Source organism: Motilibacter peucedani, assembly GCF_003634695.1.
Classification (GTDB): Bacteria; Actinomycetota; Actinomycetes; order Motilibacterales; family Motilibacteraceae; genus Motilibacter; species Motilibacter peucedani.
On the sequence record NZ_RBWV01000010.1, the window covers coordinates 1 to 230,686 of the forward strand.

General features: G+C 72.5%; 187 protein-coding genes and 2 pseudogenes (1 of these 189 cut by a window edge). 128 read left to right on the plus strand and 61 right to left on the minus strand.

Features of this window, described 5'->3' with window-relative positions; all coding sequences use genetic code 11:
* Positions 1-96: 96 nt before the first annotated feature.
* Positions 97-768, minus strand: a complete 672-nt coding sequence (gene trmB, locus CLV35_RS04955; RefSeq protein ID WP_231121505.1) for a tRNA (guanosine(46)-N7)-methyltransferase TrmB — start codon at positions 766-768, stop codon at positions 97-99.
* A 108-nt stretch (positions 769-876) separates the two neighbouring features.
* Between trmB and coaD the strand changes: the two genes are divergently transcribed.
* The 13 genes from coaD (at position 877) to CLV35_RS05020 (ending at position 14,370) form a co-directional block, all read left to right on the plus strand.
* The gene (coaD, locus tag CLV35_RS04960; RefSeq protein WP_121192937.1) at positions 877-1,386 is read left to right on the plus strand and encodes a pantetheine-phosphate adenylyltransferase; all 510 of its coding nucleotides are present in this window, start codon (positions 877-879) and stop codon (positions 1,384-1,386) included.
* Positions 1,387-1,441: 55 nt separating this feature from the next.
* Complete coding sequence (locus tag CLV35_RS04965) at positions 1,442-1,993, plus strand: hypothetical protein (RefSeq protein WP_121192392.1); 552 nt, start codon at positions 1,442-1,444, stop codon at positions 1,991-1,993.
* A 190-nt stretch (positions 1,994-2,183) separates the two neighbouring features.
* Positions 2,184-2,783 (plus strand): YceD family protein, encoded by a 600-nt coding sequence (locus CLV35_RS04970; protein ID WP_121192393.1) that lies wholly within the window; start codon positions 2,184-2,186, stop codon positions 2,781-2,783.
* 148 nt (positions 2,784-2,931) lie between these two features.
* Positions 2,932-3,105: a 50S ribosomal protein L32 gene (gene rpmF / locus CLV35_RS04975; RefSeq protein WP_121192394.1), complete on the plus strand. Its 174-nt coding sequence runs from the start codon at positions 2,932-2,934 to the stop codon at positions 3,103-3,105.
* A gap of 7 nt (positions 3,106-3,112) precedes the next feature.
* Entirely contained in the window at positions 3,113-3,844 is a 732-nt protein-coding gene (gene rnc / locus CLV35_RS04980; protein WP_121192395.1) for a ribonuclease III, read from the plus strand.
* Between the two features lie 3 nt (positions 3,845-3,847).
* A complete protein-coding gene (gene mutM, locus CLV35_RS04985; RefSeq protein WP_121192396.1) occupies positions 3,848-4,708 on the plus strand; it encodes a bifunctional DNA-formamidopyrimidine glycosylase/DNA-(apurinic or apyrimidinic site) lyase in 861 nt (286 codons plus the stop codon).
* Positions 4,709-4,882: 174 nt separating this feature from the next.
* The gene (locus CLV35_RS04990; protein ID WP_121192397.1) at positions 4,883-5,068 is read left to right on the plus strand and encodes a hypothetical protein; all 186 of its coding nucleotides are present in this window, start codon (positions 4,883-4,885) and stop codon (positions 5,066-5,068) included.
* A 97-nt stretch (positions 5,069-5,165) separates the two neighbouring features.
* The gene (smc, locus tag CLV35_RS04995; RefSeq protein WP_121192398.1) at positions 5,166-8,771 is read left to right on the plus strand and encodes a chromosome segregation protein SMC; all 3,606 of its coding nucleotides are present in this window, start codon (positions 5,166-5,168) and stop codon (positions 8,769-8,771) included.
* Between the two features lie 7 nt (positions 8,772-8,778).
* Complete coding sequence (locus CLV35_RS05000) at positions 8,779-8,958, plus strand: hypothetical protein (RefSeq protein WP_121192399.1); 180 nt, start codon at positions 8,779-8,781, stop codon at positions 8,956-8,958.
* Positions 8,959-9,015: 57 nt separating this feature from the next.
* Complete coding sequence (gene ftsY / locus CLV35_RS05005; protein ID WP_121192400.1) at positions 9,016-10,191, plus strand: signal recognition particle-docking protein FtsY; 1,176 nt, start codon at positions 9,016-9,018, stop codon at positions 10,189-10,191.
* 158 nt (positions 10,192-10,349) lie between these two features.
* A complete protein-coding gene (locus tag CLV35_RS05010) occupies positions 10,350-11,666 on the plus strand; it encodes an ammonium transporter (protein ID WP_183061725.1) in 1,317 nt (438 codons plus the stop codon).
* A complete protein-coding gene (locus CLV35_RS05015; protein ID WP_121192401.1) occupies positions 11,663-12,001 on the plus strand; it encodes a P-II family nitrogen regulator in 339 nt (112 codons plus the stop codon). Before CLV35_RS05010 ends, CLV35_RS05015 begins: the two co-directional genes overlap by 4 nt.
* 17 nt (positions 12,002-12,018) lie before the next feature.
* Entirely contained in the window at positions 12,019-14,370 is a 2,352-nt protein-coding gene (locus tag CLV35_RS05020) for a [protein-PII] uridylyltransferase (RefSeq protein ID WP_121192402.1), read from the plus strand.
* Between the two features lie 9 nt (positions 14,371-14,379).
* Here the strand turns inward: CLV35_RS05020 and CLV35_RS19670 are convergent, their stop codons facing one another.
* Complete coding sequence (locus CLV35_RS19670) at positions 14,380-16,464, minus strand: putative bifunctional diguanylate cyclase/phosphodiesterase (RefSeq protein ID WP_183061727.1); 2,085 nt, start codon at positions 16,462-16,464, stop codon at positions 14,380-14,382.
* A gap of 219 nt (positions 16,465-16,683) precedes the next feature.
* On the opposite strand from CLV35_RS19670, the gene ffh reads away from it, so the two are divergent.
* The 14 genes from ffh (at position 16,684) to whiG (ending at position 28,594) form a co-directional block, all read left to right on the plus strand.
* Positions 16,684-18,234 carry a signal recognition particle protein gene (ffh, locus tag CLV35_RS05045; protein ID WP_121192405.1) on the plus strand — a complete coding sequence of 517 codons (1,551 nt, stop codon included), beginning with the start codon at positions 16,684-16,686 and terminating at the stop codon, positions 18,232-18,234.
* A gap of 282 nt (positions 18,235-18,516) precedes the next feature.
* Positions 18,517-18,993, plus strand: coding sequence for a 30S ribosomal protein S16 (rpsP, locus tag CLV35_RS05050; protein ID WP_121192406.1), 477 nt, complete (start codon positions 18,517-18,519; stop codon positions 18,991-18,993).
* Positions 18,994-19,236, plus strand: coding sequence for an RNA-binding protein (locus CLV35_RS05055; protein WP_121192407.1), 243 nt, complete (start codon positions 18,994-18,996; stop codon positions 19,234-19,236).
* 25 nt (positions 19,237-19,261) lie between these two features.
* On the plus strand, positions 19,262-19,777 hold the full coding sequence (gene rimM / locus CLV35_RS05060; protein ID WP_121192939.1) for a ribosome maturation factor RimM: 516 nt from the start codon (positions 19,262-19,264) through the stop codon (positions 19,775-19,777).
* Positions 19,778-19,786: 9 nt separating this feature from the next.
* On the plus strand, positions 19,787-20,560 hold the full coding sequence (trmD, locus tag CLV35_RS05065; RefSeq protein ID WP_121192408.1) for a tRNA (guanosine(37)-N1)-methyltransferase TrmD: 774 nt from the start codon (positions 19,787-19,789) through the stop codon (positions 20,558-20,560).
* A gap of 189 nt (positions 20,561-20,749) precedes the next feature.
* Complete coding sequence (gene rplS / locus CLV35_RS05070; protein ID WP_121192409.1) at positions 20,750-21,115, plus strand: 50S ribosomal protein L19; 366 nt, start codon at positions 20,750-20,752, stop codon at positions 21,113-21,115.
* Positions 21,116-21,254: 139 nt separating this feature from the next.
* On the plus strand, positions 21,255-22,121 hold the full coding sequence (gene lepB, locus CLV35_RS05075) for a signal peptidase I (RefSeq protein WP_231121509.1): 867 nt from the start codon (positions 21,255-21,257) through the stop codon (positions 22,119-22,121).
* A 27-nt stretch (positions 22,122-22,148) separates the two neighbouring features.
* On the plus strand, positions 22,149-22,946 hold the full coding sequence (locus CLV35_RS05080) for a ribonuclease HII (RefSeq protein ID WP_121192410.1): 798 nt from the start codon (positions 22,149-22,151) through the stop codon (positions 22,944-22,946).
* Positions 22,943-23,257, plus strand: a complete 315-nt coding sequence (locus CLV35_RS05085; protein ID WP_121192411.1) for a DUF2469 domain-containing protein — start codon at positions 22,943-22,945, stop codon at positions 23,255-23,257. Before CLV35_RS05080 ends, CLV35_RS05085 begins: the two co-directional genes overlap by 4 nt.
* Before the next feature lie 110 nt (positions 23,258-23,367).
* Positions 23,368-23,778 (plus strand): YraN family protein, encoded by a 411-nt coding sequence (locus CLV35_RS05090; protein WP_231121510.1) that lies wholly within the window; start codon positions 23,368-23,370, stop codon positions 23,776-23,778.
* Positions 23,778-25,334, plus strand: a complete 1,557-nt coding sequence (locus CLV35_RS05095) for a YifB family Mg chelatase-like AAA ATPase (protein WP_121192412.1) — start codon at positions 23,778-23,780, stop codon at positions 25,332-25,334. The genes CLV35_RS05090 and CLV35_RS05095 overlap by 1 nt, the downstream gene beginning before the upstream one ends.
* Positions 25,331-26,635: a DNA-processing protein DprA gene (gene dprA, locus CLV35_RS05100; RefSeq protein ID WP_231121511.1), complete on the plus strand. Its 1,305-nt coding sequence runs from the start codon at positions 25,331-25,333 to the stop codon at positions 26,633-26,635. Before CLV35_RS05095 ends, dprA begins: the two co-directional genes overlap by 4 nt.
* 182 nt (positions 26,636-26,817) lie before the next feature.
* Entirely contained in the window at positions 26,818-27,729 is a 912-nt protein-coding gene (locus CLV35_RS05105) for a tyrosine recombinase XerC (protein WP_407938192.1), read from the plus strand.
* Positions 27,730-27,778: 49 nt separating this feature from the next.
* Positions 27,779-28,594, plus strand: a complete 816-nt coding sequence (gene whiG / locus CLV35_RS05110) for an RNA polymerase sigma factor WhiG (RefSeq protein ID WP_231121512.1) — start codon at positions 27,779-27,781, stop codon at positions 28,592-28,594.
* A gap of 23 nt (positions 28,595-28,617) precedes the next feature.
* Here whiG and CLV35_RS05115 read toward each other — a convergent pair whose 3' ends face one another.
* Positions 28,618-29,349, minus strand: coding sequence for a M23 family metallopeptidase (locus CLV35_RS05115; protein WP_231121513.1), 732 nt, complete (start codon positions 29,347-29,349; stop codon positions 28,618-28,620).
* Positions 29,350-29,718: 369 nt separating this feature from the next.
* Here CLV35_RS05115 and rpsB point away from each other — a divergent pair, with 369 nt between their 5' ends.
* The 7 genes from rpsB to CLV35_RS05150 all read left to right on the plus strand — a co-directional run bounded on the left by rpsB (position 29,719) and on the right by CLV35_RS05150 (position 36,092).
* Positions 29,719-30,681, plus strand: coding sequence for a 30S ribosomal protein S2 (rpsB, locus tag CLV35_RS05120; RefSeq protein ID WP_121192414.1), 963 nt, complete (start codon positions 29,719-29,721; stop codon positions 30,679-30,681).
* A 99-nt stretch (positions 30,682-30,780) separates the two neighbouring features.
* Positions 30,781-31,599, plus strand: a complete 819-nt coding sequence (gene tsf, locus CLV35_RS05125) for a translation elongation factor Ts (protein WP_121192415.1) — start codon at positions 30,781-30,783, stop codon at positions 31,597-31,599.
* Between the two features lie 114 nt (positions 31,600-31,713).
* Positions 31,714-32,508, plus strand: a complete 795-nt coding sequence (gene pyrH, locus CLV35_RS05130; RefSeq protein WP_121192416.1) for a UMP kinase — start codon at positions 31,714-31,716, stop codon at positions 32,506-32,508.
* A gap of 74 nt (positions 32,509-32,582) precedes the next feature.
* Complete coding sequence (gene frr, locus CLV35_RS05135) at positions 32,583-33,140, plus strand: ribosome recycling factor (RefSeq protein ID WP_121192417.1); 558 nt, start codon at positions 32,583-32,585, stop codon at positions 33,138-33,140.
* A gap of 130 nt (positions 33,141-33,270) precedes the next feature.
* Entirely contained in the window at positions 33,271-34,125 is an 855-nt protein-coding gene (locus CLV35_RS05140) for a phosphatidate cytidylyltransferase (RefSeq protein ID WP_121192945.1), read from the plus strand.
* Entirely contained in the window at positions 34,109-35,374 is a 1,266-nt protein-coding gene (gene rlmN / locus CLV35_RS05145) for a 23S rRNA (adenine(2503)-C(2))-methyltransferase RlmN (protein WP_121192418.1), read from the plus strand. Before CLV35_RS05140 ends, rlmN begins: the two co-directional genes overlap by 17 nt.
* A gap of 1 nt (position 35,375) precedes the next feature.
* A complete protein-coding gene (locus CLV35_RS05150; RefSeq protein WP_121192419.1) occupies positions 35,376-36,092 on the plus strand; it encodes a hypothetical protein in 717 nt (238 codons plus the stop codon).
* Here the strand turns inward: CLV35_RS05150 and CLV35_RS05155 are convergent.
* Positions 36,016-36,465 (minus strand): PPOX class F420-dependent oxidoreductase, encoded by a 450-nt coding sequence (locus tag CLV35_RS05155; RefSeq protein WP_269203885.1) that lies wholly within the window; start codon positions 36,463-36,465, stop codon positions 36,016-36,018. The two genes, CLV35_RS05150 and CLV35_RS05155, sit on opposite strands and share 77 nt — an antisense overlap.
* On the minus strand, positions 36,462-36,917 hold the full coding sequence (locus tag CLV35_RS05160; RefSeq protein ID WP_231121515.1) for a GNAT family N-acetyltransferase: 456 nt from the start codon (positions 36,915-36,917) through the stop codon (positions 36,462-36,464). Before CLV35_RS05160 ends, CLV35_RS05155 begins: the two co-directional genes overlap by 4 nt.
* Before the next feature lie 80 nt (positions 36,918-36,997).
* Between CLV35_RS05160 and dxr the strand changes: the two genes are divergently transcribed.
* The 4 genes from dxr (at position 36,998) to CLV35_RS05180 (ending at position 41,573) form a co-directional block, all read left to right on the plus strand.
* Positions 36,998-38,257: a 1-deoxy-D-xylulose-5-phosphate reductoisomerase gene (gene dxr / locus CLV35_RS05165; protein ID WP_121192420.1), complete on the plus strand. Its 1,260-nt coding sequence runs from the start codon at positions 36,998-37,000 to the stop codon at positions 38,255-38,257.
* Positions 38,258-38,262: 5 nt separating this feature from the next.
* Positions 38,263-39,486 carry a M50 family metallopeptidase gene (locus tag CLV35_RS05170; protein ID WP_121192421.1) on the plus strand — a complete coding sequence of 408 codons (1,224 nt, stop codon included), beginning with the start codon at positions 38,263-38,265 and terminating at the stop codon, positions 39,484-39,486.
* A 61-nt stretch (positions 39,487-39,547) separates the two neighbouring features.
* On the plus strand, positions 39,548-40,684 hold the full coding sequence (gene ispG, locus CLV35_RS05175) for a flavodoxin-dependent (E)-4-hydroxy-3-methylbut-2-enyl-diphosphate synthase (RefSeq protein ID WP_121192948.1): 1,137 nt from the start codon (positions 39,548-39,550) through the stop codon (positions 40,682-40,684).
* Between the two features lie 46 nt (positions 40,685-40,730).
* The gene (locus CLV35_RS05180) at positions 40,731-41,573 is read left to right on the plus strand and encodes a GNAT family N-acetyltransferase (protein ID WP_121192422.1); all 843 of its coding nucleotides are present in this window, start codon (positions 40,731-40,733) and stop codon (positions 41,571-41,573) included.
* A 9-nt stretch (positions 41,574-41,582) separates the two neighbouring features.
* Here CLV35_RS05180 and CLV35_RS05185 read toward each other — a convergent pair whose 3' ends face one another.
* Entirely contained in the window at positions 41,583-42,305 is a 723-nt protein-coding gene (locus CLV35_RS05185; RefSeq protein WP_147431880.1) for an anti-sigma factor family protein, read from the minus strand.
* Positions 42,302-42,793 carry a sigma-70 family RNA polymerase sigma factor gene (locus CLV35_RS05190; RefSeq protein WP_121192424.1) on the minus strand — a complete coding sequence of 164 codons (492 nt, stop codon included), beginning with the start codon at positions 42,791-42,793 and terminating at the stop codon, positions 42,302-42,304. The genes CLV35_RS05185 and CLV35_RS05190 overlap by 4 nt, the downstream gene beginning before the upstream one ends.
* A 260-nt stretch (positions 42,794-43,053) precedes the next feature.
* Here CLV35_RS05190 and CLV35_RS05195 point away from each other — a divergent pair, with 260 nt between their 5' ends.
* On the plus strand, positions 43,054-44,823 hold the full coding sequence (locus CLV35_RS05195) for a proline--tRNA ligase (protein ID WP_121192425.1): 1,770 nt from the start codon (positions 43,054-43,056) through the stop codon (positions 44,821-44,823).
* Positions 44,824-44,848: 25 nt separating this feature from the next.
* Positions 44,849-45,616 carry a sulfite exporter TauE/SafE family protein gene (locus CLV35_RS05200; RefSeq protein WP_121192426.1) on the plus strand — a complete coding sequence of 256 codons (768 nt, stop codon included), beginning with the start codon at positions 44,849-44,851 and terminating at the stop codon, positions 45,614-45,616.
* A gap of 42 nt (positions 45,617-45,658) precedes the next feature.
* On the opposite strand, the gene CLV35_RS05205 is transcribed toward CLV35_RS05200, so the two are convergent.
* A complete protein-coding gene (locus tag CLV35_RS05205; RefSeq protein ID WP_183061729.1) occupies positions 45,659-46,756 on the minus strand; it encodes a sensor histidine kinase in 1,098 nt (365 codons plus the stop codon).
* Entirely contained in the window at positions 46,737-47,396 is a 660-nt protein-coding gene (locus CLV35_RS05210; protein ID WP_121192428.1) for a response regulator transcription factor, read from the minus strand. The genes CLV35_RS05205 and CLV35_RS05210 overlap by 20 nt, the downstream gene beginning before the upstream one ends.
* A 357-nt stretch (positions 47,397-47,753) precedes the next feature.
* On the opposite strand from CLV35_RS05210, the gene CLV35_RS05215 reads away from it, so the two are divergent.
* The 6 genes from CLV35_RS05215 (at position 47,754) to CLV35_RS05240 (ending at position 61,254) form a co-directional block, all read left to right on the plus strand.
* Positions 47,754-53,063, plus strand: a complete 5,310-nt coding sequence (locus CLV35_RS05215) for an IPT/TIG domain-containing protein (protein ID WP_147431881.1) — start codon at positions 47,754-47,756, stop codon at positions 53,061-53,063.
* 84 nt (positions 53,064-53,147) lie between these two features.
* Entirely contained in the window at positions 53,148-54,410 is a 1,263-nt protein-coding gene (locus CLV35_RS05220; RefSeq protein ID WP_147431882.1) for a multicopper oxidase domain-containing protein, read from the plus strand.
* Positions 54,411-54,433: 23 nt separating this feature from the next.
* Entirely contained in the window at positions 54,434-55,732 is a 1,299-nt protein-coding gene (locus CLV35_RS05225; RefSeq protein WP_121192431.1) for a multicopper oxidase domain-containing protein, read from the plus strand.
* An 11-nt stretch (positions 55,733-55,743) separates the two neighbouring features.
* Positions 55,744-58,854, plus strand: coding sequence for a multicopper oxidase domain-containing protein (locus CLV35_RS05230; protein ID WP_121192432.1), 3,111 nt, complete (start codon positions 55,744-55,746; stop codon positions 58,852-58,854).
* Positions 58,855-58,930: 76 nt separating this feature from the next.
* On the plus strand, positions 58,931-59,404 hold the full coding sequence (locus CLV35_RS05235; RefSeq protein WP_121192433.1) for a hypothetical protein: 474 nt from the start codon (positions 58,931-58,933) through the stop codon (positions 59,402-59,404).
* Positions 59,404-61,254: a copper resistance CopC/CopD family protein gene (locus CLV35_RS05240; RefSeq protein ID WP_121192434.1), complete on the plus strand. Its 1,851-nt coding sequence runs from the start codon at positions 59,404-59,406 to the stop codon at positions 61,252-61,254. Before CLV35_RS05235 ends, CLV35_RS05240 begins: the two co-directional genes overlap by 1 nt.
* Before the next feature lie 123 nt (positions 61,255-61,377).
* On the opposite strand, the gene arfA is transcribed toward CLV35_RS05240, so the two are convergent.
* The 7 genes from arfA to CLV35_RS19925 form a co-directional block, all read right to left on the minus strand.
* Positions 61,378-62,880, minus strand: a complete 1,503-nt coding sequence (gene arfA, locus CLV35_RS05245) for an arabinosylfuranosidase ArfA (RefSeq protein ID WP_231121519.1) — start codon at positions 62,878-62,880, stop codon at positions 61,378-61,380.
* Positions 62,881-62,905: 25 nt separating this feature from the next.
* Positions 62,906-63,793 carry a carbohydrate ABC transporter permease gene (locus CLV35_RS05250; RefSeq protein WP_121192435.1) on the minus strand — a complete coding sequence of 296 codons (888 nt, stop codon included), beginning with the start codon at positions 63,791-63,793 and terminating at the stop codon, positions 62,906-62,908.
* Position 63,794: 1 nt separating this feature from the next.
* The gene (locus CLV35_RS05255) at positions 63,795-64,733 is read right to left on the minus strand and encodes a carbohydrate ABC transporter permease (RefSeq protein ID WP_121192436.1); all 939 of its coding nucleotides are present in this window, start codon (positions 64,731-64,733) and stop codon (positions 63,795-63,797) included.
* Between the two features lie 38 nt (positions 64,734-64,771).
* Entirely contained in the window at positions 64,772-66,142 is a 1,371-nt protein-coding gene (locus CLV35_RS05260; protein ID WP_121192437.1) for an extracellular solute-binding protein, read from the minus strand.
* Positions 66,139-67,203, minus strand: coding sequence for a LacI family DNA-binding transcriptional regulator (locus CLV35_RS05265; RefSeq protein ID WP_121192438.1), 1,065 nt, complete (start codon positions 67,201-67,203; stop codon positions 66,139-66,141). The genes CLV35_RS05260 and CLV35_RS05265 overlap by 4 nt, the downstream gene beginning before the upstream one ends.
* A 126-nt stretch (positions 67,204-67,329) precedes the next feature.
* Positions 67,330-67,731 (minus strand): DUF4439 domain-containing protein, encoded by a 402-nt coding sequence (locus CLV35_RS19920; protein ID WP_183061731.1) that lies wholly within the window; start codon positions 67,729-67,731, stop codon positions 67,330-67,332.
* On the minus strand, positions 67,728-68,228 hold the full coding sequence (locus CLV35_RS19925; protein WP_183061733.1) for a hypothetical protein: 501 nt from the start codon (positions 68,226-68,228) through the stop codon (positions 67,728-67,730). The genes CLV35_RS19920 and CLV35_RS19925 overlap by 4 nt, the downstream gene beginning before the upstream one ends.
* A gap of 119 nt (positions 68,229-68,347) precedes the next feature.
* Here CLV35_RS19925 and rimP point away from each other — a divergent pair, with 119 nt between their 5' ends.
* The 8 genes from rimP (at position 68,348) to truB (ending at position 76,256) form a co-directional block, all read left to right on the plus strand.
* The gene (gene rimP / locus CLV35_RS05275) at positions 68,348-68,914 is read left to right on the plus strand and encodes a ribosome maturation factor RimP (RefSeq protein WP_121192440.1); all 567 of its coding nucleotides are present in this window, start codon (positions 68,348-68,350) and stop codon (positions 68,912-68,914) included.
* Positions 68,915-69,931, plus strand: coding sequence for a transcription termination factor NusA (nusA, locus tag CLV35_RS05280; RefSeq protein WP_121192441.1), 1,017 nt, complete (start codon positions 68,915-68,917; stop codon positions 69,929-69,931).
* A gap of 80 nt (positions 69,932-70,011) precedes the next feature.
* The gene (locus CLV35_RS05285) at positions 70,012-70,389 is read left to right on the plus strand and encodes a YlxR family protein (RefSeq protein ID WP_269203897.1); all 378 of its coding nucleotides are present in this window, start codon (positions 70,012-70,014) and stop codon (positions 70,387-70,389) included.
* 85 nt (positions 70,390-70,474) lie between these two features.
* Positions 70,475-73,453: a translation initiation factor IF-2 gene (gene infB, locus CLV35_RS20755; protein WP_121192443.1), complete on the plus strand. Its 2,979-nt coding sequence runs from the start codon at positions 70,475-70,477 to the stop codon at positions 73,451-73,453.
* A gap of 122 nt (positions 73,454-73,575) precedes the next feature.
* Entirely contained in the window at positions 73,576-73,911 is a 336-nt protein-coding gene (locus CLV35_RS05295; protein ID WP_121192444.1) for a DUF503 domain-containing protein, read from the plus strand.
* On the plus strand, positions 73,904-74,344 hold the full coding sequence (gene rbfA / locus CLV35_RS05300; RefSeq protein WP_121192445.1) for a 30S ribosome-binding factor RbfA: 441 nt from the start codon (positions 73,904-73,906) through the stop codon (positions 74,342-74,344). Before CLV35_RS05295 ends, rbfA begins: the two co-directional genes overlap by 8 nt.
* Entirely contained in the window at positions 74,341-75,375 is a 1,035-nt protein-coding gene (locus CLV35_RS05305) for a DHH family phosphoesterase (protein WP_121192446.1), read from the plus strand. Before rbfA ends, CLV35_RS05305 begins: the two co-directional genes overlap by 4 nt.
* On the plus strand, positions 75,372-76,256 hold the full coding sequence (gene truB / locus CLV35_RS05310; protein WP_121192950.1) for a tRNA pseudouridine(55) synthase TruB: 885 nt from the start codon (positions 75,372-75,374) through the stop codon (positions 76,254-76,256). The genes CLV35_RS05305 and truB overlap by 4 nt, the downstream gene beginning before the upstream one ends.
* Here the strand turns inward: truB and CLV35_RS05315 are convergent.
* Positions 76,169-76,723 (minus strand): winged helix-turn-helix transcriptional regulator, encoded by a 555-nt coding sequence (locus CLV35_RS05315; protein ID WP_121192447.1) that lies wholly within the window; start codon positions 76,721-76,723, stop codon positions 76,169-76,171. The genes truB and CLV35_RS05315 overlap by 88 nt on opposite strands.
* A gap of 111 nt (positions 76,724-76,834) precedes the next feature.
* Here CLV35_RS05315 and CLV35_RS05320 point away from each other — a divergent pair, with 111 nt between their 5' ends.
* Positions 76,835-77,539: an SDR family oxidoreductase gene (locus CLV35_RS05320; RefSeq protein ID WP_121192448.1), complete on the plus strand. Its 705-nt coding sequence runs from the start codon at positions 76,835-76,837 to the stop codon at positions 77,537-77,539.
* A gap of 6 nt (positions 77,540-77,545) precedes the next feature.
* Here the strand turns inward: CLV35_RS05320 and CLV35_RS05325 are convergent, their stop codons facing one another.
* From CLV35_RS05325 to CLV35_RS05350, 6 genes are all read right to left on the minus strand, one after another.
* A complete protein-coding gene (locus CLV35_RS05325) occupies positions 77,546-78,046 on the minus strand; it encodes a GyrI-like domain-containing protein (RefSeq protein ID WP_121192449.1) in 501 nt (166 codons plus the stop codon).
* 118 nt (positions 78,047-78,164) lie between these two features.
* A complete protein-coding gene (locus CLV35_RS05330) occupies positions 78,165-81,035 on the minus strand; it encodes a glycoside hydrolase family 2 TIM barrel-domain containing protein (protein WP_121192951.1) in 2,871 nt (956 codons plus the stop codon).
* Positions 81,036-81,040: 5 nt separating this feature from the next.
* A complete protein-coding gene (locus CLV35_RS05335; RefSeq protein ID WP_121192450.1) occupies positions 81,041-83,176 on the minus strand; it encodes an alpha-galactosidase in 2,136 nt (711 codons plus the stop codon).
* Positions 83,177-83,191: 15 nt separating this feature from the next.
* Positions 83,192-84,115 (minus strand): carbohydrate ABC transporter permease, encoded by a 924-nt coding sequence (locus CLV35_RS05340; RefSeq protein WP_121192952.1) that lies wholly within the window; start codon positions 84,113-84,115, stop codon positions 83,192-83,194.
* 8 nt (positions 84,116-84,123) lie between these two features.
* Complete coding sequence (locus CLV35_RS05345; RefSeq protein ID WP_121192451.1) at positions 84,124-85,068, minus strand: carbohydrate ABC transporter permease; 945 nt, start codon at positions 85,066-85,068, stop codon at positions 84,124-84,126.
* Between the two features lie 4 nt (positions 85,069-85,072).
* On the minus strand, positions 85,073-86,473 hold the full coding sequence (locus CLV35_RS05350; RefSeq protein ID WP_121192452.1) for an ABC transporter substrate-binding protein: 1,401 nt from the start codon (positions 86,471-86,473) through the stop codon (positions 85,073-85,075).
* A 278-nt stretch (positions 86,474-86,751) separates the two neighbouring features.
* On the opposite strand from CLV35_RS05350, the gene CLV35_RS05355 reads away from it, so the two are divergent.
* From CLV35_RS05355 to CLV35_RS05385, 7 genes are all read left to right on the plus strand, one after another.
* Entirely contained in the window at positions 86,752-87,519 is a 768-nt protein-coding gene (locus CLV35_RS05355; protein WP_121192953.1) for a DeoR/GlpR family DNA-binding transcription regulator, read from the plus strand.
* A 43-nt stretch (positions 87,520-87,562) separates the two neighbouring features.
* Positions 87,563-88,510, plus strand: a complete 948-nt coding sequence (locus CLV35_RS05360; RefSeq protein WP_121192453.1) for a bifunctional riboflavin kinase/FAD synthetase — start codon at positions 87,563-87,565, stop codon at positions 88,508-88,510.
* 136 nt (positions 88,511-88,646) lie between these two features.
* The gene (rpsO, locus tag CLV35_RS05365; protein WP_121192454.1) at positions 88,647-88,916 is read left to right on the plus strand and encodes a 30S ribosomal protein S15; all 270 of its coding nucleotides are present in this window, start codon (positions 88,647-88,649) and stop codon (positions 88,914-88,916) included.
* Between the two features lie 267 nt (positions 88,917-89,183).
* The gene (locus CLV35_RS05370) at positions 89,184-91,418 is read left to right on the plus strand and encodes a polyribonucleotide nucleotidyltransferase (RefSeq protein WP_183061735.1); all 2,235 of its coding nucleotides are present in this window, start codon (positions 89,184-89,186) and stop codon (positions 91,416-91,418) included.
* A gap of 1 nt (position 91,419) precedes the next feature.
* Positions 91,420-92,850 (plus strand): M16 family metallopeptidase, encoded by a 1,431-nt coding sequence (locus CLV35_RS05375; protein WP_121192455.1) that lies wholly within the window; start codon positions 91,420-91,422, stop codon positions 92,848-92,850.
* A gap of 25 nt (positions 92,851-92,875) precedes the next feature.
* On the plus strand, positions 92,876-93,619 hold the full coding sequence (gene dapB, locus CLV35_RS05380) for a 4-hydroxy-tetrahydrodipicolinate reductase (RefSeq protein WP_231121524.1): 744 nt from the start codon (positions 92,876-92,878) through the stop codon (positions 93,617-93,619).
* Between the two features lie 21 nt (positions 93,620-93,640).
* On the plus strand, positions 93,641-94,090 hold the full coding sequence (locus tag CLV35_RS05385) for a hypothetical protein (RefSeq protein WP_231121525.1): 450 nt from the start codon (positions 93,641-93,643) through the stop codon (positions 94,088-94,090).
* A 19-nt stretch (positions 94,091-94,109) separates the two neighbouring features.
* On the opposite strand, the gene CLV35_RS05390 is transcribed toward CLV35_RS05385, so the two are convergent.
* Entirely contained in the window at positions 94,110-94,445 is a 336-nt protein-coding gene (locus tag CLV35_RS05390) for an STAS domain-containing protein (protein ID WP_183061737.1), read from the minus strand.
* A 197-nt stretch (positions 94,446-94,642) separates the two neighbouring features.
* Between CLV35_RS05390 and dapA the strand changes: the two genes are divergently transcribed.
* On the plus strand, positions 94,643-95,545 hold the full coding sequence (gene dapA, locus CLV35_RS05395; RefSeq protein ID WP_121192458.1) for a 4-hydroxy-tetrahydrodipicolinate synthase: 903 nt from the start codon (positions 94,643-94,645) through the stop codon (positions 95,543-95,545).
* Complete coding sequence (locus tag CLV35_RS05400; protein ID WP_121192459.1) at positions 95,542-97,227, plus strand: ribonuclease J; 1,686 nt, start codon at positions 95,542-95,544, stop codon at positions 97,225-97,227. Before dapA ends, CLV35_RS05400 begins: the two co-directional genes overlap by 4 nt.
* 8 nt (positions 97,228-97,235) lie before the next feature.
* Here CLV35_RS05400 and CLV35_RS05405 read toward each other — a convergent pair whose 3' ends face one another.
* Positions 97,236-99,779, minus strand: a complete 2,544-nt coding sequence (locus CLV35_RS05405) for a putative bifunctional diguanylate cyclase/phosphodiesterase (RefSeq protein WP_183061739.1) — start codon at positions 99,777-99,779, stop codon at positions 97,236-97,238.
* Positions 99,780-99,973: 194 nt separating this feature from the next.
* Positions 99,974-101,584: a S8 family serine peptidase gene (locus tag CLV35_RS05410; RefSeq protein ID WP_121192956.1), complete on the minus strand. Its 1,611-nt coding sequence runs from the start codon at positions 101,582-101,584 to the stop codon at positions 99,974-99,976.
* Between the two features lie 193 nt (positions 101,585-101,777).
* On the opposite strand from CLV35_RS05410, the gene CLV35_RS05415 reads away from it, so the two are divergent.
* From CLV35_RS05415 to CLV35_RS05440, 6 genes are all read left to right on the plus strand, one after another.
* Positions 101,778-104,474, plus strand: a complete 2,697-nt coding sequence (locus tag CLV35_RS05415; RefSeq protein ID WP_121192461.1) for a DNA translocase FtsK — start codon at positions 101,778-101,780, stop codon at positions 104,472-104,474.
* A gap of 123 nt (positions 104,475-104,597) precedes the next feature.
* Positions 104,598-105,374, plus strand: a complete 777-nt coding sequence (locus CLV35_RS05420) for a helix-turn-helix domain-containing protein (RefSeq protein WP_183061741.1) — start codon at positions 104,598-104,600, stop codon at positions 105,372-105,374.
* 94 nt (positions 105,375-105,468) lie between these two features.
* A complete protein-coding gene (gene rimO / locus CLV35_RS05425; RefSeq protein WP_121192463.1) occupies positions 105,469-106,878 on the plus strand; it encodes a 30S ribosomal protein S12 methylthiotransferase RimO in 1,410 nt (469 codons plus the stop codon).
* Entirely contained in the window at positions 106,875-107,465 is a 591-nt protein-coding gene (pgsA, locus tag CLV35_RS05430) for a CDP-diacylglycerol--glycerol-3-phosphate 3-phosphatidyltransferase (protein WP_121192464.1), read from the plus strand. The genes rimO and pgsA overlap by 4 nt, the downstream gene beginning before the upstream one ends.
* A complete protein-coding gene (locus CLV35_RS05435) occupies positions 107,462-108,694 on the plus strand; it encodes a nicotinamide-nucleotide amidohydrolase family protein (protein WP_183061743.1) in 1,233 nt (410 codons plus the stop codon). The genes pgsA and CLV35_RS05435 overlap by 4 nt, the downstream gene beginning before the upstream one ends.
* 125 nt (positions 108,695-108,819) lie before the next feature.
* The gene (locus CLV35_RS05440) at positions 108,820-109,170 is read left to right on the plus strand and encodes a helix-turn-helix domain-containing protein (protein WP_121192466.1); all 351 of its coding nucleotides are present in this window, start codon (positions 108,820-108,822) and stop codon (positions 109,168-109,170) included.
* Between the two features lie 74 nt (positions 109,171-109,244).
* Here the strand turns inward: CLV35_RS05440 and CLV35_RS05445 are convergent, their stop codons facing one another.
* The 7 genes from CLV35_RS05445 to CLV35_RS05475 form a co-directional block, all read right to left on the minus strand.
* A complete protein-coding gene (locus tag CLV35_RS05445; RefSeq protein ID WP_121192467.1) occupies positions 109,245-110,774 on the minus strand; it encodes a right-handed parallel beta-helix repeat-containing protein in 1,530 nt (509 codons plus the stop codon).
* A gap of 73 nt (positions 110,775-110,847) precedes the next feature.
* On the minus strand, positions 110,848-111,699 hold the full coding sequence (locus CLV35_RS05450) for a DNA-formamidopyrimidine glycosylase family protein (protein WP_121192468.1): 852 nt from the start codon (positions 111,697-111,699) through the stop codon (positions 110,848-110,850).
* 42 nt (positions 111,700-111,741) lie between these two features.
* Complete coding sequence (locus CLV35_RS05455) at positions 111,742-116,646, minus strand: ATP-dependent helicase (protein ID WP_121192469.1); 4,905 nt, start codon at positions 116,644-116,646, stop codon at positions 111,742-111,744.
* A gap of 46 nt (positions 116,647-116,692) precedes the next feature.
* A complete protein-coding gene (rny, locus tag CLV35_RS05460) occupies positions 116,693-118,354 on the minus strand; it encodes a ribonuclease Y (RefSeq protein ID WP_121192470.1) in 1,662 nt (553 codons plus the stop codon).
* Positions 118,355-118,531: 177 nt separating this feature from the next.
* On the minus strand, positions 118,532-119,197 hold the full coding sequence (locus CLV35_RS05465) for a regulatory protein RecX (protein WP_121192471.1): 666 nt from the start codon (positions 119,195-119,197) through the stop codon (positions 118,532-118,534).
* 6 nt (positions 119,198-119,203) lie between these two features.
* Entirely contained in the window at positions 119,204-120,280 is a 1,077-nt protein-coding gene (recA, locus tag CLV35_RS05470) for a recombinase RecA (RefSeq protein ID WP_121192472.1), read from the minus strand.
* A gap of 228 nt (positions 120,281-120,508) precedes the next feature.
* The gene (locus CLV35_RS05475) at positions 120,509-120,700 is read right to left on the minus strand and encodes a DUF3046 domain-containing protein (RefSeq protein WP_121192473.1); all 192 of its coding nucleotides are present in this window, start codon (positions 120,698-120,700) and stop codon (positions 120,509-120,511) included.
* A gap of 114 nt (positions 120,701-120,814) precedes the next feature.
* Between CLV35_RS05475 and miaB the strand changes: the two genes are divergently transcribed.
* The 7 genes from miaB (at position 120,815) to CLV35_RS05510 (ending at position 127,807) form a co-directional block, all read left to right on the plus strand.
* On the plus strand, positions 120,815-122,287 hold the full coding sequence (gene miaB / locus CLV35_RS05480; protein ID WP_231121528.1) for a tRNA (N6-isopentenyl adenosine(37)-C2)-methylthiotransferase MiaB: 1,473 nt from the start codon (positions 120,815-120,817) through the stop codon (positions 122,285-122,287).
* Positions 122,288-122,335: 48 nt separating this feature from the next.
* On the plus strand, positions 122,336-123,013 hold the full coding sequence (locus CLV35_RS05485; RefSeq protein WP_231121529.1) for a class III extradiol ring-cleavage dioxygenase family protein: 678 nt from the start codon (positions 122,336-122,338) through the stop codon (positions 123,011-123,013).
* Positions 122,986-123,915, plus strand: coding sequence for a tRNA (adenosine(37)-N6)-dimethylallyltransferase MiaA (miaA, locus tag CLV35_RS05490; protein WP_407938193.1), 930 nt, complete (start codon positions 122,986-122,988; stop codon positions 123,913-123,915). Before CLV35_RS05485 ends, miaA begins: the two co-directional genes overlap by 28 nt.
* Positions 123,916-123,964: 49 nt before the next feature.
* Entirely contained in the window at positions 123,965-125,002 is a 1,038-nt protein-coding gene (locus CLV35_RS05495; protein WP_147431884.1) for a gamma-glutamyltransferase, read from the plus strand.
* A gap of 22 nt (positions 125,003-125,024) precedes the next feature.
* On the plus strand, positions 125,025-125,861 hold the full coding sequence (gene dapF / locus CLV35_RS05500) for a diaminopimelate epimerase (protein WP_121192478.1): 837 nt from the start codon (positions 125,025-125,027) through the stop codon (positions 125,859-125,861).
* Between the two features lie 102 nt (positions 125,862-125,963).
* Positions 125,964-127,454 carry a GTPase HflX gene (hflX, locus tag CLV35_RS05505; protein ID WP_121192479.1) on the plus strand — a complete coding sequence of 497 codons (1,491 nt, stop codon included), beginning with the start codon at positions 125,964-125,966 and terminating at the stop codon, positions 127,452-127,454.
* A gap of 122 nt (positions 127,455-127,576) precedes the next feature.
* On the plus strand, positions 127,577-127,807 hold the full coding sequence (locus CLV35_RS05510; protein ID WP_121192480.1) for a hypothetical protein: 231 nt from the start codon (positions 127,577-127,579) through the stop codon (positions 127,805-127,807).
* Between the two features lie 58 nt (positions 127,808-127,865).
* Here the strand turns inward: CLV35_RS05510 and CLV35_RS05515 are convergent, their stop codons facing one another.
* Positions 127,866-128,618, minus strand: coding sequence for an SDR family NAD(P)-dependent oxidoreductase (locus CLV35_RS05515; protein WP_183061745.1), 753 nt, complete (start codon positions 128,616-128,618; stop codon positions 127,866-127,868).
* A 124-nt stretch (positions 128,619-128,742) separates the two neighbouring features.
* Between CLV35_RS05515 and CLV35_RS05520 the strand changes: the two genes are divergently transcribed.
* From CLV35_RS05520 to CLV35_RS05540, 5 genes are all read left to right on the plus strand, one after another.
* Positions 128,743-130,776: an ATP-dependent DNA helicase gene (locus CLV35_RS05520; protein ID WP_231121530.1), complete on the plus strand. Its 2,034-nt coding sequence runs from the start codon at positions 128,743-128,745 to the stop codon at positions 130,774-130,776.
* Positions 130,773-131,747, plus strand: coding sequence for a non-homologous end-joining DNA ligase (ligD, locus tag CLV35_RS05525; RefSeq protein ID WP_231121531.1), 975 nt, complete (start codon positions 130,773-130,775; stop codon positions 131,745-131,747). The genes CLV35_RS05520 and ligD overlap by 4 nt, the downstream gene beginning before the upstream one ends.
* Before the next feature lie 160 nt (positions 131,748-131,907).
* Complete coding sequence (locus CLV35_RS05530; protein WP_269203898.1) at positions 131,908-132,459, plus strand: DUF6318 family protein; 552 nt, start codon at positions 131,908-131,910, stop codon at positions 132,457-132,459.
* A gap of 194 nt (positions 132,460-132,653) precedes the next feature.
* Positions 132,654-133,322 (plus strand): PKD domain-containing protein, encoded by a 669-nt coding sequence (locus CLV35_RS05535; RefSeq protein WP_121192484.1) that lies wholly within the window; start codon positions 132,654-132,656, stop codon positions 133,320-133,322.
* Positions 133,323-133,503: 181 nt separating this feature from the next.
* Positions 133,504-133,704 (plus strand): cold-shock protein, encoded by a 201-nt coding sequence (locus tag CLV35_RS05540; RefSeq protein WP_121192958.1) that lies wholly within the window; start codon positions 133,504-133,506, stop codon positions 133,702-133,704.
* Positions 133,705-133,819: 115 nt separating this feature from the next.
* Here CLV35_RS05540 and lexA read toward each other — a convergent pair whose 3' ends face one another.
* The gene (gene lexA / locus CLV35_RS05545) at positions 133,820-134,521 is read right to left on the minus strand and encodes a transcriptional repressor LexA (RefSeq protein ID WP_407938186.1); all 702 of its coding nucleotides are present in this window, start codon (positions 134,519-134,521) and stop codon (positions 133,820-133,822) included.
* 241 nt (positions 134,522-134,762) lie between these two features.
* Between lexA and CLV35_RS05550 the strand changes: the two genes are divergently transcribed.
* From CLV35_RS05550 to CLV35_RS05560, 3 genes are all read left to right on the plus strand, one after another.
* Entirely contained in the window at positions 134,763-135,125 is a 363-nt protein-coding gene (locus CLV35_RS05550; RefSeq protein WP_121192486.1) for a LysM peptidoglycan-binding domain-containing protein, read from the plus strand.
* A 333-nt stretch (positions 135,126-135,458) separates the two neighbouring features.
* On the plus strand, positions 135,459-135,941 hold the full coding sequence (nrdR, locus tag CLV35_RS05555) for a transcriptional regulator NrdR (RefSeq protein WP_121192487.1): 483 nt from the start codon (positions 135,459-135,461) through the stop codon (positions 135,939-135,941).
* A 170-nt stretch (positions 135,942-136,111) separates the two neighbouring features.
* Positions 136,112-138,949, plus strand: a complete 2,838-nt coding sequence (locus CLV35_RS05560; RefSeq protein ID WP_121192488.1) for a vitamin B12-dependent ribonucleotide reductase — start codon at positions 136,112-136,114, stop codon at positions 138,947-138,949.
* A 107-nt stretch (positions 138,950-139,056) separates the two neighbouring features.
* On the opposite strand, the gene CLV35_RS05565 is transcribed toward CLV35_RS05560, so the two are convergent.
* Both CLV35_RS05565 and CLV35_RS05570 read right to left on the minus strand, forming a co-directional pair.
* Positions 139,057-139,437, minus strand: a complete 381-nt coding sequence (locus CLV35_RS05565; protein ID WP_121192489.1) for a hypothetical protein — start codon at positions 139,435-139,437, stop codon at positions 139,057-139,059.
* Between the two features lie 120 nt (positions 139,438-139,557).
* Positions 139,558-140,961 (minus strand): right-handed parallel beta-helix repeat-containing protein, encoded by a 1,404-nt coding sequence (locus CLV35_RS05570; RefSeq protein WP_121192490.1) that lies wholly within the window; start codon positions 140,959-140,961, stop codon positions 139,558-139,560.
* A gap of 76 nt (positions 140,962-141,037) precedes the next feature.
* Here CLV35_RS05570 and CLV35_RS05575 point away from each other — a divergent pair, with 76 nt between their 5' ends.
* A complete protein-coding gene (locus CLV35_RS05575) occupies positions 141,038-141,400 on the plus strand; it encodes a DUF3140 domain-containing protein (protein WP_121192491.1) in 363 nt (120 codons plus the stop codon).
* A gap of 82 nt (positions 141,401-141,482) precedes the next feature.
* Here the strand turns inward: CLV35_RS05575 and CLV35_RS05580 are convergent, their stop codons facing one another.
* The 4 genes from CLV35_RS05580 to recC form a co-directional block, all read right to left on the minus strand.
* Positions 141,483-144,866, minus strand: coding sequence for a M36 family metallopeptidase (locus CLV35_RS05580; RefSeq protein WP_183061747.1), 3,384 nt, complete (start codon positions 144,864-144,866; stop codon positions 141,483-141,485).
* 180 nt (positions 144,867-145,046) lie between these two features.
* Positions 145,047-146,948 carry an exodeoxyribonuclease V subunit alpha gene (gene recD / locus CLV35_RS05585; protein ID WP_121192959.1) on the minus strand — a complete coding sequence of 634 codons (1,902 nt, stop codon included), beginning with the start codon at positions 146,946-146,948 and terminating at the stop codon, positions 145,047-145,049.
* Positions 146,945-150,334: a UvrD-helicase domain-containing protein gene (locus CLV35_RS05590; protein ID WP_121192493.1), complete on the minus strand. Its 3,390-nt coding sequence runs from the start codon at positions 150,332-150,334 to the stop codon at positions 146,945-146,947. Before CLV35_RS05590 ends, recD begins: the two co-directional genes overlap by 4 nt.
* The gene (gene recC / locus CLV35_RS05595; RefSeq protein ID WP_121192494.1) at positions 150,331-153,702 is read right to left on the minus strand and encodes an exodeoxyribonuclease V subunit gamma; all 3,372 of its coding nucleotides are present in this window, start codon (positions 153,700-153,702) and stop codon (positions 150,331-150,333) included. The genes CLV35_RS05590 and recC overlap by 4 nt, the downstream gene beginning before the upstream one ends.
* Positions 153,703-153,824: 122 nt before the next feature.
* On the opposite strand from recC, the gene CLV35_RS05600 reads away from it, so the two are divergent.
* The 3 genes from CLV35_RS05600 to CLV35_RS05610 all read left to right on the plus strand — a co-directional run bounded on the left by CLV35_RS05600 (position 153,825) and on the right by CLV35_RS05610 (position 155,949).
* Complete coding sequence (locus CLV35_RS05600; protein WP_121192495.1) at positions 153,825-154,259, plus strand: VOC family protein; 435 nt, start codon at positions 153,825-153,827, stop codon at positions 154,257-154,259.
* A gap of 128 nt (positions 154,260-154,387) precedes the next feature.
* On the plus strand, positions 154,388-155,263 hold the full coding sequence (locus CLV35_RS05605; protein ID WP_121192496.1) for an NAD-dependent epimerase/dehydratase family protein: 876 nt from the start codon (positions 154,388-154,390) through the stop codon (positions 155,261-155,263).
* Between the two features lie 107 nt (positions 155,264-155,370).
* Positions 155,371-155,949: a hemerythrin domain-containing protein gene (locus CLV35_RS05610; RefSeq protein WP_121192497.1), complete on the plus strand. Its 579-nt coding sequence runs from the start codon at positions 155,371-155,373 to the stop codon at positions 155,947-155,949.
* A gap of 1 nt (position 155,950) precedes the next feature.
* Here the strand turns inward: CLV35_RS05610 and CLV35_RS05615 are convergent, their stop codons facing one another.
* A complete protein-coding gene (locus CLV35_RS05615) occupies positions 155,951-156,484 on the minus strand; it encodes a GrpB family protein (protein WP_121192498.1) in 534 nt (177 codons plus the stop codon).
* Between the two features lie 39 nt (positions 156,485-156,523).
* Here CLV35_RS05615 and CLV35_RS05620 point away from each other — a divergent pair, with 39 nt between their 5' ends.
* The gene (locus CLV35_RS05620; protein ID WP_121192499.1) at positions 156,524-157,090 is read left to right on the plus strand and encodes a GNAT family N-acetyltransferase; all 567 of its coding nucleotides are present in this window, start codon (positions 156,524-156,526) and stop codon (positions 157,088-157,090) included.
* Between the two features lie 54 nt (positions 157,091-157,144).
* On the plus strand, positions 157,145-158,758 hold the full coding sequence (locus tag CLV35_RS05625) for a peptide chain release factor 3 (protein WP_121192500.1): 1,614 nt from the start codon (positions 157,145-157,147) through the stop codon (positions 158,756-158,758).
* A 6-nt stretch (positions 158,759-158,764) separates the two neighbouring features.
* Here the strand turns inward: CLV35_RS05625 and CLV35_RS05630 are convergent, their stop codons facing one another.
* The 3 genes from CLV35_RS05630 to CLV35_RS05640 form a co-directional block, all read right to left on the minus strand.
* On the minus strand, positions 158,765-160,108 hold the full coding sequence (locus CLV35_RS05630) for a hypothetical protein (RefSeq protein ID WP_121192501.1): 1,344 nt from the start codon (positions 160,106-160,108) through the stop codon (positions 158,765-158,767).
* 100 nt (positions 160,109-160,208) lie between these two features.
* Positions 160,209-160,613 carry a DnaJ family domain-containing protein gene (locus tag CLV35_RS05635; RefSeq protein WP_121192502.1) on the minus strand — a complete coding sequence of 135 codons (405 nt, stop codon included), beginning with the start codon at positions 160,611-160,613 and terminating at the stop codon, positions 160,209-160,211.
* Positions 160,610-161,647, minus strand: coding sequence for a LacI family DNA-binding transcriptional regulator (locus CLV35_RS05640; protein ID WP_231121533.1), 1,038 nt, complete (start codon positions 161,645-161,647; stop codon positions 160,610-160,612). The genes CLV35_RS05635 and CLV35_RS05640 overlap by 4 nt, the downstream gene beginning before the upstream one ends.
* A gap of 271 nt (positions 161,648-161,918) precedes the next feature.
* On the opposite strand from CLV35_RS05640, the gene CLV35_RS05645 reads away from it, so the two are divergent.
* From CLV35_RS05645 to CLV35_RS05705, 13 genes are all read left to right on the plus strand, one after another.
* Entirely contained in the window at positions 161,919-163,277 is a 1,359-nt protein-coding gene (locus CLV35_RS05645; protein ID WP_231121534.1) for a glycoside hydrolase family 5 protein, read from the plus strand.
* A 52-nt stretch (positions 163,278-163,329) separates the two neighbouring features.
* Positions 163,330-164,709, plus strand: coding sequence for an ABC transporter substrate-binding protein (locus tag CLV35_RS05650; RefSeq protein WP_121192504.1), 1,380 nt, complete (start codon positions 163,330-163,332; stop codon positions 164,707-164,709).
* On the plus strand, positions 164,709-165,692 hold the full coding sequence (locus CLV35_RS05655) for a carbohydrate ABC transporter permease (RefSeq protein WP_121192505.1): 984 nt from the start codon (positions 164,709-164,711) through the stop codon (positions 165,690-165,692). Before CLV35_RS05650 ends, CLV35_RS05655 begins: the two co-directional genes overlap by 1 nt.
* Positions 165,692-166,480 carry a carbohydrate ABC transporter permease gene (locus tag CLV35_RS05660; protein ID WP_121192506.1) on the plus strand — a complete coding sequence of 263 codons (789 nt, stop codon included), beginning with the start codon at positions 165,692-165,694 and terminating at the stop codon, positions 166,478-166,480. The genes CLV35_RS05655 and CLV35_RS05660 overlap by 1 nt, the downstream gene beginning before the upstream one ends.
* A gap of 22 nt (positions 166,481-166,502) precedes the next feature.
* Complete coding sequence (locus CLV35_RS05665; protein ID WP_121192507.1) at positions 166,503-166,862, plus strand: tautomerase family protein; 360 nt, start codon at positions 166,503-166,505, stop codon at positions 166,860-166,862.
* A 32-nt stretch (positions 166,863-166,894) separates the two neighbouring features.
* Positions 166,895-167,950, plus strand: coding sequence for an NAD-dependent epimerase/dehydratase family protein (locus tag CLV35_RS05670; RefSeq protein ID WP_121192508.1), 1,056 nt, complete (start codon positions 166,895-166,897; stop codon positions 167,948-167,950).
* Positions 167,947-168,888, plus strand: coding sequence for an aldo/keto reductase (locus CLV35_RS05675; RefSeq protein ID WP_121192509.1), 942 nt, complete (start codon positions 167,947-167,949; stop codon positions 168,886-168,888). Before CLV35_RS05670 ends, CLV35_RS05675 begins: the two co-directional genes overlap by 4 nt.
* Positions 168,885-170,006, plus strand: a complete 1,122-nt coding sequence (locus tag CLV35_RS05680) for a zinc-binding dehydrogenase (RefSeq protein WP_121192510.1) — start codon at positions 168,885-168,887, stop codon at positions 170,004-170,006. Before CLV35_RS05675 ends, CLV35_RS05680 begins: the two co-directional genes overlap by 4 nt.
* Positions 170,003-170,752 (plus strand): SDR family NAD(P)-dependent oxidoreductase, encoded by a 750-nt coding sequence (locus tag CLV35_RS05685; RefSeq protein ID WP_121192511.1) that lies wholly within the window; start codon positions 170,003-170,005, stop codon positions 170,750-170,752. Before CLV35_RS05680 ends, CLV35_RS05685 begins: the two co-directional genes overlap by 4 nt.
* Before the next feature lie 128 nt (positions 170,753-170,880).
* Complete coding sequence (locus CLV35_RS05690; RefSeq protein WP_407938194.1) at positions 170,881-172,551, plus strand: IlvD/Edd family dehydratase; 1,671 nt, start codon at positions 170,881-170,883, stop codon at positions 172,549-172,551.
* Positions 172,548-172,868 carry a putative quinol monooxygenase gene (locus tag CLV35_RS05695; RefSeq protein WP_183061749.1) on the plus strand — a complete coding sequence of 107 codons (321 nt, stop codon included), beginning with the start codon at positions 172,548-172,550 and terminating at the stop codon, positions 172,866-172,868. The genes CLV35_RS05690 and CLV35_RS05695 overlap by 4 nt, the downstream gene beginning before the upstream one ends.
* Positions 172,868-173,683 (plus strand): fumarylacetoacetate hydrolase family protein, encoded by an 816-nt coding sequence (locus CLV35_RS05700; RefSeq protein WP_121192513.1) that lies wholly within the window; start codon positions 172,868-172,870, stop codon positions 173,681-173,683. Before CLV35_RS05695 ends, CLV35_RS05700 begins: the two co-directional genes overlap by 1 nt.
* A gap of 23 nt (positions 173,684-173,706) precedes the next feature.
* Positions 173,707-175,089, plus strand: coding sequence for an aldehyde dehydrogenase family protein (locus CLV35_RS05705; protein ID WP_121192514.1), 1,383 nt, complete (start codon positions 173,707-173,709; stop codon positions 175,087-175,089).
* Positions 175,090-175,093: 4 nt separating this feature from the next.
* On the opposite strand, the gene CLV35_RS05710 is transcribed toward CLV35_RS05705, so the two are convergent.
* Positions 175,094-175,498 (minus strand): type II toxin-antitoxin system VapC family toxin, encoded by a 405-nt coding sequence (locus tag CLV35_RS05710; protein ID WP_231121536.1) that lies wholly within the window; start codon positions 175,496-175,498, stop codon positions 175,094-175,096.
* Positions 175,491-175,745 (minus strand): type II toxin-antitoxin system Phd/YefM family antitoxin, encoded by a 255-nt coding sequence (locus CLV35_RS05715; RefSeq protein ID WP_121192516.1) that lies wholly within the window; start codon positions 175,743-175,745, stop codon positions 175,491-175,493. Before CLV35_RS05715 ends, CLV35_RS05710 begins: the two co-directional genes overlap by 8 nt.
* A gap of 175 nt (positions 175,746-175,920) precedes the next feature.
* On the opposite strand from CLV35_RS05715, the gene CLV35_RS05720 reads away from it, so the two are divergent.
* Complete coding sequence (locus tag CLV35_RS05720) at positions 175,921-177,876, plus strand: DNA/RNA helicase domain-containing protein (RefSeq protein WP_407938187.1); 1,956 nt, start codon at positions 175,921-175,923, stop codon at positions 177,874-177,876.
* 12 nt (positions 177,877-177,888) lie between these two features.
* On the opposite strand, the gene CLV35_RS05725 is transcribed toward CLV35_RS05720, so the two are convergent.
* The 6 genes from CLV35_RS05725 to CLV35_RS05745 form a co-directional block, all read right to left on the minus strand.
* The gene (locus tag CLV35_RS05725) at positions 177,889-178,737 is read right to left on the minus strand and encodes an SMP-30/gluconolactonase/LRE family protein (protein WP_121192517.1); all 849 of its coding nucleotides are present in this window, start codon (positions 178,735-178,737) and stop codon (positions 177,889-177,891) included.
* Positions 178,738-178,774: 37 nt separating this feature from the next.
* Complete coding sequence (locus CLV35_RS05730; RefSeq protein WP_121192963.1) at positions 178,775-179,782, minus strand: aldo/keto reductase; 1,008 nt, start codon at positions 179,780-179,782, stop codon at positions 178,775-178,777.
* A gap of 71 nt (positions 179,783-179,853) precedes the next feature.
* Complete coding sequence (locus CLV35_RS19930; RefSeq protein WP_183061751.1) at positions 179,854-180,201, minus strand: TfoX/Sxy family protein; 348 nt, start codon at positions 180,199-180,201, stop codon at positions 179,854-179,856.
* Between the two features lie 25 nt (positions 180,202-180,226).
* Positions 180,227-182,098: a hypothetical protein gene (locus CLV35_RS19935; protein ID WP_183061753.1), complete on the minus strand. Its 1,872-nt coding sequence runs from the start codon at positions 182,096-182,098 to the stop codon at positions 180,227-180,229.
* A 262-nt stretch (positions 182,099-182,360) separates the two neighbouring features.
* The gene (locus CLV35_RS05740; protein WP_121192518.1) at positions 182,361-182,945 is read right to left on the minus strand and encodes a hypothetical protein; all 585 of its coding nucleotides are present in this window, start codon (positions 182,943-182,945) and stop codon (positions 182,361-182,363) included.
* A 267-nt stretch (positions 182,946-183,212) separates the two neighbouring features.
* Complete coding sequence (locus tag CLV35_RS05745; protein ID WP_121192519.1) at positions 183,213-184,250, minus strand: hypothetical protein; 1,038 nt, start codon at positions 184,248-184,250, stop codon at positions 183,213-183,215.
* 138 nt (positions 184,251-184,388) lie between these two features.
* On the opposite strand from CLV35_RS05745, the gene CLV35_RS05750 reads away from it, so the two are divergent.
* Complete coding sequence (locus tag CLV35_RS05750) at positions 184,389-185,771, plus strand: TrkH family potassium uptake protein (RefSeq protein WP_121192520.1); 1,383 nt, start codon at positions 184,389-184,391, stop codon at positions 185,769-185,771.
* A gap of 34 nt (positions 185,772-185,805) precedes the next feature.
* Positions 185,806-186,468, plus strand: a complete 663-nt coding sequence (locus CLV35_RS05755; protein WP_121192965.1) for a potassium channel family protein — start codon at positions 185,806-185,808, stop codon at positions 186,466-186,468.
* Positions 186,469-186,677: 209 nt separating this feature from the next.
* On the opposite strand, the gene CLV35_RS20965 is transcribed toward CLV35_RS05755, so the two are convergent.
* The gene (locus CLV35_RS20965; RefSeq protein WP_407938188.1) at positions 186,678-187,325 is read right to left on the minus strand and encodes a very short patch repair endonuclease; all 648 of its coding nucleotides are present in this window, start codon (positions 187,323-187,325) and stop codon (positions 186,678-186,680) included.
* Between the two features lie 16 nt (positions 187,326-187,341).
* On the opposite strand from CLV35_RS20965, the gene dcm reads away from it, so the two are divergent.
* The 12 genes and pseudogenes from dcm to CLV35_RS05820 all read left to right on the plus strand — a co-directional run bounded on the left by dcm (position 187,342) and on the right by CLV35_RS05820 (position 213,021).
* On the plus strand, positions 187,342-188,802 hold the full coding sequence (gene dcm, locus CLV35_RS05765) for a DNA (cytosine-5-)-methyltransferase (RefSeq protein ID WP_121192521.1): 1,461 nt from the start codon (positions 187,342-187,344) through the stop codon (positions 188,800-188,802).
* A gap of 139 nt (positions 188,803-188,941) precedes the next feature.
* Positions 188,942-191,002 (plus strand): Z1 domain-containing protein, encoded by a 2,061-nt coding sequence (locus CLV35_RS05770; RefSeq protein WP_183061757.1) that lies wholly within the window; start codon positions 188,942-188,944, stop codon positions 191,000-191,002.
* On the plus strand, positions 190,995-192,083 hold the full coding sequence (locus CLV35_RS05775) for a ParB/RepB/Spo0J family partition protein (protein ID WP_121192523.1): 1,089 nt from the start codon (positions 190,995-190,997) through the stop codon (positions 192,081-192,083). Before CLV35_RS05770 ends, CLV35_RS05775 begins: the two co-directional genes overlap by 8 nt.
* A gap of 577 nt (positions 192,084-192,660) precedes the next feature.
* Entirely contained in the window at positions 192,661-192,933 is a 273-nt protein-coding gene (locus CLV35_RS05780; RefSeq protein ID WP_147431886.1) for a hypothetical protein, read from the plus strand.
* 53 nt (positions 192,934-192,986) lie between these two features.
* Positions 192,987-193,247, plus strand: coding sequence for a hypothetical protein (locus tag CLV35_RS05785; RefSeq protein ID WP_147431887.1), 261 nt, complete (start codon positions 192,987-192,989; stop codon positions 193,245-193,247).
* Between the two features lie 1,407 nt (positions 193,248-194,654).
* Positions 194,655-197,753 (plus strand): hypothetical protein, encoded by a 3,099-nt coding sequence (locus CLV35_RS05790; protein ID WP_121192526.1) that lies wholly within the window; start codon positions 194,655-194,657, stop codon positions 197,751-197,753.
* Positions 197,754-197,769: 16 nt separating this feature from the next.
* Positions 197,770-203,130, plus strand: a complete 5,361-nt coding sequence (locus CLV35_RS05795) for a DEAD/DEAH box helicase (protein WP_121192527.1) — start codon at positions 197,770-197,772, stop codon at positions 203,128-203,130.
* Between the two features lie 226 nt (positions 203,131-203,356).
* The gene (locus CLV35_RS05800) at positions 203,357-205,231 is read left to right on the plus strand and encodes a DUF262 domain-containing protein (protein ID WP_121192528.1); all 1,875 of its coding nucleotides are present in this window, start codon (positions 203,357-203,359) and stop codon (positions 205,229-205,231) included.
* 650 nt (positions 205,232-205,881) lie between these two features.
* Positions 205,882-207,084: pseudogene (locus tag CLV35_RS20970) on the plus strand (Z1 domain-containing protein); the annotation flags it as partial.
* A 991-nt stretch (positions 207,085-208,075) separates the two neighbouring features.
* Positions 208,076-209,185, plus strand: a complete 1,110-nt coding sequence (locus tag CLV35_RS05810; protein ID WP_183061759.1) for a PD-(D/E)XK motif protein — start codon at positions 208,076-208,078, stop codon at positions 209,183-209,185.
* Between the two features lie 613 nt (positions 209,186-209,798).
* The gene (locus CLV35_RS05815; RefSeq protein ID WP_121192530.1) at positions 209,799-210,758 is read left to right on the plus strand and encodes an IS481 family transposase; all 960 of its coding nucleotides are present in this window, start codon (positions 209,799-209,801) and stop codon (positions 210,756-210,758) included.
* A gap of 628 nt (positions 210,759-211,386) precedes the next feature.
* On the plus strand, positions 211,387-213,021 hold the full coding sequence (locus tag CLV35_RS05820; RefSeq protein ID WP_121192531.1) for a nuclease-related domain-containing DEAD/DEAH box helicase: 1,635 nt from the start codon (positions 211,387-211,389) through the stop codon (positions 213,019-213,021).
* Positions 213,022-213,171: 150 nt separating this feature from the next.
* On the opposite strand, the gene CLV35_RS05825 is transcribed toward CLV35_RS05820, so the two are convergent.
* Entirely contained in the window at positions 213,172-213,645 is a 474-nt protein-coding gene (locus CLV35_RS05825; RefSeq protein WP_183061761.1) for a cellulose binding domain-containing protein, read from the minus strand.
* A gap of 205 nt (positions 213,646-213,850) precedes the next feature.
* Here CLV35_RS05825 and CLV35_RS05830 point away from each other — a divergent pair, with 205 nt between their 5' ends.
* The 3 genes from CLV35_RS05830 to CLV35_RS05840 all read left to right on the plus strand — a co-directional run bounded on the left by CLV35_RS05830 (position 213,851) and on the right by CLV35_RS05840 (position 217,144).
* A complete protein-coding gene (locus CLV35_RS05830; RefSeq protein WP_231121538.1) occupies positions 213,851-215,170 on the plus strand; it encodes a glycoside hydrolase family 6 protein in 1,320 nt (439 codons plus the stop codon).
* Positions 215,171-215,233: 63 nt separating this feature from the next.
* Positions 215,234-215,704, plus strand: coding sequence for a DUF2505 domain-containing protein (locus tag CLV35_RS05835; RefSeq protein WP_121192533.1), 471 nt, complete (start codon positions 215,234-215,236; stop codon positions 215,702-215,704).
* Positions 215,705-215,806: 102 nt separating this feature from the next.
* Positions 215,807-217,144: an SMP-30/gluconolactonase/LRE family protein gene (locus tag CLV35_RS05840; protein WP_121192534.1), complete on the plus strand. Its 1,338-nt coding sequence runs from the start codon at positions 215,807-215,809 to the stop codon at positions 217,142-217,144.
* A 41-nt stretch (positions 217,145-217,185) separates the two neighbouring features.
* On the opposite strand, the gene CLV35_RS05845 is transcribed toward CLV35_RS05840, so the two are convergent.
* On the minus strand, positions 217,186-217,752 hold the full coding sequence (locus CLV35_RS05845; RefSeq protein WP_231121539.1) for a TetR/AcrR family transcriptional regulator: 567 nt from the start codon (positions 217,750-217,752) through the stop codon (positions 217,186-217,188).
* 105 nt (positions 217,753-217,857) lie between these two features.
* Between CLV35_RS05845 and CLV35_RS05850 the strand changes: the two genes are divergently transcribed.
* On the plus strand, positions 217,858-219,300 hold the full coding sequence (locus CLV35_RS05850; RefSeq protein WP_121192536.1) for an MFS transporter: 1,443 nt from the start codon (positions 217,858-217,860) through the stop codon (positions 219,298-219,300).
* A gap of 93 nt (positions 219,301-219,393) precedes the next feature.
* Here CLV35_RS05850 and CLV35_RS21060 read toward each other — a convergent pair.
* The 3 genes and pseudogenes from CLV35_RS21060 to CLV35_RS05865 form a co-directional block, all read right to left on the minus strand.
* A pseudogene (locus CLV35_RS21060) lies at positions 219,394-220,536 on the minus strand (IS30 family transposase).
* A gap of 181 nt (positions 220,537-220,717) precedes the next feature.
* A complete protein-coding gene (locus tag CLV35_RS19675) occupies positions 220,718-222,451 on the minus strand; it encodes a hypothetical protein (RefSeq protein ID WP_147431889.1) in 1,734 nt (577 codons plus the stop codon).
* 712 nt (positions 222,452-223,163) lie between these two features.
* A complete protein-coding gene (locus CLV35_RS05865) occupies positions 223,164-223,646 on the minus strand; it encodes a MarR family winged helix-turn-helix transcriptional regulator (protein ID WP_231121540.1) in 483 nt (160 codons plus the stop codon).
* Between the two features lie 44 nt (positions 223,647-223,690).
* Between CLV35_RS05865 and CLV35_RS05870 the strand changes: the two genes are divergently transcribed.
* The 3 genes from CLV35_RS05870 (at position 223,691) to CLV35_RS05880 (ending at position 227,045) form a co-directional block, all read left to right on the plus strand.
* Positions 223,691-225,490, plus strand: coding sequence for an ABC transporter ATP-binding protein (locus CLV35_RS05870; protein WP_121192539.1), 1,800 nt, complete (start codon positions 223,691-223,693; stop codon positions 225,488-225,490).
* A gap of 106 nt (positions 225,491-225,596) precedes the next feature.
* A complete protein-coding gene (locus CLV35_RS05875; protein ID WP_231121541.1) occupies positions 225,597-226,502 on the plus strand; it encodes an HNH endonuclease in 906 nt (301 codons plus the stop codon).
* A gap of 105 nt (positions 226,503-226,607) precedes the next feature.
* Positions 226,608-227,045 (plus strand): PDDEXK family nuclease, encoded by a 438-nt coding sequence (locus tag CLV35_RS05880; RefSeq protein WP_121192541.1) that lies wholly within the window; start codon positions 226,608-226,610, stop codon positions 227,043-227,045.
* 6 nt (positions 227,046-227,051) lie between these two features.
* Here the strand turns inward: CLV35_RS05880 and CLV35_RS05885 are convergent, their stop codons facing one another.
* A complete protein-coding gene (locus CLV35_RS05885; protein WP_147431890.1) occupies positions 227,052-227,981 on the minus strand; it encodes a hypothetical protein in 930 nt (309 codons plus the stop codon).
* A 116-nt stretch (positions 227,982-228,097) separates the two neighbouring features.
* On the minus strand, positions 228,098-228,913 hold the full coding sequence (locus CLV35_RS05890) for an AraC family transcriptional regulator (RefSeq protein ID WP_183061765.1): 816 nt from the start codon (positions 228,911-228,913) through the stop codon (positions 228,098-228,100).
* 113 nt (positions 228,914-229,026) lie between these two features.
* Between CLV35_RS05890 and CLV35_RS05895 the strand changes: the two genes are divergently transcribed.
* Together CLV35_RS05895 and CLV35_RS05900 are read left to right on the plus strand one after the other, a co-directional pair.
* Positions 229,027-229,800 (plus strand): alpha/beta fold hydrolase, encoded by a 774-nt coding sequence (locus CLV35_RS05895; RefSeq protein WP_121192544.1) that lies wholly within the window; start codon positions 229,027-229,029, stop codon positions 229,798-229,800.
* Positions 229,801-229,893: 93 nt separating this feature from the next.
* Positions 229,894-230,686, plus strand: the 5' portion of a protein-coding gene (locus CLV35_RS05900) for a DUF72 domain-containing protein (protein ID WP_121192545.1). 83 nt of this gene lie beyond the right edge of the window; 793 of the gene's 876 nt are visible here — the first part of the coding sequence; its start codon is at positions 229,894-229,896; its stop codon lies off the right edge, out of view.

The window sequence follows — 230,686 nt, forward strand, 5'->3', positions numbered from 1 at the left end:
GGTTCTTCGACAGCTCCACCCCAGCTCCGGGGGCCTTCCCTGATCAAGTACCGCTAGAGGCGTGTCGCCCTGCACCAACCTGTCCGGTCAGTACAGCTAGCGCCGCACCCCGACGACGTCGCGCACCCGGTGGCCCTTCGCGAGGCCCTGGCGCTCGAAGCGGGTGACCGGCCGGTGGGCCGGCCGCGGCGTCCAGCCCTCGACCGCGAAGCGCTCGTCCGCGCCGACGACCTCGAGCACCTGCTCGGCGTAGGGCTCCCAGTCGGTCGCCACGTGCAGCCGCCCGCCGGCGGCCAGCCGCTCGGCCGCGAGGGCCACGAAGCCGGCGTCGACCAGGCGGCGCTTGTGGTGGCGCGCCTTCGGCCACGGGTCGGGGAAGAAGACGCGCAGCTCGTCGAGCGACGCGGGCGGCAGCGCGCGCAGGAGGTCGACGCCGTCGCCGGTCGCGACGCGTACGTTGCCGAGCCCCCGCCGCCCGACCTCGGCGAGCAGCGCCCCGACGCCCGGCGTGTGCACGTCGACGGCGAGGACGTCGCGCCCCGGGTCCGCGGCGGCCATCGCGGCGGTCGTCTCACCCATGCCGAAGCCGACCTCGAGCACGAGCGGCGCCGTGCGGCCGAAGAGCTCGGCCGGCTCCGGCAGCGCACCGGGCGCCCACTCGACGCCGTAGCGGTGCCACAGCGTGTCGAGCGCGCGCTGCTGGCCAGGCGTCACGCGGCCGCGGCGCAGCTTGAAGGAGCGGATGCGCGCGTCGGCCTCGGTCTGCACCCGCAGAACCGTAGGCGATCGCCGGTCTGCAGGCTGGTACGGTCGCCGCCGCGGCGCCCTGCCCTCGGCGGCGCCCCTCGACCACCAGTAGGAGACGTGACGCAACCCCTGCGCCGGTGCATCTGCCCCGGGTCGTTCGACCCGGTCACCAACGGCCACCTCGACGTCGTCGGCCGGGCGTCCCGGCTCTACGACCTCGTGACCGTCGGGGTGCTCGTCAACGCCAGCAAGAAGGGGCTCTTCGCCCTCGACGAGCGCATCGCGATGCTGCGCGAGGTGACCGCGCCGCTCGGCAACGTCGAGGTCGTGTCCTTCCAGGGCCTGCTCGTCGACTTCTGCCGCGAGCAGGGCATCCCGGTGGTCGTCAAGGGCCTGCGTGCCGTCAGCGACTTCGACTACGAGCTGCAGATGGCCCAGATGAACCACCGGCTCACCGGGCTCGAGACCGTCTTCGTGGCCACCAACCCCGAGTACTCCTACCTCTCCTCGAGCCTGATCAAGGAGGTCGCCGCCTACGGTGGTGACGTCTCCGGGCTCGTGCCGGAGCTGGTGCTCGAGCGGCTGCGCGAGCGGATGCCGCCGCGAGCGAGCGCCACCGACCCGCGCGCTGCCGAGTGAGCGCGCACCGCACTGCGATGCAGGACCCGACGCAGGACCCGACGCTGGAGGCGACGTGGACGTCCACACCAAGCTCGACGAGCTGACCGAGCTGGTCACCGAGGCCCGCTCGATGCCGATGTCGGCGTCCTGCATCCTCAACCGCAGCGAGGTCCTGGCTCTGCTCGACGAGGTCCGCGAGCTGCTGCCCGAGGAGCTCCACCACGCCGAGGCGCTGCTCGAGGAGCGCGAGACCGTCGTCGAGGAGGGCCGGCGCGAGGCCGAGCGGCTGGTCGAGGAGGCGCGCGCCGAGCAGACCCGGCTGGTCAGCGAGGAGGAGGTCGTCGAGGAGGCGCACCGCCACGCCGCCCAGGTCGTCGCCGACGCCCAGGAGCTCTCGGCGCGGATGCGCTCGGAGACCGACGACTACGTCGACGCCAAGCTCGCCAACTTCGAGGTCGTGCTCGGTAAGACGCTGGCCGCGGTGAGCCGCGGCCGCGAGAAGCTGCGCGACCGCGCGGAGCTCGGCGACCTCGACGACGACGCCGCTGCCGAGGCCTACCCCGCCGGCGGCGACGGCTACGGCGCGGCAGGCTACGACGAGCCCGGCGGCTACGCCGGGCGCTGAGCCGCGACGGTCAGCGGCGGCCGACCGCGGCCGGTAGCGGGGGCGCTGCCGGTCGCCCGAGGGAGCCGGCCGTGCGCATCCGGTAGGCTTGCCGTTCGGTCCTGTGCTCCGCGCGGGACCGTGCCAGCGTCCCGACCCCGGGACGACGGCCCTCCACCCGCCAGCCGCAGCACCCCAGGACGCCCGAACCATGCCCCGCCGCGACAGAGACCAGGAGACCGCGCCCCGCCTCGACCCCCGACAGCCGCTCGTGATCGACACACGCGAGCTCGGTCGTCGGCCAGGGTCGATGAAGCGCGTGAACCGCACGGTGCCTGCCCCGGCAGGTCTCGGCTCGGACGTCATCGGGGTGGCGCAGGGCAGCGACCTGGCGCTCGAGCTCCGGCTCGAGGCCGTCATGGAGGGCGTGCTCGTCTCGGGCACGGCGCTGGCGACGGTCACCGGTGAGTGCGTGCGGTGCCTGGACCCGATCGAGCACGAGCTCGAGGTCGACGTCCAGGAGCTGTTCGCCTACCCGGAGTCCTCGTCCGCCGAGGCGGAGGAGGACGAGGTGCACCACCTCGAGGGCGACCTGCTCGACGTCGAGCCCGTGGTGCGCGACGCGGTGGTGCTCGCACTGCCGCTGCAGCCCGTGTGCGAGGACGACTGCCCGGGGCTCTGTGTCGAGTGCGGCGCGCGCCTGGCCGACGACCCCGACCACGGCCACGAGGTGGCCGACCCGCGGTGGGCGGCCCTCTCGGGACTGCTGCCGGGCGACGAGGCCGAGCCGGCCGCGCCGCACCAGCCGTAGGACCAGCACCGCCCAGCCCGTCCCGCTCGACCACGTTCCGCCCGCAAGACCCCGCTCGACACCAGAGCAGCTCAACACCAGAGCAGCTCGACACCAGTGCAGCTCGACCCAGATCCAGCTCGACCCCCAGCACCCCGAGGAGTTCGTCGTGGCCGTTCCCAAGCGCAAGATGTCGCGCAGCAACACCCGCTCGCGCCGCGCCCAGTGGAAGGCGGCTCCCATCACGCTGACCGCGTGCGAGCGCTGCAGCTCCCCGAAGCTCCCGCACACGGCGTGCCCGACGTGCGGCACCTACGCGCGCCGTCAGATCCTCGACGTCTGACGGTCCGCTGAGCTCGCCCGCGGACGCGACCCAGCCTTCCGGCGCCACGCCGGAGGAGCTGGCGCGCCGGCTCGGCGTCCCCTTCGCCCCGGAGACGCTCGAGCTCGCCCTCACGCACCGCTCCTACGCCTACGAGCAGGGCGGGCTGCCGACCAACGAGCGGCTCGAGTTCCTCGGCGACGCCGTCCTCGGGCTGGTCGTCACCGACACGCTCTACCGGCTCCACCCGGACCTGCCCGAGGGCCAGCTGGCCAAGCTGCGGGCCGCGGTGGTCAACAGCCGCGCCCTCGCCGAGGTCGCCCGGCGTCTCGAGCTCGGACGCCACGTCCGTCTCGGCCGCGGTGAGGAGACCACCGGCGGGCGCGACAAGTCCTCGATCCTCGCCGACCTGGTCGAGGCGCTCATCGGCGCCGCCTACGTCGACCGCGGTCTCGAGGAGGCCACCGCCCTCGTCCACCGGCTCGTCGACGACCTGGTCGAGCAGGCCGCCGCGCTCGGCGCCGGCCTCGACTGGAAGACCTCGCTGCAGGAGATGACCGCCGCGCTCGGCGCCGGCCCGCCGCAGTACCGCATCACCAGCACCGGCCCCGACCACGCCAAGACCTTCGCCGCGTCCGTGGTGGTCGACGGCGAGGTGCGCGGGGAGGGCTCCGGGCGCAGCAAGAAGGAGGCCGAGCAGCAGGCGGCCTCCGCGGCCTGGGCCGTCCTGCGCGCGCTCGCCGACGCCTCCGCCGGCTGAGCCGTGCCCGAGCTGCCCGAGGTCGAGGTGGTGCGGCGCGGCCTCGTCGACCACGTCGCCGGCCGGGTCGTGGCGAGCGCCGAGGTGCTGCACCCGCGCTCCACGCGCCGGCACTCCGCCGGCCCCACCGACTTCTCCGACCGGCTCGCCGGCCGCCGGCTCGCGGTGCCCGCCCGGCGCGGCAAGTACCTCTGGGTGCCGCTCGAGGACGGCGCCGAGGCGCTGCTCGTGCACCTGGGCATGAGCGGCCAGCTGCTCGTGCAGCCGCCGGGCGCGCCCGACGAGAAGCACCTGCGCGTACGCCTGCGCTTCGCCGACGACGGTCCCGAGGTCCGCTTCGTCGACCAGCGCACCTTCGGCGGCCTCGCGCTCGTGCCGACCGGTGCCGACGGGCTGCCCGAGCCGGTCGCCCACATCGCCCGCGACCCGCTCGACCCGGCGTTCGACGAGCTCGACACCGTCCGGCGCCTGCGAGCGCGGCGGACCGGGCTCAAGCGCGCGCTGCTCGACCAGACGCTGGTCAGCGGAATCGGCAACATCTACGCCGACGAGGCGCTCTGGCGGGCGCGGCTGCACTACGCGCGGCCGACCGAGAAGCTGACGCGCGGCCAGGCGCTCACGGTGCTGGGGGAGGCCCGGCAGGTCATGGCCGAGGCGCTGGGGCAGGGCGGGACGTCGTTCGACGCGCTCTACGTCAACGTCAACGGCCAGAGCGGGTACTTCGACCGCTCGCTCCACGCCTACGGGCAGGCGGGTCGGCCCTGCGACCGGTGCGGCACCCCGATCCGGCGGGCGGCCTTCATGAACCGGTCGTCGTTCTGGTGCCCGGTGTGCCAGCCGGCGCCACGGCGGCCGGCCGCGTGAGGTTCGTCACCGGATCGTGACCTGCCGTTGACTCCGCCGTGACGTGGTGCGACTCTGGACACCCGCCCAGAGCCGCGCCGGTGCGACGCAGCCTGGCTCCGGACACCCGCCCTCGACCTGCACAGGTCGGGGAGCACCCAACCGGACATCGTGCTTCGCGTGGAGGATCCCAGCATGGCCAAGGCGCTCTTCGGACACGTCGGAGGCCCCGACCCCCGCATGCTCGCCGACCTCCGTCGTCTCACCCAGCGGGTCAGCGACCTCGAGCACGAGGTCGAGCGGCTCCAGGCCGAGAACGACAGCCTGCGCATCGGCGCCCTCGAGCACGACCTGCACGCCAGCGAGCTCGAGGCGGTCTGAGCCTGCCGCACCGGCCCGGCACCCGCGCCAGCGGGGGAGCCCCGGGCCGCGGGGAGCGCTCGTCGCTCCTGCGCCGCATCGGCTAGCGTGCCTGCCCGTGCACCTCAAGAGCCTGACGCTGCGAGGGTTCAAGTCCTTCGCGTCGGCGACCACCCTGCGCTTCGAGCCGGGGATCACCGCGGTCGTCGGACCCAACGGCTCCGGCAAGTCCAACGTCGTCGACGCCCTCGCCTGGGTCATGGGCGAGCAGGGGGCCAAGAGCCTGCGCGGCGGCAAGATGGAGGACGTGATCTTCGCCGGCACCGCCGGCCGCCCGCCGCTCGGCCGGGCCGAGGTCAGCCTCACGATCGACAACGCCGACGGGGCCCTCCCGATCGACTACACCGAGGTCACGGTCACCCGGACGCTGTTCCGCAACGGCGGGTCGGAGTACCAGATCAACGGCGCCTCCTGCCGCCTGCTCGACGTGCAGGAGCTGCTCTCCGACTCGGGCATCGGCCGCGAGATGCACGTGATCGTCGGCCAGGGCCGGCTCGACGCGGTGCTCTCGGGCACGCCCGAGGACCGCCGCGGCTTCATCGAGGAGGCGGCCGGCGTCCTCAAGCACCGCAAGCGCAAGGAGAAGGCGCTGCGCAAGCTCGAGGCGATGCAGGGCAACCTCGACCGGCTCCAGGACCTCACCACCGAGCTGCGCCGCCAGCTCAAGCCGCTCGGCCGCCAGGCGGAGGTGGCCCGGCGGGCCGCGACCGTGCAGGCCGACGTGCGCGACGCCCGGCTGCGCCTGCTGGCCGACGACCTCGTGCAGATGACCGCCCAGCTCGAGGCCGAGGTGGCCGACGAGCAGGCCCTGCGCGCCCGCCGCGAGCAGGTCGAGCAGGCGCTCACCGAGGCGCGCGCGCAGGAGGGCGCGCTGGAGGAGGAGGCGCAGGCGCAGGCCCCGCGCGCCGCGCGCGCCCAGGAGACGTGGTACGCGCTCTCCGCCCTGCGTGAGCGGCTCCGCGGCACCGCCGGCCTGGCGACCGAGCGCGAGCGCAACCTCACCCGAGAGCTGCAGGCCGCCGCGGCCGACCGCTCCGGCGACGGGCGCGACCCCGATGCCATGGAGGCCCAGGCCGCCCGCATCCGCGAGGAGGAGGCCGGGCTGCTCGCCGACGTCGAGCGCGCCCGCGCCGAGCTGGCCACGGCCGTGGCGCAGGTGAGGCAGTCGGAGCAGGCCCTCGCGGCCGAGGAGAAGGCGCTGGCGGCCGCGGTCCGCGCCCGCGCCGACCGGCGCGAGGGCCTCGCCCGCCTGGGTGGTCAGGCCGCTGCCGCGCGCAGCAGGGTCGATGCGGCCGAGGCCGAGATCGGCCGGCTCACGACCGCCCGCGACGAGGCCGTCGCCCGCGCCGAGCGCGCCCGCGTGCAGTTCGCCGCACTCGAGACGCAGGTCGCCGGCCTCGACGCCGGCGAGGAGGACCTCGACGCGGTCCACGAGGAGGCCTCGGCGGCCTACGACGAGCTCAGCGAGCGCGTGGAGGCGCTGGTGGCCGAGGAGCGGGAGGCCGAGCGCGAGCGCGCGGGCCTGCTCGCTCGCGTCGAGGCGCTCCAGCTGGGCCTCGCCACCAAGGACGGCGCCGGCACGCTGCTGGGCGAGACCCCCGCGCCAGGAGTCCTCGGCACCGCGGCGTCGCTGCTCGAGGTGCGCGCCGGCCATGAGACGGCGGTGGCGGCGGCGCTGGGCGCGGCGGCCGAGGCGGTCGTGGTGTCCGGCCTGGGCGCGGCGGTCGACGCGGTCGGCCGGCTGCGCGCGAGCGACGCCGGTCGCGCCGGTCTGCTGGTCGCCGGCGCACCTGGTCCCGACGCGGGCGAGCTCGGTGCCCTGCCTGCGGGCGCCGAGCGCGCCCTCGACCTGGTGCACGCCCCTGACGAGCTGGCCGGAGCCCTCGCCCTGCTGCTGGCCCGGGTGGTCGTGGTGCCCGACCTCGCCGCCGCCAGGGCGCTGGTCGACGCGCGGCCCGAGCTCACCGCCGTGACCGCCGAGGGCGACGTCGTGCGCGCCGGGTTCGTGGCCGGCGGCTCGGCCGGGGCTCCCAGCCTGCTCGAGGTCCAGGCCGCGGTCGACGAGGCGACCCGCCGGCTCGAGGACGCCTCGCACCGCAGCGACCGCCTGCGCTTCGCCCTGTCGGCGGCGCGCAGCGAGCGCGGCGCGGCCGAGGAGCGGGTCGAGACCGCACTGGCCCGGTTGCACGAGTCCGACGCCCGCATGGCCGCCGTGGCCGAGGAGCTCGGCCAGCTCGGCTCGGCGGCTCGCGCCGCCTCCGCCGAGGCCGAGCGCCTCGCCGCCACCCTGGCCGCGGCCCAGGAGCGGGTCAGCGGCGCCCGCACGGCCGCCGCGGAGCTCGAGGAGCGCCTCGCCGCAGCTGCCGACGCCCCTGACGAGGGCGAGCCCAGCCGGGCCGAGCGCGACCGGCTGGCCGAGCTCGGTGCCGCCCACCGGCGGGCCGAGATGGAGGCCCGCCTGGCCGTCCGCACGGCCGAGGAGCGTGCGCGCGGGCTGGCCGGGCGCGCCGACTCCCTCGAGCGCGGCGCCCGGCAGGAGCGCGCCAGCCGCGAGCGGGCGGCGCAGCGCCGCGCGCAGCAGCAGCGCGACGTGGCGGTGGCCGCAGCCGTACGCCGTGGTGCTGAGACCGCGCTGGCCCGCCTCGAGCTCTCGCTCGCCGCGGCGGCCGAGGAGCGCACGGCCGCCGACGCCGCCCGGGCCGCCGTCACCGAGCGCCTCGCCGCCGCCCGCTCGCAGACCCGCGGGCTGGCCGCCGAGCTCGACCGGCTGGTCGACTCGGTCCACCGCGACGAGCTGGCCCGCGCGGAGCAGCGGATGCGGGTGGAGGCGCTGCGTCAGCGCAGCGTCGACGAGCTCGGCACCGACCCCGACGTGCTGGTCGAGGAGTACGGCCCCCACCAGCTGGTGCCGCCCTCGCTACCGGTCCCGGGCGACCCGGAGCCCGAGACCGAGCCGGTGCCGAAGCCGTACGTCCGCGCCGAGCAGGAGAAGCGCCTGCGCACCGCCGAGCGGGCCCTGGCCCAGCTCGGCAAGGTCAACCCGCTGGCGCTCGAGGAGTTCGCGGCCCTGGAGGAGCGGCACAAGTTCCTCGTGACCCAGCTCGAGGACCTGCGGGCGAGCCGGCGCGACCTGCTCGACATCGTCAAGGAGGTCGACGAGCGCGTGCAGACGGTGTTCGCCGAGGCCTACGCCGACACCGCGCGCGAGTTCGAGGGCGTCTTCTCCCGGCTCTTCCCGGGCGGCGAGGGCCGGCTGCTGCTCACCGACCCCGACGACATGCTGACGACCGGCATCGAGGTCGAGGCGCGTCCGCCCGGCAAGAAGGTCAAGCGGCTCTCGCTGCTCTCGGGCGGCGAGCGCTCGCTCACCGCCGTCGCCCTGCTGGTGGCGATCTTCAAGGCCCGGCCGAGCCCGTTCTACGTGATGGACGAGGTCGAGGCCGCGCTCGACGACACCAACCTCGGGCGGCTGCTCACGATCCTCGAGGAGCTGCGCGGGTCGAGCCAGCTGATCATCATCACCCACCAGAAGCGCACGATGGAGATCGCCGACGCGCTCTACGGCGTCACCATGCGCGGCGACGGCGTCACGACCGTCATCAGCCAGCGGCTGCGCGACGAGCCGTCGGGAGCACCGGAACAGCCGGCGGCCGCCGTCAGTTAGGCCCGGTATGACCTTCTTCGTCCTGGTCCTGCTCGTCGCCGTCCTCGCTGCCGCGTTCGTGCTCGCCGTCGTCGCCTACCCGCACCGCGGCCGCCGCGTACCCGGACCCCAGCCGGTCAGCGCCGCGCTCGACCGCGTCGGCGGGCGGGTCAGCGAGCTGCTCGAGGAGGCGTCGGCCACGCGCTGACGCCCCGCCGCCCCGCGGCACTCGCCCGGCTCGTGCCGCGGATGAGAGGCTGACGACGTGCTCACCGTCATCCTCGTCGCTGTCGCCGTCCTCGTGGTCGCCGTGGTCCTCGGGGCCACCCTCGTCGTCCCCCGCCGTCGGCGCACGCTGCCGCCGGCGCCGCCGCAGCGCCCAGGCCTCGACTACGCGCCGGGCGTCGGCGACGACGTCACCGTCCCGCGCGACACGCCGACCCGCACCCTCGAGGACCACGACCTCCCGCCCGTCGAGGGCCCGGCCGAGGCGCCCACCGCGCTGCTGGAGCGGCCCGAGCCGGTCGCCGGCCGGCTCACCCGGCTGCGCGAGCGGCTCTCGCGCTCGCAGAGCACGCTGGGGCGCGGCCTGCTGGCCCTGCTCTCCCGCGACACCCTCGACGAGGAGACGTGGGAGGAGGTCGAGGACACCCTCATCCGCGCCGACGTCGGCGTCACGCCCACGCAGGAGCTGGTCGAGCGGCTGCGCACCCGGGTGCGCGTGCTGGGCACCCGCGACCCGGAGCAGGTCAAGGCGCTGCTGCGCGAGGAGCTCGTGGCCGCGCTGGCTCCTGAGCTCGACCGCAGCCTGCACACCTCGCGCCACCCCGAGGGCCGCCCGGCCGTCGTGCTCGTCGTCGGCGTCAACGGCACGGGCAAGACCACGACGGTCGGCAAGCTCGCCCGCGTGCTGGTCAGCGAGGACCGCGACGTCGTGCTCGGCGCGGCCGACACCTTCCGCGCCGCCGCCGCCGACCAGCTCACGACGTGGGGCGACCGCGTCGGCGTGCCCACCGTGCGCGGGCCCGAGGGCGGCGACCCCGCCTCGGTGGCCTTCGACGCGCTGAAGGCCGGCACGGAGGCCGAGGCCGACGTCGTGCTGGTCGACACGGCCGGCCGCCTGCAGAACAAGGTCGGACTGATGGACGAGCTCGGCAAGGTCAAGCGCGTCCTCGAGCGCGGCGGCCCGGTCGACGAGGTGCTGCTCGTGCTCGACGCGACGACCGGCCAGAACGGCCTCATCCAGGCCCGCGTCTTCTCCGAGGCGGTCGACGTCACCGGCATCGTGCTGACCAAGCTCGACGGAACCGCCAAGGGCGGCATCGTCGTGGCCGTCCAGCGCGAGCTCGGCGTGCCGGTCAAGCTGGTCGGGCTGGGCGAGGGCGCCGACGACCTCGCGCCCTTCGAGCCGGGCGCCTTCGTCGACGCGCTGCTCGGCTGAGGGCGGCTCCACGCTGCGCGCACGCTGCCGGCCGGGACTGTTGACCTCGCCGTAACGTACGCGGCGCCGCTGTTACGTGCGCGCAACGTGGCGTCGCAGGACACGAAACCTGGCGGTCGCACTCTCTGGGGCACAACCGGTCCCCATGGAGGGTACGAATGCCCGAACTGAACTCTGGAGACACTGCCTGGCTGCTCGCCAGCAGTGCCCTCGTCCTGCTGATGACGCCCGGCCTGGCCTTCTTCTACGGCGGCATGGTCCGGAGCAAGAGCGTCCTCAACATGATCATGATGAACTTCGCCTGCCTCGGCGTCGTCACGATCCTGTGGGTGCTCTACGGCTACTCGCTGGCGTTCACCGGAACCAACCCGCTGATCGGCGGCCTGGACGCCATCGGGCTGAAGGGCACCATCGACGCCCAGAGCGGGACGCTGCCCACGCTGGTGTTCTCGGCCTTCCAGATGATGTTCGCCATCATCACCCCGGCGCTGATCAGCGGCTCGATCGCCGACCGCGTGAAGTTCGGCGCGTGGATCCTGTTCGTGGTCCTCTGGACCTCGATCGTCTACTTCCCGGTCGCGCACTGGGTGTTCTACTTCAACGGCGGTGACGGCGGCTGGATCGCCGACCACCTCAAGGCGATGGACTTCGCCGGTGGCACCGCGGTCCACATCAACGCCGGTGCCGCGGGTCTGGCCCTCGCGTTCGTGCTGCGCAAGCGCATCGGCTTCAAGCGCGACCAGATGCGCCCGCACAACCTGCCGATGGTGCTGCTCGGCGCTGGTCTGCTGTGGTTCGGGTGGTTCGGCTTCAACGCCGGGTCGGCCGTCTCCGCCGGCCAGGGCGCGGCACTCGCCTTCATGAACACCCAGGTCGCCACCGCAGTCGCGGCCATGGCGTGGATCGCGGTGGAGAAGGTGCGCGACGGGCACTCCACCACCCTCGGCGTCGCCTCGGGCGCCGTCGCCGGCCTGGTGGCCATCACCCCGGCGTGCGGCTCGATCAACCCGATGGGCTCGATCATCCTGGGCGCGATCGCGGGCGCCGTCTGCTGCTACGCGGTGGGCCTGAAGTACCGCTTCAACTTCGACGACTCGCTCGACGTCGTGGGCGTCCACCTCGTCGGTGGCCTCGTCGGCACCCTGCTCATCGGCATCCTCGCCACCGGCACCGCCATCAAGGCGACCGCGTCGGCCGGCGACCCCGGCCTGTGGGACGGCGGCGACCTGACCCAGCTCGGCCGCCAGGCGGTCGCCGCCTTCGCCGTGCTCGCCTACTCGTTCGTCATCGCCTACGTCCTCGGTCTCGCCATCGACAAGACGATCGGCTTCACGGTGAGCGAGGAGGAGGAGGTGAACGGCGTCGACTTCGGCCAGCACGCCGAGACCGCGTACGAGTTCGGCAGCGGCACTTCCAGCGCCCTGGGCACTCGCCCTGCCGCCTTCGTCAACGCACAGGAGAGGATCGAGGCATGAAGCTCGTCGTGGCAGTGCTCAAGCCGTTCAAGCTCGACGACGTCAAGACCGCCCTCGAGGCGTTCGGCGTCCACGGCCTGACGGTCTCCGAGGCCAACGGCTACGGCCGGCAGAAGGGCCACACCGAGGTCTACCGCGGTGCCGAGTACACCGTCGACCTCGTGCCGAAGGTGCGGGTCGAGGTCCTCGTCGAGGACGCCGACGCCGACGACGTGGTCGAGGTGATCACGAAGAGCGCCCAGACCGGGCGCATCGGTGACGGCAAGGTGTGGGTCGTGCCCGTCGAGACCGTCGTGCGCGTGCGCACCGGCGAGCGCGGACCCGAGGCCCTCTAGCCGATGATCGAGGTCGAGTGAGCGTCTCCGAGCAGGGCCCGCCGCCCACCGCCCGCACCCCTGCGGAGCACCTGGCGGCGCGGCGGGCCCTGGTCGCGAGGCCCGGCCCGCCGAGCCCGGCCCGGCGGCGCGAGCTCTCCGACCTGACCGACGCGTGGATCCGCGAGCTGTGGCACGACGCGGCTCCCGCGCCGGAAGGGATCGCCCTGGTCGCCGTCGGCGGCTACGGGCGGGCCGCGCTCTCGCCGCAGAGCGACCTCGACCTGCTGCTGCTCCACGACGGGCACCGCAGCGACGACGAGGTCGCCCGGGTGGCCGAGGCGCTGTGGTACCCCGTCTGGGACTCCGGCACCCGGCTCGACCACTCGGTCCGCACGCCGGGAGAGGCCCGCAAGGTGGCTGCCGGCGACCTGTCGGTGCTGCTCGGCCTGCTCGACCTGCGGGTCGTCTGCGGGTCGGGCGCGCTGGGGCAGCGGCTGCGCACGGCGGTCTTCGACGACTGGCGCACCAGTGCGCGGTCCCGGCTCGAGGAGCTGCTCGAGACCTGCCGCGAGCGGTGGCGCCGGGCGGGGGAGGTCGCCTTCCTGCTCGAGCCCGAGCTCAAGGAGGGCAAGGGCGGGCTGCGCGACGCCGTCGCCCTGCGCGCGGTCGCCGCCTCGTGGGTGGCCGACCGGCCGCACGGCGACCTCGACGGAGCCGTCGAGCGCCTGCTCGACGTGCGCGACGCGCTGCACCAGAGCTCGGGCCGCGCGCTCGACCGCGTGCTCCTGCAGGAGCAGGACGCCGTGGCCACCGTCCTCGGGCTGGCCGACGCCGACTCGGTGCTCCGGGTCGTGGCCGACTCGGCCCGCACCATCGCCTACGCCGGCGACACCACCTGGCGCCGCGTCGAGCAGCTGCTCGGCTCGAGGCGGCGCGCTCCGCTGCTGCTGTCCCGCCGGCCGCCACGGCCCCGCGTGCTCGCTCCCGGGCTCGCCGAACACGAGGGGGAGGTCGTGCTGGGACGCGACGGTCTGGTCGACTCGGACCCCGTGCTGCCCCTGCGCGCCGCCGCCGTCGCGGCGCAGGCCGGGCTGCCGCTCTCGCCCGGCACCGCCGAGCGCCTGGCCGCCACCAGCCCGCCGCTGCCGGAGCCGTGGCCGCGCGAGGCCCGCGACGCGCTGGTCGCGCTGCTCGGCGCCGGAGCCGGCGCGGTGCGGGTGTGGGAGGCGCTCGACCAGGCCGGCATCGTCGACCGGTTCCTGCCCGAGTGGGCGCTCGTGCGCAACCGGCCGCAGCGCACGCCGGTGCACCGCTGGACCGTCGACCGGCACAGCGTCGAGACCTGCGTGCAGGCCGCCGCGCTCGTGCGCCGCGTCGCCCGGCCCGACCTGCTGCTCGTCGCGGCGCTGCTGCACGACATCGGCAAGGGCCGCCGCCGCGGCGACCACTCGCGCGAGGGGGCGGCGATGGCCGCCCCGATCGTGGCCCGCATGGGCTTCTCCGAGCCCGACCAGCAGGTCGTCGTCGCGCTCGTGCTGCACCACCTGCTCCTCGCCGACACCGCGACCCGGCGCGACATCGACGACCCGGCGACCGCGGCGAAGGTCGCCGACACGCTCGGCTCGGTCGAGGTGCTCGACCTGCTCTCGGCGCTCACCGAGGCCGACGCGCTCGCCGCCGGGTCGGCTGCCTGGACCGACTGGCGCGCCGGGCTGGTCGCGGAGCTGACCCGCCGCACCCGGGCCCACCTGCGCGGCGAGCCGCCGCCGCCGGTGACGCCGCTGACCTCCGAGCAGCGCGCGCTCGCCGACGCGGGCGACCTCGCGGTCACCGTGCGCCCCGAGGGCGGCGGCTGGTCGGTGACCGTCGTCGCACCCGACCGTCGCGGCCTGATGGGCGTGGTGGCCGGCGTCCTCGCCCTGCACCGGCTCTCCGTGCGCTCCGCGACCCTGCGCACCGAGGGCGGGATCGCGGTCGACACCTGGTCGGTCGTGCCGGAGTTCGGCGACCCGCCCGCGCTGGAGGCGCTGCGCGACGACATCGACCGGGCGCTCGACCGCCGGCTCGACGTCGCCGCCGTCCTCGAGCGGCGCGAGGCGTCGCGCGCGCCGGCCCAGGCACCGCGTACGCCTGCGCAGATCGACGTCGTCCATGACGCCTCCGAGACCGCGACCGTGCTCGAGGTGCGCGCCGCCGACCGGCTGGGGCTGCTGCACCGGCTGGGCCGGGCGCTGTCGTTCGCCGGGCTCGACGTGCTCGCGGCGCGGGTGGCGACGCTGGGGGCGGAGGCGGTCGACGTGTTCTACGTGGTCGAGGACACCGGGGAGCCGCTCACCGCCGAGCGGGCGCGAGAGGTCGCGCGGATCCTGAAGGACGTCGCCAGCTAGCGGGACCGCTCACCAGAACGAGTGGGTCAGCACGTCCTGCAGATCGTCGGCCGGGAGCGCCCGGCTGAACAGGTAGCCCTGGGCCTGGTCGCAGCCCATGCGCACCAGCTCGTCGACCTGCGACTCGTGCTCGGCGCCCTCCGCGACCGTCCGCAGCCCCAGCCCGTGGGCGAGCCCGACGACCGCGCGCACGATGTGGATGCTCTCGAGGTCGTCGGTGATCGCCGAGACGAACGACCGGTCGGCCTTGACGACGCTCACCGGCAGCCGGGTGAGGTAGGACAGCGACGAGTAGCCGGTGCCGAAGTCGTCGACCGCCATCTCGACGCCCAGCGCGTGCAGCTCGCGGACCGCCCGGGTGCACGCCTCGGTCTCGGCGATGACGCTGCTCTCGGTGATCTCCAGGCAGAGCGCGCCGGCCTGCACGCCGTGCCGGCCGAGGCTGTCGCTCACCTGGCGGACCAGCGCCGAGCCGCGCAGCAGCTGGTGCGGCGAGACGTTGACCGCGACCCGGGGGGCCGCCGGGCCGAGCACCCGGGCCCACTCGGCGCGCTGGGCGCAGGCCGTGCTCAACACGAAGGCGCCGAGGGTGTGGATGAGTCCGGAGTCCTCGGCGACGGCGATGAAGTCCTCGGGTCCGACGCTGCCGAGCTCGGCGTCGTCCCACCGCGCCAGCGCCTCGACGCTGACCACGCGCCCGCTGCGCAGGTCGACGACCGGCTGGTAGTGCACCTGCAGCTGGTCGGCGGCCAGAGCCGTGCGCAGCCGTCGCTCGAGGCTGTGGCGCGCGACGGCCCGCTCGCGCAGGCCCTCCTCGAAGACGCGCACCCGCCGGCGCCCGTCGGCCTTCGCCTGGTACATCGCGGTGTCGGCGTCGCGCAGCAGCGTCACCGCGTCGGCGTGCCCGTGCCGGTCGGCCACGGCGATGCCGACCGAGGCGTCGACGTGCAGGGCCGGCGAGCCGTCGAGCGGTGCCGCGAGGGCCTGGAGGAGGCGCTCGCCGCGGCGGATGGCGTCACCGACGTCGTCGACGCGCTCGCAGAGCACGGCGAACTCGTCGCCGCCCAGCCGGGCGACGGTGTCCTCCGCCCGCACCGTGGCGACGATGCGCGCGGCGACCGCCCGCAGCAGCTCGTCGCCGGCAGCGTGGCCGAGGGAGTCGTTGACGACCTTGAACCGGTCGAGGTCGAGGAAGAGCACGGCGAGGTGGCCGCCGCTGCGGCGGGCCACGGCGTGACCGAGCCGGTCGAGGAAGACCGCCCGGTTCGGGAGCCCGGTGAGCGGGTCGCGCGTGGCCCGCTCGACCAGCAGCGACTCGGTGCGCCGCTGCTCGGTGACGTCGCGCACGGCGATCCCCGCGCCGAGGACGTCGCCGGCGGCCTCCCCGGGCACGCGCACGGGGTAGTAGTCCGACACCCACTGGCGCCGTGCGCCGTCGTGGGCGGCGGTCGAGCCGAGCACCTCGACGCCCAGGACGGGTACGCCGTGGCGCAGCACCCGGTCGATGCTGGTGATCGCGACGGGGTCGACGTCGGGCAGCACCTCGGCGACGTGGACGCCGAGGTGCTCCTCGACGGGCCGGCCGTTCATCGCCGCGAGCGCCGGGTTGACGCGGCGGTAGACACCGCTCGCGTCGACGTAGGCCAGGCCCACGGGGGCGGCGTCGATCAGCGTGTCGAGCAGCGCCCGGGAGTCCTTGTGCTCCTGGGTCTCGACCGCCCGCGCGTGCTCCGCCTTCTTGCGCTCGGTGATCTCGTGGAAGAAGATCACGACGCCGTCGGGCAGCGGGTGGATCCGGCACTCGAACCACCGGTCCCACGCGCCGATGTAGTCCTCGACCAGCACCTGGCGCTGCTCGGCCAGCGCCAGCTCGTAGGCCTGCTGGTAGGGCTCGCGCACCGCCTCGGGGAACTCGGTCCAGATGTGGCGCCCGAGCAGGTCCTCGGGACGGCGGCCGAACAGCTGCGCCGCCTGGGAGTTGACGTAGACGTAGCGCCAGTCGCGGTCGAGCGCCACGAGCGCGTCGCTGACCGCGTCGAGCACCTCGTCCTTGCTGAGCCGCAGCGGCCCGGCCGACCCGCCCTGCTCCGTCACGGTCCCCCCTCCGGGGGCCCGCGACGTCGGGAGCCCCCGCCCATCGTCCTGCCCGCGCGCGAGCAGGGACAACCGGGGCGCTGCTGCTCCCCCCCGGCGCCGCGGAGGGGCGGCTAGGCTGGGGCGCGGCCGACGGCGTACCCGGACCTGCGCCCCACCGCGCACGGGCACCGCCCGTCCGTCGGCCCAGCCGCCTGTCACACAAGTGGAAGCGAACACGTGTTCACGACGCTCCAGGACCGCCTGACCGCGACCTTCAAGGGACTGCGCGGCAAGGGCCGCCTCTCCGAGGCCGACATCGACGCGACCGCGCGCGAGATCCGGGTCGCCCTCCTCGAGGCCGACGTCGCGCTGCCGGTCGTGCGCGAGTTCATCGCCGCGGTGCGCGAGCGGGCCCGCGGCGCCGAGGTGTCGCAGGCGCTCAACCCCGCGCAGCAGATCATCAAGATCGTCAACGAGGAGCTCGTGACGATCCTCGGCGGCGAGACCCGCCGGGTCCGGTTCGCCAAGAACCCGCCGACGGTGATCATGCTCGCCGGCCTCCAGGGCGCCGGCAAGACCACGCTCGCCGGCAAGCTCGCGCTCTGGCTCAAGGGCCAGGGCCACGCCCCGCTGCTCGTCGCGGCCGACCTCCAGCGTCCGAACGCCGTGACCCAGCTGCAGGTCGTGGGGGAGCGGGCCGGCACGCCGGTGTTCGCCCCTGAGCCCGGCAACGGCGTGGGCGACCCGGTCCGGGTGGCGCGCCAGGCCATGGACTTCGCGCGCGACAAGCAGCACGACGTGGTCGTCGTCGACACCGCCGGCCGCCTCGGCATCGACGCCGAGCTCATGCAGCAGGCCGCCGACATCCGCGACGCCGTGCAGCCCGACGAGATCCTCTTCGTCGTCGACGCGATGATCGGCCAGGACGCGGTCGTCACGGCCGAGGCGTTCCTCGAGGGCGTCGGCTTCACCGGCGTCGTGCTGACCAAGCTCGACGGCGACGCGCGCGGCGGTGCCGCCCTCTCGGTCGCCAAGGTCACCGGGCGGCAGGTGATGTTCGCCAGCAACGGCGAGAAGCTCACCGACTTCGACGTCTTCCACCCCGACCGGATGGCCTCGCGCATCCTCGACATGGGCGACGTGCTCACGCTGATCGAGCAGGCCGAGCGCACGTTCGACGCGCAGCAGCAGGAGGAGATCGCGCGCAAGTTCTCGACGGGTGAGGACTTCACCCTCGAGGACTTCATGTCGCAGATGCAGCAGCTGCGCAAGATGGGCTCGATGTCGAAGATCTTCGGCATGCTGCCCGGGATGGGCCAGTTCCGCGAGCAGATCGAGAACATCGACGAGCGCGAGCTCGACCGCACGCAGGCCATGATCTCGTCGATGACGCCCGCCGAGCGCCGCGACCCCAAGATCCTCAACGGCTCGCGCCGCTCGCGCATCGCCCGCGGCTCGGGCACCTCGGTCTCGGCCGTCAACGACCTCGTCGAGCGGTTCGGCCAGGCCCAGCAGATGATGCGGACCATGCGCAGCGGGGGCGCGATCCCCGGCATGCCGGGCTTCGGCAAGAAGTCCAAGGGCAAGCAGGCGCCGCAGCAGAAGAAGGGCAAGGGCGGCCGCTCCTCGGGCAACCCCGCCAAGCGCGCGCTCGAGGCGCAGCAGGCACCGGCGCGTACGCCTGCGGCCGGCAGCCCGTTCGGCCCTGCCGCAGGCGGCGGAGCCGGTGCCGGCGGCTTCGAGCTCCCCGCCGAGCTGCGCGACCTGCTGCCGCCCGGCTCGCGCTGACGCCCGCGGCACGCCCCCCCTCGTTGGCACGATGTGACTCCTTGCCAATCAGATCGGCAAGGAGTCACATCGTGCGGGGGCGAGGCGGACGCCGCAGGGACGTTCGAGGGGCGCGGGTTCGCCAGCACCCCCGCGCGTCTGGCACAATCGCAGGCTGCACCAGTCCGCACGCAGGCCCCTCTCTCCCGCGTGCTGGCTCCCAGCACCCCCGGTGCTGCCGCAGGTCCGGACCCACCCGGCAAGACGGCACCCGAACGCGTCCGACGAGGAGAACCCAGCCCCGTGGCTGTCAAGATCAAGCTGATGCGCATGGGCAAGATCCGTGCGCCGTACTACCGCATCGTCGTCGCCGACGCCCGCACCAAGCGCGACGGCCGCTTCATCGAGGCGATCGGCAAGTACCACCCCACCGAGGAGCCCTCGCTCATCGAGGTCGACGGCGAGCGGGCGCAGTACTGGCTGGGCGTCGGCGCGCAGCCGACCGAGCCCGTGCGCGCGATCCTCACGGTGACCGGCGACTGGCAGAAGTTCAAGGGCCTCCCCGGCGCCGAGGGCACCCTGCGCGTCGCCGCTCCCAAGGCCGACAAGAAGGCGGCCTTCGACGCCGCCGCCCGCGAGGTGGGCACCGGCGAGACCGTCGGCGCCGCGACCACGCCGCGCGCGAAGAAGTCCGCCGAGGCTGCTGCCGAGCCCGCCGAGGCTCCCGCCGCCGCTGAGGCGCCGGCCGCCGAGGCTCCGGCCGAGACCTCCGAGGCGTAGGTGCTCGAGGAGGCCCTCGAGCACCTGGTCCGGGGCATCGTCGACAACCCCGAGGACGTCGCCGTCCGCCGCCGCGAAGGGCGGCGGGGGCGCGTGCTCGAGGTCCGGGTCCACCCCGACGACCTCGGCAAGGTGATCGGCCGCAGCGGTCGCACTGCCACCGCGCTGCGCACCGTGCTCGGCGCCCTGGCCGACGGCCGCCCCGTCCGCGTCGACTTCCTCGACGTCGACGAGCGGCGCTGACGCCCTCCCGGGGCGCGTCCTCGTGATCGAGCTGTCCGTCGGCCGCATCGGCCGCGCGCACGGCATCCGCGGCGACGTGCTCGTGGAGCCCCGCACCGACGACCCCGGGTCGCGCTTCGCGCCCGGGGTCGTGCTGCGCACCGACCCGGCGGCGACCGGCCCGCTGACCGTCGAGTCGGCGCGCTGGCAGTCCGGGCGCCTGGTCGTCCGCTTCGCCGGGGTCGACGACCGCAGCGCTGCAGAGGCGCTGCGCGGCACGCTGCTCGTCGTCGACATCGACGAGCACGAGTCGCTCGACGACCCCGACGAGTTCTACGACCACCAGCTGGTCGGCCTCGCCGCCGTGACCGTGGCCGGCGACCCGGTCGGCACGGTGAGCGACGTGCTCCACCTGCCGGCCCAGGACGTGCTGGCCATCACCCGGCCCGACGGCCGCGAGGTGCTCGTCCCGTTCGTCTCCGAGCTCGTGCCCGCGGTCGACCTCGACGCCGGCCAGGTGCAGGTGGAGCCGATCGGCGGCCTGCTCGACCCCGAGGACTGAGCCACCGGCATGCGCATCGACGTCCTGACGATCTTTCCCGACTACCTCGCCCCGCTGGGCCTCTCGCTGATCGGCAAGGCACGGGAGCAGGGGCTGGTCGAGCTCGCCGTCCACGACCTGCGCGGGTGGACGACCGACCGGCACCGCACCGTGGACGACACGCCCTACGGCGGTGGCCCCGGCATGGTGATGCGGCCCGAGCCCTGGGGGCAGGCCCTCGACGCGGTGGCCGCGATGGGCGCGCCCGAGCGTCCCCGCCTCGTGCTGCCGACGCCGGCCGGGCGCCCGTTCACCCAGGCGGTCGCGCACGAGTACGCCGCGCTGCCCTGGCTGGTCTTCGGCTGCGGGCGCTACGAGGGCATCGACGCCCGCGTCGCGGAGGAGGCGCGCGAGCGCTACGACGTCGACGAGGTCTCGCTCGGGGACTACGTGCTCAACGGCGGCGAGGTCGCGGTGCTGGTCGTGGTCGAGGCGGTCGCCCGGCTGCTGCCCGGGGTGATCGGCAACGCCCAGAGCCTTGACGACGAGTCGCACGCGGCGGGGCTGCTCGAGGCGCCCGCCTACACCAAGCCGGCGCTGTGGCGCGGCCACCGCGTACCCGACGTCCTGCTCTCCGGCGACCACGCGCGCATCGCGCGCTGGAAGCGCGACGAGGCCCTGCGGCGTACGCGCTCGGTGCGTCCTGACCTCGTCGCCGCGCTGCCGCCGGGCGACCTCGACCGGCGCGACCGCGAGGTGCTCGGCGAGCTCGGCTCGGCGCCTCCGGAGGCCCCGGCGGGCTGAGCGAGTTCGTCCGATCCGGCGCGCGTGTGTCAAACTGGCTCGTCGCGCCTATGAACTCGACGGCCGCGCCCTGCCGCAGGGGAGCGCGTTCCGGACGCCGAGCGGCGCACGACCTGACCGCTGAGGGGTCTCGCAGCATGCGAGGTCCCGCCACCCGGGGTGACCTGCCGGCACCCGAGGAGCTCCCACATGAACATTCTCGACGGTCTCGACGCGGCCTCGCTGCGCACCGACATCCCGGCCTTCGGGCCTGGCGACACGCTCAAGGTCCACGTCCGCGTCGTGGAGGGCAACCGCTCGCGCATCCAGGTCTTCCAGGGCGTCATCATCCGCCGCCAGGGCGGCGGCGTCCGCGAGACGTTCACGATCCGCAAGGTCAGCTTCGGCACCGGCGTCGAGCGCACGTTCCCCGTGCACTCGCCGGTCATCGACAAGATCGAGGTCGTCACCCGCGGTGACGTCCGACGCGCGAAGCTCTACTACCTGCGCGACCTGCGCGGCAAGGCCGCCAAGATCAAGGAGAAGCGCGACGTCCTCCCGGGCGCCGGTCGCTGATCTGCTGCGAACGCGCCGGACGGCCCTCTGACGGGGGACGTCCGGCGCGTTCTGCGCGTTGGTCCCACCGGCACGGCCGGGAGGACGTGCCCGCCCCTCCGGGACCCGGCGCAGGCGACGACCCACGAAAGGCCGATGCGTGAGCACGACGGACCCGTCCGAGAGCGCCGCTGCGGAGCCCGAGCGCGTGCCCGAGGACCGGCCGGCCGCGCCGGTGCTGACTTCGACGCCGGGGGAGCCTGCCGGTGACGCGGCCGTCGGCGCGGACGGCCCTGACCCGTCCGCACCCGCCGAGGACGCGGACCAGCCGCACCGCAGCCACCGCCGCCGCGGCTTCCTGCCCGTCGTGCCTTCCTGGGCCGAGCTGCCGGTCCTCGTCGGCCTCGCGCTCGTCCTGGCGATGGTCGTCAAGGCCTTCCTGGTGCAGGCGTTCTACATCCCGTCGGGCTCGATGGAGGACACCCTGCGGGTCGGCGACCGCGTGCTCGTCGACAAGGTGTCCTACCGGTTCGGCGACATCCACCGCGGCGACATCGTGGTCTTCAACGGCGTCGACTCCTTCACCTCCGAGGTCGACGTCGAGGAGTCCGGCAACCCGGTGGCCCGCGCGGTGCGCGAGGTCGGCAGCTGGGTGGGCGTGGCCCAGCCCAGCGAGCGCGACTTCATCAAGCGCGTGATCGGCGTCCCCGGCGACCACGTCGTCGCCGACGGGCACGGCAAGGTGGTCGTCAACGGCGTGCCCCTCGAGGAGACCTCCTACCTGTTCCCCGGCGACGCGCCCTCCGACCGGGCCTTCGACGTCACCGTGCCGGCGGGCAAGCTCTGGGTCATGGGCGACCACCGCAGCGAGTCGGCGGACTCCCGCGAGCACATGGGCGACCCGGGCGGCGGCTACGTCCCCGAGGACAAGGTCATCGGAAAGGCCTTCGTGGTCGTGTGGCCGTTCGGCCACTGGGACACCCTCGGCACGCCGAAGACGTTCCACGACCCCGCCTCGTCCCGGTAGGCCCCTCTCCCGGTTAGCCTTTCGCCCATGTCGGTCCCTCCGAGCCTGCGCTACGAGCGCGAGGCCTGGCGCTCCGGCGCCGGTCTGCTCGCGGCCGTCGACGAGGTCGGGCGCGGGTCGCTCGCCGGGCCGGTCAGCGTCGGGGTGGTGCTGCTGGAGCCGGGCTGCAAGCCGGGCCCGGTCGGGCTGCGCGACAGCAAGCTGCTGACGCCCGAGGCGCGCACCGCGCTGGTGCCGCGCATCCGGCGCTGGGTCCTCGAGGGCGCCGTCGGGCACGCGTCCGCCGCCGAGATCGACGCCGTCGGCATCCTGCGCGCCCTGCGCCTCGCCGCCGAGCGCGCCGTCGCCTCGCTGAGCCGGACGCCCGACTGGGTGCTGCTCGACGGCAACCACGACTACCTCACCCGGCGCCCGCAGCCGCTGCTGCTCGAGTTCGACGACGGGCTCGACGCGCTGGCCGCGGCTCCTGAGCTCGAGGGCGGCTGGCGCTGCGAGGTCCCCGTGCGCACGCTGGTCAAGGCCGACCTGAAGTGCTCGTCGGTCGCCGCCGCCAGCGTCCTCGCCAAGACCGAGCGCGACGCGCTGATGGCCGAGCTGGCCGCGTCCTACCCGGCCTACGGCTGGGACTCCAACCGCGGCTACTCAGCGCCGGCGCACCTCGCGGCGCTCGAGGAGCACGGTCCGTGCGAGCAGCACCGGCGCTCGTGGCGGCTGCCCGGGCAGCGCGGCCCTGCTGACGAGCTGGCAGCTGACGAGCTGCCGGGGTGGGACACCGAGGCGTCGACCGGCGAGGTCGCCGACGAGCGAGAGCAGGAGCTGGCATGAGCGCCGAGGACCTGGAGAAGTACGAGACCGAGATGGAGCTGCAGCTCTACCGGGAGTACCGCGACGTCGTCGGCCTGTTCCAGTACGTCGTGGAGACCGAGCGCCGCTTCTACCTCACCAACTCGGTGCGGCTCGAGCCCCGCACGACCGAGGGCGGCGACGTCTACTTCGAGGTCACCATGTCCGACGCCTGGGTCTGGGACATGTACCGCCCGGCGCGCTTCGTCCGCAACGTGCGCGTGGTGACGTTCAAGGACGTCAACGTCGAGGAGCTCGCCAAGAGCGAGCTGGAGCCCCCGCCCACCACCTGACCCGCCGCCGCGGTCCTCCACAGGGGGCCGCCGCTCCGTCCACAGGGGCCCGGCCGAGAGCGGCGGCACCACGGCCACCTCGCCCAGTGTGGGGCGCGGAGGTGGTTGCCGTGCCCGTGCGCAAGGCAGAGGTGGACGAGGCGGTGCCCCGGCAGGTGCCGGCGGGCACCGCGAGGGCGGCGCTGGGGCGCTACGGCGAGGACGTCGCCGTCCGGTTCCTGGTCGAGCAGGGGATGGTGATCCTCGAGCGCAACTGGCGCTGCGAGCTGGGCGAGGTCGACATCGTGGCGCGCGACGGCGACACGCTGGTCGTCTGCGAGGTCAAGACCCGTCGCTCCGAGCGGTTCGGCCCGCCGCAGGAGGCCGTGACCCGCGTGAAGCTGTCGCGGCTGCGCCGGCTCGCCGTGCGCTGGCTGCTGGCCCACGACGTGCACCCGCCGCACGTGCGCATCGACGTCGTGGCCGTGCGCCGCGACGCCCGCGGCCCGGCCGCGGTCGAGCACCTGCGAGGGGTGGCCTGATGGCGCTCGGTCGCGCGCGCGCCGTCGCCCTGCTCGGCGTCGACGGCGCGGTCGTCGAGGTCGAGGCCCACATCGCTGCCGGGCTGCCCGGGTTCAGCCTCGTCGGGCTGCCCGACGCAGCTCTGTCGGAGGCCCGCGACCGCGTGCGCGCCGCCCTCGTCAACTCCGGCGAGCCGTGGCCGCAGAGCCGCATCACCGTCGGCCTCTCGCCGGCCAGCCTGCCCAAGCGCGGCTCCGGCTTCGACCTGGCGGTGGCCGCGGCGATCATGCTCGCCGCCGGGCAGCAGGCGCAGCCGCCGGTGCACCCCGAGGTGCTGAAGGACGCCCTGCTGCTCGCCGAGCTCGGCCTCGACGGCCGCCTGCGCCCGGTGCCTGGCGTCCTGCCCGCCGTCGCGGCAGCTGCCCGGGCCGGCGTGCGCGCGGTCTTCGTGGCCGAGCCCAACGCCGCCGAGGCGGCCCTCGTGCCCGGTGTCGAGGTCGTCGGCCTGCGCTCGGTGGCGCAGCTGGGCGCGCTGCTGCGCCGCCTGCCGGTGCCCGACGAGCCGCCGCTCCCGGCGCCGCAGCGCCCGCTGGGCTCCGGGACCGTCCCCGAGCCCTCTGACAAGGACCTCAGCGACGTCGTCGGCCAGCACGAGGCTCGCCACGCCGTCGAGGTCGCCGCGGCAGGAGGTCACGCGCTGTTCCTCGTGGGGGCGCCCGGCACCGGCAAGACGATGCTCGCCGAGCGGATGCCCGGCCTGCTGCCCCCGCTCACTCCCGAGGAGGCGCTCGAGGTCACGGCCGTGCACTCACTGGCCGGCACGCTCGACCCCGACACCCCGCTGGTGCGCCGCCCGCCGTTCCGCGCGCCGCACCACAGCGCCACGACGGCGGCCGTCGTGGGGGGAGGCAGCGGCGTCCCGCGGCCGGGCGCGGTCTCGCTCGCGCACCGCGGCGTGCTGCTGCTCGACGAGGCCCCGGAGTTCTCGCCCTCGGTGCTCGACGCGCTGCGCCAGCCGCTCGAGTCGGGCACGGTCGTGCTGTCGCGCGCCGGCGGCACGGCGCGCTACCCGGCGCGCTGCACCCTCGTGCTGGCGTCCAACCCGTGCCCCTGCGGCCTCTCGGTCGGCAAGGGCCTCGACTGCCGGTGCACGCCGCTCGCCCGCCGGCGCTACCTCGGCCGCCTGTCGGGCCCGCTGCTCGACCGGGTCGACCTGCGCGTCGAGGTCCGGCCGGCGCTGGGCGCGGGCTCGACCCTCGAGGGCGAGAGCACCGCCGTGGTCGCCGCGCGCGTGCGGGAGGCACGGGCCCGGGCGGCCCACCGCTACGCCGACACCCCGTGGCGCACCAACGCCGAGGTGCCCGGCCGCGAGCTGCGGGGGAGGTGGCGGGTCGAGGAGGCCCGCGCCGTCGAGGACGCCGTGCGCCGCGGCTCCCTGACGCTGCGGGGCGCCGACCGCACCCTGCGGGTCGCGTGGACGCTGTGCGACCTGGCTGGCCGCGCGCGGCCCTCGAGCTCCGACGTCGCCGCCGCGCTCGGGCTCCGGCTCGCCGGCGGCGCGGGGGTGGCCGCGTGAACCGGCCCGAGCAGGACGCGGCACAGGGTCCCAGGGTCGGCACGGAGTACGTCGACGAGGGGCGCGGCCACGAGGCGAGCGTCCCCGAGGCGTGCGTCCCCGACCCGCGGGAGTCCCGCCGCAGGGCGGTGGCGGTGCTCCTGCGGCTGGTCGAGCCGCCGTCGCCGCACCTGGTCGCCCTCGTCGACCGCAGCGGCCCCGAGGCGGTCGTCGAGCGGCTGCTCGACGACCGGCCGCCGGAGCTCGCGCTGTTCGACGACGGGTCGCGCCCGCTGGCCGAGGCCAAGGCCGAGCACGCCCGGGCCGTCGCCCGGCTCGACCGGTGGCGCGCGAGGCTGCCCGTCGTCGACGTCGACCGCGACCTGATGCTCGCCCGCCGCGTCGGCGCCCGCCTGGTCGTCCCCGGCGACGACGAGTGGCCGACGGGGCTCGACGCGCTCGGCACGACGCGGCCGCTCGGGCTGTGGGTCCGCGGCCGGGGGTCGCTCCGCGAGCTCGCCGAGAGGTCGGTGGCGGTGGTCGGGGCACGGGCGTGCACGGCCTACGGCGAGCACGTCGCGTCCTCGCTGTCGGCGGAGCTGGTCTCGAGGGGGTGGAGCGTCGTCTCGGGCGCCGCCTTCGGCATCGACGCCGCTGCCCACCGCGGGGCGCTCGCCGCGGGCGGTCCGACGCTGGCGGTGCTCGCGTGCGGCGTCGACCTCGCCTACCCCCGGGCCCACGACACGCTGCTGGCCCGCGTCGCCGAGGACGGCCTCGTGGTCAGCGAGTACCCGCCGGCCACTCCGGTGACCCGCGGCCGCTTCCTCGACCGCAACCGGCTGCTCGCGGCGCTCACCCGCGGCACGGTGCTCGTCGAGGCCGGCCTGCGCAGCGGCTCGCGCAGCACCGTCAAGCACGCCCGGTCGCTGAACCGCCCGGTGCTCGTCGTGCCGGGGCCGGTGACGAGCCCCGCCTCGGCCGGCTGCCACGCCGAGCTGCGTGCGGGCGGCGACACCTTCGTGGTGACCGACGCCGACGACGTGCTGGAGGTGCTGGGGCCGCTCGCAGCCGAGGTCGGGGGCGCGCGCAGAGGCCCCGACCGCCCGCTCGACCAGCTCGGTGCGGACGCGCTGCGCGTCTACGACGCGATGCCGCAGCGAGCGGCGATCGGCGTCGACGACCTGTGCCTCGGCACCGGCCTGCCGGTGGGCGAGCTGCTCGCGCTGCTCGGACAGATGGCTGCTGACGGCTTCGTGCGCGCCGAGGAGGGCGGCTGGGCGCGCGTGCCCGCCGGCCGCGGCGGCACCCGCCCCGGCGCGTGACGCGCCGGGGCACGACGCGCCGGGGCACGACGCGCCGGGGAGCGAGGTGCTTGACGATCTTGCCCCTGAGCGTGACCGTGTGCCTGGTGAGCGAGACGGGGCTGGTGGGACCGGCCGACGACGGGGGAGCCCCGGCCGAGCCGGGCGAGGCCCCGCCGGGGGAGCCGGGCGGCTCGGCGGGCCTGCCGCCGGCCCTGGCGTCCGCGCGCGAGGCGTTCGTCGCGCACCTGCGCCACGAGCGCGGCGCCTCCGGCCACACGGTCCGCGCCTACTCCGCTGACATCGCCGCGCTGCTCGAGCACGCCCGGCGCATGGGCCGGACATCCGTGCCTGAGCTCGACCTGCCCGTGCTGCGCAGCTGGCTGGCTCGTCAGCGCGCCTCCGGGTGCGCGCGGTCGACGCTGGCCCGGCGGGCCGCCGCTGCTCGGACGTTCACGGCCTGGGCGGCCCGTGCCGGCCTCGCCGAGGCCGACGCCGGCGCGCTGCTCGCCAGCCCCAAGGCGCGGCGACCGCTCCCGACGGTCCTCCGCCGGGACGAGGCAGCGGCGGTGCTCGACTCGGCGGCCGCGCTCGCGGCCGACGGCGAGCCGCTCCCCCTGCGCAACGCCGCCCTGCTCGAGGTGCTCTACGCCTCGGGGATCCGAGTGGCAGAGCTCTGCGGCCTCGACACCGACGACGTCGACGAGAGCCGGCGGCTGCTGCGGGTGGTCGGCAAGGGCGACAAGGAGCGCCGCGTACCCGTCGGCCTGCCCGCGGTGCGCGCGGTGCGCGCGTGGCTGCAGGAGGGCCGCCCTGCGCTGCGCACGCCGTTCAGCGGACCCGCGCTCTTCCTGGGCGCGCGCGGCGGCCGGCTCGACGTGCGGACCGCCCGGCGGGTGGTCCACGAGCGGCTCGCGGCGACCCCCGGAGCTCCCGACCTCGCCCCCCACGGGCTGCGCCACACGGCGGCCACGCACCTGCTCGAGGGAGGTGCTGACCTACGCAGCGTCCAGGAGCTGCTCGGTCACGCTAGTCTCGGCACGACACAGGTCTACACGCATGTGTCGGTAGAAAGGCTGAAGGCCACCTATGAGCGAGCTCACCCCCGAGCGTGAGGCGGACGCGCCCCACGGCGGTGTGGCAGTAGAGGAGGCGGGACCCCAGGTGGCCGACGACACGTCGGCTTCGAGCCCTGCGGCCTCGCCGGCCCCGGGCGACGAGGCCCTGCAGGCGCTGTGGACCGAGTTCAAGCAGACCGGTGACACGCACGTGCGCGAGCGCCTGATCCTGCACTACTCGCCGCTGGTCAAGTACGTCGCCGGCCGCGTCGGCGTCGGCCTGCCGCCCAACATCGAGCAGGCCGACCTCGTCTCCTACGGCATCTTCGGCCTGATGGACGCCATCGAGAAGTTCGACCTCGAGCGCGGCTTCAAGTTCGAGACCTACGCGATCAACCGTATCCGCGGCGCCATCATCGACGAGCTGCGCGCCATCGACTGGATCCCGCGCTCGGTGCGCTACAAGGCCCGCGAGGTCGAGAAGGCCTACGCGGCGCTGGAGTCGCGCCTGCACCGCTCGCCCAGCGAGGCCGAGGTGGCGCAGGAGATGGGCATCAAGCTCGAGGAGCTGCACCAGGTCTTCAACCAGGTGTCGTTCGTCAACGTCGTGGCGCTCGACGAGCTGATCAGCGTCGGCGGGGAGAAGGGCGACAAGCTCTCGCTCGTCGACACCCTCGAGGACACCCGGGTCGAGGACCCGGTGATGGCCTTCGAGGGCCAGGAGACCAAGCAGCTGCTCGCCGGCGCGATCAACCTGCTGCCCGAGCGCGAGAAGATCGTCGTGACGCTCTACTACTACGAGGGCCTCACGCTCGCCGAGATCGGGCAGGTGCTCGGCGTCACCGAGAGCCGCATCTGCCAGATGCACACCAAGGCGGTCCTGCAGCTGCGCAGCCGGCTGGCCGAGGCGCACGACGACTGAGGAGGGTCGCCGGTCCCGGGGCGTCAGCGACGGCGGAGCAGCAGCAGCGCCGCTGCCCCGGTGACCGCGCCCGCCGCGAGCCCGCCGGTGCGCGGGACGCCACCGGTCGGCGGGCGCCGCGGCGCAGCACGTGCCAGTAGGCCTGAGCCCTCTGCCGGTGTGCCGGAGCCGCGCGCCGGTGAGCCGGAGCCTGGTGCCGCTGCGCCGCCCCGCAGTGGTGCTCCGGTCACAGGGCCGTCGAGCGGCAGCAGCCGCGGCGGGCCGGCCGCGCCGAGCAGCAGCAGCGGGTCGAGGTAGGTCGCGCCCCGCAGCAGTCCCCAGTGCAGGCAGGCGGCGGGGGAGCAGTGGCCGGCCGCAGCCGCCACGACGCCGAGCACCTGCCCGGCCGACACGACCGCGCCGGAGCGCACACCCGCCGCGGGCACGACCGGCTCGTAGGTGGTGCGCAGCGCCCCGTGGCCGACGCTGACCACGCCGCGCCCGCCGACCGGGCCGGCGAAGAGGACGACGCCGGATCCGGCGGCCAGCACCTGCTCGCCGGGCCCGGCCGCCAGGTCGACGCCGCGGTGCCCGGGCAGCCACGGCTGAGCCGGTGCGTCGAACGGTCGGACCACCTCGAGCGGCCCGGTCAGCGGTGCGCGCCAGGCCGGCGCCGCCCGCGCGGGACGGGCCTCCCACCCGGCCGCGGCCCACAGCGCCGCCAGCAGCAGGCCGAGGAGCAGCAGGGGGGCACGGGGGTGCGGGAGACGGGGCACGCGTCCGAGGATCGGCGAGCAGGGGCGGCCGGCGACAGGCGTACGCCGCCGGCTGTGGACGGCCGGGCGCGGCGACCGGTCGGGCTGTGGACGGCCGCCGGCCGCTCCGGACGGGCGGCTGGCGATCTCGCGCTAGACTTGCCGTGCGGCTCGCTCCGGCGGGCCGACTTCGCACGCCCGCAAGTCCGCACCCCGGCACCGCCCGGACGGACGATCCCGGTCGCGCCACCTCGGTCCCTGCGCCACGAGCCTGCTCGTGCACGGGGCGGAGACGCGGCCCGCGGGCGTCAGGCGCGTCCGTGCACCCGCACGGCGCGGACAACCGAGGGGGCTCCGCCGCTGGGCGGGGCCGGAGGAGGAGCGCCGGCCATGGCCGTCGTATCTATGAGGCAGCTGCTCGACAGCGGGGTGCACTTCGGGCACCAGACGCGCCGCTGGAACCCGAAGATGAAGCGCTTCATCTTCACCGAGCGCAACGGCATCTACATCATCGACCTGCAGCAGTCGCTGGGCTACATCGACCGCGCCTACGACTTCATCAAGGAGACCGTCGCCCACGGCGGCACGATCCTGTTCATCGGCACCAAGAAGCAGGCGCAGGAGGCGATCGCCGAGCAGGCGACCCGCGTCGGCATGCCCTACGTCAACCAGCGCTGGCTGGGCGGCATGCTCACCAACTTCCAGACCGTGCACAAGCGCCTCCAGCGCCTCAAGGAGCTCGAGCAGCTCGACTTCGACGACGTGCCGGGCTCCGGCATGACGAAGAAGGAGCTCCTCGTCCTCCAGCGCGAGAAGGAGAAGCTCGAGAAGACCCTCGGCGGCATCCGCGACATGTCGCGCGTGCCGAGCGCGGTCTGGATCGTCGACACCAAGAAGGAGCACATCGGTGTCGGCGAGGCCCGCAAGCTGGGCATCCCGGTCGTCGCGATCCTCGACACCAACTGCGACCCCGACGAGGTCGACTACAAGATCCCCGGCAACGACGACGCGATCCGCTCGGTGGGCCTGCTCACCCGCGTGGTCGCCGACGCCGTGGCCGAGGGCCTGATGGCCCGCTCCGGCGCCCGCACGGGCACCGAGGAGCAGCCGGGCGGCGGCGAGCCGCTCGCCGAGTGGGAGGCCCAGCTGCTCGCGCAGTCCGAGGCCCCGGTCGCTGACGCGCCCGCCGCCGAGGCGCCCGCTGCCGACGCGCCCGTCGCCGAGGTCGTCTCCGCCGACGCGCCCGTCGCCGAGGCCCCCGTCGCGGAGGCCCCCGCCGCGGAGGCCCCCGTCGCGGAGGCCCCCGCGGCCGAGACGCCGCTGGCCGACCAGCCCGCCGGCGACTCCGCCTGAGCGAGCGCAGCACCTGACGGCGGCCCCGGCGCCCGGGACCACCTCCCGGGCACCGGGGCCGCCGCCCACCACCTTCGACGAGCGAGGAGCAACACCGATATGGCCACTATCAGCGCTGCGGACGTCAAGCGGCTCCGCGAGCTGACCGGCGCCGGGATGATGGACTGCAAGCGGGCGCTCGAGGAGGCCGAGGGCGACTTCGACCAGGCCGTCGAGATCCTGCGGGTCAAGATGGGCGCCAAGGTCGACAAGAAGGCCGGCGAGCGCACCGCCGCCAACGGCATCGTCGCGGCCGCCGAGGGCGCGATCGTCGAGCTGCGCTGCGAGACCGACTTCGTGGCCAAGAACGAGCAGTTCCAGCAGCTCGCGAGCGACATCGTCGCCCACGTCGCCAAGACGGGCGTCAGCGACCCGGCCGCCCTGCTCGAGGAGACGCTGGCCGACGGTGCCAGCGTCGCCGAGAACCTCAAGTCGGCCTCGGCCGTCATCGGCGAGAAGCTCGAGCTCGGCGCCGTGGCCTACTTCGAGGGCCAGGTCGCCGCTTACATGCACCGCCGCAGCACCGACCTGCCGCCCCAGGTGGGCGTGCTCGTCGAGTTCGAGGGCGGTGACGTCGACGCCGCCCGCGGTGCGGCGATGCAGATCGCCGCGATGCGTCCGCTCTACGTCACCCGCGACGAGGTCCCGGCCGACCAGGTCGAGAACGAGCGCCGCATCGCCGAGGCGACCGCCCGCGAGGAGGGCAAGCCCGAGGGCGCGCTGCCCAAGATCGTCGAGGGTCGCGTCAACGGCTTCTTCAAGGACGTCGTGCTGCTCGAGCAGGCCTCCGTGCAGGACAGCAAGAAGAGCGTGAAGGCGCTCCTGGACGAGAAGGGCGTCACCGTGCGCCGCTTCGTCCGCTTCGAGGTCGGCGCCTAGCCTCCGCTCCGAAGACAGCGCCGTCCGGCTCCCCGGTCTCCCGCCTGCTGGCGGGTGCGACCGGGGAGCCGACCGGCGAGAGGGCCAGCAGACGAGAGTGGGGCCGACGCAGCAATGACCGCCGACACCAGCCGAAGCACGAGCAGCGGCACCAGCGAGGACCGGGCCGACGCGGCTCGCCAGGACCACCGCCCCGCGGGACCGCGCTACGAGCGCGTCCTGCTCAAGCTCTCTGGCGAGGTCTTCGGCGGCGAGGCCGGCTTCGGCGTCGACCCCGACGTCGTGCAGTCCATCGCCGCGCAGATCAAGGACGTCGTCGAGGCGGGCTCCCAGGTCGCCGTCGTCGTCGGCGGGGGCAACTACTTCCGCGGCGCCGAGCTCAGCCTGCGCGGCATGGACCGCGCGCGCAGCGACTACATGGGCATGCTCGGCACGGTCATGAACTGCTTGGCGCTGCAGGACTTCCTCGAGAAGCAGGGCATCGACACCCGCGTGCAGACCGCCATCACGATGGGCCAGGTCGCCGAGCCCTACATCCCGCGCCGCGCCATCCGGCACCTCGAGAAGGGCCGCGTGGTGATCTTCGGCGCCGGCGCGGGCATGCCCTACTTCTCCACCGACACCGCCGCCGCCCAGCGCGCGCTCGAGATCGGCGCGCAGGTGCTGATGATGGCCAAGGCCGTCGACGGCGTCTACGACAGCGACCCGCGGCACAACCCCGACGCCCAGCGCTACGACACGGTGAGCTACCAGGAGGTCCTGCAGAAGGGGCTCAAGGTCGCCGACGCCACCGCGTTCAGCCTGTGCATGGACAACGTGCTGCCGATCATCGTCTTCAACCTGCTCGAGCACGGCAACATCGGCCGCGTGGTGCAGGGTGAGAGGATCGGGACGCTCGTCTCGACCTGAGGCGGGCACCAGCGGCACGAACGACCAGCGACACGCCAGCCAGCGACACGCGCAGCCCGACGAAGGGGACCCCAGTGATCGACGACACCCTCCTCGAGGCCGAGGTGAAGATGGACAAGGCGCTCGAGGTCGCCAAGGACGACTTCGCGACGATCCGCACCGGGCGGGCCAACCCGGCGCTGTTCAACAAGATCGTCGTCGACTACTACGGCACCTACACGCCGGTCGCGCAGCTCGCCTCGTTCCAGACGCCCGACCCGCGCATGATCGTCATCGCCCCCTACGACAAGGGCTCGATGGGTGCGATCGAGCGCGCGATCCGCGACAGCGACCTCGGCGTCAACCCGTCGAACGACGGCACGGTCATCCGCGTCCCGCTGCCCCAGCTCAGCCAGGAAAGGCGCAAGGACTACGTCAAGGTGGCGCGCACCAAGGCCGAGGACGCCCGGGTCTCGATCCGGAGCATCCGCCGGCACGCCAAGGACGCGCTCGACCGCCTGCAGAAGGACGGCGACGCCGGCGAGGACGAGGTCACCCGTGCGGAGAAGCAGCTCGAGGCGCTGACCAAGCGCCACATCGACTCGGTCGACGACCTGCTCAAGCACAAGGAATCCGAACTGCTCGAGGTGTAGCCCCGTGCTGCCCGACGAGGGCGCGGGCCACGCCACCGGCGTGGCCGACGGCGCACCAGACGAAGCCGTGGCGCGGGTGGCCCGCCCCCGCGGCTCGCGCCGGCACGGCGCGACGCACGAGAGGTCCGAGATGCACGAGCCCGCCGGCGAGCAGCCGGGCCGCCCCCGGCGGCGCAAGCGGTCGGCGGGCCGCAACGTACCCCAGTCCATCGCCGTGGGCCTGGGTCTCGTCGCGGTCGTCCTGCTCTCGCTCTACGTCGTGAAGGCCGCGTTCGTCGGGCTCGCCTCGGTGGCGGTGCTGATCGCGCTGTGGGAGCTCGCGCACGCCTTCCGGTCCCGCCAGGTGGACGTCCCGGTCGTGCCGCTGGGCGTCGGCGGCGTCGCCATGCTGGTGGCCGCCTACGCCGAGGGCACCGGCCCGCTGCTCGGCTGCTTCCTGGCGACCTGCGCCGCCGCGCTCGTGTGGCGGGCGCGCAGCGGCCCGGCCGGGTTCGTGCGCGACGTCACGGCGGCGGTCTTCACCGCCGCCTACGTCCCCCTGCTCGCCAGCTTCGCCGTGCTGATGCTCAGCGCCCACGACGGTGCCGACCGGGTCGTGGCGTTCGTGCTCGCCGTGGTCGCCAGCGACGTCGGCGGCTTCGTCGCCGGCGTGCTGTGGGGCAGGCACCCGATGTCGCCGACGATCAGCCCGCGCAAGTCGTGGGAGGGGTTCGCCGGGTCGCTCGTCGTCGGGGCGGCCACCGGGGCGGCGTCGGTGCCGCTGCTGCTCGACGGCCCGGCCTGGGGCGGCGTGCTGCTCGGCGTGCTGGCCGTGCTCACCGCGACCGCCGGCGACCTCACCGAGTCCCTGCTCAAGCGCGACCTGGAGATCAAGGACATGGGCTCGCTGCTGCCCGGCCACGGGGGCCTCATGGACCGTCTCGACTCCCTGCTGCCGACCGCCCCGGTCGCCTACCTGGTGCTGGACCATGTCCTCAACCGCTGACACGCCCGCCGAGGGCGGCCCCGTCGAGCCCGCGCCCGGTGCCACCCGCCTGGTGCTCGCCGCGCCGCGCCGCGGGAAGCCGCCGCGCCACCTGAGCGACCTCACCCCCGAGCAGCGTCGCGCCGCCGTGGTCGAGCTCGGGCAGCCGGCCTTCCGCGCGAAGCAGCTCTCCACCCACTGGTTCTCGCGGCTGGTCGACGACACCTCGGCCATGCCCGACCTCCCGCTCGAGGCGCGCGAGGTGCTCCGCGAGGGCCTGCTCCCTCAGCTGCTCACCTCCGTGCGCCAGTGGGACACCGACGCGGGCGCGACCGTCAAGACGCTGTGGCGGCTGCACGACGGCGCGCTGGTCGAGAGCGTGCTCATGCGCTACGGCAGCCGCGCGGTCGCCGACCTGCCGGGCGCGGCCTCGAGCCTCCAGGGCCTGGGCGACGAGTCCGAGGAGGAGGGCGCGCCGCGGCGCAGCCGGGTCACGATGTGCGTCAGCAGCCAGGCCGGCTGCGGCATGGCCTGCCCGTTCTGCGCCACCGGCCAGCAGGGCCTGACCCGCAACCTGTCGACCGCCGAGATCGTCGAGCAGGTGCTCGACGGCGCCCGCATGCTGGCCCGCGACCGCGTCGCCGGCGGACCCGGCCGCGTCTCCAACGTGGTGTTCATGGGCATGGGCGAGCCGCTCGCCAACTACGCCGCGGTGCTCGGGGCCGTGCGCCGGCTGACCGACCCCGCGCCCGACGGGCTCGGCATGTCGCGCCGCGGCATCACGATCTCGACCGTGGGCCTGGCCCCGGCCATCCGCAGGCTCGCCGACGAGCAGCTGCCGGTGACGCTCGCGGTCAGCCTGCACGCGCCCGACGACGAGCTGCGCGACGAGCTGGTGCCGATCAACACCCGCTACAAGCTCGACGAGGTGCTCGACGCGGCCTGGCTCTACGCCGACCGCACCGGGCGCCGGGTGAGCATCGAGTACGCGCTGATCCGCGACATCAACGACCAGGCCTGGCGGGCCGACCTGCTCGGCCGCAAGCTCAAGGGCCACCTGGTCCACGTCAACCTCATCCCGCTCAACCCGACGCCGGGCTCGAAGTGGACCGCGTCGCGCGAGCGCGACGAGCGCGCGTTCGTGCGCGGGCTGCAGGCCCACGGCGTACCCGTCACCGTCCGCGACACCCGCGGTCGCGAGATCGAAGGGGCGTGCGGCCAGCTCGCCGCCACCGAGGCCGACCTCGTCCCGCCAGCCGGAGGAGCCTGAGATGCCGCGGCTGCACCGCGTGTCCGTGCTGCGCAAGGGCTACCGGCGCCGGGAGGTCGACGAGGCCGTCGCCCGGCTCGAGCGCGCCTTCGCCGAGCACTCGCCGCCCGCCGCCGCCGAGGTGCGCAGGATCGGCTTCGAGCTCGTACGCCGCGGCTACGAGCCGTCGGCGGTCGACCGGATGCTCGACCGCTACGAGCAGCGGTGCATCGACGCCGCGGTCGCCGGCGCACCGCCCTGGCAGGTGGGCGACGAGCTGGCCCACGACGTCGGCGAGCTGCACCACCAGCTCGACGGACCGCCGGGCGCCAGGTTCCGCCGGGTGTCGCGGCTGCGCAAGGGCTACTCGGTCGCCGAGGTCGACGCGCTGGTCGAGCGCTGCCTCGCCGGGCTGACCGGGCCGCTCGAGGGCCCGCAGGACCCCTCGGCCGACGACGTGCGGCTCTCGTCGTTCCGCCGCGCGCGCCACGGCTACGCCGAGGCCGAGGTCGACGAGGTCTTCGACCGGGTGATCGACCTGCTGCTGCGCCAGGCGGGGCTGCGCAGCGCGCTGTCCGCGCCGTTCGTGCCGCAGGTCGAGCAGACCGGCTACTGGACCGGCTTCGAGCCGCCGGTCGCCCCGGTGGACGAGCCGGAGCCGGTCAGCTCTCCGGACCAGGAGCAGCAGGGGCACCCGCAGCACCCGGAGGAGCGTCAGGAGCAGGCCGAGCAGCGGTGAGCCCGGGCGAGCCGAGCACCCGGTCGACGGCGATCTCGACGACCACCCGCTCCGGGTTCTCGCGCGGCTGCCGGTAGCGCTGGCCGTACGCCGCGACCGCGGCGGCCACTGACTCGGGGTCGCGCAGCACGCGTACGGTTCCCTCGAGCGTGAGCCAGCGCGCGCCGTCGACCGAGCAGAGCACCGCGCGTCCGCCGCGGGCGGCGTTGCGCGCCTTGGTGCTCGTGCCGCTGGTGATGACGCGGGCGACGCCGCCCGAGACCGTGAAGCCGACGGGTACGACGTGGGGCGTGCCGTCCGCGCGCATCGTCGTGAGCGTGGCGAGGTGGCGCTCGGCGACGAACTCCAGCGCCGAGCGCTCGAGCAGCCTCACAACGACTTCTCGTAGCAGCGCGAGAGTGGGTGCCCGGCCCAGTAGCCGAACCCCTCGATCGGGTCGTAGCCGCACGCCTCGTAGAGCGCCATCGCCTCCGGCTGCCGCGTGCCGGTCTCGAGGCGCAGGACCCTCAGCCCGAGCTCGCGGGCCGCGTCCTCGGCCGCCACGAGCAGCGCTCGCGCGACGCCGGTGCGCCGGGCGCCCGCCGCGACGTACATCCGCTTGAGCTCGCCGGCGCCCGGTCCGGCGGGGCAGACCGCGACGACGCCGACGGGGTCGTCGCCTCGGCGGGCCAGCAGCCAGCGCAGGGCCACGACCTGCGGACCGAGGTCGTCGTCCTCGGGGTAGCGCTCGCGCAGCTCGTCCTCGGCGGCGCGCACGAGCCCGGCCACGGCGGGATCGTCTAGCCCGGCCGCCTCGACGAGCAGGGGGTGGGGAGCGGTCTGCACGAGGGTGCACGCTACCCAGGACCGGTCCGCGGCGCGCCCCGGGCCGGGCGCCCGCGGCCGGGTGGGCGGACAATGGGCGGGTGAGCGCAGCTTCCCGGTCAGTCGTCGTCCTCGGGTCCACCGGCTCCATCGGCACCCAGGCGCTCGAGGTCGTGACCGCCGACCCGGAGCAGCGGTTCCGCGTCGTCGGGCTCGCGGCGGGCGGCGACCGCGTCGACCTGCTCGCCGAGCAGGCGCTCGCCCACCGTGTCGAGGTGGTCGCGGTCGCCCGGGCCACTGCCGCCTCCGACCTCCAGCTCGCGCTGTACGCAGCGGCGCAGCGCCGCGGCTTCAGCACCGGCGACTACGTGCTGCCGAAGATCCTGGCCGGCCCGGAGGCCGCCACGGAGGCGGCCGGGTGGCCCTGCGACGTCGTGCTCAACGGCATGACCGGCTCCGTGGGCCTCGGGCCCACGCTCGCGGCGGTCGAGGCCGGCCGGACGGTCGCCCTGGCCAACAAGGAGTCGCTGGTCGCGGGCGGCCCGCTCGTGCGCGCCGCGCTGGCACGTACGCCTGCCGCCTCCCTCGTGCCCGTCGACTCCGAGCACTCCGCCCTGGCCCAGTGCCTGCGCGGCGGCTCGGCGGGCGAGGTCCGCCGGCTGCTGCTCACGGCCTCGGGCGGGCCGTTCCGCGGCCGGTCGCGCGACGAGCTCGCGGGCGTGACGCCGGAGCAGGCCCTTGCCCACCCCACCTGGACGATGGGCCCCGTCGTCACCGTCAACTCGGCGACGCTGATGAACAAGGGGCTCGAGGTCGTCGAGGCGCACGAGCTCTTCGGCGTGCCCTACGACCGCATCGACGTCGTGGTGCACCCGCAGTCGGTCGTGCACTCCATGGTCGAGTTCACCGACGGCTCGACGCTCGCGCAGGCCAGCCCGCCCGACATGCGCCTGCCGATCGCGCTCGCGCTGGGCTGGCCCGACCGGGTCGCCGGCGCCGCGGCCGGGTGCGACTGGACGGCGGCCAGGAGCTGGACGTTCGAGCCGCTCGACGAGGCGGCGTTCCCGGCGGTCGCCCTGTGCAAGAGCGCGGGGGAGCGCGGCGGCACGGCGCCCGCCGTCCTCAACGCGGCCAACGAGGAGTGCGTCGCGGCCTTCCTCGCCGGGCGGATCCCGTTCACCGCGATCGTGGATACCGTGGAGAGGGTGCTCGGCGAGCACGACCCTGCGACGGGGGTCACCGCAGCGGCTGGGAACGCGCTGTCGGTGGCCGATGTTCTGATGGCGGAGGGCTGGGCGCGGCGCCGGGCCCACGAGGTGCTGGCCGCGACCGCGGGCGCAGCGACGAGCGACGGGAGCTAGACCGCGTGTTCTGGGTGGGCCTGGTGCTCTTCGCGCTCGGGATCTTCGTCTCGGTGTGCCTGCACGAGGCCGGTCACATGGTCACCGCCAAGGCGTTCGGCATGAAGGTGACGCAGTACTTCGCCGGCTTCGGCCCGACCGTGTGGTCCTTCCGCCGCGGCGAGACGGAGTACGGCCTCAAGGCCGTGCCCGCCGGCGGGTTCGTCAAGATTGTCGGGATGACGCCGCTCGAGCCGGTGGCCGCGCAGGACGACGACCGCGCGTTCTGGCGCTCACCGCTGTGGCAGCGCACCGTGGTGCTCTCAGCAGGGTCGATCACCCACTTCCTGCTGGCGGCGATCGTCGCGTGGATCGCGGCGGTGACCACGGGGCTGCCCAACGTGCACGGCATCGAGTCGTTCTCCGCTGCGAAGGCCGCGCCCGTGGTCTCGGTGGCCGACTGCGTACCCGCCAGTGCCACGGCCACCACCTGCACCACCAAGGACTCCCCGGCGCGGGTCGCCGGGCTGCACGACGGCGACCGGATCCTCGCGGTCGGGTCCACGCCCGTGTCGACCTACGGCGCGCTGGTCACGACGCTGCGCGCGGTCCCCGCCGGCCCGGTCGTGCTCCACGTGCAGCGCGGCGCGGAGCAGGTCGACGTGCCGATCACGCCCCAGCGCGTCACGCGCACGCTCGACGACGGGACCACCGGCACGGTGTCCGCGATCGGGGTCTTCCTCGACGCGAGCCAGGCGCCGCCGAACCTGCTCCACTACGACGCGGCGGGCGCGTTCGGCGGCACCGCTGTCTTCGGGCGCGAGGTCGTCTCGGCGACCTTCGGCGCGCTCAAGGACTTCCCGAGCCGCGTCCCGAAGCTCGTCGACGCCATCGGGGGCGGCACGCGCGACGCGGACACCCCGGTCAGCGTGCTGGGCGCCAGCCGCATCGGCGGCGAGGCCGTCGAGCGCGGCCTCACCTACATCGCGCTGACCGCGTTCGTCCAGCTCAACGTCTTCATCGGCATCTTCAACCTGTTCCCGCTGCTCCCGCTCGACGGTGGGCACATCGCGGTCGCGTGGTTCGAGCGGGTCCGCAGCGCGCTGGCCCGCCGGCTCGGCCGCCCCGACCCGGGCCGGGTCGACTACGCCAAGCTGATGCCGCTCACCTATGCCGTCATCCTGCTGTTCGGGGTCGTCACGCTGCTCACGCTGACGGCCGACATCGTCAACCCCATCCGCCTGAGCTAGCCGTCCTACCAGGGAGCGAACAGCCGTGTCAGCCTCCACCCAGGTCCCCGTCCAGCTCGGGATGCCGGCGACCCCGCCGCGCCCGCTGGCCACGCGCCGCCGCTCGCGCCAGCTCACCGTCGGCAGCGTCAAGGTCGGCGGCGACGCGCCCGTCAGCGTGCAGTCGATGACCACCACGCTGACCTCCGACATCGGCGCGACGCTGCAGCAGATCGCCGAGCTCACGGCCAGCGGCTGCGAGATCGTGCGCGTGGCGGTGCCGAGCCAGGACGACGCCGACGCGCTGCCGGTGATCGCCCGCAAGTCGACGATCCCGGTGATCGCCGACATCCACTTCCAGCCGAAGTACGTCTTCGCCGCCATCGACGCCGGGTGTGCGGCCGTCCGGGTCAACCCGGGCAACATCAAGCAGTTCGACGACAAGGTCAAGGAGATCGCCAAGGCGGCCGGCGACGCCGGCACCCCGATCCGCATCGGCGTCAACGCCGGCTCCCTCGACAAGCGGCTGCTCGCGAAGTACGGCAAGGCGACGCCCGAGGCGCTGGTCGAGTCGGCGCTGTGGGAGTGCTCGCTGTTCGAGGAGCACGGGTTCCGCGACATCAAGATCTCGGTCAAGCACAACGACCCGGTCGTCATGATCAACGCCTACCGCCTGCTGGCCCAGCAGTGCGACTACCCGCTGCACCTGGGCGTCACCGAGGCCGGCCCCGCGTTCCAGGGCACCATCAAGTCCTCCGTCGCCTTCGGCGCGCTGCTGGCCGAGGGCATCGGCGACACCATCCGGGTCTCGCTCTCGGCCCCGCCGGCCGAGGAGGTCAAGGTCGGCATCGCGATCCTCGAGTCGCTCGGCCTGCGCCAGCGCGGCTTCGAGATCGTCTCGTGCCCGAGCTGCGGGCGCGCCCAGGTCGACGTCTACACCCTGGCCGAGCAGGTCACCGAGGCGCTGTCGGGCATGGACGTGCCGATGCGCGTGGCCGTCATGGGCTGCGTCGTCAACGGCCCGGGCGAGGCGCGCGAGGCCGACCTCGGCGTCGCGTCCGGCAACGGCAAGGGCCAGATCTTCGTCAAGGGCGAGGTCATCCGCACCGTGCCCGAGGCCGACATCGTGCCAACCCTCATCACCGAGGCCAACCGTCTCGCCGACGAGCTGCGCCTGGCCGGGGTACCCTCCGGCGAGCCGACGGTCAGCTGGGCCTGACGCCGGCCGGTCAGCCGGGGCGCAGGAGAGGGGAGAGGGAGCAGACGTGCTGCGTACCTCCTCCCTGCGCGTCCTCGGCCCGCGGGACACCGCAGCGGCCCTCGAGCTGGTCGACCGCGACCCGGTGTCCAACGTCTTCGTCGGCGCGCGCCTGCACGCCGCCGGGCTCGACAGCTGGCGCCTCGGCGCCGAGGTGTGGGGGCACGTCGTCGACGGCCGCATCGACGCCCTCTGCTACGCCGGGGCCAACCTGGTGCCGGTGGAGGCGGGGCCCGACGCGGTGGCGGTCTTCGCCGAGCGCGCGCGGCGGCTCGGCCGGCGCTGCTCCTCGATCGTCGGACCCGCCGAGGCCGTCGCCCAGCTCTGGGAGCTGCTCGAGCCGTCGTGGGGGCCGGCCCGCGACGTGCGCGCCTCGCAGCCGCTGATGGCGATCTCGCAGGCCCCAGCTGTGCCGGCCGACCCGGCGGTGCGCCGCGTGCGCCGCGACGAGCTCGACGTGCTGCTGCCGGCGTGCCTGGCGATGTACACCGAGGAGATCGGCGTCTCGCCGCTGGCCGGCGACGGGGGAGCTGTCTACCGCGCCCGCGTCTCCGAGCTGATCGCCTCGGGCCGGGCCTTCGCCCGCATCGAGGACGGCAAGGTCGTGTTCAAGGCCGAGGTCGGCGCCGTCGTGCCGGGCGCCTGCCAGGTGCAGGGCGTCTGGGTCGACCCCGCGCTGCGCGGGCGCGGCTACTCCGTGGGCGGCATGGCCGCGGTCGCCGAGACCGCGCTGCGCGAGATCGCGCCGGTCGTCTCGCTCTACGTCAACGACTACAACGCGCCGGCCCGGGCCGCCTACGAGCGCGTCGGCTTCACCCAGGTGGGCAGCTTCGCGTCCGTGCTCTTCTGACGCCGCGAGCTACAGCGCGGCTCGGGCGACGTCCTTGTGGTCGTCCAGCGTGGTGAACCCGACCGCAGCGGCCTCGTCGAGCGGCAGCTTGGCCGTCAGCTCGAGGTGGCAGGTCGGGCCCCAGGCGGTCCACGTGCCGGCACCCACCCGGGTGCCGTCGTGGCGCTCGAGCCACAGCCCGTACCTCCGCCCGTCGACCAGGCCCCACGCGTCCATCCGGATCTCGGTGGTGCGCGCGGTCGTCACGAAGTGCACGGTCGCGGTCGCCTGCGAGCCGCCGACCGAGGCGAGGTGGCGCTCCTGCGGCGCCGACGAGCCGGGCAGGCCGATGACGAGCAGCAGGGCGACGACCGCGGCAGCGGCGGCCATCGGTGCGGCGAGCAGGGCCCGCCGACGCCGCCGACGGCGCAGCTCGTCCTCGCGACCGAGCGCGTCGAGCACCGACTCGCGCAGGTGGGCCGGCGCGGCCGGCACGAGCGCGGGCGACCACGCCTCGGCCTGCTCGTCGGACAGGCTGCGGTAGTCGAGCAGCTCGTCGTCCTCGGCGAGGGTGTCGGGGTCGACCCGGCCCAGCAGCGCGACGACCGGCTCCAGCTCTGCCAGGTCGGTGGCGCAGTGCGGGCAGGCGGCGACGTGGGCGCGGGCCCGCGCCTCCTCCGCCGGCGTCAGCCGCCCGAGCAGGAGGGGGCCGAGGGCCGCGCGCGCCGCGAGGCACTCCTGCGACTCGCTCATCCGCCCCACCCCATCTCCTCCAACGCCAGTCTGAGTGCCTTCAACGCGTAGAACGTGCGGCTCCTCGCCGTCCCCTCCGGTATGCCCAGCTCGGCCGCGACCTCGGCGTAGGCCCGGCCCCGCAGGTGCACCTCGACCAGGATCCGGCGGTGGTCCGGCCGCAGCCGGCGCAGCGCGTCCTCCACCATCCAGCCGTCGAGGACGCGGTCGAACTCGTCGTCGCCCTCGCTGTGCGGCTCGGGCTCGTCGCCCCTGGCCATCGGCGGGCGCACCGCGGCGGCCCGTGAGGCGTCGACGAGGACGTTGCGCAGGATCGCGAACAGCCACGTACGCAGCGAGCCCGCGCTCTCGTCGTAGCGCTCGGCGGCGCGCCACGCGCGGACGAAGGTCTCCTGCACCGCCTCCTCGGCGGCGTGGTGGTCGCGCGTGCGGCGCACGGCGAAGCCGTAGAGCTCACCCCCGTGGGCGTCGAACGCGCGGCGCAGCATCGTCTCCGCCGGGGGGCGGGCAGCCGCGGTACGTCCGAACACACCTCTGTCTACGTCACCGGGGCCCGCCGCGTTCACGCTTCCCGCACGTTCGTGCCGCCTCCCTGATTGGCACGATGTGACTCCTTGCCAATCCCATGGGCAAGAAGTCACATCGTGCCAACGGGGCGGGCGGGGGGGGCGGCGCGGGGGAAAGGGGTGGCGCAGCGCCGATACCCTGGGCGCGTACCCGAGGTCCCTCGACGAGGAGTTCCACCAGCATGCTCCAGCGGATGTCGACGTTGTTCCTGCGCACGCTGCGCGAGGACCCGGCCGACGCCGAGGTCGCGAGCCACCGCCTCCTCGTGCGCGCCGGCTACGTGCGCCGTGCCGCGCCCGGCATCTACAGCTGGCTGCCGGTCGGCTGGCAGGTGCTGCGCAACGTCGAGCGGGTCGTGCGCGAGGAGATGGAGCGGTCCGGTGCCCAGGAGGTGCACTTCCCGGCGCTGCTGCCGCGCGAGCCCTACGAGGCGACGGGGCGCTGGACCGAGTACGGCGAGAACCTCTTCCGCCTGCACGACCGCAAGGGCGGTGACTACCTGCTCGGGCCGACGCACGAGGAGATGTTCACCCTGCTGGTGAAGGACCTCTACTCCTCCTACAAGGACCTGCCGCTCTCGCTGTTCCAGATCCAGAACAAGTACCGCGACGAGGCCCGACCGCGCGCCGGCATCCTGCGCGGTCGCGAGTTCGTCATGAAGGACAGCTACTCCTTCGACGTCGACGACGCCGGCCTCCAGGTGTCCTACGACTCCCACCGGGTGGCCTACCAGCGCATCTTCGAGCGGCTCGGCCTCGACTACGTCATCGTCTCGGCGGTCTCCGGCGCCATGGGCGGGTCGGCCTCGGAGGAGTTCCTCGCGCCGTGCGAGGCGGGCGAGGACACGTTCGTACGCTGCACGTCCTGCGACTACGCCGCCAACACCGAGGCGGTGCGCACACCGGTGCCGCCGGCCCTCGACACCTCCGCCGCGCCGGCTTCCCGCGTGGTCGACACCCCGTCGACGCCGAGCATCGCGACGCTGGTCGACCTGCTCAACGCCACGGACGACCTGCGCCGCGGGGACCGGGAGTGGACCGCGGCCGACACGCTGAAGAACGTCGTCGTGACGCTCGTGCACCCGGACGGCACGCGCGAGCCGCTGGTCGTCGGCGTTCCGGGAGACCGGGAGGTCGACGCCAAGCGGCTCGAGGCGGCGGTCTCGCCGGCCGAGGTGGAGGCGTTCACCGACGAGGACTTCGCCAAGCACCCGGCGCTCGTGCGCGGCTACATCGGGCCCGGGGCGCTGGGCGAGCAGAGCGCGTCAGGCATCCGCTACCTCGTCGACCCGCGCGTGGTCGAGGGAAGCGAGTGGGTCACCGGTGCCGACGAGACCGGCAAGCACGTGGTCCACCTGGTGGCCGGCCGCGACTTCACCGCCAACGGCACGATCGAGGCGGCCGAGGTGCGCGAGGGCGACCCGTGCCCGGTCGACGGCGCGCCGCTGACGATCGCGCGGGGCATCGAGATCGGCCACATCTTCCAGCTCGGGCGCAAGTACGCCGACGCGCTGGGCCTCAAGGTGCTCGACGCCAACGGCAAGCAGGTCACCGTGACGATGGGCTCCTACGGCATCGGCGTCTCGCGCGCGGTGGCGGCGATCGCGGAGCAGACCTCTGACGAGCTCGGCCTGGTCTGGCCGCGCGAGGTGGCGCCGGCCGACGTCCACGTGGTGGCCACGGGCAAGGACGCGTCGGTCTTCGACGAGGCCGAGCGCCTCGCGACCGGGCTCGAGGCGGCCGGTCGCCGGGTGCTGCTCGACGACCGGCGCGGGGTCTCGCCCGGCGTGAAGTTCAAGGACGCCGAGCTGCTGGGCGTGCCGACGATCGTCGTCGTCGGCAAGGGCCTCGCGACCGGTGTCGTCGAGCTGCGCGACCGGCGCACCGGCGAGAAGCAGGAGATCGCGGTCGAGGGCGCCGTCGAGGCCGTGGCCGCCGCCTCGGCGAGCTGACCCGGGCCGACCCGGAGCGAGCGGCGTGCCCGACGGCTGGGCGGTCCTCGCGCTGTGCGGCGCGTCCCTGCTCGCCGGCTGGGTCGACGCCGTCGGCGGCGGGGGAGGGCTCGTGCAGCTGCCGGCCCTGCTCGTCCTCGCCCCTGGCGCGAGCCCGGTGCAGGTGCTCGCGACCAACAAGCTGTCAGGTGCCTGCGGCACAGCGGTCGCGGCCTGGACCTACCTGCGCCGCGTGCGTCCCGACCTGCGCACCGCGCTGCCCATGGCTGGTGCGGCGCTGCTCGGCTCGGCGGGCGGTGCCGGCTGCGCGTCGCTGCTGCCGGAGTCGGCCTTCCGCCCGCTGGTGGTCGTGCTCGTCGTGCTCGTCGGCGCCTACACGGCGCTGCGGCCCGACCTGGGCGGCACCTCGGCCCTCCGGTGGTCCGGGCGCTCGCACTACGTCGCCGCGGTGGCGGCCGCCGTCACCATCGGCTTCTACGACGGCATCTTCGGGCCCGGCACCGGCAGCTTCCTCACCTTCGCCCTGGTCGCCCTGCTCGGCTACTCCTTCGTGCAGTCCTCGGCGAAGGCGCGCATCGTCAACCTGGCGACCAACGTGGGGGCGCTGGTGGTCTTCGTGTCGCAGGGGGCGCCGATGTACCGCCTGGGCCTGGCGATGGCCGCGTGCAACGTCGTCGGCGGGCGCCTCGGCGCGCTCACGGCGATCGAGCGGGGAAGCCGCTTCGTACGCACCGTCTTCCTGGCCGTCGTCGCCCTGCTGCTCGTGCGCCTCGGCGTCGACCTGGTGGACTGAGTGGTACGCGTGGGCTGAGTGGCAGTTGGAGGACTGCCGGTCCTACCTGCGGCGCAGAGGGTACGTGTCGGTGGTGACCGTGCCGGTGCCGCCGCCCGCGGTCTCCACAGGGACCAGCCGCGAGTGGCGGTCACGCGGCAGGCGCAGGGTGACGGTCGTGCCGGCGCCGACCTCGCTGGTCACCGTGGCCGTACCGCCGCTCTGCTCGACGATGACGCGCACGATGGTCAGCCCCAGCCCGGTGCCCGGCCCGTGTCCCAGGGCGACGGAGGTCGTGAAGGGCAGGAACACGAAGGGCAGGCGGTCACCCGGGATGCCGGCTCCGGTGTCGCTCACCTCGAGCACCACGTCGCCGTCCTCGACCCGCCCCTCGAGGCAGATGCGGTCGCCGGGCGAGGTGAACTTCACGGCGTTCTCGACGAGGGTGTCCAGGGCGGTCTCCAGCCGGGCCATCGGGCCGTGGAACGAGCCGACGCTGCTGCTCACCTGCCAGTCGCGCTCGGCGGTCGGCAGCCAGCGCATCGTCGTGCGGCGCAGCAGCGCGTCGACGTCGAACAGCTCGGGCGTGAAGCCCTGCTGCACCTCGATGATGGTGAGCAGCCGCTCCGAGATGCGGCCGATCTTGTCGAGCTCGTCGAGGATGATGGCGGTGTCCTGCAGCGTCGTCGGGTCCGGGTGCGCCGAGCGCACCAGCTCGGCGTAGCCGCGGGCGACGGTGATGGGCGTGCGCAGCTCGTGGGACGCGAGCCGGGTGAACAGCTCCCGCGACTCGCGGCGGCCCTGCTCGGCTGCGGCGAGCGCCTCGGCCATGGCGACCGCCTGCTGACGGCGGTGCACGTGCCACGCCATCACGGCGAAGACGGCGGTCATCAGCGGGATCTCGAAGAGCTCGTCGCTGTGCGTCCCGCGGACGACGGAGAGCCCGAGCACGCTGCCCGTGACGAGGGCGACGGACGCGAGCGCGAGCAGGGTCTCGCGCAGGCGCCAGACCGTGAAGCCGTAGACGAGCCCGAGGCTGATCCAGATGAAGTGGAACGGGACGGTCTCGCGGCCGGTGAGGTAGAACATCCAGACGACGTTGGCCAGGCTGAAGACGACCCAGCCGATCGTCCACAGCCGGCTAGCCGGCCAGGAACGCATAGCCCACATTGCGCACCGTCTCGATGTAGCGCTGCCCGATCTTCGAGCGCAGCCGGCGCACGCTGACGTCGACGACGTTGCTGCCGGGGTCGAACGTCAGCCCCCAGACGCTGAGCAGCAGCTCGGCGCGGCTGCAGACGGTGCCCGGACGGGTCATGAGGTGGTGCAGCAGCTCGTACTCCCGCTCCGAGAGGGCGACCAGCCTGCCGTCGACACGGATGCTGCGGCGCGCGTGGTCGAGCTGCAGCGCGGACGCGGACGGCTGGTCGGCCGTCTCGACAGGGGAGCGCAGGCGTACGCGCACCCGGGCCAGGAGCTCCTCGACCGCGAACGGCTTGGGCAGGAAGTCGGCGGCGCCCAGCTCGAGCGCGGCCACCCGCGGTGAGACCTCCGAGGTCGCCGAGAGCACGAGGACCCGCTGGTGGGGCAGCTGCTCGCGCAGCCGGCGCAGCACCTCCAGGCCGGGGATGCCCGGCAGCACGAGGTCGAGGATGAGCATGTCGTAGTGGGCGACGAGGGCCAGCTCGAGCGCGCGGGTGCCGGTGTAGGCGAGCTCGGCCTCGTGGTTGTCGCGGGCGAGTGCCCGCGCGACGAGGCTTGCCAGCCTCTCGTCGTCGTCGACGACCAGCAACCGAGCCATGTCTCCCCCTGGGGACGTCGGGCGCGTCGGCGCACCCGGCTCCGGGACAGAGGATGCACCAACGACCGGGCCGGCGGGACGGCTTTGCGGCGACGCGGGTGTCAGTAGCGGGCAGTCGTCGGCGATGAGTGACCGCTCGGACGCGAAGCGTCGATCTCCATGACAGGTCCATGACAGCGGCATGACAGGGCCGTCATGTTCGGCGACGGCCGGCGCGACCCGGCACAGGGTGACGCCGAAACCCCGCGAGCTCCGCGGTGGAGCACGTCTATGGAGGGAGGGGCCGTGTTCGGACCACGAACGGCCTTGAGACGCTCGTTCCCAGCCCTTGTCGCCACAGGTCTCGTCACCGTGGCCATGCCGGCAGCGCAAGGGGGCCTCGCGACCCCGGCCGCTGCGGCGGCGGAGAGCCCGGGGAGCATCCACCTGCACGTGCAGAGCGCGCGCTCGGTCAACAACGGGCCGGGCTTCGTGCACGCGGGCGACGCCGTGACGGCGTACCACTGGATCATCAACGAGGACGACACCGGCAACCCGCGCGACGCCCTGGCGAACTGCCTGCCCTCGAGCGCGAACGTGGCGAGCGCGCACGACTTCGCCGACCACTGCCAGTGGCCGTCGACGCGGACGACCGCCGGCTGGGCACCGATCGTCGCGCAGGGCGACCAGACGACCCTGGACGACGACACGGCCCTCGACGGGCTGCCCCCGGGCAAGTACCTCATCTCGGTGACGGCCGACGGCTTCAAGATCGACGGCTCGCACTTCACCGTCGGCGCCGGCACGAGCCAGCAGGTCACCGTGGGCCTCCAGCCCTCGCCCCTGCCACTGCAGACCATCCGCCTGCAGGTCTTCAACGACAACGCCCCGGTGGACGGCACCTACGAGGTCGACGCCGAGCAGGGTCTGGCCGGCTTCACAGGGAACCTGACCGACGTCTTCGGCCCGGTGAGCGTCGACTACTACGGCAACGCGCTGTGCACCGTCTACAAGCACACGACCACGTCGCCCACCTCGCCGATCGTCTTCGACGCGAACAACAAGCCCGTCGTCGACACCACGAGGTCGACGGGCAAGTGCACCAGCGACCGCACCGGCCTCATCACCATCCCGAACCTCGGGCCGAACCGCTACGCGGCCACGGTCACCCCGCCGCTGGGCTCGACCTGGGTGCAGACCACCACGCTCGAGGGCGGCCACGACTACGACATCTGGCAGCAGGAGGGCGAGACCGGCTTCGACACCGAGCAGACCAAGGGGGCCGAGCTCGTACCCTCCGTGCACTTCGGCTTCGCCCTGCAGAAGGCGGTGACGATCCCTCGGCGCAACGTCCCCACCGGTGAGATCAAGGGCGTGGCCGTCGCCGGTCTGCCCTACATCGGCGGGCAGAACGGCCAGGTGGTCCCGGAGACCGGATTCGCCGGCGCGAAGATCGGCGGCCCCATCCGGAACCCGTGGATCGCGCTGTCGGATCTCGACCAGGGCGACGCGGAGGTCTACCTCGGCCGCGGTGACGCCAACGGCGCCTTCGACATCAAGAACCTGCCGGACGGCACCTACTCGCTGACCGTGTGGGACGACGACCAGGACTACATCCTCTGGGCGTTCCAGGTGGAGGTCCACGACGGCGGCGTCACCGACGTCGGCAACAAGATGATCGTCGGCTGGTTCACCCACATCTACGGCAAGGTCTTCGTCGACACCAACGGCAACGGCAAGCTGGACGCCGGCGAGAAAAGCGTGCCGCAGTTCGGCCTGACCCTGCGCGAGCGGGACAACTCGCTGATGGACCAGTACACCAACACGGTGACGACGGGCAGCGATGGCGTCTACGACATCCGCGAGGCCTACCCGATCGGCAAGTGGCTGGTGCTCGAGGCGTTCAACACGCGCTACCGCACGACGGGCGTCACCTACAAGGCCGAGAACGAGACGAAGGCGACGACGCTGCTCGGCAGCGCCGTCGACATCGACGTGCTCGACATCATCGGGCTCGGTGGCGAGGTCGACTGGGGCGTCGAGCCCTACCCGGCGGGCGCGAACGGCGGCATCGTCGGCACCGTCTCCTACGACACCACCCGCAACGAGCTCGACCCCGCTGACGCGGCGAGCGAGAGCTACCAGCCGGGCATCCCGGACGTCCCCGTGCACGTGTACCTGCCGAAGGCGTGCGACGACCCGAGCACCGAGCTGTGCCGGCAGGGCTACCAGATCGAGCCGCCGCAGGTCCCCGACCCCGACGACAGCAGCAAGCTGGTCGACAACCCGCAGAACGGTGCCTTCGTCAAGGGGCCGGAGGTGCAGGACGCCTACACCTCCGAGACCTGGGCGCCACCCCGGGGGTGCACTGCACGCATGTTCAACGGCCAGCCGCTCACGGACCAGCAGGCGCTGCCCGCGTTCGGGGCCACGGCGAACGAGAAGTGCATCGAGGCGCCGATGATGGGCTTCCAGACCGGCGCCTCGGAGACCGGCCCCGACGGGTTCGCCCAGACGGTCAACGGCAACTACGGCTTCGCGACCTCGAAGATCAACCTGTACGCGCCGGGCGACAGCCGCAACCCGGCACCCGACCACGACCTGCCGCTCTACGCCGACCTCAAGGCCAACGGCTACGAGGAGCAGGACCTGCCGGCCAAGGACTACATCGTCTCGGTGGAGATCCCGCAGAACCCGGTCGGCGGCGGGGACATGTACAAGGTCACCTCCGAGGAGGACGTCAACGTCTTCGACGGCGACGGCTACCTGCCGCAGGAGAACTTCCCGCCCACGCTCGCGCAGGCCAACGACATCCCCGGCCCGCCCGAGAGCGACCCGCTGCCGCCGACGCAGCCGCCCTCCCAGCAGGCCGGCATCATCTCGCCGTGCGTCGGGGTGCTGCACAAGGTGGACGTCACCGACCAGGCCTTCCTCGACGGAGGAGGCAGCCCGTTCCAGGGCCAGGAGCGCCCGTCGTGCTCCGACAAGCTGGTCACGGTCCGCGCCGGCCAGGCGACCGCGCCGAACTTCAACCTGTTCACCACGGTCCCGGTCCCCACGCACTTCTGGGGCCTGACCATCAACGACCTGGGCCTCTCGCTCGACAAGCGGAGCATCAACTTCGGCGAGGCGCAGGGACTTCCCTACGTCCCCGTCGGGCTCTACGACTGGTCCGGCCGCCTGGTCGACACCACGCTCACGGACTTCAACGGCATGTACGAGGCCCTGGAGCCCTCCACCTCCACCTACAACTGCCCGGTGCCCGCAGGACCCTGTCCGAACATGTACCGCTTCGTGGGCAACGACCCGGGGCAGCCCGGGCACCTGAACCCCGACTACAACCCGCGGTTCCGCACCATCGCGACGAACTTCCAGGCGTGGCCGGGGCTCTACACCGTGACGGACACCGCCCCCACGCAGGTCGCGACGACGGCGCTGGCACCTGACACGACGACGGTCAACCCGACGATGTGCGACCTCGGCCCGACCATCCCGCAACCGCTGGCCGTGGACCGGCCCTACATCCGCAAGAACGACACCAACCGGACGCTCACCATCACCGGCACCGGCTTCGGTGCCGCGGGGACCGTGAAGCTCGGCGCCACCGCTCTCGCGGTGACCAGCTGGACCGACAAGCAGATCAAGGCGACGGTCCCGACGACGCTCGCCTCAGGCCCCACGGTGCTCTCGATCGTCACCGCCGCGGGCCAGAAGAACGTCAACGGCCTGACGGTGCAGCTGCTCGACGCCGCCAACGCTGCGACCGCCGGCACGACGGCGACCAACCCGCTCCTGGCGGAGGTCGGCCCCGGCAAGTCGTTCTCGACCGTCCAGTCGGCGCTGGAGGCCGCCAAGCCCGCCGCAGCCGTACGCAACAGCCGGGGCCAGGTCGTCACGGCTGCCAAGCCGTACTGGCTCGTGGTGGTCTGGCCGAACGCCCAGACCAGCGCCAACCCGCACGGTGAGTACACCGAGAACGTGATCGTCCACCACCAGGTGCGCATCCAGGGCGTGGGACCGGGCGGCTTCGACTCGGCCGGCACCTTCGTCCCGGGTTCGATCCTCGACGGTGCCGGCTTCAACCCCGACAACCCCAGCGGCGCCAACTGGATCGCGCTGCTGAGCTCGCTGCGCTACGACGGCCCTGCGGCCGTGCCCGACGCAGCGGTGGTCACGGTGCTCGACGACCCGGCCCTCGCCGGTGTCGTGCCGAGCAGCTACTACCCGGCGATCGACGGGCTCCAGATCACCGGTGGCGCACAGTCGGACTTCGCGACCAACATCAACGAGGTCACGGGCGGCACCAAGACGCCGTACGGCGCCACGGGTGCGCTCGTCACCCAGGGCGGCGGGGTCTTCGTCCACGCCGGCGTGCAGAACCTGCAGGTGACCGACGACGTCATCCGCGGCAACGGCGGGTCCTACGGCGGGGGCGTGCGGGTCGGGACCCCGTACGCAGGGGACCTGAACAACCACAACCTCCTGCTGGCACGCAACCAGATCCGCGACAACGGCGGCACCAACCTCGCCGGCGGCATCGGCATCTTCAACGACAGCGACGGCTACACCGTCGACGGCAACGCCATCTGCGGCAACTTCTCCGCGGAGTACGGCGGCGCCATGACGGCCTACGGCTACGACGGGACCGCCGGGGGCAAGGTGACCGGCAACCGCATCTGGTTCAACTCGTCCTACGACGAGGGCGGCGGCGTGATGATCGCCGGCGAGCTGCCGGCGGACCCGTCCCTGCTGTCGGAGGGCAGCGGACCGGTCACGATCGACAGCAACGTCATCCAGACCAACCTGGCGAGCGACGACGGTGGCGGCATCCGCCTGCTGCAGACCAGCGGCTCGCACATCAGCCGCTACAGCCCGGAGACGATCACCATCAGCAACAACACGGTGGCGAACAACGTCTCGGCCCATGAGGGCGGTGGCATCTCGCTCGACGACGCGGCCTTCGTCAACGTGGTGGGCAACACGGTGGCCAAGAACCTCACCACGGCCACCGCGGTGACGAGCGACGGGAACCCCGCCCCGGCGGGCCTCTCGACGGCGATGAACAGCGACCCGCTGCAGGCCCGGCTGCGGAACACCTCGCTGCTCGTCTTCCCCGCGTCGAGCACCCTGGCCGCGACGACCTTCAGCAAGCCCACGCTGCTCGACAACGTCTTCTCGGACAACAGGGCGGGCACGTTCAGCGGTGGCTACGTCTACGGCATCGGCGGGAGCCTCCCGGACGGCACGGCCAACGACGTCAACGACTGGGACATGGGCGTCGCCGACGGCGACGGCAGCCAGCTGCTGGCACCGCTGAGCTCGGTGCTGCAGACCACCACGGGCACCGCGTCCTCGGCCACGAACACCGTGACGGACGACGCAGGGCTCCTGCAGCCCTGGGACGTGTCGGTGAACGTGCTGGCCTCACGGACCTACCCGGCCTTCCGGCAGTCCGTGATCGTGGCGGAGATCCTGCCGCCCAGCCTCATGGGCGACTACCACCTGGCGGCCACGTCGGTGGCGAAGGGCCGGGGAGCTGCCAGCACCAACGTCGTCTGGGGCACCGGAGCGCTGGGGTTCAGCTACACGGTCAGCGCTCCCAGCCGCGACATCGACGGCAACGCCCGGCCGAGCGGCACAGGCGCCGCGCGGCGCTGGGACGCCGGCTCCGACCAGCTTCAGCCGTAGGCCCCGCCACCTGCCCCGCCCGCCCGGGCGGGGCGGGTGGCCTCCCACCCGACTCCGCACCCACGTACCCGCAGGAGTGCTCCCGTGACACACACCCGCTCGTCCTTCCCGATGTCGAGGCGGTCGTTCCTCGGCGCCACCGGGCTCGCTGCCGCCACCGCGGTGGGGGCCCGCCTCGTCGGCGGCGAGGTCGCCCAGGCGGCCACGTCGGCGGCCGCGGCCGTCACCCATCCCCGCAAGGAGCTCCACCTCGTCGGCACCGACGGCTGGGTGTCCATGCCGGCCGACGCGCCGGCCGACCCGCCGTTCTTCCCCGACGCGCTGGCCCCCTCGCCGTTCAACACCTACGTGTTCGGCTTCCGCGACGTCAGCGGGATGACCGCGAGCCAGGTCGCCGCGCAGCGCGGGCACGCGCAGATCAGCGCGCCCATGATGGCGTTCGACGAGGAGGACGACATCTACCTCACGCTGACCAACCTCGGGCTCTCGCAGCGGCCGGACCTCTTCGACGGCCACACGCTGCACTGGCACGGCTTCGTCAACGCGATCCCGCTCTTCGACGGCGTCCCCGAGCTCTCGCTGGCCGTGCCGGTCGGACGCGACCTCACCTACTTCTACCGCCCGCACGACGCCGGGACCTACATGTACCACTGCCACTTCGAGGACGTGGAGCACGTGCAGATGGGGATGACGGGCATGGTCTTCGTGCGGCCCAAGCAGAACAAGCTCGCCGTTGCAGGGAACCCCGTCGGCACGAAGTACGCCTACAACGACGGCGACGGGTCCACGAGGTACGACCGCGAGTTCGCCTACATGATCACCGAGCTGTGGTCCGCCGCGCACTACCGCGACGCGCACATCCAGGTCAACGACTGGACCGACTACGACCCGAGCTTCTGGCTGCTGAACGGGCGGGCCTACCCGGACACCCTCGCGCCGACCGGGGACCCGAGGACGAGCACCGGACGCCTGCAGTACCAGCCGATCTCCTCGCTGGTGCAGTGCAACGAAGGCGAGCGGGTGCTGCTGCGCCTGTCCAGCCTGGGCTACCAGAACCACGCGATGACGGTCGACGAGATCGACCTGCAGATCGTGGCGAAGGACGCGAGCCTGCTGAAGGGCCGCGACGGCACGACGAACTACATCACCACGAACACCGTCGACGTGGGGCCGGGGGAGAGCCGCGACGTCATGTTCACCGCACCGGCGCCGGGCGAGTACCTGCTCTACGACCGCAAGTACTCCTACCTCGACAACGGAGGCGGCCCCGGCTACGGCGGCATGATGACGAAGATCGTCGTGCACCCGGCGGGGCAGCTGGCCAAGCAGACCAACCCCAACACCTGATCCGCGGAACGGAGGAGACGACCATGCACCCCGCACTACGCGCGCGAGCCCGCTCTCTGACCGCCGCCGGCGCCATCGGCGCCTTGGTGTCAGGAGTCCTGCTCACCACGCCGCACGCCGCCAGCGCGGCGATGTCCGAAGGGCTGGCCTGCGACACCAGCTCCAGCGGCACGTTCTCCCTCACGGCGTCCGACGGCTACGTCTCGACGCCCGACGGGAACTCCATCTACATGTGGAGCTACGGAGCCAGCAGCCGCGGCTTCCAGCTCCCGGGCCCGACGCTGTGCGTCGAGTCGGGCAGGACGGTCACGGTCGTGCTGCACAACAGCCTGCCGGAGAGCACGTCGATCGTCTTCCCCGGTCAGCGGGGCGTACGCGCCAACGGTGCCCCTGCCCAGCCGCAGTTCGACGACGGCGGGTCGCTGACCTCGCTCGTGCAGGCGGCGGCGCCGGGCGACGGGTCGGTGACCTACACCTTCACCGCCGGCAGCCCCGGGACCTACCTCTACGAGAGCGGCACCGACGTCAGCAAGCAGGTGCAGATGGGGATGTACGGCGCCCTCGTCGTCCGCCCGGCCGGGCACCCGGACCAGGTGAACGACCGCGCCGACTCGAGGTTCACCGCCGACAAGGACTACGTGTTCCTGCTCTCCGAGGTCGACCCCGACGTGCACCTGGCCGTCGAGCGCAACCAGCCGATCGACGACTCGGCCTACACGGCGCGCTACTTCATGATCAACGGACGGAGCATGCCCGACACGCTCGCGCCGAACGGCGCGTCGTGGCTGCCGAACCAGCCCTACGGCGCCGTCGTCCACATCAAGCCCTACGACGCGGCAACGAACCCCTACCCCGCGGCGATCCGCTACCTCAACGCCGGCACGGTCAACTACCCGTTCCACCCGCACGGCAGTGACGAGCGGGTCGTCGACCGCGACGGGCACGCCCTCGAGGGACCGAACCACGAAGACCTCTCCTTCCAGAAGTACGACCTCGACGTCGGTCCCGGGCAGACGCTGGACGTGCTCATGGACTGGCGCGACGTCGAGCACTGGAACGCCCTGACGAACCCCGTGCCCACGAAGCTGCCCGCCATCACGGACCAGGACCTCGTCGGCACCGACACGTGGTTCTCCGAGAGCCCCTACCTCGGCACCAAGAACGCGCTGCCCACGAGCATCACGTCCAACAACCAGTGCGGCGAGTACTACCACATAGCCCACAGCCACGCGCTCGAGCAGGCGACCAACTACGGCGCAACCTTCGGCGGCATGATGACGGTCTTCCGCATCGACCCGCCCAACGGCTGCCAGGCACAGTGAGGACGGCAGCGATGAGCATCTACGACACTCCACGGCGCTCGGCCCCGAGGGCCGGCCGCAGAGTACGCACGGCGGCCCTCAGCTCCGCCGCGGCCGCGAGCCTGCTCGCCGCACAGACGCACGCGGGCGTCGCGAGCGCCGAGACGCCGGCCGCCCCGGTCGTCACGGCACCGGCCGCCACGGCGGTGCACGCCGCGGCGGTGGGACAGCTGGCCGCGAGCGGCTGCACCGAGACGGCAGGTGCTGCCACGTGCGACCTCTACGCCATGACAGGCAGCCTCTCGCTCCTCGGCAGGACGATCCCGATCTGGGGGTTCTCGACGACCGGCGCGGCCGGCTCGGCGACCGCCCCTGGCCCGGTCCTGGTCGTGAACGCGGGCGACGCGGTCACGCTCACCCTGCACAACGCCATCGACGGCGAGACGATGTCGCTCGCGCTGCCCGGCCAGCAGGCCGTCAGCTCCTCCGGAGCGATCGGCGACGACGTGACGGGGGTGGGCTCAGGAGGCACCAGGACCTACACCTTCACTGCCGGGCGTCCCGGCACGTTCGTCTACGAAGCGGGCCACACGGCCAACGGCACGCGGCAGGTCGCCATGGGTCTCGCGGGGGCGCTCGTCGTGCTCCCCGGCGACCACACGGCCTACGGAGCCGGCTCGACCGGCCCCAGCACCGCGTACGACGACGACGCACCGCTGGTGCTCAGCGAGATCGACCCCAGGCTCAACGCGGACCCCGCGCACTTCGACATGCGCAGCTTCCGCCCGGTCTACCGGCTGGTGAACGGCGAGGTCTTCCCCGAGACGAACTCCGTGAGCACCGACCAGGGACACACGGTCCTGCTGCGCTACGTGAACGTGGGCTCCGAGACGCACTCGATGAGCCTGCTCGGCGCTGACCAGCTCGAGGTCGCCCAGGACGGGCACCCGATGAGGTTCGGTACGCGGCTGGCCGCCGAGAGCATCGAGCCCGGGCAGACGGTCGACACCCTCGTGACGATGCCCACCGGGCCCGAGGCCAAGGTCGCGGTCTACGAGGCCGCCCTGCACCTCGACAACGGCCAGCACACCGCCGACCCGCGGCAGTTCGCCTTCGGCGGCATGCTCACCTTCCTCGACACCAACGCACCAGCGCCCTCGACCGACGTCGTCGGACCGACGGCGACGCACATCGCCCTCACGCCGAACCCGTCGAACGGGCTGGCCGACGTGACCGTGACCGCGGACCTCAGCGACGCCAACGGCGGCAGCGCCGTCACCCAGGCAGAGCTGGTCGTCGACGACCCGACGGCGACCGGCCCCGGCTTCGGCACCCCGATGACGGGCGCCTTCGGCACGGTCGACGTGTCCCACGCGACCGGCACCATCCCCACCGCGGTCCTCGACACCCTCGACGCCGGCAAGCACACCGTCTACGTGCGGGCGATGGACTCGGCCGGCAACTGGGGGGTCGTCGGATCGGCCGTCCTGAGCCTGCCGAAGACCGGCCCGCAGACCGTCGCCGGCTCCGTGGTGGACGTGCCGGCGAACGGCACCGCCGACCTCGAGATCAGCGCCACGGGCGACGACAGCGCGGCCGGCGGGACGATCACCGCGGCTGAGTACTTCATCGACACCGCAGGACCGGACGGGACGGGGACCCCCCTCACGCCGAACCGCACGGCCACCGTCGTGGCCGAGTCGGCGACCGTGCCGGCCGCCCAGGTGGCCGCGCTCGGAGAGGGCCGGCACCACCTGCTCATCCACAGCAAGGACAGCCTCGGCCTCTGGGGCCCGACCCTCGACGTCGCGCTGCCGGTGGACCTCACCGGTCCGCAGGTGGACGCCGCCGCGATCGGCCCCAACCCCAGCAACGGCCTGCTCAGCGACAAGAGCAACCCCGGCTACCTGCTGATCTCGGCCCAGGTCACCGACAAGGACGCAGGCGGCGCGGTGCAGAGCACGCTGACCGACGCCGAGGCGTTCCTCGACCCCAAGGCGGCCAACCCCGCCGGCGGCGCCGGCATCCAGCTGATCGCCGTCGACGGGAGGATGGACAGCCCGACGGAGTCGGTCTACGGGCTGCTGCCCATCGGCCAGGTCAAGGCCCTGGCTGACGGGGACCACACCGTCTCGGTGCGCGGGCAGGACGCCGCCGGCAACTGGGGGCCGCTGTTCGCCTTCAAGCTGACGGTCGACAAGACGGCCCCTGTCCTCAGCGCCTTCGCCGCGTCGCCCAGCCCCACCGGTGGCGCAGCCTCGCTCACCCTCACCGCGAAGGTCGCTGACGCGTCGCTGATCTCCAACGCGGAGTACTGGACCGGCACCACCGACCCCGGCGTCGGGAAGGCCTCGCCGCTCGCGGTCAACTTCGCCAACGGCACGGTGACCGAGGTGGTCGACCTCACCGGTGTGCCGGCCGGCGTGACGCAGTTCAACCTGCGCGTCAAGGACCTCGCGGGCAACTGGAGCAAGGCCGTCTCCACCTCGGTCACGGTCCAGCCGCCGAACGCGATCTTCTCCGACACGTTCGACTCCGGCACCCTGGCGGCGTGGAGCGCGTCCACCGGCGGCGTCTCGGTCACGGCAGCGGCGGGCATCGTCGGCGGCAAGGGCCTGGCTGTGAACCTGCCGGGTGGCCGGAACAACCGCGCGGCGTACGTGACGGACACTCGGCCGGCAGCTGAGCCGAGCTACCACGCGAGGTTCGCCTTCAACCGCAGCACGTTGACCTCGGGATCGAACGCGGCAACCGCGCTCACGCTGTTCGAGGCGCGGAACGCGGCCAACGCGCAGGTGTTCGCGCTGCAGTACCGCCTGAGCGGCAGCCAGGCACAGCTGCGCACGGTGCTGTCACGCACCGGCGCGACGGCCATGACGGGTGCGTGGGTCAACCTCGCGGCCGGGACCTCGACCCTGCAGCTGGACTGGCAGTCCGGCGGCGCGACCGGCACTCCTCAGGGCAAGCTGGTCCTGTCGGTGGACGGCGCGGCAGTGCAGAGCGCCACCGGCAACACCAGTGGGCTGAAGGTGGACACCGTCCTGCTCGGAGTGACGGCAGGGGTGACCACGACCACGACCGGCAGCACCGCCGGCACGGCGTACGTCGACTCCTTCGTCTCGACCCGCTCCACGATGCCCTAGCCCTGGCACCACCGGGCACCTCCCGGGGCCGCGCGCACTGCGCGGCCCCGGGACCTCCGCTCCGAAAGGAACTCCCATGGTCCTCAGCCTGCGCGTACTGCGTCCCTCGGTCCCGACGGCCCTGCGCGCCGTCGCCGTCCTCGTCGTCGCGCTCCTGGTGTGCCTCCTGGCGCGCAACCTGCTGCTCACGCCGGCGGACGCGACGACCGCCTCAGTGCCGCAGAACGCGACGATGGAGGCCCAGCTCGGCATCCGCTTCTCGCGGGTCGCCGTGGTGGGCGACGGTGGTCTGGTCACCGTCACCTACGTCGTGCTCGATGCCGAGAAGGCCCAGCAGTTGCAGGCCTCCCAGGCCCACCCGCCCGTGCTCAGCAGCGAGTCCCGCAAGGGCAGCACCTCACGGGTGTCGCTGATGAAGCAGGGGCACTCGCTGCGCGCGGGGCAGACCTACTACCTCGTCTACGAGAACACGCGCGGCGCGCTGCGGCACGGCGAGCGCGTCACCATCACCGACGGCGCCCTGCGCCTGGCGCACGTCCCGGTGCTGTGATGGCGCGGCTGGCCGGCCGGCTCGCCGCGGTCGTGGTGGTCGCCGCGGCGGCGCTGGTCGGGCCGGTGTCGTCCGCCTCGGCGCACGCCTTCCTCGTCGAGAGCGGGCCGTCGGACGGGCAGGTCGTCCCCACCGCTCCGGCGACGCTGCGGATGCAGTTCAGCGAGTCGGTGGCACTGCCGGCGACCTCCATCGACATCGTCGACGGGGACGGCCGCCACTACGCGCCGACGCACCTCGAGCTGGTGCGCAGCAGCGAGGACGACGAGGATCCCGTGCAGGTCGTGGCGACCCTGCCGGCGCTCCCGCACAACACCTTCCGCGTGTCGTGGGAGACGCTGTCCAGCGACGACCTGCACCGCACCAGCGGTGTCCTCGTCTTCGGCGTCGACGTCCCGGTGCGCTCGAGCGGCCTGCACGAGACCAACCCCTCGCCCGAGGAGTCGGCGCTGCGCTGGGCGCTGTTCACCTCCGTCGCGCTCGCCCTCGGCGGGCTGCTGCTCCGCCGCCTCTGCGTGCCAGCCGGACTCGTCGCGCAGGGGCGGCGCGCCGCCGGGCTTGCCTGCCTCGGAGGGGTCGGCGCGCTCGCCGCGTCGGTCGCGCTGCTCCTCGACCAGCTGGGCGGCGCCGGCTGGCGGTTCCAAGCCGTGCTGGTCGGCGCCTACGGCGTCCGGTGGCTGGTGCGCGAGGCCGGCCTGCTCCTCGTGCTCACCGCCGCGTTGACCGCCTGGCGGGCGCGCCGTCCCGTGGCGGGCGTCGGCCTCCTGGCGGCCGCCGGGACCGTCGCCGCGATGGTCGGCTCGGCCCTGCTCGGGCACGCGGGAGCCGCCCGCGGCCCGGCCCTCACCCGGGTTGCTGCCGAGGCCGCCCACTTCGGCGCCGCTGCGCTCTGGTCGGGCTTCCTGCTCGCCGCGGTGCCGCTGCTGCTCCCGCTCCTGCGCCCGGGAGGCGACGCCGGGGCCGCCCGCCGCGTCCTGCGCGGGTTCGGCGTCCCGGCCGCTGCGTGCGTCAGCACCGTGGTGGTGACCGGTGTCTACCTCGCCAGCGGGGTCGTCGGCTCGGTCGACGCCGCGCTGTTCACGACCTACGGGCGCGTGCTGCTGCTGAAGGTCGTGGTCGCGGCGGTCGCCGGAGCGCTGGGGCTCCAGCACGTACGCCGCCTGCACGCCGCCGTCCCGCGGCCGGTGCGCGCGTGGACCCTGCGCGCTGAGGCGGGGGCCGCACTGCTGGTGCTCGGGCTGGCGGGGGTGCTCACGAGCGGGCAGCCCGCCCAGGAGCCGCAGCTGGTGCGCGCACCGCACGCTGCGACCGTCCCGGTGGTGGACGGGGCGATCGCCGACCTGCAGTCGGCGGTCAGCGTGCAGCCGAACCGGCCGGGGCGCAACGTGGTCCTCGTCGACACCTTCGACACCCGCCGGCCCTCGCCGGGAGCGGTCCGCCGCGTCACGCTCACGGTGGTGGGCCTCGACGGCCGCTCCTCCCCGCCGGTGGCAGCCGAGCGGATCGCCGAGGGCCGCTGGTCGGCAGCGACCACGCTGAGCTCGCCGGGGCGTACGCAGCTGCTCGTCAGCGTCACGCGCACCGGCCTGCCCGAGGTGCACCGCACCTTCTCGTGGACGGTCGCCGGGGCACCGTCGCCCACCCGCGCGGCCCGGGTGTCGACCGCGCCGGTCGACGGCCTGCTGCGCGCGGCGGCCGCGGGGCTCGCGCTGGCGGTGCTGGCCGGGTGGCTGGGGTTCGCGGTGCTGCGCCGGCGCGGCCGGCGGCTCCTGCCCGACGCGGTCCCGCCGGCTCGCCGAGCCGACGAGGACCTGGCGGAGGAGGCCGAGCTGGTGCGCTCCTCGTCGTAGCGCACCCGTGGACCGGGTGCCCAGGCACGCCCCCTGGGCCTGGCACCCTGCGGTCGGACCCCTCCTCGCTGGCGCCCCCCTCCTCGAGGAGAGGTCCGACCGCCTCGTGCGTGTGCCTGGTGCCTACGCCTCCAGCCGCAGCATGTTCCACGACAGCGGGGGCAGCACGACCTGCGCGCGGCCGCCGTCGAGCGAGATGCTCCCGGCGTCGCGCGGCACCACGCGGTCAGGCTGCTCGGCGCTGTTGACGGCCTCCGGGTCGTCGTCGGAGAGGCACGTGTGCGAGCCGCGCGCCAGACCGGTCATGCCCCGCAGGTCGAGGTCGAGGGTGACCGGCGTGGTCTGGTCGCGGTTGACGGCGAAGACCGTGACCGCGCCGCTCTCCTCGTCGAGCACCGCGACCGAGTCGAGCACGGGCACCTCGCCCTGCCAGGCGGTGTCGTGGACAGGGGAGGTCGGCTCCACCCGCAGCACGGTGCCCCGGCCGTACTTCGAGGTCAGCGCGAACGGGTGGTAGATGCTCTGCCGCCAGGCCGGTCCGCCGGGCTCGCTGCGGATGGGCGCGATGACGTTGACCAGCTGGGCGAGGCAGGCGATGCTCACCCGGTCGGCGTGGCGGAGCAGGCTGTTGAGCAGCGTGCCGACCACGACCGCGTCGGTCACCGAGTAGACGTCCTCGATCAGGCGCGGCTTGTCGGCCCACTCGAGGTTCTTCTCGCCGACGAACTTGCCGATGTACCACACGTTCCACTCGTCGAAGCTGATGTTGATGCGCTTCTTGTGGCGCCCGACGGCGCGCACGTGGTCTGCAGTGGCGACCACCGAGTCGATGAAGTTGTCCATGTCGACGGCACAGGCGAGGAAGCTGTCGCGGTCGCCGCCGCGCTCCTCGTAGTAGGTGTGCGCCGAGATGTAGTCGACGTCCTCGTAGCACTCGGCGAGCACCGTCGCCTCCCACGAGCCGAACGTGGGCATCCGGCTGTTGCTGCTGCCGCAGGCGACCAGCTCGATCGTCGGGTCGACCAGCTTCATGGCCTTCGCCGTCTCGTGCGCCAGCCGGGCGTACTCCTCGGCCGTCTTGTGCCCGATCTGCCAGGGGCCGTCCATCTCGTTGCCGAGGCACCACAGCTTGATGCCGTAGGGGTCGGCCGACCCGTTGGAGCGGCGGAGGTCGGACCACTGCGTGCCTGAGGAGTGGTTGCAGTACTCGACGAGGCGGCGTGCCGCGTCAACCCCGCGGGTGCCCAGGTTGACGGCCATCATCGTCTCGGTGCCGATGCCGCGCGCCCACTCCTGGAAGTCGTCGACACCCACCTGGTTGGACTCGATGGAGCGCCAGGCGAGGTCGAGGCGGGCGGGCCGCTGGTCGCGCGGCCCGATCCCGTCCTCCCAGTTGTAGCCGGAGACGAAGTTGCCTCCCGGGTAGCGGACGATCGGCACGCCCAGGTCGCGCACCAGGTCCGCGACATCGGTGCGGAAGCCGTGGGCGTCGGCCGACGGGTGCTCCGGCTCGTAGATGCCGGTGTAGACGCAGCGGCCCATGTGCTCGACGAACGAGCCGAAGAGCCGGGGGTCGACCTCGGCGACGCGGAAGGCCGGGTCGAGGGTGAGTGACGCGGAGTGCAAGGGGTTCTCCAATCGGGTGGGCTGCTCAGCCCTTGAGTCCGGTGCCGGCGATGCCCTGGACGATGTGCTTCTGGAACAGCAGGAACACCGCCACGAGCGGGAGCGCGCCGAGGATGGCCGAGGCCATCGTGTCGGCGTAGCGGATGCCGAAGGAGCCCTGGACCGTCGCCAGGCCCACGGGGATCGTCATCAGCTTGGGGTTGGTCAGCACCAGCAGCGGCCACAGCAGGTTGTTCCACGCCTGCACGAAGGTGAAGATCGCGACAGCGGCCATGGCCGGGCGGGTCAGCGGCATGATGACGGTGCGGTAGACGCGCCAGAAGCTCGCGCCGTCGACGCGGGCGGCCTCGTCGAGGTCGCGCGGGAGACCGTCGAAGAACTGCTTGAAGATGAACACCGCGACCGCCGTCGGCACCTGCGGGAGCACGACCGCCCAGAAGGTGTTGAGCAGCCCGACGCTGTTGAACTCGCGGAACTGCGGGACGATCAGCACCTGCCCGGGGATCATGATGCCGGCGAGCACGAACCAGAAGACCCAGTTCTTGAAGCGGAAGTTCAGCCGCGACAGGGCGTAGGCCGCGAGGCTCGCGGTGATCACCGTGAAGATCGCGTTGAGCGCCGCGGTGATGAAGCTGGCGGCGTACCACCGCAGGATGTCGGTGTCCTGCAGCGTGCGGCGGAACGCGCCGAAGGTCGGGTTGTCGATCCACCAGGTGGCCTTGGTGGTCTCGGCGTTGGGCTTGAGGCCGGTGTCGAGCGCCCAGGCGAGCGGCACGAGCCACAGGATCGCGAAGGCGATCAGCACGCCGAGGCAGATGCGGTTGAACAGCTTGGTACGCGCGTCGACCTGCGCGCGGGTCACCCCGCCGCCGCGGCGGCCGGACTCGGCGGGGGCTTCGAGGGTCGTAGCCATGTCAGGCCTCCTTCTCCTGGGTGCGGACGATGGCGAACCAGACGGCCGAGACCGCGAGGACCACCACGAAGAACAGCATCGAGACCGCCGAGGCGTAGCCGACGCGGAAGTTGGTGAAGCCCTCGTCGTAGACGTACTCGAGGACCGAGCGGGTGCTGAAGTTCGGCCCGCCCGCGGTCATGATGTACATCTGGTCGAAGACCTTGAGCGAGGCGATGACCTGCAGCACCGCGACCAGCGTCGTCGTGCGCGCGAGCAGCGGGATGGTGATGCTGCGGATCTGCTGCCACGGGCCGGCGCCGTCGATGGCCGAGGCCTCGTAGAGCTCCGGGTTGATGTCCTGCAGGCCGGCCAGGTAGAGGATGAAGTTGAAGCCGAGGGTCCACCACACGGTGGTGATGGCCAGTGAGGGCATGGCCCAGTGGATGTCGCCCAGCCAGTTGGGCGAGCCGATGCCGATCTTGCCCAGCGCGGTCTCGAGGATGCCGAGCCCCGGGGTGTAGATCCAGATCCAGATCAGCGAGATGACCGCCGAGGGCAGGATGAACGGCGCGAAGAACGCCAGGCGGAAGAACCAGCGCCCGCGGGCCACGCGGTCGGCGAGCAGGGCGAAGACGAAGCCGAGCACGATCAGCGGCGGGGTGGTGAGGATGGTGAACCACACCGTGTGCCACAGCGAGGACCAGAAGTCCTTGCTCTGCAGCGCTTCGGAGTAGTTGCCGAGGCCGGCCCAGCTCGAGAGGCCGGGCTTCACGAGGCTCGTGTTGAAGAAGCTCATGACCAGGCCGTAGATCGCCGGGCCGATGATGAACAGGACGTAGAGGATGACGAACGGCGCCAGGAACGCGGCGGCCGGGCGACCGTGGTCGTTGAGCGCGTGGGTGCGCCGGCTCGGCGCTGCTCTGCCCGTCGTGGCGGGAGCGTGGGTCTGCGTTGACACGGACGACCTCCGGGGTCGGAGTGGACGGCGGGGCAGGGCTAGATGGGGCTGGCGGTGTTCGCGAGGTTGCCGAGCTTGGCGTGGATCTGGGACACCGCGCTCTTGGCGCTCTGCTGGCCCGACTGCACGCCGCCGATGGCCGACCCGATGATGATCTCGAAGTCCGAGCCTGAGCCGGAGTACCACCCGTCGGGGTCGTAGACCGCGGCGTCCGCCGCGGCGGCGTAGTTCGACTGAGGCTGCAGCTTCTTGAAGTCGGGGCTGTCTGCGTAGGGCAGCCAGGCGGGCACGTGGCCGCCGGCCGCCCAGATGTCGCTCTGGTCGAGCATCGAGCGGATGAACCCCAGCGAGCGCGCGAAGGCCTTGCTGTCGCTGCCCGGTTGCTTCGGGATGACCAGGGTGTGCGAGTCGGCCTGGCAGGCGTACTTCTCGCCGCCGTAGACGTTCGGGAACAGCGTCATGGAGAACGGCATCTTGGCGGTCTGGAAGGTGGAGATCTCCCACTCGCCCTGGAAGAGGAACGCTGCCTGGCCATTGGCGAACATCGCGATCGAGCCCTGGTAGTCGGCGCTGCCCGGGAACACCTTCTGCTCGCGCCAGCTGTTCATGAAGTTGAGGACCTTCATGGCCTTCTCGTCGTCGAGCACGACCTTGGTGCCCTCGTCCGAGAGGACCTGGCCGCCGAGCTGCGAGTAGAACGACTGGAAGATGCGCCAGGGCGTCGAGGTCTCGTTGTTGATCGCGCTGACCCCGCCGTAGGCCTTGGTGACCGCCTTGGCCTTCTTCATGGCGTCCATGAACTCCTCCTCGCTCGTCCACGGCTTGAGCTTGCCGTCGGAGTCGAGGAGACCGGCCTTCTTGCAGATGTCGGTGTTGTAGAAGGTCACGATCGGGTGCGTGTCGAGCGGCACCGCGTACGCCTTGCCGTCGACGAGCCCGGCCTCCCACGCCCGCTTGTTCAGCTTGTCCGGCGTGATGCCGACGCTGGCGAGCGCGTCGGGTGTGAGCTCCTCGAGCAGGTCGCTCGCGATCATCGTCTTCGCGCGCGTCAGGTGGGCGACCGCGACGTTCGGCGGCTTGTCGCCGAGGGTCGCCAGGGAGAGCTTGGTGTAGTAGGGGTTGCCCCACGCGAGCGTGACCGCGCTCAGCTTGGTGCCGCGGGCCGCCTTGCGGTAGCCGTCCTCCATCTGCTGCATGCGCACGCCGTCGCCGCCGCCGAAGAGGTTCCAGAAGTCGATCGAGTTGCCCTCCTTGCGCGAGACGGTCAGCCCGCTCGCGACGTTGTCGGAGGAGCAGCCGCTGAGCGCTCCGGCGAGCCCCAGGCCGGCGGCCGCGAGACCTCCGCCGAGGAAGCGCCGCCTGCTCAGGCCGTGGTGGCCGAGTGGGGGTTGTGGTGGACGGGTGGTCATGCTGGTTCTCCTAGCGACGTCGTCGGAGCTGGGGGAGCTGGCCTGTCGTGGTCTGCCGGTGGGGGAGGGCGTGCGGTGCTGGCGCGCTCCACCAGCCGCACCGGCAGCAGCTCGCGCAGCGGGATGCGCTCGCCGCGCATGCTGTCGAGCAGGAGGGTCGCGGCGCGTGCCCCCGTCTCCTCGAAGGGGACCCGCACAGTGGTCAGCGGTGGTGTGAGGTACTCCGCGACGTCGAAGTCGTCGCAGCCGACGACGGAGCAGTCGTCGGGCACCCGGAGGCCGTGCTCCGAGAGCGCTCGGAGCACCCCGATCGCCATGAGGTCGGTCTGCGCGAAGACCGCGGTCGGGGGCAGCTGCTCGTCGAGCAGCCGGCAGGTCGCGACGTAGGCGCCCGCGCTCGTCCAGTCGGCCTCCGCCACGGCGTCGTCGGGCAGCTCCACGCCGCCGGCCGCGAGCGTGTCGCGCAGGCCGCGGAGCCGGCTCGCGGTCACCCGCCGGCGACGCGGACCGGTGACCGTCCAGATGCGCCGGTGGCCCAGGGCCAGCAGGTGCTCGGCGGCCAGGGCCCCGGTGCGGCCGTGGTCGGAGCCGACGAGGGGCACCCGGGCGCCGGGGATCGAGCTCAGGCTGACCACCGGCAGGGAGGAGGGGAGCGCCGCGGCGAGGCGCCGGTTGCCCTCGAGGCTCGGGGCCACCACGAGCACGCCCTGCACCCGGTGCTCCTGCAGCCGGCGTAGCAGCGAGACCGGGTCGCTGCCCGGCGCGATGCTGACGACGAGCGCCGAGTGCCCGGCGCCGTCGACCTCGCGCTGGGCGCCGGTGACGAAGCGGGCGATGGCCGCGTCGGAGAAGTCGTCGGACAGGATGCCGACGGTGGGGCTCACCTGGTGGACCAGGCCGCGGGCCAGCGCGTTGGGCACGTAGCCCAGCGAGCGCGCGGCGGCGAGGATCCGCTCGTGCGTGGCGGGGGAGGCGACGCCCGGCTGCCCGTTGAGCACCTTGCTCGCGGTCTGGAAGCTGACCCCGGCGAGGGCCGCCACGTCCTTGATCGACGCGTACACCTCGTACCCCTCCGTTGGGGCGAACGTTCGCGGTGCCTGACCTGGCAGATCATGCGCTTGCAGCGCTGAAAGGTCAAGGATCTGGAGGTCGCGCCAGGCGTGTCGCTCAGGGCCGGGCGGCCCGCCTCAGCGGCCGGGCAGGCCGGGCAGCGCGGGGGTGGACCCGGTCCAGCGCGCGCCGCGCTCGGCGGCCGCCGCCAGGGCCGCGCCGGCCAGGGCGACGACGGCCGGCTCGGCCGGCTGGGCCAGCACCACGGCGTACGCGGCGGCGCAGGTCTGCTCGACGCGCCCCACCACTCCCGCGGGGGCACCGGCGGGCACCGCGTAGCCGGGCTCGGAGGCGACCGGCTGGGCGCCGCGTCCCGCCAGCAGGTCGGTCAGGGCGTCGCGGGCGGCCCGGTGGGCGGCCAGGGCGTCGAGGGCGTCGGGAGCCCGGGCGGCCGGCACCTCCGCGGCGAGGACGGACCAGGCCCAGACGGCGGCGTGCTCCGTCGCGAGCGCGGCCTGGAGCGCGTCGTCGAGGGTCACGCGGGCACCTCCAGCAGCGCGGCGTGAGCGGCCTCGCAGGCGCCGACCGAGGCGAGCAGCGGGCGCAGTCGCGGCGAGGCGGCGGGCAGCGTACGCAGTGCAGCCGTACCTGCGGCGGCCTCCGCCGCGCGCAGCCTGGCCAGCGCTGTCGCCGCGCTGGGCCGGGTGCCGGGTGCGGTGCTCGCACCTGCGCCCGCGGGTGCGCTGCCGGTCGGTGCCGGTGACGAGGTGCCGCCGAGGGCGGCCAGGTGCTCGCGGTGGTGGGCGAGCAGCGGCGCGAGGCGGGCCGCGAGCTCGGGACGGGCGGCCACCGCGGCCTCGTGGGCGGCGACCAGGCCGGCCTCCCGGGTGCGCGCAGCCTCGCGGAGCGCCTCGTCCGGGTCGACCGGGGCGGGCGTCGGCCGGGGCGGGGCCGACCTCCCGGTGCACCCGGCGAGCGCGGCCGCGCCGGCCGCCAGGAGCAGCGCGCGGCGGGACGGACGCAGCTCGCGGGGCACGTCTCCCACCCTGCCAGACGGTCCGGGCCGCACCCGCCGGCCCGGTAGGGTGGGAGGCCGTCCCGGGCGTGTCCCGACAACAGCAGTGCCCCACAACAGCAGAGAGGAGGGACGCAAGCATGGCGAGAGCCGCTTCCCGTGAAGCCCTCCTCGACCTCCTCGGCCCCGTGGTCCAGGGAGCGGGCTGCGACCTCGAGGACCTCGAGATCACCCCGGCCGGCAAGCGCCGCCTGGTGCGCGTGGTCGTCGACCGCGACGGCGGCGTGCCGCTCGACGTCGTCGCCCAGGTCTCGACCGCGGTGTCCGAGGCGCTCGACGCCGACGAGCCGTTCGGCGACGCGCCCTACGTCCTCGAGGTGTCCAGCCCCGGCGTCAGCCGCCCCCTCACGCAGCCCCGGCACTGGCGGCGCAACGTCGGCCGGCTGGTCGAGGTCGTGGTGGCCGACGGTGCGAGCGTCGTGGGCCGCATCACCTCGGCCGACGACGCGGCCGTGGTCCTGGACATCGCGGGCGCCTCGCGCACCGTCCCGATCGCCCAGCTCGGCGCCGGACGAGTGCAGGTGGAGTTCTCGCGCCCCGGCTCCGACGACCACATCGACGACGACGACCTCGACATCCACGACGACGAGCCGGACGATGACGACGAGGACGACGGCGAGACGCACGACGAGGACGGGGAGGCCTGAGTGGACATCGACATGGGAGCCCTCAAGGGGCTCGTCCGCGAGAAGGAGATCTCCTTCGACCTGCTCGTGCAGGCGATCGAGCAGGCGTTGCTGATCGCCTACCAGCGCACCGAGGGCCACGCGCCCCGCGCCCGCGTCGAGCTCGACAGGCAGACCGGGCACGTGACCGTCTGGGCGCAGGACACCGACGTCGCCGAGGGCGCCGCGCCGCGCGAGTACGACGACACGCCCTCCGGCTTCGGGCGCATCGCAGCGACGACCGCCAAGCAGGTCATCCTGCAGCGGCTGCGCGAGGCGACCGACGAGCAGACCTTCGGCGAGTTCAGCGGCAAGGAGGGCGACATCGTCTCCGGGGTGGTCCAGCAGGGCCGCAACCCCGACGAGGTGATGGTCGACCTCGGACGCATCGAGGCGCTGCTCCCGCCGCACGAGCAGGTGCCGGGGGAGAAGTACGAGCACGGCTCGCGGCTGCGCTGCTACGTCGTGGCGGTGCGCAAGGGGCCGAAGGGCCCGCAGATCGCGCTCAGCCGCACCCACCCGGGGCTCGTCCGCAAGCTGTTCGCCCTCGAGGTGCCTGAGGTGGCCGACGGCAGCGTCGACATCGCGGCCATCGCGCGCGAGTCGGGCCACCGGAGCAAGATCGCCGTGCGGGCCACCCGCCCGGGCCTCAACGCCAAGGGCGCGTGCATCGGGCCGATGGGCTCGCGGGTGCGGGCGGTCATGACCGAGCTCCACGGCGAGAAGATCGACATCGTCGACTGGTCGGACGACCCGGCGACCTTCGTCGCGAGCGCCCTGTCGCCCGCCCGGGTCAGCTCGGTCGAGGTCCTCGACCTCGAGGCCAGGTCCGCCCGCGTGGTCGTGCCGGACTACCAGCTCAGCCTGGCCATCGGCAAGGAGGGCCAGAACGCCCGCCTCGCCGCCCGGCTCACCGGCTGGCGCATCGACATCCGCAGCGACGCGGCGCCCGACGAGCAGCTCGGCGGGGCCGGCGCCGCACGCGCTGCGCGCAGCTGAGCGGCCTGGGTCGAGCCGCCGGCGGCGGGCTCGGGGTAGACTCGTCCGTGGCTTCGCGCTCGATCCCGTCCCGCACCTGTGTGGGATGCCGGGCCCGGGCGCCCAAGCCGGAGCTGGTCCGTGTCGTGGTGGCAGGTGCGCAGTGCGTGCCCGACCTCCGCGGCCGGCTGCAGGGACGTGGTGCCTACGTGCACGGCGACCCCGCGTGCATCGAGCTCGCCGAGCGCCGGCGGGCGTTCCCGAGGGCCTTGCGGGTCCCGGGTCCGCTCGACGCCACGCCCGTGCGGGCGCTGGTGGCGCAGCAGCAGAGCGGTCAGCAGCAACGAGGTCAGCAGCAACCAGGTCAGCAGGAGACTGCGCAGCAGGAGCACGACCGCCACCAGGCGGCCGGCTCGCAGAACGTTCCGGCGGCACCCGCCGCCGGTAGCCCCGTCAGAGAGCAGGTCGAGAAGCGATGAGCGCTCGATGAGCATGCAGCGATGACGTCGCACCAGCACTAGCGGTCCGACCCCGCACGGGGATCCGGACCTGACAAGGAGAGCAGTGGCAAAGGTCCGGGTCTACGAACTCGCCAAGGAGTTCGGGGTCGAGAGCAAGGTCGTCCTGGCCAAGCTCCAGGAGATGGGCGAGTTCGTCCGGTCGGCGTCGTCGACCGTCGAGGCTCCTGTCATCCGCAAGCTGAAGTCCGAGTTCCCCGGCGGCGCCGGTGGCGCCGCCCCCGCGGCAGGGAGCGCCTCCGACGGCGCGCCGCGCCCCGCCGCCCCCCGTCCGTCCGGCCCCACGCCGGGCCCGACCCCGGCTCCCGGCCAGGCTCCCGCGCCGACCCCGGGTCCGCGCCCGGCTGCCGCGGCCGCCGCGCCGGCGCCGGCCGGTCCGCGTCCTGGTCCCGCCCAGCCGAGCGCCCCTGCGGCTCCGGCGGCTCCGCTGGCTCCCGCTGCCGGCCCGCAGGGTCCGCGTCCCGGTTCGGCCGCCGCGCCGGCCGCTCCCGCGGCCCCGGCCCGTCCGGGCGCTCCGCGCCCGGGTGCGCCGTCGGCACCGGTGGCCCCCGCGGCCTCGGCGGACGCCCCGGCCGCGTCCCGCCCGGCGCCCGCCGCCGGTGCGCCTCGGCCCGGTGCCCCGCGTCCCGGCGCTGCCGGTCCGCGTCCGGGCAACAACCCGTTCAGCGCCGGTGGCAGCACCGGCATGCAGCGCCCCGGCGGTCCCCGCCCGGGCAACAACCCGTTCACCGCGGGCGGCAACAGCGGCATGGGGCGCCCCGGCGCCCCCGCCGCCGGTCCTGCCGGCCCGCGCCCGGGTGCTCCCGGCCCGCGGCCGGGCGGCACCGCCGGTCCGGGCGGTCCCCGCCCGAACCCCGGCATGATGCCTCCGCGCCCGCAGCAGCGCCCGGCCGGTCCGGGCGGCGTGGGCCGTCCCGGTCCCGGCGGCCGTCCCGGCGGTCCCGGTGCCGGTCGTCCCGGCGCGCCCGGCGGTGCTGGTCGTCCCGGTGGCGGCGGCTACGCCGGCCGTCCCGGCGGCGGCGGTCCCGGTGCCGGTGGTCCCGGCGGCGGTGGCGGCGGCTTCGCCGGCCGTCCCGGCGGCGGCGGCGGCCCGCGCGGCCGCGGCGGCACAGCGGGTGCCTTCGGCCGTCCCGGCGGCAAGCCGGCGCGCGGTCGCAAGAGCAAGAAGCAGCGGCGTCAAGAGTTCGACAACATGCAGGCGCCCTCGATCGGCGGCGTGTCCGTCCCCCAGGGCGACGGCACGACACCGGTGCGCCTGCGCCGCGGCTCCTCGCTGACCGACTTCGCCGAGAAGATCGGCGCCAACCCGGCGTCGCTGGTGACGGTGCTGTTCCGCCTCGGCGAGATGGCCACCGCGACCCAGTCGCTCGACGAGGACACGTTCCGCCTGCTCGGCTCCGAGCTCGGCTTCGACGTGCAGGTCGTCTCCCCGGAGGACGAGGACCGCGAGCTGCTCGAGTCCTTCGACATCGGCGGCGAGTTCGAGGACGACGAGGCCGACCTGGCCCCGCGTCCCCCGGTCGTCACGGTCATGGGCCACGTCGACCACGGCAAGACCCGCCTGCTCGACGCGATCCGCAAGACCAACGTGCAGGCCCGCGAGGCCGGCGGCATCACCCAGCACGTCGGCGCCTACCAGGTGTCGCACGAGCACGAGGGCGTCGTCCGCGACATCACCTTCATCGACACCCCGGGCCACGAGACCTTCACGGCCATGCGCGCCCGCGGTGCCAAGACGACCGACATCGTCATCCTGGTGGTGGCGGCCGACGACGGCGTGATGCCTCAGACCATCGAGGCGCTCAACCACGCCCAGGCGGCCGACGTCCCGATCGTGGTCGCGGTCAACAAGATCGACAAGCCGGGTGCGGACCCGACCAAGGCCCGCGGCCAGCTCACCGAGTACGGCCTGGTGGCCGAGGAGTACGGCGGCGACACCATGTTCGTCGACGTGTCGGCGCTCTCGGGCATCGGCATCGACGACCTGCTCGAAGCCGTCCTGCTCACCGCCGACGCCTCGCTCGAGCTGGTGGCCAACCCGACGGCCGACGCCCGCGGCACCGCGATCGAGGCCCGCCTCGACCGCGGTCGCGGCCCGGTGGCGACGGTCCTCGTCCAGCGCGGCACCCTGCGCGTCGGCGACTCGATCGTCTGCGGCGACGCGTTCGGCCGCGTCCGCGCCCTGCTCGACGAGAACGGCGACCCGATCGAGTTCGCCGGCCCGTCGCGCCCGGCGCAGGTGCTCGGTCTGACCTCGGTGCCGGGGGCCGGTGACACCTTCCTCGTGGCGCCGGAGGACCGGATCGCCCGGCAGATCGCCGAGCGCCGGCAGGCCGCCGAGCGCAACGCCCAGCTGGCCAAGTCGCGCAAGCGGGTCAGCCTCGAGGACTTCCTCGAGCGCAGCAAGGTCGAGACGCTCAACCTCATCCTCAAGGGCGACGTGTCCGGCTCGGTCGAGGCCCTGGAGGACGCGCTCCTCCAGCTCGACGTGGGCGAGGAGGTCGACCTGCGCATCATCGACCGCGGCGTGGGTGCGATCACCGAGAACAACGTCATGCTGGCCGTGGCGTCCGACGCGGTGATCATCGGCTTCAACGTCCGGCCCGAGGGCAAGGCGCGCGAGCTGGCCGAGCGCGAGGGCGTCGACGTGCGCTACTACTCGGTCATCTACCAGGCGATCGACGAGGTCGAGGCAGCGCTCAAGGGCCTGCTCAAGCCGGAGTACGAAGAGGTGCAGCTGGGCACGGCGGAGATCCGCGAGGTCTACCGCTCGAGCAAGTTCGGCAACATCGCCGGCTGCCTGGTGCGCAGCGGGGAGATCCGCCGCAACTCCAAGGCGCGCCTCATCCGCGACGGCGTGGTCGTGGGCGACAACCTCTCGATCGGCTCGCTGCGCCGCTTCAAGGACGACGCGACCGAGGTTCGCGAGGGCTTCGAGTGCGGTATCGGTCTGGGGTCGTTCAACGACATCAAGGTCGACGACGTGATCGAGACCTTCGAGATGCGCGAGAAGCCTCGCGTCTGACCGAGGGTCCTGTTCCACCCGCGTCCCGACGCTCGGTCCCGACCTCCCGCTCCGGCGGGCGGGTCGGGGCCGGGCGTCCGGCGTCGCGGCCCGCACGCGGCAGCTGACGAGGAGGGCTCGGCATGTACGTCGGCGCCCTCGAGCTCGACCTGCTGCTCGGCGACGTGCACTCGCTCAAGCAGAAGCGCTCGCTGGTCCGCCCGGTGCTCGCCGAGCTCGTACGCCGCTTCGCCGTCTCCGCGGCTGAGGTGGGCGACCACGACCTCCACCGCCGCGCGCTGATCGGTGTCGCGGTCGCCGGTGCCGACGCCCGGCACGTCAGCGAGGTGCTCGACTCGTGCGAGCGGCTCGTGGCCGCTCGCCCCGAGCTCGACCTGCTCTCCGCCCGTCGGCGGCTGATGGGCCCCGACGACGACTACCCCGCCACCTCCAGCGAAGGGAGCACCAGCCATGGCTGATGCTGCACGGGCTCGCAAGCTCGCCGACCGGATCCGCGTCATCGTCGCGGAGATGCTGGAGACCAAGGTGAAGGACCCCCGCCTCGGGTTCGTCACGGTCACCGACGTACGCGTCACCAACGACCTCCAGCAGGCCACCGTCTACTACACCGTCCTCGGCGACGACTCCGAGCGCACCTCCACCGCGCTGGCGCTGGAGAGCGCGAAGGGCGTGCTGCGCAGCGAGGTCGGGAGGCAGACCGGCGTACGCTTCACGCCCTCCCTCGCCTTCAGCGCCGACGTCGTGCCCGAGACCGCCAAGCACATCGAGGACCTGCTCGCGGCCGCCGCGGCGGCCGACGCCGAGGTGTCCCGGGTCGCCGCCGGCGCGACCTACGCGGCCGGGCCGGACGCCTACCGCACCAAGGACGACGACACCGACCCGGCGGAGTGAGCGCCGCCGGGACCGCCGCGACGCTCGACGCGGCGCTCGACGACGTCGCGGCACTGCTCCTGCACCCAGCGGGTCCGGTCGTGCTGGCCGCCCACGTCGCGCCCGACGGCGACGCCCTGGGCTCCAGCCTGGCGGTGGCGCACGCGCTGCGCAGCCTCGACATCGAGGCGGTGGTGTCGTGGGGCGAGGAGCCCTTCGCCGTGCCGCGCTCGCTGCGGGTGCTGCCCGGGTGGGACGCCGAGTTCGTCGTGCCGCCCAGCCGGGTGCCGCGGGCCCCGGGCGTGCTCGCCGCGTTCGACCTGGCCTCCCGCGGGCGGCTCGGCCTTCTCGAGCCGCTGCTCGACACCGCCCAGGCGGTCACCGCGCTCGACCACCATGCCTCGCACGTGCCCTTCGCGCAGGTCACGGCCCTCGACCCGAGCGCACCGGCGACCGCCGTGCTCGCCGCGGCCCTCGTCGACCGGCTCGCGGTGCCCCTCGACCCGACCATCGCCGGGTGCCTGTGGGTCGGGCTGGTGACCGACACCGGCTCCTTCCGCCACCCGAGCACCACTCCGGCCTCGCTGCGGCTGGCCGCCCGGCTCGTCGAGGCGGGCGCCGAGGCTGCCGCGCTGAGCCGGGCCGTGCTGGACGACGTGCCCGTCGCGTTCCTGCCCGTGCTGGGTGCGGCGCTGTGCCGCGCGCGAATCGCGCCGGGCGCTCTGGACGGGCACGGGCTGGTCACCACGTGGGTGCCGGCCGTCGAGCGCCGCGCGGCGGGGCTCGCGGTCGAGGACCTGGCACCCGTGGTCGACGCGGTGCGCCGGGCTGCCGAGATCGACACCGCCGGCGTGCTGCTCGAGGACGACGCGGGGGCCTGGCGGCTCTCGCTGCGCTCCAAGGGCGCGGTCGACGTCTCGGCGGTCGCTGTCGCGCTCGGGGGCGGCGGCCACCGGATGGCGGCCGGCGCGACGCTGCCCGGGTCGCTCGAGCAGGCGCTCGAGGCCGTGCTCGACGCGCTCGCCGGCGTGCCGACCGACGAGGTCGCGTGAGCGAGGCTCCCGAGGGCCTGGTGGTGGTCGACAAGCCGGCCGGCTTGACCTCCCACGACGTCGTGTCGCGGCTGCGGAGGATCGCCCGCACCCGCCGCGTCGGGCACGCCGGCACGCTCGACCCGATGGCGACCGGCGTGCTCGTCGTGGGCGTCGGCCGGGCGACCCGCCTGCTCGGCCACATCGCGGCGGGCGACAAGGCCTACAGCGCGACGATCCGCCTCGGGGAGTCGACCACCACCGACGACGCCGAGGGTGAGCTGGTGTCCTCGGCCGACGCGTCGGGGGTGTCGCTGGACGACGCGCGGGCCGCCGCCGCGCCCCTGACGGGCGAGATCTCGCAGGTGCCGTCGTCGGTCAGCGCGATCAAGGTCAACGGCGAGCGGGCCTACAAGCGCGTCCGCGACGGCGAGGCGGTCGAGCTCGCAGCACGCCCGGTGGTCGTCTCCCGCTTCGCTCTCGACGACCCGGTCGCCGACGGTACCCGGCTCGACCTGCGCGCAGAGGTGGTCTGCTCGAGCGGCACCTACGTGCGCGCGCTCGCCCGTGACCTCGGCGCGTCGCTGGGGGTGGGTGGGCACCTGACGGCGCTGCGGCGTACGCGCGTCGGCCCGTGGACGCTCGCCGACGCGCGCACGCTCGAGCAGCTCGAGGACGAGCTGGTGGTGCTGCCGCTGCCGGCGGCGGCCGGGCGTGCCTTCCCGCGCCGCGACGTCGACGCCGAGCAGGCCCGGCTCGTCGGCTACGGCGTCGCGCTGCCGGCCGTCGGGCTGGGGCCCGGCCCGGTCGGGGTCTACGGTCCGGGCGGCGAGCTGCTCGCGCTGGTCGAGGAGGTCGACGGGCGCGCCAAGCCCTTCGCCACCTTCGTCGCTGCGGGCTGAGCGCGGCGTCCCGGCCAGTCGGCGGGAGGCGAACGGCGGACGAACTCCACCTCGGGCGCCGGGTGCGCAGCACACGCGTCGTCGGCGAAGGCGACGTGCACCGGTACGCCGTCGCGGGTCACCGCCCGCGCGACCGGCCCGCCCTCGATCGGCAGGTGCCGGTCGCCCCACTCCTGCAGCGCGCCGAGCACCAGCCGCAGCTCCTCGCCCGCGGGCGTGAGGTGGTAGCTCTCGCGCAGCCGCGCGCCGGCCTCCTGGTAGGGGCGCTTCTCCAGCACACCGGCGCGGACGAGTGTCGCCAGCCGGTCGGAGAGCACGTCGGCGGCGACGCCGAGCGCGTCGCGGAACTCGGAGAAGCGCGTCGCGCCCGACACCGCCTCGCGGAGCACCAGCAGCGTCCATCGCTCGCCGACCACCTGGAGGCTGCGCTCGATGGGGCAGAACGGGACTCCTGGGCTCGACCGCATGCCGCCCAGTCTGCCTCGCCCGCCGGATCCGACCCCAGCCTTGCTGAGTAGGAACAACCAACCCAGATGGGCGGTTGCCGGTGGGGCAACCACAACTCCTCGGAGGACCTCATGCAGATCGCCGGCTCGACCGCCCTCGTCACGGGCGCCAACCGCGGCATCGGTCGCCACTTCGCGCTCCAGCTCCTCGAGCGCGGGGCCACCGTCTACGCCACCGCCCGCAACCCCGAGACTGTGGACGTCCCGGGTGCCACGGTGCTGGCCCTGGACATCACCGATCCGGACTCGGTGCTCGCCGCGGCGACCGCGGCGCAGGACGTCGACCTGCTGGTCAACAACGCGGGCATCTCGACCGGCGCGCAGCTCGTGGGCGGCGATCTCGCGGAGGTGCGCCGTGAGATGGAGACGCACTACTTCGGGACGCTGTCGGTCGTGCGCGCCTTCGCGCCGGTGCTCGCCCGCAACGGGGGAGGTGCCGTCCTCAACGTCCTCTCGGCGCTGTCGTGGGTCTCGTTCCCGACCACCGGCGCCTACTCCGCGGCGAAGGCGGCCGAGTGGGCGCTCACCAACGGCGTACGCCTGGAGCTCGCCGAGCAGGGCACCCTCGTCAGCGCGCTGCACCTCGGCTACACCGACACCGACATGACCGCCGGCGTGGACGCGCCCAAGAACGACCCGGCCGACGTCGTGCGCGTCGCGCTCGACGCCGTCGAGGCCGGCGAGGTGGAGATCCTGGCCGACGAGACGAGCCGGTCGGTCAAGGGCGCGCTCGGAGCCCACGTCTCCGCGCTCTACCCGCAGCTCGCCGCGAGCTGAACCCCCTCAGCGCACGCCCCAGCCGACGTCGAAGACCTCGTCGTCTGGTCGGGCAGCGTTGAAGTCGGTCCAGTAGGTCTCGCAGGGCGGGCCGTCGAGCTCCAGGCCGGACCCGGCGGCCCACCGCTGCAGCGTCGCGTAGACCTCGCCGAGGCGGCCGTCGTCGACGGTCCGCCGGGTCACCCGCACGAACGCCTCGGAGCGGGCCGGCACGACGGCGAGCCCGTCGCCCGGCGAGTCCGGCGCCACCGGGGAGCAGACCTCTACCTCGGCCGGTCCCTCGTGCGGGTCTCCGCGGTAGACGACCACGAAGACGGGCTCCGGCGCGAGGGAGCCGCGCTCGAGGTAGGGCCAGGCACGGGTGTCCAGGGGCCTGTGCTGCTGCGCCTGTGCCCACACCCGGGCCATGGCCCCGGGCAGCCACTCCTCCAGCTGCGCCTGGTCGACCGCGCGGCGCTCGACCACCGCGACCTGCTCCGGCACCGCCCTGCGTCGCACCTCGAACATCGGGCCCCCTGAGGTCTCGTCGTCCTCCGAGGTGACGAGCCAGGGCGCGGGAACTCATCGCCCTGCCGCCCGGTCACCCCGCCCGGCCGCGGATGATCGCGAGGGGGCGGGGCGGGCGTCAGACGGTGGAGAACCGCAGGGTGAGCGATCTCGGCTGGGCCGGCAGCTGGTAGGCCGGGAGCACGCCCGGCCCGCACGACGCGGAGCCGAGGCCCGACTGGGCCAGGTCGAGCTCGACCCACACCCGGTCGCCGGGCACCAGGTCCGGCGTGTGCCGGGCGGCGGTCAGCTGCTCGGAGGTCCACCGGCGGACCGTCAGCCCGAACTCCGGCGACCCCTCGACCCGCAGCCCGGCAGTCCCGCCGCCGGTGAGCTCGGCCCAGCGGACGCCCGAGCGGTGCCCGTTCTCCTGCGGCATGACATAGGGCGTCTGCAGCCCGTCGACGCTCGAGGACCACCGGCCGAGTCGCGCGGCCCGGACCGAGTCGGGGTAGCTCTCGCCCGGCCCGAGCCCGGACCACGACACGTCGGACACCGCTGCCGGCAGCGAGAACCGCAGACCGAGCCGCGGGAGCACGACCGGCCACCCGCCCTCGGGCTCGACGTCGACCCGCAGGCGCAGCGCGTCACCCGTGCCGCTCCACGACTGGGTCACCAGGAGCGCCACGTCGGCGGCGGCCGGTGCGTAGCGCTCGCGCAGCCGCAGACCGGCCGACTGCTCCTCGACCAGCTCGAGCCGGCGCACCATCCGGTCGAGCCCGAGCGCGCGCCACTCGACGGCGAGCTGGTTCGGCCCGTGGTAGCCCATGTCGTTGTCGGTGGGCGCCCGCCAGACGACCAGCGCCGGCGCATCGAGCACCTCGACACCGCCCAGCGAGCGCAGCCGCCCGGTGCCGCGGTCGAAGCGGGCCGGGCCCACCGCGTACGAGTCGCCGTCCACGCGCGCCGGCGTGGCGAAGGCCAGGACGTCGACGGGAGGACGCGACGCGTACTCGGCCTGTCCCCACGAGACCTCGTGACCGGCCGGGGCCCACGGCTCGTCGGCCGCGAGCACCGCGCTCACCGTGACCTCGGCGTCGGCCGTGGCGGCGGGCAGCGGCGGCAACGCCACGGTGACGCTCTCGCCGGGCCCGACCTCGGGCACGTCGAGCGTCCCCGCGCCGGTGGCCTCGCCGCCCTCGGAGGTGCTCCACCCGAACGAGAGGTACGCGGTGGTCCGGACCTCGTGGAGGTTCGTGACGACGACCTGCCGGGTGCCGGCGTCGATCGCGGTGCGCACGGGCTCGACGACCTTCTTGAACTCGAGCAGGCCCGGCGACGGCGTGCGGTCGGGCAGGACGAGCCCGTCGGCCACGAAGTTCGAGTCGTGCAGCGGCTCGCCGAAGTCGCCGCCGTAGGCGAAGAACTCCGTGCCGTCAGGCGTCCGCTGCCGGATGCCGTGGTCGATCCACTCCCACACGAACCCGCCGCAGCAGCGGTCGTAGGCCTCGAAGAGCTGCTGGTACTCCGTCAGCCCGCCGGGACCGTTGCCCATCGCGTGGGCGTACTCGCACTGCACGAACGGGATCGAGCGCCGGTGCGCGTCGAGCGCCGGGTCGACGGTGAGCGGCTCCTCGTGGCGGCCGATCGCGTCGACCTCGGCGTGGGTCGCGTACATCCGGCTGTAGACGTCGACGTAGCCGCTGTCCCAGTCGCCCTCGTAGTGCACCGGACGGCTGGGGTCGCGCCGGTGGATCCACTCGGCCATGGCGGCGAGGTTGCGCCCGTGGCCCGACTCGTTGCCGAGCGACCACAGGATCACGCTGGGGGAGTTCTTGTCGCGCTCGAGGGTGCGGGTCATGCGGTCGAGGTAGGCGTCTCGCCAGCGCAGGTCGTCGCTGGGGTTCTGGCGCCAGCCGTTCGGCTCGAAGCCGTGGGTCTCGAGGTCGTTCTCGAGGACGACGTAGAGCCCGTACTCGTCGCAGAGGCGCACGAAGTCGGGGTGCGGCGGGTAGTGGCTGGTGCGTACGGCGTTGATGTTGTGGGTCTTCATCAGCAGCACGTCGCGCAGCATCGTGTCGGCGTCGACCGCGCGACCGGTGTCGGGGTGCCACTCGTGGCGGTTGACGCCGCGCAGGAGCACCGGACGCCCGTTGACCTTGAGCACGTCGCCGTCGATGCGTACGCTGCGGAACCCCACGCGCAGGGTCACCGTCTCGCTGTCGGTGGCCACCACCACCTCGTAGAGGCGGGGGACCTCTGCAGACCACGGCTCCACAGAGGCGATCTCGACCGCAGTGCCGGCCGGGACGTCGGCGAGGCCGAGCTCCTCGACGCTGATGCGCGCCAGGGGAGCCGCCTCGACCAGCAGCCGGCCGCCGCCGGTGGTCTCGTCGTAGTCGGCGTGGACGAAGACGTCGTCGATGCCGCCGGCCGGCCGCAGCTGCAGGGAGACGCTGCGGAAGAGTCCGGACATCCACCACATGTCCTGGTCCTCGAGGTAGCTGCTGGCCGCCCACTGCGACACCCGCGCCACGACGACGTTCTCGCCGGCGACCAGGAGGTGGCCCACGGCGAACTCGGCGGCCAGCCGGCTGCCGGTCGACCAGCCGAGCAGCTCGCCGTTGACCCAGACGGTCAGGTGGGCGTCGGCACCCTCGAAGCGCAGTACCGCCTCCTGGCCGACCCACTCCTCGGGGACGGTCACGGTCCTCACGTAGTCGCCGGTCGGGTTGGCGTCCGGGACGACCGGCGGCTCGACGGGGAAGGGGAAGCGCACGTTGGTGTAGGCCGGCGACCCGTGGCCCTGCAGCTGCCACATGCCCGGGACCGCGATGGCGCCCCACCCCTCGCCGGTCGAGGGGTCGGGCACCTCGTCGGTGGCCGGGACCGCCGGGTGCAGGCGGAACGCCCACTCGCCGTCGAGGGAGATGCGCGGCGCGTCCGAGGGCAGCGAGGCCCGCGCGGGCAGCCGTCCGGCGCCGGGCGCATAGGAGCGGATGCGGTCGATCGGGCTCACAGTGCGGTCGCCTCCAGGATCACGGCGTGCTCGGGTTGGGTCAGCGGCAGCTGCAGTCCGGCGGTCGCCAGGGCGCGGCCGGTCAGCACGACACCGCCCTCCTGCTCGACGGCGAGGAGGTGGTTGGTGGTCGAGCGCGGACGCGGCTCAGGCGTCGAGACCACGACGCGGTAGCGCGCGTCGGGGTCGAGCCCGGGCAGCTGCTGCGGGCCGGGCCACTCGAGCGGCGAGGTCGCCATCCGCACCTCCGCGTAGACGGCGGTGCGCCGGTCCTTGGCCACGACGCCGTGCAGCCACAGCGCCGGGTCGGGGGAGTCGGCCCGCACGACGGTGCCCGTGTGCAGCAGCGGGCGCAGCCGCTTGTAGAGCTCGATCCAGCGCCCGAGCTCGGCGCGCTCGTCGGCGCTCGCGCGAGTCACGTCCCACTCGATGCCGAAGTGGCCGAACAGCGCGGTGGCGGCGCGGAAGCTCAGGTCGTGGGTGCGGTCGGTCGTGTGCGAGCGGGTCGGGCCCACGTGGGCGCCGATCAGCTCGAGGGGGAGCAGCTGGGCGGTCCAGCGCTGGATCGACTGGCGCTCGAGCGCGTCGTTGCAGTCGCTGGTCCACACCCGGTCGGTGCGCTCGAGGATGCCGAGGTCGACGCGCGCGCCGCCGGAGGCGCAGCTCTCGAACTCGACGCCGGGGTGGCGGCGGCGCAGCTCGTCGAACAGCGCGTAGACCGCCTCGGTCTGCCGGTGGACCCCGGCGCGGCCGCCGATCGTCGACGCCCCGACCAGCATGCGGTTGTGGTCCCACTTGACGTAGCCGATGGGGACGTCGCTGAGGATCGCGTCGATGCGCTCGAGCAGGTAGTCCCAGACCGCCGGCTGCCCCAGGTCGAGCACCTGCTGGTTGCGGGTGTCGGCCGGCAGGCCGCTGGAGGCGCCGAGCAGCCAGTCGGGGTGCGCGCGCGCGAGGTCGGAGTCGGGGTTGACCATCTCCGGCTCGAACCACAGGCCGAACTCCATCCCGCGCTCCTGCAGCGCGTCGGCGAGCGGTGCGAGGCCCTGCGGCCACACGGTCTCGTCGACGTACCAGTCGCCCAGCCCTGCTGTGTCGTCGCGGCGGTGGCGGAACCAGCCGTCGTCGAGCACGAAGCGCTCGACGCCCAGCTCGGCGGCCACGTCGGCCAGGGCGGTCAGCCGGTCCAGGTCGTGGTCGAAGTAGACCGCCTCCCAGACGTTGAGCGTGACCGGCCGCGGCCGCCCGGTGGGCGACGGGTGCTGCGGCCGGGCGCGCAGGTAGTCGTGGTAGGCCTCGCTCACCCCGTCGAGCCCGGCGCCGGAGTGCACCGCGTAGACCCACGGCGTCGCGTAGGTCTCGCCCTGCCCCAGCACCAGCTCGCCCGGCTGCAGCAGCTCGCCCGCGGCCAGGACGCCGAGCCCGAGCGGCGTGCGCTCGGCCCACACCGTGCTGTTGCCGCTCCACCCGAGGTGCACGCCCCACGCCTCGCCCCGGCGGAAGCCGAGGTCGGGCGTGACCGCCATCAGCACCGTCACGTTGTCGTGGCCCGGGCGGCCCTGGCGCGCCTCGCGCAGCCAGGTGCCGACCGGGAACGCGTGGCGCTGAGGGGACTTCTCACGGATCCACCGGCCGGTGAAGTCCATCAGCTCGCCGGCGCGCACCGGCACCGGGAGCGCGACGACGAGGCTCTCGACCGCGTACGCCGTCGCTGCCCGGTTCTCGAGGACGTGGCGTGCCCGCAGCACGCCCGAGGGCTCCAGCTCGAGCTCGCTGACGAGACCGAGGCCCGAGCGCTCGGAGACCGAGCGCAGGCGTACGCGCTGGCCCTCCACCTGCGCGGACTCGAACGTGAACACGGGCGCCCAGTCCGAGCCGTCGGGCCGCGAGCCCAGCAGGCCAGGACGCCCGCGCCACCCGGTGGTGTGCTCCGGGAGCAGGGCGAGGGGTACGGCTGTGTCCTGGTTGCCGTTGACCACCGGCTGCGCGCCGGCGGCGAGCAGCGAGCCGAGCTCCTCCTCGCCGAGGTCGCCGAGGTCGGCGCCCCAGTGCACCACCCCGGGGGAGTGGGGGCCGGAGGCGTCGATGACCAGGCTGGTTCCGGACGCGCGCAGGTGGATGGTGGAGCTCATGCAGGTGTGTCTCTCTCAGCCCTTGGTGGCGCCGACCGTGAGGCCGCCGATGAATTGGCGCTGCAGCGCGAAGTACACGATCAGCGTGGGGATGGCCGTCAGCAGCGAGGCTGCGGCGATGAGGTTGTTGTTGGTGAAGTACTGGCCGTGGAGGTTGGCCAGCGCCGACGTGATGGGCTTCTTGTCACCGCTCTGCACGAGGACGGTGGCCCAGAAGAAGTCGTTGTAGATCCAGGTGAACTCCAACGTGGCGAGGGCCGCGAACGGCGCACGGCACAGCGGGAGCACGATCTGGTAGTACTGCCGCCACACCGACGCCCCGTCGACCAGGGCGGCCTCGGTCAGCTCGTGCGGCAGCGTCTTCATGTAGTTGCTGAGGACGAAGGTGCAGAAGCCGATCTGGAAGGCCACGTGGATGAGGATGAGGCCCCAGTAGGAGTCGTAGAGCGTCCCCGAGTCGCTCATCCACCCCGGCAGCGGCACCTTGATGTAGAGCCGGTAGAGCGGGGTGATGAGCACCTGCTGCGGCAGCAGGTTGCCGGCCGTGAAGATCATGAGCAGCAGCAGGTTGCCCTTGAAGTTGAAGCGTGACAGGCCGAACGCGACCATCGAGGACAGGATCAGGATCAGCACGAGCGAGGGTGCCGTGACGATCAGCGTGTTGACGAAGTAGTGCGGGAAGTCCGCCTGCGTCCACGCGTCGGTGAAGTTCTTGAAGTTGTAGTGGCCGCCGAGCGAGAAGTAGCCGCGCGCGTTGCCCGCCGTGTCCTGGTAGGGGCGCAGGGCGGTGTAGACCGCGTAGAGCAGCGGGAACAGCCACACGAGCGAGGTGACGGCGAGGAAGACCTGCAGCACGACCCGGGCAGGGCGCAGGGGCGCCTTGCCCTCCCTGCGCTCAGCGGACGACCCGCGCGTGCGCGCCGGGGTCTCGACGCCGATGGAGGTGCTCACGACTCGGCCTCTCTGCGGAACGTGTTGACCAGGTAGGTGATGATGAACGTGAGCGAGATGACCAGCAGGATCACCGCTATGGCTGACCCGAAGCCGAGCCGGCTCGCCTCGCCGAGGATGTTCTGGGTGATCAGCACCGAGAGCAGCTCGAGCCCGTTGGTGCCGCCGTTGAGGATGTAGACGATGTCGAAGGCACGCAGCGACTCGATCACCGTCACGACCAGGACGACGACGTTGACGGGCCGCAGCGCCGGGAAGACGACGTAGCGGAACGTCTGCACCTCGGTCGCACCGTCGATCGACGAGGCCTCCTTGATGGAGGTGTCGACGCTCTTCAGGCCCGCCAGGTAGAGCACCATGATGTAGCCGACGTGCTTCCACGTCGCGGCGACCAGGACGGCCCAGATGTTGACCTTCGGGTTGCCGAGCCAGTCGACGTGCGAGCCGAAGGCGTTGTTGATGAGGCCCTGGTCGTTGGAGTAGATCAGCGTCCAGATGAAGCCGACGAGGGCGAGCGACAGGACCACCGGCGTGTAGAGCGCGCTCTGGTAGAACCTGCTGCCCTTGAGCTCCTTGTCGAGCAGGATCGCGAAGAACAGCCCGAGCGGCGTCCCGATCAGCAGCAGGACGCCGAGCCAGTAGAGGTTGTGGTGGACCGCCGGCCAGAACGGCGGGTAGTTGGTCGCGATCTGGTGGTAGTTGTCAGCGCCCACCCACTTGATCGAGCTGACCCCGCCGATGCCGTCCCACTTGCCGAACGACAGGACGACCGAGAGGACCGCAGGCAGCCAGACCAGCGCGACGTGCAGGACCGTGGGCACGCCGAGCATGAGGCCGAGGACGAGCTTGTCCCTGCCGGAGAAGCGGCGGCTGCCGCGCCGTCGGCGGGGGGCCGGGGCCCCCGCCGTCGGCGCGGCAGGCTGCTGCGTGCTGGTTGCCATGTGCTCAGCTCGCGAAGATGGACTTGGCCTGGGACTGGATGTTCTTGGTCAGCCCGTCGATGTCCTTCGGGTTCTTGATGAAGGACTGGAACGACGGGATGATGACGGTCGAGGCGAAGTCGGGGCGCGTGTCGCGGTCGAGGAACTGCGCGATGTTCTTGGAGGCGCCGATGAGCTCGGCGGCCTTCTTCTGCAGCGCGTTGTAGCCCGAGGTGTCGGCCTGCTTGTTGGCCGCGACGTCGTTCGAGTCGGTCTTGAGGTAGGTGTTCTCCGCCTCGGCCGAGCCGACGTAGGTGAGGAACGCCTTGGCGCCCTCCTCGTTCTTCGGCTTCTTGGCCATCATGAGCCCGTCGATCGGGGCGTCGATGGAGTCGGTGCCGTGCTCGGGGTTGATCTCGGGGAACGCGAAGAAGTCGAGGTCCTCGAGGTCGGCGCCCGTGAACTGCTGGCCGACGAACGAGCCGAGGACGTACATCCCGGACTTCTTGTTCTTCAGGTTGCCGGCGGCCTCCTGCCAGGTGCGCCCGAGCGCACCCTGCTCGGAGAACTGGAGCAGCTCGGCCCAGTGCGAGAACACGTCCTTGACCTTGGCGTCCTCCCACGACTCCTTGCCGGCCATCAGGTCGACGTGGAACTGGTAGCCGTTGACGCGCATGTTGATGATGTCGAACGTGCCCATGGCGGGCCAGCCGTCCTTGTCGGCGAAGCCGACCGGCGCGAGGCCGTCGCCCTTCATCTTGGTGGCGAGCGCCTTGAGCTCGTCCCACGTCTTGGGGACGGTGTAGCCGCCCTTCTCGAAGACGCTCTTTCGGTAGAACACGGCCCACGGGTAGTTGTAGATCGGGACGAAGTACTGCTTGCCGTCGTCGCCGGTCGAGGCCTGCTTGAAGGCGTCGGAGAAGTCGGCCCCGATGTTCTGCCACACGTCGCTGATGTCGCCCGCGAGGTTCTTGGCCGCGAAGAAGCGCATGCGGTAGCCGGCGAACCAGGTGAAGACGTCGTCCGGCTTGCCCTGCAGGTAGGAGTTGATCTGCTCCTGGAACGTGTTGTGGTCGACGGTGTTGATCTTGACGTCGGCACCGGAGTTCTTGGCCTTGAACGCGTCGGCGACGGCCTGGTAGGCCGCCTTCGGGACGGCGTCGGAGCCGTTGGAGCCGAAGGTGATGGTGCCCTTCGCCGCGCCGGCGCCACCCGCGGAACCGGTGCCGGCCGAGGCGGCGGCCCCGCCCGAGCTGCTCGCGGGCGCGCTGCTGCCGGACGGGCTGCTGCTGCCGCCGCACGCGGCGAGCGTGGGCACGGCGGCGAGCGCGCCGGCTCCGGCGATGCCCTTGAGCATGGTGCGGCGGTCGACGCGGAAGCCGACCTCGCGCGGACTGGGCGAGGTCGGGCCGAAGCGACGGGTCATGGAGCTCTCCTTGACGAGGTCGAACTGACAGAGTCGTGTCACCGTGGAGCAGGAACCGAACGGAACCGAACAGAACTGCTCGCCATTCCACGACTCCGCACACGCCGTGTCAATCCCCGGGTCGATAACGCTACGGACACGATCTGCTGTGAGGCAGGCAGATCTGCGCCGCCTCAGCGGTTCCGGCGACTGGCGGGGGTGGAGGTCCGGCTTGTTGGAACTTGTTGACTTGGTCCGCTTCCTGGGGCAGGGTGGGCGCCGTGACCTCCGTCCAGGGCCTGCTCGCACCGCAGCGGCAGGCGCTGATCCTCGAGGAGCTCAACAACGCCGGAGCGGTGCGCGTGAGCGAGCTGGTGCGCCGGCTCGGCGTCTCGGACATGACGATCCGGCGCGACCTCGACAGCCTCGCGAGCCGAGGCCTGGCCGAGAAGGTCCACGGCGGCGCGACGCGCCCGGTGGTCCGTCCCTCCGACGAGCCGACGTTCGTGGCGAAGTCGTCACGGCAGACGGCGGAGAAGCACGCGATCGCCCGCCGTGCCGCGACGCTCGTGCAGCCCGGGGCCGCCGTCGCGATCTCGGCCGGCACCACCACCTCCGCGCTGGCGCAGCAGCTCACCGCCGTGCCGGGCCTCACGGTGGTCACCAACTCGCTGCCGGTCGCCGAAGCGCTGATGGAGAACGACTCCGACGACCGCACGGTGGTGCTGACCGGCGGCGAGTGCACGCCGTCGCGGGCGCTCGTCGGCACCGTCACCGTCGCCGCCCTGCACTCCCTGCACGTCGACCTGGTGTTCATGGGCGTGCACGGGCTCGACGCCCAGGCAGGGCTGACGACGCCCAACATGCTCGAGGCCGAGACCAACCGCGCGATGATCGCCGCCGGCGGCCGGCTGGTCGTCGTGGCCGACCACACCAAGTGGGGCACGATCGGGCTCAGCCGCTTCGCTCGCATCGACGACGTCGACGTCGTCGTCAGCGACGCGGCGCTCCCCGACGACGCGCGCGAGCACCTCTCGCAGCGCACCGAGCTCGTGCTCGCCGGCTGAGGCCGGTCGGTCGGCCCGGGGCGGTCTGGCAGGCTGTGGCACCGTGCAGGTCTGGCGAGGAGTAGACGCGGTCCCGGCGAGCCACGGGCCGTCGGTGGTGACCATCGGCGTCTTCGACGGCGTCCACCGCGGCCACCGGGCGGTGGTCTCCGAGGTCGTCGCGCACGCGCGCAGCCGCGGCGCCGCCGCGGTCGTGGTCACCTTCGACCCGCACCCGCTGGAGGTGCTGCGCCCCGAGCTCGCTCCCAAGGCCCTGACCACTGTCGACCACCGGGCCCAGCTGCTCGGCGAGGTCGGCGTGGACGCCGTCCTCGTGCTGCCCTTCGACCGCGAGCTGGCGGGCTGGTCGCCCGAGCGGTTCGTCGACGACGTGCTGGTGGGCGCCCTCGGCGCCGCCGAGGTCGTCGTCGGCGAGGACTTCCGCTTCGGCGCCCGGGCCGCCGGCGACATCACGACGCTGCGCGCGCTCGGCGCCGAGCGCGGGTTCGAGGTCACCGCGCTGGCGCCGGTCGGCGACACCGGGCACCGCTGGTCGAGCACGTACGTCCGCGACCGGGTCGCGCTCGGGGAGATGGAGGTGGCCGCGCGCGCCCTGTCCCGCCCCCACCGGCTCGAGGGCCCGGTCACCCACGGCGACAAGCGCGGCCGCGAGCTCGGCTTCCCGACGGCCAACCTCGGCGTCGGCCCGCACGCGGCGATCCCGGCCGACGGCATCTACGCCGGCTGGCTGCTGCGCCCCGCCACCGGCCAGCGGCTCCCCGCCGCCGTCTCGATCGGCACCAACCCGACCTTCGACGGCGTCGCGCGCCGGGTGGAGGCCTACGTGCTGGGCTTCGACGACCGGCCCGAGGAGCTCGACCTCTACGACGAGCACGTCGCGGTCGACTTCGTCACCCGCATCCGCGACACCGTCCGCTTCACCAGCATCGAGGCCCTGGTCGAGCAGATGCACCGCGACGTGGTCGAGGTCGCCCGCGTGCTCGGCGTCTGAGCAGCACGAGCTCGGCCGACGGGCCGGTCGCCGCGTGGCTGGTAGCCTGGGAGCTGCCGTCATCGACCGGCCACGGACAGAGAGCGCCTCGCGGAACAGCCCGGGGCACCGTGCAACGAGCCCGGAAGGACCCCGCGTGCCCCTCGACTCAGACACGAAGAAGCGCATCCTCGACGAGTACAGCCTCACCCCTGGCGACACGGGTTCCCCGGAGGCCCAGGTGGCGCTGCTCAGCCAGCGCATCCGCGACCTCACCGAGCACCTGAAGACCCACAAGCACGACCACCACAGCCGTCGTGGTCTGCTGCTGCTGGTCGGCCGTCGGCGCCGCCTCCTGCAGTACCTCGCCAAGACCGACATCGCGCGCTACCGCTCGCTCATCGAGCGGCTCGGCCTGCGCCGCTAGCACTGCACGGAGGGAGCAGCCCCAGGGCTGCTCCCTCCGCCCGCTTCCGGGCCAGTCCGCATCCGGTTCCACGAACCACACGCCCTGCACCAGGCAGGACGACACCACCAGGATGAGGTCGGCCCGCCCGACGAGGACGTCACCCGGTCCTCGGCAGTGGCTCCCGGGACCCGGCTCCGCGCCGGCCGCCCGAGGGCTTCTCTCGAAGACCGGCGCCCAGACGCAGCTCGCCCGGCGGACCGTCCCCCGAGCACCACAGGAGGACCCGTGTCGGGTCAGGAGATCACCACGGCCGAGGCCGTCATCGACAACGGGCGCTTCGGCACCCGCACCGTCCGCTTCGAGACCGGGCGCCTCGCCCGGCAGGCCGCCGGCTCCGCCGTCGCCTACCTCGACGACGAGACCATGCTGCTCTCGGCGACCACCGCGTCGAAGAACCCCAAGGACCAGTTCGACTTCTTCCCGCTGACGGTCGACGTCGAGGAGCGGATGTACGCCGCGGGCAAGATCCCCGGCTCGTTCTTCCGCCGCGAGGGCCGCCCCAGCGAGGACGCGATCCTCACCTGCCGCCTGATCGACCGCCCGCTGCGCCCCTCGTTCGTCAAGGGCCTGCGCAACGAGATCCAGGTCGTCGTCACGGTCATGTCGCTCAACCCGCAGGACCCCTACGACGTCGTCGCCATCAACGCCGCGTCGCTCTCGACCCAGCTGGCCGGCCTGCCCTTCAGCGGCCCGATCGGCGCGACCCGCGTCGCGCTCATCGAGGGCCAGTGGGTGGCGTTCCCGACCCACGAGCAGAGCGAGCGCTCGGTCTTCGACATGGTCGTGGCCGGCCGCGTGGTCGCCGACGGCGACGTCGCGATCATGATGGTCGAGGCGGAGGCCACGCCGTCCGCGTGGAGCCTCATCAAGGACGAGGGCCAGGGCGCCCCGACCGAGGAGGTCGTCGCCGAGGGCCTCGAGGCGGCCAAGCCGTTCATCAAGGTCCTGTGCGAGGCGCAGTCGCGCGTCGCGGCCGAGGCCGCCAAGGAGACCCGCGAGTTCCCGCTCTTCCCGGACTACCAGCCCGACGCCTTCGAGGCCGTCGAGGCCGCGGTGAGCACCGAGCTCTCCGCCGCCCTGACCATCGCGGGCAAGCTGGAGCGCGAGGCCGAGACCGACCGCGTCAAGGGCCTGGTCTCCGAGCGCCTCGGCGAGCAGTTCGCCGGGCGCGAGAAGGAGCTCTCCGGCGCCTTCCGCTCGCTGACCAAGAAGCTGGTGCGCGAGCGCATCCTGCGCGACAACGTACGCATCGACGGCCGCGGCCTCGCCGACATCCGCTCGCTCGCGGCCGAGGTCGAGGTCGTCCCGCGCGTCCACGGCTCGGCGCTGTTCGAGCGCGGCGAGACCCAGATCCTCGGGGTCACGACGCTCAACATGCTGCGCATGGAGCAGCAGCTCGACACGCTGTCGCCGGTGACGCGCAAGCGCTACATGCACAACTACAACTTCCCGCCCTACAGCACCGGCGAGACCGGCCGCGTGGGCTCGCCCAAGCGCCGCGAGATCGGCCACGGCGCGCTCGCCGAGCGGGCGCTCGTGCCCGTGCTGCCTGCGCGCGAGGAGTTCCCCTACGCGATCCGCCAGGTCTCCGAGGCGCTGGGCTCCAACGGCTCGACGTCGATGGGCTCGGTCTGCGCCTCGACCATGTCGCTGCTCAACGCCGGCGTGCCGCTGCGCGCGCCGGTCGCCGGCATCGCCATGGGCCTGGTCTCCGACACCGTCGACGGCGAGACCCGCTACGCGGCGCTCACCGACATCCTCGGTGCCGAGGACGCGTTCGGCGACATGGACTTCAAGGTCGCCGGCACCACCGAGTTCGTGACCGCGATCCAGCTCGACACCAAGCTCGACGGCATCCCCGCCTCGGTCCTGGCCGGCGCGCTCACCCAGGCCCGCAACGCCCGCCTCGAGATCCTCGAGGTCATGGCCGAGGCCATCGACGCGCCCGACGAGATGTCGCCGTTCGCGCCGCGCATCATCACGGTCAAGATCCCGACCGACAAGATCGGCGAGGTCATCGGCCCCAAGGGCAAGATGATCAACCAGATCCAGGAGGACACCGGCGCCGAGATCTCGATCGAGGACGACGGCACCATCTACATCGGTGCCGCCGACGGCCCGAGCGCCGAGGCCGCGCGCACCGTCATCAACGGCATCGCCAACCCGACGATGCCCGAGATCGGCGAGCGCTACCTCGGCACGGTCGTCAAGACCACCACCTTCGGCGCCTTCGTCGCCCTCACCCCCGGCCGCGACGGCCTGCTGCACATCTCGCAGCTGCGCAAGATCGCCGGTGGCAAGCGCGTCGAGAACGTCGAGGACGTGGTCAAGGTCGGGCAGAAGATCCAGGTCGAGATCGCCGAGATCGACCCCCGCGGCAAGCTCTCGCTCGTGCCGGTGGTCGAGGAGTCCGCCGACTCCGCGGCCGAGGGCGCTGACGCCGCGACCGTCGACGCCTGACGTGACGACCCGTAGCACCTCTGCGAGCGGCCGCCCCTCCGGGCGGCCGCTCGTCGCGGGTCCCGCCGCCGCTGCCCCTGCTGCGCGCGGCCAGCGGCTCGCCGTGCAGAAGCCCGGCACCACCCGCACCGTCGTCGAGCAGGGCGCGGGCGGCGGCACCATCCGGCGCACCGTGCTCCCCGGCGGCCTCCGGGTCGTCACCGAGGCCGTGCCCGGCGTGCGCTCGGTCGCCGTCGGCATCTGGGTCGGCGTGGGCTCGCGCGACGAGACGCCCAGCCTCGCCGGCGCCAGCCACTACCTCGAGCACCTGCTGTTCAAGGGCACCCGCAGGCGCTCCGCGCTCGACATCTCGGTCGCGATCGACGCCGTCGGCGGCGAGATCAACGCGTTCACGAGCAAGGAGTACACCTGCTACTACGCGCGGGTCCTCGACGAGGACCTGCCGCTGGCCATCGACGTCGTGAGCGACCTGGTCACCTCCTCGGTGATCACCGCCGCCGACGTCGAGGCCGAGCGCGGGGTGATCCTCGAGGAGATCGCCATGCACGACGACGACCCGAGCGACGCCGCCCACGAGGTCTTCACCGAGGCGCTGTTCGGCAGCTCGCCGCTCGGTCGCCCCGTGCTCGGCACGGTCGAGTCGATCGAGTCGCTCTCGCGCACCGCCATCAACGGCTACTACAAGCGCCGCTACCGCCCCGAGTCGATGGTCGTGTCCGTCGCCGGCAACGTCGAGCACGCTGCGGTGGTCCGCCTGGTGCGCAAGGCGTTCCGCGCCTCCGGCGTGCTGGTCGACTCGGTGCTGCCGAGCGCGCCCCGGCTCGGCGTGACCCGCCCGCTGCGGCCGGTCGTCCCCGTGCGGGTGCTCGAACGGCGTACCGAGCAGGCGAACGTCGTGCTCGGCGTCCCGGGCGTCGCGCGCACCGACCCCCGCCGCTTCGCGCTCGGCGTGCTCAACGCCGCCCTCGGCGGCGGCATGAGCAGCCGGCTGTTCCAGGAGGTGCGCGAGAAGCGCGGCCTGGCCTACTCCGTCTACAGCTACACCGCGCAGTACGCCGACGCCGGCATGTTCGGCGTCTACGCCGGGTGCCAGCCCAAGAAGGTCGACGACGTGCTGGCGATCTGCCGCGAGCAGCTCGCGCTCGTCGCGGCCGAGGGCCTCACCGAGGAGGAGCTGCGCCGCGGCAAGGGCCAGCTGCGCGGCGGGCTCGTGCTCGGGCTCGAGGACAGCGGGTCGCGGATGAGCCGGCTCGGCAAGGCCGAGCTCGTGCACGGCGAGCTGCTCGGCGTCGACGACCTGCTCGCCCAGATCGAGTCGGTCACCCTCGACGAGGTGTCCGTGGTCGCCGCCCAGCTGCTCGGCGCCACCCCGACCCTCGCGGTCGTGGGTCCGTTCGACGAGGGCCGCGACTTCAGCGCCGCGGTCGCCTGACCCCCGCACCAGAGAGGGGAGCCGCGTGATCCGCGTCGCCGTCGTGGGCGCCTCCGGGCGCATGGGCACCGAGGCGTGCGCCGCCGTCGGGGCGGCCGACGACCTCGAGCTGGTCGCCGCGCTGGGCTCGTCCGACGACCCGGCGCGGCTCGCCGGAGCCGACGTCGCCGTCGACCTGACCCGCCCGGACGCGGTGCTCGGGACCCTCGAGCGGGCCCTCGGGCTGGGGGTCCCCGCAGTGGTCGTCGGCACGTCGGGCATGACCGGCGAGCGGCTCGACGCGGTGCGCGCGCTGCTCGACCGGCACCCCGCCGCGAGCGTGCTGGTCGTCCCCAACTTCAGCGTGGGTGCCGTGCTCCTCACCCGCTTCGCCGCGCAGGCCGCCCGCTTCTACGAGTCGGTCGAGATCGTCGAGCTCCACCACCCCGGCAAGCTCGACGCCCCGAGCGGCACCGCCAGGCGCACCGCCCAGCTGGTGGCGCAGGCGCGTCGCGAGGCAGGGCTCGGCGAGCTGCCCGACGCCACGGTCGACGACCCCGACGGCGCCCGCGGCGCCCGCGTCGACGGCATCCCCGTGCACGCCGTGCGCCTGCGCGGCATGGTCGCCTCCGAGGAGGTGCTGCTCGGCGCGCCGGGGGAGGCGCTGACCCTGCGCCACGACTCCTTCGACCGCGCGAGCTTCATGCCGGGGCTGCTGCTGGCGGTGCGCCGGGTGCGCGAGCGCCCCGGCCTGACCGTGGGGCTCGAGGCCTACCTCGACCTCGGCTGACCGGCCGCGTCGCAGATGCGCATGAAGGCCCAGCACGTCGTCGCCCTGCTCGTCGTCCTGCTGCTCGTCTACGCCGCCTCGCTCGGCGAGCACGGCGTGCTGCTCGTGCGCGACGGGCGGCCCGTGCCGGTGGTGCTGGGCGTCGCGGTGCTGCTGCTGCCGGTCGTCGGCATCGTGCTGGTCGCCGCCGAGCTGCGCTTCGGCCGCCGGGTGGAGGCCCTGGGCCGCCGGCTCGACGCCGAGGGCGGGCTCCCTGCCGACGAGCTGCCGCGCCGCCCCAGCGGGCGTGCCGACCGCGCCGCCGCCGACCAGCTCTACCAGCGGCGCCGGGCCGAGGTCGAGGCGAGCCCCGAGGACTGGCGCCCGTGGTTCCGGCTCGCAATGGCCTACGACGACGCGGGGGACCGCACGCGCGCGCGCAAGGCGATGCGCACCGCGGTGGCGTTGCACGCCGCCCACGAGCCCCGCTGAGCTCTCAGCCGGTCCGCGCTCAGCCCGACGTGCGGATCGGCTCCAGCGTGAAGAGGTCGGCCACGCCAGCGAGCTCGAGGAAGCGGGCGAAGCGGCTGCCGTCCTCGACCTGGAGCACCAGCTCGATGCCGAGCAGCTTGGCGCGGCGCAGGGTGGCGACGAAGGCCTGCAGGCCGCTGGAGTCGCAGAACGTGACGCCGCCGGTGTCGAGCAGCAGCAGGCCGGCGTGCAGCTGGGTGAGCTCCGAGGCGAGGAACTCGCGCAGCCGCGGGCCGCTCTCGAGGTCGATCTCGCCCGTCACGGCCACGGTCGTGCGACCGGGCTCGTGCTCCGCCCACCAGTTGCTCAGGTCCACCCGGTCCCCGTCCTCAGACCCGCGACTGCGGCCTCCCCGGTGCCCGGGGAGCCCTGCTGCTCCAACGGGACGGCGCTGCCGTCCCGTCCCACAAGGTAGCCGCTCGTTCACAGGAACGGGGCTGGAGGTGCGGCGCGTACCGCCGTCCGGGTGGCAGGCGGCCGGTCGCGCTGGTCCGGACGGGTACGGTGACGAGCATGTCCTCCTCCTCGGACGCCCCCTTCGGGCGGGTGGTCACCGCCATGGTCACGCCGTTCACCGCCGACGGCTCGCTCGACGCCGACGGCGCCGCCCGGCTGGCCGAGGCGCTGGTCGAGCAGGGCAACGACGGGCTGGTCGTGAACGGCACGACGGGGGAGTCGCTGACCACCTCCGACGCCGAGAAGGACACCGTCCTGCGCGCGGTCCTCGAGGCGGTCGGCGAGCGTGCGAGCGTCGTCGCCGGCATCGGCACGAGCGACACCGTGCACACCGTCGAGCTGGCGCGCGCGGCCGAGAAGGCCGGAGCCCACGGCCTGCTGGCCGTCACGCCCTACTACTCCAAGCCGCCGCAGGCCGGGCTGGTCGCGCACTTCACCAGCGTCGCCGACGCCACCGGCCTGCCGGTCATGCTCTACGACATCCCCGGCCGCACCGGCACGCCGATCACGACGCCCACGATGCTGCGGCTGGCGGAGCACGAGCGCATCGTCGCGGTGAAGGACGCCAAGGACGACCTCGTCGCCGCGTCGCAGGTGCTCGCCGCGACCGACCTCGTCTACTACTCCGGCACCGACGCCCTCACGCTGCCGCTGCTGGCGGTGGGCGCGGTCGGCGTCGTCACGGTCGCGGGCCACGTCTGCGGCCCCGGCATCGCCGCCATGGTGGCCGCGCACGCCGAGGGGCGCGTGGCCGAGGCGCGGCGCATCCACCACGAGCTGCTCCCGGTGCTCACCGGGCTGTTCCGCACCCAAGGCGTCATCCTCGCGAAGGCGGCCCTGGCGCTGCGCGGGCTGCCGGCGGGGCCCGTGCGCCCGCCGCTCGTCGACGCCACCGCCGAGGAGGTCGAGCAGCTGCGGCGCGACCTCGCCGCGGCCGGTCTGCCGGTCGACGGCTCGTGAGCCACCCGCACCCCGACCTCGCGGTCCCGCCGCCGCTGCCCGAGGGCGCCCTGCGCGTCGTGCCCCTGGGCGGGCTCGGCGAGGTCGGGCGCAACATGACGGTCTTCGAGCACGCCGGTCGGCTGCTGGTCGTCGACTGCGGGGTGCTGTTCCCCGAGGACGTGCAGCCGGGCGTCGACCTGATCCTCCCGGACTTCGACTACGTCCGTGACCGGCTCGACGCGATCGACGGCATCGTCCTGACCCACGGCCACGAGGACCACATCGGGGCGCTGCCCTACCTGCTGCGCGAGAAGCCCGACATCCCGCTGATCGGGTCGCGGCTCACGCTCGCACTGGTCGAGGCCAAGCTGCAGGAGCACCGGCTGCACCCCTACTCCCTGACCGTGCGCGAGGGGCAGCGCGAGCGCATCGGGCCGTTCGACTGCGAGTTCGTCGCGGTCAACCACTCGATCCCGGACGCGCTCGCCGTCGCGATCCGCACCCCGGCCGGGCTGGTGCTGCACACCGGCGACTTCAAGGTCGACCCGCTGCCGCTCGACGGCCGGGTCACCGACCTGCGTGCGCTGGGCCGGCTGGGCGACGAGGGCGTCGACCTCTTCCTCGTCGACTCCACCAACGCCGAGGTGCCCGGCTTCGTCACCCCCGAGCGCGACATCGCGCCGGTGATCGACCGCGTGTTCGCGAGCGCCCGCCGCCGGGTGATCGTGGCCTGCTTCGCCTCCCACGTCCACCGCGTGCAACAGGTGCTCGACATCGCCGAGAAGCACGGGCGCAAGGTCGGCTTCGTCGGCCGGTCGATGGTGCGCAACATGGGCGTCGCGCGCGACCTCGGCTACCTGCGGGTGCCCGACGGCGTGGTCGTCGACGCCAAGGCGCTCGAGGGCATGCCCGACGACCGGGTCGTGCTGGTCTGCACCGGCTCCCAGGGAGAGCCCATGGCGGCGCTCTCGCGCATGGCCAACCGCGACCACACGATCCGCATCACCGACGGCGACACCGTGCTGCTCGCCTCGTCGCTGATCCCCGGCAACGAGAACGCGGTCTACCGCGTCATCAACGGGCTCACGCGGTGGGGCGCGCGCGTGGTGCACAAGGGCAACGCGCTGGTGCACACCTCGGGCCACGCGAGCGCCGGCGAGCTCCTGCACGTCTACAACCTGGTCGGCCCCCGCAACGTCCTGCCGGTGCACGGCGAGATCCGGCACCTGCACGCCAACGCCGAGCTGGCGGTGGCCACCGGCGTGCCGCGCGAGCGGGCGCTCGTGATCGACGACGGCGTGGTGGTCGACCTCGTCGACGGGGTCGCACGGGTGGTCGGCGCGGTGCCGTGCAACTACGTCTACGTCGACGGCTCGACCGTCGGCGACGTGACCGAGACCTCGCTCAAGGACCGGCGGATCCTGCGCGACGAGGGGTTCGTCTCGGTGTTCGTCGCGGTGGACTCCTCGTCGGGCAAGATCCTCGCGGGCCCGCAGATCTCGGCGCGCGGAGTCGTCGCCGACGACTCGGTGTTCGACGCCGTCGTGCCGCTCATCGAGGAGGCACTGGCCCGCGCTGCGCAGGACGGCATCAGCGACACCCACCAGATGCAGCAGCTCGTACGCCGCGCCGTCGGCTCCTGGGTCAGCAGCTCCCTGCGCCGCAAGCCGATGATCGTCCCGGTCGTCGTCGAGGTCTGACGGCTGCGCTAGAGGTGCGCCGCGGCGGCGCGCTCGTGCGCGCGCTCGCCGGTGTCGGCGGCCAGCCACTCGAGGGTCTTCGAGCCGGGCATCGGCCGCGCGAGGTGGTAGCCCTGGATCTGCTCGCAGCCCAGCGTCGCGACCCGCTCCCACCCGACGCGGGTCTCGATGCCCTCGGCCACCACGTGCAGCCCCAGGTCGTGGGCGAGCGCGACCGTCGCGCGGATGACCGTGGCGTCGTGCTCCGAGAGCTCGAGCCGCTGCACGAACGAGCGGTCGATCTTCACCTCGTTCACGGGCAGGCGCTCGAGGTAGGCCAGCGAGGAGTAGCCCGTGCCGAAGTCGTCGACCGACAGGCGCACCCCCAGCGCAGCCAGGGCGTCGAGCACCGCGAGGCAGCGCTCGGGGTCGGTCATGACGCCGCTCTCGGTGATCTCGAGCGTCAGGGCGGCCGGTGGCGTGCCCGTCTCCGCCAGCATCCGCGCCACGGCCGCCGGCAGGTCGGCGTCGCGCAGGTCGGCGGGCGTGATGTTGACCGCGATGTCGAGCAGGTGCCCGGCCGCCGCCCACGTGGCCCGCTGGTGCAGCGCGTCGGAGATCACGGCGTCGGTGAGAGCGCGGATCGTGCCGGTGCGCTCGGCGATCGAGATGATCTCCGGCGGGGGGACGAAGCCGAACTCCGGGTGGTCCCAGCGCAGCAGCGCCTCGGCGCTGGTCACGCGTCCGGTGTCGGACTCCGCCTGCGGCTGGAACCACACCTCGAAGCGGTGGTGCTCGATCGCGCGGGGCAGGTCGCCGGCGAGCACGAGCCGTCGGTGGGTCGCGCCGCTGTCCTCCGGTCGGTAGACCGAGACCCGCGTCGCGCCGGCCTTCGCCGCGTACATCGCCGCGTCGGCGTGGGCGAGCAGCTCGTCGGCCTGCTCGCCGTGCAGCCCCAGCACGGCGATGCCGATGCTCAGCCCGGTGCTCAGCGTGAGCCCCTCGAGGGGCACCGGCTGGGAGATCACGTGCACCAGCCGCTCGGCGACGCCGAGGGCCTCCTCTGCACCGGCGCCCGGCAGCAGCGCGGCGAACTCGTCGCCGCCGAGGCGCGCCACCGTGCCGTTCGTGCTGGCCGCCAGGCGCTGCGCGACGACCTCGAGCAGCGCGTCGCCTGCGCTGTGCCCGAGGGTGTCGTTGACGTCCTTGAAGTCGTTGAGGTCGATGACCAGGAGCGCGCCGCCGCGCCCGTCGGTGAGCTGGGCCGTGACGCCCTCGAGCAGCGAGCGCCGGTTGGCGAGCCCGGTCAGCGGGTCGTGCAGGGCCTCGTGCTCGCGCTGCGCGGCGAAGGTGCGCAGGTCGTCCATCAGTCGCGACTTGCTCAGGGAGACGACGGCGTGCGCGGCCAGGGTCTCGAACAGCCGGAGGTCCTCGCGTCCGAACGTCTGCTCCTCGAAGCTGCGGTCGGTGACGATGAGGGCGCCGACGAGCGCGCCGTCCGAGCGCAGCGGCACCGCCAGCCCGTCACGGGGACCCTCGGGCAGCGTCGCCGAGGGACGGCGCCGGCCGGGGGCCGAGCGCAGGACCGTACGCCCGGCGAGCGCCGCGCGCCACCAGTCGTCGCCGCCGTCGGGCCGCAGGAGCTCCTGCGTGCGCGTCATGGTGCCGCCGTCGAGGTCGAGCCGCACGCCGTCGGCGTCGACGCCGGGCGTCTGCGGCAGCAGCACGAGCGTGGCGCGGTCGGCGCGCATCAGGGTCGCGGCCTCGCGCAGCAGGGTGTGCGCCGCCTCGGGACCGCGCTCGCGGGTCGTGGAGGCGATCTCGACGAAGGAGTAGAGCAGCTGCAGCCGGCTGTAGCCGGTGCCCAGCGTGACGAACGCCCGGTATCCCACGACCAGCATCGCCAGTGCGGCGCCCAGCAGCGGCAGCGCCTCGGGACGCACGTCGACGAGCACCACGACCAGCAGCGCGAGGCAGGTGTTGACCAGGGCGGCGGGCACGCCGGAGCGCAGTGCCTCGCGCATCACCTCGCCGTCGTAGCTGCCGTCCGACAGGCTGATCACCGCGGTGACGGCCATGGCGGTGACCAGGTCGGTGACGAGGACCGCGGTGGTGGCGGCGAGCCAGCCGCGCGGCTGCGCCGGCGCGCTCGCACCGAGAACGGCGTGGAAGACGACGAGCCCCAGCGTGGCCTCCACCGCGTACAGCGCGATGTTGAACGCGAGCTTGCGGCCGCGCTGGTGGCTCCACAGCAGCAGTGCGGCGCCGGCGCCCAGCGTGCAGACGGCGAAGTACTCGCCGGGCGCGAGCAGCGAGAGGCCGGCGATCGCGGGGACCTCGCGCAGCGTGTGGCTGTGCGAGCTGCGCTCGGCCGGCAGGTGGATGACGAGGATCTCGGCCAGCGCGAACACCGGCAGCAGGACGAAGGCGGCGGTCGACGGCACCGAGAACCGGGTGTCGAGCCCCGCCGGCTCCGCGAGGAGCGCCGCGAGCGCGGCCATCGCGCCGATGAGCAGCCAGACCAGCAGCGTCGAGCGGGCGGCCCAGGCGGGAGGCGTCGCGTCGTCGGTCATGCGGTCGCCTCCTCGGGATCTGCTCGGTGCCCCCGGGTGCGTGGCGCCCGAGGTGCTGACGCACTCCCATCGGCCCCGCCTGCCGCCACCTGAGGCGAGCGGCCGGGGCATCCGGGTCCGGAGACGCCGATGGCGCGGGGGACGACTCGCGTCCCCCGCGCCACCTGTCCCACCTCGAGCCGTGAGCGTCGGGCCTAGTAGAGCCCGCGCCAGCTGCGCGCGTCCCAGCTGTCGGCGCGCCAGCTGCGCGCGTCCCAGCTGTCGGCGCGCCAGCTGCGCGCCTGCCAGTCGGTGCCGGTCCACGACGCCCCGGTCCAGGCGACCGACCCGTAGCCCTGCGGCGTCCAGCTCGTGCCGGTCCAGGTGCGCCCGTTCCACGTGCCGCCCGACCACGCCTTGCCGGCGTCGGAGGCCGCGGCCCAGTTCGCCGCGTTCCACGGCTGGCCCATGGCGTCGGTCTCGCCGGCCAGCGTGGCACCGCTGGCGGGGTCGGCGACGGACTCGCCACCACGGGTGGCGGCCAGGCTCCCGGTGCCGGTCGAGCGGGTCCAGTCCTGCGAGGGCACGAACAGCGCGAGCTGCTTCTGCATGTCCTTCATGTCGATGACGCCGGCGCCCATCGCCGGCTGCGGGTAGGTGTGCAGCGGGTCGGCCGTGGCCTTCAGCACGCCCTTGACCTGGTCAGGCGTGAGCCAGGGGCGCGCCTGGAGCATGAGGGCGACCGCGCCCGAGACGACCGCGGTGGCCTGCGAGGTGCCGCTGCCGCGGAAGAAGCGGCCGGTGGTGTCGCCGGGGACGAGGCCCTCGGGGTGGGCGAGGTCGACGTAGGAGCCCGGGTCGCGCAGCGACACGACCGACTTGCCCGGTGCGAGCAGGTCGGGGCGGCGCGTGGCGTCGCCGCCGTTGCTGAACGAGGCGACCTGGTCGTCCTTCTCGTCCGCGGTGCCCTCGTGGTCGACGGCGCCGACGGAGATGACGTACGGGTCGGCGGCCGGCATGAGCACCGGGTTCGCGATGCCGTCGTTGCCGGTCGAGGCGACCACGACGATGCCGTTCTTCCACGCGCTCTCGACGGCCTTGGCGAGCGGGTCCACCGCGGCCGGCTGCGTGGAGTGCACGCCGTAGGACAGGTTGATGACGCGGACGTTCATGCCGTTGTCGTTGCGGTGCTGCACGACCCAGTCGATCGCCGCGATCACCTGGGTGACGTCGGCGCCGCCGTCGGCTGCGGCGACCTTCATGTTGAGCAGGCTGGCGCCGGGCGCCACCCCGGCGAACTTCGCGCCGGTCTTCACCGCGGCCGCGGTGGTGTCGCTGCCGGCGATGATGCCCGCCATGTGCGTGCCGTGGCCGAACCCGTCGGTGTAGCGGGTCGAGTCGAGCTGGCTGTCGAACGAGAGGTCCGGGCCGTTGACGACCTTGCCGGGCGCGTCGAGGCCGAGCACCGGGGTGATGCCGGTGTCGATCAGGGCGACCGTGACGCCGGTGCCGGTGAGCGGGCGGCCGAGGAGGTCCTTGGTGGCCAGGAAGTCGGTGATGCTGGCCTGCTTCTTCAGCAGGGGCAGGGCGCCGTTGTCCTTGTTCGGGTCCCACTTGCCGGTGCCCGCGGCCGCCTTGGTGCTCTCGCCGGAGGTGTCGTCGCCCCACTTGACGGCGAGGTCGGCCTCGTGGCCCTTGGCGGGCTTGGGCGTCGGCGGGGTGGCCGCCGACGCGGAGGAGGCGGGCCCCGCCACGCCCCACGCCGCGCAGGCGGCGGCGACGACGGCGGCGGCGCGCCAACTGTGGCTGTTGATGCGAAGTTCCATGACAGCGAGCATGCGGGTGCTCACGCAGCGCGTCCATGCTCGGACGGCAACAGCACCCGGGGGGAGCAGGACCCGCTCGGGCGCTCCTGGGACCAACGTCCCGGCCGGCAGGGGCGGGCAGTCCCGGCGGCACGGCGCGCTGGTGCTGGTGTGACGCCTGTGGTTGGCGGGACGCTGCGGCTACGCTGCCGCCATGGCCATGCGCAGCCCGAGCGGCACCCGACCCGGCACAGCGACGCGGCCGGCGGCACGACCCGCAGGCGGTGGGCGCCCGACCGGTACGCGTGCGGCCGGCACGCGCTCCACCGCCGCCCCCAAGGGCGGCGGCAGCCGGTCGAGCGCCGCGCCGCGCCCGCGCGCGGCGGCACCGACGCGTACCGGCCCGGGCCTCGGCGTACGCCTGCTGCGCGCCGTCCTGCGCCTGCTCGCCGCCGTCTGGGTGGGCGTCGGGCACGCGTTCGGCTCCGCCGTGCGCCACGTCGGCTCCGGCGCCCGCGACCTCGACCCGGCCCACCGCCGCGACGGGCTCGGGCTGGCGGTCCTCGCGCTCGCCGTCCTCACCGGCGCGACCGCCTGGGGACAGGTGGAGGGCCCGGTCGGCGGTGCCACGGACGCGCTGGTCAGGGGAACCGTCGGGCGCGCCGACGTCCTCGTGCCGCTCGCGCTGCTGCTGCTGGCGGTCCGCGTGCTGCGCCACCCCGACCGCGAGCTGGGCTCCGGCCGCATGGTCATCGGCTGGGCCGCGCTGGTGCTCAGCTGCCTCGGCGTGCTCCACGTCGCCTCTGGCTCGCCGCAGCCGTCGGGCGAGCACGGGGGGCTGGTCTCGCTGCGCCACGGCGCCGGTGCGCTCGGCTGGATCGCCGCGGCGCCCCTCGAGGACGCGGCCGGCGCGTGGGTCGCGGTGCCCGTGCTCGTGCTGGTCGCGGTGTTCGGCCTGCTGGTCGTGACCTCCACGCCGCTCGCGGCCGTGCCCGACCGCATCGACGCGCTGGTGCACGGCCACCTGCGCGAGGCGGCGGGCGGCGAGCCCGGCGAGCGCGCGGAGCGGGGGAGCCGTCGCCGCGGCTCGCACGCCCTCGAGCCCGACGACTTCGACGACGTCCCCTACGACACCCCGCTCGTCACCGAGCCCGAACCCCGCCGCAGGGGCCGCCGCGCCGCGGCGGCGGAGCCCGTCGAGGAGGTCTTCGACGTGGCCGGCGAGGGGCTGGGCGGCGCCGCGCCCACCGAGGAGACCGCACCGCTGCCGCGGCGCCGGGCACCGCGTACCCCTGCCGAGGTCGACCCGCCCACGCAGGCGATCCCCGTGCTCGCGCCCCGCGGAGCTCCGGTCGTCGAGCCCGACGCCGAGCCGGCGACGGCGCTGCTCGAGGCGCCCGGGGCCGGTGCCGTCGCGCCGCGCGTGGAGCAGCTGCTGCTCTCGGGCGACGTGACCTACGAGCTGCCCGACCCCTCGGCCCTCAACGCCGGCACCGTCCACAAGGCCCGCACGCCGGCCAGCGACGCGGTCGTCGAGTCGCTCACCGAGGTGCTGGAGCAGTTCGAGATCGACGCCCACGTCACGGGCTACACCCGCGGCCCGACCGTCACCCGCTACGAGGTGGAGCTCGGCCCGGCGGTGAAGGTCGAGCGCGTCACGGCGCTGTCGAAGAACATCGCCTACGCCGTGGCGAGCGCCGACGTCCGCATCCTCTCGCCGATCCCCGGCAAGAGCGCGATCGGCATCGAGATCCCCAACACCGACAAGGAGATCGTGGCGCTGGGCGACGTGCTGCGCTCGCGCAACGCGACCTCCAACACCCACCCGCTCGTCGTCGGGCTCGGCAAGGACGTCGAGGGCGGCTTCGTCGTCGCGAACCTGGCGAAGATGCCCCACCTGCTGGTCGCCGGCGCCACTGGCTCGGGCAAGTCGAGCTTCGTCAACTCGATGATCACCTCGATCATGCTCCGCGCGACGCCCGACGAGGTCCGCTTGGTGCTCATCGACCCCAAGCGCGTCGAGCTCACGGCCTACGAGGGCATCCCGCACCTGGTCACGCCGGTCATCACCAACCCGAAGAAGGCCGCCGAGGCCCTCGAGTGGGTCGTGCGCGAGATGGACCTGCGCTACGACGACCTCGAGGCGTTCGGCTTCCGCCACGTCGACGACTTCAACAAGGCGGTGCGCGAGGGCTCGGCCAAGCCGCTGCCGGGCAGCGAGCGCGTGCTGCGCCCCTACCCTTACCTGCTGGTGATCGTCGACGAGCTCGCCGACCTCATGATGGTCGCCCCGCGCGACGTCGAGGCCTCGATCCAGCGCATCACCCAGCTCGCCCGCGCGGCCGGCATCCACCTGGTGCTCGCGACGCAGCGGCCGAGCGTCGACGTCGTCACCGGCATCATCAAGGCCAACGTGCCCTCGCGGCTGGCCTTCGCCACCTCGAGCCTCGCCGACAGCCGCGTCATCCTGGACCAGCCGGGGGCGGAGAAGCTGGTCGGCCAGGGCGACGGGCTCTTCCTGCCGATGGGCGCGTCCAAGCCGGTGCGCATCCAGGGCGCCTGGGTCACCGAGGCCGAGGTGCACTCCGTCGTCGAGCACTGCAAGAGCCAGCTGCAGCCGACCTACCGCGAGGACATCACCGCGGCGGCGCCGAAGAAGGAGATCGACGAGGAGGTCGGCGATGACCTCGACCTGCTGGTGCAGGCCGTCGAGCTGGTCGTCACCACGCAGTTCGGCTCGACCTCGATGCTCCAGCGCAAGCTGCGCGTCGGGTTCGCCAAGGCCGGCCGGCTGATGGACCTCATGGAGAGCCGGGGGATCGTCGGGCCGAGCGAGGGCTCGAAGGCGCGCGACGTGCTCGTCACCGCCGACGAGCTCGACGGCGTGCTGCTCACCCTGCGTGGCGAGTAGCACGCAGCCGGGCACTTCTGGGGGTCGGTCGGCGTTGCACAGACGCCACTAGACTTCGAAGTGCCCGGAATGCCCGGTGGCGGCGCCGCCGGGGTTGCACGGTTGGTCCAGCGAGGAGGCGACGTGTCCGTCGGTGAAGCGATCGCCGCCGCCCGCACCCGTGCCGGCCTGTCGCTCGAGACCGTGGCCGACCGCACGCGCATCCGGCGCACGGTCGTCGCGGCCATCGAGAAGGACGACTTCTCCCTGTGCATGGGCGACGTCTACGCCCGCGGCCACATCCGCAGCATCGCGCGCGTCGTCGGGGCCGACCCCGAGCCGCTGGTCGCTCAGTTCGACGCCGAGGTCGCCCACCCCGCCGCCTCTCTGCTGCCCGGCGACGGCGTCGACCTCGTCGGCGGGCTCGAGCGGCGCTCCCGGCCGCTGAACTGGTCGGCGCTGCTGGTCGCCTCGCTTGTGCTCGTCCTCGCCTACGGCGGCTGGACCCTGCTGCGCCCCGGCTCCTCCGACGGCGGGCGCCCGGTCTCCCAGTCGCAGCTGCCCGCGACCGCCACCGTGGTCGCCACGCCGCAGGCGAGCGCGAGCGCCCCGGCGCCCAGCGCTCCGCACGCGAGCTCGTCGGCGCGGGCCACCCCGGCGCACCGCGCCGGCGTCAGCGTCAGCATCGCGGCGTCCCGCGGGCCCAGCTGGGTGCGCGCCACCAGCTCGGGCGGCACCACGCTGTTCGAGGGCATGGTCGCCAAGGGCCGCACCCAGCAGTTCACCGACCGCAAGCAGGTCACCATCGTCGTCGGCAACGCCGGGGCGGTCGTGCTCACGGTCAACGGCAAGGACGTCGGCCCGCTGGGCGGTCGCGGCCAGGTCGCGAGCGTGGCGTTCGGCCCGACGGACCCGACCTGAGCACGGTGCCGGCGCGAGCGTCCGCGGTCCCCGTCCCGAGCGCCTACCCTGGTGACCCGTGCCCCTCGCCCCGTCCCGTCCTAGCGCCCCGCCCGTGAGCCGGCGCACCGTCGCGCTCGTCACCCTCGGTTGCGCCCGCAACGAGGTCGACTCCGAGGAGCTCGCGGGGCGGCTGGCCGCTGACGGCTGGGACCTCGTCGACGACGCGGCCGACGCCGACGTCGCGGTGGTCAACACCTGCGGCTTCGTCGAGTCGGCCAAGAAGGACTCCGTCGACGCGCTGCTCGAGGCCGCGGAGCTCAAGCAGAGCGGCCGCACGCAGGCCGTCGTCGCCGTCGGCTGCATGGCCGAGCGCTACGGCTCCGAGCTCGCCGGCGCGCTGCCCGAGGCCGACGCGGTGCTCGGCTTCGACGACTACGCCTCGGTGTCCGAGCGCCTGCGCTCGATCCTCGCCGGCGACGGCCACACGTCCCACGTGCCGCGCGACAGACGTACGCTGCTGCCGATCTCGCCGGTCTCGCGCGCCGCCTCGGCGCGCCCCGTGCCCGGCCACGGCGACCTGCTCCCCGAGGGCGTCGCGCCCGCCTCCGGCCCCCGCGTGCTGCGCCGGCGGCTCGGCGAGGGCCCGATCGCCCCGCTGAAGCTGGCGTCGGGCTGCGACCGGCGCTGCGCGTTCTGCGCGATCCCGGCCTTCCGAGGGGCGTACGTGTCGCGTCGTCCCGAGGAGGTCCTCGCCGAGGCGCGGTGGCTGGCCGAGCAGGGCGTGCGCGAGGTCGTCCTGGTCAGCGAGAACTCCTCGAGCTACGGCAAGGACCTCGGCGACATCCGCGCGCTCGAGACGCTGCTGCCGCAGCTGACCTCGGTGCCGGGCCTCGACCGCGTGCGCGTGTCCTACCTCCAGCCGGCCGAGGTCCGCCCAGGGCTGCTCGACGTCATGGCGGGGGAGGGCGTCGCGCCCTACTTCGACCTCTCGTTCCAGCACGCGTCCGGCCCGGTGCTGCGCCGCATGCGCCGCTTCGGCGACACCGAGCGGTTCCTCGACCTGCTGGGCGAGGCCCGCGCCCGCGTGCCGCTGGCCGGCGCACGCTCGAGCTTCATCGTCGGGTTCCCCGGCGAGACCGAGGCCGACGTCGCCGAGCTCGAGCGCTTCCTGGTGGAGGCGCGGCTCGACGCCATGGGCGTGTTCGGCTACAGCGACGAGGAGGGCACGGAGGGCGCGACCCTGCCCGACAAGCTGCCCGCAGACGTCGTCGAGGCGCGGCACGAGCGCGTCGGCCGCCTCGTCGAGGAGCTGGCCGCGCAGCGCGCCGAGGAGCGGGTCGGCGAGCTCGTCGACGTGCTGGTCGAGCGCACCGAGGACGGCCGCCCGGTCGGCCCGGCCGGCCACCAGGCGCCCGACGTCGACGGTGTCACGGCGCTGACCGCGCCCGCCGCGCCCGGGTCGTTCGTCCGTGCCCGTGTCGTGGCATCAGTTGGCGTCGACCTGGTCGCCGAGCCTGTATGACAGGTGTCGTGTCCGGAACGGCCGCCGCGGAGCCACCCGGCAAGCTCAACATCCCCAACAGCCTGACCGTCGCCCGGCTGCTGCTCGTGCCGGTGATGGTGGTCGTGCTCTTCCACGGCGACGGCCACGAGGCGGCCTGGCGCTGGGGCGCGTGGGCCGTCTTCGCGGTCGCCGGGGTGACCGACCTGGTCGACGGCAACCTCGCGCGCCGGCGCGGCTCGGTCACCGAGCTCGGCAAGCTGATCGACCCCATCGCCGACAAGGCGCTCATCGGGGCCTCACTGGTCTCGCTCTCGATCCTCGGCGACCTGCCGTGGGTGCTGACCGTGGTCATCCTCGTCCGCGAGCTCGGCGTCACGCTGCTGCGCCTGTGGGTGATCCAGCACGGCGTGATCGCCGCCAGCCGCGGCGGCAAGGTCAAGACGCTGCTGCAGTCGGTGTCCATCGGGCTGTTCCTGCTGCCCCACCCCGGCTTCTTCGCCGTGCTCGCCTGGACCGTCATGGTGTTCGCGGTCGGCACGACGCTGGTCACCGGCGGCGACTACGTGATGCGGGCCGTGCGCCTGCGCCGCACCGCCCGCCCGTGAGCGCCGGGCCGGGCGGCCGCGCCGAGGTCGTCTGCGTCGGCGACGAGCTGCTCTCCGGCCGCGTCGCCGACCTCAACGCCGCGTGGCTCGGGGCCCGGCTTGCCGAGCGCGGGTGGCCGGTGCGCCGGGTCGTCATGGTCGCCGACGACGTCGAGGTCATCGCCGCCGCGGTCACGGACGCGGTCGGCCGGGCGGAGCTGGTCGTCGTCACCGGCGGGCTGGGCGGCACCTCCGACGACGTCACCCGCGCCGCCCTCGCCCAGGTCGCCGGGGCGGCGGTGGTGCGCGACGCCGCCCTCGAGGCCGCTCTGCGCGCCCGCTACCGCGACGCCGAGCCGCCGGTGGGCGCGCTCACCATGTGCGACGTCGTGCAGGGCGCCGAGGTGCTCGCCAACCCGGCGGGCACCGCACCGGGGCAGCGGATGGGCGTCGGCGGTGCCACCGTCGTGCTGCTGCCGGGCGTGCCCCGCGAGGTGGTCGCCATCGCCGAGTCGGCGCTGCTGCCCGCGCTCGGCGGCGGAGCCGTCGTCACCCGCTCGCTGCACCTCCCGCTGGCCGACGAGGCGCGGGTCGGTGACGCGCTCGCGGCGCTGGAGCGCTCCCTGCCCGCAGGCGTACGCGTCGGCTACCTCGCCGCCGCGAGCGAGGTCGAGGTCCGGCTGACCGGGCGCGGCGCCGACCGCGCCGCGGTCGAGGCGCTGCTCGAGCCGGTCGTGTCGGCCGCGCGGGGCGCCCTCGAGCGGGTCGAGGGCCTGCTGGTCCTCGACGCACCGCTGCCCGCCTCGCTGGTGCAGGCGTTGACCGGGCTCGGGCAGACGATGGCGTGCGCCGAGTCGCTGACCGGCGGCCTGGTCGCAGCCACCGTCGTCGACGTGCCCGGGGCGTCGGCCGTGCTGCGCGGGGGAGTCGTCTCCTACGCCACCGACGTCAAGGCCAGCGCCCTCGGCGTGCCTGCTGACCTGCTGGCCGAGCGGGGAGCCGTCGACCCCGACGTCGCACGCGCCATGGCGGCGGGGGTCCGCAGCCGGCTCGGGGCCGACTGGGGCGTCTCGACGACCGGGGTCGCCGGACCCGACCCGCAGGACGGCCACCCGGTCGGCGAGGTCCACGTCGCCGTCGACGGGCCGCGGTCCGCCTCGCGGGTGATCGCCTTGCGCGGAGGCCGCGAGCGCATCCGCCACCAGGCGGCCGTCGCCGCGCTGCGCCTGCTGCTGGAATGCGTACACTGATTACACGCTTACACCAGCACCGTCAGTCCAGAGCCTCCGTCCTCCCCAGCGGGGACGGCTGCCTCTGCACCGCCGGGCGGACACGGGTACGGTGGGCTTCCACCGTCCCAGAAGGGAGCACCGCGATGGTCCTCTTGCGTCGCCTGCTCGGGGACGTGCTGCGCACCCAGCGACAGCGGCAGGGCCGCACGTTGCGCGAGGTCTCCGCCGCCGCCCGGGTGTCGCTCGGCTACCTCTCCGAGGTCGAGAGGGGGCAGAAGGAGGCGTCCTCCGAGCTCATCGCCTCGATCTGCGCCGCCCTCGACGTCCCCATGTCCGAGGTGCTCCGCGAGGTCAGCGACGGCCTGGTGGTCGCCGAGGCAGAGGCGGCCGTCCGTGAGGCGGCCCGCCAGTCCGGCGTCGCCCCGCTGCTGCCCAGCACCCCGCCCGGGCCCGCCTCGGCGCAGGCCCGCCTCGCGGTCGAGGTCGCGGCCTAGTCCCCGTCACGTCGCCGTCGGGCCGGTCTCCCTGCGGGGAGGCCGGCCCGCGGTGTCCCTGGTCCCGCCCCGGGTCAGCCGGAGCAGGGCACGTTGCTGCGGCCCTTGGCGGCGCCGCTCGCCACGTTGTCGCACGAGACGACGTTGCCGCTCGTGCCCTTGACCACCATCACGACGTAGCCCGGCACGCCGCCCTGCACGACGTTCTTGCGGAACACGTTGCCGTTGCCCCAGCCCGAGAACTCGTTGTGCACCTGGAAAGCGTCGGTCAGCGTGCCGCGCCCCTTGTTGCCCTGCACCAGCCAGTCGTTGCCCTTGACGTCGACCCACGAGTCGCCCTTGTTCTCGCCGCTCGTGCCGGCCTCGTCGAAGGTGTTGTCGAGGATCTTGCCGCCCGTGGTGCCCTCCTTGACGTCGATGCCCTCGGCGGCGGTGTCGTAGATGTGGTTGCCCTGGACGAGCACGTGGTCGGACCGGTCGGGGCCGGCACCGCCGTCCTCGCCGTAGGGGCGGGTGAAGCCGGCGTCGGAGGACCAGTTGGAGTGCGCCGAGCCGACGTAGACGCCCTCGCCGAACTGCGGCGACTTCAACCCGGTGTCGTGCACGGAGCTGTCGATGATCGCGCCGCCCGCAGAGCCGGAGCGGAAGTGGACCGCTTCCTGCCCGATCGTGCCGACGTCGAGGTCCTTCAGCAGCGAGCCGACCGACCCGTCGAGCACGATGCCCTTCTTTGCGTTGCGCACCGTGAAGCCGTCGAGCTGCCAGTAGCTGCCGGTGACGTGCAGGCCGTAGGCGCCGCCGTCGGTCTGCCCCGTCGTGATCACGGCGCGCCGGCTGCCGGCCAGCACGATCGGGTGCTCGCGGGTGCCGTCCGGCGCGGCCTCGAGGCCCGGGTCGCCGGTGTAGGTGCCGTCGGCCATCGTGATGCGGTCGCCGGGCTTCGCCGCCGCCAGCGCGGCGCGCAGCTGCTCGGTCGTGCTGACGGCCACCTGGCGCAGGGCCGCCGACTGGGGCGGGACGCTCGCCCCGCCCTTCGGCGCGGGCGGCGGCGAGCTGGAGCCCGCGCTCGTGCCGCTGACGGTGAAGGTGGCGTCGACGTCGGTGCGTCCGGAGGAGGTCTCCATGCGTGCCTCGAGCTGGTGCTTGCCGGGGGTGGTCGTGAGGGGCACCTCGAACGGCGCCTTCTTGTCCTTCTCGAGGAAGTCGCCGTCGAGGACCCAGCGCACCTCGTCGACGCCGGACGGGGCGACCACGGTGACCGGCGAGCCGACAGTCGCGCCGTCGAGCTGGCCGAGCGGCACGCGCGAGCCCGCGGGCACGCCGCCGGCGCCCGACGAGGGCTCGGTGGCCGGCTCGGAGCCGGTCGGCTCGGAGGACCCGGGCTCCGAGGCGGAGGGCTCGCTCGACGACGGGTCGAGCGACGGGTTGCCGGCTCCCGTCCCTGCGGTGGGCGCTCCGGTGGAGCTGGGCGCGGCGGTCGGGCCGGACGAGGCCCCGGAGTCGTCGCTGCCGCCGCCCAGCAGCCGGCCGATCAGCAGGCCGGCGAGCAGCGCGACGACCGCTGCCGCGGCGACGAGTCCGGCCGTGCGTCGATCCAGGTTCACGCGGTCGAACCTACGCGACGGACTCGCGCGCCGACCCGCCTGTCGGACGGGTCGCGCACGGCTATGTCCATAGTCACGGCTTGTAGCGGGTGCGGCCGATGGTGCGCGGCACGTCCGAGCGCCGCATCGTCCGGGGTACGCGGCCCGGCTGGCACCGCGGGCACCAGTAGGTGAGCCGCGCGTAGGGCGCCTCGCCCTGCTCGGCGAGCAGGATCGGCGTGCCGCACCGCAGGCACGGCTTCTCAGCCCGCTCGAACACCCAGTGCTGGCGACCGCGGCGCAGGTCGCCGGTCGTCGACTGCTGCGGCGTCCCCTTGTTGCGGTCGAGCAGCACCTGCGCCCGGCGGACCAGTCCTTCGAGGTTCCGCACCTCCACGACCGGCGTGAAGGGCGAGGTGGCGGCGAGGAACAGCGTCTCGGCCTTGTAGAGGTTGCCGATGCCGGCGAGGTTGCGCTGGTCGAGCAGGGCGTCGCCGACCTCGCGCTCGGGCTGGCGCTGCAGCCGGCGCACCGCCTCGTCGAGGTCCCAGTCGGGGCCGAGCAGGTCGGGACCGAGGTGGCCGACGGCCTCGGCCTCCGCGGAGGTGTCGATGAGCTCGACCACCGGCAGGCGGTAGCCGACCGCCACCCAGTCGGCGTTCTCGAGCACCACCCGGACCTGGTGGCCGGCGCCCCCGTGCCAGCGCTCGCCGTGGCGGTAGAGGTGCCAGGTGCCGTCCATGCGGAAGTGGGTGTGCAGGGTCAGCCCGCCCTCGATGCGGGTCAGCAGGTGCTTGCCGCGGCTGACGACCTCGCGCACGCAGCGGCCGGAGAGGTCGACGGTGGCGTGCTGAGGCACCCGGAAGTCGCTGCGCGTCAGGACCCGTCCCGCGAGCGCCTCGTGCATGCGCCGGCCGGCGAGCCAGACGGTGTCGCCCTCAGGCACGGGGCACCGCCGTCGCTCCGCTGGAGGTCAGCCGCGCGCAGGTCACGCGCGCATCCGCAGGCCGCGAGGGGTGGCGATGAACCCGGCCGACGCGAGCGCCTCCGCCACGGGGGCGAGCGGGCCGCCGAGCAGCGGCGCGCCGTCCGCCTTCTCGACCGTGAGGCGCCCGAGCGCGCCGTCGCGCACCGCCAGGGCCAGCGCGTCGGTCGCCGGCTGGAGCAGCGCGAGGTCCTCGGTCCAGCTGAGCAGCGACTTGCCGCCCCGCTCGACGTAGAGGACGAGCTCGCCGTCGACGAGCACCACCACTGCACCGGCCTTGCGACCCGGCTTGTGGCCGGCGGCAGTGTCCCCCGGCCGTACGGGCCAGGGCAGGGCGGCGCCGTAGGCGTTGGCGGGGTCGGCGGCGGCCATGACGACCGCGCCGGGCCCCTGCCGGACGGGCCGGCGCACGCCGCCGGCGGCCCAGTCGGGCACCCGGGTGATCTCGTCCCCGGGCGCCCACTCGGGCGCCTGCTCGCTGCGCTCGGCCGCCGTCTGCAGCGCCCGCAGGCGGTCGACCGCGCCCGGCGAGGCGAACTGGGCGGCGCCGAGCCCCTCGACGAAGTAGCCGCGTCGCACGCGGCCGGTCTCCTCGAACACCGAGAGCACGCGGTAGGCGGCCGCGAACCCGCCCTCGCTGCGCTCGGCGACGACCGCTCCGCGGGTCAGCACGCCGTGCCGCTCGAGCAGCGCCTCGGCCGCGGCGCTCGCCCGCCGGGTGGGGTCGGGCTCGACCGCGGGCAGGGCGGCCCACCGCCCCGCTGCGCTCGGCGGGCCCAGCCGGCTCGGCAGCGCGGGACGCCGCGCACCCGCCCCCGACAGCGACCCGGCGGAGGGACCGCCGGAGCCGAGCAGTGCCGCGCCGGAGCCGAGCACCGGTCGTCCGGGTCGCCCCGGCCGCGGCCGGGTGCTGCGCGGCGCGGCGGCCCGCCGGCTGCGGCCCGACCCGCCGAGCACGGCGCGCACCGGTGCGAGCGTGTCGTTGGTGATGTGGCCGCCCCACGCGAGGTCCCACAGCGCGGCGACCAGCACCGGGTCGTCCACGGGCCCCACCGCTGCACCCACGGTGTCGGACAGCTGGCGGAAGAACCACCCTCCGCCGCGGGCAAGTGCGTCGAGCAGCGCCTCGTGCACCGGGCTCGACACCGCCGCTGCGACCGGCGGCGCGAGCGTCAGGGGCGCCGAGTCGGCCAGGTGGAGGCTGAGCCAGCCGTCGCCTCCCGCCAGCGCGCCCTGTCCCGACCAGACCACCTCGCCGCTCGCGCACAGCTCGTCGAGCAGGGCCGGGTAGTAGCCGGGCACCCGCAGGGGCAGCACCAGCGTCTCGAGGGCTGAGGCCGGCACCGCGGCGCCCTGCAGCTGCTCGAGGGCCCGCAGGAGCCCGTCGACGCCCCGGGCGTTCGACCCCACGCCCTGCCACACCGGCAGGAAGCGGGCCAGGGCCCTCGCCGGGACCGGCTCCACCTCCTTGCGCAGCGCGGCGAGCGAACGGCGCCGCAGCGTACGCAGCACCTCCGCGTCGCACCACTCGACGCCCGCTGCCCCTGGTCGGAACTCGCCCTCGACCACGCGGCCGGCGGCGGCCAGCCGGCGCAGGGCGTCGTGCACGACGGCGGGCCCCAGCCCGAAGCGGGTCGCCGTGTCGGCGGCGGCGAACGGGCCGTGCGTGCGCGCGTAGCGGGCGACGAGGTCGCCCAGCGGGTCGCGCACCGGCTCGAGGAAGGCCTCCGGCACGCCGACCGGCAGCGCTGCGCCGAGGGCGTCGCGCAGGCGGCCGGCGTCCTCGATGCCGGCCCAGCGCTCCTCCCCGGCGATGCGGACGCGGATCACGCGTCGTTGGCCCTCGAGCTCGACGAGCCAGGCCGGCTGCGCCCCGCGCTCGACCGCCTCGGCGGTGGTGAGCGGGCCGAGCAGCCGCAGCAGGTCGGCGGTGCCCTCCAGGTCGCGGACCTTGCGGTCCTCGGCCAGGCGCTGGAGCTCGAGGTCGAGGCGCTCCACCACCGCGGGCTCGAGCAGCTCGCGCAGCTCGGCCTGGCCGAGGAGCTCGGCCAGCAGGGCCGGGTCGAGCGAGAGCGCCTGGGCGCGGCGCTCGGCGAGGGGGGAGTCGCCCTCGTAGATGTACTGCGCGACGTAGCCGAACAGCAGCGAGCGGGCGAACGGCGAGGGGGCCGGCGTCTCGACCTCGACGACGCGCACCTCGCGCGACTCGATCGAGCGCATCAGCGCGACGAGGCCGGGGACGTCGAAGACGTCCTGCAGGCACTCGCGCACCGTCTCGAGCACGATGGGGAACGAGCCGTAGCCGGCGGCGACCGAGAGCAGCTGGGCGCTGCGCTGGCGCTGGGCCCACAGCGGCGTGCGCCGGCCGGGGTCTCGGCGGGGCAGCAGCAGGGCGCGCGCCGCGCACTCGCGGAAGCGGGAGGCGAACAGCGCGGAGGCGCCGACCTCGCCGGTGACCAGCGGCTCGACCTCGTCGGGGTCGAGCACAGCCGCCTCGGCGCCGGCGGCGGCGCCCGCGGCCGGGTCGCGCTGGGCCTGCCCGCCGTCGTCGGCGAACAGGTCGCCGACGGGCACCAGGTCGAGGTCGGGCAGGCGCAGGACGATGCCGTCGTCGGCGTGCATGATCTGCACATCGAGCCCCGTGCGCTCGCGCAGCCGGGCTGACAGGGCCAGCGCCCACGGCGCATGGACCTGGGCGCCGAAGGGCGAGTGCACGCACACCCGCCAGTCGCCCAGCTCGTCGCGGAAGCGCTCGACCACGATCGTGCGGTCGTCGGGCACCACACCGGTCGCTGCGCGCTGCTCGTCGAGGTAGGCGAGCAGGTTGCTGGCGGCGCGCTCGTCGAGCCCGGCGGCGCGTACGCGCTCCAGCGCCTCCGGCGCGGGCAGACGGCCCACCTCGCGGACGAACTCGCCGAGGGCGCGGCCGAGCTCGACCGGGCGCCCGAGCGAGTCGCCGTGCCAGAACGGCAGCTTGCCGGGCTGGCCGGGGGCGGGGGAGACGAGCACGCGGTCGTGGGTGATGTCCTCGATGCGCCAGCTGCTCGACCCGAGCGTGAAGACGTCGCCGACGCGCGACTCGTAGACCATCTCCTCGTCGAGCTCGCCGACGCGGCGCGCGGGGCCCTCGCCGGCGGCGAGGAAGACGCCGAAGAGCCCGCGGTCGGGGATCGTGCCGCCGCTGGTGACGGCCAGGCGCTGGGCGCCGGGCCGTCCGCTCAGGGTGCCGGCGGTGCGGTCCCACACCAGGCGCGGGCGCAGCTCGGCAAACTCGTCGCTGGGGTAGCGGCCCGAGAGCATGTCGAGCACGGACTCGTAGGCCGAGCGGGGCAGCTCGGCGAACGGCGCCGCCCGGCGCACCAGCTCGAGCAGCTCGTCGACGTCCCACGAGTCCAGGGCGCACATGGCGACGACCTGCTGCGCCAGCACGTCGAGCGGGTTGCGCGGGATGCGCAGGGCCTCGATGGCCCCGCTGCGCATGCGCTCGGCGACGACGGCGGTCTGGAGCAGGTCGCCGCGGTACTTCGGGAAGATCACGCCCCGGCTGACCGCACCGACCTGGTGGCCGGCACGCCCCACCCGCTGGAGCCCGCTGGCGACCGACGGCGGCGACTCGACCTGGACGACCAGGTCGACGGCGCCCATGTCGATGCCGAGCTCGAGGCTGCTGGTGGCGACGACGGCCGGCAGCCGGCCCGCCTTGAGCGCCTCCTCCGTCAGGGTGCGCTGCTCACGGCTGACCGAGCCGTGGTGGGCGCGCGCGAGCTCGGTCGGCGCGCCGTGCGCCGCGCCGGCCTGCGCCATGAGCTGGGCCGGGGTCAGCGTGCCCGGCTCGGCGAGGTCCTCGCCCGTGGCGCGTTCGTTGGCGATCTCGTTGAGCCTCGCGGTCAGGCGCTCGGCGAGGCGGCGGGAGTTGGCGAACACGATCGTCGAACGGTTGGCCTCGACCAGGTCGACGATGCGCTCCTCGACGTGCGGCCAGATGGAGGCCCGCCGCTCCCCGCCCGCAGCCGATCCGTTGAGCTCACCGGTGGGCGCGCCGAGCTCGGCCATGTCGTCGACCGGGACGACGACCTCCACCTCGATCTGCTTGGTGCTCGGCGGGCGCACGACGACGGGCGTGCGGGTGCCGGACAGGAACCTCGCGACCTCCTCGACCGGCCGCACCGTCGCGCTGAGCCCGATGCGCTGCGCCGGACGCTCGAGCAGCGCGTCGAGGCGCTCGAGGGAGAGGGCGAGGTGCGCGCCGCGCTTGGTCCCGGCGACGGCGTGGACCTCGTCGAGGATGACCGTCTCGACGCCTGCCAAGGCCTCGCGGGCGCGCGAGGTGAGGATGAGGAACAGCGACTCGGGGGTCGTGATCAGGATGTCGGGCGGGCGTCGGCCGAAGGTCCGGCGCTCGTCGGCCGGGGTGTCGCCCGAGCGGACGCCGACGGTGACCTCGGGCTCGGGCAGCCCGAGCCGCGCCGACGCCTGGCGGATGCCGGTCAGCGGCGCGCGCAGGTTGCGCTCGACGTCGACGGCGAGCGCCTTGAGCGGCGAGATGTAGAGCACCCGGCAGCGCTGCAGCGGCTCCTCCGGCGTCGGAGCCGAGGCGATGCGGTCGAGCGACCAGAGGAACGCGGCCAGCGTCTTGCCCGACCCGGTGGGTGCGACGACGAGGGCGTCGCGTCCGGTCGAGACGGCGTCCCAGGCGCCCTCCTGCGCGGCGGTGGGGGCGGCGAAGGCACCGCGGAACCAGGCCTGCGTCGCGGGGGAGAAGCGCTCGAGGGGCGGGGTGCCCGGCGCCTCGTGCTCCGCCGCTGCCTGCTGCACCGGCTGCTGGTCCGCCGCCTCCTGCCCGGCCGGCTCCCGGGTCGCCGCGGCCGCGCGTGCGGAGCGGGTGCGCGGACGGGAGGTGCTGGCCATGGGTCCAGCATGCCCGCCGCCACCGACACTCACCGCTCGAGCGACTTCAGCGGGCGGTCTCGACCGCCCGCGACTCGCGCACGACCACGACCTTGATCTGGCCGGGGTAGGTCATCTCGTCCTCGACCTGCTTGGCGATCTCGCGGGCGATCACCTGCGCCTGGATGTCGTCGATGCGGTCGGGCAGCACCATGACGCGCAGCTCGCGGCCGGCCTGCATGGCGAAGACCTTGTCGACGCCCTCGTGGGCGTGGGCGATCTCCTCGAGCCGTTCGAGCCGCTTGACGTAGGCCTCGACCGGCTCGCGCCGCGCGCCCGGGCGCGACCCGCTGATCGCGTCGGCCGCCTGGACGAGCACGGCCTCGACCGTGCGGGGCTCGACCTCGTTGTGGTGCGCCTCGATCGCGTGGACGACGTCGGGCTCCTCGCCGTAGCGCTTGGCGATCTCGGCCCCCACGAGGGCGTGGCTGCCCTGCGCCTCGTGCGTCAGCGCCTTGCCGATGTCGTGGAGGAACGCGCCGCGCTTGAGCAGCGGCACGTCGAGGCCGAGCTCCGCGGCCATCAGGCCGGCCAGGTGGGCGCTCTCGACGAGGTGGCGCAGCACGTTCTGCCCGTAGCTCGTGCGGAAGCGCAGCTTGCCGAGCAGCACGACGACGTCGGGGTGGACCTCGGTGATCCCCACCTCGGCCAGCGCGTCCTCGGCGGCTCGGAGGCAGCGCTGGTCGACGTCGCGCTGGGCTCGCTCGACCGCCTCCTCGATCCGGGAGGGGTGGATGCGCCCGTCGAGCACCAGCGCCTCGAGCGCCGTGCGGGCGACCTCGCGGCGCACCGGGTCGAAGCTCGAGAGCAGGACGGCCTCGGGGGTGTCGTCGACGAGCAGGTTGACCCCGGTCGCCGCCTCGAACGCGCGGATGTTGCGGCCCTCGCGCCCGATGATGCGGCCCTTGAGGTCGTCGCTCGGCAGGTGCAGGGCCGTGACCACCGACTCGGTCGTCTGCTCCGAGGCGACGCGCTGGATGGCGGAGGTGACGACCTCGCGGGCGCGCGCCTCGCCCTCCTCCTGCGCGAGCCGCTCGATCTCGCGGACCCGGAGGACGGCGTCGCGCTTGGCCGCCCGCTCGGCGACGGCGAGCAGGTCGGCGCGGGCCTCGGCCAGCGAGAGCCCTGCCGTGCGCTCGAGGACGGCGACCCGCTCCTGCTCGAGGTCGTGCAGCTCTTCGGCCCGGGTCGCGAGCTGAGCCTCGCGCTCGGCGAGCAGCCGCTGGCGCTCGGCGTCCTTGGCGGCCGCCGCCTCGAGCCGGTCCTCCCGCTCGCCGATGCGGCGCTCCCGGCGCTCGACCTCCTCGCGCAGCCGTCGCAGGTCGTCGCGGGCCGCGACGAGCTCGCGCTCGACGCGCTCGCGGGTCTCGGCGGCCTCCGCCCGGGCCGCGGCGACGAGCTGCTGGGCGGCCTCGCTGGCCGCCCGCTCGGCGGCGGCGTTGGCGGCGGTGCGGGTCGCCTCGGAGTGGGCCTCGGCCTTGTGGCGCAGCACGACGGTGCCCAGCGCGAGCAGGGCGAGGACCGCCACGACGCCCAGCACGAGCAGCGCGAGGACCTCCGCCGCCCCGCCGTCCACGACCGACCCCTCTCGACCAGCGATGTCCGCCTGTGCGGCGGGGAGGCCGCCTACGGTACGCCGGGCGCCCCGTCCCGCCGTGCAGCGGACCAGCGCGCGGCGTCACCTCCGGGCACCGCAGAGCAAGGATCTCCGGACGGGTCGCCGCTCAACCTCGGAGGGCGGCGAGCGGGGCCCGTCGACCGTCCCGGTGGGCTCGGGCGGTCAGCGCGCTCGGGGCAGTCAGCGCACCCGGGGCAGGCAGCGCGCTCGGGCGGTCAGCGCGCTCGGTCAGCCGGTGCGCTCGGCGCTCGCCGACTCCAGGACCTCGCGGGCGACGCGCAGGGCGAGGCCCGGTGCGTGCCCCTTGCGCGCGAGCAGCCCGGCGAGCCGCCGCAGCGCGACCTCGCGCTCGAGCCCGCCCATCCGGCGCGCGCGCCGCTGCGCCAGCTCGCGGGCGGCCTCGACCTCGGCGCCGTCGGGCAGCGCCTCGAGCGCGTCCTCGATCAACCGGTCGTCGACGCCCTTGGTGCGGAGCTCGCGGGTCAGCATGCGGCGGGACAGGCCCTTGCTGCGGGCCCTCGAGCGCACCCACGCGTCGGCGTAGGCGCCGTCGTCGACGTAGCCCAGCTCGGTGAAGCGGTCGAGCGCGGCGCCGGCCGCGCCGTCGGGGACGCCGCGCCCCCGCAGCACGCTGGCCAGCTGGGCCCGCGTGCGCGGGCCGTGGCCCAGCTGCTGCAGGACGACCTCGCGCGCCGCCTCGTCGGGGTCCGCCGGTCGCCGGGGCTCGCCGCCCTGGCCCTCGCCGCCCCGGCGTCCCCTACCGCCGCGCCGCCCCCGACGGGCCGGCGCACCGGGGTCAGCGGCACCGGGGTCAGCGGCACCGGGGTCGGCGGCACCGCTCCCCGGTGCGCCGCCGTCGAGACCCGGTGCGCCGCTGTCGTGCGTGGAGCCCATCCGGCGCTAGAAGTCGATGTCGACGGGGACGACCTCTTCAGCGGGCGCGTCGACGCGCGGCCCGACGCCCATCTTCTCCTTGATCTTCTTCTCGATCTCGTCGGCGAGGTCGGGGTTGTCGCGCAAGAAGGCGCGGGCGTTCTCCTTGCCCTGTCCGAGCTGGTCGCCCTCGTAGGTGTACCAGGCGCCGGACTTGCGCACGAAGCCCTGCTCGACGCCCATGTCGATCAGGCCGCCCTCGCGGCTGATGCCGATGCCGTAGAGGATGTCGAACTCGGCCTGCTTGAACGGCGGGGCCATCTTGTTCTTGACGACCTTGACGCGGGTGCGGTTGCCGACGGGCTCGGCGCCGTCCTTGAGGGTCTCGATGCGGCGCACGTCGAGCCGGATGGAGGCGTAGAACTTCAGCGCCTTGCCACCCGTGGTGGTCTCGGGGGAGCCGAAGAAGACGCCGATCTTCTCGCGCAGCTGGTTGATGAAGATCGCGGTGGTGCCGGACTGGCTCAACGCACCGGTGATCTTGCGCAGCGCCTGGCTCATCAGCCGGGCCTGGAGACCCACGTGGGAGTCGCCCATCTCGCCCTCGATCTCGGCGCGGGGCACGAGGGCCGCCACCGAGTCGACCACGATGATGTCGAGCGCGCCGGACCGGATGAGCATGTCGGCGATCTCGAGCGCCTGCTCACCGGTGTCGGGCTGCGACACGAGCAGGGCGTCGGTGTCGACGCCGAGCTTGCGCGCGTACTCAGGGTCGAGCGCGTGCTCGGCGTCGATGAAGGCCGCGATGCCGCCGGCGCGCTGGGCGCTGGCCACCGCGTGCAGGGCGACGGTCGTCTTGCCGGAGGACTCCGGCCCGTAGACCTCGATGATGCGGCCGCGGGGGAGGCCGCCGATGCCGAGGGCGACGTCGAGGGCGATCGACCCGGTCGGGATCACCTCGACCGGCGCACGGCCCTCGTCGCCCAGCCGCATCACCGAGCCCTTGCCGAACTGGCGCTCGATCTGCGAGAGCGCGGTGTCGAGTGCCTTGCTGCGGTCCGCTGCAGGTGCCACGGAGATCCTCCCGGTCTTGGTGCTGCTCATCGGTTTGGCCACGTCTCCAGACGGTAGGGCTGGGCACTGACAAGGTCACCGCACGAGCGCCGGGCCTGTGGACCGACGACGCCCCGGAGTGCCCGACCTGTGGAGGAACCCTGCGCGTCACACGTGCCGGCGCGCCGCCGGCACCTGTCAAGTAGAGCCGAACACGTGTTCGACCGGCAAGCGACACGCCGTGGACCTGGACGGCCGAGCGGAGAGCGCAGCGGAGGATCAGCGCAGCGTCGCCGGCAGCCGCATCTCGCTGTGCACGACCAGCCACACCTCACGGGCGTCCTCGCCGGCGTCGAGCGCCTGCTGGACGGTGCGCTGGCCGAGGCCCGCGAAGACGTGGTCGCGCGCGAGCCACGACGCCTGGGCGCCGAACGCCTCCTGCATGCGCTCGTTGAAGGTCGAGAGCCTCACCCTCCCAGCATGCCACCCGGGTGCTCGTCCCCAGGCCGGTCGCGGAGCTCGAGGCGGGGAGCAGCCCTGTGGACGAGCGGCCGCTCGTCAGCCCGGGCCCGTACGCTTCTCGTCGTGTCTCGCACCTATGCCGTCCGCACCTACGGCTGCCAGATGAACGTCCACGACTCCGAGCGGCTCTCCGGCCTGCTGGAGGCTGCGGGCTACGAGCGCGCCGAGCGCGACGACGCCGCCGACGTGGTCGTCTTCAACACGTGCGCAGTGCGCGAGAACGCCGACAACAAGCTCTACGGCAACCTGAGCCACCTGGCACCGGCCAAGGCCGCCAACCCCGGCATGCAGATCGCGGTGGGCGGGTGCCTCGCGCAGAAGGACCGCGGCGAGATCGTGCGGCGGGCGCCCTACGTCGACGTCGTCTTCGGCACCCACAACATCGGCTCGCTGCCGGTGCTGCTCGAGCGGGCCCGCCACAACGCCGAGGCCCAGGTCGAGATCCTCGACGCGCTCGAGACCTTCCCCAGCACGCTGCCGACCCGCCGCGACTCGCCCTACGCCGGCTGGGTGTCGGTGAGCGTGGGCTGCAACAACACCTGCACCTTCTGCATCGTGCCGGCCCTGCGCGGCAAGGAGAAGGACCGCCGGCCCGGCGACGTGCTCGCCGAGGTGCAGGCGCTGGTCGCCGAGGGCGTCGTCGAGGTCACGCTGCTGGGCCAGAACGTCAACGCCTACGGCTCCGACTTCGGCGACCGGGCGGCGTTCGCCAAGCTGCTGCGCGCCTGCGGCGCGGTCGAGGGGCTGGAGCGCGTGCGCTTCACCAGCCCCCACCCGCGCGACTTCACCGACGACGTCGTCGAGGCCATGGCCGAGACGCCCAACGTGATGCCGAGCCTGCACATGCCCCTGCAGTCCGGCGCCGACGACGTGCTGCGCCGCATGCGCCGCTCCTACCGCCAGGAGCGGTTCCTGCAGATCGTCGACCGGGTGCGCGAGTCCCTGCCGGACGCCGCGATCACGACCGACATCATCGTCGGCTTCCCCGGCGAGACCGAGGCCGACTTCGAGCAGACCCTCCACGTGGTGCGCGAGGCGCGGTTCGCCAGCGCCTTCACGTTCCAGTACAGCAAGCGCCCGGGCACCCCCGCCGCCGAGATGGACGGCCAGGTCCCCAAGCAGGTCGTGCAGGAGCGCTACGAGCGGCTGGTCGCCCTGCAGGAGCAGGTCAGCTGGGACGAGGCGAAGAAGCAGGTCGGGCGCACCGTCGAGGTGCTGGTCGCCGAGGGCGAGGGACGCAAGGACTCCGCCACCCGACGGCTGACCGGCCGCGCCCGGGACAACCGGCTCGTCCACGTCGTCCCGCCGGTGGGGGAGGCCCCGAGGCCCGGTGACGTCGTCCAGGCGACCATCACCTACGCCGCCCCCCACCACCTGGTCTCCGACGAGCCCGCGCACGGCCTGCGCCGCACCCGCGGTGGCGACGCCTGGGCAGCTGCCCAGGCTGCCCCTCCCGCGCAGCGGCGCGCCGTGCCGCTCGGGCTGCCCTCCGTGGGCGTCCCGGCCGCGGTCGCCCCGGCCGCCGTCTGCGGCTGAGCGCGCGTGCTGGTCTCAGCCGCAGTCGTACCCTCCCCGCCCGCGCTGGTGCCGGAGGTCGCTGCCGGCGCCGCGCAGGAGCTCGACGAGCTGCGCCGCGCGTGCGACCGCGCCGTCGCCGAGGTCCTCGACGCCGGCGTCAGCCGGGTCGCCGTCGTCGCCACCGGGCTCTCGACGGGGGAGCGGTCGGCCGACGACCGCGCCGACCTCGCCCCCTACGGCCTCCCGCTGCTGCTCGGACGCGGCGCGGGCCCGGCGCGGCTGCCGCTCGGCCTCGCGCTCGGGGGCTGGCTGCTCGACCGGGCCGGCTGGGCCGGTCCGCGCACCCTGTGGTCGGTGACGAGCGGCGCGACGGTCGACGACTGCGTACGCTGCGCCGCCGACCTCGCTCCCGACGCCGACGAGCGGCTGGGGGTCGTGTGCGTCGGTGACGGCAGCGCCCGGCGCGAGGACCGCTCGCCGCGCTGGCCGGACCCGCGGGCCGTCCCGTTGGACGACGCCGTCGAGCAGGCGCTCGCTGCCGGCGACACGGCGGCGCTGCTCGCGCTCGACCCCGAGGTCTGCGCGGAGCTCTCCGTCGACGGCCGGGCGCCCTGGCAGGTGCTCGGGGCGATGGCGGCACGTGACGGCGCCGGCCCGCCGCGCGGCGAGGTGCTGCTCGCGACGGCGCCCTACGGCGTCGGCTACGTCGTCGCGCTCTGGCACGGTGGGGAGCCCCGCGCGTGACCGTCGTCGCCGTCGTCGGGCCGACCGCCTCGGGCAAGACCGCCCTGGGCGTCGAGCTCGCGCTGCGCCTCGGCGGAGAGGTCGTGAACGCCGACTCCATGCAGCTCTACCGCGGCATGGACATCGGCACGGCGAAGGCGACGCCCGAGGAGCGGCGCGGCGTCCCCCACCACGTGCTCGACGTGTGGGACGTGACCGAGCCGGCCGACGTCAAGCGCTACCAGGAGCTCGCCCGGGCGGCGATCGCCGACGTGGCGGCCCGCGGCCGCGTCCCCGTCCTGGTCGGCGGGTCGGGGCTCTACGTGCGCGCCGTCCTCGACCGGTTCGAGTTCCCGGCGACCGACGCCGACCTGCGCGCGCACTTCGAGATGCGCCTCGCCGCGGAGGGGTCCGGGGCGCTGCACGCCGAGCTCGCGTCGCGCGACCCGGTGGCCGCCGCCGCGATCGAGCCGTCCAACGCCCGCCGCGTCGTCCGCGCGCTGGAGGTGGTCGAGCTCGAGGGCTCGTTCGCCGCGGTGCTGCCGGCCACCATCGACTACGTCCGTCCCACCGTGACGCTCGGCCTGCGCCCCTCGAGGGTCGAGCTCGACGAGCGCGTCGAGCGACGGGTCGAGCGCATGTGGGCCGCCGGCTTCGTCGACGAGGTGCGCTCGCTGGCCGAGCGCTCCGGGCTGCGCGACGGCGTGACGGCGCGCCGGGCCCTCGGCTACGCCCAGCTGCTCCGCGCCCTCGACGGCGAGATCGGGCTCGAGCAGGCGCGGGCCGAGACCGTGCAGGCCACGCGGCGCTTCGTGCGGCGGCAGGAGTCGTGGTTCCGGCGCGACCAGCGCATCACGTGGCTCGACCCCGGCCGGGCAGACGTCCTGGAGCAGTCGCTGGCGGTGGTCTCGGCCGCGGGGTGACGCGCCGAGCCGACGTGAGGAGTCCCCGGGGAGCGGGTACGAGCCCAGGGTGCAACGACGCCGGGTCTCTCCGCTCATGGGGCTGCTCGGCGCTGCGTTCCTCGCCCTGCTGGTCGTCCCGCCGCCGCTGGGCGCGTCGGTGTCGGGCCCGGGCCGCGAGCCCTCGGCGGTCGGTTACGGCGGAGGCGTCGTGTCGACCGACGACGAGGCCACGCGCACGGCCCAGGCCGTGCTCGCCGACGGCGGAGGCTCGGTCGACGCCGCCCTCGCGGCCGCGGCCGTCCTCGCGGTGCGCTCGCCCGCGGCCGGCGGACTGGGGGGCGGGTCTGCCGTGCTGCACGTCGACGGGGCGGACGGCAGCATCCGCATGGTCGACGGGTGCTCGCCCGCCGGCGCCTACGCGGCCTGGGCGCTCGCGGCGCGCACGTGGGGGTCCCTGCCGCTCGAGACGCTGCTCGCCGACGCGCGCACCCTGGCTCACGGCGCGCTCGGCCGCACCGTGCGCGACCTCCAGGCCGGTCGACCCACGGCCCTCGCGGCGGCGGAGCCGGCGCGGCCGGTCGTGCGCACGCTGACCGCGCGAGCGGAGGGAGCGTTCCGCGTCGCCGGCGGCGTGGTCGGGACCCGCGGGCACGTGGCGGCCGACGCGTACGTCTCGGTGCTCGTCGCCGACCGTCGCGGCGACGTCACCGCCGTCGTCAGCTCGATGGGTCGGCGGGGGGGCAGCGGCGAGGCGCTCGGCGGCAGCGGGCTCGTGCTCGGCTCGGCGCTGCCCGGCGCGTGCGGCGACGCGCTCCCGAGCGTCGTCCTGCGCTCGGCGGCTGCACCGCAGCCGGCGAGCGTCGAGCTCGCCGTCGCGGCCACCACGGGTCGCAAGCCGGTGCCGGGAGGCGTCGACGCGCTCGCCGGGCAGCGTGAGGTGCTGCGCGACCGCGTCCTGCGCGGTGCTCCCCTGGACGCGGTACTGCGCGCCCAGCCGGCTGCCGTGCTCGCGGTGGAGCTCGACCCCGACGGCCAGGTGCACGCGGCTGCCGACGGCCGGCGCGGCGGCAGCGCCGCGGTGGTGCACGGCTCGGGGACGCCCTGACCCGTCGGGCAGACTGGGTCCCATGCGCGTCGTCAAGGGCCATGGCACCAGGAACGACTTCGTGCTGGTCCCTGACCGGGACGGGTCCCTCGAGATCGCCCCGGAGCTGGTCGTCGCGCTGTGCGACCGTCGTGCCGGCGTCGGCGCCGACGGCCTGGTCCGCGTCGTCCCCACCGACCTGGCGCCCGAGGTGGCAGACCAGGCGGGCGAGGCCGAGTGGTTCATGGACTACCGCAACGCCGACGGCAGTGTCGCCGAGATGTGCGGCAACGGCGTACGCGTCTTCGCCCGCTTCCTCGCCCAGCACGGGTGGGTCGACCCCAGCCGCCCGCTGTCGGTGGCGACGCGGGGCGGGGTGCGCAGCGTACGGTTCGAGCCCGACGGCCGGGTCACCGTCAGCATGGGCAGCGCCGAGCTCCTGCCCGACCCGGTGCAGGTGTCGACGCCGACCGGCTCGTGGTCGGGGACGGGCCTGCACCTGCCCAACCCGCACGCCGTCGTCCTCGTCGACGACCCGCAGGACGCCGGTGAGCTGGCGCAGCCGCCGGTCGTGACGCCCGCCGAGAGCTTCCCGCACGGGGTCAACGTCGAGTTCGTCGCCGTTCGCGGGCCGGCGCACGTCGCCATGCGGGTGCACGAGCGCGGGGTCGGTGAGACGGCGTCGTGCGGTACGGGTGTGGCCGCCGCCGCGGTCGTCGCCGCCCGCGCCGCGGGGCCGGGAGCGCCCGACCGCTGGACGGTCGACGTGCCCGGCGGCCGGCTCTCGGTCCTGCTGCGGGCCGACGGCGAGGTGGAGCTGACCGGTCCGGCGGTGCTGGTCGCCGAGCTGGACGTGGACGTGGTGGCGCTCGGGCGCTGACCCCGACGAGCCTGGGGCGGGCGGTATTCGCATGACGATGTCGGTGCCGCGTGCGACCCTGGCGGGGAAGCATCCCCTGCACTGGAGCGTTGACACCGTCGTATGACGAACCCAGCAGTGGCCTCCGAGGCCGACATCGACACCCGCTACGCCGCAGCCCTCGACGAGGACGCCGCCCCGGGTGCTCCCTACGAGACCGACGACCAGCTCGACGGCTACGACGGCGACCAGCTGGACCTCTCCGACCGCCAGGCCCTGCGCCGAGTCGTCGGGCTCAGCACCGAGCTCGAGGACGTCACCGAGGTCGAGTACCGCCAGCTCCGCCTGGAGCGGGTCGTGCTCGTCGGCGTGTGGACCGAGGGCACGGTGCAGGACGCCGAGACCAGCATGGCCGAGCTGGCCGCGCTGGCCGAGACGGCCGGCTCCGAGGTGCTCGACGCGCTGATGCAGCGCCGCGACAAGCCGGACGCCGCCACGTTCATCGGCTCGGGCAAGGCCAACGAGCTGCGCGAGGTGGTCATCGCGACCGGAGCCGACACCGTCGTGGTCGACGGCGAGCTGACCCCCGGCCAGCTCATCGCGCTCGAGAAGGCGGTCAAGGTCAAGGTCATCGACCGCACCGCCCTGATCCTCGACATCTTCGCCCAGCACGCGAAGAGCCGTGAGGGCAAGGCGCAGGTCTCGCTGGCGCAGATGCAGTACATGCTGCCGCGGCTGCGAGGCTGGGGCGAGTCGATGTCGCGCCAGGCCGGTGGCCGCGTCGCCGGCGGTGGCGGCATCGGCACCCGTGGTCCCGGTGAGACCAAGATCGAGACCGACCGCCGGCGCATCCGCGGCGCCATGGCCAAGCTGCGCCGCGAGATCAAGGAGATGGGCACCGCCCGCGACACGCAGCGCTCGCAGCGCCGCTACAAGGGCGTGCCCGCCGTCGCGATCGCCGGCTACACCAACGCCGGCAAGTCGAGCCTGCTCAACCGGCTCACGGGCGCCGGGGTCCTGGTGGAGAACGCGCTGTTCGCCACGCTCGACCCGACCGTCCGCAAGGCCGAGGCGAGCGACGGGCGGCCCTACACGATCGCCGACACCGTCGGGTTCGTGCGCCACCTGCCCCACCAGCTGGTCGAGGCGTTCCGCTCGACGCTCGAGGAGGTCAAGGACGCCGACCTCGTGCTCCACGTGGTCGACGGCTCGCACCCCCACCCCGAGCTGCAGCTGAGCACGGTCCGCCAGGTGCTCTGCGAGGTCGGCGCCAAGGACGTCCGCGAGATCGTCGTGGTCAACAAGGCCGACGCGGCCGACCCGGCCGTGCTCGACCGCCTGGTCCGCAACGAGCCGAGCGCGGTCGTCGTCTCGGCCCGCACCGGCGAGGGGCTCGACGAGCTGCGCTCGGCCCTCGAGGCCGCGCTGCCGCACCCCGACGTCGAGGTCGAGGTCGTCGTGCCCTACGACCGGGGCGGCCTCGTCGCCCGCGTCCACTCGGCCGGCGAGGTGCTGGTGGAGGAGCACCTCGGTGAAGGCACCCGGCTCGTCGCCCGGGTCGGCGCTGCGCTGGCCCACGAGCTCAACGCCTACGCGGTCGTGCCGACGGCCTGACCCTCCGAGGCGCCCGACGCGCGCTCCACGACTGCAGTCGTGGGGCGCGCGTCCGTGCGTGCGGGACGAGAAAAGGTGGTGCGGCGGTCCCCACGGCGTCGGATGTGTGTGACGCTTGGAGCATGACAACCCGTCGCACCACCACCCGGCGCGTCCTCGCCGGAAGCCCGTTCAACCAGCCGGAGCAGCCCGCCGCCCCGGTGGAGACCTACGAGGTCGACGACCGCGTCTGCCACGACCGGCACGGCCTCGGGCGGGTCGTCGCTGTCGAGCCGGGCAACATCGTGCTCGTCGACTTCAACAACACGATGCAGCGCGTCGCGGCCGACAGCCCGAAGTTCAGCAAGCTCTAGCCCGCCCCGGCGCGGCCGCCTCGACGGGGGAGCGGCCGCGCCCGGTCGGCGCCTGGCGTCAGTAGGTCGCCCGGCCGCCGGACAGGTCGAACGTGAACCCCGTGGTGAAGCTGCACGCCGGTGACGCCATCCAGGCCAGCAGCTCTGCTGCCTCCTGCATCGTCCCGAAGCGGCCCATCGGGATCTTGGCCGCCATGTAGGCGAGCGTCTCGGCCGGCTGGTCGTCCAGGAACGGCGTCTGGATGACGGCGGGAGCCAGCGCGTTGACCGTGATCCCGTCCAGCGCGTACTCCTTGCCCTGCGCCTTCACCATCCCGATGAGCCCCGCCTTGGTCGTGGAGTAGCCGATCATGCCGGGATTGCCCTCCTTGCCCGCGATCGAGGCGACGTGGGCGATGCGGCCGTAGCCGTGCGGCAGCATGTGCCGGACCGCCTCCTGCGACACGACGTACGCGCCGCGCAGGTTCACCGCGTAGGTGCGGTCGAGCTCGGCGACGTCGACCTCGTGGCTGCGCCGCCCCTGCGGCCCGGTGATGCCGGCGGTGTTGACGACGGCGTGCAGCTGGCCCCGCTCGGCGGCGGCTCGGGCGAAGGCGTCGACGACCGTCGCCGGCTCGGTGACGTCGGCGATGAGGGCGCTGGCCGAGCCGCCCGCGTCGCGGGCCTGGGCCACGGTGTCCGCGACCTGCTCCAGCCGGTCGACGCACACGACGTGGGCGCCGCGCTCGGCGAGCAGCAGCGCGGTGGCCCGACCGATGCCCGACCCGGCGCCGACCACGACAGCGGTCTGCCCCTCGACGCTGGTGGTCACGGGCGGCTCCTTCGGCGGTGACGGTGCCGCGGAAGGTGCCACACCTGCTCGGAGGCGGTCAAGGCCCGGTGCGCTGTGGACGACGGGCTCGGGCCGGCCGGCGCAGCGTCTAGGCTCGTACGTCGTGGCTGAGGCATCGTCGACGCGTCCTGCCGCCGGGGTCCGCGAGACCCTCGCGGCGGCCGTCGCTGCGCTCGGCGGGGCCGAGCGCCCGGGCCAGGTCCGCATGGCCGAGGCGGTCGCCGACGCGATGGAGACCGGCGAGCACCTGCTCGTGCAGGCAGGCACCGGCACCGGCAAGTCCCTGGCCTACCTCGTCCCTTCGCTCCTGCACGCCTCGGCGGGGGAGGGCCCGGTCGTCGTGGCCACGGCCACGATCGCGCTGCAAGCGCAGATCGTCGACCGCGACCTGCCCCGCCTGGTCGACGCGGTCGCGCCGGTGCTGGGCCGCACCCCGAGCTACGCCATCCTCAAGGGCCGCAGCAACTACGCGTGCAAGGCCAGGATCGCGGGCGCGGTGCCCGACGACGACCCGCAGGCGCTGTTCTCCGCTCCGTCGACACCGCTGGGGCGCGAGGTCACCCGGGCGCGGGAGTGGGCCGAGCAGACCGACAGCGGCGACCGCGACGAGCTGGTGCCCTCGGTGTCGCCGCGCGCCTGGCGACAGATCAGCGTGTCGGCCCGCGAGTGCGTCGGCGCCCAGAAGTGCTCCTTCGGAGAGGAGTGCTTCGCCGAGCGGGCGCGGGGGCGTGCCGCCCAGGCAGACGTCGTCGTCACCAACCACGCCCTGCTCGCCATCGACGCGATGGAGAGCTTCGAGGTGCTTCCCCAGCACGACGTGTGCGTGATCGACGAGGCCCACGAGCTGGTCGACCGCGTCACCGGAGTGGCGACCGACGAGCTCACCGCAGGCATGGTCGAGCGCGCGGCACAGCGTGCGGGCCGGCTGGTCGACGACGGCGTGGACGACCTGATGGACGCCGCGCGCGAGCTCGGTGACGCGCTCGACGCGTGCCCGCCCGGGCGCTTCGGGGCCTCGCTGCCCGAGCAGCTGGCCGACGCCCTGGTGCTGGTGCGCGACGCGGCGCGCAGCTGCTCCTCGGGGCTGGCCAAGGCGAAGGACGCCGACGACGGCGCGCGCCGCATGGCCCGGGCGCTGGTCGACACGGCGTTCGAGGTGTCCGAGCGGGTGCTCGGCGGCAGCGCGCACGACGTCTGCTGGGTGACGGTGACCGAGCGGGGGCCCATGCCCGGGCGCAGCCTGCACGTCGCCCCTCTGTCGGTCGCCGGGCTGCTGCGCGAGCGGCTATTCGCCGAGAAGACCGTCATCTGCACGTCCGCGACGCTCGAGCTCGGCGGCTCGTTCGACCTCGTGGCCCGCGGCCTGGGGCTCGGTGCCCGGAGCACCGATGGCGAGCAGGTGCCCGGTACGTCGTGGTCGGGCCTCGACGTCGGCACCCCCTTCGACGCGGCGCGCCAGGGGATCCTCTACACCGCTGCGCACCTGCCGCCGCCTGGGCGCGACGCCATGCCGCCCGAGGTGCTCGCCGAGCTCGGCGACCTCGTGCGGGCCGCGGGAGGGCGCACGCTCGGGCTCTTCTCCTCGATGCGCGCCGCGCGGGAGGCCGCCGAGGTGCTGCGCGAGCAGCTCGACCTGCCGATCCTGCTCCAGGGCGACGAGTCGACCCCCGAGCTGGTGCGGATGTTCGCGGGTGACGCGGCGACCTGCCTGTTCGGGACGATGTCGCTCTGGCAGGGCGTCGACGTGCCGGGCTCTGCCCTGCAGCTCGTGGTCATCGACCGCATACCCTTCCCGCGGCCCGACGACCCGCTGATGGCGGCCCGCAAGGACGCGGCCGGCCCGGCGGGCTTCCGCACGGTCTACGCGGCGCACGCGGCGCTGCGCCTGGCGCAGGGCGCGGGACGCCTGCTGCGGCGCGTCGACGACCGCGGCGTCGTGGCGGTGCTCGACCCGCGGTTGGCCACCGCTGCGTACTCCCCGTTCCTGCGGGCGTCGCTGCCTCCGTTCTGGACGACGCGCAGCAAGGACGCCGCGCTGGCAGCGCTGCGTCGCATCGACGAGGCCGCCCCGCCGCCGCTGCCCGTACGCCTCCCGCCGCCGCGTGCGGGAGCCGCCTCAGCAGCCGCTCCGGCATGACGCCTGAGCGCATCCGGCCGATGCTCGCCTCGCCGGGACGGCTGCCGAGCCCCGCTGACGACGCGCAGTGGGGCTACGAGATGAAGTGGGACGGCGTACGCGCCATCGTCTACGCCGGTGCCGGCCGCCTCTCGGTGCTCTCGCGCAACGACCTCGAGGTCTCGGGCGCCTACCCGGAGCTCGCCGGCCTCGCGTCGCTGCCCGATCAGGTCGTCCTCGACGGCGAGATCGTGGGCTTCGACGCGGCGGGCACGGTGTCCTTCGCCGCGCTGCAGCAGCGGATGCACGTACGCGGTGCCGCCGCCGTCCGCGCCGCGGCGGCCAAGGTGCCGGTGTCGCTGCTCGTCTTCGACCTGCTCGTACGCGGTGGCGAGTCGCTGCTCGACCTGCCCTACGCCGAGCGCCGCCGGCGCCTCGAGGACCTCGAGCTGCGCAGCGGCCACTGGGACGTGCCGCCGGCGCTCGACGGGCTCACGGGGGAGCAGGCGCTCGAGATCTCGCGGGCGCAGGAGCTCGAGGGCGTGATGGCCAAGCGGCTGAGCTCGGTCTACGAGCCGGGGCGGCGGTCGGCGGACTGGGTCAAGGTCAAGAACTTCGCCACCCAGGAGGTCGTCATCGGCGGGTGGAAAGCTGGGTCCGGGCGTCGCACGGGCATGATCGGCTCGCTGCTGCTGGGCGTGCACGACGCCGACGGCCGCCTGCTCTACGTCGGCAACGTGGGCACCGGGTTCACCGGAGCCGTGCTCGACCAGCTTCTCTCGGTGCTGCGACCCCTCGTGGTGGCGCGGCCAGCCTTCGGCGAGCAGCTGCCGACCGCCGCGGTGCGCGACGTCACGTGGGTGCGGCCCGAGCTCGTCGGCGAGGTCGAGTTCGGCAACTGGACGCCGGACCATCGGCTGCGCCACCCGTCGTGGCGAGGGCTGCGGCCGGACAAGGCGCCCGCGCAGGTACGCGTCGAGGCGCAGGGCTGACCCGCCGCTCACCGTCATGCGCGTTCCGTGAGCCGCTTGCGCCGGACGGGTCCGAGTTCGTCACACCTTGTGGAAAACCGGAGTCGCGGTCCGCGAGGACTTCCTAGAGTCGACGCCCATGTGCATCGAACGGACGGTACGCCGTGGCGCCCTCGCGCTGATGGTCCTCGCGCTCGTGGGTGGGCTGAGCGGCTGTGGAGGGGGCAGTACGGCTGGAGCCGGTGCGTCAACCGGTCCGGCTACTGCGGTGGCGTCAGCTCCGGTCGCGCCTAGTGCTACGCCGACGCCGACTCCGACGGTTGCGCCCGCGGGCGAGAAGAACACTGTGGCTTCTGCTGAGCGCGCCGTTCGTCACTACATCGCGGTCGTGAACAATGCGTACAAGACGGGCGACATCGACGAAGTCCGCGCATTAAGCGCCTCTTCTTGCAAGACGTGCGCTCGCTACATCAGCAGCATCCGCGCGATCTACGCCGCAGAGGAGACTGTGCTGCGCGGAACCACCACGATCAAAAAGGTCATTGCCAGTGGTGAGACGGCGCCGGGTGTCCGGCAGGTCGTTGTCGACTACTCGGCGAGCGGGCTCGTACTGCGGAAGCCCGATGGCAGTGTCAAGATTGTGGAGCCTGCGTCGCAGGGGGACGTCAACCGATACGACCTCATCTTTCGCGACGGTGCCTGGCAAGTATTGCGCGTGGTGATCCTCAAGTGAGGCATGCAGGCGAACGTGCCGGTATCGCTCTGCCGCTGCTGCTTGCGTTCACCGCTTCATGCTTGCCGCTGGGCAATGCTTCCGCCGACGAACCGGATGTCTCAGTCTGTCAGCGCTGTCAGGACCCTAGTTTCGAGGTATCGAACGGCGGAAGCACGGATACGGACTCAGGTGCTGATGCCAATCCCGCGTCTATGCCGCGCTACTACAACCGCGTTGCATTCACGCAGGCGTGCGGCGGCAACACGCCGGGCGGCACGGACGCCGGATGCGCCAACTCGACCGGCTCCTGCACCGCCCCGCAGCTGATGATGTACCGCTGGCTGCAGCAGGTGGACCGCCTGAACCCGGCGCTCGAGAACCCCTGGATCATCGGCGGCGAGGAGTGCAGGACACCAGGAGACAAACCTCGGGCGAGCCTGACCGACATCTACTCCGCCTTCCGCCGCCTGCCCGTCGCACGAGGTGTGCTGCACGCGCAGCCAGCGGGTCGCACGCTCGTCGGCCTGGACACCGTCTTCTACACCGAGGCCGTGCCGCGCAGCTTCCCGGACGTCGACCTCGTCGTCGAGCGCATCGACTTCGTCGCGACGCCGGTGCAGTTCGTGTGGCACTTCGGCGACGGCACGAGCAGCACCAGCTCGGACCCGGGCGCCGCGTACCCGCACCAGACCGTCACCCACGCCTACCGCGCCGCCGGCGTGACCCACGAGCCCTCGGTGACCGTGGTGTGGGCGGGCAAGTTCAAGCGGCAGGACGAGAGCACGTGGCACGAGGTGCCCGACCGCGTGGAGGCGGCAGGTACACCGGTGTCACTCGCGGTCGCGTCAGCGCGTAGCGTCCTGGTGGAGGACCCGGACTGAGCCGGTCGTCCACATTCGGCGTACTCGCCCTGTTCAAGGGGCCCGATCACTGCTACTGTCGGCAGCGGTCGCAAAGGATCGTGCGTGTCTGCTATACGGCGCTCGCAAAAGATCAAGCGGGCACGTAGGACTCAGCAGAGGTGGGTCCCCCGTGGCGGCCAGAGCCAGGAAGGCTTGGGTTATGGCTCAGGGTACTGTCAAGTGGTTCCGTGACGACAAGGGTTACGGCTTTATCGAGCAGGACGGCGGCCCCGACCTGTTCGTGCACTTCCGTGCGATCCAGGGCAACGGGTTCAAGACCCTCGCCGAGGGTCAGCGCGTGGAGTTCGACGTCGAGCAGGGCCAGAAGGGCCCGCAGGCGGTCAACGTCACCGTCGTCTGAGGATCTCCCCAGACTTGGAACGCCCCGCCGGTCACTGACCGGCGGGGCGTTCGTGCGTCTGCGTGCGGGAGCGCATGCCGGCTCGCCGTGAGGGAGCCGGCCCGCACCTGCCCTGCTAGACCTTGCGCAGCACCGCCACGATCCGTCCCAGGATCGTCGCTTCGTCGCCCAGGATGGGCTCGTAGGCCTCGTTGTGCGGCATAAGCCAGACGTGCCCGTCGCGCCGCTGGTAGGTCTTGACCGTCGCCTCGCCGTCGATCATGGCGGCCACGATCTCGCCCTGGTCGGCCACGGGCTGCTGGCGCACCACCACCCAGTCGCCGTCGCAGATCGCCGCGTCGACCATCGAGTCGCCGCGCACCTCGAGCAGGAACAGCTGCCCGTCGCCGACCAGGCGCCGGGGGAGCGGGAACACGTCCTCGATCGCCTGCTCGGCCAGGATCGGCCCGCCGGCCGCGATGCGGCCCACGAGTGGGACGTAGCTCGGCGCCGGCCGCTCGTCGTCCTCGGCCGTGGGGTCGTAGGTCTCCTCGGGCGCCTCCGGCGGCAGGACCTCGATGGCCCGCGGGCGGTTCGGGTCGCGCCGGAGGTAGCCCTTCTTCTCCAGGACGCCCAGCTGGTGGGCGACGCTGCTCGGGCTGGTGAGGCCGACGGACTCCCCGATCTCGCGCACGCTGGGGGGGTAGCCGCGCCGCTCGACAGCGTCCCGGATCACCTCGAGCACCTTGCGCTGCCGGGGGGTCAGCCCCGACGCGTCCGCAGGGCCGTCAGGGATCTCGCGCACGCCCACTGGGCCTCCTCGGCTGGTCGCGACCACGCCGGCACGCGTGATCCACGGGCTCGACGCTAGCGGTCCACGGCCATCTGTTCAAACACCTGTTCGACCGGCGTGTTGCTTTGTCGGTGGGAGGTGGTAGAACGTACGTGTGTTCGATCGAACGTCTGTACGAGCCGCCGGTCCCCGGCACGAGGCGCCTCCGCACCCTGTCGCCGCGCTCCCGCTCGGCCAGTCGCCCATGCGCTCGAGCACGACGGACCGCACCCACCTGGAGGCCCCCATGAGCAGCGCCACCCTCGAGCGACACCTGACCCTCGTGCGCCAGCCGAGCGCGCCTCCGGCTCGTCGGGCCAGCCGCGTGCGCCTGACGCGCCGCGGGCGCGTGCTCGTCCTCCTCGTCTGCGCGCTGGCGGCCCTCCTCGCGCTCGGCTGGGGCGCGCAGGGCGTCCGGGCCTCGATCTCCTCCGACGGGCCGGCGACGGCCTACGTCTCCGTGGAGCCGGGTGACACGCTCTGGGGCATCGCGGAGCGCGTCGCCCCCTCCGACGACCCGCGCGACGTGGTGGCCCGCATCGAGGACCTCAACGACCTGCCGAGCGCCGTCGTGCGAGCGGGACAGCTCCTGGTGGTCCCCGCCGCTTGAGGTGGGACCGCGGGGGCCCGCCCAGCAGCCCTGTCGTCGAGCGCCCCCAGCGCTGGTCGGCAGGGCTGTCGCGCACCGGCTGCCGGGAGGGCTCCAGCGGCGACACGCCCGGACGTTCGCCGGCGACACGCCGCGCGACCTGCGGCGACGGCTGCCGGGGCTGCCCCTCCTTGACACCCCTGGAACGACGGGGCTTATGGTTCCCCTACATCTAGTACTTACAGCCGTGTAGTTCTCCACATGTGGTCCCCAGGATGTCCAGAGGTTGTCCCCAGCCTTCTGCACAGCCGGGCCGGAGGACGTCCCGGCGTCCCGCCCACGGAGGTCGTCGACGTGCACTGCCCGTTCTGCCGGCACCCCGACTCGCGGGTCGTCGACAGCCGCACGCTCGACGACGGCACCGGCGTCCGGAGGCGGCGCCAGTGCCCCGAGTGCGGGCGTCGCTTCACCACCATGGAGAGCGCCAGCGTCTCGGTCGTGAAGCGGTCGGGCGTCACCGAGCCCTTCAGCCGCACCAAGGTGCTCTCGGGCGTCCGCAAGGCCTGCCAGGGCCGACCGGTCACCGAGGACCAGCTCGCCCTTCTCGCCCAGCGGGTGGAGGAGACGGTGCGGGCGTCGGGCTGCGCCGAGATCGAGGCCCACGAGGTCGGGCTCGCGGTCCTCGAGCCGCTCCGGGAGCTCGACGAGGTCGCCTACCTGCGCTTCGCGAGCGTCTACCGGGCGTTCGAGTCCCTCGACGACTTCGAGGCCGCGATCGCGCTCCTGCGCGCCGAGCACGAGGCGCTGGGCGTCGAGCCCGCGGCGTCGAGCGGCTAGCGCACCTGTCCCCGCCGCCACGAGCGGCACCACGGCAGCCGCCGCCTCGGCGGCACAGCAGCACCCCGGGCCGGCCCGACCGGCCCGACGAGCTCGTGCAGAGCCCCCGACGTGGAAGCCCACGTCGTCAGTGGGCGTTGGTAGTAGTGGAGTCCTAGGAGGGACAACTCGTGACTGAGACGTCGAGCGAGCGCAAGCCGGTCGTCAAGCGGCAGCGCCGGGCCGGGGCGGGGCTGACGATGGAGCGCATCTACACCACGCCTGGCGTGCACCCCTACGACGAGGTGGTGTGGGAACGGCGCGACGTCGTCCAGACCAACTGGAAGACCGGCGAGACGATCTTCGACCAGAAGGGCGTCGAGTTCCCCGACTCCTGGTCGGTCAACGCCTCGACGATCGTCACGACGAAGTACTTCCGCGGCGCCGTCGGCACCCCGGCGCGCGAGTGGAGCCTCAAGCAGCTCATCGACCGGGTCGTCCTCACCTACGCCAAGGCTGGCAAGGACTTCGGCTACTTCGCCACCGACGAGGACGCCGAGGTCTTCGAGCACGAGCTCACCTGGGCCCTGCTGCACCAGGTGTTCTCCTTCAACTCCCCGGTGTGGTTCAACGTCGGCACGCCCTCGCCCCAGCAGGTGTCGGCCTGCTTCATCCTGTCGGTCGACGACTCGATGGACTCGATCCTGAACTGGTACCGCGAGGAGGGCCTGATCTTCAAGGGCGGCTCCGGCGCGGGGCTCAACCTCTCGCGCATCCGCTCCAGCAAGGAGCTGCTCTCCTCCGGCGGCACCGCCTCCGGCCCCGTCTCCTTCATGCGCGGCGCCGACGCCAGCGCCGGCACCATCAAGTCGGGCGGCGCCACGCGCCGCGCGGCCAAGATGGTCGTCCTCGACGTCGACCACCCCGACGTGCGCGAGTTCGTGCAGACGAAGGCCAAGGAGGAGAACAAGATCCGGGCCCTGCGAGACGCGGGCTTCGACATGGACCTCGGCGGCGCCGACATCACCTCCGTGCAGTACCAGAACGCCAACAACTCGATCCGCGTCAACGACGAGTTCATGCGCGCTGTGGAGGGTGCGACCAGCTTCGGGCTGCGCGCGCGCACCGACGGCAGCGTCATCGAGACGGTCGACGCCCGCGAGCTGTGGCGCGAGATCGCGCAGGCCGCCTGGGAGTGCGCCGACCCCGGCATCCAGTACGACGACACCATCAACGACTGGCACACAAACCCGGAGACCGGGCGCATCACCGCCTCGAACCCGTGCTCCGAGTACATGTCGCTCGACAACTCCTCGTGCAACCTCGCCTCGCTCAACCTCATGAAGTTCCTCAACGACGACAACACCTTCGACGCGGTCACGTTCAAGAAGGTCGTCGAGCTCGTCATCACCGCGATGGACATCTCCATCTGCTTCGCCGACTTCCCGACCGAGGCGATCGGCGACACGACCCGCAAGTACCGCCAGCTCGGCATCGGCTACGCCAACCTCGGCTCGCTGCTCATGGCCTCCGGCCACGGCTACGACTCCCCGGGCGGGCACTCTCTGGCCGCCACCATCACCTCGCTGATGACGGGCACCGCCTACAAGCGCTCGGCCGAGCTCGCCGGCATCGTCGGGGCCTACGAGGGCTACGCCCGCAACGCCGACGCCCACAAGCGGGTCATGCGCAAGCACGCCGCTGCCAACGACTCCATCCGCACCCTCGACGCGGTCGACCGCGACGTGCACTCGGTCGCGACCGCGGTGTGGCAGGAGTGCCTCGCGGTCGGCGAGCGCAACGGGTGGCGCAACGCGCAGGCCTCGGTCCTCGCGCCCACCGGCACCATCGGCTTCATGATGGACTGCGACACCACCGGCATCGAGCCCGACTTCTCGCTCGTCAAGTTCAAGAAGCTCGTCGGCGGCGGCTCGATGCAGATCGTCAACCAGACGGTGCCGCGCGCCCTCGGCAAGCTCGGCTACACGCAGGAGACCATCGAGGCGGTCGTCGAGTACATCGCCGAGCACGGCCACGTCGTCGACGCCCCCGGGCTCAAGCGCGAGCACTACGAGATCTTCGACTGCGCCATCGGCGAGCGGGCCATCGCGCCCATGGGCCACGTGCGCATGATGGCGGCCGTCCAGCCGTTCCTGTCGGGCGCCATCTCGAAGACCGTCAACATGCCCGAGACCGCCACGGTCGAGGAGATCGAGGACGTCTACTTCCAGGGCTGGAAGATGGGCCTCAAGGCGCTCGCGATCTACCGCGACAACTGCAAGGTCGGCCAGCCGCTCTCCGACGGGAAGGCCAAGGCGAAGGCCGCTCCGGTCGAGGCCGCGCCCGCGCCGGTCATCGAGTACCGCCCGACCCGCAAGCGCCTGCCGAAGTCGCGCCCGTCCATGACGACCTCGTTCCGGGTCGCCGGCGCCGAGGGCTACATGACGGCCGGCTCCTACCCCGACGACGGCCTCGGCGAGGTGTTCCTCAAGCTGGGCAAGCAGGGCTCGACCCTGGCCGGCGTGATGGACGCCTTCTCGATCGCGGTGTCGATCGGCCTGCAGTACGGCGTACCTCTCGAGACCTTCGTCGAGAAGTTCACCAACCTGCGCTTCGAGCCGGCGGGGCTCACCGACGACCCCGACGTGCGGATGTCGCAGTCGATCATGGACTACATCTTCCGCCGCCTGGCCCTCGACTACCTGCCGTTCGAGACCCGGGCCGAGCTCGGCATCTACACCGCCGAGGAGCGGGCCCGCCAGCTCGAGACCGGCTCCTACGAGGCGGCGTCCTCGGCCGACGACCTCGAGGACGAGCTCGAGACCTACGCCCAGTCCGCTCCGGTCACGCCGGCCCCCAAGGCCGTCCAGCCGGCTCCGGTGCAGGTGCACTCGAGCGCCGAGCTGATGGAGGCGCAGTTCGGCCGCACCGCCGACGCTCCGCTCTGCATGAGCTGCGGCACCAAGATGCGCCCCGCCGGCTCCTGCTACGTGTGCGAGGGCTGCGGCAGCACCAGCGGCTGCAGCTGACCTCTGCCCCGGGGCGGCACCGCCGTCCCGGGGACCCGCTCTGCATGCACGAGGGGCTGGACCCGACCGGGTCCAGCCCCTCGTCCGTGCACCGAGCCGGAGCCGGCTCAGGTCGTGTCGGTGCGCTCCTTCGAGCAGTAGACGGCGCCGCCGCCGCTCAGGCTCTGGGTGCACAGCTGCCAGTGGATCGTGCGGTTCTCGGGCAGGTCGAGGTCGCAGGTCTTGGTGGTGCCTGCGCCCTTCGAGTTCGTGCAGGTGTGCGTCGCCCCGCCGGTGTAGTTCCAGTAGACGATCGCCGATGCGCCGTCGCCCTCGTCGTCGCTGACCTTGAAGATCTCGTCGTAGCTCGTGAACGACGCGTGCGCGCGGCGGTCGGGCCAGATCGTGTAGAGCGTGTTGCTGCTGTCGGCGGCCGCAGGGCCCGCGACGCCCACGCTGATCAGCGCGGTCGCGCCGATGCACAGGGCCGCTCGATAGACGTGGCGCATGGTCCACCCTTCTGTCTGCACTGACGTGGAGCCGGAAGTGCGCCACTATGCCCGACTCTGTCCGGCAGAGGCAACCGACCGCCGCCCTGCTGGACGAGCGAGCGGGACCAGCGACCGCGCCTACCGGAACGTCGAGTGCGCGTCCTGACCGGTCGCCGAGCGGTAGGCGTCGAAGCCCGTGAAGGTCGCCTGCTGCCACCCGAACCGCGCGCTGGTCCGGTCGGCGCCCAGGGTGCTGAAGGTGTTGAAGTCGCTGGTGTTGTCGTGGCTGTCGGAGTTCGCGACGGTGCCGTAGACGACGGCGTCGGAGTTCGCCGCCGAGACGGTGTTGTGCGCGAAGGTGTTCTGGTAGGCGTGGTACTGCACCAGCACCTCAGGCGATCCGTCGTCCAGACGGTTGTTGCCGCGCAGGACGTTGTAGGTGAACGTGTTGTCGTGCGAGGCGCCGGTCTCGGTGTCGCCACAGGCCTCGGCACCGTTGCAGTAGCCGCCGGTCGTGATGCCGACGTAGGCACTGCCCGTCACCAGGTTGCGCGACACGTCGACGTGGTCGGCGACCCCGCGCGGGTTCTCCGCCGCCACCTCGATGCCGATGTCACTGTCGGTCACCTTGTTGCCGCGGATGGAGATGTGCGCGCCGCCGTCGACGTAGATGCCGTCGGCGCAGTTGCACCACGAGCCGTCCTCCCAGTAGGCGGCGTTGCCGCGGGAGCGGATGCGGCTGATGACGTTGGCCGCGATGACGCCGTTGCGCGCGCGATTGCGCTCGGAGTAGCGGTAGGCGCCCGACAGCGTCGGCTCGAACCCGATCGCGTCGATGCCGATGTTGTCGTTGTCGTGGATGTCGTTGCCGACGACCGACCAGCCGTCCACGTTGCCGTTCACGACCACCGACTCGCTGGCGCCCAGGTGCAGGTTGTCCACGGTGTTGCCACCGATCGTCAGACCGGTGATCGAGGCCTGCGCGTCGTCGCCGTAGGCCGCGATGCCGTGCGCGCCGAAGTCGAAGCTGCCCAGCTCGTCGGCGTCGTTGCCGAGGTCGTGCACGTGGTTGGCCAGGACGCTGACGCGGCTGTCGTGCCGGTGCACGTAGATGCCGACGGGCGTCACGCCGAGCTTCGTGCTCCGGTACGCGGTGACGTCGAGCCGCGTGATGGTGACCTTCGTGCTGTTCCGGACCTCGAGCAGCCCGCTGATGCCCGCGGCAGGCTCGAGCCCTGCTCCCGAGAGCACCGGGTGCTCGAGCCGGTAGGGCGCGAGGGTCAGACCGCGTACGCCGTCCATCCGCACGCGCTGGCGGTAGACGCCGCCGCGCAGCGCGACCGTGCCGCCGGTGCGCAGCCGGTCGACCGCGGTCTGGATCGTACGCAGGGGGGCCGACGGCGTACCAGGGTTCGTGTCGGCGCCGGTGGGGGAGACGACCAACGTCCGCGGAGCCGCCGCGGAGGCCGGAGCCGCAGCGACCATGCCCGTGACCGCCAGGACACCCGCACCCAGGACTGCTGTGACCGACCGGATCGTCATGCCTTCCACCTCTCATTCGGTGGCGGCATGGTGGCACCGGGTTCCGGAGGCCGACAAGAAATGCACAGGAGTGCGCATGGCGAACGACGACGCCGACACGGTGGTGGAGGAGTTCCACGACGCGGTCAACATGACCGCGGGCGAGCTCGAGCACTGGCTGGGGACCGAGGAGTCGAAGGAGGTCGGCGCCACCTCCGGCGGCGAGCGCAAGTCCGGGTCAGGCGGCGAGGAGTCCGTCGGCCACGAGTCGGGCCGGCGCATCGTGGCTCTGCTCGGGACGAAGAAGGCCGACTACACCGACGACGACCTCGCGCACATGCGCAAGGTGACCGGCTACGTGCACCGGCACCTCGCGCAGAAGCCGCACGCCGAGGACGTCGAGCACTCGCGGTGGCGCGCGAGCCTGATGAACTGGGGCCACGACCCGCTCAAGGGCTGACGCGACGAGGCGGGCCGCTCCTTCGGGGAGCGACCCGCCTCGCTGGTGCGGGAGCCGGCCGGATCACGGCGCGGCGCCCGGGTCAGGACCTGCGGGTGAGCTTCAGCGTGACGACCGTCTTCTTGGCGTTGCCCGCCTTGTCACGGGCGACCACGGTCGAGACCATCGGCAGCGTCTTGACCTTGCGGACGGCCTTCTTGCCGGCGGCCGTCAGCTTGACGGTCATGACGACCCGGCCCTTGCGGGTCAGCGTCGCCTTGCCGGTGCCGATGACGACGGCCTTGCGGCCGAGCCCCAGCGACTTCGCCGTCTTCGCCGAGATCGTCACGGTGTCGGTGACGCGGCAGGCCTCGTTGCAGCTGACCGTGGTCTTGAGACCCTTGGCGAGCAGCGTCTTCAAGGTCTGCTTGGCGACCAGCAGCTGCACGGCCTTCGGGGGGACCCGGTCCGTGACGACCGTGCCGCCACCACCGTGGGGTGTCGGGACCGGCGTCGGCGTCGGGACGGGCGCCGGCACGGGGGTCGGCGTCGGGACCGGAGCGGGCGGCGGGACGGGCGCCGGCGTACCTCCGCTGGTGCCGGGGTCAGGTGCCGTGCCCGTGCCGGCCGGCACGCCGTGGACGTAGACCTCCCCGACGCCGGTGAAGTCGGTGCCGTCGCCGTCGGCCGCCTGGCTCGAGAGCATCGTGAAGCGCACGAACCGTACGCCTGCGGTGCCGCCCGTCGGCGCGACCGGCACGACCGAGGTGTTGCCGGAGAGCGCGCCGCTCGCGGCGGGCGTCCAGCTCGAGCCGTCGGTCGAGGTGGCGATGGCGAACTGCCCGACCGAGGCGCCCGGTGTGGCGCCGCAGGGGGCCTTCGGGTCGATCGCGAAGCCGCTCACGTCGACCGCGCCGGGGAGGGCGACGACGATCGACTTGGCGCCCTGCGGTCCGTAGGTGCTGGTCGAGCTGGTGGAGAGCCACCCGACCTTCGCGTCGAGGTCGAACGCGCCCTGCGGCTCGGCGCCCGAGCACAGGCGGGTGAGGTCCGGTGCGTCGACCGCGACGAGAGCGGCGCCGCCGCTCAGGGCGGCCCAGTCGCGGGTCAGGGCGACGGTGGGCGCGCCGCCCCCGACGCTGGCGGTCGTGGCGGCCGGCTCGTAGCCGGGACCGGACACGGCCAGGGTGTAGCTGCCGGCCGGGACGCCGCCGATGGCGTAGTTGCCGGCGCCGTCGGTCGTGGCCTGCAGGTGGGTGTGGCCGGCGATGCTCACCGTCGCACCGGCGACGGGACCGCCGGAGGCGCCGACAACCGAGCCGGTGATAGCACCGGTCGTGGTGGGCGGCAGGTCGGTCGCGGCCACGGGGTGCGTGTCGGAGGCACCGCTGGTCGATGCGGACCATCCCATGCCACGGTTGGCGAAGACGCTCCAGATGGTCGGCACGTGGGCACCACCGAAGCGCACTTGGTCGGCGAGGAGGATCGCGTCGCGCTCGTCGAGGAACGACGGGTCGGTCGGCGAGAGCTCCATGGCACGGGTGACGAGGTCCTCGGTCACCTTGTAGTCCTGCGGACCGATGGCCTGGCGCAGCTGCCACAGGGTCTCGGCCCAGATCTCGCCGTCGGCGTGGACCTCGGGCCCGCTGGTCACGTGGCCGTAGTCGGCGTAGGTGTAGCCGCCGTAGTGCGGCGTGCCGCCACCGGTGCAGGTGCTGTGGTCGCTGCTGTCACCGGGCAGGCAGTCCAGCGGCTGGGTGCGGATGGCGTGCGCCGACCCGCCCGAGACGCCCTGCGCGAGCCACACGTCGGCGTTGCCCGGCTGGTTGGGAGCGCTGTCGGCGTCCCAGCAGTCCGTGCGCGACGGGTGCAGCTCCGTGCAGTCCTTGATGATGTAGTCCATGGCATACCAGTCAGACCATGCCTCGCCCATCGCATTGGCCTGGCCGCCGTAGAGCGCGGGGATGCCGTTGGGGTCGAGCACGAGCCGGTGGGACAGGCCGTGGGTGTACTCGTGGTAGATGATCGACGCGTCGTCGCCGCCGTTGCTGTCGACGAAGTCGCTGCCGGTGAAGAGGTACATCTGCATCCGCGGCGGAGTGCCGTCGGGGCCGGTGCCCATGTTGGCGTTGTTCTGGTGGTTGGAGTCAGGCAGCCCACCGCCGGTGTTGGCGCCGTCGAAGACCTGCGCCTGCACTGCGTCGCCGCCGTCGGCCTGGAAGTTGCCGGCTGCCGCGGTGAAGCCGATGGGCGCCTCGGCGAGGTGGTCGTGGAACTGGTTGATGTACCAGAACACCTGCGTGGCGTTCTGCTTCAGGTTGGTCTGCCAGGAGTTCGGCGTCCACGACTGCCACGAGCAGGGGCTCGCGGACGCGCAGCTGCCGACCGGCTGGAAGGGAAAGCTGAAGTCGCCCGAGCCGTTGGCGTGGATCTCGTCCGAGGCGTCGGCTGCGTTGTCGTCGTTCGGGTCCTGGTAGGTGTGGGCGTTGTTGCCGTTGAGCGTGTTCGTGCCCGGCGCGATCCAGCCGCGGCCGACGAAGTCCTCGGTCGCCGGCTGGTGGCCGTCCGGGCCGCTGAGCCCGCCGTGGTTGAGCGGGAAGTCGGCGCTGAAGTAGTCGGGCAGGTAGTACCAGTGGCTGCCCTTGCCCGCCGAGACGACCGTGTTGGTCTTGGAGAGCACCGCGCCGGTCTGCGCGTCGACGACCGACTGGTAGACGTGGGTCGAGTCGACCTCGGCGACGGTGCGCCACGACAGGCGCAGGCCCGAGCCGGTGTCGAACCACGTGAGCCCTGCGGAGTCGAGGGTCTTGTCACCGAACCGGGTCGTACGCTGCGGCCCCGCCAGCGTCGGCGCGTGCTCCGTGACGGTGCGGTTCGAGCCGCCGTCGCGCAGCGCGCGGTTGACCGCCTGCGCCGCGCTCAGGCGCGGGGTGTCGGAGGTGTAGCTGGTGGAGGTACGCGGTGACCCGACCACGTTGACGACCTGGCCGCTCTTGCTGACGTTGACGGTGACGCCGCCGCCGAAGACGGGCAGGCCTTCGACGCGCGGGGCGAACGAGAGGTGGTGCGTGCCGTCGACGTCGACGTAGTCGCGGGTCTGCGCGAGACCCTCGACCGTCGCCTTGTCGGTGCCGAAGAGCGCGGTGTGGGCGCGCAGGTAGCCGCGCGCGACCGAGTCGGCCGGTGCGCTGGAGGGGTCGGTGAGGAAGCCGTCGAGCCGCGCCACGAGCCGTGGTGCGCCGCTCTTGGGATCGATGGACACGACCCCCTGCGGGCCGAGCTCGCTGCGCAGCGCGGCCGCGGCGCTGGCCACACCGGCCAGCGGTGCAGCGGCAGTGCCGGTGTTGGCCGCGGCGGCCGGAGGGATGCTGGAGGTCTTGGGTGAGGCGTTCGCGGGTGGTGTCGTGGTCGTCACCGCGGAGGCCTCCGCCGGCAGGGCGAGCGCGGCTACCGCCGCGACCACGCCCGCACTGAGGATGCGCTTCACTGTCCCTGCTCTCTTGTCGTCGGATCGTGCTGTCGGCCTCCTAGGTGAGGTCTTGCGGTGAAGATTGATACGTCGAGTTCGCCGTGTCACCACCCGGACGCGAACAGGCCAGGTAGCACCACCTCAACGCCTCGGGGGACTCGTGCTGACCACACCCCGGATCGCCCGAGTTGCGGCGCTTCAGGCGTTCTGGGCGCTCGCGAGGCGTTCGCGCAGTCCGGTGGCGCGGGCCGCCGGACGGTCGACGGCCTCGGCCACTGCAGCGGCGGAGCCGATGACGCGTACGCCGCTGGTCGCCCTCGTGACCGCGGTGTAGAGCGTCTCGCGCGTCGCCAGCGGCGATCCCGCGGCGGGCAGCACGATGCTGACGCGGTCGAACTGGCTGCCCTGGCTGCGGTGCACGGTCATCGCGTGCAGCGGTCGGGCTGACCCGAGGCGGGCGAGCGGGACGGTGACCGGCTCGCCGCCGCGCCCGAACACCGCGACGAGCCCGCTCGGTGTGGAGACGACCGCACCGGTGTCGCCGTTGTAGAGCCCGACCTCGTAGTCGTTCTCCGTCACCAGCAGGGGTTCTCCGGCGCGGTGACCGACGGCGTAGAGGTCGCGGCCCGAGGCCTCGGCGACCCAGCGAGCGGCCAGGGAGCTCCAGTGCTGCACGCCGCGCGGGCCGGTGCGGTGGGCGCACAGCACCCGGTGCCGCTCGAGGGCGTCGAGAGCATCAGCGGCGCGTCCTTCCGCAGCGGCTCTCTCCAGGGCGAGTCCGGCCGTCACGACGTCGGACCGCAGGCCGCGCAGGTGGTCCTCGGTGAGCGGTGAGTCGTCGCCGACCTCCTCGAACACGACGTCACGATCGCGAGACCGCAGCACGCCGAGCGCCTTCTCGGCGTCCCCCCGTTGGACCGCCTCGGCCAGCTCGGCGATGGCGCCGCCCGAGGAGAACCGGCGGTTGGTGGCGAGCAGCGCGATGCCGTCGCGCAGGCGGGCGTGCGGGGTGTCGGGTGCTCCGGTCGCCTCGGCGGCGGTCGCGATCGCGGTCGCTGTCGCTGCCGGGGGCAGGACCTGCTCCAGCGCTGCGGCCATCCGGGCCGTGCGCGCCGGCTGGCGCGCGCCGTCGACCAGGTCGCCCAGCACCGCGCCGGCCTCGACGGAGGCCAGCTGGTCGGGGTCGCCGACGAGCACGAGCCGCGCCGAGGGGCGCAGCGCCTCCAGCAGGCGCGCCATCATCGTCAGCGGCACCATCGAGGCCTCGTCGACGACGACCACGTCGGCCGGCAAGCGGTTCGACGCGTCGTGGCGGAAGCGGCTGCGCGCGTCCGGCCGCCAGCCCAGCAGGCGGTGCAGCGTGGTGGCCGCCAGGTCGCCGACGAGCGCCGCGTCGGACGGTGCCAAGGCGCGGGTCGACGAGCGGACCGCCTCCTCGAGCCGGGCGGCCGCCTTGCCGGTCGGGGCGGCGAGGGCCACCCGCAGGTGCGGGTGCTGCTCGCGCAGCAGCGCGAGCAGCCGCGAGACCGTGGTGGTCTTGCCGGTGCCGGGACCGCCGGCGAGGACGCTGACGCGCGAGAGGGCGCACACGGCTGCCGCCGTGCGCTGGTCGGCGTCGCCGGGGTCCGGGAAGAGCCGCAGCAGGCTCGCCGAGAGGCGCGCGGGGTCGAGGTCGACCGGCAGCCGGGCCGTGCGCGCCAGCAGCTCGTCGGCGACCTGCTCCTCCTGCTCCCAGTAGCGCGTCAGCCACATCCGCGAGCCGCGCAGCTGGACCGGCCCGCCGACCAGCGGGCTCGCCGCGCACCGCTGCGCCCAGTCGGTCGGCCACGTCAGCGGGGCGGTCGGCGCCGCCTCGTCGACGTCGGCGTCGGGACTGGTCGTCTGCTCGGCGGTGTCGAGGTCGAGGACCACGGACCCGTGGCGGGTGGAGCGCACCGTCAGGGCCACTGCCAGCAGCACCTGCTCGTCGGGCTCGCCGCCGAGGGCGCCGAGCCGTCGGGCGACGTGGACGTCAGCAGCCGAGAGCACGCCGGCCCGGTTGAAGTCCGCCAGCACACCGGTCGCGCGCAGGGCCAGCGTGGCGGCGTAGGCGTCGTTCACCGGGCACCCGCCAGCAGCTCGGAGGTCGCCACGACCAGCGACGCCGGTGCCTGCCACGCGAACACCCCGGGCGCGCTGCCGTCGGCCGCGGTCACGCCGGGTCCGCTCATGCCGCGCAGGAACAGGTAGAGCGCACCGCCCAGGTGGCGAGCGGGGTCGTAGTCCGCCACCCGCCAGCGGAGGTAGCGGTGCAGGGCGACCTCGTAGAGCAGTGCCTGCAACGGGTAGTGCGCCTCCACCATGGCGTCGTGCATCGCCTCCGTGCGGTAGTGCCAGGCCGTCAGCGGCTCATCTCGGCTGCCGAGGCGGTTGGTCTTGTAGTCGACGACGACGTAGCGACGGCTCTGCGCCGGCCCTACGCGCAGCACGGCGTCGATGCTGCCGGTGAGGTAGCCGCGCAGGGGAGCGGGCTCCAGCCGCGCCAGCGCGTCGGCGTAGTCGGCCAGCGGGTCGCCGGCGCAGTGCTGCCGCCACAGCGGCACCAGGTCGGCCAGCACGACGCGCGCCGGTGCGGGGGAGTCGCCGCCGCTCAGCGGCAGCTCGAAGTCGAGCTCCGGCAGCCGGTCTCCCAGCGCCAGCCGGCTCAGGGCCAGCCCGTCGGCGAGCGGCCCGAGCGGGGTGTCGAGCGCCTGCTGCAGCGCCCGGACGAGCGCGGGCACGTCTGTCCCCGGCCCCAGGCGCGCCGCCTGCGTGCGCACGGTCTCGTCCACCGACGCGCTGCTGGAGGGGTCGGCGTGCTCGAGCACCGCGTGGACGAGGGTCCCGAACCCGGTGCCGCCCTGCAGCTCGTCCCACGACGAGCGGACGTCGCGCAGGTGGGCGTCGGCCACCGCCGGCGAGGAGGGTGGCACGGCGGGCTGGTCGAGGTCGCGCTCGTCCTCGGTCTGCGGCGTCTCGGGCTCGCTGCCGAGCCGCTGCTCGTGGGCCGCGGCCGTCAGGGCGCTGTAGGAGGTGCGGCGCCACCCGTCGTCGAGCCGGCGCTCGAAGAGGGCGAGCTCCAGCGGCGGAGGGGGTGCCTCGGGCGGTGTCCACCGGGCCGGCGGTCGCGGCGCGACCGTCGCGACGCCGAGCCCGCCGCCGCTGGCCGCCGCGCGGGAGCCGAAGGCCTCGACGGCTGCGGCGTCGGAGGGCACGGCGACCTCGAGGGGCGCGACCTCGGCACCGCTGTGCATCAGCAGGCGGTGCAGCGGCGAGCTCGACGTGTTGGCGGTCGCGGCCCACCACAGCACCAGCTCGCCCTGCGCGCGCGTGAGCGCGACGTAGGCCAGTCGCAGCTCGTCGTCGACCTCTTCCCGCCGGTGGGCCGCGACGTGCGCCGCCCAGTCGGGGGACCCTGGGCCGCCGACGTCGCGCAGGCGCTCGCCGCCCTCGTGGAAGACCACGCTGGCCGGGTCCTCGGGCGACCACTGGCTCCAGGCGAACGGCACCATGACCACCGGGAACTCGAGCCCCTTGCTCGTGTGCACGGTGAGCACCTGCACCGCTGCCGCGTCGGACTCGAGCCGGCGGCTGCGCTCACGAGCCTCCTCCGAGCCGGCCTCGGTGATGCGTCGTCGCAGCCACGGGAGCAGCGCCGCCAGGCCGAGGTGGGCGTCGAGGGACGCCTCGTGCAGGGCCTCGCCGACGTGGCGCAGGTCGGTCAGCAGGCGCTCGCCGTCGGGCTGCTCGAGCAGGCGCGGCTGGAGGTCCTGGGCGAGCGACACCGCCTCGAGGAGCGCTGCGACGCCGCGCTCGGCCAGCACCGATCCCCACGCGCGCAGGCGCAGGGCGAGGGCGTCGGTCTCCGCGGCGCGCGGGCCGTCGAGGTCGGCGGCCGAGAGGCCGACGAAGCAGCCGAGGGCGAAGCGGCGTACGCGTGTGGCGCGGTGCGGCTGCTCCATCGCCTCGAGCAGCAGCTGCCACTCCGCGGCCGCGCGAGTGCCGAACACGCTGCTGCGGCTGGAGACGACGACGGGTACGCCGGCCTCCCTCAGTGCGGCCTCGACCTGCCGGGCCTCCCGGGTGAGGCGGGTGAGCACGGCGATGTCGCCCGGGCGCAGGGCCCGCTCCGGCCCGCCGTCGCGGGGCGCCACCCTCGCGGTGCCCAGCTGCTCGACGACCTCGGCGGCCAGGTCTGCGGCCACGAGCCGGCGGGCGTCGTCCGTGCCGAGGAGGCCCTTGCCCGTCAGCGGGCGACCGTCGCGGGGCACGACCCGCAGCTGGACCGGCGGCCGGAGCTGTCCGGCCGGCTCGTCGGGCACCGAGACCAGGCGTCCGGGGTGCTCGGGGAGCACGGGCAGCACCCGGATGCGCTCGTCGCCGAGCGCGGCGCCGGAGAAGACCGCGGAGAGCCCGTCGAGGAGCAGGGCGTCGCTGCGCCAGTTGGTGGGCAGCGTGCTGACCGACCGGGCCGACTCCACGGCCTGGAGGTAGGCGTGCACGTCCGCGCCGCGGAACCGGTAGATCGCCTGCTTCGGGTCGCCGATGAGCACGAGCGTGCGGGCGTCGTGGAAGGCGGCGGAGAGGATCGACCACTGCACGGGGTCGGTGTCCTGGAACTCGTCCACCAGCACGACGGAGTAGCGCGCCCGCAGCCGTGCCACGGCGTCGGGCCCGGAGGCGGGGTCCGTGAGGGTCGCCCGCAGCCGCAGCAGCATGTCGTCGTAGTCGAGCAGCTGGCGCCGGCGCTTGCGGACGTCGACCTCCTGGCGCACGGCGGCCGCGATGCGTGCCCGGGTGCCCGGCAGGCCGCCGACGCGCGGGTCGGGGAGCAGGCGCGTGGCCGGGTCCTCCACGACCGCGGCGGCCAGCTCGCCGAACTCCTCGCGGCTGAGCTCGGGCGCCGGGGCGCCGGGTGGTCCCCACTTGCGCAGGAACAGGTCGTCGGCCACCTCGGCGACGAGGTCGCCGCGCCGCTCGAGCAGCTCGGCGCCGGTGTCGTGGTCGCTGGCCGTGCCGAGGGCCGCCAGCACCTGGTGGGAGAAGCCGTGGGTCGTGGTGACGGTCGCCGAGTCGAAGCCGGCCAGCGCGTCGCTGAGCCGGGCAGCCCGCCGCGCCAGCTCGTCGGGTGCAGCGTCGAGGAGGTGCTCGAGCACCGCGTCGGCGCCCTCGACCGGCTTGCCGGCGACGGCCGCGGCGAGGCCGTCGCGCGTGCTGACCAGTCGCTCGCGCACGCGCTCACGCAGCTCGCGGGTCGCCTCGCGGCTGAAGCTCACCACGAGCAGCTCGTCCATGGTCGCCCGGCCCTCGGCGAGGTAGCGCGCGACCAGCGCGGCGATGGTGAACGTCTTGCCCGTGCCGGCGCTGGCCTCGAGGACCGTCGTGCCGGTCGGGAGCTCGCCGAGCAGGTCGAAGCCGTGGGGGACCGTCCGGCTGCCTGCGGCGGGGGTGGTGCTCGGCGCGCTCACGGTCGGACCCTCGTCTCCTCGTCGAGCAGCGGGGTCCAGAGCCGGCGGGCCAGCTCGCCGAAGGCGCCCGCCTCCCCGCTCGTGGTCCGCCACGGGTGCCACGGCTGCGCTCCGACGACGGCCGCCACGGGCGCGCCGGCGCCGTAGACGAGGACGTGCTCGGCGTCGGACTGCTCGCCGGGGAAGCGGCTGTCGCGCCACTTCTGCTCGGCCGTCGCCAGTGCTGCCTCGGGGCGCATGCCGCGGTGGCGCTTCTCGGCGTAGGCGGCGGCGGTCTTCAGCGGCAGCGGCAGGGGGGTCCGCAGGCCGTCGCGGTGGAGGGCGACGAGGTCGAGCAGGGCGCTCCGGGCGTCGTCGTAGCCGAGGGGACCGAGCACGCTGCGCGCGGCGCCGGAGGCGGCCCGGCCCACCGCCACCGCCCGCCAGCCGGCGGCCGGCGCGGAGGCGGTGAGCGCGAGCAGCTGCACCCACGCGCGCAGCCGGTGGCGAGGACCCAGCCGCGAGTAGGTCAGCGAGAGCAGCACCTCGGCGCGCACCCCGGGCACGGTCCCGGTGAGCCGCGTCCCGTCGCCGAGCGGCACGTCGACGTCGATGCTGCCCGGGGGAGTCTCCCGCTCGAGCACCGACGCGGCGACCACGGCCTCGACCTCGCGCCCGATCGAGGTGGCCAGCACCTCGCCGAGGCGCCCGGGCGGCAGGACGCCGCGGCGCAGCTCCAGCTGCTTGCACCGTGCGGGCTCCAGCCCCGACACCCGGTCGCGCAGCATCCGCTCGCCGACCGCCCAGGCCTCGAGGGCGTCGAGCTCGACCGGCAGCTCGTCGGCCGGCTCCTCCTCCTCGCGCGTGACGGCCACCTCGAGGCGCTGGCGCAGGAAGCCGCGCGCCGGGTGCTCGAGCAGGCGCAGCAGGTCGGCCAGCTCGACGTCGGCGGGCGGTCGGGGCGGCAGCGGGGAGGCCAGGAACGGTGCGGTGGCCGTGCGCGGGCGCAGCGCCGCCTGCGCGCCGGCCCGTGCCAGCGGGTCGAAGCTGAACGGCCCGGGGCGGTGCAGCGCCCCAGGCAGGAAGTTGCGCTCGTCGAAGGGCTGCAGGGGGTGGACGGTGGTGACGACGTCGCGGGCACGCCGGCCGTCGAGCCCGACGGCCGTGCGGTCGAGCGCGTCGAGCAGCTCGCCCAGCGGAACGGCGGGCGGCACGGGGGCGCCGGTGCGCTCGTCGGCGCCGGCGTAGGTCACGACCAGGTGCTCGCCGGCGGCGCACAGCGCGTCGAGGAGCAGCTGCCGGTCCTCGCTGCGCGGGTCGCGCTCGCCCACCCACGGGTCGCGCGCCAGGACGTCGTCGCCGTCGCGCACGGTCTGGCGGGGGAAGACGCCGTCGTCGAGCCCGAGCAGGCAGACGACGCGGTGGGGCACCGAGCGCATCGGCACCAGCGTGCAGACGGTCATCGTGCCGGTGCGGAAGCTGGCGCGCGTGGGCCGCCCGGCCAGCGTCCGCTGCAGGGCGGCGCGGACGTCGGCCAGTCCGACCAGGGAGGTCGCCCCGGCGGCGTCCTGCGCGATGTCGGCCAGCTCGCCGTGGAGCGCGAGCTCCTGCCACGCCGCGTCCGGCGCGGGGGCCGCGAGTCCCAGGACCGCCGACTCGAGCCCGGCCATCCACTCCGCGACCGGGTGGGAGCCGGTGAGCAGCTCGAGCGCGGCCTCCAGCCTGTCGAGCAGCTCGGCGAACCGGCCGGCGAGGTCGATGTCGGCGCTGTCCACGTCGTCGAGGGGGGTGAGGCCGCCCAGCTCGCTGCCCCCGGAGGTGCCTCCGCCAGTAGTCGTGCCCCAGCCCGTGGAGTCCTGCACCGCCGCACCCAGCAGCAGCCGGTCGAGACCGACCCGCCAGGTGCCCTGGTCGAGCCCGCCCAGCGCCCAGGCGCCGCGGTGCTCGGAGTCGATGCCCCAGCGCACGCCTGCTGCGGCCGTCCAGGCGCGCAGCCGCTCGACCTCGTCGTCGTCGAAGCCGAAGCGGCGGCGCACCGCGTCGCTGCCGGCGAGGTCGAGGACCTGCGTGGCGGTCACCCGGGCGCCCCCCAGCTCGAGGAGCTGGCCGAGCACGGAGAACAGCGGGTTGGTCTGTCGGAGGGCGCGGTCGGCCAGCCGGACGCGCAGCCGCGCCGCCGGGTGCGCCGCGTCGTCCTCGGCGCCGAGCGAGAAGGCCGCGGCGATGAGCGGGGCGAAGGTCTCGATGTCGGGGCACATGACGAGCACGTCGCGCGGCTCGAGGGTCGGGTCGTCGGCGAGCAGCCCGAGCACGACCTCGCGCAGCACCTCGACCTGGCGCGTGCGGCCGTGGCAGGCGTGAACCTGGACGCTGCGGTCGTCTGCGGCGAGGACGGCGGGCTCCTCGGGCACGGTGTCGGTCGCCAGGTCGTGCACGAGCCGGCCGAGCAGCGAGTGCGGCGGCGGTGCGACGGCGTGGAGCTCGTCGCGGGCGCCCGGCGAGGCCCGCCGCAGCAGCTGCTGCAGCTCGAGCAGGTCGCGCGAGAGCGAGGCCAGCAGCGGGTTGCGCAACGAGGCACGCGCCCGGTCGTCGGCGCGCCGGACGGGCGGGTCGCCCGCGGCCCCGGCGGCCCAGAGCGCCGGCGACGCGTGGTGCAGCCACAGGTGGACGTCGCGGTGGCGCGCGAGGGCGTCCAGGACGGCGAGCCGCGCGGGGCTGAGCCGGCTCGCGCCGTAGAGGGAGACGCGGGCGGGCAGGTCGCTGAGCGACGGGTCGGCCACCAGCCTCGCGCAGGCGTCGTCGAGCAGCTCGGCGGGCGACGGGACGGCCAGGTGGGCGCGCAGCCGGCGCCAGAGCTCGGGCTGCCAGTGCAGGTCGGCGTCGAGGGCGAGCCCGTCACCCCGCTCGTCCCGGCCCTGCGCCCAGGCGCGCAGCATCTGGGGCCGGGACTGGGCGTAGTCGTCGAACAGCCGCGCCAGGCGCTGCACCACCACCACCCGCCTGCCGCGGTCGGTGCTGCCGGAGCCGAGGTGCTGCGCGAGCGTGCGGCACCACGGCTCGCCGGAGCAGGCGTCGACGACGTCGAGCAGCGCCCACGCCGAGCGCCGCGGCGACCACCGCTCGACGGCCTCGACGTGCTCGGCCGAGGCGGCCTGCAGCACCTCGTCGAGCAGGCGCGCGGGGGAGGGGAACAGCACGTTGGCGCACACGCCGTCGCCGCCCGGCGCGCCGAGGACGTGCGACAGCCGCTGCGCCAGCCACCGCTCGACGCCCTTGGCCGGCACGGCGACGACCTCGCTGGCGAAGGGGTCCTCGAGCGGCGCGGCTAGGACCTCGGCGAGGGCGCCCGCGAGCGCGGTGCCTCCGGCGGCACGGTGGACGACGAGCACGCTGCGGACCCCCTGGTCTGGACTGCGCCGCACAGTACTTCGCGCCACCGACAGCGTCGTCCGGGCCGCGGCCCGGCTGTGGACGGGCGACCTCGTCAGTGATCCGGTCTAGCGTCCGGACCATGACGTACTCCTTCCAGCTCACCGTCGACTCCACCGCGCCCCACGACCTCGCCGACTGGTGGGCCGAGACCCTCGGGTGGGAGGTCGAGCCGAGCGACGAGCAGTTCATCGAGCGGATGGTCGGCGCAGGGCACGCCTCCGCCGAGGACACGACCCGGCACCGCGGCGTGCTGGTGTGGCGCGCGGGCGCGGCGCTCCGGCACCCCGAGGGGCTGCCCGGGGCGCCGCGTGTCCTCTTCCAGCTGGTGCCCGAGGACAAGGTGGTCAAGAACCGGCTCCACCTCGACCTGCGCACCGGCGAGGACGACGTCGAGGCCGTGGTCGGAGGGCTGGTCGCGCGCGGCGCCACCCGCCTCCACGACGGCCGCCAGGGCCCGAGCGTCTGGGTGACCATGCAGGACCCGCAGGGCAACGAGTTCTGCGTCTCCCGCTGACCCCGGCGCCGGGCCGGTGGCCCGCGGCCGCCGGGTCGTTGGCCCGATCCTGGCGGTGCGGGCGGGCAGAAGTGGAGGGCTCCGCCGGTTGTCAGCAGCAGTCGGTCTCAACGAGAGGAACGTCCCCCATGAAGGTCCTGCTCACCGGTGGCACAGGTCTGGTCGGTCGCGGCGTGCTGAAGGCGCTCGTGGCGCACGGCCACGAGGTCACCGCACTCGTACGCAGCGACGCCTCCGCCGCGACGGTCGCCCAGGCGGGCGCGACGCCCCTGCTCGGCGACATCACCGACGTCGCCTGGCTGACGGGCCAGCTCCGGCAGGTCGACGGCGCCGTCCACGCCGCGACGACCGGCGAGGGCGACGCGGTGGCGTTCGACCGCGGCGTGGCCTCGGCGGCCGCCGAGGCGTTCGCCGGCACCGGCAAGCCCTACGTCCACACCGGCGGCGCGTGGGTCTGGGGCCAGGGCGCCGACGTCCGCGAGGACCAGCCCTTCGACGCACCGCAGATCACCGCGTGGCGCGCCGACGTCGAGAAGGTCGCGCTGACCATCGACGGCGCGCGCGGCACCGTGGTCGCGCCCGGCATCGTCTACGGCTACGGCACCGGGATCCCGCAGGTGCTCGTGCAGGGCCCGGTCGTCGACGGCGCCCTGACGCTGGTCGGCGACGGCTCGCAGCACTGGACGACCGTGCACTCGGACGACCTCGGCGAGCTCTACGTCCGGGTGCTCGAGGACGGCGCCGCCGGCGACTACTACATCGGCGCCAGCGGCCAAAACCCGACGGTCCGCGAGCTCGGCGAGGCGGCCGCGCGCGGGCGCGGGCTGTCCGGCGCCGTGGTGGCGGAGCCGGTCGAGGCGAGCCGCGAGCGGCTCGGCGCCGCGTTCGCCGACGCCCTGCTCCTCGACCAGCAGACCTCGGCCGCCAAGTCGAAGGCGCTCGGCTGGACCCCCGCCGGCCCCTCGCTCGTCGACGAGCTCGCCTCGGGCTCCTACGCCTCCTAGCGAGCGGCGCCTCCCGCGGTCGCGGGTGCGCCGGCGCGGCGCGCTCGGTTGACCCGCCGCCACCTGGGTACCGGGCGCGGTGACACCCGCACCGCAGGAGGCAGCACATGACCGAGTCGACAGTCCAGCGCGACGTCATCGACATCCTCACCGAGGACCACCGCGAGTTCCTGACCCTGGTCGCCGGCATCAAGGTCGCCCAGGACGGCGAGGAGAAGCGCGACCTCACCGACACGCTGATCGCCGAGCTGGTGCGCCACGCGGTCGCCGAGGAGATGTACGTCTACCCGGCGATGAAGAAGCACCTGCCCGACGGTGCCGAGGCCGTGGAGCACGACACCAAGGAGCACAAGGAGCTCGAGGCCACGATGAAGAAGCTCGAGGGCGACGACTCGGGCAGCACCGAGTTCCTCGAGCACCTCGGCGAGCTGGAGGAGATCCTGCGCGACCACGTCGACGACGAGGAGTCCGACCAGTTCCCGAAGCTGCGTGCGAACATCCCGGCCGCCGAGCTGGTCGAGATGGGCGAGAAGGTCGTCGCAGCCAAGGAGGCCGCGCCGACCCGGCCGCACCCGCTCGCGCCCAACAACGCGGTCTTCCACAAGCTCGTCGGCCCGGGCGTCGGGTTCGTCGACCGGCTGCGCGACAAGCTCACCGGCCGCAACCAGCACGAGGAGCAGCTCTAGCTCACGCGCTCCCGTCGAGCACGGCACGCACGAACCCGGCCTTGCCCTCGGTGTATGCCTCGCGGTCGCTCGCGTGCCGTGCGGCGAGGTGCCGCTTGAGCGTGGCGTAGGCGTCGCGCAGGTCGGGGTCGGCGCGCAGCCGGTCGCGGAACTCGACCTGCTCGTGCCAGCGCGGCGTGCCTGCGGTCATCACGTGCAGGTGCGCGGCGCGCCGGTCGTCGCGCACCAGCACGTAGAAGCGCCGCCAGGCTCGCTCGTCGAGCTCCGGCGGCACGTAGTTCCAGCCCTCCGGCGCCAGCACGTCCGCGAGCTCCTCCGCGCAGGCGAGGTCGCGGACCTGCGCCTGCACGTCGAGCACCGGCTTGGCGTCGAGCCCGGGCACCGACGTGGAGCCGACGTGCTCGACCGGCGCGGTGAGCCACGGGGCGAGCAGGACGTCGAGCCGCGTACGCAGCGCCTCCCCGAGCTGCGCCCACGCCGGGTCCGCCGGCACCACGTGCACGTCCTCGGTCGCCCACACGGGCCAGTCGCTCATCCGCAGCACGATAGCCAGCGCGTCGCTAGCCTGACCGGCATGCTGCGGGGTGAGCGGATGGTGCTGCGGGAGTTCCGTCGCGAAGACGTGGAGGCGCGGTTCGCCGAGCAGGGCAACGACTGGGCCCTGCACGCGGTCGCCGACGACACCGCCTGGCGCCCGCGGACGCTGGAGCAGGCGCTCGCCCGCTACGACCGCGCGGGCAGCAGCGGCGAGCCCGACCCCGCCCACGTCTGGTTCACGATCTGCCGGGCGGGCGACCCCGAGCTGGCCTGGGTCGGCGACTCCGGGCTGTGGGGGCTCAACGAGCACCAGGGCACCGCCCACATCGGCATCGCCCTGAGCCGCAGCGCGCGCGGCGAGGGGCTGAGCACGGAGGTGCTGCGACTGCTGGGCTTCTACGCCTTCCGCATCCGCCACCTGCACCGGCTCTCGCTCGAGACACTGGGCAGCAACGTGCCGATGCAGCGGGCCGCGCTGGCCGCGGGCTTCGTGCACGAGGGCACCGACCGCGAGTCGGCCTACGTCCTGGGGGCCTGCGTCGACGAGCTGCGCTTCGGCCTGCTGGCCTCCGAGTGGCGGGAGCACGTACCCGCGGCCACGTAGCCTGGGACGGTTCAGCAGCACACCGTCGAGCACGAGTCAGGGGCCCCGCACGTCATGAGCAGCGCCACGCAGGACGTCGCCGCACCCGGCGTGGCAGCGCGCGAGGCTGCCCGCAGACGTACGTTCGCGGTCATCTCGCACCCCGACGCCGGCAAGTCGACGCTGACCGAGGCGCTGGCGCTGCACGCCGCCGTGATCTCGGAGGCCGGTGCCGTGCACGGCAAGGCCGGCCGGCGCGGCACGGTCAGCGACTGGATGGAGATGGAGCGCAACCGCGGCATCTCGATCACGTCGAGCGCGCTGCAGTTCTCCTACGGCGACGCGGTCGTCAACCTGCTCGACACCCCGGGCCACGCCGACTTCTCCGAGGACACCTACCGCGTGCTCGCCGCCGTCGACGCGGCGGTCATGCTGCTCGACGCGGCCAAGGGCCTGGAGCCGCAGACGCTCAAGCTGTTCGAGGTCTGCCGCGCGGGCAAGGTGCCGATCATCACTGTCATCAACAAGTGGGACCGCCCGGGCCGCGAGCCGCTCGAGCTGCTCGACGAGATCGAGAAGACGATCGGGCTGCGCCCGACCCCGATCAACTGGCCGGTCGGCATCGCGGGCGACTTCCGCGGGCTGCTCGACCGGCGCACGGGGGAGTACGTCCGCTTCACCCGTACCGCGGGCGGTGCGACCGCCGCGCCGCAGGAGGTGCTCAAGCCGGTCGAGGCGTTCGAGCGCGAGGGCGACGTGTGGGAGACCGCGCTCGAGGAGTCCGAGCTGCTCGAGGCCTCCGACAGCGACCACGACCAGGAGGGCTTCCTCGAGGAGCTCACGACGCCGGTGCTGTTCGCGTCTGCGGTGCAGAACTTCGGCGTACGCCAGCTGCTCGACGCGCTCGTCGAGGCGGCTCCCAGCCCGGCCCCGCGGCCCTCGGTCAGCGGTGAGCGCCGCCCGCTCGACGCGCCGTTCAGCGCGTTCGTCTTCAAGGTGCAGGCGGGCATGGACACCGCCCACCGCGACCGCGTCGCCTTCGCCCGCGTGTGCTCCGGCGTCTTCGAGCGCGGCATGGTGGTGACGCACGGCTCGACCGGCAAGCCGTTCCACACCAAGTACGCCCAGTCGATGCTGGGACGGGAGCGCTCGACGCTCGACCTCGCCTACCCCGGTGACGTGATCGGCCTGGTCAACGCCAACGCGCTGCGCGTCGGCGACTCGCTCTACGTCGACGAGCCGGTCGAGTACCCCAGCATCCCGTCGTTCGCGCCCGAGCACTTCAGCGTGGTGCGGGCCAAGGACGTCGGGCGCTACAAGCAGTTCCGGCGCGGCATCGAGCAGCTCGACCACGAGGGCGTCGTGCAGGTGCTGCGCTCGGACCTGCGCGGCGACCAGGCGCCGGTGCTGGCGGCGGTGGGGCCGATGCAGTTCGAGGTGGCGGCCTACCGCATGGAGCACGAGTTCGGAGCGGCCGTCTCGCTCGAGCCGCTGGAGTACCAGCTCGCGATGCGCACCGACCCCGACGCGGCGCCGAAGCTGTCGCGGCTGCCGGGCGCCGAGCTGCTCACGCGCTCGGACGGCCAGGCGCTGGCGCTGTTCGTCAACCGCTGGCGGCTCTCGACCGTGGCTCGTGAGCACCCCGAGCTGACCCTCGAGCCGCTGGTCGGCGGGCGGGCCAACGGGTGAGCGTCCTCAGGGCCGAAACCGCTCGACCAGCGAGGTGGTCGGCAGGTCGTCGGTGCCTGCCGAGACCAGGTAGCCACCGGCTGCGTCGACAGTGATGCCGCGGCACCGCGAGGAGTTGCGTCGCCCGTCGGTCGCCGTGCCGTCGTGGTCCAGGCTGTAGCTCCGGTCGAGCGCGCCGGACGCTGTGAACCGGGTGACCGAGCAGTACTGCACGCCAGCGTCCACGGTGCTCAGGCCGGTGCCGGCGACGACGACGCGCCCGGAGGCGTCCAGGGCGAGCCCGCCGTCGGCGCTCCTGCGCCCGTCGGGCGCGCGGTAGAGCCCGTTCCACGCGGTCGCGACGCCGTGGTCACCGAACGCTGCCCGCAGCCGACCCGTACCCGTCAGGTCGACGACGCGGACGGGTGCAGGCGGCGTCGCGGGCGTGGGGAAGGACGGGACGCCCGACAGGAACAGGTCACCCGAGGGTGAGAGCACGGCGCCGTAGGCATGGCCGAGCGGCAGTTCCGCGACGCCGCCAGGGCCGAACGAGGTGTCGAGGGCTCCCGAGGGCAGGAACTGCGCGACGAACGAGTGCATCGTCGCGTCGGAGTTGGACAGCACCACGACGATCCTGCCGTCGGGGCGGAGGAGCAGGTGGTTGATGTCGGCGGACCAGCCGTCGTAGCACCGCGGCAGGGGCGGAGTGCCGTCGACGCTGCAGAGCGGGCGGTTCGGCACGTCGATCCGGCTGCCCGGCCGGGTGTCGAGGGTGCCGTCCGGGGCGAAGCGCTGCAGCCAGTGCTGGTCGGCGAAGCGGTTGACCGCGACGAGCGCGCTGCCGTCGGGGTAGGTGACCAGGGCTGACGCCCCGCCGTTGTCGACGTACTCGCCGACGGGGTTGTAGCCGACACCGACGAAGGTCGGATCCGTGGAGCCGTTCGGCCGCAGCCGCACGAGCTCGAACCCGACGTTGTTGCCGGAGGTGCCCAGCACGACGAGCCGGCCGTCCGGCAGCTCGCTGACGCCGGCGGGGTAGAGCGCGTCCACCTCCGGCAGCCCACCCCCCTCGCCCGGCGGCGGGACGAAGGAGCGGAGCGGCAGGGTGACGCTGCCGCTCGTGCCGAAGCTCGGGTCCGGGGCTCCGGCGAAGGTCAGCCGGGTGACGCGCATCGCGCCGTCGGGCAGGACGCGAGCGAGCACTGCCCGCCCGTGGCTGTCGACGAGCTGCACCGCGCCCAGGCCGAACAGCTTGCCGCCGTGGGCCCAGGCGGTGTCGAGCTCGTTGGTCGCGGCGCCGGCCGGCGCTGCGGTGGTGAGCCCGAGGATGGCTGCTGCAAGAGCGAGAAGAACGCGGTGCCGGATGTTCACGGCGGACCCCCAGGTCGACGGGCACGTCGCACAGGCGCTGCGCCGCCCGCGCGACCTCCGTAGCGGGAGGGTACGCCGGTGGCGCCGCGGTGACCAGGCTCTAGCGGCTTGCCCTCCAGCGGGCCACGTGGGCCTCGACGTCCTGCACGCCTACGCGCAGGGGAGGCCCGACCTGCGGTCCGCGGACGGCGGCGCGGATGCGTACGTCGAGGTCCTCGACGAGCTCCCGGACCTTGCGCTCGGAGCGCTCGCGGGCCAGCCGCTCGGGCAGGTCCTCGACCTCCTTCGCGAGCGCGAGGGAGGGCGGCAGGATGCCGCCGACGGGCAGCTGCTCGCGGTGGACCTTCTCGGCGACCCACGCGAGCTCGTGGCGCGGCTGGCCGAGCCCCTCGATCGGCTTGCCCGTGCCGGGGAGACCGTCGAAGCTGCCGCGCTCCTGCGCCTCGCGGATCTGGCGCTCGACCCACGTCTCGACGGGCACTCCGGGCGGCTTGCGCCCGGTCACGGCGGCGGCTGAGTCGTCGAGTCGCGGACGACCAGGTTGGTCGCCAGCTCGATGTGGTGGGAGTCGACGGTCTCGCCCTCCATGAGCCGCTTGAGCGTCCGGACCGCGAGCCGGCCCACGTCCTGCAGCGGCGTGTGGACCGTCGTCAGCGCGGGCGTTGCCCACTCGGCCATGTAGGTGTCGTCGAACCCGACGACGCTGAGGTCCTCGGGGACGCGCAGACCCCTGCTGTGCGCTGCCTGGATGACGCCCAGTGCGGTGACGTCGGTGACGGCGAACACCGCGGTCGGGCGCTCGGCCAGGTCGAGCAGGTGGCTCCCGGTGCGTACGCCCGCCTCGAAGCCGAACCCCGCGTCCACGGCGAGCTCCGGCGGGCACGGCAGCCCGGCCCGCTCCATGGCGGCGCGGTAGCCGTGCCGGCGGGCGAGGTTGACCGCAGCCTCGGAAGGGCCGCCGAGGTAGGCGATGCGCTGGTGGCCCAGGCCGATGAGGTGCTCGGTCGCCGAGAGTCCGCCGGTCCAGTTGGTGACCCCGATGCTCGTGACCTCGGCCTCGGGCGTGTGCACCGGGTCGATGACGACGAGCGGCAGGTGAGCCTTCTGGAAGCTGCGGACCTGGCCCGGGTCGAGGTCGCTGGTGACGATGACGACCCCGTCGCGGCCGGCGCTGCTCAGGCGCTGGGCCCAGGTGCGGGTCCGGCTGCCGGGAGCCGACGGTCCGGAGAAGCGACCGACCACCACGTCGATGTCGAGCTCGCCGCCGGTGTCGGTCACGCCGCGGATCAGCTCGGTGGCGTAGGGGCTCATGAAGTCGTCGAAGACCAGCCCGATCGTGCGGCGCACGCCGGGCTTGCGGCGCTTGGGGGAGGCGACGTAGTCGTGCTGCTCCAGCATCCTCAGGACGTGGGCGCGGGTGTCCTCCGCGACGTCCTCGCGGCCGTTGAGCACCTTCGACACGGTTGCGAGCGACACGCCGGCCGCAGACGCGACTCCGGCGAGCGTCGGTCTCTTGCGCGGCGCCCCCACCTCGCTCACGGGTCCTCCTGCTCGGCGTACGGACGCTCATTGTCCCGCGTCGGTGTCCCTCGGCCGCCATGGTGACACGGTTTACGAGAAGTATCGATGACATCCGGCGGGCTGATGTCGATGCTTGCTCCGGCGAATCGCCTGTCCCACAGGCGCTGTTGACGTCGAAATCGTTATGCAGACGAACCTTGACGAGGTGCAGCATCGGCGTCTAGCGTCCTGCACGCCGCTGAAACTCTTCGAAAGTTTCGACACACCGGACTCCAACGAAGGAAGCCTTGTGAGCGAGAACGCCCTGACCCACGTGCGCACGAGAGGCACCTCGGTGCTCGACGTCCACGGCCAGCCGGTGCGCCTGCGCGGAGTGTGCGTGGGCGGCTGGCTCAACATGGAGAACTTCGTGACCGGCTACGGCGCGAACGAGTGGATGATGCGCGCGGAGGTGCGCAAGGTGCTCGGCGACGAGCGCTACGAGCTCTTCTTCGAGCGGCTGCTCACCAGCTTCTTCGGCGAGGCGGACGCGGCGTTCCTCGCGGAGACCGGGCTGAACTGCGTACGCGTGCCGGTGAACTACCGCCACTTCGAGGACGACGCGCGTCCCTTCGTCATCAAGCAGGACGCCTTCCGCCACCTCGACCGGCTGGTCGACGCGTGCGCCGCGCACGGGATCACGACGGTCGTCGACCTGCACGCGCTGCCGGGATCGCAGAACCAGCACTGGCACTCCGACAACGCGACCCACCGGGCGCTGTTCTGGGAGCACCCGCACTTCCAGGACCGCGTCGTCGGCATCTGGGAGGCGATCGCCGAGCACTACAAGGACAACGTCTGGGTCGCGGGCTACAACCTGATGAACGAGCCGGCCGACGAGTCGCGCGCGGTGGTCGGGCCGTTCTACAAGCGGCTGGTGGCCGCGATCCGGGCCATCGACGACAAGCACGTCATCTTCCTCGACGGCAACACCTACTCGACCGAGTTCGACATCTTCGACGAGCCGTTCGAGAACACGATCTACACCTGCCACGACTACGTCCCCAAGGGCCTCGGGCGCAGCAACGACTACTCCAAGGCGGCCGCGGAGGAGAAGTTCCTGCAGCGCAGCGAGTACTCCCGCCGCACGGGCACCCCCATCTACGTCGGCGAGTTCGGCCCGATCTACACCGGTGACCCCGCTGTGGACGACGAGCGCTACCAGATCCTGCACGACCAGCTCGAGATCTACCGCGACCACGACGCCGGCTGGGCGTCGTGGATGTACAAGGACATCGGCCGGCAGGGCCTCACCGCGGCCGCTCCCGACTCGCCCTACCGCCGGCTCGTGAGCGACTTCGTCGCGAAGAAGGACCGCCTCGGCTCCGACCAGTGGGGCAGCGACGGCTGGGGCCCGCGGGAGGTCACCCAACCCGTACAAGACCTCATGGACCGCGAGTTCCCGGACTTCGACCCCTACCCGTGGGGCCGCTTCGACTGGGTCCGCACCCTGCTCAACAACATCACGTTCGCCCAGCCGCTGGCGCTGGACTACGCCCGGCTCTTCCGCGGGCTCGACGACAGCGAGCTCGTCGCCCTGGCCGACTCCTTCGCCTTCGACGACTGCGTCGTGCGCGAGCGCCTGCGCGCGGAGCTCGCCAAGGGCTGAGCGCCCAGCTCCACCCCTGTAGGAACACCGACGTCTCCCACCAGAGGAAGCCATGAACCTGTTCGCCACGTCGAAGCCCCGCGCCCTCGCGCTGGCCACCGCATGCCTCGTCGCCCTGCCCCTGGCCGCGTGCGGCGGCGGCTCGGGCTCCTCCGGGTCCTCCGGCGGCGGGTCCGCCACGAAGGGCACCGTGAGCTGGTGGGGGTGGACGCCCACCGACGCCGCCACGGCGAAGAACTACATCGCCGAGTTCAACAAGAAGTACCCCGACATCAAGGTCAACTTCAAACTCGTGTCGATCAAGGACTGGACCGCGGCCCTGCGGCCGGCCCTCGCGTCCTCGAGCGGCCCGGACGTCTTCGACATGCAGCCGGGCGCCTACGTCGCGCAGTTCAAGTCCTTCGCCGAGGACCTCACGCCCGTCGTCGAGAAGGCGCTGGGCGAGGACTGGCAGAGCAAGGTCGCCCCCATCGGCGTGAGCGGCCTGACCGCAGACGGCAAGCTGACCGCGCTGTCGGTGGGCTCGACCTTCGCCGGCACCCTCTGGATCAACAAGGGGCTGTTCGACAAGTACGGCGTCCAGCCGCCGACGACGCTCGCCGAGTGGGTCGCCGCGTGCAAGACCTTCCAGGCCGCCAAGCAGGGCTGCTTCGTGCAGGGCGCGTCGCAGCAGGGCTTCGACCAGGACACCCTGCAGGCGATCGCGAACTCCGTGCAGCCGGGGCTGTGGACCAAGGCGTCCAAGGGCGAGGTGAAGTGGGACGACCCGGGCATCGTCAAGACCTGGGAGATCTGGAAGCAGCTCTTCGACCAGAAGATCATGCAGGAGGGCGCGATCGGCTACCAGCAGTACCCCGACGCCAACAACGACTTCCTCACCGGCAAGTACGCGATGGTGATGATGGGGACGTGGTACACCCAGTACGCCACCGAGAAGGGCATGACCACGGCGCTGTCCTCGGCCGGCGTCTCGGGCGCCAAGCCCTTCCCGATCGTCCCCATCCGCTTCCCGGACGTCGCCGGCAGCGGCAACACCAGCGAGATGTTCGGCGACTCCGACTTCGGGCTCGCGGTGGCCAAGAAGTCCAAGAACAAGGCGGCGGCCGAGACCTTCGCGACCTGGCTGGCGACCTCGCCCGAGGGCCAGCAGGTCGTGGCCGACCAGCTCGACACGTTCCCCGCGCTGAAGTCGGCGCAGCCGAACTTCGACACGATCAAGCTGGTCGACCCGGCCGTCCAGACCACCCCGGTCCAGGACCTCGTGAAGAGCGTGGGCTCGGTGAGCGAGCCGCGGTTCGCCCTGCTCGGCGCCGACATCCAGGCCGCGATGCTGGCAGCGGCGACCTCGGTGGCCTCGGGCAAGGCGTCTCCTGAGGAGGCCGCGAAGACCATGCAGGCTGCGGCTGTCGCCGCGGGCCTCACGTTCAAGTGATGAGCCGCGCCGGAGCGACACGACTGGGACAGACCGGTACGCCTGGGGCCGACGCCCCGGCGACCGGCCGGCCCGGCGCGCCGGCGGGTGGAGCCGGCGGCCGCAGGAGCGGCCGCCGGCTCACGGCCTCGGGCTTCCTCTGGATCCTGCCGGCGCTGCTGCTGTGCGTGGGGCTGATCTACTACTGCATCGGCTACACCGCCTACATCTCGACGCTCAACTGGGACGGCATCAGCCCCGGTCCCGAGCATGTCGGCACCCGCAACTACGACCGGATCTTCCACGACCCGGTGTTCTGGGGCGCGATCCGGCACACGGTGCTCTTCTTCGCCGTGACCTTCGTCGTGCAGACGGCGATCGGCATGCTGTTCGCCGTCCTCCTGCACTCGAAGATCAAGTTCGCGGTGGTCTACAAGGTCATCGTGTTCATCCCGGTGGTGCTCGCGCCGGCGATCACGGCTCCGGTGTTCCGCCGGATGTTCGCCCCTGACGGCCAGTTCAACTGGGTGCTGGGCCACATCGGACTGAGCTCGCTGGAGCAGCCGTGGATCGGGCAGACGAGCACCGCGCTGTGGGTCGTCATGGCCATCACGGTGTGGCAGTGGACGGGGCTGACCTTCGTCCTCTACTTCGCCGCCATGAGCCAGATCGACCCCTCGGTGCTTGAGGCGGCGCGCATGGACGGCGCCGGCAACCTGCGCACGATTACCAGCATCATCTGGCCGAGCGTGCGCGGCACGACCCTGGCGCTGGCGATCCTGAGCGCCATCGGGGTCATGAAGACCTTCGACGTGCCCTGGCTGGTGACCTCGGCGGGCCCGAACTACGCCACCGAGTTCCTCGGCACCTACATCTACCGGATCACGATCCCGCAGGCGCACGTCGGCTACGGCGCCGCGCTCTCGGTGATCCTGCTGGTCGTCGCGCTGGTGATGGCGGTCGTCCTGCAGCTGCGCGGACGCGAGAAGAGCGGGGTGCGCTGATGTTCGAGGTCCGTACGCTGTGGCAGAAGGTCCTGCTCCAGGTCGTCGTCACGCTCATGGTGATCCCTTTCCTGTTCCCGCTGATCGTCATGGTCCAGGGCTCCCTGGCCGGCGACGGCTGGGGCAACTACCGGGCGGTGCTGCAGGTGCCCGGCCTGGCGAAGTTCTTCGTCAACACCGTCATCATCGCGGTCTCGGTGATCGTGCTGGTCTACGCGGTGACGATGCTGGCGGCCTTCGGCTTCGCCAAGCTGCGCATCCGCGGCCGCGAGCTGTGGTTCTGGCTGCTGCTCGCCTGCCTGACCCTGCCCGAGGTGGTGCTGCTGGCTCCGCTGTTCGCGACGGCCATGCGGCTGGGCATCTACGACACGTACTGGGCGGTCGTCCTACCCCTGGCCGCGCTGCAGGTGCCCTTCGCGGTGCTGCTGACCCGCAACTTCCTCAACGGCGTCCCCGACGAGCTGTTCGAGGCCGCCCGGGTCGATGGCGCCAGCTCGGTGCGCGCCTTCTGGCACCTCGTCATACCACTCACCCGCCCGATCGCCGCCGCGGTGCTCATCTTCACCCTCATCGGCGCGTGGAACGACTACCTCTTCCCGCTGGTGTTCCTGCAGAGCCAGGACCTCCAGACCATCACGCTCGTGCCGCAGTTCTTCGTCGGCGAGTTCAGCAACGACCAGACCAAGATCCTCGCCTCGGCCGTGCTGACGGCCATCCCCGAGATCGTGGCCTACCTCTCGCTGCAGCGGCTCTTCGAGCGCGGCCTGTCCGCCGGCGCCATCAAATGACCCCCTCACCTAGGAGCCCCCTGTGCCGCTCATCCAGGTCGACCTCGACCGCGACCTGTTCGACTCCTCGCACGAGGCGCTGAGCGAGGCCATCCACCAGGCCCAGCTCGACTCGCTCGGCGTGCCGGCCGACGACCTCTTCCAGGTCTTCAGGCCGCACGGCCCGGGCGAGCTGGTGTTCAGCCCGACCTACGGCGGCGTCGACCGCCAGCGCCTGGTCCTGATCCGCATCACGATGGTGCACATGTACCCCGTCTCGAAGAAGCGCGAGCTCTACGAGGCCCTCGTGCACCGGCTGGGCGAGGCCGGGGTGCGGGCAGAGGACCTGCTCGTCAGCGTCGTCGAGAACGGCTTCGAGGACTGGTACGCCGGCCGGCTCTGACCCGCAACCACGCTCGAAGGGAACCCCACTCCATGCTCACCTACGACTCCGCAGGCCTGCGCGTCCTCTACCTCGGCGGCACCGGCACGATCAGCGCGTCCTGCGTACGCCTCTCCATCGAGACGGGCCTGTCCGTCTCGGTCCTCAACCGCGGCAACAACGCGGCGGCGCGCTCGCTGCCCGCAGACGTACGCCTGCTCACCGGCGACGTGACCGACGACGCCTCGCTCGAGGCCGCGCTCGGTGACGAGCAGTTCGACGCGGTCGTCAACTTCCTCTCCTACGACCGCGACGACGCCGAACGCATGGTGAAGCTGTTCACCGGACGGACCCGGCAGTACGTCCACATCAGCTCGGCCTCGGTCTACGGCAAGCCGGTGCTCCAGACGCCGGTCACGGAGTCGACGCCGACGCACAACCGCTTCCTGGAGTACGCGCGCGCCAAGATCCGCGCCGAGCAGGCGCTGCAGGACGCGTACGCATCGGCCGGCTTCCCGGTCACGATCGTCCGGCCGTCGCACACCTACGACGACGCCAACCCGCCGCTGCCCGGCGGGTGGACCGTCGTGGACCGCATCGCGCGAGGAGCGGAGATCCCGGTGCACGGCGACGGCACGTCGCTCTGGACGCTGACGCACGCGGAGGACTTCGCGGTCGGGCTCGTCGGGCTGCTGGGCAACCCGCGGGCGATCGGCGAGACGTTCCACATCACCGGTGACGACGTCTACACCTGGGACCAGATCTACACGCTGATCGGCGAGGGGCTCGGCGTGGAGCCGAAGCTCGTGCACGTCGCCTCCGAGCTCTTCCCGGTGGTCGCGCCCGACTGGTTCTGGTCCGACCTGCTGGTCGGCGACCTCGCCCACAGCGCGGTGTTCGACAACTCGAAGATCCGGCGCTTCGTGCCGGGCTTCGCGCCGAAGCTCACCTTCCACCGCGCAGTGCACCGGATGGCGCAGTGGCGCGCGGAGCACCCGGGCTCGACCGGGGCGGACGCCACGACCGACGCGGTGCTCGACCGGGTGGTCGAGGCCTACCATGCCGGGCGGGAGGCGTTCGTGACGCGTGCACCGGGGTCGCAGGGATGAGCATCGACGTGCTGGCGCCGCGTGCGCTGGGCCGCACCGGCTGGAAGGTCACCGCGCTCTGCGTGGGCACCGGCGAGCTCGGCGACATGGCGGGCGTCTACGCGCCCGTGCCGGAGGAGCAGGCGATGGCCACCGCCCGGAGCGCTTTCGCCGGGCCGCTGAACTTCGTCGACACCTCCAACGGCTACGGCGTCTCCGAGCAGCGGCTCGGCTCGGTGCTGCGTGAGATCGGCGGGGTTCCGCCCGGCCTCCTGCTGGCCACGAAGGTGGACCCGGTGAAGGACGGGCCGTTCGACGGGCCGCGCACGCGGGAGTCGGTGCGCGAGTCGCTCGACCGGCTGGGTGTCGACTTCCTGCCACTGCTGCACCTGCACGACCCGGAGCGCATCGGCTTCGAGGCGGCCATGGCGCCCGGCGGCCCGGTCGAGGTGATGAAGGAGCTCGTCGCCGAGGGCGTCGTGGGCTCGATCGGCGTCGCCGGAGGGCCGATCGACCTGCTGCGGCGCTTCGCGGCGACGGGGGCGTTCGACGTCGTGCTGACGCACAACCGCTGGACCCTGCTCGACCACTCGGCCGAGCCGCTGCTCGCGGAGGCCGCCGACTTCGGCGTCGCGGTGCTCAACGGCGCGCCCTTCGGTGGCGGGCTGCTGGCCAAGGGCCCCTCGGTCGTCCAGCGCTACTGCTACGCGCCAGCCCCGGCGGCGGTCCTCGAGGCGGCGGAGCGGATCGAGGCGGCGTGCGCCCGCCACGGCGTACCCCTCGCTGCAGCGGCGCTGCAGGACTCGCTGCGTGACGCGCGCATCACCTCCACGGTCGTGGGCGCGTCGCGGCCCGAGCGCATCGACGCGACGATCGCACTCGCGTCGGTCGAGGTGCCCGACGCGCTGTGGGACGAGCTCGCCGGGCTCGAGCCGCCCGCCGAGGTGTGGCAACGGTGAGGGCGGCGGTCCTGCGCTCACCCGGCACCCCGGTCCAGGTCGAGGACGTCGAGCTGGCCGACCCGCACGAGGGCGAGCTCCGCGTACGCGTCGAGGCGGCCGGCGTCTGCCACACCGAGCTGCACTACATGAGCGGTGACATCCCCTGCCCGCTGCCGGTCGTCCTCGGTCACGAGGGGGTCGGGGTGGTCGAGGAGTCGCGCGCGCCCGACGTCTCGGTGGGCGACCGGGTCGTGTTCACGTGGCGGCCGAGGTGCGGGCAGTGCGAGTACTGCGTGACCGGCCGGCCGGTGATGTGCGTCTACGGCCGCGTCCAGGCACGCAGCGGCGGGCTCATGGACGCGACGTCGCGGCTCTCGACGCCCGCGGGGGAGCAGGTGCACCACTTCCTCGGGGTGTCGTGCTTCGCCGAGCACGTGGTGCTGTCGCGCCGCGCGGCGGTGGTGGTGCCTGAGGAGGTGCCTTCAGCGGTGGCGGCGATCGCCGGCTGCGCGGTCGTGACCGGGGTCGGGGCCGTGCTCAACGTGGCCTCGGCCGAGGGGTCCCTGGCAGGACGCTCGCTTCTCGTGGTCGGGGCGGGCGGCGTCGGCCTCTCGGCCGTCATAGGCGCGCACCTGGTCGGGGCCGGGCCGGTCGTGGTCGTCGACGTGGCGGCCGACAAGCTGGCGCTCGCGTCGCGGCTCGGGGCGACGGCCACCGTCGACGCCTCGGGGCTCTCGCCCGCCGAGGTGGTCGAGGCGGTGCAGGAGGCGACCGGCGGTGGGGCGCACATGGCGGTGGAGGCCGTCGGCGCCCCCGCCACCCTGGCCCAGGCGTTCAGCGCCGTCCGGCCGGGCGGCACGGTGGTCGCGGTGGGCCTCTCCGCGGTCGGGGCGACCGTGCCCGTGCCGGTCAACGAGCTCGTGCAGCAGCAGAAGCGCCTGGTCGGCAGCCTCTACGGCTCGGCCAACCCGCCGGTCGACCTGCCGCGCCTGCTCGAGCTGTACGCCGCCGGCCGGCTCCCGCTCGACCTGCTGCTGGGTGCTTCCTACCCGCTCGAGCGCGTCGCGGAGGCCTACGACGCGCTCGCGTCGGGGGCGGTCGGGCGCGCGGTCGTCGTGCCGGGAGCGGCTGCGTGACGGCGTACGCGTCCTATCCCTCGCTGCGCGGGCGCAGCGTGCTGGTGAGCGGGGGAGCGACCGGGCTCGGAGCGGAGTTCGTGTCGCAGTTCGCGGCGCAGGGCGCGTCGGTGGCGTTCGTGGACGTGCAGGACGCCGCGGGGGAGGCGCTGGCGGCGGAGACCGGGGCCGTGTTCCGGCGCGTCGACGTGAGCGACCTGGAGGCGTACGCCGCTGCCATCGCTGACCTCGCGGCGGCCACCGGCCCGTTCACCGTGCTGGTCAACAACGCGGCCAACGACGCCCGGCACCGCTCGGCGGAGGTGACGCCGGCGTTCTGGGACGAGCGCATGCGGGTCAACCTCGACCACCACTTCTTCGCCACCCAGGCGGTCGTGCCGATGATGCGGGCGGCCGGCGGCGGGTCGGTGATCAACCTCGGCTCGATCAGCACCCACATCAAGCTGCGCGACCTCGTGGTCTACCGGACGGCGAAGGCGGCGATCGAGGGGCTGACGCGCGCGCTCGCGCAGGAGCTGGGGCCGGACGGCATCCGGGTCAACTGCATCGTGCCCGGCTGGGTCATGACCGCGCGCCAGCTCGAGCACTGGGTGGACGCCGAGGCGGAGGCCACGATCGAGCGCGAGCAGGCACTGAGCCGGAGGCTGGTTCCGGCCGACGTGGCGCGCATGGCACTGTGGTTGGCAGCAGACGACAGCGCTGCCTGCACGGCGCAGAGCTGGGTCGTGGACGGAGGGTGGATGTGAGCATCGACGAGGGTGTCGTTGAGGGTCCCGCCGACGGGTCCGTCGACGCGGCTGTCGGCGGCGGCGACAAGGCCCGCGAGACGGGCCGGCGCAGCCAGGCCTGGTTCGGCGGCACCGGCCGTTCGGGCATGCTCTACCGATCCTGGGTGCGCAACCAGGGCTACGGCGCGGAGGTCTTCGACGGCCGCCCCGTGATCGGCATCGCCACGACCTGGTCGGAGCTCGCACCCTGCAACGCCCACCTCGACAAGGTGGCCGAGGCGGTCAAGCGCGGCGTCTACATGGCCGGCGGCTTCCCGCTCATCTTCCCGGTCGTCTCGACCGGCGAGACGCTGATCCGGCCCACGGCGATGCTCTACCGGAACATGATCGCGATGACGGCCGAGGAGCTGATCCGCGGCAACCCGCTCGACGGCGTCGTGCTGCTCTCGGGCTGCGACAAGACCACGCCAGGCCTGTTGATGGGTGCGGCCTCGGTCGACCTGCCCTCGATCATGGTGACCGGTGGCCCGATGCTCAACGGCAAGTTCCGCGGCCAGGACGTCGGCTCGGGCACCCACGTGTGGCGCTTCGAGACCGAGATGAAGGCCGGCCGCATGACGCCCGAGGAGGGCGCGATGGCCGAGGGCTGCATGGCCCGCTCGGCCGGCCACTGCATGACCATGGGCACGGCGTCGACCATGGCGTGCGTGGCCGAGGCGCTCGGGATGCAGCTGCCTGGCTCGGCGTCGTGGCCTGCCGTGGACATGCGCCGCATGGAGGTGGCCCAGGCCGCCGGACAGCGCATCGTGGGCATGGTCGAGGAGGACCTCAAGCCCTCCGACGTGATGACCCGCGAGGCGTTCGAGAACGCGATCCGCGCGGTCGCCGCGATCGGCGGCTCGACCAACGCGATCATCCACCTGCTGGCGCTCGCCGGCCGGCTGGGCGTCCCGCTCACGCTCGACGAGTTCGACGGGCTCGCCCGGCCGGTGCCGACGCTGGTCGACCTCATGCCGTCGGGCCGGTTCCTCATGGAGGACTTCTGCTACGCGGGTGGCCTGCCGGCCGTGCTGCGCGAGCTCTCCGACGCGGGGCTGCTCAACCGCTCCGCGGTGACCGTCACGGGCCAGCCGATCGGCTCGCTAGTGGCCGACGCCGAGTGCTGGAACCGCGAGGTGATCCGGACCTTCGCCGAGCCGCTGCAGCCGGCCGGCACGGGCACGGCGATCCTGCACGGCAACCTCGCCCCGCAGGGGGCGGTGCTCAAGCAGTCGGCGGCCTCGCCCGAGCTGCTCACGCACACCGGCCGTGCCGTGGTCTTCGACTCGCCGGAGGAGTATCACCGGCTCGCCGACGACCCCGACATCGACATCACCGCCGACGACGTGATCGTCGTGCGCGGCGCCGGTCCCCGCGGCTACCCGGGCATGCCGGAGGTCGCTAACGTGCCGCTGCCCAAGAAGCTCATCGAGCAGGGCGTCACCGACATGGTCCGCATCAGCGACGGGCGCATGAGCGGCACCGGCTACGGCACGGTCGTACTGCACGTCGCCCCGGAGGCGGCGGTCGGCGGCCCGCTCGGCCTGCTGCGCACGGGCGACACGATCACCCTCGACGTGCCCAACCGGCGGCTCAGCGTCGACGTCTCCGACGAGGAGCTCGCCTCGCGCAAGCCGTCGTGGGAGCAGACCGTTGACACCGCGACCGGCGGCTGGCCGTGGCTCTACACCCAGCACGTGCTGCAGGCCGACGAGGGCGCCGACTTCGACTTCCTGCAGGGCTCGCGCGGGCGTGCGGTGCCCCGGGACTCGCATTGAGGTCGCTGCTGGTGCGGTTCTCATTGGTGTCTGACGCGGCCGCAGCTGAGTTTGACGACCTGCTCTCCGCGGCGCTGCCCGGCGTCGAGGCCGACGAGCCGGGAACGCTGGTCTATCTGGTGCACCGCGTCGCCGACCCGCTCGAGCGGGTGGTGACCGCCGTCTATGCCGATGCCGCCGCGCACGAGACGCACAACGCGCGGCCGGGCATGGCCGCGCTGCTGGCACGGCTTCCGGAGCTCACGTCATCCGTCCTCGTCGAGGAGCACAGCTCCGTGACCGGGTTCGCCCATCTGCCCGCCAAGGAGCTGGTCTGATGTCGCTCGTACGCCTGTCGTCCGGCTGGGCGGTGACGTCGGCCTCCGGCACGGTGGCCCTCGGGCACCCGCTGGGCGACCTGCTCGCGATGCCGCTCTCCGATGCGCGGTCCGTCGTCTCCTCGGTGTCCGGCTCAGGTGTCGAGGGTGTGCCCCTGCCGCCCGTCGACGAGCAGGAGGTGTGGGCCGCCGGCGTGACCTACGAGCGCTCCCGCGAGGGCCGGCGCGAGGAGTCCGGCGCCGCCGCGCTATACACGCAGGTCTACGACGCTGAGCGGCCCGAGCTGTTCTTCAAGTCGGTGCCTTCGCGGGTCGTGACCGATGGCCAGCCAGTGGGCATCCGCGCCGATTCTGGCTGGGACGTGCCCGAGCCCGAGCTCGGCCTGGTGGTCAACAGCAGCGGCGAGATCTTCGGCTACGTCGTCGGCAACGACATGAGCAGCCGGTCGATCGAGGGCGAGAACCCGCTCTACCTGCCGCAGGCCAAGGTCTACACGCGCTCGTGCGCGCTGTCGGACCGCATCGTGCCGGTGTGGGAGGCGGGCGAGGGGCCGTTCGCGATGTCGGTGCGCATCTCGCGGGAGGCGTCGACGCTCTGGGAGTCGGCGGGGTCGACCTCGTCACTGCACCGTACGCTGCCCGACCTGGTCGACTGGCTGTTCCGCGGGCTCGAGTTCCCGCGTGGGGTCGTGCTGCTGACGGGTACGGGCCTGGTGCCCGACCGCGACGTCACCCTGGCCGCCGGGGACGTCATCGACATCGAGATCGAAGGCGTGGGGCGGCTGTCCAACCCGGTCGTCGTCGTCGGCCGCTAGTTGTTGTCCCTGAAGGAGAAGTCGTGACCGCAACACTCGAGAGCACCTCGCCGCAGGCACCGTCGGACGTCATCGCCACGGTGCCGGAGATGTCGGCCGACGACGTACGCGCCGCCTACGCCCGCGCGAAGGAGGCCGCCCGCTCGTGGGCGACGGGCACGGCGACCTCGCGCTCGGTCGCGCTCGACACCTGCGCGACCGCGCTGGCGCGGGCGTCGGACGAGATGGCCGAGCTGGTGGTCCGCGAGGTCGGCAAGCCGCTGACCGAGGCGCGCGGAGAGGTAGCGCGTGGCATCGCCATCTTGCGTTACTACGCCCAGCTGGCGCTGCTCCCCGAGGGCGACGTCATCCCGTCCGCCGACGGTGTCTCGCTCCTGCACACCCGCCGCAAGCCGCACGGCGTGGCCGGGCTCATCACGCCGTGGAACTTCCCCGTCGCAATCCCGTTGTGGAAGGCCGCGCCCGCGCTGGCGTTCGGCAACACGGTCCTGCTCAAGCCGGCCGAGGAGTCGCCGGCGTGCGCGCTGCGGCTCGCCGAGATCTTCTCCTCCGCCTTCCCTGAGGGCGTGTTCCAGGTCGTGACCGGCGGGGGAGAGGCGGGCGCGGCGGTCATCTCGGTCGCTGACGTCGTCTCGTTCACCGGGTCGACCGCTGTGGGAGCGTCCATCCGCAAGGCGGCGGCCGAGCGGGGCATCCCGGCGCAGTGCGAGATGGGCGGCCAGAACGCGTCGATCGTGCTGCCGGACGCGGACCTCGCCGTTGCTGCTCGCGTGATCGCCGGCGCCGCCATGGGCTACGCCGGGCAGAAGTGCACGGCCACCTCGCGGGTGATCGTCGTCGGCGGCCAGTCCGCGGCTGACGCGTTCGCCGAGCAGCTGGGCGCGGCTGTGGCTGCGCTGTCCTACGGCGACCCCGCTTCGGCCGACACGGTGGTCGGACCGGTCATCAACTCCGACGCGCGTTCTGCCGTGGTGTCGTCCGTCTCCGCGGCCGTCTCCGCCGGTGGCGTCGCCGTAACGGGTGGCACGGCGGGTGACAGCGAAGGCTGGTACGTGTCGCCCGCCGTCGTCTCGCGCCTGGCCGCCGACGACCGCCTGCTGCGCGAGGAGGTCTTCGGCCCGGTGTGCGCAGTGGTGGCGGCGTCCGACGCAGACGACGCCGTACGCATCACGAACTCCGTGCCCTACGGCCTGGTGGCCGCGGTCTTCACCGACTCGCTCGGCTCGGCGCTGAAGCTCGTGCCCCAGCTCGAGGTCGGCATGGCGAAGGTGAACGCGCCCACCTCGGGCGTGGACTACTTCGCGCCCTTCGGGGGCGACAAGGACTCGTCCTACGGGCCGCGCGAGCAGGGCACCGCGGCGCGGGACTTCTACACGAAGACGATGACGGTGACCTTCGCGCCCTGACGTTCTAGACCTCGATCACGTCAAGCAGCGACTCGAGACCGGAGAAGTCAGCACCGTTGCGGGTGACGAGGGGCAGTCCTTGCGCGACCGCCACTGACGCGATGAGAAGGTCGGCTGTTCGGCGTCTGGGCTGCCGACCGGAGGCGACGACGGCCGCGTAGACCCGGCCGTAGGCGCGTGCGGCTTCGAGATCAACGGGCAGCGGATCGAACGCCGCTTCGGTCCGCTGCAGTCGGTCCTGCCTCCGGGCGCGCTCGTCGGGATCAGCAGTAGCGAAGGGGCCGGCCGCCAGTTCAGCGAGGGTCACCGCGCAGATCGCCACCTGAGCCGGAAGCAGCGCAGCAGGGATCCTCTGGAAGTCGATCACGACCGAGGTGTCGAGCAGAGCACGTGCGGGCAGCTCAGGCACGAGGCGTCGCGTCCTGATCGGCGACCGCGTCCAGGTCGTCGCGCAGTCGCCGCCACTCCACCTCGGGAGCGTTGCGGAACACCTCGACGACGGCACTGGCATCCACGAACGTGTGTCGCCTCAGCGGACGCAGTTCCCCCACGGGCTGACCATTGCTGGTGACGACGAAACTGTCTCCGGCGCCGAGCGCCCTCATGATGCGCGCGCTGTCGTTGCGGAGCTCGCGCTGGCTGATGGACTCGCTCATGAAGACAACCGTAGCACGCAGTGCTACACCCCGCAGGGCCTCTGCGTCTGCAGCTCGCGTTGTGCAGACGACACCAGCTGCACACACAGCGCGCCGACACCGCGCCGCCGGTCATGCCGGATAACCTCGAGCCGCGGCCCGACGGGCGCGCGTCGTCCCATACGGCGCGCACTGCATGCCCCCACCCGCACGAGTCACTTCGTGCTGCCTGGGGACATCGGTGCCGCTTCGTCTCTCCGCGGGTTCGCTCGCCGCTTCGACCGACTCCATCGCCGAGCGCTTGTTCGAGCAGATGCTGCATGAGACCGGACGACACACCTCGCCCGCGGAGTCCCGCTCGTGGAAGAGGAGCCTGCCGGTGCTGGCGGCAGATCTCGTCGAAGCTGGCTTGTCGGGTGTCGAGGTGCTTCTCGAGTATCAGCTTCCGCTGACGTCGCAGCGGGCGGACGTGGTCCTGGCCGGCGTCAACCCGCGCACCCGGCGCCCGTCCTACGTCGTGGTGGAGCTCAAGCAGTGGACCACGGCGCACGCGTGGGAGGGCGACAGCAACCTCGTCGAGGTGCCCGGCATGCCGGGCGGCCCCAAGCTCCACCCGGCGAGACAGGTCAAGAACTACTGCACCCACATCGTGGACTTCGCCCGGGCGCTGTCTGGCGACGAGGACGCGGTCGTAGGGGCGGCCTACCTCCACAACGCCACGCAGCGCGAGGCGATCAGCGACCTCTACGAGCTCGCTCCCGATGCCCACGGTCAGCTCTTCTCGGGTGCGGACCGAGGGGCCTGGTTGAACTTCTTGAGGTCGAGGCTGGACGGCGCGACACCGGGGGCGGAAGCAGCCGACCTGCTCCTGCACTCCAGCATCGCCCCCTCCCGCCAGCTGCTGACGGTCGCCGCCGAAGAGATCCAACAGCGCGAGATGTTCACGCTGCAGGGCAATCAGCAGCTCGCCGTCGATCTCGTCCACCACGAGGTGGACAAGGCGCGACGAAGCGACTTCAAGTCCGTGGTGCTCATCACCGGTGGTCCCGGTAGCGGCAAGAGCGTCATCGCCCTGTCGTTGTTGGGGGACCTCGCCCGCCAGGGCAGGACCGTCATCCACGCGACGGGATCGCGTTCCTTCACCCAGACGCTGCGCAAGGTGGCGGGCGCGCGGGCGCCCCGCGTACAGCGCCTGTTCCGCTACTTCAACTCGTTCATGGACGCCGAGCCGAACGCTCTCGACGTCCTGATCCTCGACGAGGCGCACCGCATCCGGGAGACGTCCGTCAACCGCTATACCCGGGCGGCGCTGCGCACGGGCCGCCCGCAGATCGAAGAGCTGCTCGACGCCGCGCGTGTGCCGGTGTTCCTGCTCGACCAGAACCAGGTGGTGCGGCCGGGCGAGATGGGAGCGGTCGAGACCATCGAGGCGGCGGCCGCCGCGCGGGGACTGCCGGTGCGGCGGGTGCCGCTCGACGAGCAGTTCCGCTGCGGCGGAAGCCTGGCGTACGTCTTGTGGGTCGAGGCGCTCCTCGGCCTCCGACCGGCCGACGACCTCGCCTGGCCCGGCGATGACCGCTTCCAGCTCGAGGTCGCCGACACCCCTCAGGAGCTGGAGGCCGCGATCCGCTCCGCGCAGGAGCAGGGCTTCAACGGCCGCCTGACGGCGGGCTACTGCTGGCCGTGGAGCAACCCGCGAGCGGACGACAGCCTCGTGAACGACGTGCAGGTCGGCGACTGGTCACGTCCGTGGAACAGCAAGGCTGACCGCTACCTCGGCGCAGTGCCTCCGGCCGCGCTCTGGGCCAGCGATCCCGGTGGGATCGACCAGGTGGGGTGCGTCTACACGGCGCAGGGGTTCGAGTACGACTGGAACGGCGTCATACTCGGCCCGGACCTCGTGTGGCGCGACGGCCGCTTCGTCAGCAGGCGGGCGGAGAACAAAGACCCCGACTTCCGCAACCGCACGGCGGTCAGCGACGAGCGCTTCGACCAGCTCGTGCGCAACGTCTACAAGGTGCTGCTGACCCGCGGCATGATCGGCACGGTGATCTACTCGACCGACCGGGAGACGCGCGACGCGCTGCGAGCCCTGACCCGCTCGGTGGCGACTTCTTCGGCCGGCGGCACGCACGTCGCGAAGGTGCGGTAGCCGAAGACGCCCTCAGCCGGCGTAGGGCAGCGGCTCGAGCCCCTTGACGCCGACCTGCGCTCGGAACAGTGAACCCGCGACGGGCTCGGCGTCCTCGTCCATGCCCTCCCACGACGTGGTGATCCACAGCTCGTCGAGCCCGTCGCCGCCCAACGCGCACGAAGTCACCTGGCTGGCGCCCACCTCAACCGTCTCGTCGTGCCGGCCGGCGGAGTCGAAGTGCCACACCGCGCCGCCCTGCCACAATGCGACCCAGAGCCCGCCCTCGCTGTCGACCGTCAGCCCGTCGGGCGCCCCGGCGTCGTCGGGGATGCGCGCGAACGGACGACCGTTGGTCAGCCCGTCCTCGACCGACCAGTTGTAGGCGCGGACCTCACCGGTCGTGGTCTCGGCGTGGTAGGCCGTGAGGTGGTCGGGGGAGAAGGCGAAGCCGTTCGGGATGGTCACGCCGGTCAGGGCCACGTCGACCTTCCCGCCGGGCGACAGGCGGTAGACGCTGCCGGCGCCCGGCTCGAGCGAGTAGGACATCGAGCCGCAGTAGAAGCTGCCGGCGGGGTCGCAGCCGCCCTCGTTCATCCGGATGCCGGTGTCGCTCCACAGCTCGGGGAGGGTGTGCCGCGTACCGTCCGGGTCCTCGAGCATGAAGCCGCGCTTCACGGCAGCCACCATCCCGCCGCCGACCCGCGGGCGTACGCAGGCGGCGAGCTCACCCAAGTGCTCGCGCGTCACTGTGCCGGCTGCGGCGAGGCTCATCAGGTCGCCGGCGTGCATGTCGACGAAGCGCAGCCCGCCCCACGCGCTCGACCAGACGGCGCCCTCGCCGTGGTAGGTGACCCGGTCAGTGACCCGCTCAGCACGCATGAGCCGACCCTAGCGGCGCGCGGGTCTCGCGACGGGCTCAGCCCGTCGTGCGCTCGGGGCTGTCGCCGTAGGTGTAGTCCGCCTGCGGGTAGCGTCCGCCGGCCGGCGTCCCGATCTCACCGAGCCGGCGCAGGTCGTCCTCGCTCAGCTCGACGGCCACGGCGCCCGCGTTCTCCTCGAGGTAGGAGCGTCGCTTGGTGCCGGGGATGGGCACGACGTCGTCGCCTTGGGCCAGCACCCACGCAAGGGCCAGCTGCCCGGCGGTGCAGCCCTTCTCGTCGGCGATGCGGCGGACCTCGTCGACGAGCCGGAGGTTGCGGTCGAAGTTCTCGCCCTGGAAGCGCGGGTTGTTCTTGCGGAAGTCGTCGGGCCCGAAGTCGTCGGGTGAGGTGATCGCGCCGGTGAGGAAGCCGCGGCCGAGCGGGCTGAAGGGCACGATGCCGATGCCCAGCCGGCGGGCGGTGCCGACCACGTCGTCCTCCAGGTCGCGCGTCCACAGTGACCACTCGCTCTGCAGCGCGGTGATGGGGTGCACGGCGGCGGCCCGCTCGAGGCTCGCCGAGCTGGCCTCCGAGAGGCCGAGGTGGCGTACCTTGCCGGCCTGCACCAGCTCGGCCATCGCACCGAGGGTGTCCTCGATCGGGACGGTGCGGTCGACGCGATGCTGGTAGTAGAGGTCGATGGTCTCGACGCCCAGGCGTCGCAGGCTCGCGTCGCAGCTCGCCTTGACGTACTCCGGGCGGCCGTTCGTCTGCATGGCGCCCGACGCGTCGCGGCTCAGCGAGAACTTCGTCGCGAGGACGACCTCGTCGCGCCGGCTCTTGATCGCGCGACCGACGAGCTCCTCGTTGTGGCCGTCGCCGTAGACGTCGGCGGTGTCGAGGAAGAAGATGCCGAGCTCGAGCGCGCGGGCGATCGTCGCGAGCGACTCGGCCTCGTCAGCCGTGCCGTAGGACTGCGACATGCCCATGCAGCCGAGCCCGAGCGTCGAGACGCGGAGCCCCTCCGGGCCGAGCGTGCGTGTGCCGAGGTCGTGCTCCGCCATGAGGTGCTCCCTGCCGTCGTCGTCTCCCATGAGCCTGCCCGGGAAGCAGCGCCCGACACGTCAGCCTGACGTCATCGCTTGGGGGCCTTGGGTGGGAGGGCGGCCGCCTGTTCGTACGCCGCGAGGACCCACGCCTCGATCGCGTCGTCGTGCGCGAGCGGGCCGGGCACTCGGACGAAGCCGGTCATGGGCCGGCCGGCGCGCGGCTCGAACTGCCGCACCGCCTCGTGGGTCTCCATCAGCTCGCTCCTGCTGGCTTCCGCCAGCCTGAGCACGAGCGAGTCCTCGAACAGCGAGGCGAACATGTGCCCGCCGACCACGCAGCACGGGTAGCCGAACATCTGCTTGCGCACGGCGCCGGGTACGAGTGTGGCGAGCTCCTCGAACCGCTCGACCAGCTCGGGTGGTGACTTGTCCATCATCCGCCTCCTGCGGCACGGGTGGCTAGGACCTCGAGCGCAGCTTGAAGTGCGCCGTGCGGGCCGCCTTGGCCACGACCTTGTCGCCGGCGTGCTCGGCGAGCGCGGCCAGGACGTCGCCGGTCGCGGGGTGCGTCGAGCGCCACGCCGACTCGAGCAGCCGCACGCTCCCTGCGGGAGCGGCGACGAGGGAGGCCCAGTGCGGCAGTGACTGCGGTCCCCAGAGCTCGAGCACCGCGCTGAGCATCCGCATGAGGCCGTCGGCGTCGTCGACGCGAACCTCGCTCTCGGCGGCCAGGCCTGCGTCGACCCGCCACACCAGCGCATGCGGACGGAGCCGGGGATCGTCGAGAAGCGAAGCGACGGCGGGGGCGGCAGGCGTACCGATCCGGAGCAGGGCGCGGAAGGCGAGCGAGCGCTCGGCCTCTCCGGCGTCTCGCACGGCCTCGACCAACAGCGCGGCGGCATTGTCGTGGGCGCCCACCCACGCGTCGAGCTCTGCCAGCGACTCGTCGTCGGGGAGGTCAGCCGCGGCTCGGAGCAGCTCAGCGGCGGGGTGGCCGATCAACGAGCCGGCGACGCCGAAGCCCTGGCGGCGCGCCCGGTCCTGCAGGAACCAGGTGCCCAAACCGGTCAGCGTGGCGGTCGTCGTGGCAAGTCCGGTCGCGATCGGCTTGAGCCAGTAGGACTCGAGGTCGAGGTCATCGAACTCCGGCTCGATGACCAGCACGCCCATCTCCCCGAGACGCCGCAGGGCCAACAACGCCTCGTAGAGCGTGACGTCGAAGGGCTTGGAGACTGGCCCAAGGTGTTCCACGACGGTGGTGAGGGGCGCCGTCCCGTGCTCGAGGTAGATGGTTGCCAGCATCGCGGGCACCGCTGCGTCGACCTGCGCAGCGTGCGAACCGCGGAGGTCATCGTCGTGCAGGCGCCACCGGTGGGCAGCCGGACCGATCTCGTCGAGGTAGGCGGTCACAAGCATCCGCCACGCGGCCAACGGGTCGTCGAGCGGCGCTGCGGGGGAGGCAGGCAGGAGCTTGCGCGCCCGGACCTCGACGAGCCCCAGCGCCGCGGCCAGCGCGAACGTCAGGTCGACCTCGGCCAGCTCCCTGGAGCTCTGGAAGCGGTAGGTGAACGAGCCCTGCTTCTCGGTGATGCGGTCGCTGGTCGCGAGCAGCGCGACGAGCGCCTCGCCGTCGGCCCGGCGCAGGTTGCCGGTGTCGGTGAGCGCCTTGCCGGCGCCTACCCAGTCGACGAAGGTGCGTAGGCGGCGGAGCCACACGTTGCCCGCGGCACTTGCGCGCAGCTCGGCCTCGGAGGGCACCGCGGCACCCGGCATCGGTCCGCCGCCCCACAGTGGAGGCTCGGGTGCGGTGCGGTCGAGGCCGAAGATGCGCCCGCGCTCCTCCCAGCTGCGGGCGTTGATGTTGTCGATGAAGGCTTGGAGCGCCGCTGAGTCCTGCACGTCGACGCCTTCGTCGTCGGCCTCGGCCATGAGCGACTTGGCCATACCCCAGCGGCTGCGGTCGGCCATCGCGGCCGTGAACTCGTGCAGGGAACGCTGGATGCCTGGGACGAGCCGGGGATCGAGCGAGCCGACGATGCCGATCGCCTCGAGGTACTGCAGCAGTGCGGCGAAGCCGTCGAGGATGTCGCGCTCGTCGCCGGGCTCGATCGACACCTTGCGGGGGTAGATGTCGAGGAGGATCTGCTCGACGTCGTCGACTGACCACGTGGTGAGGTCGCCGCCCAGGTAGGTGAACTTCAGCTCGAGGATCGTCCGAGCGACCCAGCTGAACTCGTCGCCCGCAGGTGTCTGCTCGAAGGCGTCGACGATGTCGTCGCAGGCGGCGTAGAACGCCTTCTCGTCGTCGGGACCGAAGCGCATCTGAGGCACGCGGCGACCCTACTCGCGTGACGGCTGGCTCAGAAGGGTCGGCGCCACGGGCTGTGGACAACGGATCCGCTGCGTACGCATGGTTGGGCTTCAAGCTCGCGGCGTGCCCCTCTCCCACCGCCGATCGCTGCGAAGAGCGCGCAGTCGGCGACCTGATTGCAGTCGATGTTCACTGCCACGTCGGCGATCTCCGGACGGGGCTGTCCGGTCGACACGCCGGACCGTACGCCGGTCCGAGTCGCGCGACCGTGGACGCGCGGTGTCAGGACCGTCTCGCCTCCATGGTGATCGCCAGCGCGAACAGCAGCAGCCGATCGGCGTCGTCGTCCTGGACGGTCAGCTTGTACCAGTCGTCGAAGACCTTCGGCTTCTCCAGGGTGAACGCCTGGATTCCGTCGCGTTCGAAGTCGAAGTGGTACTTCACGAGGGCTCCGGCGATCTGGCCGCCAGCGCCGCCGAATCCGAGCAGCCGACGAACACGCGCCGCGCCGACGCTGCGTTCGGTGCCGATGAAGCGCCCGAGACCCGGCTGGTCGCACTGCCAGGTCGTGCGTTGCAGCGAACGCCTCACCAGGACGCCGAACGAGCCGAGCAGTCGCTCGTCACCGTCGAAGGCCTCGAAGCCGGTCAGCGCCGCGAGCCAGCCCTTGCTGCTCTCGCGGAGGCTCACCAGCTTCTCGATGCGCTGTTCGTCGCGGTAGATCATGAGCTCGTCCGCGACTGTGAGTGCCTTGTCCCCGTACGCGAGCGGCTCGCCGGGTCGGCCTGTACCGTCGTCTGCCGCGATCCGGTACTTGCGTTTGAACCCGAGCGACACCTTGCGTACGTGGTAGGTCGTCCCCGTCACCAGCGCACCATAGCGCCGGAATGAAGTGTCGCTAGGGGCGGCGACCAGCCCGCCACGCGAAGGCCGACCGACACGTCCGCCCAGCGTCAGCGATGCCTAGCAGGCTTCGGAGGGAGAGCGGGGGCCCGCTCGTACGCGCTGACCACCCACGCCTCGATGGCGTCGTCGTGCACGAGCGGCCCGGGCATCCGTACGAAGCCGGTCATCGGCCGGCGCGAGGCGGTCCGGCAGTTCGAGCCGCGCAGAGCGGGACGGGCGGCACCTGGTTCAACTCGGGCGGTAGGAGAAGCGCTCCGGAGCGAGCCCCACCAGCGCCTCCAGCGCCGCCTCGGTGTTCGTTCCCCAGTTGCTGTGGAGGACCCAGGTCCGGCCGGCGTCGTGGATCGGCGACTCGACGAACCACCGCTTGCGGCTGTCGGGTGCCCGGTCGTGCGCGACCCGGAAGACTTCCCACAGCTCGTCGCCGGCGAGCTCGCCGTCAACTGCCCGGAAGCGGTCCTTGGGCAGTGCCGTGGCCAGAAGGTCGCCCGTGACGCCCGCGCCTGACAATGAATGCACGAGCGCGAGCACTGCCTTGCGCTTCGGAAGCGGGACCGTCTCGCCGTCGGGGCTGCTGATGACGTACTTCGTGTAGTCGGCGTTCGAGACTGACTGATGCTCCCGCACCGCCGCCTCACGCTTCTTGAGCCGGATCGTGAGCTCCTCGGCCTCCGGCAGCGGGATGACCTGCTGCACGTCGAGCAGCAAACGGTCGGCGAGCCGGTAGGGCGACAGCCGCACGCACCGGATGTCCATGCCGTAGAGGTCGTTGAGCCAGAGAACCGTCGTCGTGATCTCCTGGCTGAAGTCGGCCGAGGCCAGGATGATGCGCACCTGCCGGCTGACGACCGGCTCGGCGTCGTCGGCGTCGAGCCACTCCAGCAGTCGCTCACGCGCGGTGGACCCGTCGGTGAGACCTCGTTCGGTCCGGTAGCTGTCGAATGTCTCGACGAGGTCGTCGAAGGTCATGACCGACAACATGGCGGCGTAGCGGATGGCTTGGAGCTCCATGTGCCCGCCGTCCTCCGTGCGCTTGAGCTCGACAACCACGAGGGTCGCCGACCGGTCCACGCACAGCAGGTCGATGCGCCGCTTGGCGTCCTGGAAGCTGCCGAACTCCTCGGCGACGACGAGCAGGTCCCGGTCGAGCACCCCGATGTTGTCGCGGACCGCGGCCTGGAGATGAGTGCGCTCCAGGATCTGCTCAGCGGCGAACGTCGTCTTGCTGACCGCCTCGAGCTGACCGCTGGTCATGTCGAACAGCATGAGACAGGTCTCCTTCGTCTTGCGTCAGCAGTCTTCGCAATGCCGGTGCCCTCTGTCGCGGCGCATGCTGAGACTGCATCATTGCAGGCTCAGGGGGCCTCGCCGCCTAGAACGCCCGGTTCGTCCTAGGCTCGCCGGGTGCCCAACTCGGCCCGCCGCACCCAGCGCCGCCGGCCGAGCCCGCCCGCTCAGATCGTGATCCTGGTATTCGGTCTGGGGCTGGCCGTGGCGACGGTGCTGCTCCGGCTGCCGATCGCGGCGAAGGGTTCGCAGTCGGCAACGTGGCTGCAGTCGCTGTTCACGGCCGCGTCAGCGATCTTCGTCACGGGTCTGCAGGTCGACACGCCGGACTGGACGCCGTTCGGCAACGCGGTGATCCTCGCCGGCATCCAGGTCGGCGGTTTCGGGATCATGACGCTGTCCTCGGTCCTGGCGCTGCTTGTGTCGCACCGGCTGGGGCTGCGCAACCGGATCCTCGCGCAGACCGAGACGGCGGGCTTCGGGCTCGGCGACGTACGCCGGGTCGTCCTCGTCGTGCTCGTGACCTCGCTCGCGATCGAGACGGTCGGCGCGGTCGTGCTCTCGTTGAGGTTCGCGCTGGCCCACGACATGGGCATCGGGTCCGCGGTGTGGAACGGCGTGTTCACCTCGGTGTCGTCGTTCAACCAGGCCGGGCTCGTGCTCAGCAAGAACAGCCTGGTGCCCTACGTCGGCGACGCCTGGATCTGCCTGACGGTGTCGGTCGCGGCGATCCTCGGCGGGTTCGGCTTCCCGGTGCTGCTGGAGATCGGCCGGGAGGGCCGCCGCGTCGGCTGGCACCCGCGCGAGATATTCGGCGGACGGCGTACGTGGACGCTGCACACCCGTATCACCGTCGCTGGCACGCTCCTCCTGCTGGTCGTCGGGTTCGTGACGCTGGCGGCGGCCGAGTGGAGCAACTCGAAGACGCTCGCGCCGCTGAGCTGGCCGCACAAGCTGCTCGCGGCGTTCTTCATGAGCGCGCAGTCGCGCTCGACCGGGTTCAACTCGGTCGACATCGGCGGCATGACGGACGAGGGGTGGCTGGCGACCGACGCGCTGATGTTCATCGGCGGGGGTAGCGCCTCGACGGCCGGCGGCATCAAGGTCACGACGTTCTTCGTGCTGCTCTTCGCGATCATCGCGGAGGCGCGCGGCGACGCGCACGTGCAGGTGTTCCGCCGCACGATCCCGGAGCAGACGCTGCGCATCGCGGTGTCGGTGGCGCTGCTCGGGGTGGCGTGGGTGTTCGCGGGTACGTTGCTCCTCCTCGCCCTGAGCAACCAGCCGCTCGACAAGGTGTTGTTCGAGTCGATCTCGGCCTTCAGCACGACCGGTCTGAGCGCGGGCATCACGGCCGACCTGCCCAAGCCGGCGCAGGCGGTGCTCGTGCTGCTGATGTTCGTCGGACGGGTGGGTACGGTGACGACAGCGTCCGCGCTCGCTCTGCGTGAGCGGCGTCAGCTCTACCGCTACCCGGCGGAGCGGACGCTGATCGGCTGAGCTCGTTCGCTGACTCGTGTCGGAGGTTCTGACGGTGGGGCGCAACATAGTCGAGGGCGGGGTGCTCGTCGTCGGGCTCGGCCGCTTCGGCAGCACGCTCGCCAAGTCGCTCGAGCGGTCGGGTACGAGCGTGATCGCCGTCGATCCGCGCCAGGAGGTGGTGCAGGAGATGTCGAACTACTGCACCCACGTCGTGCAGGCTGACTGGACGAGCGAGGAGGCGCTGCGGCAGGTCGGGGCCGGTGACTGCGAGGTGGCCGTCGTGGCGATCGGCACCGACATCGAGGCGAGCATCTTGGCGACCTCGGTGCTGGTCGACATCGGCATCCCGCACATCTGGGCGAAGGCGGTCACCGAGCCGCATGGGCGGATCCTGAGCAGGGTGGGCGCGCACCACGTTGTCTATCCCGAGCAGGACGCGGGGAAGCGGGTTGCGCACCTGCTCACCGAGCGAATCCTCGACTTCATCGACCTCGGCGACGGGCACGCGATCGTCAAGATCAGTGCGCACAGGGGGCTGAGGGGGCGGTCGCTGGCCGAGTCGCACCTGCGGTCGAAGTACGGCGTCACCGTTGTGGCGATCAAGCGGCAGGACGGGAGGATTGATCCTGCTGCGGCGGACACTGTGGTGGGGGAGGGGGACCAGTTGATCGTCATGGGGGAGACGCGGGATACGGAGCGGTTTGCGGCGGAGTAGGAGGCGGGTCAACTGGGCGTGCGAGCGCGGCTACCAAACACAGGAAATGTCGCACTTCGCTGCATCCTCGCTGCCGGGCAATTGTCCGACTCCCGAAGTGCCTGCGTTGGGTTGCGCCAGTGGCGAGGCATCCGGCCAACGGTTGCGACGTTCGCTTTCGTGCTCAAATTGTCGTCGTCGTATTATACTTCGCGCTCGCTGCTCGTTCCTTATTCTTGCGTCGCTGATGCTGGTCCCGAAGGTGGCCGCAGGAGAGCGCTCACACGGAGAGCGGCCGACGCCCCGCGATCGCGATTGATCTCGCATTCCCATAGCCGCAATACGCGGTAGCCCTGTGTCGAAGCCAGTACGCTTGCACGTGCGTCGCGCTCGCGGTTCCGGCTCATCTTCTCTTCCCACAGAGTCGCGTTCGGGCCTTTGAAAGGGGTCTTCCGCCCGTGCTGCGGGCACCCGTGCCAGAAGCACCCGTCAACGAAGATTGCGACGCGGCCCGCAATGAAGATCACGTCAGGCCGGCAGCCGGGTGCCAGCCGTCGCTGTAGCCGGAAGCGGAGGCCGAGAGCATGCAGAGCGCGGCGAAGAGCGAGTTCGGGTTTCGTGTCCTGGGCTCGTCTGCCCCGCAGGTGCTGACCCTTCGGCGTCGACAGCCAGCCAGGTGGTTGCACGGCCGCGCCGGGTTCGCCCGTGAAGGACTGCCGAGGGACGCTCACGGAATCTCGGCCGCACGGTTCGACATCGCTCTCCCGCTCGTCAGGACCTCGACTGCGATCGTACCGGGGCTGGCTGGTCAGGCAGCCGCCGGCGCTGAGCAACTCCAGCTCTCGTGGGGCGTGGTGCCGCGGCCCAGTCGTCCGCACGGGCTAGGTTGGTCGGGTGTCAGCCAGACCGGGGACGTCGACAGACGCTCAGTGGACCTTCATCGACCTGTTCGCCGGGATCGGCGGCTTCCACGCGGCGTTGTCCGCCCTTGGCGGGGAGTGTGTTTGGGCCTCGGAGATCGACAACGCTGCGGCCTCGGTGTACTCGGTCAATTGGGGCTTGCGGCCGGATGGAGATATCACCGCGTTCACTCAGCCAGCGGTGACCGAGCACGTGCCCGAGGGCTTCGAGGTCCTTGCCGCCGGCTTTCCATGCCAGCCATTCAGCAAGAGCGGCAAGCAACACGGCTTCCGTGACACGACTCGCGGCACCTTGTTCTTTGACATCTGTCAGATCCTTGAGGCGCGCCGGCCGCAAGTCATACTTCTGGAAAACGTTCGAAACTTGGCGGGTCCACGTCAGCGAGAGACATGGCAAACCATCGTTCGTACGCTGCGGGATCTCGGCTATCGAGTCTCCGACACCCCGACAGTTTTCAGCCCCCACCTGCTGCCACCCGAACTGGGCGGCACGCCTCAAGTCCGCGAGCGGGTCTTCATCACCGGAACGTACGTCGGCCCAGAGCGAGCTTGGGCCGAAGCGGAATCCGACGCGCTAGTCCCGCTTCGTCCAGTGGCTGGACACGACCCACAACTATGGGACCTCTCGACGCTGCTTGACACTCTACCGTCGGAAAATCCTTACACACTGCGCCCAGCAGAGGCACGGTGGATCGATTGTTGGGATGATCTCGTCGCGCGGCTCCTGGAGGAGCGCAACGGGGTACGCCTCCCTGGCTTCCCTCTGTGGGCTGACCACTTCGTGCCGGATCCGGAGGATGAGGAACCGGAACTACCTGCGTGGAAGGCTGATTTCCTGCGAAAGAACAGTGCTTTCTTCAACACGCACCGGGAGACCGTCGCAGCGTGGAGACGGAGATGGTTCCCCAACTGGCATCCCGACTGGGACGAGTCTGAGGAGCGTCTGGTCTGGACGAGCCCTGAATCCGTCGACGGTCCTCGCTACGAGGGGGAGGGAGACGTCTACTTCCCTCCATCGCGCCGCAAGCTCGAGTGGCAGGCGCAGGATGCGGCTTCTCTCTGGGACACGATCATGCACCTCCGCCCGTCTGGCATTCGAGCCAAGCGCCCGACTTATGTGCCCGCGCTCGTTGCGATCACCCAAACCAGCATCTACGGGCCCGCCCGGAGGCGCATCACCCCGAGAGAGGCTGCTCGGCTGCAAGGCCTTCCCGAGTGGTTCGCCTTCGCGAGCGCCACAGGCGAGACACAGCCTGACCCTGCGACGTACAAGCAGCTCGGCAATGGTGTCAGCGTGGGGGCTGCTTACTACGTCCTTCGTCAGCACATTCTCAGGGACCGCGCGGACCTCGAGAGCAGTGCTCCATCGCTGGTCGACGCCGTCGAGCGGGCGGGTGCAAAGCCGCTCCTCCTTCAGCCGAGGACTTCGCGCTAGAGAACCTTCAGGCCTGCCCTTAGGACCGCGTGTCGGTGAAGTGCAGGTTCACGAGTACGCGGACCGATTCACCGCTAGAGTGACCGTAGAGAGCTGGGAGTCACTCATGGGGCAAGGGGTCGCGACGGAGCGGCAGCGCATGGAGCAGGCGTTCGCAAGCCGCGGGCTATCCCTGCAGACGCGTGCCGCCCTCTGGGCCTCGGCGGACGACATTTTGTCCCACGGCCCCCTTGCCTGTGGAGACGCGGGCAGTAGCACCGGACTCGCGCTGGGCTACGTGCAGTCGGGAAAGACCACCGCGATCACAGCGCTCATTGCCGCCGCCGCCGACGACGGCTACCGGGTCATCGTGGCGCTCATGGGCTCGACCAACCTGTTGCTGCAACAGAACCAGGAGCGGCTGCTTGATGCCCTTGGGGTGGGAGAACGCGAAGACTACCGCTGGGTGCACCTGTCGAACCCAGCCGGAGCTGCGAAAGCCAAAGAGATCCGCGGCTGGCTCGACCGCGGCCGCGTTGTGCTGGTGCCGGTGCTCAAGCATGCCGGCCGCATTGACGCCCTCGCCAAGGTCCTCAGCACAGCTTGCGGCAAGGAAGTTCCCGTCCTTGTCGTCGACGACGAAGCGGACCAGGCGAGCCTGAACACCGAGGCGGGGTCAGGGGCCGAGAGCCGTACCTACGCCGCCATCGCGGGCCTTCGAAGCGCGGTTCCCAAGTTCCTGTACGTCCAGTTCACGGCGACGCCGTACGCGCCGCTCCTCCTCGAGCCTGACGACCAACTGCGCCCCTCCTTCGTGCACATGCTGCGGCCCGGTCATGGCTACACCGGCGGGCGCGAGTTCTTCGTCGACCACGCAGACATCGTCGTGCGTGCTATACCCACACTGGACGAACAGCGGCCGAGAACGCTCCCTACCGTGTTGTCCAAGTCATTGGTGCAGGCTGTCGGCAGCTTCATCGCTGGGACGGCACTGCTTCTGGCTGTGGAAGCTGCTGCACCACCGGTATCCATGCTCGTCCACAGCACACAGCGGAACGACGTGCAGGCTCGCTACCACTTCCTCATCAACCGGCTTCTTCAGCGGTGGACAGAGCAAGCGAAGGCCGCCGCAACGGCTGCGGAATTACCTTCCGAGATCCTGGACGAACGACGAAGAATCACGACGCTCGGCGGACGCGAGGCGGACGACTTCGAGTTCCTCACACGCGTCCGCTACGTCTTGAGCGAAGCAACTCTCTGGCTCGTGAACTCCGCCAGCGACGTGAACAAAGTTGATTGGAAGGTCGCTCCCGTACACCTCCTGGTGGGGGGCAACAAGCTTGATAGGGGGTTCACAGTGGAGGGTCTGACGGTCACCTACATGAACCGCCCAGCGAGCGACCAACTCGATACTCTCGAGCAACGCGCGAGGGCCTTCGGGTACCGCGGCGACCTACTGCCGTACTGCCAATTCTTCGCCACGCCGAGAACCCTCGCCGTTCTCCGAGGGATCGTCGACACTGAGTACGACCTGCGCGCCCGTCTACGCGACTGGCTCGACGAGGGAAAGCCGGTAGGGGACTGGGCGAGAAGCGTCGGGCTCCTGCTGCCGCCTGGCACACGCCCAACACGTCAGTCCGTCATCGCGGCGCTTTCGACTTTCAACGCCGGGGGCGGGTGGCACCAGCTGCGACGTCCGAGTCTTGCTCCGCTCGACCGAGAAGCGAACGCACTCGCCGTCGAAGAGCTCGGTCTGCTGACCGCCCCGAGCCTGGACTACGGACGGCTCCACCACCCCACTCTCCATGCTCCACTGCGAGCCGTCGCTGCCTTGGTCCGTGAGTGGCGTGGTGCCGGTCCCGGAAGCAGCCCCGGATGGCGGCAGGCGGAGTTGGCGGACCTGCTGGAGCGACAGCCAGACCAGTCGCAGCAGACGCCCGTCGTCCTCATGCAGCATCCGGATGGCGGTCCTCGCACCCGCGAGTGGGACGTCGAGCTCGGTTTCGTCAACCTCATGCAGGGCGCAGACACACGTCGGCGTCCCGATGTGCCCTTCTACGAAGGTGACCGCGCCGTCGGTGGAGTGCGCGAAGACCCGAGCAGGGTTGTCATCCAAGTGCACCGTGTCATCTCGAGCCGCTCCGGTGAAGTGCCCGAGCTCTACACGCTCGTCGTCCACGCGGGGGAGAAGACCATCGTGAGGAGAGTGTCTGATGGATGACCTGCGAGAGGTCAAGTCGACGGGAGAGAGTCGCAGGCTCCCCCTGCAGAGCCTGCTCCTAGACCCGCAGAACCCCCGGTTGCCCAGCGAACTACAGGGGATGACTCAGGATGACCTCGCGGTGCACCTCGAGCTGGGCTTCGACGCGCTCACCGTCGCGGAGTCGATAGCCTCCCACGGGTTCTTCGGCAGCGAGCCACTCATAGCCATCGAAAACGGCTCAGGCCGGTACGTGGTCGTCGAGGGAAACCGACGACTGACTGCCTTGCGCGGTCTCGTGGACGCACAACTCCGCACCCAGTTTGCGAACCCAGGACCGTGGGAAGCGCTAGCCGGCAAGGCAGGGGTCAAGGCGGACGACCTCGTGCCCGTCGTGGTTGTGCCTAGTCGCAGTGCTGCTACTCCGATCATCGGGTTCCGTCACATCTCCGGCATCCTCCAGTGGCAGCCGTACGCTCAGGCCAGGTATGTCGCTCGCCTGGTGGATGAGGAGAAGATGACTTTCGCTGATGTCGCCGACATGATCGGCGTGGACCGAACCAAGGTCAGCAACCTGTACCGCGACCAGGCTATCGCAACCCAGGCACGCGAGATGGGTATCGACACTGGTCCTTTGGAGGAGGCCTTTTCACTGATGACAGTCGCCATGAGCACGCCTCGCCTCCGCGAGCACATCGGCGCGACGCTCGGGTCTCAAACAGCGACCGGCGAGCCGCCCATCCCGGCATTTCGAGCTTCGGAACTGCGAGAGCTCATCACCTGGCTTTACGGCGATGGGGAGATCTCTCCTGTCATCGGAGAGTCCCGAGACATTAGCCGGCTGGGTAATGTGGTCTCCAACCCGGTCGGGCTCGCTGCCCTGCGAAGCGGTGACTCCCTTGAGCTGGCGCTGCAGAAGACGCGAGACGCTGACGTGGATCCCCGGCAGCGCCTGCTCCACCGGTTGCGGACCGGTAAGAACTCGCTAACGGCGGCCCTGCAGGACCTGCCTGAGTTTTTGGACGACAGCGAGGTCAGTGCCGCTGTCGACGAGGCGCGGGCGGCCGCTGACGCGCTCCTGGCAGCTCTCGGCCATGAGTGAGACGTACGCTCCGACCCGACGGTCCAACAAAGTCGCTGACTGGGTCGAAACGACGGCGCTGTCCCGCAGGACGTCGCTGGGTAGCGACCTACTGCACCAACTGGGAAGGGACGTCGGTTACTCGCAGTCCGACGTTGCCCTTGGCCTAACGACGATGAGCCGTCGAGCAAGCCTGCTGGAGGCAGCTTACCCGTTCCGCGTCGGAGGCGGTGGTGCGGCGGCGACGGCTGACCCCCACACTGCGCCATGGACAGCGCTACTGCTCATGAGTGCCGAGTCGCCTGCGCGGCGTGCCCTGGACATCCCTGCTGCGGCCGCCCATCTGGAGCGTGTCACGGCATCCGCTCTGCGATCCCTCTTCGGACCAGGCACGTCGTCCCTCCGCTTCGGAGCTGGCGAGGAGGGACGGCCAGCCGCTTTCTCCGAAGCAATCAAGTGGCTTGCAGGCATGATGCACGTACCCGTCGGAACAGCTTACCGTCCGCCGCACGGAAAAGACGGTGGCGTCGACGTTGTAGCGTGGCGCCCCTTTCCGGACCGTCGCTCCGGCTTTCCGGTCCTTCTCGCCCAATGCACCTTGGAGAAGGACTTCGTTCAGAAGGCCGCAGACGTGGACGTACGCGTCTGGGCGGGCTACCTTCGCCTTGACATAGAGCCTTACACCGCTCTAGCCATTCCGGACGTCGTGCCCGCGGGCGAGGAGTGGAACGCTCTCGCGGCCAAGACGGTCGTGCTCGACCGAGTGCGCCTAGCAGCGATGATCCCCCAGGAGGCTCACTTGGATGATGACTTGCGCCCGGTCTCGAGATGGGCTGAAGAGCGTCTCGAACTGATGAGGGCTCAGGAGTGAGTGTTCGACGTCTTGACTTAGCGTGGGCCAACTCAGCGCAGAAGGCCGACATCGTGGTGGAGATCGCTGCCCGACTCGGGCTGGCTGCTCCGCCCATGTCGTCAGGTTCTACCGAGCCCAAACTGATCTTCACGATGGTGAACGAGCGTCTAGGGCTAGGACTGAGTGCCAGGCTGGCCAAGCCCGAGATGGCTAGGGCGATAGTCGAGGCAGCCGGAGACCACTGGCACCCGGACTTCGAGTCACGGGGAGCGACTGTGACAAAGAATGGCTTGCTTGCGGTTCTCGACGCCGTCGCGTTCTTCCTCGCCTGACTCGAGCCTCGTTGGACCCCCGCGAGTGCAACGGATAGAAGCCTGTTGCATGACCGAGCGGCGAAGGCGGCGGGTATAGCCGGGCGCTTCCCGCTGCGGGCTTGCGCAATCTGATGACCCGATCCGATTGCCGACTTCCGGTCCCTCTGCAAGGAGACGCTTGTAGTAGCCGGACTCGCTGCCTGCTGCTCGCCAATGCGCTCCACCAGCGGCTTGAAAGAGGTCCAACCGTCGTGAGCTCGCTCGCTGGCTGCAGACGATGCGGCTCATCGGCAATCTGGAGTTGACTCGGGTTGGTGGACACCGGGTTGATGCGGTCATCTTGCCGCGGCAATGAGATGGCGTTGTCCGCATGCTGCGGGTGAGAGGTAGCCGAGGGCGGAGTGACTGTGCCAGCGGTCTTTGAACGTCTCGATCCAGTCGGAGATCGCGAGTGCCGTTCGGCGGCAATACATGGACGGCGAGCAGGTGCGCTCGAGCTTCCCCGAGACTACGCGGGGCTCGACAGGATCCTCCACCTCGTCGAGCACCTTGACGACTGACCCGAACTGAACCGGCTCTTGCCCGTGCACAACGGGTTCGGCGGAAGCGCTTCGGTGGACTACTTCTCTCGCGAACGACGGGCGGGACTATGAGGTGCTGCTCCAGGAGGCACTGGAGCTCAAAGAGGGGGAGGACGCTCGCCCCCACGCTCGCCGCGGCTCACGCAGTGGCATGCGCGGCAGAGCTCCGGGCTGACGGCAGGCGCCGGCACCACGTCCAGGACGAGGAGGACGAGCCCGCGAAGCTGCACGAAGTTCAGGCAGGAGGTGGCTGTGCGAGCAAGGCCCGCGGTCCGCAGAGCGCGCACGCGCTCGATCTGGCGAATGCGGGGTCTGGGCTGGCCGTCGCACCGGGCCTCGTGGGAGCGTCTCGTTTCTGCTGCCCAGTAGTCGACGTCGAGGTTCGGTCGACTACGGCCGATCCGCCGCGGGCGAACTACAGTCAGGGGCGCCCGGCGGACGTCCAAGAGCGGAGGGCGGGCGTCCTCAGCAGACCCCCACGACGGTGGGGGGTTGGGGAAGGCAAGCTGCGGGCGCCGGCTAGCGCATCCCTGCTCGCGGCTCCGCTGGCTCCTAACGGCGACGCGCAACTCAGGAGCCGCGTTGATAGAGACCGACAACCCATTTGGCGGTCGCAGGCGACTCAGACGGCCGGACCCTTTGCCGATTCCAAAGCCATGGAGACGCCCGCCCGTACGGCACCAGATCCCTCGGGCCCGTTGCGGCAGTCGTGAGCCAGCGGCCCTCCGTGCGGACGATCGCGCTGCCCGAGCAACGACAGCCGTGGTCGACAGGTGTCCCTGGACGTCCACCTCTTATGCCAAGTGCCGCTGCGATGTCAGTGCCGGCACGTACAGTGCCGCCTGTGGCCGACCCAGTCCCGCACCGCCTCGACTGGGATGCCGCCATCCTGCGCGCGTGCAAGGCGCCCTCGCCTGACCAGCGGCACTACCTGTACGTCGATGCGGACGTGCTGGCGGGAGCCAGCGGGCTGCCGCCGCGTGAGGCAGTCGAGGCCTTCACGCGGTACTTCCGCAACACCCGCGGAGCCAGGCCGTTCGACAATGCACTGTCCCGTGCCCGCAGGTGGCGCCAGCGTGGCTACCCTGGTACACCGCCGCTGGTCTCCGCCCTGGCGATGACGGTCCTCGCCGTTACCGAAGACCCGGTGGCGGCGGGAGCCGGTGTCTACCGCACCCAGAACGCGCTGCTCGGCCTTGACCCGGTAGCAGCCGCACCTCCCGGCTACGGCGAGGACGTCCGTGCCCTGTGGCTGCTGTGGAACGAGTGGCTGGCCGGGCCTGGCGCCGAGAACGGGCTGCCCAGCGCACGAACTCACGCGCACTGGACTCTGCAGGGCTGGGCCCGGAGCCAGGCGGTAGTCCGCTACCGGGACCGGCTGACCATGGAGGACTTCTTCGCACAGCAGGCACTGCACCTCCGCGGTCCCCAGCCCGCGACCGCGTTGCTGTCCGAGCTCACCCAGTGGCTGCGCTACCGCGGCCAGGTGGGAGAGTCGCTGCTGGAGCGGCTCGACGACGAGCCCTCCCGGGAGATCATCTGCGATGTCCTCGCAGAGGAGGCTGCCCGATGGACGGGGGTGCCGCGCGCCCGCCGATCACAGGGGGAGATCCGGGGCCTACTCGCGTACGACGAGCTCACCGAGTCCTTCGCTGGTGCCGTCACAGTCGACGACTCCTTGCACGGGGTCCCGCTGGACACCGGTGGGGGCAACTACACCCCCAGCAACTTTGACCAACTGGTCTTGCTCCAGCTCGCCACCCCACCGCAGCAGCTGCTGGGCACGGGCGCGGTGCACGAACTCGCACCCGGGCGACGGGTCCGCGTCGGTGGCGAGCCGGTCTACGTGCTGCGCGACGACCCCGGCCTTGGCGTCCTGCTACAAGCGCGGACCGCGACTCTCCACGACCGTGGGCTGCGACTGCTCGGCAGCACCGCTCACCTCAAGGCCGTCGCTAGAGAGCTTGCGCTGCCCGAGGCGAGAACCTGCCTGGCCGCGCCTGGCTGGTCCTGGATGACTGGACTGCCTGCCTCCGCAGACCCCGCGACTCTGCACAAGCTCCGGCTCGGGTTCCTGGTCAGGCAGCGGCCCGCCGGTGTGGTTCTGACCGGCGGTCTGCCTGTGCGGTCCGGCATCTACCTCAGCGGCCACGAGCCCGACGTATCTCTGCCCGACGGAGCTGGTCTCGTCCTCGACGGCGCGCCCGCAGACGTCGAGCACCCGGTGCCGTGGGCCGGCGGCCTGCTGGGGGCGCCTGGCACCGTACGGCTGGCCGACCTCGCCCTTGACCCCGGCACACACTCCGTCGGCAGCGAGGGAGAGCAGCACAAACTGACGGTCGTCACCCACGTGCGCGAGGCTGCTGCGGACGGCAATGTGGCCTGGAGACTTCCGCTGGGACCCGGTGCCGAGCCTGTCCGCGGTGCGGAGGAGCCCAGGCTGGCCGGTGCGCTGCTGTCCGGCAGTCCGCCCGCATACAGGCTCGTCGTCCAGCTTCGCCCCGGCCAGGAGCTCCTTGCCCTCTGCGAGGACGGAGCCCTGCTCCAGGTCTTCCCGTCGCTGCCTGCATGGCTCTCCCGCGCAGGGCTCACCAGTTGCTCGGTCGACGTCCTGGCCGCGCTGCGCACGCTCGACTCGCCGGCCGCCTTTGTCCTCGTACGCAGCCCGCATAGCAAGCGCATCTTCGGCGTGGAGATCCCTGCCCAGTACACCCCGCTGCCTGGCCGAGCGCGGACTGCACCCCGTCCCGAATTAGTTGGTCAGGTCTTCGGGGTCGATTGGTCCGGCCTACCGGCAAGCGCCATGCGCCGTCGAAGCGACCTCGTCTCCCGGCTCGTGGGATGGGGAGCGCCGGCCCTGCTCAAGGCGTCCGCAAAGGAGCCTGCAAAGGCGGCCCTAGCGCTGCGCAGCGACATAGTGCAGGGCGCAGTGCCTGCGAATCCCTACGACGACGTCCTCATGTGGCTCTCCGAGAGAGAGTCCGCGCGCTGCTCGGCGGCGCAGTTCCGCGACGCCTGGGCATGGGCCTGCCTGCGCCACGGGATGAGCGACCTGGCTGAGCAGTGGCGCTTCGCACTGAACGACCTCGCTGGTCTCGGGCACGTCGAGCGCGACTACGGCCGCCGGCAGGTCAGCGTCGCCCCCGCGGCTCTGCTCGACCTCTCCAACGCAGCCGGCCTTGGGCTGCTCACCGGCGCCCGCCCGGTACGGCTCCTCGAGCGGCTTGCCGACGACGAGGATCTCGACGAGGGCGTCGCCGCTGCTGCCGCAGGGCTCGACCTGCACCTGCGCACCCCCCTCAAGCACGGACTGCCGGCCGGCCCGACCGCCGTCTACGTCGACTGGGACCGACGCAACGCCTCCCAGATGACGGCAGCCCTAGCCGCGCTTGGCGTCACCCACGTCGGGGCCGTCAGCGACGCCCTATTGGCAGCCATGCCGACCAAGGGGTCAGTCCTCAGGGCGAGCCCCGTGCTCGAGACCTCTCCCTCGCGTGTCAGCAAGCTGCGCGAGCGGACCGGGCACCTCACCTACCGATACGTAGAGCGGGCAAACGACACCGCACGCGGCCTCTACCGCTACCAGCTCGCGCACGGTGACGTCTTCGGCTGGCGCGCCGCCGACCAGGGCCCGCTGGTCCGCGTCGACCGGCACCTCGGGGTCTGGCTCGACACCGCCGCGCGAGAGACCACTCCGGTCGTTGCCCACCACGAGGTGCGGCAGGCCCTCCTCGTCCCCGCACACCTCCCGCTGCCCGCGCTGGCACACCGTGCCCTCATCCTGCGGACCGGCCTGCCGCCGTGGACCAGCCACGGGCTACGCCTCGACGGCCACGGTCCGGGGCACGACTACCGGGTCTACGACAACGTCAACGGACCCACCGCAGAAGCGATCTTCGCCGTCCTTGGGCTAGCCTCCCACTCGAGCAACGACCAGCTCTAGGAACCGGGGACGCGAGATGACCGAGGCACCACCGCCGCTGAGCGTGCTCGGTCTGACTGACTACCTGCAGCAGTGCTTCCTGCGCTTCTACAACACCGCCTACGAACTGCGCGACACCGCCGTGCGCGCCGAGCGGCAGGCGCTGCTTACCCAGCCCGGCACCGTGTTCGCCGAGCCCTTCCTCGAGCTCATGCCAAGCTACGCGAGCGACACAGCCACGCTGCACGACACCATGGCCGCGTTCGGGACCCCCGAGGCCGCGTCCCTTGTACACGCCGGGCTGCTCGATCAGGACTACCCCTACACCCACCAGGCCACAGCGCTACGTCACTCCCACGACGGACGGGACGTCGTCGTCGCGACCGGAACCGGCTCAGGCAAGACCGAAGCCTTCCTGCTGCCCGTCCTCCAGCGGCTCGTCGCAGAGTCCCGAACCTGGGAGCCCGAGACCACCACCAGCGTCCCCTGGTGGTCCGGTGCCGGCGACTACACCGCCTCCCGCCGACCAGGTCCCGGCCGGCCCGCCGCGGTCCGCGCCCTGCTCCTGTACCCAATGAACGCCCTCGTCGAGGACCAGATGGTCCGACTGCGCAAGTCGCTTGACTCCCCTGAGGCCCGGGCGTGGCTGAACGAGCACCGGCCGGGCAACCGGTTCTACTTCGGGCGCTACACCGGCCGCACCCCCGTCCGCGGCACCAGCGCCACGGCGAGCAAGGACCGCACCAACGAGCTGCGCAAGCTGATGCGCTCCGCTGACCGCCGCCACCAGAAACTCCTCGACAAGATCAAGAAGGACCCGGACGCGGAGCGCAGCCGGTACTTCCTACCCGCGGTGGACGGCGGCGAGATGACCAACCGGTGGGACATGCAGGCCGCCCCACCAGACATCCTCATCACCAACTACAGCATGCTCAGCATCGCACTCGGCCGCAGCGACGAGCAGAACCTGCTCGCTGCCACGCGTGAGTGGATCGCGGCCTCCCCGAGCAACATCTTCACCCTGGTCGTCGACGAGCTCCACATGTACCGGGGTACCGCCGGAACAGAAGTCGCCTACCTCCTGCGCCGCCTGCTTATGGCCCTCGGCCTCGACACCCGCCCCAGCCAACTCTCCGTCATCGCCACCTCTGCCAGCATCCACGACGACGCCGAAGGACGGTCCTTTCTTAGCCAGTTCTTCGCCCGCCCCGCCAGCCGCCCCTTCTCGTTCGTCACCAGCACACACGAGACCGAGGACGGCAGCGACCTCCTCGAGCGCCTCGGCCAGGACCTGACCACCTCCACGGACGCCGCCGACGTCTCCCTGCCAACCGACGGGTCGCTGCGCCGCGCCCTAGCGCACGCGTGGACGGAACCAGGGGGCAAGCTCAAGCCACGCTCCTTCGCCGACGCCGCCCGAAGGGCGTTCCCCGCTAGCCGCACCCCCGAGCAGACGCTCGAAGCCCTCGTGGGCCGGCTCGCTTACGAGCACACCCCCGACGCCCGCTTTCGCGCGCACGTGTTCGTGCGCACCCTGCAAGGACTCTGGGCCTGCAGCGACCCCTCCTGCCCCCGCGACGCACAGCCACAGGAGGCCGAGCCCCGCTCGGTCGGGCGCATCTACTCAAGCCCCCGGTTCACCTGCGACTGCGGCTCTCGCGTCCTCGAGCTGCTGTACTGCCAGTCCTGCGGCGAGACGCTCCTCGGTGGCTACGTCACCCGCGTCAAGGGCAAGGAGTTCCTTGTCTCCACTATGAGCGCGCTTGAGGACCTTCCCGACGCCGCACCAGCCGGCCGCAACGCCGACAACTACCGCGTCTACTGGCCCAGCACCCGCACCCCCGCCGTCGCCGCCTGGACCGCGACCGGCACGAAGCTCCCCGACGACCCCGTCGCCCCCGGCTACCGATTGAGCTTCGCCAAGGCCAACCTGGCACCCGGAAGCGGAAAGCTCGACCGCCCCCAGCTCGGCCACACCGGCTACACCTTCCGCATCGAGTCCCCGAACGTACCCGGCGCACCCGCCCGCATGCCCGCCTTCCCCACGCGGTGCCCGTCCTGCGGAGACAACTGGGAGTACACGAACAAGGGGGCCGTCGAAGACCCGCAACGCAGCCGCTCGCCCATCCGCACCCAGGGCGTCGGCTTCAACCGCGCCAACCAGGTCCTCACCGGGGCCCTCAAGCGACGCCTCGACAGCAGCCTCGTCGTCTTCTCCGACAGCCGACAAGGTGCCGCCCGCGTCGCCGCGGACCTCGAGCTCGCGCACTACCTCGACCTGGTGCGCGCCCTCGTCCTAGTCGAGCTCGAATCCACCAACGGTGACCTCGCGCTCATCCAGTCCTACCTCGGGGGGGATGAGTCCGCCGAGCCGACCGCAGCATGGGAGCGGCTCGAGGCCTCCAACCTCAACGCGGCCAACGCCATGTTCAAGAGATCCCTCGGCAAGCAGCTCAGCGACGTCGACTCGGCCGCCATCAGGCAGGCAGAGGCAGCTCTCTCCGGTACCCCCAGCCTGATCGACCTCGTCAACGCCACCGAACCGCGCCTGCTCACCCTCGGCGTCAACCCGGCTGGGGCGGCCAACTCCATGCAGCAGACCAAAGCGAAGGCCCCCCAGCCCTGGACGGAGCTCTACTCCTGGACGAGCAGCCCCGCCCGCGACCGCGGCGCCGCACTCGACGCTCCACAAGCAGCCCTGCTCGCCGACCTTCGACAGGCGCTGAGCAAGCAGGTCGCTCGCACCGTCTTTGCCGGCGGAGACCGGGACATCGAGGCGCTCGGGCTCGCGCATGCCGTTCCCCCGCACAGCATCACGCTGCCCGGTCTGAGCAGCGACACCTCACATGAGATGGCGTGCTCCGTCATCCGCATCATGGGCCGCCGCCGCCGGATGGCCTGGTTCAGCGACCACCGACGGTCCTGGCCGCGCGAGGTCACCGACTACGTCAAAGCGGTCGTCCAGGCCAACCCCAGCGCACCGGACGCGCAGACCCTGCTCGACGCCCTCGGCGTCACCCTCGGGATCGGCGACCAGAACGGCTACCAGCTCCAGCCGGACAAGGTGCGACTGACGACTCCCGCTCAGCCACGCACCGTGCACCGGTGCCTGACCTGCCGGACCAGGCACCTGCATCCCAGTGCGGGAGCGTGCGTCGCCTGCGGTCGCGCCCTCGGAGCGGAGCCTTGGCCCGAGAACCTCGAGCACGAGGCCTACTACTCCTGGCTGGCCAGAGACGGAGGCGGGGCATACCGGCTGCATTGCGAGGAGCTCAGTGGGCAGACGGACCCGCTCGAGGCCCAGGCGCGGCAGGCTCAGTTCCAGCAGGTGTTCCTCGACGGCGACGAGACCCCGGTGGTCGACCAGGTCGACGTCCTGTCCGTCACCACGACCATGGAGGCAGGCGTCGACATCGGTGCGCTGCTCGGCGTCGTGATGGCGAACATGCCCCCACAGCGCTTCAACTACCAGCAGCGCGTCGGGCGAGCCGGCCGCCGCAGCGAGCACCTCGCCGTTGCGCTGACCGTCTGTCGCGGGGCACGCAGCCACGACGAGTACTACTTCTCTCACCCCGAGGCCATTACCGGAGACAAGCCACCGCAGCCCTTTCTCGACATGCGCTCGGGCCCCATCCTGCGACGCGCCTATGCCGCCGAAGTCCTGACTCGCGCCTTCGCCGACCTTTCCGCCGACCTCCCCGACTTCGCGCCTGGCCGCTCCATCCACGGCCAGTTCGGCAGCAGGCAAGGCTGGCTCGACACCCCACGCCTTGCCCACCTGCTGCAGCGGTGGCTCGACGGCCACGGCGGCGACCTGCGCACCATCGCCGTCCGCCTGCTCGCGGCGACCGCCCACGAGCCTGACAGCGACCGCACGCTGTCCACGTGGGCAACTACCAGCCTGGTCCCCGAGATCACCCGGATCGTCCGCGAGGGGCGCGGCTCAGAGCTCAGCGAGACCCTCGCCCGCGGCGGCCTCCTGCCGATGTTCGGGTTCCCCACCAACACGCGACTGCTATACACCGCCCGACCCAAGGACGGCCGGGAGGCCAGCACCCTGGACCGCAACGACGACATCGCAGTCAGCGAGTTCGCCCCCGGCAGCGAGGTCGTCCGCGACAAGGCCATCCACACCGCCATCGGCCTCGTCGGCTACTGGCAGACCGGCAACGGGCACTGGAAGCCCGACCCTGACCCCCTTGGGCCCGTCGACAACGCCGGTATCTGCCGTGCCTGCCTCAGCATTACCAGTAAGCCCACCGACACCTGCCCCACCTGCGGAGCAGGAGAGCCTCTGTTCCAGCAAACGCCGCTCGCCGAGCCCGCCGGCTACCGCACCACCTACCGCCCCCGCGACTACGAGCAGCTCTCCGATCCCACAGCACGCGCCGCCCAGCCCAGGCTCAGCCTTCCCCCGGTGGACGGCCGCACGGTCGAGAACGCCACCGTGCGCGTCGCGAACGCCGAGATCGTCGCCGTCAACGACAACAACGCCAAGCTCTTCCACTTCACGCGTGCGATGCGCATCTACCAGGGGAAGGCGAGCCCTGCCGACGGGCTCGTCGAGGCGAGCAGCCTCGTCGCCTACGGCGACGACCGTCCAGCGCTCGACAACCACCAGCGCATCGGCGACGTCCTGCCCGGAGTCGCCCTGGCCGCACGCCGCCGCACCGACGTGCTCGTCCTCGCAGCGGCGGGTACGCCGCCCGAGTTCACCATCGACATCCGCACCCCCGCCGGAAGAGGAGCCTGGGCCTCCCTGGGCTACCTCGTCCGCGACGCAGCAGTGAAGTGGCTCGACATCGGACCTGGGGAGATCGAAATCGGTGTTCACCCTGGCCAGCCTGCCGCAGACGGCAGCGTGGTCCCCGGCGAGCTCTTCGTCGCCGACACCCTCGCCAACGGAGCCGGCTACGCCGTCCGGCTCGGGCAGGACCCGCACGCACTGCTCGAGCATGCCGGCGCCTACGCCAACGAGCTCTCCCGGCACGGTGACCCTGCCTGCGACAGCAGCTGCTACCAGTGTCTCCGGGACTACAGCAACAGGCCGTGGCACGCACTGCTCGACTGGCGCCTCGCGTGCGACCTGCTCGACCTTCTCAGCAAGCGGCCCGTCCCGCTCGACAGCCACAGAGATCGGGACCAGCGAGCCCTCGACGCCCTCGCACGCGATTTCAAGGCCGAGCCGCTGCCCACCGGACCACTTCCGGCGCTCAGGGCCAGAAACGGCACAGTCCTCGCTGCCACGCATCCCTTCGAGGACACCGCGCCACACACCGTCGCACCGCGGGTAGCGGCGGCGCGAGCAGCGTGGCCGACAGCCAGACTGGTCAGCAGCTTCGACCTCGTGCGTCGTCCCGAGAGCATCGTTGGGCACCTCGTGGGGAACTCAACCTAGAGACACGCGGCAAGTAGTGGCGTCAGGAGCGGTCACTTCCAGGGGACCGCGCAGCGTCTCAAGGGCGCGAGTTGCGCCGCCTCCTCTCGACGTGGCACTTCAGTCGGCCGTCGCAGCGACGACACCCGGAGCCGGCTCTCAGGTCCGTGCATGTGCACCGCTGGGATGACAAGGTAGGCCGATCGGACGACAGAGCCTCCGGGCTCGCACGCGCGGAGGAGACAACGTGAGCCAGCACCCCGTCGGTGCCGCCGAGGACGACCCCCGGGAGGCGCTGGAGCGCGGCATCGCCGAGCTCCTTGCCGAGCTGTCGACAGCGACGGTAATGCCAGCCGGAGTTACGCCCTCCACATCCCCTCTTACGGCCGACGCGGTGCGCTTCACTGACACCAGCTGGCTCAGCCACCTGGTGGACAACCAGGGGTGGCTTCGTCTCACGCCCCGGCTCCAGGTCCAGGCCACCGTGGAAGAGTTCCTGTGCCTGCTAGGGCAGGGCCTGGGCTTCGAGGACCCGCAGCAGGCGATCGAAGGAACGGGCGGGGGAAGCCGACTCTCCTTCATCGGTCTCGAGCGGCTCAACGACCGTGCTGAGCGAGCCGTCGTGCTCCAGCGGATGTTCGACGAGGCGGCCGAGCAAGGTGACTCCGTCCACGCCGCCAGCCTGCAGTGGCAGGAGGCCTGGAACGCAGCTCCTGAGGACAACGAGTCGGACGAGGAGGAGCCCGCCACCGGTCCCGTCACCGCGACGGCTGACATCTGGCCCATCATGAACTTCAGCGGGCACGCAGAGGACGGACGTCTCAACCTCAGCCCGTCCTACCAGCGCGACGACGTCTGGGCGACGAAGGACTCCCAGATGCTGATCGAGTCGATCCTCCGGGGGATTCCCCTACCGTCGATCATCGTGCTCAAGCCCGAGCTTCCCGACGCCCCCTATGAGGTCGTCGACGGCAAGCAGCGGCTGACCTCGATCCTGCGCTTCATCGGGCGTCACCCCCACGCCGTGTCACACGTCGAACAGACGGAGGCCAGGTACCCGAACAGCGACCTGCTCAGCCTGTTCCAGAACGACTACCCCCGCTTCCGCCGTGCGTGGAAGAACCACACCGGCCAGCAGCTGACGGCAACCGTCGAGCGGGACCTGCATTTCCCGTTCAAACTCCGCGCCGAGAGCCGCGCGCTCCGTGGCGGACTCGAGCATCTGCAGGGCAAGTACTACACCCAGATCAAGCGCGAGCAGATCCAGATCGCCGAAACCCGCTACGAGGTCCGGCACGTCTTCGAGCGCGTCACCAACTACAAGATCCCCGTCATCGAGTACTCCCAGGCGACACGGCGCCAGATCCACGAGGTGTTCAACCTGTACAACCGGCAGGGCGTGCAGCTCAACGCGGAGGAGATCCGTAACGCCGTCCACCACCACCTGCCTTTGGTTCCCGGACTGCTGATCACCGCAGGGGACAGCGAGCCTATGCACGTGGTCGCGCCGTTCCTCGCGCCGGCATGGGGCAAGCTCTCCCTCGTCGGCCCCGCACTCCAGGACTACGGCTTCGGGACCAGCCGCTACCGGCGCACCAAGGTACTCACGTGGATCGCCGCGCTCCTGCTCCACGACACCCCCAAGCAGCAGTCGACGGCTCACCACCTCGACTCCTTCTTCGAGGCTGTCGAGGGGGACCCAGCCGGCCCCACGCCGCTGCTGCGGCGTGAGGACGTCGTCATCGAGGCGCTACTCCTACTGGCCGAGGGGATCGAGGCCCACGGCGCAGTCCCCGGGGCGTGGGGCCCCTCACTCTCCATCGGCAGCAAGTGGCAGGAGCTATCCCTGGTCGCGACCCTGGTGGGCGTCACGATCGGCGCCACCCTGCACGGTGCGGACACGGTCAACGTGCTCGAGAAGCACCAAGACGAGATGAAGCAGGCCGCGCGCGGGTGGAAGCGGCTTGAGAACGCCCAGACATCCAGCCAGTGGGGATTCATTAAGCAGGTGGCTCTCGGCGTCGCAGAGGTGCTGCACGCGGATCTCGACGAGGCATCCCGGCAGCTCGACGCGCGCTTCGGCTCGTCCGGCATCAAGACGCTGCGCCGCGAGCGGCACTAGCGGTGTCGCCAGCACCTCCAGGGGAGGGCGGACTTCCCGTCGTGGAGCGCGTCCGCATGCGGCGACCGGAGCCGCCTGCCGCGGCGTCCTGGTGGGAGTCCTACCGGTCGACGCTCGACGCGTCCTCCGTTTCCAGCACGGGCAAGTTCGTCCTCGAGATGGACAGCAGGTACATCCTGCGCCACGGGGTGCTCGGAGCAGGGCCGGCCGGCCACGCCGACTGGCCGGCGACGCGTGTCCGGCGCGGACTCGTCATGGGCTCAGTGCAGTCGGGCAAGACGGCCTCCATGCTGGGTGTCTCCGCACTCGCCCTCGACGAGGGCCTCGACGCCCTTGTCGTACTCGCCGGAACGCGTGTCTCCCTCTGGCAGCAGACCATGCACCGCCTGCGCACCCAGCTTGACCTGCCCGAGGGCGCCCACCCCGACCAGCGCCGGATCCTGCGACCGCGTGCTGACAGCGGCGACGGCGAAGTCCCGCTGTCGCGCGTCTACTCCGTCATGGGGCCTGAAGTACGGCGAGCCCTACAGCTGCGGCGGCCCATGCTCATTGTAGTGATGAAGAACGCCCACCACTTGCGTGCACTGCGCGACCTCATGCACCAAGAGGTCATCCCCGCCCTCAACGCCGCCGCACGGCCCTTCCATCTCATGGTCCTCGACGACGAGGCTGACGAAGGCTCCATCCTCGACGCTCGCGCCGAAAGCGGGCTCGATCCCCGGCTCGACGACCTCAAGCAGATCCCACGTGCGATCGTCGACCTCTGGGCGAGCCGGCCGCACGACGGGTCCTCCGCCTCCCCGCACCTCTACGTGACCTACGTCGGCTACACGGCGACACCACAGGCCAACTTCCTGCAGGCCGGTTACAACCCCCTCGCCCCCCAGGACTTCGTCATCGCGCTGCGGACGCCTTACGACCGCGGAGAGACCGAGCCCCGCACCACCACATACCGGGAACGGGCCAAACTACGCGGCTACTACACCGGGGGGGAGGCGTTCTACCGTTCCGTCCGCGACCCCGCCCTCACCGTCGAGGCCAGCGGCAACCCACGGGCCGACATCGCTGACGCGGTGCGCGCGTTCCTCGTCGCCGGTGCTTTGCGACTGTGGCGCGACCAGGGCTCGCGCCTCACCCCCAGCGAAGCAACCAGCACGTCGTTCGGCACCCGCGACGAGGCGTCGCGCAGGTCCCCTGAGCCGCATTCCATGCTCCTGCACCCCTCAGGCACCGTCTCCGACCACTTCGACGCGGCAGCCGAGGTCCTCGCCTGGGCCAACGGAGGCGACAAGGCAGCCGCCGACGCTGCCGTGGCAGCCGGCGAACGGTCCCTTCCCCTCGACCAGCTCCGGCAGCGCGTACTCGACGAGGACGCCGAGTGGTCAGCCTGGCTGCAGCGCTACCGCGGCACGGCAGGCGCAGTGCGCAGAGCCTTCGACCTGCAGAACGAGCCTCCGGTCCCGGCCGACGAGCAGTGGCCCGAGCTGCGCCAGCTGCTCCTCGACGAGGTCCTGCCCGCCGCGCACCTGTCCATCGTGAACAGCGACCCCCGGACCGATGACCGTCCGCGCTTCGAGCCCGAGCAGCGCGCCGACGGCTCCTGGGAGGCGCCGGCTGACCTCTTCACAATCTTCGTCTCCGGCAACGTCATGTCACGCGGCCTCACACTGGAAGGCCTTACGACCACACTGTTCCTGCGCCACGCTGACGAGCCGCTCGCCGACACCCAGATGCAGATGCAGCGCTGGTTCGGCTACCGCGGGGCGTACCTCGAGCTTTGCCGCGTCTTCCTGCGCCGGGACCAGCTCGACCTGTTCCGGGGCTATCACGAGGCGGACGAGGCGCTCAAGCGCGGCATCATCCGCAGCATGAACAGCGACCCGGACACTGCTCCCTCACCTCAGGTGCTGCAAGGGTCGCGCTTCCTCGCCACCGGCAAGCTGGCGAACCTTCGGACGGTTCCGCTGTCTCCCGGGCCCTGGCCGTTCATCCGCCTGGTCAACGACCGCGCCAACGACCCAAACGCCCACGTCGTCGCCGACCTCTATGCAGGCCGCGACTCTCACGAGGTCCTGGTTCCCGGACGCCTCGAGCCCGCAGGTCGTCTCCTGAACGCGCCGCTGTCGCTGCTCGAGATCGCCGAGCTCCTTGAGCAACTGCGCTACGACGCGTACAGCCCCGCCCGCTCCGGGTGGCACGCGGAGCGCTGGGCCTCCCTCGAGGCCCACCTCGGGCTCATCGTCCCTGACGAGGGCGGCGGCGCACCCGCGCCGGCTCCGCTTTACCGCCCGCCGGGAACCCAGGGATCGGACGAGCAGCAACACCCGTGCCCGTACCAGATCGCGGCCTACCTGAGACTGTGGGACGCATGCCTCACACGCCATGCTCGAGGCCTTTTCCCGACCGACGACGCCAGCACCCCGTGGTCCATGCTGGATCTGGCCCGAAAGCAGCGCGAGCAGCCTCGGTTCCACGTAGGGATCCGCTACGGCCGCGGCAGCGAAGCGACGCGCGGCCCGCTCGCCGACTTGGCGTTCCCTGTGCGCACCATGCAGCGCCAAGTTGTGCATGGTGAGCTCGTCGCCACATGGGGGAGCCGCAATCAGGCCCGTGACGGGAGCTACCCGGGCGACCAGTACTTCGACTACCACGACCGCCGCCAGGATGCGCCACCGCCGACGTCGGGGGAAACGCCTTGGCGACCCGCGGGCGCTCCTGGTCTCCTGCTGTTCCACATCGTTGAGCGCGCTGCCAACACGCCGTCTGTGGCCCTCGGCCTCGGGCTCCCGCTGGGTGGGCCTGATCAATTCGCCGCTCTGGCGGCCTCGTGAGGAGCAGACGACGATGACTCCACCGCAGCGCAGTTACGAGCACCAGCTTGAGCTGGTGCTCGGCCTCGAGCGGCCAGCCGACCCCAACGAACGGCTCATCACCTGGTGCGCGGGATCCGGGCCGGTCGGCCTCGCCCGCGACTCCGCAGGCCACATCGAGATCTTTCTCGAGGGCCCACCGCTACCGGCCAGATCGCGCACGGTGCGCGATGCGCTGGAGCACCAGCCGTGGCAGCGGCAGGCAGACGCGCCGGACCTCCTTGCGTCTCGGCTGCTGCTGCCAGCCGCGGGGCACTATGACCAGGTTGCCGCATTCCTCTGCACGGAACTTCTGCGCAACGGAGCCGAGGAGGACGTCCGCGCCGCATTTCAGCTCACCGAGCCGGTGATCGAGCTTGCGCTCGAGCGCCTGCGCATCGCTGACCGCGCTCTGCTCGGCCTTGCCGGCGAGCTGCTCGTCCTCGAGGCACTGCTGCGGTGCGCCGGCGACCACCACGTCGAGGCCCTGCTCGCGTCGTGGACGGGGTACCTCGAGGCGCCGCGCGACTTCCAGGTTGGAGACGTAGGCGTCGAGGTCAAGACCACCACCCGCACCTCGTCCTCTCACCTCGTGCAGGGGTACCAGCAGGTTGACGTCGGGCACGGCGTTGATGGGGTCGATGAGCACGCCCTGCTCCTCGTGAGCATCGGGCTTGAGTGGGCTCACGTCGACGAGGACGAGAGCACCTCGACGACGCTGCCCGGACTCGTCGAGGCCATCTTGGGCCGCGTTCACGCCACGATGGGGCGCGCGGCCGGCCCCGCGGTCGCGCGCCTGCTCGCCAACACCGAGGCCTACGGGGAGCCGAACCAGATCGGCTACCAGCACCTGACGATGGCCACGAACGCGGCGTACACGCGACGCTTCCGCCACACGTTCGTCCGGTGCTACGACATGTCGGACGGCCTGATCGAGCTTCTACGGGAGCACGACATCCGCCGCGCCACTCACGTCGACCCGGACTCCGTCAGGTACCGCCTCAGCCTGCCCGACGAGGTGCGTGGGGACATGAACCCGGTCCGCGGGCTCACATCCGCCGTCTCCGAGATCCTGCGCCGCTCCTACGGCGGGGGGACGCCGTGATGCAGACGCGCCGCTTGTGCGGGCCCTAGATGACATGTCTGACTCCCGCCCTTCCCGCTCTGCTGGACTCCACCCAGCGGAGCCGTTTGTCTGACGCAGGAGCATCGTCCCGCCGACAGTTCACGGCGCCACGGATCTGAAGCCGTCGTCTCACTCCGCCCCACTGCTTGGGCCGTGGTTCCGGTCGCTGTGGCGGCCAACGATGAAGGAGGGGCCCTCGAGCGGTCCTTCCAGGCTCGTTCGGCCTCGCCCCGTTGAGAAGCAAGCAGGCACTGCACTGTAGAGCGAGCACGAGGAGACACAATGGCCGAGGTAGATCCAGGCACGGACGCCTCTGGCGAGGTGGCGGACGAGACCCACGCAGCTGCCAACCTTGCTACCCCTCGACGATATAGGGAACCTTCCTCGTAGTCAGTAGCTTGTCAGCCGGGTTCGGACCGAATCTGGAGCCGATCGCTCACCTGGCAAGGAACACGAGAAGGGAGTCGTCCGAGCGCTAGCTGTAGTGCCCACGGACCTTGTTGACGGCGTGGCTACTTGATCAAGGGCGAGACCTCCGGCCGTAGTGGGTGTGTCTAGGACTCACCACGCCGGAGGTCTCGTGTCGCAGGTTATGCCGCAGCTGTCGGTCTACGGGCGCTGGCTGCTGGTCCAGCGCGTGTTGGAGGGTCGTCCCGTCGCGCACGTCGCGGCCGGGCTGGGGGTGAGTCGGGCGACCGGCTACAAGTGGTGGCGGCGCTGGCGTGAGGAGGGCGTGGCGGGGCTGCAGAGCCGGTCGAGCCGGCCGCGGACCAGCCCGCGGCGTACCAGCGCCGAGGTCGAGGAGCAGGTCCTCGCGTTGCGACGGGAGCGCCGGCTTGGGCCGGCCCGGATCGCCGGGATCGTGGGCCTGCCCGCCTCGACGGTCCACCGGGTCCTCACCCGGCACGGCGTGCCACGGCTGGCGTGGCTGGACCGGCCGTCGGGCACGCCGATCCGCTACGAGCGCGACGAGCCCGGTGATCTGGTCCACGTCGACATCAAGAAGCTCGGCAAGCTGCGCGACGGCGGTGGCTGGCAGGCCCACGGGCGCGGCAGCGCAGCAGACCTCGCCGCTCACCGCGCCCGCTCCGCCGGCCAGCGGGTCGGGCACGAGTACGTCCACAGCGCGGTCGACGACCACTCCCGGCTCGCCTACTGCGAGGTGCTGCCCGACGAGCAGGCCGCGACCGCCGTGGCGTTCTGGTCCCGGGCGCAGGCGTTCTTCACCGCCCACGGGATCACCGTCCGACGGGTGCTGACCGACAACGGGGCCTGCTACCGCAGCCACCTGTGGGCCGCGGCCCTGCGCTCGGCCGGCATCACACACAAGCGGACCCGCCCCTACCGGCCGCAGACCAACGGCAAGGTCGAACGCCTCAACCGCACCCTGCTCACCGAGTGGGCCTACCGCGAGGTCTTCACAAGCAACCAAGAGCGCACCGCGGCCCTGTCATCCTGGCTCCACAACTACAACCACCACCGCGCCCACACCGCACTCGAAGTCAAGCCCCCAGTCAGCCGCGTCAACAACCTCCCGGGGCACTACAGCTAGCCGAGAGCGCGGGACTCCTAAACGTCGCGACGCAGGCAGCCAGTGCGTCCGCAAGCGCACGGTGCATCGTACGGCTGGCGCCTGAGACCCTCGCAGCGCTACGAGCTGGTGCGACGGCCCTAAGCAAAGGAGGCCGGCGGCTCAGCACCATCGTTAGCGGCGGCAAGATCGCCACGTCCCTGCGCTGGGCTCTCGTAGATGCAACTGGCGCGGCAAGCGTCTGTGGCGCCGTGGGGCCTGCGCTCGCGCTGTCCAGTGGCAGCTCAACGAAAATAGCCAGCGGTCGAACGCAACATCGATCTCAAACCGCAACGTACTCGACGACCTGCGCGAAGCGGCTTTGGTACGAGCTCGACGCCGCCGCGAGGATCGTTCTCGACCCTGGACGAGGAGCCCAGGCCGTAGGAGAGCTCACAGCCAGGTCGCCCTGGCGGCGACCTAATCGCGCAGTCGCGGACGCCGTTGGGGCACAGCGTGGGGCGATGCTGATCCTTCCAACAAGGACAGGATCGTTACAGGGGAAGTGTCAACCGGACCCTGGGCAGACCCAAACGCCGGCAGTGGCGGGTCCAGCCTCTTCCGCCTTGATGAGGCATCCTGACCCCGACGCATAGCAGAGGAGTGCCACATGCCGAGATGTCTGCCTGAGCACCCAAACTTTACGACGACCTCCGAGAAGGTTGCTTGGGAGGCGGTCAGGGCCGCGCTCGGGCCGGACGACGTACTCGTCAGCAACCTGCGCATCACTGATGAGACCCAAGACTACGAGGCCGACCTCGTCGTGATCCTGCCGGGCTTCGGGACCGTCGTCGTCGAGGTCAAGGGCGGCAACGTCTACCACGACGGGCAGAACTGGCGTACGACCGCACGCGACGCGCCGATCGACCCGGTCAACCAGGCGCTGAGGGCGAAGCACGCGCTGCAGCGCTACCTCAGCCGCGATCCGCGGTGGGGACGAGGGAGAACCCGGATGGCACACATGGTCTGCTTCCCGTTCACGGACCTGCCGCAGGGGTTTCGTCGGCCCAATGCACCGCGCTACATGATGCTCGACCGCGGCAACCTGACCGCCGACCCGGGGGAGTGGTTGCGCCAGGTCCTTCGGCGGCAGGACTCGGAGAACCCGGAGCCGGACCACGACACCGTCGCCGACATCGTGGAGATCCTCGCCGGCCGCATGCTGCCGCAGCCGAGCCTGCTCGCCGAGATGCGCGAGCGGGAGGCCCAGGTCGAGCTCCTGACCGAGCGGCAGGCAGTCATCATCGGCGCACTCGGCCTGCTCCCGCGGGTCGAGGTCCTCGGCGGCGCCGGATCGGGCAAGACGTGGCTCGCGGTCGAGCAGGCCAAGCGCCTGGCGAAGGACGGCAAGCGGGTGGCGCTCGTCTGCTACTCCCGAGGTCTCGCGGCCTTCATGGACCGCCGCGTGGCGACGTTCGACCGCCGACACCGCCCCGCTTACGTCGGGACGTTCCACGACCTCGGCCTCCAGTGGGGCGCTCAGCCCGGTGCGGATGACGACAGCGACTACTGGGAGCGCCGGCTGTCCCAGGAGATGCTCGAGCGCGCTGCGGAGCAGAAGAAGGGCCGCCTGTTCGACGCGATCATCGTCGACGAGGCGCAGGACTTCGCCGACTCCTGGTGGCCCGCGCTGCTGGCCGGGCTCAAGGACGAGGAGCAGGGCCGGCTGTTCGTCTTCGCCGACGAGGGGCAGCGCGTCTTCGCCCGGCAGGGCCGCGCACCCGTGTCGCTCGTGCCGATCATGCTCGAGGAGAACCTGCGCAACACCAAGCCCATCGCGCGTACGTTCGGCAGCCTGACGTCGCTGCCGATGCGTACGCGGGGTGGCGAGGGCGCGCCCGTGCGCTTCGTCTCCTGCTCCGCTGAGGACGCGCTGTCGGTCGCCGACGACCAGATCGACGTGCTGCTCGAGGAGGGCTGGTCCCCGGAGCACGTCGCCCTGCTGACCACCGGGAAGCGCCACCCTGAGCAGACCGAGCGGCAGGCGGCCGGGCAGAAGGAGTACTGGGAGAGCTTCTGGGACAAGGACCAGGTCTTCTACGGTCACGTCCTCGGCTTCAAGGGGCTCGAGCGGCCCGCAGTCGTCCTCGCGCTCAACGGCTTCGGCAAGGACCGCGCCAAGGAGAAGCTGTATGTCGCGCTGTCGCGCGCTCGGGACCTGCTCGTCGTGTGCGGTGATCCGAAGGACATCTCCGAGATCGGGGGAGAGTCAGTCCTCAGGTCGATCAGCACGCCGGTCAAGTAATCGCCGGGCGGGATTCGCCAGTCCCGCGTACGACCGTGGCGCGAGGATCCTCGAGGTAGACGACGAGACTCGGCTGGTCAAGGACGACCTCCGGCGCTGACCGCGCCACCGGCCGAGGGCACTGCCCCCGGCCGGTGATGCTCGATCTCGTCAGTGGGCCGTGCAGCCCGCCGAGCTCATCTCGAGGTCGTCGAACTTCGGGAACCCGCCGTCGCCCACGAGCCCTATGGTCAGCGTCTTCCCCGGCTGGAGGACGCGGTCCCACGACTGCGGCGACACGTGGAAGATCGACCCGTCGGCGCGCCACGTCGCCGGCTCGTCGTCGCCCAGCCACAGCTTGGTCACGTGGGTCGTCGGCTCGGCGCCGTAGTCCCAGCTGATGTTCCAGATGACTGGCGCTGCGCCGAGGTTCGTGACCTTGATCGTGGCCTGCCACCCGACCGTGCGGCCGCTCTTCGCGCTCCAGCTGGTGCGAGCCGTCTTGATCGTGGCGACGCAGTCCGTCGCGACCGTCGTCGGCGCCGGCTTCTTGTCCTTGTGAGCGGCGAAGGCTGGAGTGGCCGGGGCCGACAGGAGTGCGGCGGCAGCCAGCGCACCTGCCACTCGTCCGGTGCGTGTTGTCATCTGCGTCCTTCTCTTCGTCGACCCGGGCCAGGCGGCCCGCCGGGTGAGCGTAGTGAGTGCGTCCGACATCGTCCTGACGACACGACCCGCACACGGCTTGCTCAGCGGAGAAACGCCACCGAGTACACCGTTGACATCTCGCCCGGAAGGACGCAGCATCCCTGAGAGCGCTCTCCCGCTCGCCGAATCGACACAGGAGTCGACCTTGTCCCACTTGCGCCGCCGCTCCGCCGTGGTCCTCACGGCAGCAGCCGCCCTGGCCGCTGTGACGGCCCTCCCGGCCTCCGCCGCCACCGGCCCCTTCGACGCCAACCGCCTCTACGTGCCGCCCGCGCCTCCCGGGTCGGCCGCCCAGATCGCCGCCCTGAAGGCGGCCGGCAACACCCAGGACGCGGCGCTGGTCGCCAAGGAGACCAAGACCGCCCAGGCGGTCTGGTTCACCAGCGGCACGCCCGACCAGGTCCGCAAGGCCGTCCGCCGCACGATGCACGACGCCAAGAAGCAGGGCGCCGTCCCGACGCTGGTGATCTACAACCTGCCCTACCGCGACTGCGGGCAGTACTCCTCGGGCGGCGCGGCCGACACCAAGGCCTACAACGCCTGGGTGGACGCCTTCGCCGATGGCCTCGCCAGCCACCGCGCCGACATCATCCTCGAGCCCGACGGCCTGGGCCTCATCCCGAACTACACCTCGCCGCTCGACGGGTCGAGCAACTGCACCATCGCCCCGCCGCCCGGTGTCGACCTCAACGCCGACCCCGGGGCTGCGCCCAGCGCGGCCAACCGGTTCGAGCAGCTCAACCACGCCGTCAAGGCGCTGGCCAAGAAGTCCGGCACCCGGGTCTACCTCGACGCCACGCACACTGCCTGGCAGAACGTCGGCGAGTCCGCCGACCGGTTGGTCAAGGCAGGCGTGCAGAAGGCCGCCGGGTTCTTCGTCAACGTGTCGAACTACCAGTGGACCCAGAACCTCACGCAGTACGGCGACTGGGTCTCGCAGTGCATCGCCTACACCACGACGGTGCCCGGCAAGACCGGCAACGACTGCCCGAACCAGTACTGGAACGGCGGCCCGAGCAACGGCTACAACGGCGTCGCGCTCGACAACTTCGGCGTGTGGAGCGACACCGCCACCAACCCGGCGCTGAACACGCTCGGCATCAACGAGCGCTACGCCTCGATGATGGCCGGCATCACGCCGAAGGCGCACTTCGTCATCGACACCAGCCGCAACGGCCAGGGTCCCTGGGCGCCGACCGCGACGTACCCCGACAAGCAGGACTGGTGCAACCCTCCCGGCCGCGGCCTCGGTGAGCGGCCGACCCGCAACACCGGCGACCCGCTGCTCGACGCCAAGCTCTGGATCAAGACGCCGGGGCAGTCCGACGGGCAGTGCAACCGCGGCATCGCAGGCAGCACCACCGACCCGGAGTGGGGCGGCATCACCGATCCCGCGGCCGGCGGCTGGTTCCCGCAGCAGGCGCTGCAGCTCGCCCAGCTCGCGGTGCCGCCACTGCAGCCGTAGGACCCCTCCCGCGGCTCGGATAGCCTGCCCCTCCACACGTGTCACGAGTGGAGGGGCAGGCCCATGAAGAAGGTCGACTACAGCGGCGAGGTCGCCCGCACGCCCGACGACGTCTACGCGGCGCTGACCTCCCCGGAGTTCTGGCGCTCCTACGCCGAGGCGAACAAGCTCCCCGCCCCGCAGGTCGAGACGGTCGACGAGGGCGGCGCCACCGTCACGCGCAGCAGCATGACCGTCCCCGTGCCGAGCCAGGCGCGTGCGCTCGCAGGCGACTCCGCCGCTGTCAGCACCACCACCCGGTGGGCCAGCCGCAGCGCGGGTGACGTCCGCGTCGACGTCGTTGCCAAGCACAAGGCCGACGTCACCGGCACCGTACGCATCGAGCCAGCACCCGCCGGCAGCCGCCTGAGCTTCGCCGGCGAGCTCAACGTACGCGTCGCGTTCCTCGGCGGCGTCGCCGAGGGCCAGGCGGTCAAGTACGTGCCGCAGGCCTTCGCCGACCTCGCCCGCCGGCTCGCTGCCTGGCAGGGGTGACGGCGCAGGCCGTCGAGACGCCGCGCCGTACGCGTATGGACCCGTCCCGCACCCTGCGCTAGCGTCCGGACCCTGGCCGGTCCGTCGCCCTCGGGGGGAACGATGTACGCGTCCCGCACCTTGCTCGCCCGCACCCGCCTGCGGGCGGGCGCGGTCCTCGCCGCCGGGCTCGCGCTCGTCCTGGGACCGGTTCTCGCCGCCGGCCCCGCGGCCGCCCTGACCTCGCAGGACATCGACACCTCGTGGGGGAGCGCGGGGCAGCGCGCCGATGTCGGCTGGGCGGCGCTCGTGCAGCGCGACGCCGCGACCCTCACCTACTCCAGCGACCAGCGCAGCGGCGACCTCGTGCTCAGCCGGCTGACGGCTGGCGGTGCGCTCGACCCGGCCTTCGGCGGCGGGAGCGGCCGGGTCCGCCTCGCCTACCCGCGGCCCGGTGAGCCGACCTTCAGCCCGCTCGAGCTGCACGGCGTCGTCGAGCTCCCCGACTCGCGGCTGCTCCTCTCCGCGACGTCCGGCAACCTCGTCGAGCTGGTCCGCCTGCTGCCCTCCGGGGCGCCCGACACGAGCTTCGGTCCCGGCGGCGCCCGGGCGGTGTCCTTCCCGCTCGACCCGGCGTGGTTCGGCGCCCAGGTCGCGGGACCGGTCCTGCTGCCCGGCGGCGGCTCCGTCCTCGCGGTCTCGCAGAGCTCGCCGCGCCTGCTGCGCTTCGACGCCGCCGGGAGGCAGACCGGCTCGACGCTGCTCCCGCCCACTCCCTGTGGCTTCGTCGACCCCGACGCCTGCGACCTCGAGCTCGCCGCGCCGGGGATCGGTCTCGCCGCCCGCCCCGACGGCACGGTCGACGTGCTGATGGCCGCGTCCGGCAAGCCGTACCTCACCAGGGTGACGCCGTCGGGCGCCCTCGACACGGCGTACGGCACCGGCGGCATCCTGCCGTTGCCGCTGGGCAGGGCGAGCAACCTGGTGCTCGCGCCCGGCGGTGACCTGGTGGTCTCGGGCTCGGTGCTGCCCTCGGGTGGGCACGTGCCCCCGCCGGTCACCGTCGTCCGGCTCAGCTCCACGGGAGCGCTCCGCACCACGTGGGGACGCGGCGGGGTCGCGACCGCCTACAACGGGCTCGCGATCGATCCCCACAACGCCACGAGCGCCAGCATCGGGCAGGGTGCGGCAGTTGACGGGCAGGGTCGCGTCGTGGTCGCCGGCCTCGGGCTGAGCACCGTCCACCCCGACCGGCGCTACTGCTCGGTCACCCGCTTCACGACGACGGGGGCGCTGGACCGGTCGTTCAGCCTCGACGGTGACGGCACGTCCACCGACGGGCGCCGCAACGCGGACTGGTGCCCGAGCGTCTACGTCGACCCCGCCGGCGGCTACCTCGTCAACGGGCTCACCCTCGTCACGAACGGCACGTCCGACTACGTGGAGCGCTTCCGCCCCTGAGCTCCGGAGCTCCGGAGCTGGAACATCCGCCCCGGCACGCGTCAGGTGCGTAGACCCGCCAGCACGACCTCGAGCAGCCGCTCGTTCTGCTCGGCCGTGCCGGTCGCCGACATGCAGATGCCGCCGACCAGGCGCAGCAGGTCGTCGCCGCTGACGTCGGCCCGCACCGCCCCGGCCTCCTGCGCGCGCCCGAGCACCCGGGTCGCCGCGGCCGAGAGCCGCTCGCGCAGCTGCAGCTTCAGCCCCGGGTCGCGCTCGAACGCCTCCTGCAGCTCCTTGAGCAGGTTGCGCTTGTTCGAGGCGTAGGTCGCGTAGGCGTGCAGCCAGCGCGTGAGCCCGGCGTAGGCGTCCGGCATCTCCTCGGCCTCGTCGACGGTCGCGATGAGGGTGTCGATCTCCTCGGCGTAGACCGCCTCGACCAGGTCGATCCGCCGCGGGAAGTGGCGGTAGAGCGTTCCGACGCCCACGCCGGCCCGCCTCGCGATGTCCTCGATGGCCGCGTCGTGGGCCCGCTCGGCGAACTCCTCGCGCGCGGCGGCCACGAGCCGGTCGTAGTTGCGGCGCGCGTCCGCCCGCATGGGTCGGGGAGCGGTCGCCGGCGTGGTCACCCCTCCATGGTGCCACGTCATCCGAGAAGAGGAGTGGACAACCGGAGGAACCCTCCGTATGGTTAGCGGAGGCAGTCTCCGTTTCCTAGCCGAAGGGCCCTCGCCATGGCTGAGGCCACACTCGAGAGCGTCACCGCCCTCCCCACCGCTCCTCCCGCTGCTCCAGCCGCACCGCCCCGCCGGACGCTGCTCCTGGCCGTGATCCTCCTGACCCAGCTGATGGTCGTGCTGGACGGGACGATCGTGAACGTCGCGCTGCCCGAGCTCCAGCGCGCGCTCGACTTCACCCCGGCGCGTCTGTCGTGGGTCATCAACGCCTACGCGCTCACGTTCGGCGGACTGCTGATGTTCGGCGCGCGGTGCGGCGACATCCTCGGCCGGCGCCGCGCCTTCCTGCTCGGCATCGTCGTGTTCGTGGTCGGCTCGCTGCTCGGCGGCGTGGCCACGCAGGACTGGATGCTGCTGTTGGCCCGCGGCGTCCAGGGCGTCGGTGGCGCGCTCGCCGCGCCGGCCGCGCTGGCGCTGCTGACCACTGCGTACCGCGACCCCGCCGAACGCGTACGCGCCCTGGGCCTGTACGCAGCGGTCTCGGTCGGCGGCGCCGCCACCGGCCTGCTCGCCGGAGGAGTGCTGACCGAGTACGCGTCGTGGCGCTGGGTCTTCCTCGTCAACCTGCCGTTCGGGCTGGCGGCCCTCGTCGTCGGCTCGCGCGTGCTCGGTGAGACGGCGCGCGCCCGCGTGTCGTTCGACGTCGCCGGCGCGCTGACCTCCACCGCCGGCGTCGGCTCGCTCGTCTACGGACTGGTCGAGAGCACGTCGGCCGGCTGGGGGTCGCCGCGTACGCTCGTGCCGCTCGCCCTGGGCGCGGCGCTCCTCGCCACCTTCGCCCTCGTCGAATCCCGTGCGGCGCAGCCGATCCTGCCCCTCCGTCTGCTGGCGAGCGCGCCGCGCTCCGGCGCCAACGCCGCCCGCGGGCTCCTCTACGCCGGTGCCTACGGCATGTTCTTCTACCTCACGCAGTTCCTGCAGGAGGTACGCGGGTTCTCGCCCGTCGAGGCCGGCCTGGCCTTCCTGCCGCTGCCGCTCTCGGTCTTCACGGCCTCGCAGCTCACCGCCCGGTGGCTCTCGGTGCGCTACCCGGCCCGCCTGCTGATGCTCGCCGGGCTCACGATCTCCGGCGTCGGGCTGGCGCTCGACACCCAGCTCTCGCCTGGCACGCCGTTCGCGCTGGTGCTGGTGAGCCTCGTGCTGTTCGGCTTCGGCAACGGCATCTCGTTCGTGACGCTGACCGGTGCCGCGATCTCCGGTGTGGCACCCGAGGACGCGGGAGCCGCGTCCGGTCTGGTCAACGTGTCGCAGCAGCTCGGCGCGGCGCTCGGGGTCGCCCTGCTAGTGACCGTGTTCGGGCGCTCGGCGGACTTCGGCGTGCACACCGCTGCCGGCGTCCTCCGCTTCACCACCGGGATCGACCACGTCTTCCTCGGCGCGACGCTGTTGGTCCTGGGCTCGCTCGCCATGATCTCCGTAACAAACCGCCGACAGGGCTGACGTTACGGGGGTCCGCCTGTTGACACCCGCCCGTTCGCCGTTGATCCCCGAGTTCAGTGGTACATAACGGCCCCGACCTGCGCGTTCAGGCGGTCAGTGCAACACCTCGCCGAGTGCTTGTGATGGTGTCCTGAAGCCAAGGGTCTGTCGAGGGCGCTCGTTCAGCTCACGCGCGATGACGTCGAGGTCGTCCTGGCTAAGCGTGCGGAAGTTGAGGGTCCGAGGCAGGTACTGGCGCAGCATACCGTTGGTGTTCTCATTGCTGCCTCGCTGCCACGGCGATTTCGGGTCGCAGAAATAAACAGTCATTCTATTCTTGGCGGAGAAGCGTTGATGCTGCGCCATCTCGTGCCCGAGGTCCCAGGTCAGCGACTTCGCCAGATGGTGCGGCAGCGTGGTGATGGCGGCCGCGAGGGCATCGGCGACGGCGTCGGCCTGGTGGTCCCCGCGCGGCAGTGCCACGAGCATCAGGTAGCGGGCCGAGCGCTCGACCAGGGTCGCGACCGGGCTCATCGCCCGGCCGAACACCAGGTCGCCCCCTCAGTGCCCGGGCACTGCCCGGTCGTGCGCTTGGGCGGGACGCTGGGAGATGTGCAGCGTGTTCGGCCGCCCACCGCGCCCGTCGGGGAGCCGGACGCCTCGAGTACCCGGGAGACCCGACCATCAGGTCTCACACGAGAGCATCTACCTCAGCTTCTACGTGCAGTCCCGGGGCGCGCTAGTAAGGAGCTCACCCGCTACCTGCGCTCCGGGCGGGTGCTGCGTCGCCCGCAGCCAGCCGGCGATCTGCGCAGGTGACCACCGGTGCTCCAGTCTGTCCTGCACGACCCGCCGCAGCTCGGTGTTGACCGCGAGCTTGCAGCGCTTCGGCCGCGCTGCCCGGACCCAGGCGTCCTGATCCGCGCGAGCGGCTCGGTAACGGCATCGACCGCCGTGACGAGCGACTTCACGGCAGACCGTCGAGGGCGCCCGGCCCAGCTCACTAGCTATTCGGCGCAGCGATTTCCCGGCGGCCAGCCCACGGGAGATCTCCTCCCTTTCCTGGAGCCCTAAACGGTCACGGGCACGCTGCCGCGGCTCCCGACGCACTCCGCCACAACGAATCAGGTAAGCCCGCACCGTGCCCGGGCACAGCCCGAGCGAGCGGGCCGCGGGCTGGGCCGCCACCCCCGATCGCAGGCACCCACAGCGCGTCGACGGTCTCCGGCGTCAGCTTACGTAGTCACCATGCGGCACGACACCCTCCGTCCCTGGCGGATCCAACGAGTGTTGCGCTGACCCACTAGACCGCCCCCAAGATCGAACACTGACCGACGGCTTTGAGTAGAGCAGTCGATCCGGCGGGCCCCCCAAGGACTATCGCCGGCCCGAAGCTAGGAATAGCGACGGAAGTTCCAATCTCCTCCGTCTGCTGTCGTCACCTTGGAATGCTTCGCAGGTAAGCCCAGAGTTCCGGAGTCGTGCCATACGACTCTACGTCGGAGAAATTCATGTTGAGGCCACTGAGGAAGCCTTGATTCAGTCGGTACTCCTTTCCGTTATGCGTGACATCGCCCGACCTCTCCAGCGCAGCGAGCAACCTCCTTGCGCGTTCGTCCGTTCGAAGGATGTAGACCTGCAATTGTTCGCGGTCCGCCGCAAGGAAACCCGCCGGCACATGCTGCGTCCTGCGGAAGAAGCGAAGGAGGCGCCTTAGACTCCGATAGAGGTCGCGTTCGGCGTCCTCCGCTGCCAACTGCGGTCGCGCCTTAGCGTAGCGTTGGACCCACCCTTCGGTTTCTTCGGCAAATACTTGCAGCTTGGCGCCTCGCAGCGTGACTGTCTGATCCCAATTGGTTATAAAGACGTCAGCTGCGAGTGTGACGAAGTCGGTGGCTTCGATGTGACATTCGTCCGCTGTCAATGATGCGATAGACGCCTCAATACTGACTTTGGGACCGATTTGAATTGTTCTTCCTCGAACCTCTACCTCGCGATCCGTGTCCACGGTTGTGTCGCGCAAGCGTTCGGGAAGTCGCAGTGCACTACTGCTCCCGTCAACGGGCACGAGTATGCGATTGTGCTGCACTCCGTCAATGTTTGTATCCACTATGAGGTTGCCCTCGTCGGCTCGTATCGAGAGCTCGCATGAGAAACGTACTCGAGAGTCTTGGCGAAGGTACAAGGACGACAAGACAAGGTCGACCAATCCTGCGGGTAGAGCGGCCTTCCGTTCCTCGAGTAAAGCTAGGGCAAAGGGCCCCAGCCCGCTGCTCATCTGATTCTTGTCGCTTCTGATCCTGGACTGCACCTCTCGACCTCGCTCACCGGTAGCATCATCAAGAAGCATGGTGGCGACAGCAAAGTCTTGAAAGACTGGGCTAACAAACGTCGTCGAGTTACTGATGAATGGGTGATTCGCGAGTTGGCTGTCAACTGCCTCTTCGTAAGAAGCGCGCAGGGGCTCCGGTATATGCACTAGTCGATCCGGCCGTGGTTGCCGCAGCATCGTCAATGACAGCAAGCGGTCGCACTGCTCCGCAGGTGTGTATATGAGCTCGAGGGCCTCAAGGCTGTCAAACATCGCCCTCGTCGGGTCGTCTACCCAATTCTGGATGAATTTGTCCTGCTCTCGCTGCAAAAGTCGTATGTTCAAGGACGTTAAGAGGCTCCACTCTCGTAGCGCCCCGCCCACTTCCACAGGTACGTCGAGTGCCCGATGGTCAGACACTGCCAGAAAGGACGCTAACCCCTCCAATACGGGGCTATAGCCGAGAAGCCGCCCTCCGTCCAGCGCTTCCCAAGTCGCGTCAATCGATGCGTAGCCGAGCGCATTGGCGAGGCGCTGGTACAGCGAAGCCTTCGCCGCCTCGAAAGGCCGACGATGTGTGCGATGAACCAAAGGGCTCTGCGCCCTTTGGTAAAGAGAGTCAAGCTTGCGGTCCAGGTATTCATCCGACTGTGATCGCGTGAAGTAATTCAATTCGAATTCACGCAGGCCGACGCCCTCGTTCTCGAAGACATACCTCACCCAGTTGGAGGTTTCGGCTCGAGCGAAGAGTACAACATTGCCGTCCGCGATTGACGTGCGGAGATACCGGCATAAACCTGTCAAAAAGGCAACGAAAGCTGTTTCGCCACTCGTAACATGGATTTCGTCCAGTGCGTCCAAGATCAAAGCCGATCTACCAGCCCGTAGGTCCCTCCGAAACTGCAGACCTGCTTCTTCGCCGAGAGCCTCTTCGAGTAGCCCTAGGAAACTACCGTCTCCGACGCGTCGCCCGGCGAGGTCTGCGTAAAGCGCTCCGCTCGTCGCGGCGATCGCCATTGCAGACGTCGACTTTCCTGCGGCGGCTGGAGCGGTGATCAAAGTGGCACGTGCGTCAGCGTCCGCTCTGAGTAAGGTCAGGTTTGGCGGGACGTAATCTTGTTTCTGTTCCACATCATCTTGGAAGCCTGAACCGGTCGCCTGCACGTATACGGCATCGCCGACACGCGGGAGCCCCTCAGCTAGCTCAATGACATTCAACTGCTTCTCCCATGTCGGTACGCGCGGCGTTCGATCCGGTCACGACGGCCAGACCGATGCTGACCTTGCCGCTGACTGTAGGAGAGGTGGTCCTGTCAGTCCACCACTGGAGCGTGTCTTCTGCCGACCGGGCAGACGCCGTGGGGTGAGCACCCTGCCGAGGCTGCCTCACTCAGGTACGCCACGGAGTCGCTGTTCAGTTCTGGTCTTGTTGTCGCGTCAAGCCTGAAGGGGCGCCATCGACCCCCTATCAGCGAGAGTCACTCGACGAATGTCCCTGATCGCTGCTGTCTCGAGGCGACTTGCTGTTCGCTCTGTCGGGTCGCCGACTCGCCGTCGCGCCGGGTCAGGCCGGCTACGCATGCAGCGTCCGCAGGATCCGCAGCAGTTCGGCGCGGTCCGCCTCCGGCAGGCGGCCGAACAGCCGACCCGCCTCCTCGGCGCGCGCTGCGCGCATCGCCTCCTGGAGCTCGCGGCCTGCGTCGGTGAGCGCGACGAGGGTCGCGCGGCGGTCGGCCGGATCCGTACGCCGCTCGGCCAGCCCGCGCTCGGCCAGCGTGTCGACGACCTCGGTCGCCGAGCGCGCCGCGATGCGCAGCCGCTCCGCGAGCGCGCTGAGCCGCACCGGGTCGCCGGAGGCGATGGCGCGCAGGGCACGGGCGTGCGAGGGGGAGAGGTCCCACGCGGCCAGGCCGACCATCGACTGTCGGCGCAGCGTCTTGGACACCGACCAGAACGCGTCGGCGAGTTCGGCGTCGGTGGGCTGCTCGTGCGCGGCGTGCTCGGGAATGGCGGCGGCCTCCTCGCGGTTGGGTGGATAGTGAGGTAACCTCAGCAACGAGGACCTCGTCCCACATCTTCCCTCGCAGGAGGTCGCCCCACGTGGCAGGACATCCCCAGCGCGGCTCAGACCGCCGCCCCACCGGCCAGCAGCGCGCCGCCGAGAAGCAGCAGGCCCAGCAGGTCTCGCTGCGCCGCATCGCGCGGCTCTTCACGCCCTACGGACTCCAGCTCACCACCGTCTCGGCGACCATCGTCGCGAGCTCGCTCGCGGGTCTGGCCTCGCCGTTCCTGCTCCGTGCGCTGCTCGACTCCGCGATCCCGCGGCAGGACGTCGGCCTGCTCGTCGGCCTCACGCTCGCGATGGTCGGCATCACCGCGGCGACCGCCGCGCTCGGCGTCGTGCAGACCTGGATCAGCACCCGGGTCGGTCAGCAGGTGATGCACCGGCTCCGGACCGACGTCTTCACGCACCTGCAGCGCCAGTCGCTCGACTTCTTCACGCGCACCCGCACCGGCGAGGTGCAGTCGCGCATCACCAACGACATCGGCGGCATGCAGTCGGTCGTCACCTCGACCGCGACCTCGATCGCCTCGAACCTCACGACCACGGTCGCGACAGCGGTCGCCATGGTGGCGCTCTCGTGGCGGCTCTCGCTGCTCACCCTGCTGGTCATGCCGCCGGCGGTCCTGCTCAGCCGCCGCGTCGCGCGCATGCGCCGCACGATCACGGCCGAGCGGCAGCGCGAGCTCGCCGACCTCAACGTGACGATCGAGGAGAGCCTCTCGGTCGGCGGCGTACAGCTCAGCAAGACCCTCGGCACCAGCCGCCACCTCGTCGACCGGTTCACGCGCTCGTCGGAGCGCCTGGTCGACCTCGAGCTGCGCTCCGACCTCGCCGGCCGCTGGCGCATGGCGTCGATGAGCATCGTCTTCGCGGCGATCCCGGCGCTGATCTACCTTGCCGCGGGGCTCCCTGCGACCTCGGGCGGCATGACCATCGGCACGCTGGTCGCCTTCACCTCGCTGCAGGCCGCGCTGTTCCGGCCGCTGATGGGCCTGCTCGACGTCGGGGTCAGCCTGACCAGCTCGCTCGCGCTGTTCGCCCGCATCTTCGACTACCTCGACCTGCCCGTGGAGATCGCCGACCCGGTGGAGCCCAGGCACGTCTCGCCGCGCGAGGTCCGCGGCGACCTGCGCTTCGAGGACGTCACCTTCGCCTACGAGGGCTCCGACACCGCCGCTCTCGCGGGCATCAACCTGTCTGTGCCGGCGGGGTCGTCGTTGGCCCTCGTCGGCGAGACCGGCTCGGGCAAGACGACCCTCGCGTCCCTCGTCTCCCGCCTGCACGACCCGACCTCCGGGCGCGTGACCATCGACGGCATCGACCTGCGCGACCTCCGGCTCGAGGACCTCGCCGGCATCGTCGGGGTCGTCAGCCAGGACACCTACCTCATCCACGCGACCGTGCGCGAGAACCTGCGCTACGCCAAGCCTGACGCCACCGACGCCGAGATCGAGCGGGCCGCCCGCGCCGCGCAGATCCACTCGCTCATCGAGGGGCTGCCGCTGGGCTACGACACCGTGGTGGGCTCGAACGGCCACCGCTTCAGCGGCGGCGAGAAGCAGCGGATCGCCATCGCGCGTACGCTGCTCCGCGACCCGCGGGTGCTCGTCCTCGACGAGGCCACCAGCGCCCTCGACAACGAGACCGAACGCGCTGTGCAGCAGGCGTTCGACCGGCTCGCCGAGGGTCGCACGATCCTCACCATCGCCCACCGGCTCTCGACGGTCCGGCACGCCGACCAGATCGCGGTGCTCTCCGCGGGGCGAGTGGTCGAGACAGGTACGCACGACGACCTCCTCGCCGTCGACGGCACCTACGCAGCCCTCGCCGCCTGACGCGCGTGTCCGGCTGCTCCTCTCGGGCCGCTGCGTGTGCACTTCAAGCTGTCCTGGCGACACGAGACGCACACACAACGGTTCAGCCATCTGCCAAGCTGCGGGCATGCCATCGCCAGACCACGAGCTGGGGATTCGTCTCGCGGCCATGGACTGGCTGCGAGTGCGGACGAACGACGGCCTGGACACGATCACGTTCGAGGAACTGCGTGAGTTCGAGTACGGGGGCGGACGCGTGCCGCTCATGGACGCGCAGCGTGGCATCCGCAAGCCGCAGAGCCTCGGCGCGGCGCTCTCCATCCGGACCGTCTACCGCCGGGAAGGCGCCGAGCGTCCGTACGAGGACGGGCTGCGTCCCGATGGGCTCATCGACTACAAGTGGCGTGGCGACGACGGCAACCACTCGGAGAACCGGGCCCTGCGCGCGGCGATGGAACAGCACCTCCCACTCATCTGGTTCGTGGGCATCGCACCGGGCGTCTACCAGGCTGCCTTCCCTGTCTACTTCGTCGCTGAGGAACCCGAGAAGCAGCAGTTCGTCGTCTCGCCGGAGAGAGACATCCGCCTCGGTGGCAGCCCAGTGGAGGAGCACCTCAAGCGGTACCTGCTGCGAGAGACCAAGCAGCGTCTGCACCAGCCGGTGTTCCGCGCGACGGTGATGCGGGCCTACGAGACGCGCTGCGCCGTGTGTGCCCTGCGGCATGCTCAGCTCCTCGATGCGGCGCACATCGTGCCGGACAGCGATGAGTCGGGCATCGCCTCGGTCCGCAACGGGCTGGCGCTCTGCAAGATCCACCATGCTGCGTACGACAGCCACATCTTGGGCATCCGGCCGGACCATGTCGTCGAGATCCGAGCTGACCTTCTCGACGAAGTGGATGGGCCGATGCTTCAGCACGGCCTGAAGGAGCGGCACGGGCAACCGCTGATGAAGGTCCCCTCGGTACGCCGGGAGCGCCCCGACCGGGAACTGCTGGAGATCGGCTATCGGCGATTCCTCTCGGCGTCCTGAGATCGGCGCTTGCGTGTGCGTTCTGCGTCGTGGTGCCGACACGACATGCACACACGAGTCGAGGGCCATCGGGTGTCGTCAGGGGTCGCGCCTAGCGTCCGCTGCATGGACGCCCTGCCGCCGACTCCGGCCCCCTCGTCCGAAGCTGCTCGTCGCCTGCTGTCACGCACGAAGCGGCGGGACACCGCGCCGGAGATCGCCGTACGCCGGTGCCTGCGCGAGCTGGGCATCGGCTACCGGGTGGACCCGACGCCCGAGGGACTGAGCCGGCGTCGGCGCGCTGACATCGTCATCTCGCGCGGCCGAGTAGCGGGCTTCGTCGACGGCTGCTTCTGGCACTCGTGTCCCGTGCACCTGCACCCGCCGAAGGCGAACGCGGAGTGGTGGCGGCTCAAGCTCGCCTCCGTCGTCGAGCGCGACCGCGACGACGACCGGCAGTTGCTGGCGGCCGGGTGGCTGCCCGTACGCGTCTGGGAGCACGAGGACCCGGCAGATGCAGCGCTGCGCATCGCCCTCGCGGTGGAGGACCGCCGCGGGCGGTGAGGGCGGCTACGGCAGCATCGTGCACGCGCGGGAGCAGCGCCGGGGCGTACCCGACCAGCCACCGCGCCGCAGCCCGACCACCACCTGCGACGCGACACCGCATCGCCGCGCCAGGACGTCGGACCATCCGAACCGCAGGGTGACCTCCGCGGCCAGTGCGGCGGCATTGTCACGCTCCATGTCGCGGTGGCGCCCGGCGACGTCGGAGTGGCCCAGCCGTCCGTCCAGCTCGACCAGCAAGCCGTAGCCGCGGTAGTCGACGTCACGGAACACTCGTCCACGCGCGCCCCGGGCCGGCGACTGCCGCACCCCGACCGGCAACCCGTGAGCTCGCTCGACTCCGTGCAGGTAGTGCATCTCCAGGGCTGAATGAGCCCCGCTCGTCGCGGCGTCGAGCGCGAGGAGCAGCTCCTTCCTGAACCGCAGGCGCTCCCGGCGGCCCGCCTCCGCGGCGACGAGCGCGGGGGTGGTCAGCCGCCGCTGCACCGCCGAGCCCGCCACTGCCAGCACCTCGTCGAGCCGGGACGCGGAGGAGGCGAGGTCGACCACGGTCGCCTCGACGGTGGTCACAGCGGGCGTACGGGTCGGGTGCACGAGGGGAGCCAGCTGCCGCGTACGCGTCACCTGCAGTCCGGGCACCACAGGTGCCCGTCGGGTGGCTGGGATGCGCACGTGCACGGCCGGGCTGGGTGAGGGTGCCAGGTCCCACATCGCCGCTGCGGAGGCGTGGCTCAGCACCGCGCCAGGACCGGCCGCCAGCAGTCGACCCCATGCCTGAGCCGGCGCCGGCACCGGACCGGAGTGGACGTAGAACACCCCTGGCCACAGCACCTGCCACCGCCCTCGCGACACCTTCCAGCGCAGCGAGGCGATCGTCTCGCCGGAGGTGAGCGCCTGCGCGCGGGTCACCACACCCGCCCGTCGCGCCGACTCCATGCGTCCGAGGATGCCGGGGATGCTGACCCGAGAGGGCGAGCTCGACCGGCACCTGTGGACAGCGTGTGCAGCAGGTGTCACCACGACGACGCGACCTGCACACCCAGCGGGTTGGGTCAGCGGTTGAGGGACTGCCAGTGGCCGGGTGGGACACCCACCTCGCGGCGGAAGAACGCCGAGAATGCAGACGCGTCGGGGAAGCCGAGCCGGGTGGTCACTTGCGCGGCAGTGAGGCCGTCGTGCGCGAGCAGGCGCTTGGCCTCCGTGACCAGCCGCTCGTCGATGACGTCCTTGGCGGTGCGGCCCGTGGCGCGGAGCGCGGCGCGGGAGAGGGTACGCGGTGCGACCCCCAGCGCCCGGGCGTAGGACCCGGCGTCGTGCCGCCCGGCGAAGCCGCGCTCGAGCGCGGCCTGGAAGCGGCGGAACAGCTCGTCGCCGGACGGGGCCAGCGACACGGGCGGCTGGAGCCGGGCGAGCAGAACCGCCAGCAGGCAGCCGAGCACCTCCGGGCCGGGGTCTTCGGACGAGCACTCCTGCTGCAGGTGCTCCACCGCAGCGGTCGCCAGCGGCAGGGCGTCCGCCCGCACCGGCCAGCAGCCCGCGCGACCCGGCACCGACGTGAGCTCCCGCGCCGACGGGGTCGCCGGCGCGGTCGGGGTGAAGAGCACGAGCGCGCCTTCCAGCGACGTGATGTCGAGCCACCGGTGGACGACGCCCGGCCCGACCCACAGCGCGTCACCCGGCCCGAGTCCCCGGCCGGCGAAGTCGAGCGCCACCGAGCCCGCGCCGCCGGTCACCAGCGCCAGCACGTGGAAGTCGCCGCGCTGGGTGGCGCCGCGGTCGAGCTCGCGCAGCCGTGAGAACGACATCACCTCGACCGGCGCCGAGGCGTCGGCGGGCGGTGAGTAGGTCAGCTGCCGGATCGGGGCCACGTGTCCATCTTCCTCAATGCGCGGTCCATCGTCGCTCATGACGCTGGGATGACGGAGCAGTGGACTGGCGGCAGGTCGAACGACGGCCGTGAAGCACCAGGAGGAGAGCCAGCGTGACCACCGACACGACGACACCACTGCCCACTTTCGACCACCGCCCCGGCCGCGGTCCCGCGCTCGTGCTGCTGCACTACTGGGGCGGCTCGGCCCGCACGTGGACCCCGCTGCTGGACCACCTCGGCGACCGGGAGACCGTAGGCATCGATACGCGCGGCTGGGGCCGCTCGCGCGCGCTGCCCGGCCCCTTCGACCTGCACCGCCTCGCCGACGACACCGCCGCCGTCATCGAGTCGCTCGGCCTGGCCGACTACGTCGTGGTCGGCCACTCCATGGGCGGCAAGGTCGCCCAGGTCCTCGCCGCCAGGCACCCCGCCGGCCTTCGCGGACTCGTCCTCGTCGCGCCCGCACCAGCCCGGCCGGCCGACGAGGTGACACCCGCCTACCAGGCGCAGCTCGCCACCGCGTACGACAGCGCCGAGTCCGTCGCCGGCGTCCGCGACGCCGTGCTGACCGCGACCGCCCTGCCGGGCGAGCTCGGGACCCAGGTCGTCGAGGACTCGCTGGCGAGCGGCAGTGAGTACGCGCGTACCGAGTGGCCGCTGCGCGGCATCGCCGAGGACGTCAGCGCCGAGACCGCGCGCATCGGCGTACCCGTGCTCGTGGTCGCCGGCGAGCACGACCGCGTCGAGCCGGTGGCGGTGGTGCAGGCGCACCTGATGCCGTTCCTCCAGCACGGCCGACTGACCGTGCTCCGGGGGAGCGGGCACCTGGTCCCGCTCGAGGCGCCGGCGGAGCTGGCTCGGGCCATCGCCGCGTTCCTCGACTGAGGCCTCGCTGTGTCCGAGGCGACGCGGGCATCGGCGCAGGTCGGCGGGCGATGGGTTCGGACACAGGGACAGCCCCAGGTGCAGACTGCTGCCGTGGGCACGCTCAAAGTCGGCACGGCGTCGTGGACGGACAAGACGCTGCTCGAGTCGGGCTGGTACCCGAGCGACGCCACGAGCGCCGAGGACCGGCTGAAGTTCTACGCCGAGCAGTTCCCGCTCGTCGAGGTCGACTCGACCTACTACACGCCGCCGAGCGAACGGAACAGCGAGGCCTGGGCCGCGCGGACCCCCGAGGGCTTCACCTTCAACATCAAGGCGTTCTCGCTGCTCACCCAGCACCCGACGCGGGTGTCCGCCCTCTACAAGGAGCTGCGTCCCGAGACGGAGAAGAAGAGCGTCTACCTCAAGGACCTCGACGACAAGGCGGTCGACGAGGTCTGGGCCCGCTTCCTCTCAGCCCTCAACCCGCTCGCCGACGCCGGCAAGCTGGGCGTCATCCTGCTGCAGTTCCCGCCGTGGTTCACCGCGAGGAGCAGTAACCGCGACTACATCCTGCAGTGCAAGGAGCGGGTGGAGCCGTGGCGGATCGCGGTGGAGTTCCGGCACAAGTCGTGGTTCGAGGACGAGAAGAACACCGACCGTACGCTCGACTTCCTGCGTTCCTACGGCCTGCCGTTCGTCTGCGTCGACATGCCGCAGGGCCACACGTCGTCGATCCCTCCGGTGGTGGCGGCGACCTCCGACCTGGCTGTCGTCCGCTTCCACGGGCACAGCGACAAGTGGACCTCGAAGGACATCTACGAGCGGTTCGGCTACGAGTACTCCGAGCCCGAGCTGCGGGAGTGGGCGCCGAAGCTCGAGGGGCTCGCCGAGAAGGCCGAGACCG

Excerpts from the sequence above, each read along its gene's own strand:
- CLV35_RS05410 (WP_121192956.1), bottom strand. The coding sequence starts at position 101,584 with ATGGAACTTCGCATCAACAGCCACAGTTGGCGCGCCGCCGCCGTCGTC.
- CLV35_RS05230 (WP_121192432.1), top strand. The coding sequence starts at position 55,744 with ATGAGCATCTACGACACTCCACGGCGCTCGGCCCCGAGGGCCGGCCGC.
- CLV35_RS05730 (WP_121192963.1), bottom strand. The coding sequence starts at position 179,782 with ATGGCGGAGCACGACCTCGGCACACGCACGCTCGGCCCGGAGGGGCTC.
- hflX (WP_121192479.1), top strand. The coding sequence starts at position 125,964 with ATGACGAACCCAGCAGTGGCCTCCGAGGCCGACATCGACACCCGCTAC.
- CLV35_RS05540 (WP_121192958.1), top strand. The coding sequence starts at position 133,504 with ATGGCTCAGGGTACTGTCAAGTGGTTCCGTGACGACAAGGGTTACGGC.
- CLV35_RS05770 (WP_183061757.1), top strand. The coding sequence starts at position 188,942 with ATGGAGCAGGCGTTCGCAAGCCGCGGGCTATCCCTGCAGACGCGTGCC.
- CLV35_RS05820 (WP_121192531.1), top strand. The coding sequence starts at position 211,387 with ATGCCGAGATGTCTGCCTGAGCACCCAAACTTTACGACGACCTCCGAG.
- CLV35_RS05655 (WP_121192505.1), top strand. The coding sequence starts at position 164,709 with ATGAGCCGCGCCGGAGCGACACGACTGGGACAGACCGGTACGCCTGGG.
- CLV35_RS05250 (WP_121192435.1), bottom strand. The coding sequence starts at position 63,793 with ATGGCTACGACCCTCGAAGCCCCCGCCGAGTCCGGCCGCCGCGGCGGC.
- CLV35_RS05715 (WP_121192516.1), bottom strand. The coding sequence starts at position 175,745 with ATGAGCGAGTCCATCAGCCAGCGCGAGCTCCGCAACGACAGCGCGCGC.
- CLV35_RS05510 (WP_121192480.1), top strand. The coding sequence starts at position 127,577 with ATGACAACCCGTCGCACCACCACCCGGCGCGTCCTCGCCGGAAGCCCG.
- CLV35_RS05725 (WP_121192517.1), bottom strand. The coding sequence starts at position 178,737 with ATGCGTGCTGAGCGGGTCACTGACCGGGTCACCTACCACGGCGAGGGC.
- CLV35_RS05720 (WP_407938187.1), top strand. The coding sequence starts at position 175,921 with ATGCCCCCACCCGCACGAGTCACTTCGTGCTGCCTGGGGACATCGGTG.
- CLV35_RS05215 (WP_147431881.1), top strand. The coding sequence starts at position 47,754 with ATGCCGGCAGCGCAAGGGGGCCTCGCGACCCCGGCCGCTGCGGCGGCG.
- CLV35_RS05140 (WP_121192945.1), top strand. The coding sequence starts at position 33,271 with ATGCACGAGCCCGCCGGCGAGCAGCCGGGCCGCCCCCGGCGGCGCAAG.
- CLV35_RS05880 (WP_121192541.1), top strand. The coding sequence starts at position 226,608 with ATGGACGCCCTGCCGCCGACTCCGGCCCCCTCGTCCGAAGCTGCTCGT.
- CLV35_RS05675 (WP_121192509.1), top strand. The coding sequence starts at position 167,947 with ATGAGCATCGACGTGCTGGCGCCGCGTGCGCTGGGCCGCACCGGCTGG.
- CLV35_RS05405 (WP_183061739.1), bottom strand. The coding sequence starts at position 99,779 with ATGACCGACGACGCGACGCCTCCCGCCTGGGCCGCCCGCTCGACGCTG.
- CLV35_RS05825 (WP_183061761.1), bottom strand. The coding sequence starts at position 213,645 with ATGACAACACGCACCGGACGAGTGGCAGGTGCGCTGGCTGCCGCCGCA.
- dapF (WP_121192478.1), top strand. The coding sequence starts at position 125,025 with ATGCGCGTCGTCAAGGGCCATGGCACCAGGAACGACTTCGTGCTGGTC.
- CLV35_RS05810 (WP_183061759.1), top strand. The coding sequence starts at position 208,076 with ATGACTCCACCGCAGCGCAGTTACGAGCACCAGCTTGAGCTGGTGCTC.
- recA (WP_121192472.1), bottom strand. The coding sequence starts at position 120,280 with ATGAGCAGCACCAAGACCGGGAGGATCTCCGTGGCACCTGCAGCGGAC.
- CLV35_RS05325 (WP_121192449.1), bottom strand. The coding sequence starts at position 78,046 with ATGTTCGAGGTGCGACGCAGGGCGGTGCCGGAGCAGGTCGCGGTGGTC.
- CLV35_RS04970 (WP_121192393.1), top strand. The coding sequence starts at position 2,184 with ATGCCCCGCCGCGACAGAGACCAGGAGACCGCGCCCCGCCTCGACCCC.
- CLV35_RS05610 (WP_121192497.1), top strand. The coding sequence starts at position 155,371 with ATGACCGAGTCGACAGTCCAGCGCGACGTCATCGACATCCTCACCGAG.
- CLV35_RS05465 (WP_121192471.1), bottom strand. The coding sequence starts at position 119,197 with ATGGGCTCCACGCACGACAGCGGCGCACCGGGTCTCGACGGCGGCGCA.
- CLV35_RS05575 (WP_121192491.1), top strand. The coding sequence starts at position 141,038 with ATGGCGAACGACGACGCCGACACGGTGGTGGAGGAGTTCCACGACGCG.
- CLV35_RS05850 (WP_121192536.1), top strand. The coding sequence starts at position 217,858 with ATGGCTGAGGCCACACTCGAGAGCGTCACCGCCCTCCCCACCGCTCCT.
- CLV35_RS05000 (WP_121192399.1), top strand. The coding sequence starts at position 8,779 with ATGACCTTCTTCGTCCTGGTCCTGCTCGTCGCCGTCCTCGCTGCCGCG.
- rplS (WP_121192409.1), top strand. The coding sequence starts at position 20,750 with ATGAACATTCTCGACGGTCTCGACGCGGCCTCGCTGCGCACCGACATC.
- CLV35_RS05795 (WP_121192527.1), top strand. The coding sequence starts at position 197,770 with ATGACCGAGGCACCACCGCCGCTGAGCGTGCTCGGTCTGACTGACTAC.
- CLV35_RS05535 (WP_121192484.1), top strand. The coding sequence starts at position 132,654 with ATGCCGCGCTACTACAACCGCGTTGCATTCACGCAGGCGTGCGGCGGC.
- CLV35_RS05235 (WP_121192433.1), top strand. The coding sequence starts at position 58,931 with ATGGTCCTCAGCCTGCGCGTACTGCGTCCCTCGGTCCCGACGGCCCTG.
- CLV35_RS05660 (WP_121192506.1), top strand. The coding sequence starts at position 165,692 with ATGTTCGAGGTCCGTACGCTGTGGCAGAAGGTCCTGCTCCAGGTCGTC.
- pgsA (WP_121192464.1), top strand. The coding sequence starts at position 106,875 with ATGACAGGTGTCGTGTCCGGAACGGCCGCCGCGGAGCCACCCGGCAAG.
- CLV35_RS05440 (WP_121192466.1), top strand. The coding sequence starts at position 108,820 with ATGGTCCTCTTGCGTCGCCTGCTCGGGGACGTGCTGCGCACCCAGCGA.
- CLV35_RS05455 (WP_121192469.1), bottom strand. The coding sequence starts at position 116,646 with ATGGCCAGCACCTCCCGTCCGCGCACCCGCTCCGCACGCGCGGCCGCG.
- CLV35_RS05225 (WP_121192431.1), top strand. The coding sequence starts at position 54,434 with ATGCACCCCGCACTACGCGCGCGAGCCCGCTCTCTGACCGCCGCCGGC.
- CLV35_RS05185 (WP_147431880.1), bottom strand. The coding sequence starts at position 42,305 with ATGAGCGAGTCGCAGGAGTGCCTCGCGGCGCGCGCGGCCCTCGGCCCC.
- CLV35_RS05095 (WP_121192412.1), top strand. The coding sequence starts at position 23,778 with ATGGCGCTCGGTCGCGCGCGCGCCGTCGCCCTGCTCGGCGTCGACGGC.
- CLV35_RS05670 (WP_121192508.1), top strand. The coding sequence starts at position 166,895 with ATGCTCACCTACGACTCCGCAGGCCTGCGCGTCCTCTACCTCGGCGGC.
- CLV35_RS05615 (WP_121192498.1), bottom strand. The coding sequence starts at position 156,484 with ATGAGCGACTGGCCCGTGTGGGCGACCGAGGACGTGCACGTGGTGCCG.
- CLV35_RS05085 (WP_121192411.1), top strand. The coding sequence starts at position 22,943 with ATGAGCGCCGAGGACCTGGAGAAGTACGAGACCGAGATGGAGCTGCAG.
- CLV35_RS05625 (WP_121192500.1), top strand. The coding sequence starts at position 157,145 with ATGAGCAGCGCCACGCAGGACGTCGCCGCACCCGGCGTGGCAGCGCGC.
- CLV35_RS05295 (WP_121192444.1), top strand. The coding sequence starts at position 73,576 with ATGTACGTCGGCGCCCTCGAGCTCGACCTGCTGCTCGGCGACGTGCAC.
- CLV35_RS05570 (WP_121192490.1), bottom strand. The coding sequence starts at position 140,961 with ATGACGATCCGGTCGGTCACAGCAGTCCTGGGTGCGGGTGTCCTGGCG.
- CLV35_RS05080 (WP_121192410.1), top strand. The coding sequence starts at position 22,149 with ATGTCGGTCCCTCCGAGCCTGCGCTACGAGCGCGAGGCCTGGCGCTCC.
- CLV35_RS05335 (WP_121192450.1), bottom strand. The coding sequence starts at position 83,176 with ATGAGCTCCACCATCCACCTGCGCGCGTCCGGAACCAGCCTGGTCATC.
- CLV35_RS05010 (WP_183061725.1), top strand. The coding sequence starts at position 10,350 with ATGCCCGAACTGAACTCTGGAGACACTGCCTGGCTGCTCGCCAGCAGT.
- CLV35_RS05260 (WP_121192437.1), bottom strand. The coding sequence starts at position 66,142 with ATGACCACCCGTCCACCACAACCCCCACTCGGCCACCACGGCCTGAGC.
- CLV35_RS05885 (WP_147431890.1), bottom strand. The coding sequence starts at position 227,981 with ATGGAGTCGGCGCGACGGGCGGGTGTGGTGACCCGCGCGCAGGCGCTC.
- CLV35_RS05385 (WP_231121525.1), top strand. The coding sequence starts at position 93,641 with ATGAAGGCCCAGCACGTCGTCGCCCTGCTCGTCGTCCTGCTGCTCGTC.
- rlmN (WP_121192418.1), top strand. The coding sequence starts at position 34,109 with ATGTCCTCAACCGCTGACACGCCCGCCGAGGGCGGCCCCGTCGAGCCC.
- CLV35_RS05815 (WP_121192530.1), top strand. The coding sequence starts at position 209,799 with ATGCCGCAGCTGTCGGTCTACGGGCGCTGGCTGCTGGTCCAGCGCGTG.
- dapA (WP_121192458.1), top strand. The coding sequence starts at position 94,643 with ATGTCCTCCTCCTCGGACGCCCCCTTCGGGCGGGTGGTCACCGCCATG.
- CLV35_RS05345 (WP_121192451.1), bottom strand. The coding sequence starts at position 85,068 with ATGGCAACCAGCACGCAGCAGCCTGCCGCGCCGACGGCGGGGGCCCCG.
- CLV35_RS05745 (WP_121192519.1), bottom strand. The coding sequence starts at position 184,250 with ATGCTGTTCGACATGACCAGCGGTCAGCTCGAGGCGGTCAGCAAGACG.
- rbfA (WP_121192445.1), top strand. The coding sequence starts at position 73,904 with ATGGCTGATGCTGCACGGGCTCGCAAGCTCGCCGACCGGATCCGCGTC.
- CLV35_RS05315 (WP_121192447.1), bottom strand. The coding sequence starts at position 76,723 with ATGCGGTCGAGCCCAGGAGTCCCGTTCTGCCCCATCGAGCGCAGCCTC.
- CLV35_RS05015 (WP_121192401.1), top strand. The coding sequence starts at position 11,663 with ATGAAGCTCGTCGTGGCAGTGCTCAAGCCGTTCAAGCTCGACGACGTC.
- CLV35_RS05775 (WP_121192523.1), top strand. The coding sequence starts at position 190,995 with ATGGATGACCTGCGAGAGGTCAAGTCGACGGGAGAGAGTCGCAGGCTC.
- CLV35_RS19930 (WP_183061751.1), bottom strand. The coding sequence starts at position 180,201 with ATGGACAAGTCACCACCCGAGCTGGTCGAGCGGTTCGAGGAGCTCGCC.
- CLV35_RS05550 (WP_121192486.1), top strand. The coding sequence starts at position 134,763 with ATGAGCAGCGCCACCCTCGAGCGACACCTGACCCTCGTGCGCCAGCCG.
- rimP (WP_121192440.1), top strand. The coding sequence starts at position 68,348 with ATGGCGAGAGCCGCTTCCCGTGAAGCCCTCCTCGACCTCCTCGGCCCC.
- CLV35_RS05650 (WP_121192504.1), top strand. The coding sequence starts at position 163,330 with ATGAACCTGTTCGCCACGTCGAAGCCCCGCGCCCTCGCGCTGGCCACC.
- CLV35_RS05195 (WP_121192425.1), top strand. The coding sequence starts at position 43,054 with ATGCTCCAGCGGATGTCGACGTTGTTCCTGCGCACGCTGCGCGAGGAC.
- CLV35_RS05530 (WP_269203898.1), top strand. The coding sequence starts at position 131,908 with ATGGTCCTCGCGCTCGTGGGTGGGCTGAGCGGCTGTGGAGGGGGCAGT.
- CLV35_RS05190 (WP_121192424.1), bottom strand. The coding sequence starts at position 42,793 with ATGCTGCGCCGCGCGTTCGACGCCCACGGGGGTGAGCTCTACGGCTTC.
- CLV35_RS05150 (WP_121192419.1), top strand. The coding sequence starts at position 35,376 with ATGCCGCGGCTGCACCGCGTGTCCGTGCTGCGCAAGGGCTACCGGCGC.
- CLV35_RS05320 (WP_121192448.1), top strand. The coding sequence starts at position 76,835 with ATGCAGATCGCCGGCTCGACCGCCCTCGTCACGGGCGCCAACCGCGGC.
- rpsB (WP_121192414.1), top strand. The coding sequence starts at position 29,719 with ATGGCCGTCGTATCTATGAGGCAGCTGCTCGACAGCGGGGTGCACTTC.
- pyrH (WP_121192416.1), top strand. The coding sequence starts at position 31,714 with ATGACCGCCGACACCAGCCGAAGCACGAGCAGCGGCACCAGCGAGGAC.
- CLV35_RS05600 (WP_121192495.1), top strand. The coding sequence starts at position 153,825 with ATGACGTACTCCTTCCAGCTCACCGTCGACTCCACCGCGCCCCACGAC.
- ligD (WP_231121531.1), top strand. The coding sequence starts at position 130,773 with ATGACGCCTGAGCGCATCCGGCCGATGCTCGCCTCGCCGGGACGGCTG.
- CLV35_RS05240 (WP_121192434.1), top strand. The coding sequence starts at position 59,404 with ATGGCGCGGCTGGCCGGCCGGCTCGCCGCGGTCGTGGTGGTCGCCGCG.
- CLV35_RS04990 (WP_121192397.1), top strand. The coding sequence starts at position 4,883 with ATGGCCAAGGCGCTCTTCGGACACGTCGGAGGCCCCGACCCCCGCATG.
- CLV35_RS05840 (WP_121192534.1), top strand. The coding sequence starts at position 215,807 with ATGTACGCGTCCCGCACCTTGCTCGCCCGCACCCGCCTGCGGGCGGGC.
- CLV35_RS05565 (WP_121192489.1), bottom strand. The coding sequence starts at position 139,437 with ATGCGCCACGTCTATCGAGCGGCCCTGTGCATCGGCGCGACCGCGCTG.
- CLV35_RS05690 (WP_407938194.1), top strand. The coding sequence starts at position 170,881 with ATGCTCTACCGATCCTGGGTGCGCAACCAGGGCTACGGCGCGGAGGTC.
- CLV35_RS05875 (WP_231121541.1), top strand. The coding sequence starts at position 225,597 with ATGCCATCGCCAGACCACGAGCTGGGGATTCGTCTCGCGGCCATGGAC.
- CLV35_RS05415 (WP_121192461.1), top strand. The coding sequence starts at position 101,778 with ATGGCCATGCGCAGCCCGAGCGGCACCCGACCCGGCACAGCGACGCGG.
- CLV35_RS05700 (WP_121192513.1), top strand. The coding sequence starts at position 172,868 with ATGTCGCTCGTACGCCTGTCGTCCGGCTGGGCGGTGACGTCGGCCTCC.
- ispG (WP_121192948.1), top strand. The coding sequence starts at position 39,548 with ATGCCGGCGACCCCGCCGCGCCCGCTGGCCACGCGCCGCCGCTCGCGC.
- CLV35_RS05205 (WP_183061729.1), bottom strand. The coding sequence starts at position 46,756 with ATGCGTTCCTGGCCGGCTAGCCGGCTGTGGACGATCGGCTGGGTCGTC.
- tsf (WP_121192415.1), top strand. The coding sequence starts at position 30,781 with ATGGCCACTATCAGCGCTGCGGACGTCAAGCGGCTCCGCGAGCTGACC.
- CLV35_RS05835 (WP_121192533.1), top strand. The coding sequence starts at position 215,234 with ATGAAGAAGGTCGACTACAGCGGCGAGGTCGCCCGCACGCCCGACGAC.
- CLV35_RS05605 (WP_121192496.1), top strand. The coding sequence starts at position 154,388 with ATGAAGGTCCTGCTCACCGGTGGCACAGGTCTGGTCGGTCGCGGCGTG.
- CLV35_RS05620 (WP_121192499.1), top strand. The coding sequence starts at position 156,524 with ATGCTGCGGGGTGAGCGGATGGTGCTGCGGGAGTTCCGTCGCGAAGAC.
- CLV35_RS05350 (WP_121192452.1), bottom strand. The coding sequence starts at position 86,473 with ATGACCCGTCGCTTCGGCCCGACCTCGCCCAGTCCGCGCGAGGTCGGC.
- trmD (WP_121192408.1), top strand. The coding sequence starts at position 19,787 with ATGCGCATCGACGTCCTGACGATCTTTCCCGACTACCTCGCCCCGCTG.
- CLV35_RS05210 (WP_121192428.1), bottom strand. The coding sequence starts at position 47,396 with ATGGCTCGGTTGCTGGTCGTCGACGACGACGAGAGGCTGGCAAGCCTC.